Source organism: Pseudomonas sp. TH37, assembly GCF_016650735.1.
Taxonomy (GTDB): Bacteria; Pseudomonadota; Gammaproteobacteria; order Pseudomonadales; family Pseudomonadaceae; genus Aquipseudomonas; species Aquipseudomonas farris.
In genome coordinates, this window is sequence record NZ_JAEKFD010000001.1 from 344,793 (window position 1) to 574,351 (window position 229,559).

213 protein-coding genes and 4 tRNA genes (1 of these 217 only partly in view) are annotated in these 229,559 nt (G+C 59.4%); 70 read left to right on the top strand and 147 right to left on the bottom strand.

Annotated features, from left to right (window positions below):
• Positions 1–50: 50 nt before the first annotated feature.
• Positions 51–902 (bottom strand): glycine betaine ABC transporter substrate-binding protein, encoded by an 852-nt coding sequence (locus tag JFU11_RS01635; protein WP_123720738.1) that lies wholly within the window; start codon positions 900–902, stop codon positions 51–53.
• A 286-nt stretch (positions 903–1,188) separates the two neighbouring features.
• Between JFU11_RS01635 and JFU11_RS01640 the strand changes: the two genes are divergently transcribed.
• Entirely contained in the window at positions 1,189–2,781 is a 1,593-nt protein-coding gene (locus JFU11_RS01640; RefSeq protein WP_123720737.1) for a beta (1-6) glucans synthase, read from the top strand.
• 114 nt (positions 2,782–2,895) lie between these two features.
• On the opposite strand, the gene JFU11_RS01645 is transcribed toward JFU11_RS01640, so the two are convergent.
• Positions 2,896–5,607 carry an RHS repeat-associated core domain-containing protein gene (locus JFU11_RS01645; RefSeq protein ID WP_201059513.1) on the bottom strand — a complete coding sequence of 904 codons (2,712 nt, stop codon included), beginning with the start codon at positions 5,605–5,607 and terminating at the stop codon, positions 2,896–2,898.
• Positions 5,608–5,714: 107 nt separating this feature from the next.
• Entirely contained in the window at positions 5,715–6,083 is a 369-nt protein-coding gene (locus tag JFU11_RS01650; protein WP_123720735.1) for a hypothetical protein, read from the bottom strand.
• 223 nt (positions 6,084–6,306) lie between these two features.
• On the opposite strand from JFU11_RS01650, the gene JFU11_RS01655 reads away from it, so the two are divergent.
• Together JFU11_RS01655 and JFU11_RS01660 are read left to right on the top strand one after the other, a co-directional pair.
• Positions 6,307–7,605, top strand: coding sequence for a serine/threonine protein kinase (locus JFU11_RS01655; RefSeq protein WP_123720734.1), 1,299 nt, complete (start codon positions 6,307–6,309; stop codon positions 7,603–7,605).
• On the top strand, positions 7,598–8,386 hold the full coding sequence (locus JFU11_RS01660) for a VacJ family lipoprotein (protein WP_201059515.1): 789 nt from the start codon (positions 7,598–7,600) through the stop codon (positions 8,384–8,386). Before JFU11_RS01655 ends, JFU11_RS01660 begins: the two co-directional genes overlap by 8 nt.
• A 176-nt stretch (positions 8,387–8,562) precedes the next feature.
• On the opposite strand, the gene JFU11_RS01665 is transcribed toward JFU11_RS01660, so the two are convergent.
• A complete protein-coding gene (locus tag JFU11_RS01665; RefSeq protein WP_123720732.1) occupies positions 8,563–9,477 on the bottom strand; it encodes a DUF808 domain-containing protein in 915 nt (304 codons plus the stop codon).
• A 134-nt stretch (positions 9,478–9,611) separates the two neighbouring features.
• On the opposite strand from JFU11_RS01665, the gene JFU11_RS01670 reads away from it, so the two are divergent.
• Positions 9,612–10,217, top strand: a complete 606-nt coding sequence (locus JFU11_RS01670) for a TetR/AcrR family transcriptional regulator (RefSeq protein WP_030131738.1) — start codon at positions 9,612–9,614, stop codon at positions 10,215–10,217.
• Between the two features lie 129 nt (positions 10,218–10,346).
• Here JFU11_RS01670 and JFU11_RS01675 read toward each other — a convergent pair whose 3' ends face one another.
• The gene (locus tag JFU11_RS01675; protein WP_201059517.1) at positions 10,347–10,805 is read right to left on the bottom strand and encodes a transposase; all 459 of its coding nucleotides are present in this window, start codon (positions 10,803–10,805) and stop codon (positions 10,347–10,349) included.
• A gap of 324 nt (positions 10,806–11,129) precedes the next feature.
• The gene (locus JFU11_RS01680; protein ID WP_201059519.1) at positions 11,130–11,570 is read right to left on the bottom strand and encodes a heme-binding protein; all 441 of its coding nucleotides are present in this window, start codon (positions 11,568–11,570) and stop codon (positions 11,130–11,132) included.
• Between the two features lie 266 nt (positions 11,571–11,836).
• Between JFU11_RS01680 and gcl the strand changes: the two genes are divergently transcribed.
• The 8 genes from gcl (at position 11,837) to JFU11_RS01720 (ending at position 21,469) form a co-directional block, all read left to right on the top strand.
• Positions 11,837–13,612 carry a glyoxylate carboligase gene (gene gcl, locus JFU11_RS01685; protein ID WP_008014981.1) on the top strand — a complete coding sequence of 592 codons (1,776 nt, stop codon included), beginning with the start codon at positions 11,837–11,839 and terminating at the stop codon, positions 13,610–13,612.
• Positions 13,613–13,740: 128 nt separating this feature from the next.
• A complete protein-coding gene (gene hyi, locus JFU11_RS01690) occupies positions 13,741–14,523 on the top strand; it encodes a hydroxypyruvate isomerase (RefSeq protein WP_123720729.1) in 783 nt (260 codons plus the stop codon).
• 190 nt (positions 14,524–14,713) lie between these two features.
• Entirely contained in the window at positions 14,714–15,604 is an 891-nt protein-coding gene (locus JFU11_RS01695; RefSeq protein ID WP_007894261.1) for a 2-hydroxy-3-oxopropionate reductase, read from the top strand.
• Positions 15,605–15,778: 174 nt separating this feature from the next.
• Positions 15,779–17,059, top strand: a complete 1,281-nt coding sequence (locus JFU11_RS01700) for a glycerate kinase (RefSeq protein WP_201059521.1) — start codon at positions 15,779–15,781, stop codon at positions 17,057–17,059.
• Positions 17,049–18,464, top strand: a complete 1,416-nt coding sequence (pyk, locus tag JFU11_RS01705) for a pyruvate kinase (RefSeq protein WP_201059523.1) — start codon at positions 17,049–17,051, stop codon at positions 18,462–18,464. The genes JFU11_RS01700 and pyk overlap by 11 nt, the downstream gene beginning before the upstream one ends.
• Before the next feature lie 139 nt (positions 18,465–18,603).
• Positions 18,604–19,518 (top strand): urea transporter, encoded by a 915-nt coding sequence (locus JFU11_RS01710; protein WP_201059525.1) that lies wholly within the window; start codon positions 18,604–18,606, stop codon positions 19,516–19,518.
• Between the two features lie 21 nt (positions 19,519–19,539).
• Complete coding sequence (locus JFU11_RS01715; RefSeq protein ID WP_123360178.1) at positions 19,540–20,364, top strand: ion transporter; 825 nt, start codon at positions 19,540–19,542, stop codon at positions 20,362–20,364.
• A gap of 106 nt (positions 20,365–20,470) precedes the next feature.
• Positions 20,471–21,469, top strand: a complete 999-nt coding sequence (locus tag JFU11_RS01720; RefSeq protein ID WP_201059527.1) for a sulfate ABC transporter substrate-binding protein — start codon at positions 20,471–20,473, stop codon at positions 21,467–21,469.
• Positions 21,470–21,555: 86 nt separating this feature from the next.
• Here JFU11_RS01720 and JFU11_RS01725 read toward each other — a convergent pair whose 3' ends face one another.
• Positions 21,556–22,185 carry a hypothetical protein gene (locus tag JFU11_RS01725; RefSeq protein WP_201059530.1) on the bottom strand — a complete coding sequence of 210 codons (630 nt, stop codon included), beginning with the start codon at positions 22,183–22,185 and terminating at the stop codon, positions 21,556–21,558.
• A 236-nt stretch (positions 22,186–22,421) separates the two neighbouring features.
• On the opposite strand from JFU11_RS01725, the gene JFU11_RS01730 reads away from it, so the two are divergent.
• Entirely contained in the window at positions 22,422–23,627 is a 1,206-nt protein-coding gene (locus tag JFU11_RS01730) for an MFS transporter (RefSeq protein ID WP_201059532.1), read from the top strand.
• Between the two features lie 113 nt (positions 23,628–23,740).
• On the opposite strand, the gene JFU11_RS01735 is transcribed toward JFU11_RS01730, so the two are convergent.
• From JFU11_RS01735 to ccmA, 12 genes are all read right to left on the bottom strand, one after another.
• Positions 23,741–24,145, bottom strand: a complete 405-nt coding sequence (locus tag JFU11_RS01735; RefSeq protein WP_201059534.1) for a type II toxin-antitoxin system HicB family antitoxin — start codon at positions 24,143–24,145, stop codon at positions 23,741–23,743.
• Complete coding sequence (locus JFU11_RS01740) at positions 24,145–24,357, bottom strand: type II toxin-antitoxin system HicA family toxin (RefSeq protein ID WP_201087335.1); 213 nt, start codon at positions 24,355–24,357, stop codon at positions 24,145–24,147. The genes JFU11_RS01735 and JFU11_RS01740 overlap by 1 nt, the downstream gene beginning before the upstream one ends.
• Before the next feature lie 230 nt (positions 24,358–24,587).
• Entirely contained in the window at positions 24,588–24,992 is a 405-nt protein-coding gene (locus JFU11_RS01745; RefSeq protein ID WP_123720719.1) for a hypothetical protein, read from the bottom strand.
• Positions 24,993–25,006: 14 nt separating this feature from the next.
• On the bottom strand, positions 25,007–26,209 hold the full coding sequence (gene ccmI / locus JFU11_RS01750; protein ID WP_201059536.1) for a c-type cytochrome biogenesis protein CcmI: 1,203 nt from the start codon (positions 26,207–26,209) through the stop codon (positions 25,007–25,009).
• Positions 26,202–26,675 (bottom strand): cytochrome c-type biogenesis protein, encoded by a 474-nt coding sequence (locus JFU11_RS01755; RefSeq protein WP_123720717.1) that lies wholly within the window; start codon positions 26,673–26,675, stop codon positions 26,202–26,204. The genes ccmI and JFU11_RS01755 overlap by 8 nt, the downstream gene beginning before the upstream one ends.
• Positions 26,672–27,208 carry a DsbE family thiol:disulfide interchange protein gene (locus tag JFU11_RS01760; protein ID WP_052966781.1) on the bottom strand — a complete coding sequence of 179 codons (537 nt, stop codon included), beginning with the start codon at positions 27,206–27,208 and terminating at the stop codon, positions 26,672–26,674. The genes JFU11_RS01755 and JFU11_RS01760 overlap by 4 nt, the downstream gene beginning before the upstream one ends.
• Positions 27,205–29,208, bottom strand: a complete 2,004-nt coding sequence (locus tag JFU11_RS01765) for a heme lyase CcmF/NrfE family subunit (protein WP_123720716.1) — start codon at positions 29,206–29,208, stop codon at positions 27,205–27,207. Before JFU11_RS01765 ends, JFU11_RS01760 begins: the two co-directional genes overlap by 4 nt.
• A gap of 3 nt (positions 29,209–29,211) precedes the next feature.
• Positions 29,212–29,667 (bottom strand): cytochrome c maturation protein CcmE, encoded by a 456-nt coding sequence (ccmE, locus tag JFU11_RS01770; protein WP_038979631.1) that lies wholly within the window; start codon positions 29,665–29,667, stop codon positions 29,212–29,214.
• Positions 29,664–29,840: a heme exporter protein CcmD gene (gene ccmD / locus JFU11_RS01775; protein WP_123360189.1), complete on the bottom strand. Its 177-nt coding sequence runs from the start codon at positions 29,838–29,840 to the stop codon at positions 29,664–29,666. The genes ccmE and ccmD overlap by 4 nt, the downstream gene beginning before the upstream one ends.
• Positions 29,837–30,592 (bottom strand): heme ABC transporter permease, encoded by a 756-nt coding sequence (locus JFU11_RS01780; RefSeq protein ID WP_123720715.1) that lies wholly within the window; start codon positions 30,590–30,592, stop codon positions 29,837–29,839. Before JFU11_RS01780 ends, ccmD begins: the two co-directional genes overlap by 4 nt.
• Before the next feature lie 80 nt (positions 30,593–30,672).
• Positions 30,673–31,341: a heme exporter protein CcmB gene (ccmB, locus tag JFU11_RS01785; RefSeq protein ID WP_105339828.1), complete on the bottom strand. Its 669-nt coding sequence runs from the start codon at positions 31,339–31,341 to the stop codon at positions 30,673–30,675.
• Positions 31,338–31,973 carry a cytochrome c biogenesis heme-transporting ATPase CcmA gene (ccmA, locus tag JFU11_RS01790; RefSeq protein ID WP_123720713.1) on the bottom strand — a complete coding sequence of 212 codons (636 nt, stop codon included), beginning with the start codon at positions 31,971–31,973 and terminating at the stop codon, positions 31,338–31,340. Before ccmA ends, ccmB begins: the two co-directional genes overlap by 4 nt.
• Before the next feature lie 198 nt (positions 31,974–32,171).
• Here ccmA and JFU11_RS01795 point away from each other — a divergent pair, with 198 nt between their 5' ends.
• Positions 32,172–33,746 (top strand): flagellar hook-length control protein FliK, encoded by a 1,575-nt coding sequence (locus JFU11_RS01795; RefSeq protein ID WP_201121216.1) that lies wholly within the window; start codon positions 32,172–32,174, stop codon positions 33,744–33,746.
• Positions 33,743–34,072, top strand: coding sequence for an EscU/YscU/HrcU family type III secretion system export apparatus switch protein (locus JFU11_RS01800; RefSeq protein ID WP_201059539.1), 330 nt, complete (start codon positions 33,743–33,745; stop codon positions 34,070–34,072). The genes JFU11_RS01795 and JFU11_RS01800 overlap by 4 nt, the downstream gene beginning before the upstream one ends.
• A gap of 132 nt (positions 34,073–34,204) precedes the next feature.
• On the opposite strand, the gene JFU11_RS01805 is transcribed toward JFU11_RS01800, so the two are convergent.
• The 66 genes from JFU11_RS01805 to JFU11_RS02130 form a co-directional block, all read right to left on the bottom strand.
• Positions 34,205–34,597 (bottom strand): DUF2802 domain-containing protein, encoded by a 393-nt coding sequence (locus JFU11_RS01805; protein ID WP_201059541.1) that lies wholly within the window; start codon positions 34,595–34,597, stop codon positions 34,205–34,207.
• On the bottom strand, positions 34,598–35,083 hold the full coding sequence (locus JFU11_RS01810) for a chemotaxis protein CheW (RefSeq protein WP_007980742.1): 486 nt from the start codon (positions 35,081–35,083) through the stop codon (positions 34,598–34,600). It abuts the gene before it with no gap.
• Between the two features lie 83 nt (positions 35,084–35,166).
• Positions 35,167–36,042 carry a CheW domain-containing protein gene (locus tag JFU11_RS01815; protein ID WP_123720710.1) on the bottom strand — a complete coding sequence of 292 codons (876 nt, stop codon included), beginning with the start codon at positions 36,040–36,042 and terminating at the stop codon, positions 35,167–35,169.
• Between the two features lie 117 nt (positions 36,043–36,159).
• Positions 36,160–36,948, bottom strand: coding sequence for a ParA family protein (locus JFU11_RS01820; protein ID WP_030130563.1), 789 nt, complete (start codon positions 36,946–36,948; stop codon positions 36,160–36,162).
• A gap of 43 nt (positions 36,949–36,991) precedes the next feature.
• Positions 36,992–37,885, bottom strand: coding sequence for a flagellar motor protein MotD (motD, locus tag JFU11_RS01825; protein ID WP_201059543.1), 894 nt, complete (start codon positions 37,883–37,885; stop codon positions 36,992–36,994).
• A gap of 12 nt (positions 37,886–37,897) precedes the next feature.
• Positions 37,898–38,638 carry a flagellar motor protein gene (locus JFU11_RS01830; RefSeq protein ID WP_095051775.1) on the bottom strand — a complete coding sequence of 247 codons (741 nt, stop codon included), beginning with the start codon at positions 38,636–38,638 and terminating at the stop codon, positions 37,898–37,900.
• Positions 38,638–39,774 carry a chemotaxis response regulator protein-glutamate methylesterase gene (locus JFU11_RS01835; protein WP_201059545.1) on the bottom strand — a complete coding sequence of 379 codons (1,137 nt, stop codon included), beginning with the start codon at positions 39,772–39,774 and terminating at the stop codon, positions 38,638–38,640. The genes JFU11_RS01830 and JFU11_RS01835 overlap by 1 nt, the downstream gene beginning before the upstream one ends.
• A 49-nt stretch (positions 39,775–39,823) precedes the next feature.
• Entirely contained in the window at positions 39,824–42,067 is a 2,244-nt protein-coding gene (locus JFU11_RS01840; protein ID WP_201059547.1) for a chemotaxis protein CheA, read from the bottom strand.
• Positions 42,068–42,120: 53 nt separating this feature from the next.
• On the bottom strand, positions 42,121–42,909 hold the full coding sequence (locus JFU11_RS01845) for a protein phosphatase CheZ (RefSeq protein ID WP_123720706.1): 789 nt from the start codon (positions 42,907–42,909) through the stop codon (positions 42,121–42,123).
• A gap of 30 nt (positions 42,910–42,939) precedes the next feature.
• Positions 42,940–43,311: a chemotaxis response regulator CheY gene (locus JFU11_RS01850; protein WP_008072643.1), complete on the bottom strand. Its 372-nt coding sequence runs from the start codon at positions 43,309–43,311 to the stop codon at positions 42,940–42,942.
• 168 nt (positions 43,312–43,479) lie between these two features.
• Entirely contained in the window at positions 43,480–44,220 is a 741-nt protein-coding gene (fliA, locus tag JFU11_RS01855; RefSeq protein ID WP_007894214.1) for an RNA polymerase sigma factor FliA, read from the bottom strand.
• Entirely contained in the window at positions 44,217–45,047 is an 831-nt protein-coding gene (gene fleN, locus JFU11_RS01860; RefSeq protein ID WP_003222917.1) for a flagellar synthesis regulator FleN, read from the bottom strand. The genes fliA and fleN overlap by 4 nt, the downstream gene beginning before the upstream one ends.
• A gap of 116 nt (positions 45,048–45,163) precedes the next feature.
• Positions 45,164–46,489 (bottom strand): flagellar biosynthesis protein FlhF, encoded by a 1,326-nt coding sequence (flhF, locus tag JFU11_RS01865; protein WP_201059549.1) that lies wholly within the window; start codon positions 46,487–46,489, stop codon positions 45,164–45,166.
• 11 nt (positions 46,490–46,500) lie between these two features.
• Positions 46,501–48,630, bottom strand: coding sequence for a flagellar biosynthesis protein FlhA (gene flhA / locus JFU11_RS01870; protein ID WP_123720704.1), 2,130 nt, complete (start codon positions 48,628–48,630; stop codon positions 46,501–46,503).
• Positions 48,631–48,859: 229 nt separating this feature from the next.
• Positions 48,860–49,525, bottom strand: coding sequence for a hypothetical protein (locus JFU11_RS01875; protein ID WP_201059550.1), 666 nt, complete (start codon positions 49,523–49,525; stop codon positions 48,860–48,862).
• A 244-nt stretch (positions 49,526–49,769) separates the two neighbouring features.
• On the bottom strand, positions 49,770–50,909 hold the full coding sequence (gene flhB, locus JFU11_RS01880; protein ID WP_123720702.1) for a flagellar biosynthesis protein FlhB: 1,140 nt from the start codon (positions 50,907–50,909) through the stop codon (positions 49,770–49,772).
• Positions 50,910–50,912: 3 nt separating this feature from the next.
• Positions 50,913–51,695 (bottom strand): flagellar biosynthetic protein FliR, encoded by a 783-nt coding sequence (fliR, locus tag JFU11_RS01885; RefSeq protein ID WP_123720701.1) that lies wholly within the window; start codon positions 51,693–51,695, stop codon positions 50,913–50,915.
• Between the two features lie 3 nt (positions 51,696–51,698).
• Positions 51,699–51,968 carry a flagellar biosynthesis protein FliQ gene (gene fliQ / locus JFU11_RS01890; RefSeq protein ID WP_007894208.1) on the bottom strand — a complete coding sequence of 90 codons (270 nt, stop codon included), beginning with the start codon at positions 51,966–51,968 and terminating at the stop codon, positions 51,699–51,701.
• Positions 51,965–52,723, bottom strand: a complete 759-nt coding sequence (gene fliP, locus JFU11_RS01895) for a flagellar type III secretion system pore protein FliP (RefSeq protein WP_123720700.1) — start codon at positions 52,721–52,723, stop codon at positions 51,965–51,967. Before fliP ends, fliQ begins: the two co-directional genes overlap by 4 nt.
• Positions 52,723–53,184 carry a flagellar biosynthetic protein FliO gene (gene fliO / locus JFU11_RS01900; protein ID WP_201059552.1) on the bottom strand — a complete coding sequence of 154 codons (462 nt, stop codon included), beginning with the start codon at positions 53,182–53,184 and terminating at the stop codon, positions 52,723–52,725. Before fliO ends, fliP begins: the two co-directional genes overlap by 1 nt.
• Positions 53,185–53,646, bottom strand: a complete 462-nt coding sequence (fliN, locus tag JFU11_RS01905; protein ID WP_201059554.1) for a flagellar motor switch protein FliN — start codon at positions 53,644–53,646, stop codon at positions 53,185–53,187. It lies immediately after the preceding gene.
• Between the two features lie 65 nt (positions 53,647–53,711).
• The gene (gene fliM, locus JFU11_RS01910; RefSeq protein ID WP_008072629.1) at positions 53,712–54,680 is read right to left on the bottom strand and encodes a flagellar motor switch protein FliM; all 969 of its coding nucleotides are present in this window, start codon (positions 54,678–54,680) and stop codon (positions 53,712–53,714) included.
• A gap of 9 nt (positions 54,681–54,689) precedes the next feature.
• Positions 54,690–55,193, bottom strand: a complete 504-nt coding sequence (gene fliL, locus JFU11_RS01915) for a flagellar basal body-associated protein FliL (RefSeq protein WP_123720699.1) — start codon at positions 55,191–55,193, stop codon at positions 54,690–54,692.
• Between the two features lie 227 nt (positions 55,194–55,420).
• Positions 55,421–56,794: a flagellar hook-length control protein FliK gene (locus JFU11_RS01920; protein WP_201059556.1), complete on the bottom strand. Its 1,374-nt coding sequence runs from the start codon at positions 56,792–56,794 to the stop codon at positions 55,421–55,423.
• A 105-nt stretch (positions 56,795–56,899) separates the two neighbouring features.
• Complete coding sequence (locus tag JFU11_RS01925; protein WP_123720697.1) at positions 56,900–57,247, bottom strand: Hpt domain-containing protein; 348 nt, start codon at positions 57,245–57,247, stop codon at positions 56,900–56,902.
• Between the two features lie 31 nt (positions 57,248–57,278).
• The gene (locus tag JFU11_RS01930) at positions 57,279–58,982 is read right to left on the bottom strand and encodes a fused response regulator/phosphatase (RefSeq protein ID WP_201059558.1); all 1,704 of its coding nucleotides are present in this window, start codon (positions 58,980–58,982) and stop codon (positions 57,279–57,281) included.
• A 2-nt stretch (positions 58,983–58,984) separates the two neighbouring features.
• Positions 58,985–59,290, bottom strand: a complete 306-nt coding sequence (locus tag JFU11_RS01935; protein ID WP_052966709.1) for an STAS domain-containing protein — start codon at positions 59,288–59,290, stop codon at positions 58,985–58,987.
• A 166-nt stretch (positions 59,291–59,456) separates the two neighbouring features.
• Positions 59,457–59,906 carry a flagellar export protein FliJ gene (gene fliJ, locus JFU11_RS01940; RefSeq protein ID WP_201059559.1) on the bottom strand — a complete coding sequence of 150 codons (450 nt, stop codon included), beginning with the start codon at positions 59,904–59,906 and terminating at the stop codon, positions 59,457–59,459.
• Between the two features lie 6 nt (positions 59,907–59,912).
• Positions 59,913–61,271, bottom strand: a complete 1,359-nt coding sequence (gene fliI, locus JFU11_RS01945) for a flagellar protein export ATPase FliI (RefSeq protein WP_123720694.1) — start codon at positions 61,269–61,271, stop codon at positions 59,913–59,915.
• Positions 61,261–62,070, bottom strand: a complete 810-nt coding sequence (gene fliH / locus JFU11_RS01950) for a flagellar assembly protein FliH (protein ID WP_201059562.1) — start codon at positions 62,068–62,070, stop codon at positions 61,261–61,263. Before fliH ends, fliI begins: the two co-directional genes overlap by 11 nt.
• A 7-nt stretch (positions 62,071–62,077) precedes the next feature.
• Positions 62,078–63,097 carry a flagellar motor switch protein FliG gene (gene fliG, locus JFU11_RS01955; RefSeq protein ID WP_007894195.1) on the bottom strand — a complete coding sequence of 340 codons (1,020 nt, stop codon included), beginning with the start codon at positions 63,095–63,097 and terminating at the stop codon, positions 62,078–62,080.
• Positions 63,090–64,877 (bottom strand): flagellar basal-body MS-ring/collar protein FliF, encoded by a 1,788-nt coding sequence (fliF, locus tag JFU11_RS01960; protein WP_123720692.1) that lies wholly within the window; start codon positions 64,875–64,877, stop codon positions 63,090–63,092. Before fliF ends, fliG begins: the two co-directional genes overlap by 8 nt.
• Before the next feature lie 14 nt (positions 64,878–64,891).
• Entirely contained in the window at positions 64,892–65,221 is a 330-nt protein-coding gene (fliE, locus tag JFU11_RS01965; RefSeq protein ID WP_010456962.1) for a flagellar hook-basal body complex protein FliE, read from the bottom strand.
• A gap of 342 nt (positions 65,222–65,563) precedes the next feature.
• On the bottom strand, positions 65,564–66,949 hold the full coding sequence (locus tag JFU11_RS01970; RefSeq protein WP_123721236.1) for a sigma-54 dependent transcriptional regulator: 1,386 nt from the start codon (positions 66,947–66,949) through the stop codon (positions 65,564–65,566).
• A 5-nt stretch (positions 66,950–66,954) separates the two neighbouring features.
• Entirely contained in the window at positions 66,955–68,160 is a 1,206-nt protein-coding gene (locus tag JFU11_RS01975) for an ATP-binding protein (RefSeq protein ID WP_201059564.1), read from the bottom strand.
• Positions 68,161–68,288: 128 nt separating this feature from the next.
• Positions 68,289–69,764, bottom strand: coding sequence for a sigma-54 dependent transcriptional regulator (locus tag JFU11_RS01980; protein ID WP_007894189.1), 1,476 nt, complete (start codon positions 69,762–69,764; stop codon positions 68,289–68,291).
• Between the two features lie 174 nt (positions 69,765–69,938).
• The gene (locus JFU11_RS01985) at positions 69,939–70,235 is read right to left on the bottom strand and encodes a flagellar protein FliT (RefSeq protein ID WP_123720690.1); all 297 of its coding nucleotides are present in this window, start codon (positions 70,233–70,235) and stop codon (positions 69,939–69,941) included.
• A 10-nt stretch (positions 70,236–70,245) separates the two neighbouring features.
• The gene (fliS, locus tag JFU11_RS01990; RefSeq protein ID WP_201059566.1) at positions 70,246–70,641 is read right to left on the bottom strand and encodes a flagellar export chaperone FliS; all 396 of its coding nucleotides are present in this window, start codon (positions 70,639–70,641) and stop codon (positions 70,246–70,248) included.
• Between the two features lie 127 nt (positions 70,642–70,768).
• Entirely contained in the window at positions 70,769–72,175 is a 1,407-nt protein-coding gene (gene fliD, locus JFU11_RS01995; protein WP_201059568.1) for a flagellar filament capping protein FliD, read from the bottom strand.
• 82 nt (positions 72,176–72,257) lie between these two features.
• Entirely contained in the window at positions 72,258–72,623 is a 366-nt protein-coding gene (locus JFU11_RS02000; RefSeq protein WP_201087336.1) for a flagellar protein FlaG, read from the bottom strand.
• 75 nt (positions 72,624–72,698) lie between these two features.
• Positions 72,699–73,550, bottom strand: coding sequence for a flagellin domain-containing protein (locus JFU11_RS02005; protein ID WP_201059572.1), 852 nt, complete (start codon positions 73,548–73,550; stop codon positions 72,699–72,701).
• 253 nt (positions 73,551–73,803) lie between these two features.
• Positions 73,804–74,073, bottom strand: coding sequence for a hypothetical protein (locus JFU11_RS02010; RefSeq protein WP_201059574.1), 270 nt, complete (start codon positions 74,071–74,073; stop codon positions 73,804–73,806).
• Positions 74,070–75,362: a 6-hydroxymethylpterin diphosphokinase MptE-like protein gene (locus JFU11_RS02015; protein ID WP_201059576.1), complete on the bottom strand. Its 1,293-nt coding sequence runs from the start codon at positions 75,360–75,362 to the stop codon at positions 74,070–74,072. Before JFU11_RS02015 ends, JFU11_RS02010 begins: the two co-directional genes overlap by 4 nt.
• Positions 75,363–75,457: 95 nt before the next feature.
• Positions 75,458–76,384: a ketoacyl-ACP synthase III gene (locus JFU11_RS02020; RefSeq protein WP_007894181.1), complete on the bottom strand. Its 927-nt coding sequence runs from the start codon at positions 76,382–76,384 to the stop codon at positions 75,458–75,460.
• A 229-nt stretch (positions 76,385–76,613) separates the two neighbouring features.
• A complete protein-coding gene (gene pseI, locus JFU11_RS02025) occupies positions 76,614–77,666 on the bottom strand; it encodes a pseudaminic acid synthase (RefSeq protein ID WP_201059577.1) in 1,053 nt (350 codons plus the stop codon).
• On the bottom strand, positions 77,663–79,162 hold the full coding sequence (gene pseG / locus JFU11_RS02030) for a UDP-2,4-diacetamido-2,4,6-trideoxy-beta-L-altropyranose hydrolase (RefSeq protein WP_201059579.1): 1,500 nt from the start codon (positions 79,160–79,162) through the stop codon (positions 77,663–77,665). The genes pseI and pseG overlap by 4 nt, the downstream gene beginning before the upstream one ends.
• A complete protein-coding gene (gene pseF / locus JFU11_RS02035) occupies positions 79,159–79,854 on the bottom strand; it encodes a pseudaminic acid cytidylyltransferase (RefSeq protein ID WP_123720683.1) in 696 nt (231 codons plus the stop codon). The genes pseG and pseF overlap by 4 nt, the downstream gene beginning before the upstream one ends.
• A gap of 21 nt (positions 79,855–79,875) precedes the next feature.
• Complete coding sequence (gene pseC, locus JFU11_RS02040) at positions 79,876–81,039, bottom strand: UDP-4-amino-4,6-dideoxy-N-acetyl-beta-L-altrosamine transaminase (protein WP_201059581.1); 1,164 nt, start codon at positions 81,037–81,039, stop codon at positions 79,876–79,878.
• Positions 81,036–82,037, bottom strand: a complete 1,002-nt coding sequence (pseB, locus tag JFU11_RS02045) for a UDP-N-acetylglucosamine 4,6-dehydratase (inverting) (RefSeq protein WP_201059583.1) — start codon at positions 82,035–82,037, stop codon at positions 81,036–81,038. The genes pseC and pseB overlap by 4 nt, the downstream gene beginning before the upstream one ends.
• Positions 82,038–82,067: 30 nt before the next feature.
• Complete coding sequence (locus JFU11_RS02050; RefSeq protein ID WP_201121217.1) at positions 82,068–85,001, bottom strand: TIGR00180 family glycosyltransferase; 2,934 nt, start codon at positions 84,999–85,001, stop codon at positions 82,068–82,070.
• A gap of 51 nt (positions 85,002–85,052) precedes the next feature.
• Positions 85,053–85,790, bottom strand: coding sequence for a cephalosporin hydroxylase family protein (locus tag JFU11_RS02055; protein ID WP_201059586.1), 738 nt, complete (start codon positions 85,788–85,790; stop codon positions 85,053–85,055).
• A gap of 17 nt (positions 85,791–85,807) precedes the next feature.
• Positions 85,808–86,878, bottom strand: coding sequence for a class I SAM-dependent methyltransferase (locus JFU11_RS02060; RefSeq protein ID WP_201059588.1), 1,071 nt, complete (start codon positions 86,876–86,878; stop codon positions 85,808–85,810).
• Entirely contained in the window at positions 86,868–87,725 is an 858-nt protein-coding gene (locus JFU11_RS02065; RefSeq protein ID WP_201059590.1) for an NAD(P)-dependent oxidoreductase, read from the bottom strand. Before JFU11_RS02065 ends, JFU11_RS02060 begins: the two co-directional genes overlap by 11 nt.
• Positions 87,722–88,948 (bottom strand): class I SAM-dependent methyltransferase, encoded by a 1,227-nt coding sequence (locus JFU11_RS02070; RefSeq protein ID WP_201059591.1) that lies wholly within the window; start codon positions 88,946–88,948, stop codon positions 87,722–87,724. Before JFU11_RS02070 ends, JFU11_RS02065 begins: the two co-directional genes overlap by 4 nt.
• The gene (gene rfbC, locus JFU11_RS02075; RefSeq protein ID WP_123720675.1) at positions 88,945–89,505 is read right to left on the bottom strand and encodes a dTDP-4-dehydrorhamnose 3,5-epimerase; all 561 of its coding nucleotides are present in this window, start codon (positions 89,503–89,505) and stop codon (positions 88,945–88,947) included. The genes JFU11_RS02070 and rfbC overlap by 4 nt, the downstream gene beginning before the upstream one ends.
• Positions 89,502–90,584 (bottom strand): CDP-glucose 4,6-dehydratase, encoded by a 1,083-nt coding sequence (gene rfbG, locus JFU11_RS02080; protein WP_201059592.1) that lies wholly within the window; start codon positions 90,582–90,584, stop codon positions 89,502–89,504. Before rfbG ends, rfbC begins: the two co-directional genes overlap by 4 nt.
• On the bottom strand, positions 90,566–91,339 hold the full coding sequence (gene rfbF / locus JFU11_RS02085) for a glucose-1-phosphate cytidylyltransferase (RefSeq protein ID WP_123720673.1): 774 nt from the start codon (positions 91,337–91,339) through the stop codon (positions 90,566–90,568). Before rfbF ends, rfbG begins: the two co-directional genes overlap by 19 nt.
• Before the next feature lie 995 nt (positions 91,340–92,334).
• A complete protein-coding gene (locus tag JFU11_RS02090) occupies positions 92,335–95,907 on the bottom strand; it encodes a glycosyltransferase (protein WP_201059593.1) in 3,573 nt (1,190 codons plus the stop codon).
• Between the two features lie 93 nt (positions 95,908–96,000).
• Positions 96,001–97,566 carry a flagellar hook-associated protein 3 gene (locus JFU11_RS02095; protein ID WP_123720671.1) on the bottom strand — a complete coding sequence of 522 codons (1,566 nt, stop codon included), beginning with the start codon at positions 97,564–97,566 and terminating at the stop codon, positions 96,001–96,003.
• Between the two features lie 13 nt (positions 97,567–97,579).
• Positions 97,580–99,640: a flagellar hook-associated protein FlgK gene (gene flgK, locus JFU11_RS02100; RefSeq protein ID WP_123720670.1), complete on the bottom strand. Its 2,061-nt coding sequence runs from the start codon at positions 99,638–99,640 to the stop codon at positions 97,580–97,582.
• Positions 99,641–99,663: 23 nt separating this feature from the next.
• Positions 99,664–100,962, bottom strand: a complete 1,299-nt coding sequence (gene flgJ, locus JFU11_RS02105; RefSeq protein WP_201059594.1) for a flagellar assembly peptidoglycan hydrolase FlgJ — start codon at positions 100,960–100,962, stop codon at positions 99,664–99,666.
• An 11-nt stretch (positions 100,963–100,973) separates the two neighbouring features.
• Positions 100,974–102,083 carry a flagellar basal body P-ring protein FlgI gene (locus JFU11_RS02110; RefSeq protein WP_008014241.1) on the bottom strand — a complete coding sequence of 370 codons (1,110 nt, stop codon included), beginning with the start codon at positions 102,081–102,083 and terminating at the stop codon, positions 100,974–100,976.
• A gap of 6 nt (positions 102,084–102,089) precedes the next feature.
• On the bottom strand, positions 102,090–102,785 hold the full coding sequence (gene flgH / locus JFU11_RS02115) for a flagellar basal body L-ring protein FlgH (protein WP_123720668.1): 696 nt from the start codon (positions 102,783–102,785) through the stop codon (positions 102,090–102,092).
• Positions 102,786–102,837: 52 nt separating this feature from the next.
• Complete coding sequence (gene flgG, locus JFU11_RS02120; RefSeq protein ID WP_008011001.1) at positions 102,838–103,623, bottom strand: flagellar basal-body rod protein FlgG; 786 nt, start codon at positions 103,621–103,623, stop codon at positions 102,838–102,840.
• Positions 103,624–103,668: 45 nt separating this feature from the next.
• Positions 103,669–104,409, bottom strand: coding sequence for a flagellar basal body rod protein FlgF (locus JFU11_RS02125; protein WP_007902508.1), 741 nt, complete (start codon positions 104,407–104,409; stop codon positions 103,669–103,671).
• A gap of 346 nt (positions 104,410–104,755) precedes the next feature.
• Complete coding sequence (locus tag JFU11_RS02130; RefSeq protein ID WP_123720667.1) at positions 104,756–106,315, bottom strand: sigma-54-dependent transcriptional regulator; 1,560 nt, start codon at positions 106,313–106,315, stop codon at positions 104,756–104,758.
• 281 nt (positions 106,316–106,596) lie between these two features.
• Here JFU11_RS02130 and phhA point away from each other — a divergent pair, with 281 nt between their 5' ends.
• The 6 genes from phhA (at position 106,597) to JFU11_RS02155 (ending at position 110,950) form a co-directional block, all read left to right on the top strand.
• Positions 106,597–107,382: a phenylalanine 4-monooxygenase gene (gene phhA, locus JFU11_RS02135; protein ID WP_123360248.1), complete on the top strand. Its 786-nt coding sequence runs from the start codon at positions 106,597–106,599 to the stop codon at positions 107,380–107,382.
• 104 nt (positions 107,383–107,486) lie between these two features.
• Positions 107,487–107,843, top strand: a complete 357-nt coding sequence (locus JFU11_RS02140) for a 4a-hydroxytetrahydrobiopterin dehydratase (protein ID WP_010457024.1) — start codon at positions 107,487–107,489, stop codon at positions 107,841–107,843.
• A complete protein-coding gene (locus tag JFU11_RS02145; protein ID WP_201121231.1) occupies positions 107,840–109,036 on the top strand; it encodes an amino acid aminotransferase in 1,197 nt (398 codons plus the stop codon). Before JFU11_RS02140 ends, JFU11_RS02145 begins: the two co-directional genes overlap by 4 nt.
• 210 nt (positions 109,037–109,246) lie before the next feature.
• Positions 109,247–109,378, top strand: a complete 132-nt coding sequence (locus JFU11_RS28260; RefSeq protein WP_274610032.1) for a hypothetical protein — start codon at positions 109,247–109,249, stop codon at positions 109,376–109,378.
• Between the two features lie 74 nt (positions 109,379–109,452).
• Positions 109,453–109,647: a hypothetical protein gene (locus tag JFU11_RS02150; RefSeq protein WP_201059596.1), complete on the top strand. Its 195-nt coding sequence runs from the start codon at positions 109,453–109,455 to the stop codon at positions 109,645–109,647.
• Positions 109,648–109,750: 103 nt separating this feature from the next.
• Complete coding sequence (locus JFU11_RS02155) at positions 109,751–110,950, top strand: MFS transporter (RefSeq protein ID WP_123720664.1); 1,200 nt, start codon at positions 109,751–109,753, stop codon at positions 110,948–110,950.
• On the opposite strand, the gene arfB is transcribed toward JFU11_RS02155, so the two are convergent.
• Both arfB and JFU11_RS02165 read right to left on the bottom strand, forming a co-directional pair.
• Positions 110,947–111,360: an alternative ribosome rescue aminoacyl-tRNA hydrolase ArfB gene (gene arfB, locus JFU11_RS02160; protein WP_008010994.1), complete on the bottom strand. Its 414-nt coding sequence runs from the start codon at positions 111,358–111,360 to the stop codon at positions 110,947–110,949. The two genes, JFU11_RS02155 and arfB, sit on opposite strands and share 4 nt — an antisense overlap.
• Before the next feature lie 136 nt (positions 111,361–111,496).
• Positions 111,497–112,918: an amino acid permease gene (locus tag JFU11_RS02165; protein ID WP_201059598.1), complete on the bottom strand. Its 1,422-nt coding sequence runs from the start codon at positions 112,916–112,918 to the stop codon at positions 111,497–111,499.
• A 965-nt stretch (positions 112,919–113,883) separates the two neighbouring features.
• Between JFU11_RS02165 and JFU11_RS02170 the strand changes: the two genes are divergently transcribed.
• Entirely contained in the window at positions 113,884–114,021 is a 138-nt protein-coding gene (locus JFU11_RS02170) for a hypothetical protein (RefSeq protein ID WP_038979531.1), read from the top strand.
• A 67-nt stretch (positions 114,022–114,088) separates the two neighbouring features.
• Positions 114,089–115,054, top strand: a complete 966-nt coding sequence (locus JFU11_RS02175) for a leucyl aminopeptidase (protein WP_123720663.1) — start codon at positions 114,089–114,091, stop codon at positions 115,052–115,054.
• Between the two features lie 233 nt (positions 115,055–115,287).
• Here JFU11_RS02175 and rluB read toward each other — a convergent pair whose 3' ends face one another.
• The 5 genes from rluB to JFU11_RS02200 all read right to left on the bottom strand — a co-directional run bounded on the left by rluB (position 115,288) and on the right by JFU11_RS02200 (position 120,169).
• Entirely contained in the window at positions 115,288–116,553 is a 1,266-nt protein-coding gene (gene rluB / locus JFU11_RS02180; RefSeq protein WP_123360728.1) for a 23S rRNA pseudouridine(2605) synthase RluB, read from the bottom strand.
• 286 nt (positions 116,554–116,839) lie between these two features.
• On the bottom strand, positions 116,840–117,832 hold the full coding sequence (gene scpB / locus JFU11_RS02185; RefSeq protein ID WP_201059600.1) for an SMC-Scp complex subunit ScpB: 993 nt from the start codon (positions 117,830–117,832) through the stop codon (positions 116,840–116,842).
• Positions 117,833–117,843: 11 nt separating this feature from the next.
• Positions 117,844–118,602: a ScpA family protein gene (locus JFU11_RS02190; RefSeq protein ID WP_177319506.1), complete on the bottom strand. Its 759-nt coding sequence runs from the start codon at positions 118,600–118,602 to the stop codon at positions 117,844–117,846.
• A 60-nt stretch (positions 118,603–118,662) separates the two neighbouring features.
• Positions 118,663–119,292 (bottom strand): L-threonylcarbamoyladenylate synthase, encoded by a 630-nt coding sequence (locus JFU11_RS02195; protein WP_123721235.1) that lies wholly within the window; start codon positions 119,290–119,292, stop codon positions 118,663–118,665.
• Between the two features lie 13 nt (positions 119,293–119,305).
• Entirely contained in the window at positions 119,306–120,169 is an 864-nt protein-coding gene (locus JFU11_RS02200) for a PHP domain-containing protein (protein WP_201059602.1), read from the bottom strand.
• 87 nt (positions 120,170–120,256) lie between these two features.
• On the opposite strand from JFU11_RS02200, the gene JFU11_RS02205 reads away from it, so the two are divergent.
• From JFU11_RS02205 to JFU11_RS02230, 6 genes are all read left to right on the top strand, one after another.
• Positions 120,257–120,853, top strand: coding sequence for a septation protein A (locus JFU11_RS02205; protein ID WP_008010987.1), 597 nt, complete (start codon positions 120,257–120,259; stop codon positions 120,851–120,853).
• 1 nt (position 120,854) lies between these two features.
• Positions 120,855–121,154 (top strand): YciI family protein, encoded by a 300-nt coding sequence (locus tag JFU11_RS02210; protein ID WP_008156126.1) that lies wholly within the window; start codon positions 120,855–120,857, stop codon positions 121,152–121,154.
• 110 nt (positions 121,155–121,264) lie between these two features.
• A complete protein-coding gene (locus JFU11_RS02215) occupies positions 121,265–121,678 on the top strand; it encodes a translation initiation factor 2 (RefSeq protein ID WP_123720659.1) in 414 nt (137 codons plus the stop codon).
• Positions 121,679–121,685: 7 nt separating this feature from the next.
• A complete protein-coding gene (locus JFU11_RS02220) occupies positions 121,686–122,363 on the top strand; it encodes a response regulator transcription factor (protein ID WP_008010984.1) in 678 nt (225 codons plus the stop codon).
• A gap of 297 nt (positions 122,364–122,660) precedes the next feature.
• The gene (locus JFU11_RS02225; RefSeq protein WP_123720658.1) at positions 122,661–123,110 is read left to right on the top strand and encodes a Spy/CpxP family protein refolding chaperone; all 450 of its coding nucleotides are present in this window, start codon (positions 122,661–122,663) and stop codon (positions 123,108–123,110) included.
• Positions 123,111–123,285: 175 nt separating this feature from the next.
• A complete protein-coding gene (locus JFU11_RS02230; RefSeq protein ID WP_123720657.1) occupies positions 123,286–124,626 on the top strand; it encodes a HAMP domain-containing sensor histidine kinase in 1,341 nt (446 codons plus the stop codon).
• A 112-nt stretch (positions 124,627–124,738) separates the two neighbouring features.
• Here the strand turns inward: JFU11_RS02230 and JFU11_RS02235 are convergent, their stop codons facing one another.
• The gene (locus JFU11_RS02235; protein ID WP_123720656.1) at positions 124,739–125,305 is read right to left on the bottom strand and encodes an NAD(P)H nitroreductase; all 567 of its coding nucleotides are present in this window, start codon (positions 125,303–125,305) and stop codon (positions 124,739–124,741) included.
• A 121-nt stretch (positions 125,306–125,426) separates the two neighbouring features.
• On the opposite strand from JFU11_RS02235, the gene JFU11_RS02240 reads away from it, so the two are divergent.
• On the top strand, positions 125,427–126,881 hold the full coding sequence (locus JFU11_RS02240) for a TrkH family potassium uptake protein (protein WP_052966756.1): 1,455 nt from the start codon (positions 125,427–125,429) through the stop codon (positions 126,879–126,881).
• Here JFU11_RS02240 and JFU11_RS02245 read toward each other — a convergent pair.
• On the bottom strand, positions 126,838–127,899 hold the full coding sequence (locus tag JFU11_RS02245; protein ID WP_201059604.1) for an AraC family transcriptional regulator: 1,062 nt from the start codon (positions 127,897–127,899) through the stop codon (positions 126,838–126,840). The two genes, JFU11_RS02240 and JFU11_RS02245, sit on opposite strands and share 44 nt — an antisense overlap.
• A 158-nt stretch (positions 127,900–128,057) precedes the next feature.
• Here JFU11_RS02245 and JFU11_RS02250 point away from each other — a divergent pair, with 158 nt between their 5' ends.
• The 3 genes from JFU11_RS02250 to JFU11_RS02260 all read left to right on the top strand — a co-directional run bounded on the left by JFU11_RS02250 (position 128,058) and on the right by JFU11_RS02260 (position 130,257).
• Entirely contained in the window at positions 128,058–128,369 is a 312-nt protein-coding gene (locus JFU11_RS02250) for a DUF962 domain-containing protein (protein WP_052966758.1), read from the top strand.
• Positions 128,370–128,468: 99 nt separating this feature from the next.
• Complete coding sequence (locus tag JFU11_RS02255; protein ID WP_201059606.1) at positions 128,469–129,059, top strand: hypothetical protein; 591 nt, start codon at positions 128,469–128,471, stop codon at positions 129,057–129,059.
• Between the two features lie 250 nt (positions 129,060–129,309).
• Positions 129,310–130,257, top strand: coding sequence for a transposase (locus JFU11_RS02260; protein WP_201059608.1), 948 nt, complete (start codon positions 129,310–129,312; stop codon positions 130,255–130,257).
• 120 nt (positions 130,258–130,377) lie between these two features.
• Here JFU11_RS02260 and JFU11_RS02265 read toward each other — a convergent pair whose 3' ends face one another.
• Complete coding sequence (locus tag JFU11_RS02265) at positions 130,378–131,193, bottom strand: UDP-2,3-diacylglucosamine diphosphatase (protein WP_201059610.1); 816 nt, start codon at positions 131,191–131,193, stop codon at positions 130,378–130,380.
• A 136-nt stretch (positions 131,194–131,329) separates the two neighbouring features.
• Here JFU11_RS02265 and JFU11_RS02270 point away from each other — a divergent pair, with 136 nt between their 5' ends.
• Together JFU11_RS02270 and JFU11_RS02275 are read left to right on the top strand one after the other, a co-directional pair.
• Positions 131,330–132,088: an AraC family transcriptional regulator gene (locus JFU11_RS02270; RefSeq protein ID WP_123720652.1), complete on the top strand. Its 759-nt coding sequence runs from the start codon at positions 131,330–131,332 to the stop codon at positions 132,086–132,088.
• A 177-nt stretch (positions 132,089–132,265) separates the two neighbouring features.
• Complete coding sequence (locus JFU11_RS02275; protein WP_201059611.1) at positions 132,266–133,159, top strand: DMT family transporter; 894 nt, start codon at positions 132,266–132,268, stop codon at positions 133,157–133,159.
• Here JFU11_RS02275 and JFU11_RS02280 read toward each other — a convergent pair.
• From JFU11_RS02280 to recQ, 4 genes are all read right to left on the bottom strand, one after another.
• Positions 133,153–133,440: a SelT/SelW/SelH family protein gene (locus tag JFU11_RS02280; RefSeq protein ID WP_007895010.1), complete on the bottom strand. Its 288-nt coding sequence runs from the start codon at positions 133,438–133,440 to the stop codon at positions 133,153–133,155. The genes JFU11_RS02275 and JFU11_RS02280 overlap by 7 nt on opposite strands.
• A 107-nt stretch (positions 133,441–133,547) precedes the next feature.
• Entirely contained in the window at positions 133,548–135,359 is a 1,812-nt protein-coding gene (locus JFU11_RS02285) for a FimV/HubP family polar landmark protein (RefSeq protein ID WP_201059612.1), read from the bottom strand.
• A gap of 128 nt (positions 135,360–135,487) precedes the next feature.
• A complete protein-coding gene (locus JFU11_RS02290; protein ID WP_038979496.1) occupies positions 135,488–135,922 on the bottom strand; it encodes a MarR family transcriptional regulator in 435 nt (144 codons plus the stop codon).
• A 120-nt stretch (positions 135,923–136,042) separates the two neighbouring features.
• Positions 136,043–138,169 (bottom strand): DNA helicase RecQ, encoded by a 2,127-nt coding sequence (gene recQ, locus JFU11_RS02295; RefSeq protein WP_201059613.1) that lies wholly within the window; start codon positions 138,167–138,169, stop codon positions 136,043–136,045.
• 423 nt (positions 138,170–138,592) lie between these two features.
• On the opposite strand from recQ, the gene JFU11_RS02300 reads away from it, so the two are divergent.
• The 6 genes from JFU11_RS02300 (at position 138,593) to ptuB (ending at position 144,708) form a co-directional block, all read left to right on the top strand.
• Positions 138,593–139,180: a YecA family protein gene (locus tag JFU11_RS02300; protein WP_038979493.1), complete on the top strand. Its 588-nt coding sequence runs from the start codon at positions 138,593–138,595 to the stop codon at positions 139,178–139,180.
• 10 nt (positions 139,181–139,190) lie between these two features.
• The gene (locus tag JFU11_RS02305; protein ID WP_123720647.1) at positions 139,191–139,586 is read left to right on the top strand and encodes a YbaN family protein; all 396 of its coding nucleotides are present in this window, start codon (positions 139,191–139,193) and stop codon (positions 139,584–139,586) included.
• A 253-nt stretch (positions 139,587–139,839) separates the two neighbouring features.
• Complete coding sequence (gene lapG / locus JFU11_RS02310) at positions 139,840–140,547, top strand: cysteine protease LapG (protein WP_201087337.1); 708 nt, start codon at positions 139,840–139,842, stop codon at positions 140,545–140,547.
• A 22-nt stretch (positions 140,548–140,569) separates the two neighbouring features.
• A complete protein-coding gene (lapD, locus tag JFU11_RS02315; RefSeq protein ID WP_201059615.1) occupies positions 140,570–142,510 on the top strand; it encodes a cyclic di-GMP receptor LapD in 1,941 nt (646 codons plus the stop codon).
• A 125-nt stretch (positions 142,511–142,635) separates the two neighbouring features.
• Positions 142,636–144,039 carry an AAA family ATPase gene (locus JFU11_RS02320; RefSeq protein WP_201059616.1) on the top strand — a complete coding sequence of 468 codons (1,404 nt, stop codon included), beginning with the start codon at positions 142,636–142,638 and terminating at the stop codon, positions 144,037–144,039.
• Positions 144,040–144,057: 18 nt separating this feature from the next.
• Positions 144,058–144,708, top strand: coding sequence for a retron Ec78 anti-phage system effector HNH endonuclease PtuB (gene ptuB / locus JFU11_RS02325; protein ID WP_201059617.1), 651 nt, complete (start codon positions 144,058–144,060; stop codon positions 144,706–144,708).
• Between the two features lie 120 nt (positions 144,709–144,828).
• Here ptuB and JFU11_RS02330 read toward each other — a convergent pair whose 3' ends face one another.
• The 5 genes from JFU11_RS02330 to JFU11_RS02350 all read right to left on the bottom strand — a co-directional run bounded on the left by JFU11_RS02330 (position 144,829) and on the right by JFU11_RS02350 (position 149,134).
• A complete protein-coding gene (locus JFU11_RS02330) occupies positions 144,829–145,884 on the bottom strand; it encodes an AI-2E family transporter (protein WP_123360272.1) in 1,056 nt (351 codons plus the stop codon).
• Positions 145,885–145,951: 67 nt separating this feature from the next.
• Positions 145,952–146,758 carry a DUF4892 domain-containing protein gene (locus JFU11_RS02335; protein ID WP_123720644.1) on the bottom strand — a complete coding sequence of 269 codons (807 nt, stop codon included), beginning with the start codon at positions 146,756–146,758 and terminating at the stop codon, positions 145,952–145,954.
• An 8-nt stretch (positions 146,759–146,766) separates the two neighbouring features.
• Complete coding sequence (locus tag JFU11_RS02340; RefSeq protein ID WP_201059618.1) at positions 146,767–147,426, bottom strand: glutathione S-transferase N-terminal domain-containing protein; 660 nt, start codon at positions 147,424–147,426, stop codon at positions 146,767–146,769.
• Positions 147,427–147,476: 50 nt separating this feature from the next.
• The gene (locus tag JFU11_RS02345; protein ID WP_123720642.1) at positions 147,477–148,331 is read right to left on the bottom strand and encodes an alpha/beta hydrolase; all 855 of its coding nucleotides are present in this window, start codon (positions 148,329–148,331) and stop codon (positions 147,477–147,479) included.
• Positions 148,328–149,134, bottom strand: coding sequence for an alpha/beta hydrolase (locus JFU11_RS02350; protein WP_201059620.1), 807 nt, complete (start codon positions 149,132–149,134; stop codon positions 148,328–148,330). Before JFU11_RS02350 ends, JFU11_RS02345 begins: the two co-directional genes overlap by 4 nt.
• Before the next feature lie 201 nt (positions 149,135–149,335).
• On the opposite strand from JFU11_RS02350, the gene JFU11_RS02355 reads away from it, so the two are divergent.
• A complete protein-coding gene (locus JFU11_RS02355) occupies positions 149,336–152,323 on the top strand; it encodes an RHS repeat protein (protein WP_201059621.1) in 2,988 nt (995 codons plus the stop codon).
• Between the two features lie 32 nt (positions 152,324–152,355).
• Here the strand turns inward: JFU11_RS02355 and JFU11_RS02360 are convergent, their stop codons facing one another.
• The 5 genes from JFU11_RS02360 to JFU11_RS02380 all read right to left on the bottom strand — a co-directional run bounded on the left by JFU11_RS02360 (position 152,356) and on the right by JFU11_RS02380 (position 156,546).
• The gene (locus tag JFU11_RS02360) at positions 152,356–152,799 is read right to left on the bottom strand and encodes a hotdog fold thioesterase (RefSeq protein ID WP_123720639.1); all 444 of its coding nucleotides are present in this window, start codon (positions 152,797–152,799) and stop codon (positions 152,356–152,358) included.
• Between the two features lie 32 nt (positions 152,800–152,831).
• The gene (locus JFU11_RS02365) at positions 152,832–154,499 is read right to left on the bottom strand and encodes an AMP-binding protein (protein WP_201059622.1); all 1,668 of its coding nucleotides are present in this window, start codon (positions 154,497–154,499) and stop codon (positions 152,832–152,834) included.
• Between the two features lie 194 nt (positions 154,500–154,693).
• On the bottom strand, positions 154,694–155,146 hold the full coding sequence (gene sixA / locus JFU11_RS02370) for a phosphohistidine phosphatase SixA (protein ID WP_123720637.1): 453 nt from the start codon (positions 155,144–155,146) through the stop codon (positions 154,694–154,696).
• Positions 155,143–155,490: a DUF4389 domain-containing protein gene (locus JFU11_RS02375; protein WP_008011673.1), complete on the bottom strand. Its 348-nt coding sequence runs from the start codon at positions 155,488–155,490 to the stop codon at positions 155,143–155,145. Before JFU11_RS02375 ends, sixA begins: the two co-directional genes overlap by 4 nt.
• Positions 155,491–155,520: 30 nt before the next feature.
• Positions 155,521–156,546 (bottom strand): NAD(P)H-dependent glycerol-3-phosphate dehydrogenase, encoded by a 1,026-nt coding sequence (locus tag JFU11_RS02380; protein WP_123720636.1) that lies wholly within the window; start codon positions 156,544–156,546, stop codon positions 155,521–155,523.
• 196 nt (positions 156,547–156,742) lie between these two features.
• Between JFU11_RS02380 and JFU11_RS02385 the strand changes: the two genes are divergently transcribed.
• The 6 genes from JFU11_RS02385 (at position 156,743) to JFU11_RS02410 (ending at position 164,386) form a co-directional block, all read left to right on the top strand.
• Positions 156,743–158,866 carry a TonB-dependent receptor gene (locus JFU11_RS02385; RefSeq protein WP_201059623.1) on the top strand — a complete coding sequence of 708 codons (2,124 nt, stop codon included), beginning with the start codon at positions 156,743–156,745 and terminating at the stop codon, positions 158,864–158,866.
• Position 158,867: 1 nt separating this feature from the next.
• The gene (locus JFU11_RS02390) at positions 158,868–159,800 is read left to right on the top strand and encodes a hypothetical protein (protein ID WP_201059624.1); all 933 of its coding nucleotides are present in this window, start codon (positions 158,868–158,870) and stop codon (positions 159,798–159,800) included.
• Positions 159,797–161,698 carry a response regulator gene (locus JFU11_RS02395; protein ID WP_201059626.1) on the top strand — a complete coding sequence of 634 codons (1,902 nt, stop codon included), beginning with the start codon at positions 159,797–159,799 and terminating at the stop codon, positions 161,696–161,698. Before JFU11_RS02390 ends, JFU11_RS02395 begins: the two co-directional genes overlap by 4 nt.
• 247 nt (positions 161,699–161,945) lie before the next feature.
• Positions 161,946–162,461: a 3-hydroxyacyl-[acyl-carrier-protein] dehydratase FabA gene (fabA, locus tag JFU11_RS02400; RefSeq protein WP_007899046.1), complete on the top strand. Its 516-nt coding sequence runs from the start codon at positions 161,946–161,948 to the stop codon at positions 162,459–162,461.
• Positions 162,462–162,472: 11 nt separating this feature from the next.
• Positions 162,473–163,690, top strand: a complete 1,218-nt coding sequence (gene fabB, locus JFU11_RS02405; protein ID WP_123720632.1) for a beta-ketoacyl-ACP synthase I — start codon at positions 162,473–162,475, stop codon at positions 163,688–163,690.
• Between the two features lie 507 nt (positions 163,691–164,197).
• Positions 164,198–164,386 carry a hypothetical protein gene (locus JFU11_RS02410; RefSeq protein ID WP_007937567.1) on the top strand — a complete coding sequence of 63 codons (189 nt, stop codon included), beginning with the start codon at positions 164,198–164,200 and terminating at the stop codon, positions 164,384–164,386.
• Between the two features lie 66 nt (positions 164,387–164,452).
• Here JFU11_RS02410 and JFU11_RS02415 read toward each other — a convergent pair whose 3' ends face one another.
• From JFU11_RS02415 to JFU11_RS02450, 8 genes are all read right to left on the bottom strand, one after another.
• On the bottom strand, positions 164,453–164,995 hold the full coding sequence (locus tag JFU11_RS02415) for a DUF2058 domain-containing protein (protein ID WP_052966627.1): 543 nt from the start codon (positions 164,993–164,995) through the stop codon (positions 164,453–164,455).
• A gap of 28 nt (positions 164,996–165,023) precedes the next feature.
• Positions 165,024–165,857, bottom strand: a complete 834-nt coding sequence (mazG, locus tag JFU11_RS02420; RefSeq protein WP_201059628.1) for a nucleoside triphosphate pyrophosphohydrolase — start codon at positions 165,855–165,857, stop codon at positions 165,024–165,026.
• Positions 165,858–165,993: 136 nt separating this feature from the next.
• Positions 165,994–168,237 carry a GTP diphosphokinase gene (gene relA, locus JFU11_RS02425; RefSeq protein WP_038979473.1) on the bottom strand — a complete coding sequence of 748 codons (2,244 nt, stop codon included), beginning with the start codon at positions 168,235–168,237 and terminating at the stop codon, positions 165,994–165,996.
• A gap of 128 nt (positions 168,238–168,365) precedes the next feature.
• Positions 168,366–169,718 (bottom strand): 23S rRNA (uracil(1939)-C(5))-methyltransferase RlmD, encoded by a 1,353-nt coding sequence (gene rlmD, locus JFU11_RS02430; protein ID WP_201059630.1) that lies wholly within the window; start codon positions 169,716–169,718, stop codon positions 168,366–168,368.
• Entirely contained in the window at positions 169,718–170,620 is a 903-nt protein-coding gene (gene cysM / locus JFU11_RS02435; protein WP_007899067.1) for a cysteine synthase CysM, read from the bottom strand. The genes rlmD and cysM overlap by 1 nt, the downstream gene beginning before the upstream one ends.
• 108 nt (positions 170,621–170,728) lie before the next feature.
• On the bottom strand, positions 170,729–171,751 hold the full coding sequence (locus JFU11_RS02440; RefSeq protein ID WP_123720630.1) for a PDDEXK nuclease domain-containing protein: 1,023 nt from the start codon (positions 171,749–171,751) through the stop codon (positions 170,729–170,731).
• Positions 171,752–171,933: 182 nt separating this feature from the next.
• Positions 171,934–173,364 (bottom strand): sensor histidine kinase, encoded by a 1,431-nt coding sequence (locus JFU11_RS02445; protein WP_201059632.1) that lies wholly within the window; start codon positions 173,362–173,364, stop codon positions 171,934–171,936.
• Positions 173,351–174,073 carry a response regulator transcription factor gene (locus JFU11_RS02450; RefSeq protein ID WP_201059634.1) on the bottom strand — a complete coding sequence of 241 codons (723 nt, stop codon included), beginning with the start codon at positions 174,071–174,073 and terminating at the stop codon, positions 173,351–173,353. The genes JFU11_RS02445 and JFU11_RS02450 overlap by 14 nt, the downstream gene beginning before the upstream one ends.
• 215 nt (positions 174,074–174,288) lie before the next feature.
• Here JFU11_RS02450 and JFU11_RS02455 point away from each other — a divergent pair, with 215 nt between their 5' ends.
• The gene (locus JFU11_RS02455) at positions 174,289–177,039 is read left to right on the top strand and encodes a response regulator (protein ID WP_201059636.1); all 2,751 of its coding nucleotides are present in this window, start codon (positions 174,289–174,291) and stop codon (positions 177,037–177,039) included.
• 105 nt (positions 177,040–177,144) lie between these two features.
• Positions 177,145–178,134: a 2-hydroxyacid dehydrogenase gene (locus JFU11_RS02460; RefSeq protein WP_201059638.1), complete on the top strand. Its 990-nt coding sequence runs from the start codon at positions 177,145–177,147 to the stop codon at positions 178,132–178,134.
• Positions 178,135–178,139: 5 nt separating this feature from the next.
• On the opposite strand, the gene JFU11_RS02465 is transcribed toward JFU11_RS02460, so the two are convergent.
• The gene (locus JFU11_RS02465) at positions 178,140–178,535 is read right to left on the bottom strand and encodes a hypothetical protein (RefSeq protein WP_123720625.1); all 396 of its coding nucleotides are present in this window, start codon (positions 178,533–178,535) and stop codon (positions 178,140–178,142) included.
• A gap of 134 nt (positions 178,536–178,669) precedes the next feature.
• Here JFU11_RS02465 and JFU11_RS02470 point away from each other — a divergent pair, with 134 nt between their 5' ends.
• Together JFU11_RS02470 and JFU11_RS02475 are read left to right on the top strand one after the other, a co-directional pair.
• Entirely contained in the window at positions 178,670–179,104 is a 435-nt protein-coding gene (locus JFU11_RS02470; protein ID WP_007899088.1) for a hypothetical protein, read from the top strand.
• Positions 179,104–179,508, top strand: a complete 405-nt coding sequence (locus tag JFU11_RS02475) for an META domain-containing protein (RefSeq protein ID WP_201059640.1) — start codon at positions 179,104–179,106, stop codon at positions 179,506–179,508. Before JFU11_RS02470 ends, JFU11_RS02475 begins: the two co-directional genes overlap by 1 nt.
• A gap of 183 nt (positions 179,509–179,691) precedes the next feature.
• Here the strand turns inward: JFU11_RS02475 and JFU11_RS02480 are convergent, their stop codons facing one another.
• Positions 179,692–180,159: a TlpA disulfide reductase family protein gene (locus JFU11_RS02480; protein ID WP_123720623.1), complete on the bottom strand. Its 468-nt coding sequence runs from the start codon at positions 180,157–180,159 to the stop codon at positions 179,692–179,694.
• Between the two features lie 114 nt (positions 180,160–180,273).
• Here JFU11_RS02480 and arsC point away from each other — a divergent pair, with 114 nt between their 5' ends.
• Genes arsC through JFU11_RS02495 form a run of 3 tightly spaced genes read left to right on the top strand, consistent with a single transcriptional unit; the run spans position 180,274 to position 181,647 of the window.
• Positions 180,274–180,627, top strand: a complete 354-nt coding sequence (gene arsC / locus JFU11_RS02485) for an arsenate reductase (glutaredoxin) (protein ID WP_123720622.1) — start codon at positions 180,274–180,276, stop codon at positions 180,625–180,627.
• Positions 180,624–181,220, top strand: a complete 597-nt coding sequence (wrbA, locus tag JFU11_RS02490) for an NAD(P)H:quinone oxidoreductase (protein ID WP_008011647.1) — start codon at positions 180,624–180,626, stop codon at positions 181,218–181,220. The genes arsC and wrbA overlap by 4 nt, the downstream gene beginning before the upstream one ends.
• Before the next feature lies 1 nt (position 181,221).
• Positions 181,222–181,647, top strand: a complete 426-nt coding sequence (locus tag JFU11_RS02495; protein WP_201059642.1) for a DUF2069 domain-containing protein — start codon at positions 181,222–181,224, stop codon at positions 181,645–181,647.
• Between the two features lie 115 nt (positions 181,648–181,762).
• Here the strand turns inward: JFU11_RS02495 and JFU11_RS02500 are convergent, their stop codons facing one another.
• Positions 181,763–182,437 (bottom strand): DNA-3-methyladenine glycosylase I, encoded by a 675-nt coding sequence (locus JFU11_RS02500; protein ID WP_201059644.1) that lies wholly within the window; start codon positions 182,435–182,437, stop codon positions 181,763–181,765.
• Between the two features lie 182 nt (positions 182,438–182,619).
• The gene (gene ttcA, locus JFU11_RS02505; protein WP_123720620.1) at positions 182,620–183,444 is read right to left on the bottom strand and encodes a tRNA 2-thiocytidine(32) synthetase TtcA; all 825 of its coding nucleotides are present in this window, start codon (positions 183,442–183,444) and stop codon (positions 182,620–182,622) included.
• A 398-nt stretch (positions 183,445–183,842) separates the two neighbouring features.
• Here ttcA and JFU11_RS02510 point away from each other — a divergent pair, with 398 nt between their 5' ends.
• Together JFU11_RS02510 and JFU11_RS02515 are read left to right on the top strand one after the other, a co-directional pair.
• Complete coding sequence (locus JFU11_RS02510; RefSeq protein ID WP_030131100.1) at positions 183,843–184,445, top strand: Yip1 family protein; 603 nt, start codon at positions 183,843–183,845, stop codon at positions 184,443–184,445.
• A 158-nt stretch (positions 184,446–184,603) separates the two neighbouring features.
• Positions 184,604–185,098, top strand: a complete 495-nt coding sequence (locus JFU11_RS02515) for a SprT family zinc-dependent metalloprotease (RefSeq protein WP_038979462.1) — start codon at positions 184,604–184,606, stop codon at positions 185,096–185,098.
• A gap of 136 nt (positions 185,099–185,234) precedes the next feature.
• On the opposite strand, the gene JFU11_RS02520 is transcribed toward JFU11_RS02515, so the two are convergent.
• Together JFU11_RS02520 and JFU11_RS02525 are read right to left on the bottom strand one after the other, a co-directional pair.
• Positions 185,235–186,416: a CaiB/BaiF CoA-transferase family protein gene (locus tag JFU11_RS02520; protein WP_201059646.1), complete on the bottom strand. Its 1,182-nt coding sequence runs from the start codon at positions 186,414–186,416 to the stop codon at positions 185,235–185,237.
• A 145-nt stretch (positions 186,417–186,561) separates the two neighbouring features.
• Positions 186,562–187,896 carry a dicarboxylate/amino acid:cation symporter gene (locus JFU11_RS02525; protein WP_123720618.1) on the bottom strand — a complete coding sequence of 445 codons (1,335 nt, stop codon included), beginning with the start codon at positions 187,894–187,896 and terminating at the stop codon, positions 186,562–186,564.
• 340 nt (positions 187,897–188,236) lie between these two features.
• On the opposite strand from JFU11_RS02525, the gene JFU11_RS02530 reads away from it, so the two are divergent.
• Positions 188,237–189,250 (top strand): AraC family transcriptional regulator, encoded by a 1,014-nt coding sequence (locus JFU11_RS02530; RefSeq protein WP_201059648.1) that lies wholly within the window; start codon positions 188,237–188,239, stop codon positions 189,248–189,250.
• A gap of 135 nt (positions 189,251–189,385) precedes the next feature.
• On the opposite strand, the gene JFU11_RS02535 is transcribed toward JFU11_RS02530, so the two are convergent.
• From JFU11_RS02535 to JFU11_RS02545, 3 genes are all read right to left on the bottom strand, one after another.
• Positions 189,386–190,732, bottom strand: a complete 1,347-nt coding sequence (locus JFU11_RS02535; RefSeq protein WP_201059650.1) for an ATP-binding protein — start codon at positions 190,730–190,732, stop codon at positions 189,386–189,388.
• A complete protein-coding gene (locus JFU11_RS02540; RefSeq protein ID WP_123720615.1) occupies positions 190,729–191,406 on the bottom strand; it encodes a response regulator transcription factor in 678 nt (225 codons plus the stop codon). The genes JFU11_RS02535 and JFU11_RS02540 overlap by 4 nt, the downstream gene beginning before the upstream one ends.
• A gap of 286 nt (positions 191,407–191,692) precedes the next feature.
• Complete coding sequence (locus tag JFU11_RS02545) at positions 191,693–192,295, bottom strand: hypothetical protein (RefSeq protein WP_123720614.1); 603 nt, start codon at positions 192,293–192,295, stop codon at positions 191,693–191,695.
• Between the two features lie 147 nt (positions 192,296–192,442).
• On the opposite strand from JFU11_RS02545, the gene JFU11_RS02550 reads away from it, so the two are divergent.
• Together JFU11_RS02550 and JFU11_RS02555 are read left to right on the top strand one after the other, a co-directional pair.
• Positions 192,443–193,234 (top strand): dienelactone hydrolase family protein, encoded by a 792-nt coding sequence (locus JFU11_RS02550; protein WP_123720613.1) that lies wholly within the window; start codon positions 192,443–192,445, stop codon positions 193,232–193,234.
• 197 nt (positions 193,235–193,431) lie between these two features.
• On the top strand, positions 193,432–194,157 hold the full coding sequence (locus tag JFU11_RS02555; RefSeq protein ID WP_201059652.1) for a 4'-phosphopantetheinyl transferase superfamily protein: 726 nt from the start codon (positions 193,432–193,434) through the stop codon (positions 194,155–194,157).
• Positions 194,158–194,408: 251 nt separating this feature from the next.
• On the opposite strand, the gene JFU11_RS02560 is transcribed toward JFU11_RS02555, so the two are convergent.
• Both JFU11_RS02560 and JFU11_RS02565 read right to left on the bottom strand, forming a co-directional pair.
• The gene (locus tag JFU11_RS02560; RefSeq protein ID WP_123720611.1) at positions 194,409–196,019 is read right to left on the bottom strand and encodes an ATP-binding protein; all 1,611 of its coding nucleotides are present in this window, start codon (positions 196,017–196,019) and stop codon (positions 194,409–194,411) included.
• Entirely contained in the window at positions 196,016–196,738 is a 723-nt protein-coding gene (locus tag JFU11_RS02565; protein ID WP_123720610.1) for a response regulator, read from the bottom strand. Before JFU11_RS02565 ends, JFU11_RS02560 begins: the two co-directional genes overlap by 4 nt.
• A gap of 736 nt (positions 196,739–197,474) precedes the next feature.
• Here JFU11_RS02565 and JFU11_RS02570 point away from each other — a divergent pair.
• The gene (locus JFU11_RS02570) at positions 197,475–200,369 is read left to right on the top strand and encodes a ribonucleoside-diphosphate reductase subunit alpha (RefSeq protein ID WP_201059654.1); all 2,895 of its coding nucleotides are present in this window, start codon (positions 197,475–197,477) and stop codon (positions 200,367–200,369) included.
• 261 nt (positions 200,370–200,630) lie between these two features.
• On the opposite strand, the gene flgE is transcribed toward JFU11_RS02570, so the two are convergent.
• The 7 genes from flgE to JFU11_RS02605 form a co-directional block, all read right to left on the bottom strand.
• Positions 200,631–201,944: a flagellar hook protein FlgE gene (gene flgE, locus JFU11_RS02575; protein ID WP_123720608.1), complete on the bottom strand. Its 1,314-nt coding sequence runs from the start codon at positions 201,942–201,944 to the stop codon at positions 200,631–200,633.
• Positions 201,945–201,975: 31 nt separating this feature from the next.
• Entirely contained in the window at positions 201,976–202,665 is a 690-nt protein-coding gene (gene flgD / locus JFU11_RS02580) for a flagellar hook assembly protein FlgD (RefSeq protein WP_123720607.1), read from the bottom strand.
• 15 nt (positions 202,666–202,680) lie between these two features.
• Entirely contained in the window at positions 202,681–203,124 is a 444-nt protein-coding gene (gene flgC, locus JFU11_RS02585; protein WP_007899122.1) for a flagellar basal body rod protein FlgC, read from the bottom strand.
• A gap of 3 nt (positions 203,125–203,127) precedes the next feature.
• Entirely contained in the window at positions 203,128–203,535 is a 408-nt protein-coding gene (gene flgB / locus JFU11_RS02590; RefSeq protein ID WP_007899124.1) for a flagellar basal body rod protein FlgB, read from the bottom strand.
• A gap of 62 nt (positions 203,536–203,597) precedes the next feature.
• A complete protein-coding gene (locus tag JFU11_RS02595; RefSeq protein ID WP_201059656.1) occupies positions 203,598–203,786 on the bottom strand; it encodes a hypothetical protein in 189 nt (62 codons plus the stop codon).
• A gap of 116 nt (positions 203,787–203,902) precedes the next feature.
• Positions 203,903–204,730 carry a protein-glutamate O-methyltransferase CheR gene (cheR, locus tag JFU11_RS02600; protein WP_052966597.1) on the bottom strand — a complete coding sequence of 276 codons (828 nt, stop codon included), beginning with the start codon at positions 204,728–204,730 and terminating at the stop codon, positions 203,903–203,905.
• Positions 204,731–204,776: 46 nt separating this feature from the next.
• Positions 204,777–205,709 carry a chemotaxis protein CheV gene (locus tag JFU11_RS02605; RefSeq protein WP_123720606.1) on the bottom strand — a complete coding sequence of 311 codons (933 nt, stop codon included), beginning with the start codon at positions 205,707–205,709 and terminating at the stop codon, positions 204,777–204,779.
• A gap of 81 nt (positions 205,710–205,790) precedes the next feature.
• Here JFU11_RS02605 and flgA point away from each other — a divergent pair, with 81 nt between their 5' ends.
• The 4 genes from flgA to JFU11_RS02625 all read left to right on the top strand — a co-directional run bounded on the left by flgA (position 205,791) and on the right by JFU11_RS02625 (position 208,407).
• Positions 205,791–206,552: a flagellar basal body P-ring formation chaperone FlgA gene (gene flgA / locus JFU11_RS02610; RefSeq protein WP_123720605.1), complete on the top strand. Its 762-nt coding sequence runs from the start codon at positions 205,791–205,793 to the stop codon at positions 206,550–206,552.
• Between the two features lie 177 nt (positions 206,553–206,729).
• Positions 206,730–207,056 carry a flagellar biosynthesis anti-sigma factor FlgM gene (flgM, locus tag JFU11_RS02615; RefSeq protein WP_008071796.1) on the top strand — a complete coding sequence of 109 codons (327 nt, stop codon included), beginning with the start codon at positions 206,730–206,732 and terminating at the stop codon, positions 207,054–207,056.
• A gap of 48 nt (positions 207,057–207,104) precedes the next feature.
• Positions 207,105–207,572 (top strand): flagellar protein FlgN, encoded by a 468-nt coding sequence (locus JFU11_RS02620; RefSeq protein WP_123720604.1) that lies wholly within the window; start codon positions 207,105–207,107, stop codon positions 207,570–207,572.
• An 88-nt stretch (positions 207,573–207,660) separates the two neighbouring features.
• Positions 207,661–208,407 (top strand): flagellar brake protein, encoded by a 747-nt coding sequence (locus JFU11_RS02625; protein WP_123720603.1) that lies wholly within the window; start codon positions 207,661–207,663, stop codon positions 208,405–208,407.
• Positions 208,408–208,472: 65 nt separating this feature from the next.
• Here JFU11_RS02625 and JFU11_RS02630 read toward each other — a convergent pair whose 3' ends face one another.
• From JFU11_RS02630 to JFU11_RS02645, 4 genes are all read right to left on the bottom strand, one after another.
• Positions 208,473–209,855 carry an MFS transporter gene (locus JFU11_RS02630; protein WP_201059659.1) on the bottom strand — a complete coding sequence of 461 codons (1,383 nt, stop codon included), beginning with the start codon at positions 209,853–209,855 and terminating at the stop codon, positions 208,473–208,475.
• A 71-nt stretch (positions 209,856–209,926) separates the two neighbouring features.
• On the bottom strand, positions 209,927–211,168 hold the full coding sequence (locus JFU11_RS02635; protein WP_201121232.1) for a glutamine synthetase family protein: 1,242 nt from the start codon (positions 211,166–211,168) through the stop codon (positions 209,927–209,929).
• Between the two features lie 199 nt (positions 211,169–211,367).
• Positions 211,368–212,060, bottom strand: coding sequence for a HAMP domain-containing sensor histidine kinase (locus tag JFU11_RS02640; RefSeq protein ID WP_201059663.1), 693 nt, complete (start codon positions 212,058–212,060; stop codon positions 211,368–211,370).
• Positions 212,057–213,661: a tetratricopeptide repeat-containing response regulator gene (locus JFU11_RS02645; protein WP_201059665.1), complete on the bottom strand. Its 1,605-nt coding sequence runs from the start codon at positions 213,659–213,661 to the stop codon at positions 212,057–212,059. The genes JFU11_RS02640 and JFU11_RS02645 overlap by 4 nt, the downstream gene beginning before the upstream one ends.
• Before the next feature lie 939 nt (positions 213,662–214,600).
• Here JFU11_RS02645 and JFU11_RS02650 point away from each other — a divergent pair.
• Positions 214,601–224,131 carry a VCBS domain-containing protein gene (locus JFU11_RS02650; protein ID WP_201059667.1) on the top strand — a complete coding sequence of 3,177 codons (9,531 nt, stop codon included), beginning with the start codon at positions 214,601–214,603 and terminating at the stop codon, positions 224,129–224,131.
• Positions 224,132–224,212: 81 nt separating this feature from the next.
• Here JFU11_RS02650 and JFU11_RS02655 read toward each other — a convergent pair.
• Positions 224,213–224,289 (bottom strand) — tRNA-Arg (locus JFU11_RS02655).
• A 293-nt stretch (positions 224,290–224,582) separates the two neighbouring features.
• Between JFU11_RS02655 and JFU11_RS02660 the strand changes: the two genes are divergently transcribed.
• On the top strand, positions 224,583–224,816 hold the full coding sequence (locus tag JFU11_RS02660) for a hypothetical protein (protein ID WP_123721861.1): 234 nt from the start codon (positions 224,583–224,585) through the stop codon (positions 224,814–224,816).
• A 22-nt stretch (positions 224,817–224,838) separates the two neighbouring features.
• Entirely contained in the window at positions 224,839–225,018 is a 180-nt protein-coding gene (locus JFU11_RS02665; protein ID WP_095630445.1) for a PA3371 family protein, read from the top strand.
• Here the strand turns inward: JFU11_RS02665 and phnN are convergent.
• Complete coding sequence (gene phnN / locus JFU11_RS02670; protein WP_123721862.1) at positions 224,993–225,565, bottom strand: phosphonate metabolism protein/1,5-bisphosphokinase (PRPP-forming) PhnN; 573 nt, start codon at positions 225,563–225,565, stop codon at positions 224,993–224,995. The two genes, JFU11_RS02665 and phnN, sit on opposite strands and share 26 nt — an antisense overlap.
• A 387-nt stretch (positions 225,566–225,952) precedes the next feature.
• Between phnN and JFU11_RS02675 the strand changes: the two genes are divergently transcribed.
• Positions 225,953–226,279 (top strand): Arc family DNA-binding protein, encoded by a 327-nt coding sequence (locus tag JFU11_RS02675; protein WP_003178899.1) that lies wholly within the window; start codon positions 225,953–225,955, stop codon positions 226,277–226,279.
• A 103-nt stretch (positions 226,280–226,382) separates the two neighbouring features.
• Here JFU11_RS02675 and mgtE read toward each other — a convergent pair whose 3' ends face one another.
• Positions 226,383–227,825, bottom strand: a complete 1,443-nt coding sequence (mgtE, locus tag JFU11_RS02680) for a magnesium transporter (protein ID WP_052966531.1) — start codon at positions 227,823–227,825, stop codon at positions 226,383–226,385.
• A 321-nt stretch (positions 227,826–228,146) separates the two neighbouring features.
• On the opposite strand from mgtE, the gene JFU11_RS02685 reads away from it, so the two are divergent.
• The gene (locus tag JFU11_RS02685) at positions 228,147–228,662 is read left to right on the top strand and encodes a hypothetical protein (RefSeq protein ID WP_201059670.1); all 516 of its coding nucleotides are present in this window, start codon (positions 228,147–228,149) and stop codon (positions 228,660–228,662) included.
• A 19-nt stretch (positions 228,663–228,681) separates the two neighbouring features.
• Here the strand turns inward: JFU11_RS02685 and JFU11_RS02690 are convergent.
• The 5 genes from JFU11_RS02690 to JFU11_RS02710 form a co-directional block, all read right to left on the bottom strand.
• Positions 228,682–228,758 (bottom strand) — tRNA-Arg (locus JFU11_RS02690).
• A gap of 71 nt (positions 228,759–228,829) precedes the next feature.
• Positions 228,830–228,906 (bottom strand) — tRNA-Arg (locus tag JFU11_RS02695).
• A 108-nt stretch (positions 228,907–229,014) separates the two neighbouring features.
• Positions 229,015–229,105: transfer RNA gene (locus JFU11_RS02700), tRNA-Ser, on the bottom strand.
• A 62-nt stretch (positions 229,106–229,167) separates the two neighbouring features.
• Positions 229,168–229,356 (bottom strand): carbon storage regulator CsrA, encoded by a 189-nt coding sequence (csrA, locus tag JFU11_RS02705; RefSeq protein ID WP_002554426.1) that lies wholly within the window; start codon positions 229,354–229,356, stop codon positions 229,168–229,170.
• 186 nt (positions 229,357–229,542) lie between these two features.
• Positions 229,543–229,559, bottom strand: the end of a protein-coding gene (locus JFU11_RS02710) for an aspartate kinase (protein ID WP_123721864.1). It continues 1,225 nt past the right edge of the window; only the last 17 of its 1,242 coding nucleotides appear in the window; its start codon lies beyond the right edge, outside the window; its stop codon occupies positions 229,543–229,545.

Below are 229,559 nucleotides of genomic sequence, written 5' to 3' on the forward strand. Positions count from 1 at the left end.
ACTTATGCCAAAGGGCCTCGAGAGGTGCTGATTAGACGCTTCAGGTCAAATCATTTGGTCCAGTCGGCAACGCGATCAGGGTGTTTGGCCACCCAATCCTTCGCTGCAGCTTCAGGCTTGGCGCCGTCCTGAATCGCCAACATGACTTCGCCGATTTCGTCTTTCGACGCCCATTGGAAGTTCTTCAGGAACTTCGCAACTTCCGGCGCTTTGGTTGCCAGTTCTTTACTGCCGATGCTGTTCACGGTTTCAGCCGCGCCATAAACGCCTTTCGGGTCGTCCAGGAAGCGCAGTTTCCACTTGGCGAACATCCAGTGCGGCACCCAACCGGTGACGGCAATGGATTCGTTTTTCTTCTCGGCACGGGTCAGCTCGGCGATCATGCCGGCGCCGGAACTGGCCTTGAGGGTGTAGCCGTCCAGGCCATAGTCCTTGATCGCCTGCTCGGACTTGAGCATCACGCCTGAACCGGCATCGATACCGACGATACGATTTTTGAAGCTGTCGTCGGTTTTCAGATCGGCAATAGACTTGGCCTTGACGTACTCCGGCACGATCAAGCCGATTTTCGCATCCTTGAAGTTCGGGCCGTAATCGACGACCTGATCCTTGTTCTTGGTCCAGTATTCACCGTGGGTCACGGGCAGCCACGCCGACAGCATGGCGTCGAGTTTGCCAGTGGCCACACCCTGCCACATGATCCCGGTGGCAACCGCTTGCAGCTTCACGTCATAACCGAGTTTCTGCCTGATCACTTCTGCGGCCACGTTGGTCGTGGCGACGCTGTCCGACCAGCCGTCTACATAACCGATCGTCACTGCCTTGCCTTCGGCACTGGCCATCGTAGAACTGATCGCCAGCACCAAAGCGGCACCTGCGCCCAAGAGTCGTCGCATCTTCATCGTTACTTCCCCGAAAGTGCTGCGCTCGACGGATGCCGAGCCGCTCAACGTATTGTTATGGTGCACAGCGCCCCCATCACGCCTCACCGCAAACTCGTTCAAACATCAGCGGAGTACTGACGATTGGATGATCAACCTGACGCCCACGATGACCTGCTCTGCCAGCGACCTCAAGGCATCGAGAAACGACATCAGAAGGCCATTAATTGCAACCGCCGCAACTCCATCCGCCACCCCGCCCGAACTTTGCATGACAAAATTATGCAGGCCACCAAGCGCGGGACAAATGCAGGTAACATGCGCGGCTTTGTTCCCAGACGGCCTGACCATGCCCGCGACATCCCGCTTTCCTTTTTTTGCTTATTTATTTGCCTGCCTGCTGGGGCTTTTTGCCCTCGGTGGCTTCTGGTATGGACTCGGCAAACCGGTGATCCTGCCGGACGTGGCCAGCGCAACACACAAGCTGCAATGCGCCTCCTACACCCCGTTCGACAAAGACCAATCGCCGTTCGATGTGCCGTTTAAACTGCGCCCCGAGCGCATGGACGCCGACCTCGCGCTGCTGGCAACCCGTTTCGAATGCATCCGCACCTATTCCATGACCGGCCTCGAAGCCCTGCCCGATCTGGCGCGCAAGCACGGCTTGAAGCTAATGATCGGCGCCTGGGTCAACAGCAACCCGGTGGACACTGCCAAGGAGGTCGACCTGCTGATCGCCTCGGCCAATGCCAACGCCGACGTAGTGACCTCGGTGATCGTAGGTAACGAAACCCTGCTGCGCAAGGAAGTCACCGGCGCACAGTTGGCGACGCTGATTAACAAGGTCAAAAGTCAGGTCAAACAACCGGTGACCTACGCCGACGTCTGGGAGTTCTGGCTCAAGCACCCGGAAATAGCCCCGGCAGTAGACTTCCTGACCATCCATTTGCTGCCGTACTGGGAAGACGATCCGTCGAACATCGACGCAGCGCTGCAGCATGTGGCCGAAGTGCGTCAGGTGTTCGGCAACAAATTCGCACCCAAAGACGTGGTGATTGGCGAAACCGGCTGGCCGAGCGAAGGCCGTCAGCGCGAAACCGCCCTGCCGAGCCGGGTCAATGAAGCCAAGTTCATTCGCAGCTTTGTGATCATGGCCGAGCAGCAAGGCTGGCATTACAACCTGATCGAGGCTTTCGACCAGCCCTGGAAACGCGCCAGCGAAGGTGCGGTCGGAGGTTATTGGGGACTGTTCGACGCCGATCGCCAAGATAAGGGCGTACTCGCCGGACCAGTCTCGAACGTACCGTACTGGTCGCAATGGCTGGCGGTGGGAGGCTTGATCTTCATCGGCACGCTGATTCTCGGCGGTCGCGTTCGCAGTACCCGCGCGGCGTTGGTTCTGCCACTGCTCGGTGCGTTGGCGGCCTGTTCGATTGGCGCCTGGGGCGATCTGGCCCGTGTCACCACCCGGTTTGCCAGTGAATGGCTGTGGGTCGCCTTGCTGACAGGGTTGAATCTGTTGGTGCTGGCGCATGCCGCGCTGACCTTGAGCGCTCGCACCGGCTGGCGTGAACGCGCCTTCAATGCACTGGAACGTCGCGCCGGCTGGTGGCTGGCAGCGGCAGGTTTTGCCGCGGCGGTGATGATGCTGGAGCTGGTGTTCGACCCGCGTTATCGCAGCTTCCCGAGTGTCGCGTTCATCCTGCCGGCGCTGGTGTACCTGTGCCGTCCGGTGAACGTACCACGTCGGGAAATCGCCGTGCTGACCTTCATTATCGGTGCCGGTATTGCGCCGCAACTGTATCAAGAAGGTTTGCAAAACCAGCAGGCCTGGGGTTGGGCGCTGGTGAGTGTGTTGATGGTGGCAGCGTTGTGGCGCAGCTTGCGGGTTCGCGGCTGATCTGCAAGGCGAATTCGCACAAATCCTTCTCTCCACTCATTATTGGCTGGAGAGCAGGAACCGCGCAGTCGTACTATCTGGACTCGATACCACCCCGAAAGTAGATGAGCACAATTAATGCCTGCTCACTTGTGAACGACGCGGCACGGTTACCCGGCTGTACGTTTTTTTAGGATGATAATTCTTCCAGGCCGGCATGTTAAAAAATTCATCTTGCGGCACTTCTCGACTCGCCACAAAAAACTTCACATTGTTTTTAACTTCAGGCGTCTCTTTGCGTCGGTACACGTACCTGATTTCAGAAGCAGTAACACTGGTGCCAGCATCAGGTTTTTTCGAAACAATATCGTCCAGAGTCCCCATCAAATTATCAATAGCGAAGAGGACCTTCTTGCTACGCTCAAAAATTTGAAACTCCAATCCCGCCTTACTGGAACGCCGCCACATCGGAACGTTTATCTGGAAGAAATTGCCAGTCCCTTTCTCATCCTTTTGAAAATATCTGTTAGTCATTGCGAACTCTTTGTAGGCAATTCCACGCACAGCATCCACTAACTCCGTTTTTATCTGCTCGTCAGTATTATATATTCCTGCCGTTACGGTCGGACCAAATGCCGCATCGGTTAAATCATTCTGTTTCAACACATTCCGTTTCTTTTCCCATAACAATCTGGGAATGCCCTCCTTCCAAAGCGGAAGCCTTGAAAACTCTTTAAATCCTGCTTCCGCCAAGGCTTTGAGTGCAGAATCCCGAGGCTCACGCAATCCAAATAAAATATCCCCCGCTTCAAATGAAGACACCAAGGCAGCATAATCCCCTTTACTCCCTCCATTGACATTCGTAGGACTCAACCCCTCCCCATCAAAAAAAGTGACGGAATTGTTTCGAACCATACGATATAAATTCGAACCATCGATCGCGCCAGCGGGATCCGGGCTGAGCCATCGATGCCACCAAGCCACATAATACCTCATGCCAAAATAATACAATCCGGTCGCATCCAGTTCCTTGCCTGAATAGCGCATAGTCTTATCGCTTGCCTTTATTTTATCGCTTCCCGCCCACCACGCCGTACAGCCATAAGAATAAAAAACCTCCTCGCTTATAAGTCCCCTTCCTTCATCAAGCTCCAAGCTGCATGAACCTACTTGGTCGCTCAACGCATAGCGGTAACTGACAGTGCTTGTGTCTTGCCGTCGATTTTCCTGGAGTAGCACACGAACATTGCACAGTTCTGTCTGCACATTAATAACGTGCAGTACTTTCTCATTATCAGTCCGAATTTCCAGCCCTTGTAAATAGCGAACCTCATGACTACGGATCAAACGACCGACCAAGATCGTGCGAATTTTCCGCAGCCTCTGTCCGGCATGATCATAAATGTAGTTCTCGGCATCGTTCGGTAAATCAGGACGAACTACCTGTTCGACTCGTCGCAGTTGATTACGCATATCCCAAAACAGGTCCTGTCCGGGTAGCAGTAGCCGTTTATTACCATTCGGGTCATACCCCGCAGCAATTTCGGCCTCCGTAGGCAACTCCCCGCCGCTTTTTCGCACGAGGGCACAGTTACTGTATTTCGACACCGCCATGAACTGGGTACGGTTTCCAAGCGCAGCGCAATGAACCTGTTTGATGAGATTCCCACTACAATCGTAGTCAAAAGTCTCAGTGTAGTTTTCCAATTGACCTGGATCCGCTGGCGATTGGAATTCTGGTAAATACGGTCCTACGCTGCCACCGACTACCTGCCAACCTGTGGCGCGAATCAACTGATAAAGAGTGTCGTACCGGAAAGTTCTGATCGGCTCTATTTTCTGGTTGCGAAAATAGCGAATAGACAGAGCCTTGTCTTCAATAGACAAAATATTGCCGACGGGGTCATAGCAGTAGATTAAATGCTGCAGAAGTGGCTTCCCCGAGAGCTGCGCCTTCAACTCTTCCAGTCTGCCATCGGCAGGAGAATGAAGGGCAGAGCATACGAGCCCATTGGCGAAGGTTTGCTGCTCAACTTTATCAAAGGCGTTATAACGAATTTCGGTCAGCAGGTCTTCTTCTAGTCCATCTACACCTATCCTCACTTTTATTCCAGCAACCTGCCCGTCAACTGTGTAATTAAAAGTTTGGGCATTACGCTCTGCATCGATCTGACAGAGCAACTGGGATTTAGCACTGTAACGGTAACAAGTAGTGGCGCCAATTCCATCTTCATGAAGAAGATCACGATCAGCCTCTTGATAGGGCCAATCCGGTTCCTCCTCACTATCGAGAAAGTGCCGAGTACACTCAAGCAGTTCACTCGTCAGTGAATATAACTTGAACATCATGGTCCCAGCGCTATCATCTTGACGGATCAATTGTCCGCATTGATTTCGATCGACAAACGGCGTCCCGTTGCCGCCATAAGAGAAATAGGCGTTGACCCTTTCGTCCTCACCGTACACATATACAGATTCCTTGATCGGACGAATGAGACCATCGTAATTAACATGGGTACGCGTGAGCTTACTGTCCCAACTATCACATTTCTGGCCGGCAGGGCCTAGCAAATGCAAGCTGTAACCTGCATCAACGCTATCGGTAAGTAACTCCTCACCCGAAAGATTGAATACCATTTTGAGGTTTGCCGGAATATCAGGTTCTGTTCCGAGAGATTCGAACAAACGAGGATCAAAAAGGTCAGTTGCACGCCCAGCACTATCATATGCCTGATGAGTGACACGGCTATTGAGAGGGTCCTGGATAGCCTTTCGGTGATAGGCCACTGTGCGTACTGTAAGTGCACGTGGGTCATTCACCGTCAATGTGGGCGTACGAGCGTGCATGTTGGTTTCTCCTGACAGGATCAACGCTATACAACAGCGGCTCGACTATTTAGATCCGTGCCCTGGAAAGCGTCAACTGTCAGAATTAACAGGTCATGCAAGAAAACTTAACAGGCAGCAGTTTTTCTCACCAGACGCAAACCAGCAATCACCACCGCAAACACCGCCAACGTGGTGTTGTACAACGCCAGGGCCGGAAACCCGAACACCAGCGCCAGCACCGCCAACCACCACCCCGCTCGCCCCGGCAGCACAAAACCGATCACGGCAGCGGCCACTGCCGCCCAGCCCAGTACCTTGAAATGAATCATAAAGCCCAGATTCGAACGAATCTGGCATTCCCAACGACTGGCCTCATCAACGCAAATGCCGACCCATTGAGCGTCCTCCATGAAGCCATAACGTGCGCCATAACTGGCGGCCAGCCATAACGGCAGAAGAACGAGCAACAGGATCACGGGCAGACGGCGGGACATGCAACACTCCAATAAACGAAATCGGCGGCCAGCTTAATCCCCCGCCCGCGGTAAGCAAGTGACATCAACAGATAACTGTTCATGAAATAGCTGCAAAGTGTATCGTTCCGCTACCGTTGCTCCGAAATCAGGCCTGATTGGTGCCCATCATGGCACTTTGGCGCAATTCCTGTGGTCATAGCCTGCGAACTTCATCCGGCACCTTCCTCTAAGGGATCTAGTCATGCTCCGTTCCTTGCGCTGCGCCGCCCTGTTTGGCGGCTTGTTTTTAAGTGCGTCCGCACTGGCGGCCGACATTGATGCCGCCAGTTACGGCTACCCCCTGACCAACCCGTTCGAGGCGACCATCGCCACGACACCGCCGGAGTTACGCCCGGAATTGCCGCTGGACGACGACATCAATCAGGAGGATCGCAGCGTCACATTGCGCCCGGAGCGTGAATTCAGCCTGCCGGACAACTTCTGGCCGGTAAAGAAACTCACCTACCGCATCGCCACACAAGATCAAGCGGCACCGTTGATCTTCCTGATCTCCGGCACCGGTGCACGCTATGACAGCACCCTCAATGAGTATCTGAAAAAGCTCTACTACAAGGCCGGCTATCACGTGGTGCAGCTGTCGTCGCCGACCAGCTTCGACTTCATGACCGCCGCTTCGCGTTTCGCCACCCCTGGCGTGACCAAGGAAGATGCCGAAGACATGTACCGCGTAATGCAGGCCGTGCGGGCGCAAAACCCGAAACTGCCAGTCACCGATTATTACCTGAGCGGCTACAGCCTCGGCGCCCTGGATGCGGCCTTTGTGGCGCACCTGGATGAAACCCGTCGCAGCTTCAATTTCAAGAAAGTCTTGTTGCTCAACCCGCCGGTCAACCTTTACACCTCGATCACCAACCTGGACAAGCTGGTGCAAACAGAGGTGAAGGGCATCAACAACAGCACCACTTTCTATGAACTGGTGCTGGACAAACTGACCCGCTACTTCCAGCAGAAGGGCTACATCGACCTCAACGATGCCCTGCTCTACGACTTCCAGCAGTCCAAGCAGCACTTGAGCAACGAGCAGATGGCCATGCTGATCGGCACTTCGTTCCGTTTCTCGGCGGCCGACATTGCCTTCACCTCAGACCTGATCAACCGCCGTGGCCTGATCACACCACCGAAATACCCGATCACCGAAGGCACCACCCTCACGCCGTTCCTCAAACGTGCGCTGCAATGTGACTTCGACTGCTACCTGACCGAACAGGTCATTCCGATGTGGCGCGCCCGCACCGATGGCGGCAGCCTGCTGCAACTGATCGATCAGGTCAGCCTGTATGCACTCAAGGATTATCTGCATGACAGCCCGAAAATCGCCGTCATGCACAACGCCGATGATGTGATCCTCGGCCCTGGCGACCTGGGGTTTCTGCGCCGGACCTTCGGCGACCGTTTGACTGTTTATCCATTGGGCGGCCATTGCGGCAACCTCAACTATCGCGTCAACAGTGACGCAATGCTGGAGTTTTTCCGTGGCTAAATACCCCCTGCTGATCGCAGCGTTACTCTGTGCAGGCGTGGCCAACGCCGACAACAGCAAAGCCAATGCACCTGTGGTGGTCGATAGTGACGGCTTCAAGGAACCGCTGAGCAAACTCAAATTCAACCCGGGGCTGGATCAGCGCGAGTTCGAACGTTCGACGCTCAACGCGCTGAACGTCTACGACCCGCTGGAAGAGTGGAACCGCCGCGTCTACCACTTCAACTACCGTTTCGACCAATGGGTGTTCCTGCCCGTGGTCAATGGCTATCGCTACATCACCCCAAGTTTCCTGCGCACCGGCGTCAGTAACTTCTTCAACAACGTCGGCGATGTACCGAACCTGGTGAACAGCCTGCTGCAATTCAAGGGGCAGCGTTCGATGGATACCACCGCGCGCCTGCTGCTCAACACCACCATCGGTATCGCCGGCCTGTGGGACCCGGCCACCGCCATGGGGTTGCCGCGCCAGAGCGAAGACTTCGGTCAGACATTGGGCTTCTACGGCGTACCGGGCGGCGCCTACTTCGTGCTGCCGATCCTCGGCCCGTCAAACCTGCGTGACACCGCAGGCCTGGTGGTGGATTACACCGGCGAGTCGGCGATCAACTTCCTGAACGTTGCTGAAGTCAGCTCCAACCATCCGGAAGTCTGGGCACTGCGCGCCGTCGACAAGCGCTATCAGAACAGCTTCCGCTACGGCCAGCTGAACACGCCGTTCGAGTACGAAAAAGTGCGTTACGTGTACACCGAGTCGCGCAAGCTGCAGGTCGCCGAGTAATTCCGTCGGCAACAAAAAAGGCCATTCGATTTGCGTCGAATGGCCTTTTTTATGCGCGGCGTCTCAAACACCACCAATCAACTGTGGGAGCGAGCCTGCTCGCGATGAGGTCATCACATTCACCATCAATGTTGACCTGCTAGACCGCTATCGCGAGCAGGCTCGCTCCCACAGGTTCAGGCCTTTACCGTTTTCCAAACCTTGCTGACAGCCATCACCCCAACCAACACCGCCGCACCCGCCACAATCCCGGCCACCGCGTTCAGCAATGTCGGCACGATAAACCCGGCCCCACCAGCACCCGCGCTGACACTCTCGATCCAGTGATGAACCACCGGCACGCCGTGGGTCAGAATCCCGCCGCCGACCAAAAACATCGCTGCGGTACCGATCACCGACAGGCTTTTCATCATGTACGGCGCTGCACGCAGAATCCCGCCGCCGATGCTTTTGGCCATTTGCCCAGGCTTCTGGGTCAGCCACAGACCGAGGTCGTCGAGCTTGACGATGCCAGCCACCAGGCCGTAGACGCCGATGGTCATGACGATGGCGATGCCCGAGAGCACGATCACTTGCTGGGTCAGCGAAGCGTCAGCCACGGTGCCCAGGGTGATGGCGATAATTTCCGCCGAGAGGATGAAGTCGGTACGGATCGCACCTTTGATCTTGTCCTTCTCGAACGCCACCAGATCGACCGCCGGGTTGGCCACAGCCTCGACCAGTTCTGCGTGTTCAGCCTGATCTTCAGCTTTGCTGTGCAGGAATTTGTGCGCGAGTTTCTCGAAACCTTCGAAGCACAGGTAAGCGCCACCGACCATCAACAACGGCGTGACCAGCCACGGAATGAACGCACTGATGGCCAACGCCGACGGCACCAGGATCAGCTTGTTGAGGAACGAGCCCTTGGCAACCGCCCACACCACCGGGATTTCCCGCTCGGCACGCACGCCGGAAACCTGCTGGGCGTTGAGCGCCAGATCGTCGCCAAGCACGCCGGCGGTTTTCTTCGCGGCCATTTTGGTCATCAACGCCACATCGTCCAGTACGGTGGCGATGTCGTCGATCAGCACCAGCAAACTGCTTCCTGCCATGAATCAGGTTTCCTTCTTGAATGAATGGTGCGCAGCATAGCGCGACCCGAGGCCAGACGGGGCATTCTTGAGCGCCGCGCGAGGCCGGTGCTACCATGCGCAACCGCCAGAACAGGCAAGGAACTCCTTGGTTTATGAGCACCATCCGCGAGCGCAACAAAGAACTGATCCTGCGTGCCGCCAGTGAAGAATTTGCCGACAAGGGCTTCGCTGCGACCAAAACCAGTGACATCGCGGCCAAGGCCGGGCTGCCCAAGCCTAACGTCTACTACTACTTCAAATCCAAGGAAAATCTCTACCGCGAGGTCCTGGAAAGCATTATCGAGCCGATCCTGCAGGCCTCGACGCCGTTCAACGCCGACGGCGTGCCCAGCGAAGTGCTGAGCGGCTACATCCGCTCGAAAATCCGCATCTCCCGTGACCTGCCCTTCGCCTCCAAAGTGTTCGCCAGCGAAATCATGCACGGCGCCCCGCACCTGAGCCCCGACCTGGTCGAGCAGCTCAACGGCCAGGCCAGGCACAACATCGACTGTATCCAGACCTGGATCGACCGCGGTCAGATCGCCCCGATCGACCCCAACCACCTGATGTTCAGCATCTGGGCCGCCACCCAGACCTACGCCGACTTCGACTGGCAAATCTCTGCGGTTACCGGTAAAGCCAAACTGGATGAGGCCGACTATGAAGCGGCGGCGCAGACGATTATCCGGTTGGTGCTTAAGGGGTGTGAGCTGGACTGAAAGACCGAGTGACCCCAATCGCGGGCAAGCCCGCTCCCACAGGTTCGGTGGTGTATACACAATATGTGAACACCCTCAATCCTTGTGGGAGCGGGCTTGCCCGCGATGAAGTCGACTCGCTCTGAAGTCTTAAAGCCAGATTGCATCCCACAACGGATAGTCGGCAAGTCGCTCTACAAGCCCTGCCCGCAATGGATTCGCCACTACATACCGTGCCATCTTCACCAAGTCTTCTTCTCGCCTCAATGCCCGGTCGTGATAGCCCTGCTGCCAAAGTGGGCCATTCCTGTTACTGGAAAGATTCACCTCTCGCGTAATCAATGACTTGGTTTGACGCATCAGATTACTGAGTGAACAGTTCTCCAACTCGACAAGCCAATGGAAGTGATCAGGCATGACGACCCACGCCAGCGAATTCACTAACCCTGTGTTTTGTGCTTGGCGAAATTGATGAACAACCAATCTGCCCAATACGAAATCCGCAAAAACCGGCTCGCGATCAAGTGTATTGGTCGTCAGTAAATAGATTCGATTGGGTTCGGCATAGCGCCCCGTTCGCAGGCGATGTGAAGCAGGAAGATCAGGCAATCCGTTGCCCCTTCATGATGGATTCATCAGAAGACTAGACCTGAGCAGCCCATAGACCGTGACAATCCGTTATCTGGATGTGTCCATGAGGCCGCCATCGCGGGCAAGCCCGCTCCCACAAGGATCGAAGGTGTTCACAGATTTTGTGTTCACCTACAAGGATCGAGGGTGTTCACAGATTTTGTGTTCACCTACAAGGATCGAGGGTGTTCACAGATTTTGTGTTCACCTACAAGGATCGGGGTTGTTTCACGCATTTTGTGTCCACCACCGAACCTGTGGGAGCGGGCTTGCCCGCGATGACATTCGATCAGACCATGAAGATCAACCAACCACCCCCGCATCCGCCCTCAACCCCTGCGTCTCGATCGCCCTGATCGCACATTGTTCATCAACATCAGACAAATCGCCGCTGATGCCCACCGCCCCCAACACATTCCCGTCCTGATCCCGAATCAACACGCCGCCCGGTACCGGGACGACGCTGCCCTGTCCCAGGCTATTCAGCGCGGCGAAGAAGGCTGGGCGTTGTTGGGCGTCTTGGGCCAGCAGGCGTGAGCCTTTGCCCAGGGCGATCGCGCCCCAGGCTTTGCCGATGGCGATCTGCGGGCGCAGCAGGCTCGCGCCGTCTTCGCGTTGCAGCGTTATCAAGTGCCCGCCGGCGTCCAGCACGGCAATGGTCAAGGGCGCGGCAGAGATTGCACGGCCTGCGGAGATGGCCTGGTTGGCCAGGTTGACTGCGACGTTCAAGGTTAAAGCGCTCATGGTGCCGTCCTCATTTTGTTATTGGGAAAGCCGTTGGATTGCTTTCTGTTGCGCAATCCGATGCAACAAATAGAACACAATGAATTACTTTTTTGTATACAATAATTCTCGAAAAGCGCCACATTCGACGAAAAGCCACAGTCCTTCGGGCTTCCGACGAATGAAACAGCTGCTTGAGAAAATGGATTGACCTGCGCCGTCCGCCGTGAATACACTCTGCGCAAAGCCACTTGTATACAATTACAAAACGTAAGAGGCACAAAACCATGAGCAAAATGAGAGCAATCGAAGCCGCCGTTCTGGTGATGCGCCGTGAAGGGGTTGATACCGCTTTTGGCATCCCGGGCGCCGCGATCAACCCGCTGTACTCCGCCTTGCAGAAGGTCGGTGGCATCGATCACGTCCTCGCTCGCCACGTTGAAGGCGCCTCGCACATGGCCGAGGGCTACACCCGCACCAAGGCCGGCAACATCGGCGTGTGCATCGGCACCTCCGGCCCGGCCGGCACCGATATGGTCACCGGGCTCTACAGCGCCTCGGCCGACTCGATCCCGATCCTGTGCATCACCGGCCAGGCACCGCGGGCCCGGATGCACAAGGAAGACTTCCAGGCCGTCGATATCACCAGCATAGTCAAGCCGGTCACCAAGTGGTCGACCACCGTTATGGAACCGGGCCAAGTGCCTTACGCATTCCAGAAAGCCTTCTATGAAATGCGCTCCGGCCGCCCAGGCCCAGTGCTGATCGACCTGCCGTTCGACGTGCAGATGGCTGAAATCGAATTCGACATCGACGCCTACGAGCCGCTGCCGCTGGCCAAGCCGACCGCTAACCGCGTGCAAATCGAGAAGGCCCTGGCCATGCTTGATCAGGCTGAGCGCCCACTGTTGGTGGCCGGTGGCGGCATCATCAATGCCGACGCCAGCGAGTTGCTGGTGGAGTTCGCCGAGCTGACCGGTATTCCAGTGATCCCGACCCTGATGGGCTGGGGCACCATCCCGGACGATCACCCGCTGATGGTTGGCATGGTCGGTCTGCAAACCTCGCACCGTTATGGCAACGCCACGATGCTGAAGTCGGACGTGGTGCTGGGCGTCGGTAACCGTTGGGCTAACCGTCACACCGGTTCGGTCGACGTTTATACCGAAGGCCGTAAATTCATTCACGTCGACATCGAACCGACCCAGATCGGCCGCGTGTTCACCCCGGATCTGGGCATCGTGTCCGACGCCGCTGCCGCGTTGACCGTGTTCATCGAAGTCGCTCGCGAATGGCAAGCCGCCGGCAAGCTGAAAAACCGCAGCGCCTGGCTGCAAGACTGCCAGCAACGCAAAGCCAGCCTGCAGCGCAAGACTCACTTCGACAACGTGCCGGTCAAGCCGCAACGGGTTTACGAAGAGATGAACCAGGTCTTCGGCAAGGACACCTGCTACGTCAGCACTATCGGTCTGTCGCAGATTGCTGGCGCGCAGTTCCTGCACGTCTACAAGCCGCGTCACTGGATCAACTGCGGTCAGGCTGGCCCGTTGGGCTGGACCATTCCGGCAGCACTCGGTGTGGTCAAGGCTGATCCGACCCGCAAGGTTGTGGCGCTCTCGGGCGACTACGACTTCCAGTTCATGATCGAAGAACTGGCGGTGGGCGCGCAGTTCAAGCTGCCGTACATCCATGTGGTGGTGAACAACTCGTACCTGGGGCTGATCCGTCAGGCCCAGCGCGGTTTCGACATGGACTACTGCGTGCAACTGTCCTTCGACAACCTCAACGCTCCGGAACTCAACGGTTACGGTGTCGACCACGTCGCTGTCGCCGAAGGCCTGGGTTGCAAGGCGTTGCGGGTATTTGAACCGGATCAGATCCAGCCTGCCCTGCGCAAGGCTCAGGAGCTGATCGAGGAGTTCAAGGTGCCGGTGATCGTCGAGATCATTCTGGAGCGCGTGACCAACATTTCCATGGGCACTGAGATCAACGCCGTCAACGAATTCGAAGACCTGGCGTTGGTCGGCAACGATGCGCCAACGGCGATTTCGCTGCTCGATTGATGATCGTTCCCACGCTCTGCGTGGGAATGCAGCCCGGGACGCTCCGCGTCCCAACAGCGGACGCAGAGCGTCCAATGAGGCATTCCCACGCAGAGCGTGGGAACGATAACTTTAAACGGGAGACCACCATGCCGCGTTTCGCAGCCAACCTGTCCATGCTGTTCACCGAGCAGGATTTTCTTGCCCGTTTCGACGCTGCCGCCAAGGCCGGCTTTAGTGGTGTCGAATACCTGTTTCCCTACGATTTCAGCTCCGCCGAAATCAAGGCCAAGCTCGATGCCAATGGCTTGACCCAAGTGCTGTTCAATCTGCCAGCCGGTGACTGGGCCAAGGGCGAGCGCGGTATCGCGTGCTTGCCGGATCGGGTCGAAGAATTCCGCGCCGGTGTCGATCTGGCCATCGCTTACGCCAAAGTGCTGGGCAACACCCAGATCAACTGCCTGGCCGGTATTCGTCCACAAGGTGTCGATGATGCCACCGTGGAAAAGACCTTTGTCGCCAACCTCAAGTACGCGGCCGACAAGCTGCAAGCGGTGGGCATCAAACTGGTGATGGAAGCGATCAACACCCGTGACATCCCGGGCTTCTACCTGAACAACACGGCGCAAGCCTTGTCGATTCGCGAGCAGGTCGGCAGCGCCAACCTGTTCCTGCAATACGACATCTATCACATGCAAATCATGGAGGGCGACCTGGCCCGGACCATGGCTGCGCACCTGGGCGAGATCAACCACATCCAGTTGGCCGACAACCCAGGGCGCAACGAACCGGGCACCGGTGAAATCAATTACCGCTACCTGTTCGAACACCTGGACCGCATCGGTTATCAGGGTTGGGTTGGCTGTGAATACAAGCCGCTGACCACCACCGAAGCGGGCCTGGTCTGGCTGAAAACCCATAACGCGATTTGATTGATCAACACAAAACACTGTGGGAGCGGGCTTGCCCGCGATGACGTCGGCACAGCAAACATCAATGTTGCCTGACCTACCGCAATCGCAGGCAAGCCAGCTCCCACTGAATCTGTTGTGTTTTTCAGACTGCATTTCAGCATCGGAGCGTGCGCTGCTCCCACCTGCACCTTAAAAAGAGGATTTTCTCATGGCTAAAATCGGATTTATCGGCACCGGCATCATGGGCCACCCAATGGCGTTGAACCTGCAGAAAGCCGGTCACAGCCTGTTCCTGTCGGCACACCACGACCCAGCCCCTGCCGATCTGGTCGCCGCTGGTGCCATCGCGCTGGCGAACCCGAAAGAAGTGGCCCAGGAAGCCGAGTTCATCATCGTCATGGTCCCGGATACCCCACAGGTCGATGACGTGCTGTTCCGCGCCGACGGCGTTGCAGCAGGCGTGAGCAAAGGCAAAGTCGTGATCGACATGAGCTCGATCTCGCCAACTGCCACCAAAGCCTTCGCTGCCAAGATCAACGAGAAAGGCGCTCAATACCTCGACGCACCAGTGTCCGGCGGTGAAGTCGGCGCCAAAGCTGCGACCTTGAGCATCATGGTCGGTGGCGATGCCGATGCGTTCGAACGCGCCCTGCCGCTGTTCCAGGCCATGGGCAAGAACATCACCCTGGTCGGTGGCAACGGCGACGGTCAAACCGCGAAAGTGGCGAACCAGATCATCGTCGCGCTGAACATCCAGGCCGTGGCCGAGGCACTGCTGTTCGCCTCGAAAAACGGTGCCGATCCGGCCAAGGTGCGTGAAGCGCTGATGGGCGGTTTCGCGTCGTCGAAGATCCTTGAAGTTCACGGCGAACGCATGATCAAGGGCACCTTCGACCCGGGCTTCCGTATCAGCCTGCACCAGAAGGACCTGAACCTGGCCCTGGCCGGCGCTCGCGAGCTGGGCATCAACCTGCCGAACACCGCCAATACCCAGCAAGTGTTCAGCACCTGCGCGGCCATCGGTGGCAGCAACTGGGACCACTCGGCGCTGATCAAAGGCCTGGAACATATGGCAAATTTCTCGATTCGCGATAAGTAACACCGATCTGAAGCTGGCTCGGTTCCTGTGGGAGCTGGCTTACCTGCGATGGCATCGACTCGATCTACCTGAAAGACCGCGTCGCCTGAATCGCAGGCAAGCCAGCTCCCACAGGACCGCGTCGCAATACTTGCTTTCGCCTTCCTCCAATAACAAGAATTCCGGGAGCCCGCCATGTCGGTCGATCCGCAACAACTGCTGCGCGAGCTGTTTGCCACAGCCATCGACGCGGCCCATCCGCAGCACGTCCTCGAAGCCCACTTGCCCAAAGATCGCAGCGGTCGGGTGATCGTCATCGGCGCCGGTAAAGCCGCAGCCGCCATGGCCCAGGTGGTCGAGCGCTGCTGGCACGGCGAAGTGTCGGGTCTTGTGGTGACCCGTTACGGCCACGGCGCCCCGTGCGAAAAAATCGAAGTAGTCGAAGCCGCGCACCCGGTGCCGGATGCGGCTGGTTTGGCTGTCGCGAAACGGGTGCTGGAACTGGTCAGCGACTTGAGCGAAGACGACCGCGTGATCTTCCTGCTCTCGGGCGGTGGCTCTGCCCTCCTCGCCTTGCCCGCTGCCGGCATCACCCTCGCCGACAAACAGTCGATCAACAAAGCCCTGCTCAAATCCGGCGCGACCATCGGCGAGATGAATTGCGTGCGCAAGCATCTCTCGGCAATCAAGGGTGGACGTCTGGGCAAAGCCTGCTGGCCCGCCACGGTTTATACCTATGCGATTTCCGATGTACCGGGCGACCTCGCCACGGTCATCGCGTCCGGCCCCACTGTGGCCGACCCGAGCACCTCGGCCGAAGCGCTGGCGATCCTCAAGCGCTATGGCATCGAAGTCCCGGCATCGGTGCGCACCTGGCTGCAAAACCCGGAATCGGAAACGGTCAAACCCGGCGATCCGAGCCTGGCCCGCAGTCATTTCCAATTGATCGCACGCCCACAGCAATCGCTGGAAGCGGCAGCGGTGAAAGCCCGTCAGGCCGGTTTCAGTCCGTTGATTCTCGGCGACCTGGAAGGCGAATCCCGGGACGTGGCAAAAGTCCACGCCGGCATCGCGCGGCAGATCGTCCAGCACGGCCAGCCGCTGGCAGCGCCGTGCGTGATTCTGTCCGGCGGCGAAACCACCGTCACCGTGCGCGGCAATGGCCGTGGCGGGCGTAACGCCGAATTCCTGCTGAGCCTCACCGACAGCCTCAAAGGCCTGCCCGGCGTCTATGCATTGGCGGGTGACACCGACGGTATCGACGGCTCCGAAGACAACGCCGGCGCCATCATGACCCCGGGCAGTTACGCCCGCGCCGCCACTCTCGGCCTGAGCGCCAGCGATGAACTGGACAACAACAATGGCTACGGCTATTTCGCCGCGCTGGATGCGCTGATCGTCACCGAGCCGACCCGCACCAACGTCAACGACTTCCGCGCCATCCTGATTCTCGAGAGCCCTAAACATGACACCTGATAAGAAGGTCAAAATCCTCGCCACCCTTGGCCCGGCCACCAACGGGATCGACGACATCCGTGGGCTGGTGCAGGCCGGGGTCAATATCTTTCGCCTGAACTTCAGCCACGGCGATCACGCCGACCACGCCCAGCGCTATCAGTGGATTCGTGAAGTCGAGCGCCAGCTGAATTACCCGCTGGGGATTCTGATGGACCTGCAAGGCCCGAAATTGCGGGTCGGCAAATTCGCCCAAGGCAAAGTGCAGCTGCATCGCGGTCAGGCCTTGCGTCTGGACCTGGACCCGACGCCGGGCGATGAGCGCCGGGTCAACCTGCCTCACCCGGAAATCATCGCAGCGCTGGAGCCAGGCATGGACTTGCTGCTGGACGACGGCAAGCTGCGCCTGCGGGTGGTGACCAAATATGACGACGCCATCGACACCACGGTGCTCAATGGCGGCGAGCTGTCGGATCGCAAAGGCGTCAACGTGCCACAAGCGGTGCTGGATCTGAGTCCGTTGACCGCCAAGGATCGTCGCGACTTGAGCTTCGGGCTGGAGCTAGGAGTGGATTGGGTCGCGCTGTCGTTCGTGCAACGCCCGGAAGACATTCGCGAAGCTCGCGCACTGATCGGCGACAAGGCTTATTTGATGGCGAAGATCGAGAAGCCATCGGCCGTGACTCAACTGCGGGAAATCGCCGAATTGAGCGATGCGATCATGGTCGCTCGCGGTGACTTGGGCGTGGAAGTCCCGGCCGAGAGCGTGCCGCAGATTCAGAAAAACATCATCAGCACCTGCCGTGAACTCGGCAAACCGGTGGTGGTGGCGACGCAGATGCTGGAGTCGATGCGCTTCTCTCCCGCCCCGACCCGCGCCGAAGTCACTGACGTCGCCAACGCGGTGGCCGAAGGTGCGGACGCGGTGATGCTGTCGGCGGAAACCGCGTCCGGCGAGTACCCGCTGGAAGCTGTGCAGATGATGAGCAAAATCATCCGTCAGGTGGAAAACGGCCCGGACTATCAGGCCCAACTGGACGTGAGCCGACCGAAAGCCGAGGCCACAGTGTCGGACGCGATCAGCTGCGCGATCCGCCGCATCAGCAACGTGCTGCCGGTGGCGGTGCTGGTGAACTACAGCGAGTCCGGTACGTCGAGTCTGCGTGCAGCGCGGGAACGGCCGACGGTGCCGATCCTCAACCTGACGCCGAATTTGCAAACCGCGCGGCGCTTGACGGTGGCGTGGGGCGTGCATTCGGTAGTCAATGATCGACTGCGCCAGGTGGACGAAGTGTGCTCGACGGCACTGGAGATTGCCCAGGCACAGGGCATGGCTCAGCGGGGGGATACGTTGTTGATCACGGCGGGAGTGCCGTTCGGGCAGCCGGGGTCGACCAACTCACTGCGTATCGAAACCCTGATTTAACCCCTACACGATGATCGTTCCCACGCTCTGCGTGGGAATGCAGCCCGGGACGCTCTGCGTCCCAAGAGCAGACGCAGAGCGTCCATTGAGGCATTCCCACGCAGAGCGTGGGAACGATCTGTACTGAACGACCCTTATCATGCCTGCCAACCACTTCAACACCCACTGCCCCGACTGGGCCACTGCCCTGCTCAATGGCTTCAGCCAGATCTTTCTCCAGCGCCATCCGCTGTGCGGTCTGCTGTGTCTGTTGGCGATTCTTTTCAGCGCGCCGGCCCTGCTCGGCGGTGCGTTGCTGGGAGGGGTCGCCGGGTTGCTCACCGCGCAACGTCGCGGGTACACCAAGGCTGATCGTCAGGCCGGGCTGTTCAGTTACAACGGTATCCTGCTCGGTCTGCTGCTGAGCCTTTATTTCCCATGGTCAGCGCTGTTGCCACCGCTGATCATTGCCGCTGGGGGCCTGAGCGCGATGCTCACCCAGCAATGGCTCAAGCGTTCGCGCGATCATCATTGCCTTCCCGCCTATACCGCGCCCTTTGTCGGGATGAGCTGGTTGCTACTGTCGTTTGCCGGTCCCCAGCAACCCGCGCCGTTGATCGAAATGACCACACTCAACTTGCTCGCCGCGTCATTGAAAGGGCTCGGTCAGGTGCTGTTTCTCGGTCATCCGCTGGCCGGTGCTCTGATTGCCACGGGTTTGCTGATCGCTGACCGTCGTGCCTTCCTGTGGGCTCTGCTCGGCTCCGTTGCCGGCCTTGGATTCGCCCTTCTGCATCACGAAACATCAACCGCGCTGCTGGGTTTGAGCGGCTACAACGCCGTGCTCGCCGCCCTCGCCTTCAGCCAAAATCGTCGCCAGCCTTGGCTGCCATTGTTGGGAATCCTGCTGGCGGTGCTGCTCACACCGGGGTTCGCCGCACTCAGCCTGGCCACGTTGACCGCGCCTTTCATCCTCGCCTGCTGGCTGATTCGCGCAGGCATTCGGGTGCTGCGTCAGGCCGCCATAGACAGCGCGCCTTGCGCTACCGGGGAGAATCGACCTAGGCTTCGCTGATTCTCGATTCAGGCGTTTTCCATGGACAGCAGTAAAAACTGGCGTGAAGAGCTTTACGTCATCATCTTCCAATCCGATACCCCGGCCGGCCGGCGCTTCGACAGCATTCTACTGTTGATCATCCTCGCCAGCCTGGTGATCGTGATTCTGGACAGTATCGATAGCGTTCACCAGAACTACGCCGACATACTGGCGTACATCGAATGGGGCTTCACCGTCGTTTTCGCCATCGAGTACGGCCTGCGCCTGTACTGCTCGCCCAAGCCGCTGCGCTACGCGTTCAGCTTCTATGGGCTGGTGGATTTGCTGGCGATCGTGCCTGGCATTCTCGCGCTGTATTACAGCGATGCGCAGTACCTGCTGATCATCCGGATCATTCGGATGCTGCGGATTTTCCGCGTGCTCAAGCTCAGCCCGTATCTGAAGCAAGCCAACTATTTGATGACGGCGCTGCGCGGCAGCAAGCAGAAGATCGTGGTGTTTCTGCTCAGCGTCAGCACCCTGGTGACGGTGTTCGGCACTCTGATGTACGTGATCGAAGGCCCGGAACACGGCTTCACCAGCATCCCCAAAGGCATCTATTGGGCCATCGTCACGCTGACTACTGTGGGTTTTGGCGACATCGTGCCCCGGACGCCATTGGGTCAGGTGGTTTCGTCGCTGGTGATGATCACCGGTTACTCGATCATCGCCGTACCGACGGGGATTTTCACCGCGGAATTGGCCAACGCCATGCGCGGCGAACAATTGCAACACGATTGCCCGACCTGCCAGAAAAACAGTCACGAACATGGCGCTGCCTTTTGCTCCCGTTGCGGCAATGCGCTGTTCAAGAAACTGGAATAAGCAAAGTGCTTTTTAATCTTTAAAGGACTATGTGAGCCCGGCTATAGTCGCTGGCAAATTGCCAACACTTTCCATAGAACATGTTTGATAAAACAAGGAATGCGCAGTGAAAAAACTCTTTGGCGCCTCACTTCTGGCCGTTGGCCTGGCCTTGGGCAGCATGGCTCAGGCTGCACCGACCCTGCTTAACGTTTCCTACGACGTGATGCGAGATTTCTACAAGGACTACAACGCTGCCTTCCAGAAACACTGGCAAGCCGAGCACAACGAAAACATCACGCTGCAGATGTCCTTCGGCGGTTCCAGCAAACAGGCGCGCTCAGTGATCGATGGCCTGCCAGCTGATGTCATCACCATGAACATGGCCACTGACATCAACGCCCTGGCGGACAACGGCAAACTGGTCCCGGACAACTGGGTCACGCGCCTGCCAAACAACAGCGCGCCGTTCACGTCGGCCACCGTGTTTATCGTGCGCAAAGGCAACCCGAAAGCCCTGAAAGACTGGCCGGACCTGCTCAAGGACGGCGTGCAAGTGATCGTCCCCAATCCGAAAACCTCGGGCAACGGCCGCTACACCTACCTTTCGGCATGGGGTTATGTGCTGAAAAACGGCGGTGACGAGAACAAGGCCAAAACCTTCGTCGGCAAACTGTTCAAACAAGCGCCAGTGTTGGATACCGGCGGCCGTGCAGCGACCACCACGTTCATGACCAACCAGATCGGCGACGTGCTGGTGACCTTCGAAAACGAAGCGGAAATGATTGCGCGTGAATTTGGTCGTGATCAGTTTGAAGTGATTTACCCGAGTGTTTCCGCTGAAGCCGAACCGCCGGTGTCTGTAGTCGACAAAGTGGTCGAGAAAAAAGGCACTCGCGCTGCCGCTGAGGAATATTTGAAGTACCTGTGGTCGCCGGAAGGTCAGGAGATTGCGGCGGCCAACTACCTGCGTCCGCGTGATCCGGCGGTATTGGCCAAGTACACCGATCGCTTCCCGAAAGTGGATTTCCTTTCGGTGGAGAAAACCTTTGGTGACTGGCGCACGGTGCAGAAGACCCACTTCAATGATGGCGGGGTTTTTGATCAGATTTACAGCGGTCAGTAATTCCTGAGCCATCGAAAAGGCGACCTGCAATGGTCGCCTTTTTTGTGGGTGCATGCTTGTGTGGCGAGGGGTATTGCGTCATGCCGTTACATTGGCGGGGTTATGCCGTCCTTGCCCGCTGCAATCGATTGGGCGGTGAGTGTCCCGTCGGCGCTTTGGGTGACGAACGTCACGATCTTCACGCCCACCTTCAGCAAGCTCCGATCCCCCGGCACCAGATTCACGATCGGCACATCCTCCGGCACCAGAATTTTCTGCTGGCCGCCCTTGTAGTTGACGGTCAGAACCCGGCCGTTGCTGACCACCAGATCGCCCACGCTGCCGTTGGTCATGCTGCTGCCCTTGACCAGATCAAAGGGCCTATGGCCGTCGCCGCTGCCGGCCAGTTCCGGTGGGAACACGTGGACTTCCAGGGCCTTGAGAGAACCATCTTCCTGCGGCACGGCAGCCGAGCCGATGTAGCTGCCGGGTTTGATGTCTTCGATATTGGCCACGGTAACGGCGCGGACTTTGGTGTCCTTGGTCAGGTTGATCACCACGTCTTCGCCGCTGTTGACGTGGACTTTCAGAATGTCGGCGCTGATACCGGTAATCTCGCCGCGTACACCGATGCGCATACCCGGCGCGTCCTGGGCCTGAGCCAAGGTTGTCGCGAACACAGTGATCAAGGTGACTGCTGAAGCGCCTCGGATCAGATGACGGAACATCGCATTCATGAAAGTGCCTTCCGGTTTATGAAGCGTTAAGAGAGAACATAAGCACGCTATCGAACAAGATGTTAGTGAATGTATCATCGGACGCGACGATCGCGACCGACGATTCAAAGGTCCAAATGAACGGCCTCTCTCAATCATTCTTCAGAGGCATGATGACTATCACCCTATTCCCTCTTCCGCCGCTCTAGCCAGCCGATTAGCCTCCCCGCATTCCTTTTTGTTCAACGAGATCCGTTATGAACCCAACGACTCAGGTGCCCCTCGGTGCCGCGACAATGACCCGAGGCATGGTGCTGCTCTTCGCCTTCTGCTGCGGCGCCATCGTGGCCAACATCTACTACGCCCAGCCGATCATCGGCCTGATCGCGCCGGACATCGGCCTGACCGACACCATGGCCAGCCTGATCGTTTCGCTGACGCAGATTGGTTATGCGCTGGGTCTGTTCTTCCTGGTGCCGTTGGGTGATCTGCTGGAAAACCGCCGCTTGATGATCATCACCACCGTGGTGGCGATTGCCAGTCTGCTGGGCGCCGCGTTCACCGATCAGCCGAATGTGTTTCTGCTGATCTCGTTGCTGGTGGGGTTCAGCTCGGTGTCGGTACAGATCCTGATTCCACTGGCCGCCCACCTGGCGCCGGAAGAATCACGCGGCCGCGTGGTCGGCGGCATCATGGGTGGTTTACTGCTGGGGATTCTGCTGGCTCGACCGGTGTCCAGCGTAATAGCCGACCACTTCGGCTGGCGTGCGATGTTCATCATCGCTGCGGTATTGATGGCGGCCATCAGCATCGTGCTGGCCCTGACCATTCCCAAGCGCCAGCCTGATCACAGCGCTTCTTATGGCCAGTTGTTGGGTTCGCTCTGGACGCTCTTGCGTCAGCAGCCGGTGTTGCGTCAACGGGCGTTTTATCAAGCCTGCATGTTCGCCACCTTCAGTCTGTTCTGGACTGCAGTACCGCTGGAACTGTCGCGTAATCATGGCTTGTCGCAAACCCAGATCGCGGTCTTCGCCCTGGTCGGCGCCATCGGCGCGATTGCCGCACCCATCGCCGGTCGACTGGCGGATGCCGGCCATACCCGCATCGCCTCGCTGCTGGCCTTGCTATTCGCCAGCCTGAGCTTTCTGCCCGCCTTCATCCACCCGGCCTACAGCGTTATCGGCCTGGCGGTGACGGGGGTGGTGCTGGATTTCTGCGTGCAAATGAACATGGTCCTCGGCCAACGAGCGGTCTACGCCCTCGACGCTAAAAGCCGCGGCCGTCTGAATGCGCTGTACATGACCAGCATCTTCATCGGCGGTGCGTTTGGTTCTTCGGTGGCCAGCGCGGTGTATGAGCATGGCGGCTGGTTGTGGATCGTGATTGTGGGTAGTGCGTTTCCGTTGTTGGCGTTGTTGCGGTTTTTGAGCGTTTCGCAGAGGCGTTCGTTGGCAACGGCTTAGGACGCTAAAAGCTTCGCGGGCAAGTCGGATCGCCGCACCGCTCGCTCCTACAGGGGTAATGCAAGACATGTAGGTGTGAGGTTTGCCCGCGAAGGCGATTTGAGTGATACCACTCAAGGCCGAACCAGTTTCTCCATCGCCGCATCCGCGAGAAAGGAGGAGCGGCTTTTGACATTGTGCTCTCGCACATAGCGGTCAATGCGCTGGATCACGTAGCCTGGCAGCGTCACGTTGACCTTCTCGGTCTTGCCCAGATACGGCGAGATGTCGAGTTCCAGCATCCCCCAACCCATGTCAGCAAATTCCGGATTCTCGCGGTGCACAGCCGCTGAGGTCGGCATCGGAATTGACTCCCCGCCTGCCATGATCTCCTGCAGCATGATGTGGGCAATTTCGACCGCCGCGTTGTAAGCATCTTCAAACGTATCCCCGGCCGTTACGGCACCTGGGATATCGGGGATCTGAATACCGATGGCGGTGTTCTCGTCGCCCCACTCGATACAGATTGGGTATTGCATTATGGATCTCCTGCCAAACTGGCTCCCGGGCAATAAAGCCCGACTCGCCTCCTGATGCTTTTAACCGTCCCGACCGGCAAATCCTTCTTCGGATGAGGGACGGGTATCGTGTAAGGGTTGTAACGGTGAGTGAAGATGTGATGACTGCCGGTGACCCGTTCCAGTGTCCAGCCCGCCTCTATCAGTTCCTTGATCAATAACCTGCTCTGCACCACCAGCCTCCTTGCTCCGGCCCAACAAAAAATAACCCTAGAGTTACTTTTACTCAAGCACAAAAGTCCGGATCACGACGCTCGGTTGTTTTACAGGGTGTGATTTTGATCGGACCTACGTCGAGGATGCTCACTCTCTTGTGTTTTGTACCCAGCTCCCTGAGCTACACAATCAAGATCTTTTCAAACCCCAAAAAGCAAAACGGCGATCCTTAGATCGCCGTTCCCTTTCACTGCCCGAATTGTCTGCCCAACCCACCCGGCACGCCATTGATGTTCGTCTCTTCCCACGGCCCGTTCGGGCTGATCGAACGGCTCCAGCCGTTGTTCCAGCGGTAGTAGGTGCGCTGGCGGTAGAAGGTGTTGGTCTGATCATCGAGAACGTAAACACCGAGTTTCGCGTCCCAATGGCTATTGCCACCCGGTGGCGGGGCAAAGCTGGCGGAGGTGCGTGGAATCGGCTTGGACGGTTTGACTGGGGTACTCGGTTTGCTCGGTACCGTCGGCGGAGGCGGTTTGGTGCTTGGCCCCGAAGGCGGGATTGGCGGCAGCCGTGTGGGCTCGGGCTGCTGGACCGCACAGGCGCTTAACCCCAAAACCATACTGAGGAGAGTGATACGAGCGATGGCGGTCATGGTGGCGCTTCCTGTTATTTATCCGGGCTGTCGATGATCAGTTTTTGTTGCGCGGTGGTGGTGGTGGCCAAGGGTTGGCTGCGACCGATCCATTCGCCGGCAGTCGGTTGGCCGGCGCGGGAGATGCGCGCAACCAGTTGGACTTCAGGGAAGTTCGACAGTTTCAACTGCGGCATCATGGCGTCGGCATCACCCAGTTCCACAGTCGCCGGCAAGTCGGCAACGGTCAGACGCTTGGCGGCCAGCGGCGCGGGTGGGCCGGAGATGGCGCGGGCGAAGATGAACACGCTGTCACCCGGCTGGACCTTGGCTTTCAGCTCTGGCGCCAGATCGACTTGCACTTTGAGCAGTGCTGCAGCTTTGGCCGCAGGCGCTTGGGCAACCTTGCCACCACTGGCTTCGAGTTTCTCGGCGGCGCGAGTAATGCCACCTTGCAGCGCGACGCGGGATTTATCATCCGGCGGCAGTTGCGTCAGCAGGCGATTCCAATAGTCGATGGCGTCCTGGTAACGCTCACTTTCAAAGGCCGCGATGCCTAGCAGACCGAGGCTGGTGACTTCTTTCGGATCAGCTTTCAGCGCTTCGTCGGTCAGTGCCTGAACCTTGTCCGACCACTTCTTGCCATCAGCGAAATATTGCGCCTGGGCCCATTGCCCGAGCAGTTCCGGCTGACGACCAGCCAGGGTCACGGTGCGTTCGAAGATCTTCGCTGCATCAGCCGGACGGTCCTGAGCCATGTAGGTGCGGCCGAGGAAGTACAGGCCTTCGGCCGAATCCGGTTGGGCGGCAACCGCACGTTCCAGTCGACGGGTCATCTCTTCCATCGACTGCGGCGCCTGAGCGAATTCGCGGGTCAGCTCGACTTTGTCGCTGGCGCCGAAATGCAGGTACAGCCCAAGACCCAGCACCGGCACCAGAATCGCCGCCAGCAATGGCAACGGTTTGCCCAGACGCGACACGCGCGGCGCCTCGACGCCTTCGGTGTCGGCGAGCAGTTCACGGGCAGCTTCGGCGCGGCCGGTGTCCATTTGTTCGGCGTTGAGCACGCCCTCTTCCTGCTGAGTCTGCAACTCAGCCACGCGCTCCTGATAAAGCGCGACGTTCAGTGCCGTGCGGTCCTCTTCAAGCTGAGCGCGACGACCACGCAGAACAGGGATCAGCAGAAAACTCAGGGCAACCAGGAGCAGCAGGCCTGCAGCGAGCCAGAAATCAATCATTCTTGGTTTTATCCAACAGGTGGTCGAGGCGCTCGCGCTCCTCGGCAGAAAGCGTGTCCGGGCTGTCGGTGCGTTGCACGCGACGACGGCGGACGATCACGGCGATGATCACAAAACCGCCCAGCAACAGGCCGGCGGGGCCGAACCAGAGCAGTGCGGTTTTGGCGTTGAGGGCAGGTTTGTAGCGGACGAAATCACCGTAGCGGTCGACCATGAAATCGATGATTTGCTGGTTGTCCTTGCCCTCGCCGAGCATGCGAAAAATCTCTTTGCGCAGGTCGGCGGCGATCGGTGCGTTGGAATCGGCGATGTCCTGATTCTGGCACTTGGGGCAACGCAGTTCCTTGGTCAGCTCACGAAAACGCTCACGGTCGCCTTCTTTGGCGAACTCATAGGTGTCGATGGCCGCGTGGGCCACACCGGCCATGCTCAAACCCAGCACGGCGGCGGCGATCCAGCGCCTCATGGCTTGGCCTCGTCGACCAGCGCCTGATATTTGGCCGCCAGTTTTTCGCGCCAGACTTGCTCGTCGATCACGCCGACGAATTTGTCGCGGATGATGCCCTTGGCGTCGATGAAGAAGGTTTCCGGTGCGCCGTACACGCCAAGGTTCAGGCCCAGGGTGCCGGCATCGTCACGGATGTCCAGTTGATACGGGTTGTGGAACTCGGCCAGCCACTTCAAGGCATCGGTGTTGACGTCCTTGTAGTTGACGCCGTAGATCACCACGCCCTGCCCGGCCAGTTTGTTCAGCACCGGGTGCTCGACCCGGCAGGAAATGCACCAGGTGCCCCAGACGTTGACCAATGCCGGTTTACCCAGAAGGTCCGCTTTGGTCAGGGTTTTGTCACCCTGCACCGAAGGCAACGAAAACTCCGGGAACGGTTTGTTGATCATCGCCGAAGGCAGCTCGGCCGGGTCCAGGTACAGACCCCGATACAGAAAAACAGCAACCACCAGAAAAATCGCCAGTGGTAACAGCATCAACCAACGTCTCATGCAGTGGCTCCCGTCATGCCGAGCGCTTCACGCACGCGGCTTTTCACCTTGACCCGATAACGGCGATCCAGCGCCGCCAGCAACCCGCCGAGACCGGTGAGCAACCCACCGAACCAGATCCAGCGCACGAACGGTTTGACGTGCACGCGGACCGCCCAGGCACCCTCGCCCAGCGGCTCGCCCAGAGCGACGTAAAGGTCACGGGTGAAACCGGCGTCGATCCCGGCTTCGGTCATCACCGAGTTCTGCACGGTGTACAGGCGTTTTTCCGGGTGCAGCACGCTGATTTCCTTGCCATCGCGGATCACCCGGATGGTGCCCTTGTCGGACGTGAAGTTCGGCCCTTCGAAGTGCTTGGCGCCTTCGAACACAAACTGATAACCGGCCAGGCTCATGGACTCACCCGGCGCCAGGCGCAGATCACGCTCGGCACTGTTCTGGCTCGACAACACGACACCCAGCGCGCACACGGCAATGCCCAAATGTGCGACTTGCATGCCCCAATAGCTGCGAGTCAGAGTCGGCAGACCTTTGATCAGGCCCTTGTGACGGGTCTTGTCGAAGATATCCCGCACACCGGCCAGCAACACCCAGGCAGCCAGCATGAATGTCGCCAGTACTGCCCAATTGAAATCGCCATAAGCGACGCCCGCCACGACGGCCAGCGCAGCGCTGCCGAGCAACACCGGGGTCAACATGCTCATCAGCCATTTGACCGGGGTGTCTTTCCAGCGCACCAGCATGCCGACCGCCATCACCACCATCAGCAACGCCATCAATGGAATGAACAGCGCGTTGAAGTATGGCGGGCCGACCGACAGTTTGGCGCCGGTCATCGCATCGAGGATCAATGGATACAAGGTACCGAGCAGGATCATCGAAGCGGCCACCACCAGCACCAGGTTATTGCCCAGCAGCAGGGTTTCCCGGGACCAGAGGTTGAAACCGACATGGCTCTTGACCACCGGAGCGCGCAGAGCGAACAGCGTCAGCGAACCACCGACCACAAACAGCAGGAAGATCAGGATAAACACGCCGCGCTCAGGGTCGGACGCAAAGGCGTGAACCGAGGTCAGCACGCCGGAACGTACCAGGAAAGTCCCGAGCAAGCTCAATGAGAACGCGGCGATGGCCAGCAACACCGTCCAGCTCTTGAACACGCCACGTTTTTCCGTGACCGCCAACGAGTGAATCAGCGCCGTGCCCACCAGCCAAGGCATGAAGGACGCGTTTTCCACCGGGTCCCAGAACCACCAGCCGCCCCAGCCGAGTTCGTAGTAGGCCCACCAGGAGCCCAACGTAATACCGATACCGAGGAAAGCCCAGGCCACGATTGTCCACGGACGCGACCAGCGCGCCCACGCCGCATCGAGGCGGCCGCCCAGCAGCGCAGCAATGGCGAAGGCGAAGGCCACGGAGAAACCGACATAGCCCATGTACAGCATCGGCGGGTGAACGATCAGGCCGATGTCTTGCAGCAGTGGATTAAGGTCGCGACCATCCGTCGGCATCTGCGGCAGGATGCGGGCGAACGGGTTGGACGTCAGGATCAGGAACAGCAGGAAACCGGTGCTGATCATGCCCATCACTGCCAGCACCCGGGCCAGCATCACTTGCGGTAATTGCCGGGAGAACACCGACACCGCGAAGGTCCAGCCGCCGAGGATCAGTGCCCACAGCAGCAACGAACCTTCGTGAGCGCCCCAGACGGCGCTGAATTTGTAGTACCACGGCAAGGCGCTGTTGGAGTTGCTGGCCACGTAAGCAACGGAGAAGTCGTCCGCCATGAACGCGTAAGTCAGGCAACCGAAAGCGAACAGCAGAAACGCGAACTGCCCCCAGGCGGCCGGCTGGGCCAGGCTCATCCACAAGCGGTCGCCGCGCCATGCACCGAGCAATGGCACCACGGCTTGAACCAGCGCGAAACACAGCGCCAGTATCATGGCCAAGTGGCCCAATTCAGGGATGAACAGCCCTGAACTATAAAGTGAGGAAGTCATCAGTTAGCCCTCTTTCGCGGGAGTAGGGGCCGACTGACCGCTGTCTTTCAGCGCCTTGGTCACTTCCGGCGGCATGTACTTTTCATCGTGCTTGGCCAGCACTTCGTCGGCCACCACAACGCCGTCAGCGTTGAGCTTGCCGAGGGCAACGATGCCCTGCCCTTCACGGAACAGGTCCGGCAGGATGCCGCGATAACTGATGGTCACGGATTTGTTGAAGTCGGTGACGATGAATTTCACGTCCAGGGAATCGCCGGAACGCTGCAGCGAACCTTTCTCAACCATGCCACCCGCGCGGATACGTGTGTCTTGCGGCGCTTCGCCGTTGGCGATCTGGGTCGGGGTGTAGAACAGATTGATGTTCTGTTTCAAGGCGCTCAAGGCCAGGCCAACGGCAGCGCCGACACCAACCAGGATCGCGAAAATGATGATAAGACGCTTTTTACGCAGGGGATTCACTTGCCGTTCTCCCGGCGCAGACGACGCGCCTCTTGTTGCAGATACCGCTTGCGGGCCAGGATCGGCACCGCCACGTTGAGGGCCAGCACCGCCAGGCTAATGCCATAGGCTGACCAGACATACAGGCCGTGATGGCCCATGGCGAGAAAGTCGCCGAATGAAGCGAAACTCATCGAGCGACCTCCAGACTGTTCTGCACTTCGGTTTTCACCCAGCTCGCCCGGGCTTCGCGCTTGAGCACTTCAAGGCGCATGCGCAGCAACAGCACCGCGCCGAAGAAACAGTAGAAACCCAGCGCCGTCAGCAGCAGTGGCAGCCACATCTCGGCGGGCATTGCCGGTTTTTCGGTGAGGGTGAAGGTCGCGCCCTGGTGCAGGGTGTTCCACCACTCCACCGAATATTTGATGATCGGGATGTTGATCACGCCGACGATTGCCAGTACCGCACAGGCCTTGGCGGCGCTGTCACGATTGCTGATGGCGTTGCCCAGCGCAATAAGACCGAAGTACAGAAACAGCAGAATAAGCATGGACGTAAGTCGCGCATCCCAGACCCACCACGAACCCCAGGTCGGTTTGCCCCAGATCGCGCCGGTGACCAGCGCCACGGCGGTCATCCAGGCACCGATCGGTGCGGCGCATTGCAGGGCGACGTCGGCCAGCTTCATCTTCCAGACCAGCCCGACGATGCCGCACACGGCCAGCATCACGTAGATGGACTGCGCCAGCATGGCGGCCGGGACGTGAATATAGATGATCCGAAAGCTGTTGCCTTGCTGGTAGTCCGGCGGCGCGAAGGCCAACCCCCAAACCACACCGATGCTGATCAGTAGCAACGCCGCGACGCTCAGCCACGGCAGCAGTTTGCCACTGATACCGTAAAACCATTTGGGTGAGCCGAGCTTATGAAACCAGGTCCAGTTCATTGCTGTTTCCATCACGGTTGCTGCTCGTCATCACGAAGCAGCCAAAGGGTCTTTACTGGTTAAAAAATAACCAGACCTCATTATTCGCCGACGCTGATCTTCAGGCCAGCAGCTATTGCAAAAGGTGTCAGGGTTATCGCCAGGGCGGTCAGGCTACCAAGCCACAAGAGATAACCGGTCGCCGGCATGCCCTGCAATGCCGCCTGCAAGGCGCCACTGCCGAGAATCAACACCGGGATGTACAGCGGCAGAATCAGCAACGCCAGCAACAGGCCGCCGCGCTTCAATCCTACCGTCAACGCCGCGCCCACCGCACCGAGCAGGCTCAGCACCGGTGTACCCAGCAATAAAGAAAGCAGCAACACCGGCAGACAGGCGGCAGGCAAACCAAGCATCAACGCCAGCAAGGGTGCGAGCAAAACCAGCGCCAGGCCGGAAAAGGCCCAGTGTGCCAGTACCTTGGCCAGCACCAGAAGAGGCAGGGGGTGCGACGAAAGGACCCACTGCTCAAGCGACCCGTCTTCGAAATCACTGCGGAAAAGCCCGTCCAGCGAGAGCAAAACCGATAAAAGTGCTGCCACCCAGACCAGCCCCGGGGACAAGGTTTGCAACAATTGAGTCTCGGGGCCGACCGCCAATGGGAACAAAGAGACGACGATGGCGAAGAACACCAACGGATTCGCCAATTCGGCAGGACGGCGGAACAGCAAACGTGCCTCGCGGGCGACCAACAGGCCGAAAACACTCATACGGCCCAGTTCCCCAAATCAATGTCGCGATAGCCGGCCGGCATCCGGGTCAGGGTGTGGTGAGTGGTCAGGACCACCATGCCACCCCGCTCGCAGTGCGCAGCCAGGTGTTCTTCGAGTTGCGCCACGCCTTGTTTGTCGAGCGCGGTGAACGGCTCATCGAGGATCCACAGCGGCGGGCTGTCCAGATACAAACGCGCCAACGCGACGCGGCGCTGTTGCCCGGCGGAGAGCGTGTGGCAGGGAACATCCTCGAAACCGCGCAGCCCCACCGCCGTCAGCGCCTGCCAGATCGCCTCATGGGAGGCCGGTTGATGCAAGGCGCAGAGCCAGCTGAGGTTTTCCTCGGGGGTCAGCAAATCCTTGATGCCGGCGGCATGGCCGATCCAGAGCAGATTGCGCGCCAGTTCAAGACGCTGATCGTTCAGCGGCTGGCCATTGAGCAACACTTGACCGGCGGTCGGCTGCATCAAACCAGACAGCAGACGTAAAAGACTGGTCTTGCCACTGCCGTTGGGCCCGCTGATTTGCAACATTTCGCCACTGGCCAGTCTCAATTCGAGATTTTCGAAGAGCAGCCGAAGGTCTCGCTCACAGGCGAGGGCAACGGTTTGCAGGACAGGACTGGTCAAGAGATCACGGGCCTTTTGCGGTTCAAGTCGGCAGTGGAGCGGCCGCTAAAGAGATGCAGGATAGATGCATTGGCGGCCCGTTTTAGAGAGCTGCGTCAATCAATTGCAATGTTTTTAGCGCCCCGGTTGCATCGGGACGGCATTATACATGCCATGCCCGACTCTAAAGAGCGCAATTTCCACAGGTTGTGACCGCATATGACAGGCGAAATGAACATCCTTCCGCTGCCGCAGACCACGCCCGCGACTTCGCGGCCGCTGGTGGTGAGTGGTGAGCTACTCAAGCTGCTGACGCCGATGGAGGGCCTGATCTCCGTTGGGCAAACCGCCAAGGCTGAAGTGCTCTCGCTCAAGCAGACGGATCAGACTTTTCAACTGTTGCTCAAGGTCACCCTCGACAGCGGTCGCCAGACCACGGTCCAGGCCACCAGCACTCAGCCGTTGCCCCAGGGCACCAGCCTGGCGATCACCCAGCCATCGGCGGGCAATCTGGCGATCACGGTGCAACAGGCCATCGCCTCCAGCGTCGCGACCCTCACCCGCATCGACACGGCGCAACTGCCGGTCGGGACGTTGCTGCAAGGAAAAGTACTGACCTCTCAGGTGATGCCGCAGGCGCCGGACCAGCCGACGGTGTTTCGCTCGATGGTGAGCCTGCTCAACACCGCGCTGAGCGGTAGCACGCTGAGCATCGACAGCCCGACGCCACTGCGCATCGGCACTTTGCTCAGCGCCTTGGTGCAGGACACCCAGACCCTGAAATTCGTCCCGTTGAGCAGCCGTCAGGAACAGTTGGCGGTGACGCAGCAGTTGGTCAGCCAGCAAAGCCGCCAGGGCTCTCTGGATGGCTTGATCAAAGTCCTGCAAAACCTGCCGCCGTCGGATCAGACCTCCAGCGACCTGCGCGCCACCGTGGACAAATTGCTCGCAGGCCTGCCAGATGTTCAGCAACTGAGCACGCCCAAAGGCCTGGCTCAGGCGCTGGCCAACAGCGGCCTGTTCCTTGAAGCGAAACTGCTGACCGGACAAAACCCGACGCTGACGCCAGACATGAAGGGCGACCTGCTCAAGTTGATCGCACAACTGACGCCGGGCCTGCCGGCCAACACCAATCTCAACGCGATTATTGCCGCCAACACCTTGGCCCAGGCGCTGCCGAGTTTCGTGCGTAGCGCCTTGGGCATGCTGGGGCAAGTCAGCGCCAAACCATTGCCGACCAGTTTCCCGCTCCCCGAGCGTCTGCTGCAAAGTCAGGACGGTGAAGGCGATCTGGAACACTTGCTGCGCCTGGCAGCGGCGGCTGTCTCGCGTCTGCAAAGCCATCAACTGTCGAGCCTGGAACAGACCGGCCTCACCGACGACGGTCGCCTGCTCAGCACCTGGCAGCTGGAAATCCCCATGCGCAACCTGCAAGACATCGTGCCGTTGCAGGTCAAATTCCAGCGCGAAGAAGCGCCCGAGAAAGAACAACCGCACGAACGCCGCGACGAACGCGAACCCAAGCAACAGTTGTGGCGCGTCGAACTGGCGTTCGACATGGAACCGTTAGGGCCGTTGCAGATTCAGGCACAGCTGATCAAAGGCAGTCTCTCCAGTCAGTTGTGGGCCGAGCGGCCGTACACCGCGAGCCTGATCGAAAGCAATCTGGCCGGGCTGCGCGAACGCCTGCTGGCGTCAGGCCTGAACGTCGGCGATCTGGATTGCCACCTCGGCACACCGCCACAAGGCCCTCAAACCCGCCTCGAACAACGCTGGGTCGACGAAACCGCATGAACAAATCCACCGCGCCGCGCCAGGCCATCGCCCTCAAATACGACGGCAGCCACGCCCCTACCCTCACGGCAAAAGGTGATGAGGAATTGGCCGAAGCCATTCTGCAGATTGCCCGTGATTATGAAGTGCCGATCTACGAAAACGCCGAGCTGGTGAAACTGTTGGCGCGGATGGAATTGGGGGAGAGTATTCCCGAGGAGTTGTATCGCACGATTGCAGAGATCATTGCGTTTGCGTGGAATTTGAAGGGTAAGTTTCCGGCCGGGCATGATCCGGAAGCGGTGATGGTGGAGAAAGATGTCACCGAGCGCGGGGATGATTGCTGAGGATTCGAGGACGCCTTCGCGGGCAAGCCCGCTCCCACAGGGATAGGTGGTGAACACAAAACGTGTTAACGCAGCCAATCCAATGTGGGAGCGGGCTTGCCCGCGATAGCGATCTAAACCACACCGCAAAAATCAGTTCTTGTGAAGCTTACTCATCAACTCCGCCTCAGCCTGGGTCAACCCGCAAGACTGAGTCAGTTCATCGACGCTGGCCCCCATCCCCACCAGGCGTGCTGCCTGAGCGAATGAAAGACTCGACGGATCACGCTGTTCCAACTGAGCCAGTTTGTCTGGCAACGGCCCGACGACGGCGCGCAATTCGTGCAGGTCGTCACCCATGCGCACGTTGCCGTTCTGGTAGTCGTCGACGCGCTTGGCCAGGTCCTTGATGCGCTGATCGCGCAGCGCATCGCCCTCGGCCTGTTGCGCGGCGATCTGCCGCTGAGCGCGGATGTACGCCAGGAACATCGCCAGCGTGCCTGCCCAGAAGAGGAACAGGACAATGACAGCTACCTCAAGAATCAATCAGATACTCTCCAGTTCCGACCATTCTTCTTCGCTCATCATCTTGTCCAGCTCGACCAGGATCAGCAGTTCGTTGTTCTTGTTGCACACGCCTTGAATGAACTTGGCGGACTCTTCGTTACCGACGTTTGGCGCGGTCTCGATTTCCGACTGACGCAGGTAAACCACTTCAGCCACGCTGTCGACCATGATTCCGACCACTTGCTTGTCGGCTTCGATGATGACGATGCGGGTGTTGTCGCTGATCTCGGCATTCATCAGGCCGAAGCGCTGACGGGTGTCGATCACAGTAACCACGTTACCGCGCAGGTTGATGATGCCCAGCACGTAGCTCGGAGCACCCGGGACCGGGGCGATTTCGGTGTAGCGCAGGACTTCCTGAACGCGCATCACGTTGATGCCGTAGGTTTCGTTGTCCAGCTTGAAGGTTACCCATTGCAGGATCGGATCTTCGGAACCCTTTGCAGCTGTCGCCTTATCATTCATACCCTGACCCCTCAAAAAACCGCCCTGGCGGTGTGTGTTCTGTGCGACGTCACTAAATGCCGTCGCTTGTCTGTTATGCAGCTTTATGTCGGTTTGTGGGTCGGCTTGCCGCCGCCCATGTGCTTTGCCCCACCGCTGGCGATCAGCTCGGCCAGTGCGGAAACGTCGAGCAAGGCACACATGTGTTCAATCACCGTGCCCGCCAGCCATGGCCGTTGACCCCGGTGGCTGCGCCATCTGATTTCGTTCGGGTCCAGGCGCAATGAGCGGCTGACCTGATGCACCGCCAGCCCCCACTCGTAGCCCTGAACCGAAATAACGTATTGCAGGCCTTGGCGGAAATCATCGCGATAACGATCCGGCATGACCCAGCGCGCGGTATCCAGTACTTTCAGGTTTCCGGCCTGACTTGGCAGGATCCCGAGGAACCATTCCGGCTGACCGAACAACGGTGTCAGCTCGTGACCGGCCAGCGAATAAATCGAGCCCAGGCACACCAGCGGCACCGCCAGGGTCAACCCGGCGACGTCGAACAACAAGCACTCGAACGGCTCGGCAGCCCATGCTGGACGACCGTCGGTTTCCACCGGTGGCGGCGTGTTGCTTGGCGGCAGATGAACTTCAACCAACGGCGGCACCAATGCTTGCAGCAGTGGTGCAATCGTCGACACGGGCACCAGAATCGGTGCCGGCGCGTCGATCACGGCCACCGGTGCTTTCACCACTGGCGCAACGATGGGTGCAGCGGCCACTGCCGGTTTCTGCGCATCGCGGGCCTGTTCTTCAAGCACGGCAGCCTGGAACTCATCCAGCGCTGCTTCAACCTCGACAATCTCGACAACCTCGGGCAGCGCTTCGACTTCTGGCGACAGCTCTTCGGTCGCGTCCTGCAGCAAGGCGTCCAGATAGGACTGAAGGGCCAGTTGCGGGCGCGAGGTGATCTTCACCGGGCGAGTCATGCGCGCACCATCGTAGGAGCTGCCGAAGGCTGCGATCTTTTGGCGGATTCGAAGATGTCACAAAGAAAGATCAAAAGATCGCAGCCTGCGGCAGCTCCTACAGGGATTGAGTTCATCTCACGCCACCTGCGGAACAAGTTGCGCCGCCAGCAGATGCTTGAGCAGTGCACGGTAAGCGAGAACACCACGGCTCTTGCCGTCGAATTGCGAAGGCGTCAGCCCTGCCCGGCTCGCGTCACGCAAGCGGGTGTCGATCGGGATGTAGCCTTGCCAGATTTCTTCCGGGTACTTGTCGCGTAGCACGCGAAGGGTGCCGAGGGACGCCTGGGTACGACGGTCGAAAAGGGTCGGCACGATGCTGAACGGCAGCGCCTGTTTGCGCGAGCGGTTGATCATCGCCAGAGTGTTGACCATGCGTTCCAGGCCTTTGACCGCCAAGTGTTCGGTCTGCACCGGAATCACCAACTGCTGGCTGGCCGCCAAGGCATTGACCATCAGCACGCCGAGCAATGGCGGGCTGTCGATCACCGCGTAATCGAAGTCCTGCCACAACTGCGCCAGGCTCTTGGCGATCACCAGGCCCAAACCACTCTGGCCCGGCGACTGGCGCTCAAGGGTTGCCAGCGCGGTGCTCGATGGCAACAGGGAAATGCGTTCGTCACTGGTGGGCATCAGCAACTGACCGGGCAAACCTTGCGGCACGCTGCCCTTATGTAAAAACAGGTCGTAGCTGCTGTGTTCCAGGCTGTCGGGGTCGTAACCGAAGTAGCTGGTCATGGAGCCGTGGGGGTCGAGATCGACCACAACCACGCGCTTGCCCGCCTCAGCCAGCAAACCGGCTAAAGCGATGGAGGAAGTGGTTTTACCGACACCACCCTTTTGATTGGCGACTGCCCAGACTCTCATTCGGATTGTTCCTCCCGGTCGAAAAGGTCGACCGAGAAATAGCTCAACGTATTAATGCGGGTGACGGAGAATTGACGGAGCTCTCTCGTCCCGGCGACTTGACCGGGGTAGGTGCAGTTTGTGTGCCAGCCCGCTTCAACGCGGCATCCGGTTGTGCATGAGCCGTTCCGGTACCGGTGAGGCTGCGGCGTACATCGAGATTTCGTGAAACCACCAACACTACCCGACGGTTACGCGCCCGGCCTTCGGCGGTGGCGTTGTTGGCCACTGGCTGGAACTCGCCGTAACCCACCGACGCCAGACGCCCCGGGTTCACACCCTGCATCGCCAGCATGCGCACGATGCTTGCCGAACGGGCCGAGGACAGCTCCCAGTTGGTCGGGTATTGCGCGGTGCGAATCGGCTGATCGTCGGTAAAGCCTTCGACGTGGATCGGGTTGTCGAACGGCCTGAGGATCGCCGCAACCTTGTCGATGATGTTGAACGCGATGTCGCTGGGCATGGCATCGCCGCTGCCGAACAACAGGCTGGAATTGAGTTCGATCTCGACCCACAACTCATTGCCGCGCACGGTCATCTGATTGGAGCTGATCAAATCGCCGAACGCCGCGCTGATGTCATCGGCAATGCTTTTGAGCGGATCGTTGGCAGCCTGGGCGATGCCGGCGTCGATCTGTTCGCTGTCCTTGACCAGCGGCTTGGCCGGGGTCACGGTCTTCGGTCGCTCTTCACCGATAGGAATCGGTTTGAGGGCGCGATCGGAGTCGGTAAACACCCCGATCAACGCCTCGGAAATGATCTTGTACTTGCCTTCGTTGATCGAAGAAATCGAGTACATCACCACGAAGAAAGCGAACAGCAACGTAATGAAGTCGGCGTAGGAAACGAGCCAGCGTTCGTGGTTTACGTGTTCTTCAGGTTGCCGACGACGAGCCATGAGGTTATTCCCTTAATCCATGAAGCCCTGAAGCTTCAACTCAATAGAGCGAGGGTTTTCACCTTCGGCGATCGACAGAATCCCTTCCAGCAACATCTCGCGATAACGCGACTGCCGCAACGCGATGGACTTGAGCTTGGCAGCAATCGGCAGCAACATCAGGTTGGCACTGGCCACGCCATAGATGGTGGCGACAAAGGCGACGGCAATGCCGCTGCCCAGTTGCGACGGATCGGCCAGGTTGCCCATGACGTGGATCAGGCCCATCACCGCACCGATGATGCCGATGGTCGGCGCGTAGCCACCCATGCTTTCAAAGACTTTGGCGGCTTCGATGTCGCGGCTTTCCTGGGTGTAGAAATCCACTTCCAGAATGCTGCGAATCGCTTCCGGTTCGGCGCCATCCACCAGCAGTTGCAGACCTTTTCGCGAGTAGCTGTCGGGTTCGGCATCGGCCACCCCTTCCAGACCGAGCAAACCTTCCTTGCGGGCGGTCAGGCTCCAGTTCACTACGCGATCGATGCCGCCGGCCAGGTCCACGCGCGGTGGAAACAGGATCCAGGCGAGAATCTGCATGGCGCGCTTGAAGGCGCTCATCGGCGATTGCAGCAGCGCTGCGCCGATGGTCCCACCGAGTACGATCAACGCTGCCGGGCCGTTGGCCAGCGCGCCGAGGTGACCGCCCTCAAGGTAGTTGCCGCCAATGATGGCGACGAACGCCATGATGATCCCGATAAGGCTTAAAACATCCATCAGATACACGCCTCGACCAGGTGACGGCCGATATCGTCCAGGCTGTACACCGCGTCCGCGAGTTCGGCTTTGACGATGGCCATTGGCATGCCGTAGATCACGCAGCTGGCTTCATCCTGAGCCCAGATCGCACTGCCACCCTGCTTGAGCAGACGCGCGCCTTCGCGACCGTCGGCGCCCATGCCGGTCAGTACCACCGCCAGAACTTTGTCGCCGTAGGATTTGGCCGCGGAACCGAAGGTGATGTCCACGCACGGTTTGTAGTTCAGACGCTCGTCGCCCGGCAGGATTTTCACCGCGCCACGGCCGTCGATCATCATTTGCTTGCCACCAGGAGCCAACAGCGCCAGGCCCGGACGCAGGATGTCACCATCCTCGGCCTCCTTGACGCTGATGCGGCACAGCTTGTCCAGACGCTCGGCGAAAGCCTTGGTGAAGGCTGCCGGCATGTGCTGGATCAACACGATCGGTGCCGGGAAGTTGGCCGGCAACTGCGTCAGCACCCGTTGCAGGGCAACCGGGCCGCCGGTGGAGGTGCCGATGGCGACCAGTTTGTAGGCTTTGCGTTTCGGCGCTGGCGACGATGGAGTCGCTGCATGGGTGCGAGCCGGAGCCGGAATCGGTGCCGGTGCCGGACGCGCAGGCGCGCTGCTGCCGTAGATGTTGACGCTCGAAGGCACAGGCGTCGGGGCTGGCGCAGCCACCGGGGCCGGGGCGCTGTAAGTGCTGGCGCGACGATTACTGCGCGAGATGCTGAGAATCTTCTCGCACAGCAGTTGCTTGACCTTCTCCGGGTTACGGGAGATGTCTTCGAAATTCTTCGGCAGGAAGTCCACCGCGCCGGCGTCCAGCGCATCGAGGGTGACCCGCGCGCCTTCGTGAGTCAGCGAGGAGAACATCAACACCGGGGTCGGGCAGCGCTGCATGATGTGCCGCACTGCGGTGATGCCATCCATCATCGGCATCTCGTAGTCCATGGTGATCACGTCTGGCTTGAGGGCCAGTGCCTGATCGATCGCCTCTTTGCCGTTGGTCGCCGTACCGACGACCTGGATATTCGAATCCGCTGAAAGAATTTCCGAGACGCGGCGGCGGAAAAACCCCGAATCGTCCACCACCAGGACTTTGACTGCCATAAACACTCCGTTAGACGGGGCGAGGCTCAGTCGCCCCGCTCCCCCAGAATCAAATACGCCGTGCGGCGTAACGCTTGAGCATGCTCGGAACATCGAGAATCAGCGCAATGCGGCCGTCACCGGTGATGGTGGCGCCGGACATGCCGGGGGTTCCCTGGAGCATTTTGCCCAATGGCTTGATGACCACTTCTTCCTGGCCCACCAGTTGGTCGACGACGAAGCCGATCCGCTGAGTGCCCACCGAAAGGATCACCACATGGCCTTCGCGCTGCTCTTCGTGAGCGGCGGAGCTGACCAGCCAGCGCTTGAGGTAGAACAGAGGCAGCGCCTTGTCCCGCACGATCACCACTTCCTGGCCGTCCACCACGTTGGTGCGCGACAAGTCGAGGTGGAAGATCTCGTTGACGTTCACCAGCGGGAACGCGAACGCCTGGTTGCCGAGCATGACCATCAGCGTCGGCATGATCGCCAGGGTCAACGGGACCTTGATGACGATCTTCGAGCCCTTGCCCTTGGTCGAGTAGATATTGATGGTGCCGTTGAGCTGGGCGATTTTGGTTTTCACCACGTCCATGCCCACGCCGCGCCCGGAGACGTCGGAAATCTCGGTCTTGGTCGAGAAACCCGGAGCGAAGATCAGGTTGAAGCAATCCGACTCGCTGAGACGGTCCGCCGCATCCTTGTCCATCAAGCCTTTCTTCACGGCGATACCGCGCAGAACGTCGGCATCCATACCTTTGCCATCATCGGAGATGGACAGCAGGATGTGGTCGCCTTCCTGTTCCGCGGACAGGATCACCTTGCCGCTGCGAGGTTTACCCATCGCTTCGCGCTCAGCCGGCTCTTCAATACCGTGGTCGACCGAGTTGCGCACCAAGTGGACCAGCGGGTCGGCCAAGGCCTCGACGAGGTTCTTGTCGAGGTCGGTTTCTTCGCCGACCAGCTCCAGGTTGATCTCTTTCTTGAGCTGGCGAGCCAGGTCGCGAACCAGACGCGGGAAGCGCCCGAAGACTTTCTTGATCGGCTGCATCCGGGTCTTCATGACCGCGGTTTGCAGGTCGGCCGTGACCACGTCGAGGTTCGACACGGCCTTGGACATGGCTTCGTCGCCACTGTTGAGACCCAGACGGACCAGGCGGTTACGCACCAGTACCAACTCGCCGACCATGTTCATGATTTCGTCGAGACGCGCGGTATCGACCCGCACGGTGGTCTCGGCTTCGCTGGCCGGTTTTTCTGGTGGTGGCGCAGACGGGGCACGAGCAGGCGCCGGTGCGGCAGCGGCAGCAGGCTTGGGCGCTTGGGCTTTTGGTTCAGGCGCTTTGGCAACAGGTGCCGGCGCCGCAGCCTTGACGACTGGGGTTGCTACGACGGAAGCAGCAGAACCGGTGCCCACTTCAGTGAACTTGCCCTTGCCATGCAATTCGTCGAGCAGCGATTCGAACTCATGATCCGAGATCAGATCGCTGCCGGCCGCTTTAGCAGTTGGCGCAGCCGGGGCCGGGGCCGAAGCAATCGCCGACTCCAGCGCATCGACGGCAAAGTTGCCTTTGCCGTGCAGCTGATCGAGCAGTGCTTCGAACTCGTCGTCGGTAATGTCGGAGCTGTCGCCTGCCGCTTTCGGGGCTGCCGGTGCGGTAGGCGCTGCGACCACTGCATCGGCGGCGAACTGGCCTTTGCCGTGCAATTGATCGAGCAACGACTCGAACTCGGCATCGGTGATTTCGTCGCTGGTCGCCGCATCGGCGGCAGGCGGAGCAACCACAGGCGCCTCGGCCTGAGCCTTGACGGCATTCAGCGAGTCCAGCAGTTGTTCGAATTCGTTATCGGTGATGTCACCTGACTCGCTTTCGGCGGCGGGTGCTTGCATCACTTCAGCGACAGGTGCCGCTTCATCGGCAGTTTGCGGCTCGGCCAGGCGGGCCAGAGCAGCCAGCAATTCAGGTGTGGCAGCCGTGATCGGGCTGCGTTCGCGGACTTCGCTGAACATGCTGTTCACCGCGTCCAATGCTTCGAGAACCACGTCCATCAGTTCCGAGTCGACGCGTCGTTCACCCTTGCGCAGGATGTCGAACACGTTCTCGGCGATGTGACAGCACTCCACCAGCTCGTTGAGCTGGAGGAAGCCGGCGCCCCCTTTTACAGTGTGAAAACCGCGAAAAATTGCATTGAGCAAATCCGCATCATCCGGTCGGCTTTCAAGCTCGACCAGCTGTTCGGACAGTTGCTCTAGAATCTCGCCGGCCTCAACCAGGAAATCCTGAAGGATCTCTTCATCGGCGCCGAAGCTCATTAAGGGGGTGCTCCTGAGGTCTAAAAACCTAAAAAACCTAAAATGCTAAAACTCTAAAATCCTAGGCTGGATAACAAATCGTCCACATCGTCCTGACCGGACACAACGTCTTCTCTTTTATCGGCATGAATCTGCGGACCTTCACCCTGAGAGAGATGTTTTTGTGGATCTTTTTCAGCCAGCATCGCATCACGGTCATGTTCGATACCCGCAAAGCGGTCTACCTGGCTGGCCATGAGCACGAGCTTGAGCAGATTGCTTTCAACTTCGGTGACCAACTGGGTCACGCGTTTGATCACCTGACCGGTGAGGTCCTGGTAATCCTGGGCCAGCAGAATGTCGTTGAGGTTGCTCGACACGACGCGGTTGTCTTCAGTGCTGCGTGTCAGGAAACTGTCGACGCGCCGGGCCAGTTCGCGGAACTCTTCAGCCCCGACTTCGCGACGCATGAACCGCCCCCAATCCGTGCTCAGCGCCTGAGCTTCGTCGCTCAGGCTGTTGATCAGCGGCGTGGCGTTTTCCACCAGGTCCATGGTGCGGTTGGCTGCGGCCTCGGTCAGCTTGACCACATAACCCAGGCGCTCGGTGGCATCCGTGATCTGAGACACTTCCTCGGCTTGCGGCATGTGCGGGTCAATCTGAAAGTTGACGATCGCGCTATGCAGCTCGCGGGTGAGCTTGCCCACTTCCTGGTACAGGCCGCGGTCACGGGTCTGGTTGAGCTCATGGATCAGTTGCACAGCGTCGCCGAACCTGCCTTTTTCAAGGCTCTCGACCAGTTCGACCGCGTGTTTTTTCAGGGTCGATTCAAAATCGCCCTGTGAAGATTCGTTATGCTCCATAGCTCCCCCGTGACGGACTGGCTTTGCACATCAACCGATGCGTTCGAAGATCTTTTCAATCTTGTCTTTCAACGCCTGAGCTGTGAATGGCTTGACCACATAGCCGTTCACACCCGCCTGAGCGGCTTCGATGATTTGCTCGCGCTTGGCTTCGGCCGTGACCATCAACACCGGCAGGTGTTTGAGTTTTTCATCGGCACGCACGTGGCGCAGCAGATCAATACCGGTCATGCCGGGCATGTTCCAGTCCGTTACCAGAAAGTCGATGCTCCCGCTGTTGAGGACCGGAATCGCGGTAATACCGTCATCCGCCTCGACCGTGTTGGTGAACCCAAGGTCACGCAACAGGTTTTTTATGATCCGCCGCATCGTTGAGAAGTCATCAACGATGAGGATTTTCATATTCTTGTCCAATTCGACCTCCAAGCAGTCTTAAAACGCGCGCAGCACCTGAACGCGCCGTTCAATCAATTCGGCGTAACACTCAACAGTTGTATGGATTACAACGGGCCGTGGCTGACGCAGCAAAATGCCGTACCAACCTCGTTCGCAGTGTCCCCACACTGCCTGTCAGCGCGCTCGCCACTCCCCCAAACGCCCCCGCAAACGGGCCGCGCACTGGCTGTGTAACTGGCTGACCCGCGATTCGCTGACCCCCAGGACCTCACCGATTTCCTTGAGATTCAACTCTTCGTCGTAGTACAGCGCCAACACCAGTCGCTCACGCTCCGGCAAATTGGCAATCGCGTCCGCCAGCGCCGCCTGGAAGCGTTCATCTTCCAGATCGCGTGACGGCTCGAGATGAGCACTGGCGCCATCCTCATGCAGCCCTTCGTGTTCGCCGTCCTGCAACAGATCGTCGAAACTGAATAACCGGCTACCGAGGGTGTCGTTCAAAATCCCGTAATAATCGTCGAGACTCAATTGGAGTTCGGCCGCAACCTCATGATCTTTAGCGTCACGGCCGGTTTTAGCTTCAATCGAGCGAATCGCGTCGCTGACCATGCGGGTATTGCGGTGAACCGAACGTGGCGCCCAGTCCCCCTTGCGCACTTCATCGAGCATCGCGCCGCGGATTCGAATGCCCGCGTACGTCTCGAAACTCGCGCCTTTGCTGGCGTCGTATTTGGTTGATACTTCAAGCAGGCCGATCATCCCGGCCTGGATCAGGTCTTCGACCTGGACACTGGCCGGCAAACGCGCCAGCAAGTGGTAGGCAATGCGTTTGACCAGTGGCGCGTAACGCTCGATCAGCTCGTACTGCGCGTCACGTGCCGACTTCTTGTAGAGGTTGTAGCCACTGGCTGTCATAGGACGGGTCCTGCCGTTTGTTGCACGAGGCGCTCGACGAAAAACTCCAGGTGCCCGCGCGGGTTGGCCGGCAGTGGCCAGGTATCGACCTTCTGCGCAATGGCCTTGAACGCCAGGGCGCACTTGGAACGCGGGAAGGCTTCGTAGACGGCACGCTGCTTCTGCACGGCCTTGCGCACGCTTTCGTCGTAAGGCACCGCACCGACGTATTGCAAGGCGACGTCGAGGAAACGATCCGTGACCTTGGTCAATTTGGCGAACAGGTTGCGGCCTTCCTGCGGGCTCTGCGCCATGTTGGCCAGGACGCGGAAACGATTCATGCCGTAGTCGCGGTTAAGCAGTTTGATCAGCGCGTAGGCGTCAGTGATCGAAGTCGGCTCGTCGCACACCACCAGCAAGACCTCTTGTGCTGCGCGGACGAAACTGACCACCGAGTCACCAATGCCCGCGGCGGTGTCGATCACCAATACGTCGAGATTGTCGCCGATGTCGCTGAAGGCCTGGATCAGGCCGGCATGCTGGGCCGGGCTCAGATGAACCATGCTCTGGGTGCCGGATGCGGCCGGAACGATGCGAATGCCGCCGGGCCCTTGCAACAGCACGTCGCGCAGCTCACAGCGGCCTTCGATCACGTCGGCCAGGGTACGTTTGGGTGTCAGCCCCAGCAGGACGTCGACGTTCGCCAGCCCCAGATCGGCATCCAGCAGCATGACGCGCCGGCCGAGCTCAGCTAGAGCCAGGGACAAGTTCACTGACACGTTAGTCTTCCCGACGCCACCTTTGCCGCCGGTCACCGCGATCACCTGTACGGGATGCATGCTGCCCATGTTATTTCTTTACCTTGTCTTGCATAGACGGAGGCCACATTACTGGCTGCGCGTTCAGCGACTGAACAATGCATGGCAGACCATCGATGTAGGTACAAAAAATGTTCATTAATACCTCAGCCAACCTGCTTGGTCGGGCTGTGGTAAATATCAGCGAACATATCAGCCATGGCTTCTTCGCTGGGTTCTTCCTGCATTTGCACGCTAACGGCGCGGCTGACCAACTGATGACGACGCGGCAGATGTAAATCATCCGGAATCCGCGGGCCATCAGTCAGATAAGCCACCGGCAATTCATGACTGATGGCCAGGCTCAACACCTCACCCAAGCTTGCCGTTTCATCCAGTTTAGTCAGGATGCAGCCGGCAAGGCCGCAACGTTTGTAACTGTGGTAAGCGGCGGTTAGAACCTGTTTCTGGCTGGTGGTTGCCAAGACCAGATAATTTTTTGATTTGATGCCCCGTCCGGCGAGGCTTTCGAGCTGCATGCGCAGTGCCGGATCGCTGGCCTGCAGGCCTGCGGTATCGATCAGCACCACGCGTTTACGCAGCAAAGGCTCCAGCGCCTGCACCAGCGATTGGCCCGGGTCGACATGAGTCACTGACACATTGAGGATGCGGCCCAGGGTCTTGAGCTGTTCCTGAGCACCGATGCGATAGCTGTCCATGCTCACCAGCGCGATATTCTGCGCGCCGTACTTGAGCACGTAACGGGCTGCGAGCTTGGCCAGTGTGGTGGTCTTGCCCATGCCGGCCGGGCCGACCATGGCAATCACACCGCCCTCTTCCAGTGGCTCGACTTCCGGAGTGGCAATCATCCGCGCCAGGTGCGCGAGCAACATGCGCCAGGCCTGACGTGGTTCTTCAATGTCGGTAATCAGTGCCAGCAGATCGCGCGACAACGGGCCGGACAGGCCGATGCGTTGCAAGCGACGCCAGAGGTTGGCCTGGGCCGGACGACTGCCTTGCAACTGATTCCAGGCCAGCGAGCCAAGTTGCACTTCCATCAGTTCACGCAGGCTGTTGAGCTCGAAACGCATCGAGTCGAACGCACGCGGGTCGACGCCGGCCGCTGCGACAGGAGCGGGTGCCGAGCGCCGAGGCTCTGCCAGTGTTGGCTCGATCAACGGCTCGGCGGCGGTCAACGGCAGGCCGGCGAACAATTGGCGATTGGTGGTCTTGTCGCTCTCGCCATCGCCACGCAGGCTCAGTTCGGCCTGGGCGGTGACGATCCGCGACTGGGTCTTGCGCAACTCATCCTCGAGTTCCATGTTCGGAACACGCGGGGCCAGCGCCGACAATTTGTAATCCAGGGCAGCCGTCAGCTCGACACCGCCAGCGATCCGGCGGTTGCCAATGATGGCGGCATCGGCGCCCAGCTCATCACGAACCAGTTTCATGGCCTGACGCATATCGGCGGCGAAAAAACGCTTAACTTGCATAAACCACTACCTCAGCCGTTGGGCCCTACTGTCGCAACGATGGTCACTTGCTTGTTGTCAGGGATTTCCTGGTAAGCCAACACATGCAAACCCGGGACTGCCAGTCGGCCGAATCGCGAGAGCATCGCGCGAACCGGACCGGCCACCAGCAGAATCACCGGTTGACCTTGCATTTCCTGACGCTGCGCCGCTTCGATCAACGAGCGTTGCAGTTTCTCTGCCATGCTTGGCTCCAGCAGAACACCCTCTTCCGAGCCTTGTCCTGCCTTCTGAAGACTATTGAGCAATATTTGTTCCAACCTTGGCTCCAAGGTGATCACAGGCAGCTCCGACTCAGTGCCTACAATGCTTTGCACGATTGCGCGGGATACGCCGACGCGCACCGCGGCCACCAAAGCGGCAGTATCTTGACTCTTGGCGGCATTGTTCGCGATGGCTTCGGCGATGCTGCGAATGTCCCGTACCGGCACCTGTTCGGACAGCAATGCCTGCAAGACTTTGAGCAGCTGCGACAGCGAAACTACCCCCGGCACCAGCTCCTCGGCCAGTTTCGGTGAGCTTTTGGCCAGCAATTGCATGAGTTGCTGGACTTCTTCGTGGCCAATCAGCTCGCTGGAGTGCTTGTACAAAATCTGGTTCAAGTGGGTTGCCACTACCGTACTGGCATCGACCACGGTGTAGCCGAGGGATTGCGCCTGGGCACGCTGGCTGATTTCGATCCAGACCGCCTCCAGACCAAAAGCCGGATCTTTGGCGGTAATGCCGTTGAGCGTGCCGTAGACCTGCCCCGGGTTGATCGCCAGCTCGCGGTCCGGGTAAATCTCGGCCTCGGCCAGGATCACGCCCATCAGGGTCAGACGGTAGGCGCTAGGCGCCAGGTCGAGGTTGTCACGGATGTGCACAGTCGGCATCAGGAAGCCCAGGTCCTGGGAGAGCTTTTTACGCACACCCTTGATCCGCGCCAGCAACTGACCACCCTGGTTGCGATCCACCAGCGGAATCAGGCGGTAACCGACTTCCAGGCCGATCATGTCGATCGGCGTCACGTCATCCCAGCCAAGCTCCTTGGTTTCCTGGGCGCGGGCCGGCGATGGCAGCAGTTCCTGCTGGCGCTTGACCTCTTGCAGGGCCTGAACCTTGACCGTGTTCTGCTTCTTCCAGAACAGGTAAGCGCCGCCAGCCGCCAGGGCTGCCATGCTCAGAAAGGAAAAATGCGGCATGCCCGGCACCAGGCCCATCACCGCCATCAAGCCAGCGGCCACCGCCAAGGCTTTCGGCGAGGCGAACATCTGACGATTGATCTGCTTGCCCATGTCTTCCGAGCCGGAAGCACGGGTCACCATGATCGCAGCGGCGGTCGACAACAGCAGCGATGGCAATTGCGCCACCAAACCGTCACCGATGGTCAACAAGGCGTACACCCGACCGGCATCGCCAAAGGTCATGCCGTGCTGGAAGATACCGACCGCCATGCCGCCGATCAGGTTAATGAACAGAATCAGCAGGCCGGCGATGGCGTCACCGCGCACGAACTTGCTGGCACCGTCCATCGAGCCGTAGAACTCGGCTTCCTGGGCCACTTCCATCCGGCGCAGTTTCGCCTGGTTCTGATCGATCAGGCCGGCGTTCAAGTCGGCGTCGATCGCCATCTGTTTGCCGGGCATCGCATCGAGGGTGAAACGCGCGCTCACCTCGGAAATCCGCCCTGCGCCCTTGGTTACCACGACGAAGTTGATGATCATCAAAATCGCGAAGACCACTATACCCACCACGTAGTTACCGCCGATCACCACTTCACCGAAGGCCTGGATCACCTTACCGGCGGCGGCATGGCCATCCTGACCGTGAAGCATCACCACCCGCGTCGAGGCCACGTTCAGCGCCAGTCGCAGCAACGTCGCCACCAGCAGAATGGTCGGGAACACCGCAAAATCCAGCGGTCGCAAGGCGTACACGCAGACCAGCAACACGACGATGGACAAGGCAATGTTGAACGTGAAAAACACGTCCAGCAGGAACGGCGGCACCGGCAACATCATCATGGCCAGCATGACCAGCAACAACAGCGGCACACCCAGATTGCCCCGACTGAGGTCGGCAACGTTTGTGCGTGCAGTGTTGATTAACTGAGAGCGATCCACCGGTTTTCCCCGTTCCTTTAAAGCAAACTTTTGACGCCTGAAGCAGGCGCAGGGCGGCTATTGCAAGAAGCCTTCCAACTTTTGCCGGGGCTTGAAATAGAGGTCTGTTTCGGGGATTTGTATTGCTAGGACCTGAGCGCCATGGAGCCGACCGCGAAACAGACGCAGGACGGCTATCACCATTATCACAGGGGAATAAAAACTCAGAAAAACCGGCGCACTAGCGGATTTAGCCCGCAGTCAAAATTTGCTTTGGATTAATGGCACCAAGACGCAACTCGCGGCCCACCATGTAGTGCGTACCCTTACGGATCAGCCTACCACCCACCTCGACAAATGCTTGCTCAGAATAGCCAAATCTCACGATTTCCTCAGGCTGATGAAAAGGATCGTCGGGGTGTGCCTTTAGCACATTGAGCGTCCAGGTAAAGTGAATGTCCGGCACATCCTGCGGCTTGATCTCCCGCTCGTCCTCCCATCGAAAGTCCTGCCCACCCGTGACTTGTAAGTGACCACCGACCATGTCGAATTGTGGTGTGTGATAGCGCATCTGCAGGCCAATGCCATCGCCAATGCCAGCCCATATATTGAAATAGTTATCGGGAGAAGAGAACACCTTGGACAACGCTTCAACTGTGTCGATTTTGCCAGCAGCACTACCGAATCTGTTGTAGTTGCGATGATGAGCCACCCCTTCCAACACTGGCCTGATCGCATTTTGCTGCGAAGCCAGATATCCCGGGACAAGCACATTGCTCATGTGCTTGAAATGCGTGAAATCCAACAGCGCCATAAAAGTAATCGTGCAGGTGAGCATATGCACAGGCTCCTTCACCACCGCCCCGGAAACGAACTCAAACCTCATCCCTTCAAGCTGCCTGTAATCCACCGCCATGACCTTCTCCTTAGCTAATGTAAGAGACAGGCAACTTCCAGAAGGCGACTTGCCCGAGGAACCTGCCAAGGAACATGGAATAGCTGAATGCCCTCTGCGTCTACTGTCAGAATTAACAGGTAGAGGTTTTTTCGGATAGGCGGAAGATTGCCCGCAGATCAAAAGATCGCAGCCTTCGGCAGCTCCTACAGGGTGTACACAATGCCTGTGTAGGAGCTGCCGAAGGCTGCGATCTTTTGATCTATCAAGAATCGCGGCGCAGATCCGGTGGAATCGGCAGATCGTCCTGGAGCGGATCCGGGCGCTTGCCCTTACCGGCGCGGTACTGGCGGATCTGGTAGACGTAGGCCAGTACCTGGGCGACTGCCAGATAGAGCCCGCCGGGAATTTCCTGCTCCAGCTCGGTGGAGTAGTAGATCGAACGCGCCAGCGCCGGCGATTCGAGCAGCATCACATTGTTGGCCACGGCGATTTCGCGGATCTTCAAGGCGAGGAAGTCGCTACCCTTGGCCAACAGCACCGGCGCATTGCCTTTGTCTGGATCGTACTTGAGGGCCACGGCGTAGTGGGTCGGGTTGGTGATGACCACGTCGGCCTCGGGGATCGCGGCCATCATCCGCCGCTGCGACATCTCGCGTTGCAACTGGCGAATGCGCTGCTTGACCTCCGGCCGCCCTTCCTGATCCTTGTGCTCGTCGCGCACTTCCTGCTTGGTCATCTGCAGCTTCTTGTGGCTTTCCCAGAGCTGCACCGGCACGTCGACCACGGCGATGATGATCAGCCCGCAAGCCATCCACAAGGTACTCCAGCCGACCACTTGCAGGCTGTGAATGATCGCCATGTCCAACGGCTCGTGAGCGATGCGCATCAGATCATCGATGTCCGAGGACAGAACCGCCAACGCCACGAACAAGACAATGAAAAACTTCGCCAGAGCCTTGAGCAACTCCACCAGCGCCTTGGCCGAGAACATCCGTTTCAGGCCCGCGCCGGGATTCATGCGACTGAACTTCGGCGCCATCGAGCCGGCCGCGAACAGCCAGCCACCGAGGGAGATCGGGCCGATCAACGCAGCCAACAGCAAAGTGATCATCACCGGTTGAATCGCCAACAGGGCAATCTCTCCCGAGTGCAGCAAGAAGGTGCCCATGTTGCGCTGATCCAGAATCACTTCCCGCGACAGCGTGAAGTTCATCCGCATCAGCTCCATCATGTCCTGCGCCAATGCACCACCGAAAATCAGCAACGCACCGGCGCCGGCGAGCATGACCGCCAAGGTATTGAGCTCCTTGGAGCGCGCAATCTCGCCCTTCTCACGGGAGTCCTTTTTACGTTTCTCCGTGGGGTCTTCTGTTTTGTCCTGACCGCTTTCGCTCTCAGCCATGACTCAGCGCGCCCGTGCCAGTTCGCGTAACAACTGCAAAGCCTCGGAGGCCAGCGGTTGATACTGATTGAGAATGTCCGCCAGACCGACCCAGACTATGAACAGCCCAAGCACCAGGGTCAGCGGAAAACCGATCGAGAAGATGTTCAGCTGCGGCGCCGCCCGGGTCATCACGCCAAACGCAATGTTGACCACCAGCAACGCCGTGATCGCCGGCAATACCAGCAACAGCGCCGCACCGAGTACCCAGCCGAGCTTGCCGGCCAGCTCCCAGAAATGATTGACCATCAACCCGCCACCGACCGGCAGCGTGGTGAAGCTTTCGGTGAGGACTTCGAACACCACCAGGTGGCCATTCATCGACAGGAACAGCAGGGTCACCAGCATGGTGAAAAACTGCCCGATCACCGCCACCGACACACCGTTCGTAGGGTCGACCATCGAAGCGAAACCCATACCCATCTGGATCGCGACAATTTGCCCGGCGACCACGAACGCCTGGAAGAACAACTGCAAGGAAAATCCCAACACCGCGCCAATGATGATTTGCTCGGCGATCAGCAGCAGTGCGCTCAGGTCGAGTGCGTTGACCGGCGGCATCGGCGGCAGGCCAGGAGCGATCACGAAGGTGATCGCCAGGGCGAAGTACAGGCGCACGCGCTGGGGCACCAGGCTCGTGCCGAAAATCGGCATGACCATCAGCAACGAACCGATGCGAAACAGCGGCAACATGAACGTCGCCACCCAGGTACTGATCTGGGTATCGGTCAGCTGAAGCAGCGACATGGTTTAGCCGATGACCTGAGGAATACTGCCGTACAACTGCAGGATGTATTCCATAAAGGTCTGCACCATCCACGGGCCGCCAACGATCAGCGTCACCAGCATCACCAGCAGGCGCGGCAGGAAACTCAGGGTCTGTTCGTTGATCTGCGTGGCCGCCTGGAACATCGCCACCAACAGCCCCACCAGCAAGCTCGGAATCACCAGCACGGCGACCATCATGGTGGTCAACCACAACGCTTCGCGAAAGATGTCTACGGCAACTTCCGGCGTCATGGTGAAACACCGCCGAAGCTGCTGGCCAACGTGCCGATGATCAACGCCCAGCCATCCACCAGCACGAACAGCATGATCTTGAACGGCAGGGAAATAATCAGTGGCGAGAGCATCATCATACCCATGGCCATCAGCACGCTGGCCACGACCAGGTCGATGATCAGGAACGGGATGAAGATCATGAAGCCGATCTGGAACGCGGTTTTAAGCTCCGAGGTGACAAACGCCGGAACCAGAATCGTCAGCGGCGCCTGATCAGGCGAAGCAATGTCAGTGCGCTTGGACAGGCGCATGAACAGCTCCAGATCGCTGCTGCGAGTCTGGGCCAGCATGAAGTCCTTGATCGGCACCTGCGCCTTGGTCACGGCATCCTGAGCGGTGAGTTTCTCCGCCAGATAAGGTTGCAAGGCATCCTGATTCACGCGATCGAACACCGGCGCCATGATGAACATGGTGAGGAACAGCGCCATGCCGGTGAGGATCTGGTTCGACGGTGTCTGCTGCAAGCCCAGGGCCTGACGCAGGATCGAGAACACGATGATGATCCGGGTGAAACTGGTCATCAGCATGACGAACGCCGGGATGAAACTCAGCGCGGTCATGATCAGCAGGATTTGCAGGCTGACCGAGTATTCCTGAGCGCCTTCGGCGTTAGTGCCCAAGGTGATCGCCGGGATCGACAACGGATCGGCGGCGAACGCCAGCGGCGCGACCAGCATCAGGGCCAGCGTCAAGACGATGCGTAGCGCAGCCATTACTTCTTATCCTTCTGATCCTTGCCCAACAGCTCAAACAGGCGCTGGGCGAACTCCGGGGTCGCTTTTTCAGTCCCGCTCGGCACTTGCACAGGCTCCTTGAGCACATGCAACGCAGTGATGGTGCCGGGGCTCAGGCCGAGCAGGATTTGTTCGTTGCCGACCTGCACCAGCATCAAACGATCACGAGGGCCAAGCGCGCGGGAACCGATCAGCTCGATCACCTGCCCCTTGCCGGCCGGCCCGGCCTGCTGGACCCGGCGCAGCAGCCAGGCGAGGAAGAAGATCAGCCCCAGCACCAGCAGCAAGCCGAACACCAATTGCGTCAATTGCCCGGCCACACCGCTGCTGACGGCCGGCGCAGCGGCCGCTGTCGCGGCCGTCGTTACCGGCTCGGCCGCCAACACGCTTAACGGCAAGGCCAGCGCCAACCCCAGCACAAAACCCAGAACCTTTTTCACTCAGCGCAGCTTCTTGATGCGTTCGCTTGGGCTGATCACGTCAGTCAGGCGGATGCCGAACTTTTCGTTGACCACCACCACTTCACCGTGGGCGATGAGCGTGCCGTTGACCAGCACGTCCAGCGGCTCACCGGCCAGACGATCGAGCTCGATCACCGAACCCTGGTTGAGTTGCAGCAGGTTGCGGATGTTGATATCGGTGCTGCCGACTTCCATGGAAATCGACACCGGAATATCGAGGATCACGTCCAGGTTCGGACCGTCCAGCGTCACCGGATCGTTGCTCTTCGGCACGCTGCCGAACTCTTCCATTGGCAGACGGTTGGACGACAAACCGCTGGCATCGGCGGCCAGCAAGGCATCGATATCGTCCTGCCCGGCGTCACCGGTTTCTTCCAGGGCCGCAGCCCATTCATCAGCCAGTGCCTGGTCGTCCTGGGCGTTCATATCGTCGTTCATCATTTGTCCTCGGCGGGCACCTGCTCAATCAAGAGCAGTCAATTAAAAGGGGGGGGGTGGAGCGCCGGTCAGCGGCGCTCGATCGGCTCGATCACCTGCAACGCGAGGTTGCCTTTGTGCGAGCCCATCTTGACCTTGAAGGCCGGTACGCCGTTGGCGCGCATGATCATTTCTTCCGGCATCTCGACCGGAATAATGTCCCCGGGCTGCATGTGCAGGATGTCGCGAAGGCGCAGCTGACGGCGGGCCACGGTGGCACCGATCGGTACATCAACGTCCAGCACGTCCTGGCGCAAGGCGTTGATCCAGCGCTCGTCCTGATCGTCGAGGTCCGACTGGAAGCCGGCGTCGAGCATTTCGCGCACCGGCTCGATCATCGAGTACGGCATGGTCACGTGCAGATCGCCGCCACCGCCATCGAGCTCGATGTGGAACGTCGACACCACAACGGCTTCGCTCGGGCCGACAATGTTGGCCATGGCCGGGTTCACTTCCGAGTTGATGTACTCGAAGTTCACTTCCATGATCGCCTGCCAGGCTTCCTTCAAATCGACGAAGGCCTGTTCCAGCACCATGCGTACCACACGCAGCTCGGTGGGGGTGAATTCACGCCCTTCGATCTTCGCGTGACGGCCATCGCCGCCGAAGAAGTTGTCCACCAGTTTGAACACCAGTTTGGCGTCGAGGATGAACAGCGCAGTACCGCGTAGCGGTTTGATCTTGACCAGATTGAGACTGGTCGGCACGTACAGCGAGTGCACGTACTCGCCGAACTTCATCACCTGCACGCCACCGACGGCAACGTCCGCCGAGCGGCGCAGCATGTTGAACATGCTGATGCGGGTGTAGCGGGCGAAACGCTCGTTGATCATTTCCAGGGTCGGCATGCGTCCGCGGACGATGCGATCCTGGCTGGTAAGGTCGTAGCTTTTGACGCTGCCGGGTTCGGCAGCGTTATCGGTCTGTACCAGACCATCGTCGACGCCATGCAACAGCGCATCGATCTCATCCTGGGACAGCAGGTCCTGCACGGCCATGTCGTGTTCCTACTGCAGTACGAAATTAGTGAAAAGCAACTGTTCGATCACCACTTTACCAAGCTCTTTCTGCGCCACTTCCTGGACGCTGGCCGTGGCTTTCTGGCGCAGCATTTCCTGGCCGACAGGCGTCGCCAGTGTGGCGAAATCCTGACCGGAGAACAGCATGACCAGGTTATTGCGGATCACCGGCATATGGACTTTGAGCGCATCCAGATCGGCTTGATTGCGGCCCTGCAGGGTGATGCTCACCTGCATGTAGCGCTGGCGGCCGTTCACGTTGTAGTTGGCCACGAAGGCCGGTGCCATGGGCTCGAAGATCGCCGGCTGCTTGCCGACCACAGCGGTTTCATCCGCAGCGGCAGGCTTGCTCTGGGCGCTGTGCATGAAGTACCAGGTCGCCCCCACGGACAAGCCGATCGCCAGCAGCATGGCCACGACGATCACAATGATCAGCTTTATTTTGCCTTTGGTTGCGGGGTCTTTCACTGGTGCTGCGTCGCTCTTAGCCATGCCAATAATCCGTCACTATTCGGGTTTTCACAGTCGCACGGCAAGGCAAGAGCAAGTGTTATGCCAGAAGTGTCGGGAGCGAGTTGAGGCAGGGGATCAGCAGCCACCACAAAACAAACGTGGGAGCGAGCCTGCTCGCGATGAGGCAGTAACATTCAACATCTCCGTTGATTGTTCCACCGCTATCGCGAGCAGGCTCGCTCCCACACAGAGGGTATTGCGTTTGATCAGGCGTAGTAGTCGACGGCGCTGGAGCCAATCACGCTGGTGGTGTTCGCGGCTACTTCAGCGACAGTCGCAGGGAGTTCTTCATCGACAGAGTCGAGGCGACCGCCACTGGCGTTGCTACGCCCCCCCTGCCCCTGTTGAGCCTGTTCCTGACCCTGCCAGCCACGAGACTGATCGGAAACGTTCACGTCGACCTGGCCCATGCCCTGCTGCGCGAACATGTCACGCAGGCGATGCATTTGCCCGTCGAGCGCTTCGCGAACGCTTGGATGGGCGCTCATAAAGGTCACCTGTGTCTGCTGATCCGGGACCATGTTCACCCGAATATCGAGGCGTCCCAGCTCGGCCGGTTGCAACTGAATGTCGGCCGCTTTGAGGTTGGCGCTGGACAGGTACATGACCCGGTTGACCACCTCTTCAGTCCAACCGCTCTGATGCATGGCGATCGGCTGGTTCACCGGCAATGCATTGGCAGTCTTCGGCGTTGCGGCCTGGGTCAGTGCCGCCAGACGGTTGGCGAAATCATCGACACGAGTGTCACTGCTGGCGGACTTGAGGTCCTTGAGGCCGTCATCGATCAGACCACTGAAGGCCTTCTCGCCGCCCTGGCTGGTGCTGTCCTGATCGGCCTGCACATCGAGCATGCTCGCCATGCCCGCGGCAAAGTTTTGCGCCGAGGTCGGTTCGCCGTCAGTCTGAGCCTGGGCCGGGGACGCCTTTGGTTGGGCCTGGCTAGAAGCGGAAACATGACCACCTTGCTCCATGGCCAGACGCACCGCTGGCAGCGCATCGAGTGGATCGGCTTCAGGATCGAAATCGCTGTCGACGGTGGCGGTGCCGGCTTGTGCGGGTGCGGCAACGATGGCAGCGGCAACCGGTGCTTCAACCTGCGGCGCAACGCTCGTCACAACCGGCGCAGGTGCTTGCGCTACCGGCACGGCCACCAACGGTTGAACGGCCTGCATCAAGGCAGGATCGAGGGCCGGATCAAGGCTCGGCTCCACCGGTGGAGCATCGGCTACCGGCGTATCGGTCGTCTCCGGCTTGTTATCGTTGGCCGTCGCGTCGTCTGTCGGCGCCGGTTTATCGGCGGGCAAGGAATTGCCGCTATCGGCAACCGCAGGTTCCGGGGCGGCAGCGTTATCGCTGCTGACGTCCGGTTTGCCGGTGCCTTGCGGCGCATTATCACTCTCCGGCTTGGCCGATTTATCAGTGACCACAACAGGCTTGTTCTGGGCTTGATTGGCGTAGACCTCAGCGAAGCTGGACGCCTTGTCCCCGGGCTCAGCCGTCAGCGCCGGCGTATTGGCGGATGCGGCTTGAGTCTTGGCCGTAGCGGCGGCCTGAAGAAAAATACTGGGGGTAACGGGCATAAAACGGTCTCCGCTGCACTGGGATCGTAGGTACAGTTGAGCAAGTTGATTGCAAGGGTCGAGCCAGCTTTGCTCGCTGGCCGCTAAAAACGCTGGACGGCTGCCCTACTCAGCAAGGGAACGCTGACGTTCCGCTTCGTAGAGTGGCCGGACAATGGCGAATTCACCGTCAATTTCTCCGACCAGCGCCTCAATGCCTTCGAGACTTTTCTGCTTGGCTCGCTGCTCCAGCTCATGGCACAGCTCTGCCAGCCGGGTGGCGCCCATATTGCTGCTGCTGCCTTTGAAGCTGTGCGCAGTGGCACCTAACTGATCGGCATCGTCAGCTTTTCGCAACAGGCTCAAGCGCTCTTCGGAATCGGCGAGAAAGGTATCAAGCAATTCTGGATACCCGTCTTCCATTACTTCCTGCAACGCGCTCAGCACATCGCGGTCCAGATGTGTGTCAGCCACTTGTTCGCTCCTTGATCAAGATTGCCTGGGATTAAGCCAGAGCCTCCCAGAAGAACTCCACGTGAGCACTGCGACCATTATCGGTCCAGCGAGCATGATGGCTCAACTGGCGGATCAAACTGACGCCACGCCCCGACAGGCGGACATCATCGACGGGACGCTCCATCACCCGCGCCACATCGAAGCCCTTGCCACTGTCTTCGACCCGGACCATCAGGCAACCGCCCGCGCCTTTTGGCGCCACCTGCAAATGCACCCGCACATAACCGTCCCGCAATTCGTCCAGGCGTGCATTGCGCTGCTGATAATAACGCGCAAAACCCGAAGCATCGCGTTTCAGACTCGAATCCAGGCCTAGCACGCCATGCTCCAGGGCATTGGAATAAAGCTCTGCCAGTACACTGTAGAGTGCGCCACTCTGAGTCCGCAGGCCATGCACCTCAAGCAGCAATTGCAACAAGTACGGCAGCGGATTGAAGCGTTTGAGCGTGGCGGCGCGGAACTCGAAACTCACCGACCAGTCCAGCGGGCTGGATTGGCCGCTGTCGGAGTACACCGGCGCAGGCGGACTCAGTTGCGCAGCCTCCAGCAGACTGACCTCGACCATGCTCACGTCATCGCGGGCCTCGCCGCGAAAGTCCCGCAGGGCCTGTTCGATCTCTTCGAACAGCGCATCAGGCTGACGATTGGCTGCAAACACCTGCTCCAATCGCTCTACGCCAAACAATTGTTCATTGGCATCGCAGGTATCGATCACCCCGTCGGACAACAGAAAGACCCGATCCCCGACGGCCATCGGGAACACCTCGGTGCGGTCATCGAAGGTTTGCGGGCTCAGCACGCCCAGCGGCAAATGCCGCGCCGTCAGAGCGATGCGTTCACCGCTGGCGGTGCTGTGCAAGTAACCGTCCGGCATCCCGCCGTTCCAGACCTCCACCGATCCTCGCTGAAAGCTCAGACACAGCAGGGTCGCACAGCAGAACATGTCCACCGGCAGAATACGTTTGAGTTTGGCGTTCATCTCGCGCAGGGTTTCGGACAGGCCGTAACCCTTGGACGTCATGCCGTAGAAGACTTCGGCCAGGGGCATGGCACCCACAGCGGCCGGCAAACCATGACCGGTGAAATCGCCGAGTAACACATGCATGTCGCCGGCCGGGGTGAACGCGGCCAGCAACAGATCGCCGTTGAACAGCGCATAGGGCGATTGCAGGTAACGGATGTTCGGTGCATTCAGGCAACCGGAGTGGGCGACCTTGTCGAACACGGCTTTGGCCACCCGTTGTTCGTTGAGCAGGTAATCGTGGTGCCTGGCGATCAGGTCGCGTTGCTCCAGCACCGTGGCTTGCAAACGTCGCAAGCGGTCCATCGCCTTGACCTTGGCGGCGAGGATCACCTGGTTGTATGGCTTTGCCAGAAAATCGTCGCCCCCGGCCTCCAGACAACGGGCCAGGGCTTCACTTTCGGTCAGCGATGTCAAAAAGATGATCGGCACCAACGTTTCGCCGGCCAGCGCCTTGATCTGCTGCGCAGCCTCGAAACCGTCCATCACCGGCATCATGGCGTCCATCAGCACCAGGTGCGGTCGTTGCGAGCGGAACACTTCGACCGCCTCGGCGCCGTTGGTGGCCGTCAGCACTTCATGGCCCTGGCGCCGGACGATAGTCGACAGCAGCAAGCGATCTGCCGCGCTGTCTTCAGCGATCAGTATCGTCAGCGGTTCGAGCTGCTGCATGATCAACTGATGTCGAACAACTTGTCGAAGTTGGAAATGGCGAGGATTTTCTTCACATCGGAGCTGCTGTTGACGACGCGAATATCGGAATTGTCGCCACCGGCGTGATCACGCAGCAAGAGCAGCATACCCAGCGCAGAGCTATCGAGATAAGTGGCTTTCTTCAAGTCCACCACAATGGACTCGGGCTTACTGTTGAGTCGCTCATAGGACTCGCGAAATTCCTGATGCCGACCGAAATCGAATCGTCCCTCGATCGAAATCGTCAGCTTTTTCCCATCCTGAGATACTTCTGTAACGACTGACATTTCACGGCTTCCTTGTCATTGGCGAACGTACGTGTACAAGGTTTAGCACTTGATAGGGGCTGGAGCAAGGTCAAAAGATCGCAGCCTTCGGCAGCTCCTACATTGACCGAATGCAAACCCGATTCTGTCGGAGCTGCCGAAGGCTGCGATCTTTTAAAACCGGCACTCAATACGGATCGTGACGCGGCAGCCGCTGGGACAGTTCATCCAGCAACTTCTGCTCGCGCTTGTCTTCCAGTTGCCGCGCTTCATCCATGTAGCGCTGAACCAGTTTGCGCAAGCCTTCGACCCGGGCAAACGCCTGCTGCCAGGCTTCCCGGGACTTGTTCAGATTGTTTTGGTGCCAGTTCAGGCTCTGGCGCTGCTGATCGATGGCCGTGCCCAGTTGCGCGAGAAAGCCCTGATAACCTAGCAACCATTGGCCCGACACGCCGCTGCTGCCGCGCACGATCCATTGCTCCTGGTATTCCAGACGGAAGTTTTCCAGGTCGGCAAGTTTGCTTTCCGCCAGACGGACCTGGCCCTGGAAGTGCCCCAGGCGCATGACCGCGGTTTTTTCGGCCTTTTCGGCCATTTCCACCACGGGTGCAAGGCGTGCTGCGCGGCTCGGGGCCATGATCGATTAACCGCCCGGCGCTGGGGCGAAGATCGAGGCGAGATGGTTTTCGCTGGCGCCCATGCCGATGTTGTCGTTCAAGCCCTGGCGCAGGTACATGGTCATGGCCGGTTGCAGATTGATCGCGACGTCAGTTTCCCGGTCACCGCCGGGCACATAGGCGCCGACGCTGATCAGGTCGCGACTCTGCTGATAGCGCGACCAGTATTGCTTGAACATCTGCGCGTGGTTCAGGTGCTTGATGCCGACCACCGACGGCATGACCCGACTGATGGACGCTTCGATATCGATGGCCGGGTAATGCCCTTCCTCGGCCAGACGCCGGGACAGCACGATATGCCCGTCGAGCACGCCTCGCGCCGCGTCGGCGATCGGGTCTTGCTGATCGTCGCCTTCGGACAATACGGTATAAAACGCAGTGATCGAACCGCCACCCTTTTCGGCGTTACCGGCCCGTTCCACCAGTTTCGGCAGCTTGGCGAACACCGACGGCGGATAGCCCTTGGTCGCTGGCGGCTCGCCGATAGCCAGGGCGATTTCCCGCTGGGCCTGGGCGAAACGGGTCAGGGAATCCATGAGCAACAGGACGTTCTTGCCCTTGTCGCGAAAATACTCGGCGATTCGCGTGCAGTACATGGCCGCGCGCAGACGCATCAGTGGCGCATCGTCCGCTGGCGACGCCACCACCACCGAACGCTTGAGCCCTTCTTCACCGAGGATGTGCTCGATGAATTCTTTAACTTCTCGACCCCGCTCACCGATCAGCCCGACGACGATAATGTCGGCCTCGGTGAAGCGGGTCATCATGCCCAGCAGCACACTCTTGCCCACACCAGTACCGGCGAACAGCCCGAGCCGCTGACCGCGACCAACCGTCAACAAACCGTTGATGCAGCGAATGCCCACGTCCAGCGGTTGGCTGATCGGGTCACGCTTGAGTGGGTTGATGGTCGGGCCGTCCATCGGCACCCAATCTTCAGCCTTCATCCCGCCCTTGCCATCCAGCGCGCGACCGGCGCCATCGAGCACCCGCCCGAGCATGCTCATGCCCATCGGCAGACGACCGGTATCGGCCAAGGGAACCACACGGGCACCGGGGGCGATGCCGGCGACGCTGCCGACCGGCATCAGAAAAACTTTGCTGCCAGAGAAGCCCATGACCTCGGCTTCGACCTGCACCGGGTGATAGCTGTCGTCATTGATGACCATGCAGCGACTGCCCATGGCGGCGCGCAAGCCTTCGGCTTCAAGGGTCAGGCCGACCATGCGCAGCAGGCGACCTTCGAGGATTGGCGCGCCGGCAAGCGCAGTGGCCTCGGCGTAGCTACCGAGGCGCTTGGCGAAGCTGGTGCGATCAAGGCGCATCGGGGTCGTCCAGTTCCGGCTCGACCGGGGCAACCGCAGGCTTTTGGTCGTTCGGCAGCTCCAGGCTCAGGTCTGGCGCGGCCGGGTGCAGCGCCTGATCGTGCAATTGATCGAGCAGCTTGGCCATGACTTGGGTAACACGGGTTTCGATGGTGGCGTCGATGCGGCTGTGCTCCGTTTCGACCCGGCAACCGCCCGGCAACAAGGACTCGTCCTCGACGATGCGCCAGGTTTCTTCATGGCGCTCGCGCAGGGCTTTGACCTGTTCGAAATCTTGCGGGTTGATGTACAGCCGCACGTTGCCCACGCCCAGCGGCAAGAGCTTGAGCGCTTCGCGCATGACGTGTTCGATCTGCGTCGAGTCGATGGCGAGTTCGCGCTGAATCACTTGCTTGGTGATGTGTTGCACAAGGTCGACCAGCGACTTTTCGATCTGGGTGTCCTGCTCGGCAATGGGCTCGAACAGGTTGGCCATCAGCTGTTCCAGACCAGCGATCTTGGCCGTCAGGGCCACTTCAGCTTCCTGACGGACCTTGAGCGTGGTGCTGTGAAAACCTTCTTTCTCGCCAACAGCGAAGCCTTCGTTGTAGGCCTCCTGACGAATGCTTTCGAGCTCTTCGAGGGTCAGTGGCTGGACTTCTTCCAGCGGCACTTCTTCCATTTCCGGCGGTTCGGGCTCCGGCTCCGGCTCGGGTTCCGGCACAAACGGGTCGAAGCTGGGCAGCGACCAGATGTCGAAACCACTGACATCCTTGGCCCGGATCAGGTCGGTGTTGGACTCATCATGTTTGGACGACATAGTGACCTTAGATCATCTCTTCGCCGCCCTTCCCGCCGAGAACGATTTCTCCGGCTTCGGCCATACGGCGGGCAATGGTGAGGATTTCTTTCTGCGCCGTTTCCACGTCGCTGACGCGCACCGGGCCTTTGGCCTCGAGGTCGTCGCGCAACAGTTCGGCCGCTCGTTTGGACATGTTCTTGAAGATCTTTTCCTTGACGCCTTCGTCCGAGCCTTTGAGAGCCAGCACCAGAACGTCCGAGGACACTTCGCGCAACAGCGCCTGAATGCCGCGGTCGTCGACATCGGACAGGTTGTTGAACACGAACATGAGGTCTTCGATCTGACCAGACAGGTCTTCGTCGACTTCGCGGATCGAGTCCATCAACTGACCTTCGATCGAGCTGTCGAGGAAGTTCATGATGTCGGCCGCACGCTTGATGCCACCCAGGGTGGTGCGCGAGGCATTCGAGTTGCCGGAGAACTGCTTCTCGAGAATCTGGTTGAGTTCTTTCAGGGCCGCTGGCTGCACGGTGTTCAGCGAAGACACACGCAGGATGATGTCCAACCGGACCTTGTGGTCGAAGTTGCCCAGTACTTCACCGGCCTGATCCGGGTCGAGGTACGCCACCACGATTGCCTGGATCTGCGGGTGCTCGTAACGGATCACGTCGGCGACGGCGCGCGGCTCCATCCACTTCAGGCTGTCGAGGCCACTGGTGTTGCCGCCCAGCAGGATCCGGTCGATCAGGCCGTTGGCCTTGTCTTCGCCCAGGGCCTGGGTAAGCATTTTGCGCACGTAGTCATCGGAACCGACGCCCAGGCTGGTCTGGTCGCCGACGATGTCGACGAACTCGCTCATGACCTGTTCGACCTGCTCGCGGTGCACGTTACCCATCTGGGCCATGGCCACACCCACACGCTGGACCTCTTTGGGCCCCATGTGGCGCAGCACTTGCGCGGCGTCGGTAGAACCCAGGGACAGCAGCAGAATCGCGGCTTTGTCGACCTTGGTCAGTTTGGCGGCAACGGCTCGGTTATCACTCATCTGCGTTAATCCACTCTTTCACGACCTGGGCCACGCGACCCGGATCTTCTGCCACCAGACTCTTGATTGCGTTCAACTGTGCGTCATAGCCTTCGCTCGGGCTCGGCAGCAGGATACTGGTCGGGCCACCCAGGCTGACGCGGTCGTTGGCCAGTTCGCCGTCCAGGCCGCCCATGCCACCGAGTTCGACATCGCTGCCCAGGCCAGCGAGTTGCTTGTCTTTGCCGCCACCGGTGATGTTGTTGAGCACCGGACGCAGCACGCCGAACACCAGCACCAGGATGAACAACACACCCAGCACTTGCTTGACGATGTCCCAGAACCACGGTTGGGAGTAGAACGGAATATCGGCGATCACTTCACCGCGCTCGGCGGAGAACGGCATGTTGATCACACTGACGCTGTCGCCACGGCTGGCGTCGAAACCGACCGCGTCCTGTACCAGACGGGTGAAGCGCGCCAATTCATCGGCGCTCCACGGTGCACGGGTGGTTTCGCCGTTGGCCGCGTTGACCTTGACCTGATCATCCACCACCACCGACACCGACAGGCGATTCAAACGACCCTGCTGTTGTTTGGTGTGGCTGATGGAACGGTCGAGCTCGAAGTTCTTGGTGGATTGTTGACGCTTGTCTGCCGGGTACGGCGCCAGCATCGGCTGGCCGGTGGCCGGGTCCATGATTTGCTGACCGTTGGCATCGAGCAATGGCTGGCCTGGCTGCACCATGCCGGCCGACGCGGTGGTGCCACCGGTGGTTTGCGGCGCCGAGGCTGGCGATGGCGGCTGGTTGCTCAGGGCGCCCGGCACACCTTGCGGGCCATTGCTGGCGGTGCGCTGTTCGTTGACCGACTGCTCGCTGCGCAATGCCGGCTGGTCCGGGTTGAACTGCTCGGAAGTCGACTCGACGGCGCTGAAATCCACATCGGCCGAAACTTCGGCTTTATAGCGATCGTTGCCCAGCACCGGTTGCAGGATATTGTGCACACGCTGAGTCAGCATGCTTTCCATGCGACGGCTGTAATCGAATTGCTTGCCGGCCATGGTCAGTTCGGAATTTTCCGCCTGATCCGACAGCAGGTTGCCCTTCTGGTCGACCACGGTGATCTGCGACTTGCTAAGTTCGGGAACGCTGGTCGCCACCAGATTGATGATAGCGAGGACCTGGCCTGGCTCCAGCGAGCGGCCGGAATAGAGTTCAACCAGAACCGAAGCGCTTGGCTTGCGCTCGTCACGCACGAACACCGAGCTTTTCGGAATCGCCAGATGCACGCGGGCACCCTTGACGTTGTTCAGGCTGGAAATGGTCCGGGCCAGTTCGCCTTCGAGGCCGCGACGATAACGGGTCGCTTCCATGAACTGACTGGTACCCAGCCCCTGCTCCTTGTCGAGGATCTCGAAACCGATGTTGCCGTCGCTGGGAGTGACACCAGCGCCCGCGAGCTTGAGCCGCGCACGAGACAGGTCATCGGCCTTGACTAGCAAGGCACCGGAGTTCGGTTCAACGGTATAGGGAATGTCGGCTGCGGCCAGGGTTTCCATGACCTGCTTGGCGTCCATACCGGCAAGGCTGCCGTACAGAGGCCGGTAGTCTGGCTGCTGGGACCACAACACCACGGCAAAACCAATCGCCACACTCGCAGCCAGGCCGACCAACAGGCCCACCTGACGCAACATGGTCATCTCGGAGAGGTTTTCCAGGAAGGACAACCCGAACAGCGGCGGTTTGCCGTCTATTGGAGTGGCCTTGGCCGGAACATTATCGGCGATTGCTTCTGCCATGACTCAATTCGTCCTTAAACCGGCATCTGCATGATGTCTTGGTATGCCTGAACCAGCTTGTTGCGCACTTGGGTCAACGCCTGAAAAGACACGCTGGCCTTCTGTGAGGAAATCATTACGTCCGTCAGATCGACACCGCTTTTACCGATCTCGAAGGCACTGGCCAACTGACTGGATGCCTGCTGGGTGTCGTTCACTTTATTGACGGCCTGACCGAGCATGTCGGAAAAGCTGCTGCCACCCAATTCAGGGACTGCGGCAGTCGATTTCGGCGCAGACATCGCATCCATTTGCATGGAGCGCATGTCCAGCATCAACCGATTGAATTCAATACCTTGGCTCATGGTCTCTCTCTTTGACGAAGCTACGTCTTTGGCTACCCGCAATTTTTTGACACTCACTCGGCGGGTAGTGAGGTGTTAGCAACAAGGGTGCCAGCTCGGTGGTCGCTCTAAACAAAAGCCTTCCGGGCTTTGCATTAGCCCGTAAATCAGCGCAAACCATTGCGGGAGCGAGCCTTTGTGGCGAGGGGGCTTGCCCCCGTTCGGCTGCGCAGCAGTCGCAAAATCTGAGCACACAGCAAAACCTGCATCCCTCAAAAAGAAGGACCGCTTCGCACTCCAACGGGGGCAAGCCCCCTCACCACAGGGCTCCCACATTTGGATCGGTGTTGCTTGTATCAACTTTCAGGTGGCGAACAAGTAGCCTTCCACGTCCATTCCGGCGTCGCGCATCTGCGCCAGCTTGTAGCGCAAGGTGCGCGGGCTGATGCCCAGTCGCTCGGCGGCTTCTTTGCGACGGCCGCGCTCAGAGCGCAAGGTGTCAATAATCATCTGGAATTCACGGCGCCGCAGGTCATCGCCGAGGGCGCCTGCCGATTCGGCTTCGACTTCTACCGCGCGCACGGGCGTCGGCGCCAATGCCGGCAACGGCGCGCACGCCACAGGCCCGGCCAGGCAGAAATCCTGCGGCTGGATCAAGCCGCCCTGCTGCAGAATCAAGGCGCGCTGGATCGCGTTATCCAGTTCACGCACGTTACCCGGCCACGGATAACCGATCAGGCACGCCTGCGCCTCGGGCGAGAGCTTCGCCGCGGCATGCTTCATTTTATTGACGTGCTTGGTCAGCAGTCGCTCGGCCAGCGGCAGGATGTCGGCGGTGCGCTCGCGCAGCGGACGCCAGGCCAGCGGGAACACTGACAGACGATAATAAAGGTCTTCACGAAAACGCCCCGCCGCCACTTCAGCGGCCAGGTCACGGTTGGTGGTGGCGACCACTCGGATGTCCAGCGTGATCGGCTTGCGTGCGCCGACTCGCTCGACTTCGCGCTCCTGCAATACCCGCAGTAATTTGGCTTGAAGGCCAAGGGGCATTTCGGAGATTTCATCGAGCAGGATCGTCCCGCCATCGGCCTGCTCGAACTTGCCGGCCTGCGCCGCGATGGCGCCGGTGAACGAACCCTTTTCGTGACCGAACAAGGTGGCTTCGAGCATGTTGTCCGGGATCGCTGCACAGTTGATCGCAATGAACGGCTGACTGGCGCGATGAGAGTGTTGATGGATGTAACGCGCCAGCACTTCCTTGCCGGTCCCGGACTCACCGGAGATCAACACCGTGGAATCACTGCGCGCCACCCGTGCAGCCAATTCCAGCAGTTGTGCACTGGCCGGTTCGAACGCCACAGGCCCCTCGCTCTCGGCCACACCGAGATTGCCCAGTGCGTGCCGCGCCACCAGATCGAGCAAGGCTTTGGGCTCGAACGGCTTGACCAGGTAATCGGCTGCACCCTGACGCATCGCGTCGACCGCTCGCTCGACCGCACCGTGAGCGGTCATCAGCAGCACCGGCAACTGGGGCTGACGAGCCCGCAGCAATCCCAGCAGCTGATGACCATCCATGCCCGGCATGTTGACGTCACTGAGCACCAGGTTAAACGCCTCGGTACCGACCGCGGCCAGCGCCTCTTCCGCCGAACCGACCGCCGTGTAATCGTGCCCGGCAAGCAGCAGCGTATCGGTCAACGCCTCCCGTAGCGCGCGGTCATCCTCGACCAGTAAAACCTTGATGGCCATGTCCTTCACTTCGCTCCCTGAGCGCCGGGTTGCTCACCCGAAAAAAGCGGCAAGATCACCTGCGCGCAAGTGCCGCGACCCGGCCGCGAACGCAACTGCAATTCTCCCTGATGGGCACGGGCCACCGCCTTGACCACGGTCAGGCCCAGGCCGGTGCCGGTAGTTTTGGTGGTAAAAAACGGCTCACCCAAACGCGCCAGCACTTTCGTGGCGATGCCACTGCCGCTGTCGCTGACGCACAAGCGCAGGTTGTTGTCGCGGGTATACAGGTGAACCTTCAAACGGACATTGCCGGCACTTGCCTGAATGGCGTTCTCGATCAGATTGAGGATCGCCCCGACGAGGGTGTCGCGATTGCACAGCAACTCACCGGCATGACTGTCGCACTGCCAGCGAATCGGCAGGTCCTGAACGTGGGTCAGCGCTGCCGCTTGCAGCGACTGCATCAGCATCTTGGGGGTGACGCGGTCAGTCAGCGGCAGCTCGCCACGAGCGAACACCAGCATGTCGCGAACCTGGTGTTCCAGCTCATGCAAACGCTCTTTCAGGCGACCGGCAAAACGTTGCTGGGTCTCGACCGGCAACTCCTGCTCAGTCAAATGACTGGCATAGAGCAACGCAGCGGACAAAGGCGTGCGAATCTGATGAGCCAACGATGCGACCATGCGACCGAGAGACGACAGGCGCTCATGACGAGCCAGTTGATCTTGCAGATGACGGGTTTCAGTCAGGTCGTTGAGCAGCACCAACTGACCGGGCTCGGCATCCAGCGAGCGCGTGGCGATCGACAGACGCCGACCGTCCTTGAGAGAGATTTCGTGACCGTCATCCTCGCGCGGCGCAAAGCATCGAGCAATCACATGACGCCACAACTCGCCTTCAAGAGGCAGACCGAGCAGTTCACTCGCGGCGGGATTAGCTTCGCGCACGATGCCTTGGGCGTCGATGACGATGACGCCGCCGGGCAACAGATCAAGGAGGTTTTGCAGACGGTTGGCCAGGCGCTCTTTTTCCGCCAGCTCCTGCATGCGCTGAGCACTGACCACCGCCAGCTCGCCCTTGAGCTCGGTGACCCGGGCTTCGAGCATGCTGTAGGAATCGGTCAATTGGCTCGACATCTGGCTGAACAGCGCAAACGCCTGCTCAAGGCCAAGCCGGCTTGCCTGCTCTACGGACGACGGTTGCCCCGAAGCATCTGGGACAGGAGACATCTGGGCGGCTGGGGGCATCGTGCTCTCTCGCGTGGTTGACCGTCAGTTAAACGGAACGTTGCGAGGGATGTAGCAATACCCGTGCCTAAAAAAAACCGCTTATAAATGAAGGAGTTGAAAAACAGGCGTCAATCATCCGCCTGTTCATCTCCGTCACGACGGCTCATGCCGTACTTGCGCATCTTCTCCACCAGCGTGGTACGACGAATCCGCAGCCGTTCTGCCGCCCGTGCCACGATGCCATTGGCATCATCCAGCGCCTGCTGAATCAGCCCTTGTTCCAGACCGCCGAGGTAGTCTTTCAGGTCCAGGCCTTCCGGCGGTAGCAGGGCATTGGCGGTGAAGTCCGGGGTATGACCGTTGATGGCCACCCGCTCTTCAAGATCGCTGCGCAGGCTGTCGACCAGTTGCTCGTCTTCGTCATCGACGTAGCGGAATTTCTTCGGCAACTCGACCACGCCGATCACCCCGTACGGATGCATGATCGCCATACGCTCCACCAGGTTGGCGAGCTCGCGAACGTTGCCCGGCCAGCCGTGACGGCACAGCGACATGATCGCCGCCGAGTTGAAACGGATCGAACCGCGCTTCTCGTGCTCCATGCGCGAGATCAACTCGTTCATCAGCAGCGGGATGTCTTCGACGCGTTCGCGCAATGGCGCCATCTCGATCGGGAACACGTTCAAGCGATAGTAGAGGTCTTCGCGGAAGGTGCCGATCTCGATCATGCTTTCGAGATTCTTGTGGGTCGCCGCAATGATCCGCACATCGACGCTTTGGGTCTTGTTGCTACCCACGCGCTCAAAGGTGCGTTCCTGCAAGACACGCAGCAGCTTGACCTGCATCGGCAGCGGCATGTCGCCGATTTCGTCGAGGAACAAGGTACCGCCGTTGGCCAGTTCGAAACGCCCGGCGCGACTGGTGATCGCTCCGGTGAAGGCGCCCTTCTCATGGCCGAACAATTCGCTTTCCAGCAACTCGGCCGGGATCGCCCCGCAGTTGACCGGAACGAACGGCGCGTCGCGACGCTTGGAGTGGTAGTGCAAATTGCGCGCGACCACTTCCTTGCCGGTCCCGGACTCGCCGAGGATCAGCACGCTGGCGTCGGTGTCGGCGACTTGCTGCATCATCTGACGGACGTGCTGAATCGCCCGACTGGTGCCGACGAGGCTGCGGAAAAGATTGGGCTCACGGTGACGACCGCGCTCACGGGCCTGGTCATACATCTCGCGATAGACCTGGGCACGGTGCAACGAATCGAGCAATTTGCTGTAGCTGGGCGGCATTTCGAGAGTCGAAAGCACTCGGCGACGCTGGTCTTCCGGCAAGTCAATGGAAGAATTATCACCCATTAACAAAACTGGAAGGAACTCATCCCAGGTTGAGAGTGTCTTTAACAGGCCCAAAAGTGCACCAGGAGCATTTACCGTCCCGATGAGGACACAGATTACTTCACGACTTGATGACAGAGAGCCGACCGCCTGCTGCCAGTCATGGCTGCCACAGGGTAAATTTTCTTCGCCGAGAAAATTTAAAATCACCGCCAAATCGCGGCGACGGACGCTATCGTCATCAATCAGCAGAATTTTGGTTTCACGCCACATGCAATAGCAACTTCCCTAGTCAACTCAATGCCCAAAATGAGGGGCAAGCTAGACGCTTGCAGACACGTTATGCCTGTAGACGCCTGAAATCTGGAACCAGCCACTAGTTAAGTCAAAAAACCGTGCACAGTCAAATTTATGGCGCACTATGTTTGGATTAACTGAGGGGGTTAACTAACCAAACAGATGGTAAACCTTTGCCGCGTTCTGTGCTTGGTGGATCTGCGACATCTCGTCGACTATCGCTTGCCTCTCCCCCGTCGCCGCCTCCAGAAGCTGCTTATACACTCTCAGCAACTCCTCAAGGTTATCGCGCAACGCGACTTCGTCCACCGAAGCTTCACTCAAGACGTCTTCCATGCAGGAACGGCAAGCCAGGTCCAATTCACCGATGGCTTCCCAGTTGCGCTCGGCCAATGCATCGACCAGAGCCTCACGGGTTTGTTCGATTCGCTGCAATACAAGACTCATGGTGATCTCCTTAAAACTGCGGACCCGGCACGGCGATGGCATCCCAACCGTCTTTGACTGTTCTAAGCAAATCAGAGACTTCGTCGAGAATGGCTGGATCGGTCTTGATGTTGGCCTCAGCCAGACGCTTCATCATGTAGCTGTACAGACTGTCCAGTTCACCGACGGTTTCGACAGAGTTCTCAAGGTCCAGACCTTCACGTAAACCACCAATGATGCCGATGGCCTTGCCGATCAGAACACCTTTGTTCGGAATGTCTTTACGCTCCATCGCGCCTTTGGCCTGGGCGATACGATCCAGGCAGCCTTCCATCAACATCTGCACCAGACGATGCGGGCTGGCTTCGGAAGTTTGCGCCTGGGCGCCAATCTTCTGGTATTGGCGAAGGGCTAACATTGGATTCATGTTGTACCTCATCAAAAATCTGTGGTTCGTATAACCAGTGTATCGACGACGCGTCAAAAAACTTTAGATTCAAAAAACAAAAAGCCCGGAGCGTGAAAACGCTGCCGGGCTTTTGGCGTTATGGGTATTACGAGTTCTTCTGTTGCGCAGCCATGGCCTCAAACATCGAGGTGATGTTGCTGGCTGTCGCTTTCAATTTACCGACGAGGGTGTCCATGTCGTTGTACTTTTTGGTCAGTACAGCGGTCAGGGTCTCGACCCGACGGTCCAGGGCTTCCTGGTCGGCGGCCAGCCTGGTCCTGGTCGCATTCAGGCTGGTGGTGCGGGTATCAAGAATACCGCCCGTATCGGTGTACGGTTTGATCACATTGTTCATGCGCTCGATCAGACCGTTGGTACCGGTGAACAGGGTCTGAACCTCGCCGCCGAGCTTCTTGTCATTCATTGCCGCAGTGAACTTGGTGGAGTCGAAGTTCAGTGCACCGGTTTTCTGGTCAGTGGTTACCCCCAACTGCGAGAGCACGGTCAACTTGTCGCCAGCACCGGTCGTGGACAATGGACCACGAATGGCAGCCAGAAGCGAACGTGGCAATGGATCACCGGTCAGCGCGGCAGCGACAGTCGGCTTGCCATCGTCGTCCAGGGACGGCTTGGTCAGGGAAGTCACAGCGTTTGCGACAGCGTTGTAAGCGTCGACAAACTTCTGGATCGATGCTTTCAGACCATCGTTGTTGGACGCTACGGTGACGGTAGACGTGCCGGTGGTAACCAGCTTCAAGCTCAGCCCGGAGATCGTTTGGTCGAGGGTGTTTGACTTGCTGGTCATTGCCAGGCCATCGACTGTGAACTCGGCATCCTGGGCCAGGCCACCGATAGCACCTGAAGAGGTGGCGGTCGGCACGGCGGCCATCGGGGTCGACCCGTCGATTACCAGACCGGCAATACCACTGGCGGAGATGTCGGAACCGGCACCGGTGGTGGTGGAACCCAGCACCAGACGCGAACCGAAACTGTCGGTCACGATGTTGGCGCTCAGGCCACTGGCCTGGTACTGAGTGTTGATCGAGTCACGCACCGATTGCAACGTGGCGCCCGCACCTACAGTGACAGGGTAGCTGGTGCCGTTCTGGGTGATGGTCAGCGTGCCCGAAGGGATAGCACTGGTCGCACCGCCGGCAAACGCTTCAGAAGCCACTTTCGAGGAGGTAGCCAGCTTGGTCACGTTGACGGAATAGGTGCCGGACACAGCCGTGTTGCTGGAGGTAGCCGTCAGCACTTTTACATCGGAGGAGGTAGCAGCAAAACCCGTGAACTGAGGGGTTGTCGTGCTGCCCAGGTCGGTGAGTGCTTTCTGGAACGTGGCCAGCAGCGACTTCAGAGTACCGAGCCCGGAAATACTCGCCGAGTTGGTGGCGGTCCCGCGGTCGATCTGACCTTGTTTGGCCGCTTTGTCAGCGTTTACCAAGGCTTTGACGATAGCACCGGTATCAAGGCCGGAGCCTAAACCCGTGCCCGGTAAAATTGGACTTGCCATGTGAAACTCCCTTCAGTGTGTCGCCGGCCTTTTGACCACTACAACGCCCAAAAGAACATAGCAACAAAATTCATGCCAGTTGTCAGGCTTTAGCGCTGAACAACAAGCTGCTTGCATCATTCAAACTATTGGCCAGTTTCAGGACTTCTTCGTTGGGGATCTGACGGATCACCTCACCGGATTCGCTGGCAATGACCTTGACGACCACTTTGCCCGACGGCTCGTCGATCGAGAATTCCAGATTACGCTTGACCGACTGAACGAACTTTTCAATTTCCTGAACAGCCATTTTCAGTTTGTCCTGCTCGGCCTGTTCGCTCTTACCTTCTTCCTTGACAGCAGCTACCGGAGCAACTACCGCTCGAGGCTTCTCCGCAGGCTTGTCGGCAACAGTCGTTGCCTGCCTGGCCGCAGGATAAGACAAGTTCAGCTTGGCGCTCATATCCATGTCCATCACCTCTTAAAAAGTAAAAAAGCGAGAGAGCACGGCGTGCGCACTCCCCCGCTAGAACTTACCCAGCTATTACTGAAGCAGTTTCAGTACAGCGGATGGCAGTTGGTTGGCCTGGGCCAGAATTGCGGTGGAAGCTTGTTGCAGAGTTTGTTGCTTGGTCAGCTGAGCAGTTTCAGCAGCGAAGTCGGTGTCTTGTACGCGACCACGAGCAGCTTCAGCGTTTTCGTTGATGTTTTGCAGGTTGGAAATGGTGCTGGACAGACGGTTTTGTGAAGCACCGAGGTCAGCACGGGCGGTGTTGATGGTCTGCAGAGCGGCGTCGATACGGGTCAGAGCAGCGGAGAACGAAGCTTGAGCGGTAGCCGAGTTGTTACCAGTGATCTGGGTGGTAGCCGAGTCAACCGACAGGGTCGCTGCGCCGAAGCCGGAAGCCAGGGTCAGAGTGATCTGGTTAGCCGAACCGGTGTTGGAACCAACCTGGAAGGTCATGGTACCAGCAGTACCGTCGATCAGGTTCTTGCCGTTCAGGTTGGTGGAGTTGGCGATACGCGTCAGCTCGTCCGACATTGCGGCGAATTCTTTGTTCAGAGCAACACGGTCTTGAGTACCGTTCGAATCGTTTCGAGCTTGAATGGCCAGTTCACGCATACGCTGCAGAATGTTGGTCGATTCCTGCAGTGCGCCTTCAGCGGTCTGAGCGATCGAGATACCGTCGTTGGCGTTTTTGATCGCCATGTTCTGACCACGGATCTGCGCGGTCATACGGGTAGTGATCTGCAGGCCGGCGGCGTCGTCTTTAGCGCTGTTGATTTTCAGGCCGGAAGACAGGCGAGTCATCGAAGTCGACAGTGCGTCGGAAGAGCGGTTCAGGTTCTTCTGAACGCTCAACGATGTGACGTTGGTGTTTACGGTTAAAGCCATGACGAATTCCTCGTTGGTTGGGTACTGCGGCTTCCGGCCCTGGCAACCGCCGGGTATGGCCTAGAGAACCTTCGTAATAGTTATCGTCGGTAATGCAACTTGCTTTAGGGGATTTTCAAAAATATTTGCCATCACGTTGCCACCCCCCGCAAAACAACGGCTTGCGACAGTTCAGCAGCAAAAAAAATGACGTCAGAGAAGTGCCGGTGACAGGTTGGCGAGGACTCGCCCGCACCGGCAGAAGGGAAACTGCTTAAAGGGACAGGTTGTCGGTCAGCAGCTGGACCAGTTCATATTCCAGATAATCCGCCAGCGCGAGCCAGTTCTGCGCCTCCTGACACGCGAACATTTCGCCGAGCAGAAATGCCCATTGCTGTTGAGATTCCTGCGGCGTCGAATCCAGCCTCGGGTGTATCTCACCGATCAGCTCGATCATCGCCAGTCCGGCTTCTACATCCCGCCCCAGACGGAATAGTGCCGCGCATTGCTGCGCGTCGACGACGAAGGACTCAAACCCGCTCATGACGCAAACTCCGGATGAAAAACGGTGCCGGCAATCATCGCCCCTGCCCGACTGCTGTTATAGAAGCGCACCTGAGGATGGCCGGCGATATAACGCTCCAGCTCACACAGGTAGCTGCGGAAGTTGAGCTGGGTTTTGATCCGTTGGCCATGACCATCGAGCACCCAGTGTTTGGCTGCCCCCAGTTGCGGCCCCAGATCGCCATCGTTCCAGCCTGCGTGAGTCTTGTTGCTGGGGAAAGCAAAGTCGGCGCCGAACAGCGTGATCTGCGCCGCGCCCATTTTTACCGCCAGGTCCGCCGCCGGATGAATCACGCTGCCGCCGACATACAGCTCGCCCTTGGGTAATTGCGCACGCAACTGCTGGTAGATCGGGCTGGCGGAGTAACCGGCATATCGCGGCCCCTGCCAAGCTTCGAGTACCAGAGGATCGAGCATCGGCATGTACACCAGCGTGATGTCGGTCGTGTCTTCAGGCGGCAGGTGCCGGGCCGAGATCCGCTGGTCAATGCTGACCACCATGTCGGGGCGGATGCCGTGCGTGAGCAACGGGCGATAGGCCGTATCGACGCAGATGAACAACGGCCGCTCAGCTTGATTGCGAATCGCGCGCAAGGTGTCGAAATGCTGTTCCAGGCTTGGGCCGGTGGCGATGACAAACACCTCCTGACCGGGGCGGGAACCGAACAACTCGGCCACGTCATGATCGGACTGCACCAGAGAAAGACTGGCTTGCAAGCACTCGATAATCTCGGGCGACTGCGGGTCGAACTCGCGATTATTGAAGGTCAGGTGAGTTTCGCTGATCAAGCGATCGCGGATCTTCGCATTGAAGTCATCGGCCAGTACCAGCTCGGACGGCAACGCGAAGAACGGCAGCTGGATTTCCGCCAGATCGCCGGCATACAACAGCTCGACTCGCGGATCGCTGAGCCACTGCTGTTGATCGAGCAGTTGCAGCACCAGCGCAAACACCGCACCGTTGAGGATGTGTACGTATAAACGCTCAAGCCCGGCGCGCTGCAGTAGCTCTATCTGCAGATCGCCAAGCCCGGTGCCGTAGACATGCACCACCGGACTGTCGATGGGCAGGCTGTCGGCCTGAAGTCTGGCCTCGCGGGTGCGGTCGTGCCGACTGGTCAGCTGGATGCCGTTGATGCTCAACGTCGAGCCCAGGCCTTCGACCAGATCGGCCTGCAACAGGCTCGCATCCTCAACCAGCAAGCGCGCAGACAGCAGCGGCCAGCGGCGCTGTATGACCTCGGCGTTGCGCTCAAGGAACTCGCTCATGGAGCCTCGCTTTCATTCGGGCAAAAAAATAGCGTTCAAGGTTACACCTTGAACGCTTTTTTTTGCCTGGCTTTCTTTGACTAAAGAGCCGAGATTCAGGGGCGATAGATGATCGCCGAACCCCACGACAATCCAACACCGAAACCACTCAGCGCAACGCGCTTCCACTTCGAATCCAGCACGTGTTTTTCCAGCAGCAACGGAATGCTCGACGACACGGTATTACCGGTCTCGACCATGTCCTTGATGAACTTCTCAGGCTCGCCCTCGAAACGCCGCGCAACCGCATCGACAATCGCCGCACTGCCCTGGTGAATGCAGAATGCATCGATATCGTCAGCCGTCAGCCCCGAGTCAGCGAGCAACTCATGCAAATGCGCTGGCACTTTGAGCAGCGCGAAGTTGAAGACCTGACGGCCGTTCATGAAGAACACCCCGTCGGAAACCTTCAGGTGCGGTGCGCCGGAACCGTCGGTGCCGAACTTGGCCTTGCCCAACTGCCATGGCGCATCTTCGCCCATCCAGGTGGCAGTGGCGGCATCGCCGAAGAGCATGGTGGTGTTGCGGTCTTCCGGGTCGACGATCTTGGAATACGGGTCGGCGGTCACCAGCAGGCCATTCTTCAGGCCCGCGGCTTCCATGAAACCCTTGATGGCGTAGATGCCGTAGACGTAACCGGAGCAGCCCAGGGAAATATCGAACGCAGCCACGGTCGTCGGCAGGCCCAGTTTGTCCTGAACAATGGCGGCGGTGTGCGGCAGACCTTCTTCGTCACCATTCTGGGTAACGACGATCAACACGTCGATGGCTTCACGCTTCAACTCGGGATTGTTGGCGAACAGCGCGTTGACTGCTTCGACACACAGGTCCGAGGTTTCCTGACCGGCATCTTTGCGCGGCAGGAAGGCCGAACCGATCTTGCCCAGGATGAACTCTTCATCCTTTTCGAATTTTGCACCTTGTGCGTAATTGTCCACGCCGGCTACAGGAACGTAGCTCGCAATGCTCTTTATGCCAATCATTACGGCTTCCCAATAATAAACAGCCCAATACCACCGCTCGCAAGGAATCGAGGGGCGCCGACAAACAACAAATAACGTCGCCCTCAAGGGGGCGACAGCAGGAAGAATTAAAGGCCATCACTGGGCTAAAAACAGTCCAGGCGCCATCTCCCCTTTTTATACAATACAGTGAAGATGCCCGTTATGACTCGCAGGTCACTCTATTTTGCCGAATCAGACCCACAACAGGTTATTCGACCAGCGACCAGTCCAACGGCGTTCCGCGCTTGATGGCCTGTCGGGCGCGGCGGCCCAGAAGGGTTTCAGCGTGTTTGGGGGCGAGCCCCAAGCCAGGCCGGATGGCCCGCAGATTGGCGGCGGTGAAAGGCTCACCGGCGGCCATGTCCTGAGTTACATACAGCGAACGGCGGTATACCAGAGACTTGCGCTCGGCTTCGGTCACGCCGTATTGCACCTGGCCCATCGCCTGCCAAGCGCGTTCGGTTTCGATCACCAGGCTCGCGAGTTCGGCTGGTTCCAGGGAAAAACTGGCGTCCACCCCACCAGCGGCACGATCGAGGGTGAAGTGTTTTTCCACCACCGTTGCCCCCAGCGCTACTGCAGCGACGGACACTCCGACCCCCATCGAATGATCGGACAAACCGACTTCACAGCCAAATAACTCGCGCAGATGAGGAATCGTGCGCACATTACTGTTGGCTGGCGTCGCCGGGTAGGTGCTGGTGCACTTGAGCAACACCAGATCCTTGCAACCGGCCTCACGGGCGGCGCGCACAGTTTCATCGAGCTCGGCGATGCTGGCCATGCCGGTGGAGATGATCAGCGGCTTGCCGGTGGCAGCGACCCGCCGGATCAACGGCAGATCGGTGTTCTCGAAACTGGCGATCTTGTAGGCCGGCACGTCCAGGCTTTCGAGGAAGTCCACCGCGGTGTCATCGAACGGCGTGGAGAACGCCAGCATGCCCAGTTCTTTGGCCCGGGCGAAGATCGGCGCGTGCCATTCCCACGGCGTATGGGCCTTCTCGTACAGCGCGTACAGCGAAGAACCGGCCCACAGGCTGTTGGGGTCCTTGATGAAGAACTCGCCTTCGGACAGGTCCAGCGTCATGGTCTCGGCGGTATAGGTTTGCAGCTTCAAGGCATGCGCGCCGGCCTTGGCCGCGGCTTCGACGATTTGCAGCGCCACGTCCAGCGACTGGTTATGGTTGCCGCTCATCTCGGCAATGATGAACGGCGGCGCATCGGCACCGATCGAGCGGTTGCCGATCTTGAAACTGGTCATGGGTGATCCTTTAAAACGCGTGTGAACGCACAAGCACTCTGAGTGAAACCTGCCTCGCGGAAAACTTTCAGCGACGCTTGGTTGGCCGGCAGCACCTGAGCGGTGATGGCTTGCAGTGACGGCCAGTAAGCGGTGACAAAGACTTCGCCCCGCGCCAGCAACGCCCTGCCCCAACCCAAACCGATTCGGCTTTCGAACAAATAAATCGAGACTTCGGCACGAGCATCGTCGAGGTCATAACGCAGCACACCGACCGGGCCATCATCCGCCTCGGCGATCAACAGCAACCGCCGCGGGTTGCTCAGGCTCGCGGCCAACCAGGCCTGATGCCGTTGCCAGTCGATGACGTGGGTGTCCAGCGACCAGCGCCGTACCGCCTCGGCATTGCGCCCGTCGAACAACAATTGCGCATCATCCTGAGTGGCCTGACGAACCTGCAACACCGCCCCCGCCAGCGCTGCCGCCACCCGCTGCGCCCCACGGCCATCGACCAACTGCCGCGAGCGTTCGGCCAGACTCTGACGAATCCCCTGATTGCCCACGACAAAACCGATGGTCTGATGCAACTGCTCGACGCTGACCCGCTCGCGGTTGCCCAGGAACACATGAGCCCCCGAGGTCGCCATCACCTCGCCGTTGGCCTGCTGATTATTCGAGACCGCAATGCAGATCGTCGGCAGCCCTATGGCCGCTCGCTCCCAGCTGGTACCGCCACCGGCACCGATAAACAGGTCGGCCTCGGTCATCAGCTGGTAGAAATCGCTGACAAAACTGTGCAGGCGCCAGTTCGGGCGATAGTCCACCAGACTCTGCATCTGCTCCCAGGCCGGGTTATCGGCACCGGCCACGAAATCGACTTCCAGCTCATGGAGGTCCGCCAGCGCCAACATCGCGTGATGGGTCTGCATGGCCGCATCGAAACCGCCGAAGTTCACCAGCACTCGCCTGGCTCGAGGTTTGATCTCGATTGCCGGGCAACAGAACTCATCGCGCAGCAGGGCAAACCGTGGGCCCAGCAGGGTCTGGCAATCGGGCGTCAGCAGTGAGGCATAAGCCTCTGGCGTGCCCGACAGATTTTGATTGAGCAGCAGATCGACGCTGTATTGCCGAGTGGCCAAATCGTCCACCGCCGCGATTCGTGGAGCCCAACGGCGCGCGGCGGTCTGCCAGTGATGATCGAGGCCATAGTGGTCGACGATGATCCAGTCGAAAGCCGGATGACTTTCCAATGCTTGTCCCAGCGCAGCAATGTCCGCCTGCCACGGCAGCATCGACTCGATGGCCTGCTGCGGGTCTTCATCGGGATAGCGCTCCGGCAGCGCGAAAGTCTCGAAATCCTCAGACTGCAGACTGTCCAACCGATGCCCCGGCAACTGACGACAAGCGAAGGCAACATGCGCGCCCCGCTTGCGCAACACCCTGGCCAGGGTCAGACAGCGGGCGATATGGCCACTGCCGATAGTCGGCGATGCATCAGCGCGGATCAGTACCCTCATTGCAGCTCACCCCCAGCCTTCAAGGCGGAATAGAGATATTCGGCACGCGTCCAGTCTTCAAGCGTGTCGATATCCTGCACCAGATGCCGCGGCAGAATCACCGGCAGGCTTGCCGGCGAGAACAACACATCGCCACGCAACCAGGCCTCGCTACGCCCCCAATAGAACTGGCCGGCATCTTGAAAAGCTTCGGGCAAGTCCTGGGAACGGGTCTCGCGAAATTCCGGGTAGAGCGAGGTCAAGGCACCCTGCTCGTCCAGGGTCAAGGCCCGTTGTACCGGGAAGCCAAAACCGGCGACTGAAAACGCGAAAGACTTGTCCGGGTGCTGCACGAGCAACTCATGTCCCTGACGCAGATAACGCGCCTGCAACAGGGGCGCCGTCGCGTAAACGCAGCACGCATAGTCGAACGGTGGCAATTGCTTCAAGGCATGCACGATCACCGCTGCGGTCCCGGTGAAATCGTCGGCAAGCGCTACGGGCCGCATGAACGGCACTTGAGCCCCATGGGCCCGTGCGACCTCGGCGATCTCTTCATCGTCGGTGCTGACAATCACCTGGTCGAACAGATTCGACTCCAGCGCCGTGCGAATCGAACGGACAATCATCGGCACGCCGTCGAACGGCTTGAGGTTCTTGCGCGGGATTCGCTTGCTGCCACCACGGGCCGGGATGATCGCAACACTGCTCAAGAGTCACTACTCCTCAAGTCACTACGCCTCAAGGATCAGTCGTCGCAATTGCTCGACCACATAATCCTGTTGTTGATCACTCAGCAGAGGAAACAGCGGCAGGCTGATGGCCTCGGCGTAATAACGTTCGGCCTGGGGAAAATCCCCCTCGGCAAAACCCAGGTCGCGATAGTACGGCTGCAAGTGCAGCGGAATATAGTGCAGGTTCACACCCACCCCGGCCGCTCGCAAGCCTTCAAACACCTGTCGATGGCTGAGGCTGATCCGCTCCGTCTGCAAGCGCACCACGTACAGATGCCACGCCGACTCGGCCTCCGGCTGCGCGCCGGGCAAGGTCAGCGGCAAGTACGCCAGCAACCGCTCATAACGCGCCGCCAGCTCGCGACGACGCTCGATGAAACCATCGAGCTTGTTCAGCTGCGACAGACCGAGGGCCGCTTGCAGGTCGGTGATGCGGTAATTAAAGCCCAGTTCCACTTGCTGGTAGTACCAGGGACCATGGCTGGGTTCGGTCATCTGCGCAGGGTCACGGGTCATGCCGTGGCTGCGCAGGCGCTGCAAGCGCTCGGCCAGTTCCGGGCGATTGGTCAGCACCATGCCGCCTTCGGCGCTGGTGATGATCTTCACCGGGTGAAAACTGAACACCGTCATCGCCGCGAATTCGCCGCAACCCACCGGACGCCCGGCGTAAGACGCACCGACCGCGTGAGAGGCATCCTCGATCACGGTGAAACCATAGCGCTCGGCCAGTTCGGCGATCATGCGCATATCGCAGCTCTGCCCGGAGAACGCCACCGCCACCAGCACTTTCGGTAGCTTGCCGTCGCGCTCGGCGATCTCAAGCTTAGACGCCAAAGTGTAGGCGTCGAGGTTCCAGGTCAGCGGATCGATATCGACAAAATCGACCTCGGCGCCGCAGTAGCGACCGCAGTTGGCAGAGGCCAGGAAAGTGTTCGGCGTAGTCCACAAGCGATCGCCCGGCTTGAGGCCCGCGGCGAGGCAGGCAATGTGTAACGCCGCCGTGGCATTGCACACCGCCACCGCGAAACCGGCCTGGCAACGCTCGGCCATGGCCTGTTCGAAACGCTCGATGGTCGGCCCTTGCGTCAGCCAGTCGGACTGCAACACGGCAACCACCGCATCGATGTCATCCTGATCGAGGCTTTGCCGACCGTAGGGAATCATGCCGACAGCTCTGCGTGCAGGTCAGCGATCTGGCCGACCGACAGGAAGTGCGGGTTGGTGTCGGAGCGGTACTCGAAATCTTCGCTCACCGGCCGGCCCTGCTCGCCCAGTTTGTCCACGGCAAAATCCACGTCGACGCTGGTGAAACGAATCGATGGCTGAATGGTGTAGTGATCATCGAACTCCAGGGTCATGCGCGCGTCGTCCAGCGGCACCATCAGCTCATGGAGTTTTTCCCCTGGACGAATACCGACGTTTTTGTGCGGCAAATGCTCAGCCATGCCCCGCGCCAGATCGACGACGCGAATCGACGGGATCTTCGGCACAAACACTTCACCGCCGTGCATGCGGGCAAAACTATCGAGCACAAATTTCACACCGTGATCGAGGGTGATCCAGAAACGCGTCATACGCTCATCGGTGATCGGCAGCTCTTTGGCGCCCTCGGCAATCAGTTTGCTGAAGAACGGCACCACCGACCCCCGCGAACCGGCGACGTTGCCGTAGCGCACCACGGCAAAGCGGGTCTGCTGTTCACCGGCAATGTTGTTGGCGGCCACAAACAGTTTGTCCGACAGCAGCTTGGTCGCGCCGTACAGGTTGATCGGGCTGGCGGCCTTGTCGGTAGACAGCGCGACGACTTTTTTCACGCCGTTGTCGATGGCAGCGGCGATGATGTTTTCCGCGCCGTTGACGTTGGTACGAATGCATTCAGTGGGGTTGTATTCCGCCGCCGGCACTTGTTTCAGGGCCGCGGCATGCACCACGTAATCGATACCGCGCATGGCCTGACGCAAACGGTCGGCATCGCGCACATCACCGATGAAGTAACGCATGCACGGCGCGTTGAACGTCTGCTGCATCTCGTACTGCTTGAGCTCATCACGGGAAAACACCACCACCCGCTTGGGCTGGTACTGCTCCAGCAGCCGGCGGATGAAATTGCGCCCGAACGAGCCGGTGCCGCCGGAGATGAAAATCGATTGACCGTTGAACATGCCTTGAGTCCTTTTACCTGTCAGCCAGGCTTATGCGAGCAACTGCGCCCAGTTCACACTGGAGGCGTCGCCGAGGGTAAAGCCCTTGCCGGTCAAGGCCAGGTTCTGGTTGTAGGCCGAATCGTGCGCGAAGCGCGCTTGCCACTTGTCTTGCAAGGCCGCGGCGGTCTGAGGCGCGTCAGGCAACAGGCCCGGGTGCAGCAGCTGCGCCTGAGGGCACCAGACAATCAGGTAGCCAGCATCGGCGGCTTTCAGGCACAGATCGATATCGCCGAAAGCTTCGTCGAAGTGCTCTTCGTCCAGACCGCCGACCGCTTCATAAAGGTCCTTGCGAACCATCATGCAAGCCCCGGACACCGCCGAGTAGTTCTGCTCGACCTGGTGACCGTTCATATAGCCTTTGGCATCCTTGCGCTCATCGATAAACACCGAACCCACCACACCATTAAAGCCCAGTACCAGGCCGGCTTGCGTGGTGACGCCACGAATGTCCATCAGCTTGGCGCCAACAATCCCGACTTCCGGACGCTGGGCCTGATTGAGCAAACTGTCGAGCCAGTTGGAGTTGACCACCACGGCGTCAGCCGACATCAGCACCACATAGGCACCCTTGGCTTCGCGCACGGCAAAGTTATGCAGCGCCGAGGCGCTCAGACGCTTGCCGGAGCGCAAGACGCGCAGGCGATCGCCCTTACCTTCCAGGCTGGTCAGCCAGGTCGCCAGTTCTTCGGATTGGCTGTGGTTATCGGCAATCAGAATTTCATGCTGCTGATAACGGGTGCGTTGCAACACGCTGACCACGGCGCTTTGCAGCGTCTCTAGATTGTCCTCGCTGCACAGGATGATCGACACCTTCGGCCGTTCGGCGTGCTGGTAGTCGATCTGCCAGGTTTGCGGCAGCTCGGAGCTGACCTGACCGCGATAACCGCGCTCCCTGAGGTGACGGGTCAAGGTCTGACGTTCGTGAGGATTTTCCTCGGCGGATGGCGCGTTGCAGATCAGCAGTGGCTCGGCCAGATGCGCCAGGCCACCCAGCCCGCCGTTTTCGATCAGGCGCAGCAGCAAGTCGAATTCCAGTGCAGATGCGTATTCAGTCGAGTAGCCACCGGCGTCAGCCAGAACGTCACGCTGAATCAGCCAGTGCCGGGCCATCAGCGACGGTACGGTTTGCAGCAGATCAAGGTTGACGCCCGGACGGAACACATCGCTCAGGGAACCGTTTTCCTGACGCTGGATTTCGTCCATGGCCACGGCGCGTACGCCTTCAGCGCCCATCAACTCGAGGCTGGCGCGCAGCAGGCCGCTGGCGGTGAACTGATCACCGGCCTCGGCCAGTACCAGCCAGTCGGCGGTAGACTGTGCGACACTCTGGTTGATGCGTTCGACGTAATTGGTCGCGGTCACTTTGACAAAATGCACGGTGTCACGCGGCGAAGTGGTTGCCGGCAAATCACCCGTGGTGAACACCACCAGTTTGAAGGCCTTGCAGTGGCCACTGACCAGGCTGTCAAAGGTGCTCTGCAACTTGACCATGTCGGCGTCCAGGTCCAGCAACATGATCCCGAATTGCGGACCGCCGTTGTGTTTGGCCAAGTGCGCCGCAATCGACTTGAGTTGTTTTGCATCAGGGCTGCGCGCATCCAGCCAGTCCAGCAGGCGCCCGGACGGCATGTTCTGGAACAGTGACTGTTCGTCCTGTGCCGGCACCGACGCCAGGCGTTCGGCCCAGGCTTGCAGCTTGAGGCCTTCTTCCTCGTCTTCGGTGCCTTTCAACGACGCGGTCAGACGTGCCATGACGGTGCGGTTGAACGCATAGAGGCTCAGGGCTTCCCACAATCGGCTACGCAGGGTGCGCTCGTTGTCGTTGGGATGAACGCGCATCAGCTCATGCTGCTTGAGCAAAATGCCTTCCAGTTCCTGCAATTGCAATTTACCGGCGGGCATGGTGTGCAGAAGGAATTCGAATTCGGTCAGCAGATCGAACACCGGCTGGTTGTAGAACGGCATTTCGACAAACTGCTCGGTATTAAACGTACGCACCGGCTCTTTGCCGGCCTCCAGCCAGGCCGAGGTGAAAATCAGCGTCCCCTTCAGCGAACGCATGTTATTCAAGCAGTCGGCCATGGTGGCGAAACTGTCCAGTGCAACCTGCTTGCCCTCGGCCAGCGTCTTGTGGCTCATACCGGTGGGCAACGAGGCCAGAAACTCGGCAAAGTGCTCGCGGTCGGCAACGGTTTTCGCGTCCTTGAGCGTCAACACCGTCAGGACGTTGGTGTTGTGCTCCGAGGCACCGTAGGGGATTTCCCGCACGGCGAACGGGATCGGCAAAACCCGCGCCTTGGCGCGTGCGAGCATGTAATAGGCATGCCCGATTTCCTGCCACTCGAAGCTGGTGCCCGGCAGCAGCGCGTTGTGCCAGTCTTGCAGCAACGCCGTGCGGCTGACCGCATAGAACGGCGGCAGGAAGTGCCCCATGAATTGCATCAGGCGATCCTCGGCCTGATCCGAGCAATAATCTTCCGGTCCCTTGCGATCGCGACGGAAGTAGTTCACTTCCGTGGCGCGTGCCAGGTACATGATTCCGTAGCCGTGGCACATGCCGTAATCGGCGTTGTCTTCGAGAAACTCCAGCGACTCGGTGACCGCATCGTGCAGCAGGAAATCGTCATCGGCCGCCAACACCATGTACGGCGTGGTCACCTGATTCACACCATAGGCGAGTTTTTCCTGCAAACCGGTGTAGGTGAATTGCGGCAGGTGCCGGTAATCGACCATCGGGTAATCACGGGTAATGTTCTCGTCGCTCTGCAGCGAAGAGTCCAGAACCAGAATCGTGCAGGGATAGCTGCTGTAATACTGCAAGGTGCGCCGCAGATAGGCGTTGCGATTGTGGGAGATCACCACCACCGTTAACCGTTCATTCAGCGGTGCCATATCGTTTCGAGCAGTGTTTTGAACGTGCATATTTCTATCCCCACAACCGGCCAAGCGCCGAGAACACAGATTCAATAATGATTAACGAACGCGACGCAGATAACCGTCCGGCGCCACGGTGATCAGCAACTTGTTCTGCAACTGACGGTCGATTTCGAAGTCAGCGTTTTCTTCCAGGTATTTCCACACGGCGGTCTTCGGGTTGTCGCCCGGGCCCCATGGACGGTCCGGGAAGAAATCGGCCGGCATGTCTTCGACCACGGTGTCCATGACCACGCAGTAGCTGCCCACCGAAACCAGTGGCGCGTACAGGCGCAGCTCTTCCAGCACGTGGTCGTGGGTGTGGTTGGAGTCGAGTACCAGAATGACCTTCTTGCCTTCGGCCGCGGCACGCACTTGCTCGGCGATGGCCGCGTCGATGCTCGAACCTTCAATCATTTTGATGCGCTTGCTCATCGGGTGGCTTTCGATGGCGTCGCGGTTGTGCGGGCGAATGTCGAGGTCGATACCCAGCACTTCACCGTGGCCTTGCAGCTCCAGCAAAGAAGCGTAGTAGATGATCGAACCACCGTGGGCGATGCCGCATTCGATCACCAGGTCCGGTTTGACCTGCCAGATGATTTCCTGCATCGCCATCATGTCTTGCGGCAACTGGATGATCGGACGGCCCATCCACGAGAAGTGGTAGCTGTACTTGTGCCTGGCCGATTGGTTGAAAAAATCCTGGGCCAGACCGGTGAGTTTCTGGTCGTCGCCCTGACGCGCGATTTCTGCCTGGCATTCGGCTTCGAAGGCTTTATTGATGGTGTTGTCGGTCATTTTTGGAATCTCAATAGTCACTGGAACGAAGCGCTGTCGACGGCGTGGTAGACGTAGCGTCCACCGGTCATCCGCTTGATTTCTTCGAGGTAATTGGAGTTCATTACAAACAGGTTGGCGCCTTCGGGCAGCGCGTCCATGGCCTCTTGCGGCGAGGACACCCGTGCGCCGCTCAGGGGCAGATATCGGCCCTGTTTGGCCGGGTTGATATCCACCACGCGATCCACCGCCACGCCCGCTCGTTGCAGGAACAGCGAATAAATCACGCCTTTGGAAGACGCGCCCCAGATCGCCGAACCTTGCTCGGGTGCGGCCTGAATAATCTGCACCGCGTGCTCAAGGCTGCTGGTGAAACCTTCAGGCAGCTCGAGGCGCGGCACCGGTTGCTCCGGCGTCAGACGCAATGTTGCAAGGTCAGCGACGATGTACAGGTATTGGCCACCGAACAGGTGACCGGCCTCATGCACCGTGCCGAACATCCGGCGCAGGTCATCGAGGCGGAAATAATTGACGTGCTCGTAGAACAGGTCGAACCAGGCACGATGCTCCAGGATCCAGTCGAAGCACGGCACTTCGATGTAGATCTGCCCGCCCTGATTGGCATCGGCCATTTCGGCGAGGAAATTCACCGGGTCCTGGATATGCTCCAGCACGTGACGCAGCACAATCGCGTCTGCCGACAGACCCAGACCGCGAGTGAACGGCGCCTTGATCACATCGACGCTGTCGCCTTCGTAGGCCGGGTCGATGCCGGTGATGGCGTAGTCCAGACCTTTCAGGAGTTCAAGAAAGTAGCCTTTGCCGCAGCCGACTTCGATCAGTTCCTGGCCCTTGAAGTGACGGGCAATGATCCCTTCGACATCGCGCAGGTGCTTCTGGAACTGGCCGGAATGAGCCTGCTCGTTCTGATAATCGGCGTCGTAGCTGAGCTTGTTGGCATCGAAGGCCTGGTTGAAGATCAGCCCGCTCTGCTCGTCCTGCACCAGCACCATGTCGGCGCAGGCAGAAGCTTTCGCCGATTGCGCGTCGGCAAAGGTACGGTTTTGCAACACCGGCAGGTCGGCGACCCGATACAACTCATGCTTCATGCTCTGCTCCCAGTAGCTGTTGCAAGCGGTCTGCCACACCCCAGAACGCCATCGGCTCGTGGGTCGGGTATGGGTAATGACCCAGGTTCAAATCGATCGACGCGCCACGTTCACGCAGCCGTTGTTCGACCAGCGTTCTGACCGATATCGGCTGGCCGCTGCAGCAATTGATCACACCGTCGAATTCACGCTGCTGCATGATCGCGGCGAGGTAACCGGCCGCCGTTTCAATCGCCAGGTAATCGCGCAACTGTTCGCCGGCGGACATGTTGAAGCACTCGTCACCGGCATCGATTGCCCGGTCCAGCGCTGCGAGCAAACTGTTCGGGTTCTGCCCTTCCCCGTGCAGGTAAAACAACCGCGCCCATTGCAGGGTGAACGGTTGAACCCGCTGCAGATTTTCGAGGAACAGCCGCAGCGTGTTCTTCGCCAACCCGTAAGGGTTACTCGGTTGCGGCGAGGTCTGCTCGCTGAGCGGCCCACTCTGCAGGCCATATTCGAAACAGGTGCCGGTGACCAACACTTGCGACACACCCGCCTCGACCGCGCCCTTGATGAACCGGTAATCGGCCGTCAAGTTATGCTCGAAATGGAACAGCGCCTGATAGTTCGGTAACCCCGGCCACGCCAGATGCGCCAGGGCGTCGATGCCATCGGTCAGCGCTGCGATGTTCAGATCGTCGGCGTGAATATCCGCCGCGATGAACTCCACGGCATTGATCCACGGCAAATTCGCAGCGGCCTCGGCGTTACGCGCCACGGCCCGGACTTCGCAGCCTCGGGCGAGCAAGGCTGCAACCAGATGGCGGCCGACGAACCCGGTGGCACCGGTCACGAGCACTTTCACAGCACGGTCAACTCAGGCACGGCGATCACGAAGCGGCCATCCCACTGCCGTACTTGCGCCAGTTGCTGACTGACTTCATGCAACAGATTCCATGGCAGAACCAGAATGTAATCCGGCTTCTCCAGATCGATCTGCGTCGGTGAAACGATCGGAATGCGACTGCCCGGCAAATACTTGCCCTGTTTGTGCGGGTTGGCATCGGCAACCCAGGCCAGCAGGTCCGGCTTGACCCCGGCGTAGTTGAGCAACGTGTTGCCCTTGGCCGCAGCGCCATAACCGACCACGCGCTTGCCGTCGGCCTTGGCCTGCAACAGGAACCGCAGCAGTTGGTGCTTGATGCGTTCGGCAGCGGGCGCCAGGGTCGTGTAGTACTCAGGCGTTTTCACCCCCGCTGCAAGTTCGGCCTGCAACTGCTGCTGAACGGCTGACTGCACTTCACGTCGTTCGCCATCGATGCGCTGGACGAACACCCGCAGCGAACCGCCATGGGTCGACAGCTGACTGACATCGAACACTTCCAGACCATTGCGTTCGCACAAGGCCTGCACGGCGGTCAGGGACAGGTAGGAATAATGCTCGTGATACAGCGTGTCGAACTGCTGCCCCGCCATCAGCGTCAGCAGTTGCGGAAACTCGAACGTCGCCACACCGGTCGGCTTGAGCAAAGTGGCGAAACCACCGAGGAAATCATTGATGTCCGGCACGTGGGCCAACACGTTGTTGGCGGCCATCAGGTCGGCGGCCCAGCCTTCGCTGTTCAGCTGCGCAGCGGTGTCACGACCGAAGAACAGTTCGCGAATCTCCAGGCCTTTTTCCCGCGCCGCTTGCGCGGTGCTGCGGGTCGGTTCGACGCCCAGGCAAGGAATGCCGCGTCTGGCCACGTACTGCAACAGGTAACCGTCGTTGGCGGCGATTTCCACCACACGGCTGTCGGCGGTCAGGCCGAAGCGCTCGACCATCTCGGCCACATAGCGCTCTGCGTGGGCCAGCCAGGTGCTGGAGAACGAACTGAAATACGCGTATTCGGCGTCAAACAGGCTGTCGGCACTGGTGTAATCCTCGGTCTGCACCAGCCAGCACTGCTGACACACTGCAACTTTCAGCGGCACCCATTGTTCGGCTTGCTCAAGTTGATCCGCGCGCACATAAGCGTTGGACGGCGGCGAGGTGCCCAGGTCAATCAGCGGCAAAGCCAGAGGAGTACCACAACCACGGCAATTCATACACGCACTCCAGCGAAGTGTTCATCGAGCAAAGGATGGCTGGAATCCCGCGCCGACAGATTATTGACAGGCAACGGCCAGGCGATGGCCAGTCGTGGATCGTTCACGCTCAAACCGCCCTCGTGCGCAGGCGTGTAATCGGCGCTGTGCAGGTAGAGCAATTCGGCGTCATCGGTGAGGGTCTGGAAACCGTGGGCGAACCCGGCCGGGATCAGCAAACTGCGACCGTCGCCAGCCTTCAGGTGTTCGGCGTGCCAGTGCAGAAAGGTTTCGGAGTCCGGGCGCAAGTCCACCGCCACGTCCCAGACCTCCCCACGCAGGCAGGTGATCAACTTGGCTTCCGGCGCACTGGCGTTCTGGTAATGCAGGCCGCGCACACTGCCCCGTAAACGTGTGCAGGAATGGTTGATCTGGCGAATGTGAAACGGCTGGCCGAAGGCGCTCAGGCTGCCTTCGCAGAACAGCCGCGCGAAGTGCCCGCGATCATCTTCGAAGCGTTTGTGTTGCACGCTGAACAGACCGGCCAGCGGCAAGGCTTTCAACAGAAATTCGCTCACAGCGCGCCTCGGTACAGGTTCAACTGGCCCAGGGTGACTTCACGCATGTCATCGCCGTTCTGCCACGCCAGGTGCCAATCGAGGGTCTGGGTCAGGCATTGCTGCAATGACCAGCGCGGTTGCCAGGCCAACAGTTGACGGGCGCGGCTGCTGTCCAGACGCAGCAGACCAGCCTCATGCAAATCACTCGGTTCGATGCGCAAGCCGCGCGCTTGCGGCCAGCGGCTGGCGAGCTGCTCGACCACTTCGCCGACGCTGCACATGTCCGCTTCGCTCGGGCCGAAGTTCCACGCGCCGGCGAATTTCGGGCCTTGCTCGTAGAGGCCGGCGGCCAGTTGCAGATAACCCGCCAAAGGCTCAAGCGCGTGCTGCCACGGGCGCACGGCTTGCGGGTAGCGCAAGGTCACGGGCTCGTCCGCCGACCAGGCCTTGAGCACGTCAGGAATCAAACGTTCCGGGGCAAAATCTCCACCGCCCAACACGTTGCCGGCACGCGCGGTGGCCAGGGCCAGACCGTGCTCGGCGTACTTGTCAGCCGGGAAAAACGACGCGGCATAAGACTGCGCCAACAATTCGCAGCAAGCCTTGCTGCTGCTGTAAGGATCATGGCCGCCGAGGGCTTCGTCCTCGCGATACGGCCACAACCATTCCTTGTTCGCATAAACCTTGTCGGTGGTCACCAGCACGCAGGCGCGCACGCCGCCGACCTGGCGGATCGCCTCGAGTAGATTGAGGGTGCCCATGACGTTGCTGGAGTACGTTCCCAGCGGGTCTCGATAGCCTTCGCGCACCAGCGGCTGAGCCGCCAGGTGCAGGACGATTTCCGGCTGCACATCGGCGATCAGTTCCAGCAAGGCGCCCAGATCACGCAGGTCACCGCGCTGATCGTTGATGCCTTCGGCCACCCGCGCCAGTTCGAACAGGCTCGGCTCGGTGGATGGGTCAAGCGAAAAACCGCTGACCTCGGCACCCAGACTTTGCAGCCACAACGTCAGCCAACTGCCTTTGAAACCGGTATGGCCGGTCAGCAGAACGCGCTTGCCGCGCCAGAACTCCGGGCTCAGTCCCATTGTTTCCATGGGGCCTCCCCGCTCAGCCACAACGCCTCGAGATGGTTCTTGTCACGCAGGGTGTCCATCGGGTGCCAGAAACCGTCGTGCTGGAAGGCTTGCAACTGCTGTTCGCTGGCCAGCGCGGCCAGCGGCTCGGCTTCCCAGGAAGTTTGATCGTCGCCAATGTACGGCAGCACTTTTGGCGACAGCACAAAGAAACCACCATTGATCCAGCCGCCGTCACCGCGTGGCTTCTCAATGAATCCTTTAACGCTGTCACCGTCGCGCTCCAGGGCGCCATAACGTCCCGGCGGCTGCACGGCGGTCACGGTAGCCAGCTTGCCGTGGGCGAGGTGGAAGTCCACCAGAGCGCCAATATTGAGGTCCGAGACGCCGTCGCCGTAGGTAAAGCAGAACGCCTGTTCGCCTTCCAGATAACGCGCGGCACGACGCAGACGGCCACCGGTCATGGTGTCTTCGCCGGTGTCGATCAGGGTCACACGCCATGGCTCGCTGTAGTTCTGGTGAACGTCCATGCGGTTGTTGCACATGTCGAAGGTGACGTCGGAGGTGTGCAGGAAGTAGTTGGCGAAAAAATCCTTGATTGCGTAGCCCTTGTAGCCAAGGCAGATCACGAAGTCATGAATCCCGTGGGCCGAATACTGTTTCATGATGTGCCAAAGAATTGGCTTGCCGCCGATTTCGATCATTGGCTTGGGCTTGAGGTGCGACTCTTCGCTGATCCGCGTACCGAGACCACCCGCCAGAATTACTGCCTTCATCGCTGTCCTCTTGCTCTTCACGCGGCTTGGCCACCCCCGCAAGGGTCGGCGAACCGTCAGATGCACATCATTTACCCGCAGCCACTGGGGCCTTCACGCCTTTGGAGTGAAGGTTTTATGGCGATATATGGGGGACTTGCAGGAAGTGAGCCAATTGTTTGGGGTGGGCGACTGATGGGGGTTGGTGGTTTTTTGAGGTGGGAGGTGATTGCTGTGACCGGGGATTTAGGGATTGGGGTACATATCCGTTTTTTTGGTAATGGCTTCTATTGGTTTCGCTTTTACAGCGAGTCACTTTCGAAAAGCGCGAAAGTAACCAAAGCGTTTTTGCCCCGCCATTCGGTGCCTCGCCTAGGCTCGGCATGCCATAACGAAGGCATTGCTCCGGGGGCCCGCCGCCATCGGCCATCCATGGCCGGGGGCGGCTACCCCGGCATCCTTGCCGCGGTGCCCCCTGCGCAACGCCTGCGTTCGGCCTCTGGGAAAGGGGCGGCAGATCAAGATCAAAAGCCGAAGCAACGGCAACGGCAAGATCAACAGCTTCGCGAGCAAGCCCGCTCCCACAGTTGGACGGGGTACATCTGGGGAAGATTGGTCGGCTGACAGGCTGTCATCGCAGCGATGCGCGACCGACAAGCCCCCCACAAAAAATCAGAGTACATCCGCCTTGCCTTTCACCACTCAACAGGCCGAGCGTTAGCTCGCCTGCAGCTGTTGATGTTGACGCACCGCCCCCTCGAGAGGCCGAGTGGAGGTTCTGCGCAGTGGGCAACCCGGCATGGATGCCGGGTTAGCCGCCCCCGGCCATGGATGGCCGATGGCGGCGGGCCCACGGAGCAGGACCGGAGCGAGGGCATGCCGAGCCTGGGCGAGGCACCGAACGAAAGGGGCAGAAGCCCTTTGGTTACTTTGGGGCTTTTCCAAAGTGACCCGCCGTAAGGGCGGAACCCTAAGTCGCCGTAACAGAAATAACGGATATGCACACAGACCAAAAATCAGTCCGGCAACCACCCCCACAACCAGTGCTGAAGATTATCCCCACGCAACATGAAATCCCGATGCACCGCCTCACGCAATTCATCCCCCATGCGATAGCTGGCATCCGGGTCAGCCAAGTGCATGCGGATCGCCTGCAACCACTCCTCAGTGCTGTTGCTCAAAACTTTGGTACATGGCAAGAAACCCTCGTAAGCGCGGGTATCAGTGCAAATCACCGGATACCCGCACGCGCCATATTCCAGCAACCGCAAGTTACTTTTGCAGTCGTTGAAGATGTGGAATTCCAACGGAGCCAGTGCCAGATCAAGGTTCAAGCTCGCCAGCTTGTACGGGTAACTCTGCAAATCAATGGTGCCGTGAAATTCGTGAATGTACGGGCGCAAGGCGTCCGGACACATACCGAAGAATACCCACTCCACCTCATTGGCCAGCTCACGGACCACCTCGGCAATGATCTCCAGATCGCCGGTGTGACTGGTGCCACCGCCCCAGCCAACCCGTGGTTTTTTCGAGGTGCGGCGCTGACTGGTCAAGGTCGCCCATGGGGCGGGCGGCAGCATGTTGGGTACCACGCGAATTTCGCTGTGCATGCTCGACAACACATCAGCCAGTGCCTGCGTCGTCACCACCACGCGGTCGCACAGGGCGATGCCATCACGCAACATCTGCTCGGTGTTGACCGGCTTGTTGCGGGCGTGGCTGTTCTTTTTTGGCGTGCTGACAACGTAGTCGTCCAGCTCGAAAATCCGCAGGGCACTGGAGTATTTCTTCATGCGCAGAATGTCTGCCGCCGAGCCGCCGTTATAGCGCCCTTGCAAGATAATGGTGTCGGGCGAGAGACGCTCGATTTCCACGCTCGATGGCGACTCATAAGCCACGCGCGTAATGACTCGTCCCGCCGCCTCAAGCTCTGCCAGAGGCGCAGTCACACGGTAATGCCCGATCGCTGACTCGTTGACCGGCAACCCGAGAATCAGCGGCAGGTCGCGATGGCAGAACGGATTCCAGTTATTACGCAGCGAAGGCTCCAGACTGAAGCTCGCCACGCCTAGCGTCAGCGCCGGGTTGTAGGCAGGATCACGGGAGATTGTCGGCAGCCACTTTTTGTAGAAGGTTTCGTGTTCAAGCACCTGCGCCTGCACATCGGCCTGCGACGTTGCAGGCGACGCGTCTTCACCCATCATCACAGTCGCAAAAGGCGTCCAGACAATCAGGTAGCCGTTTTTACCCGCCTTGAGGCACAGATCAACACCACCAAGGCCCAGGTTGAACTGAGCCTCATCCAATTGACCCAGGCTGTCGAATACCTCTTTGCGTACCATCAGGCAATCACTGCTGACAGCACTCCAGTTCTGCGCTACTTGCAGACGCTGCATGTAACCCCGGGCACTGGCATGCTCGCCGAGAAACGGCGAAGTGGCAGGCCCGGCCAACCCCAGAATCAGGCCGGCGGAGACGATCGCACCATTGGAACCCAGCAGCCGCGCGCCCACCACGCCGACTTCCGGGCGCTGAGCGTGATTGAGCAGTTCGGCGAGCCAGTCGCCCGCGCAAATCACACTGCGCGGGCTGAGCGTCAACAGGTACTCGCCACGGGCATGACTGGCCGCGAAGTTGACAATGGCCGCTTCACCGGAACGCACGTCATAACGCAGCACCCGCAGCATCGCCGCGCCCAACTGGGCCATCGCACTCAGCCAGTCGGCCATCGCCGCATCGCCGCGACCTTCATCGACGATCAGGATTTCGTATTCGGTGTAGGTGGTATTTTCGATCAGGCTTTCAGTGCAGCGCTGCAACGCGGCCAGCGACGTGCCCGCCGCAATGATGATCGAGACCAAAGGTCGGTGGCTGTGCAGGTAATCAATGCGATTGAGCAGCGACAACTCTTCATGGCGAATCCGGTGTTCCAGACCGATGCGTGCCAGGTGCGCACTGACCAACGCCTCACTGCCCTCGATCACCTCAGGCAACGACATCCAGTCGGGAAAGGTCTGAGTCGACTCCACCTGAATCTCGGCAATGTGCTCGATGGTGTGCAACCCGGCCTCTTCCACCAGACGCCAAAGCAAATCATGCGGCGCCAGTTCGCCGTGAGCCGGATCGAAACCGCCCACTGCCAAAAAGCGCTCCCGCTCGAATGCCAGTGTTCGCCCGACGTAGGGGTAGGAACGCATGAGGTCGAGGTTGAAGTCAGGCTTGAACACCGGGTCGACGGACTCACCCTCGACCAGCGCGCCTTCATCGCTATAGGCGCACAGCATGCCCGGCGTGCCGGCGATGCGCTCGGCCAGCACCAGCAGCGCCGATTCGCGTAACGTGTCACCCGCCCGCAGCAGATAGAACCAATGCGCGCCTTCCAGTTGCGGCACCACGGCATTGAGTTGTTGCGACCAGTTCGCCTCAAGCGGCAACTGCAGCACTTTGTCGTCGGCATCGCAATCGGCGTTGGACAGCACCACCACTGCTTGCGGTGCGTACAGTTGACTAGCAATGCTGGCCAGTGTGGCTTTCAGCCCGGCGCTGTCAGATTCGGTGTCGATGACGATCGGCACCAGATTCGGACGCACAGCCCAACGGCTGATACGTTCCGGCATGTGCCGCGCTTCCGCCGGGTTGAATGTGCGAGCCGACAGCCACTCGCGGTAGAACTCGGCATAGCTGTCGCTATTGCCGCCCACTCGGCCATTGACCACGGTGTTGCGGTTGCCCAGCACGCGCACCACGCACAACTCTTCCCACTGGCGCGGTTCTTCAGAGGCTTTGCTCAATTCAACGCTGCGCACCCAACCCGAGGCCGGTGCCGATTCGCCACCGCGCGCTGTCAGCATTTGCGCCAGCCATTCCCATTCCTGCACAGCGGCCCGAGTCATTTCGAGCGTCTTGCTCAGACGCTCCGGGTACTGACGCTCAGTACTCTGCACGGTGTTCAGCGCCGCCAGGTTACCGCGACGCAACAGGCACACGAACAAAGCGAAATCAAGCATCGCGACAAAGCCACAATCTTCCTGAATCAGCGCAGGCAACAGCTCGAGCACATCGGCACGGCGCATTAGCGTCGAGCTGAAGTTGCCGATGAAATTCTTCGGCGTGCTCTCGAAAATCGCCAACATGTCATCGCCCTTGAGCAACGAATCGATGGGCGAAAAACGGCAGTTATCGATCCGTGGAGGCAAGATGAAGTTGTTGGCATCGCTCATCATGCGCAGGGCGCAAACGAGGGTGGCCTCGGGATGATCGATCAGCACCTGGGCTTGCAGGGCAATACTCGGCGCGAACAGACGGTCGTCATCGCACAGCACTTTGATGAACTCGCCTTGAGCTGCTTCGACGCAGCGCAGCAGGTTCTTTTGCAGGCCGAGACGCTTGGGGTTACGCAGGTAACGAACGGTGTGCACCGGGTCGGCAAACGACTCGACGATGTCGCGAATCTCGTCGGACAACGAGTCGTCACAAATGACGATTTCGACGTTCTCATAGGTTTGAGCGAGCGAACTTTCCAGCGCCTGGCTGAAGAAGCGCGGGTTGAAGGCGGGGATGACGATACTGACTAGAGGGTGTTGATTCACGACGAAACTCTCGAGCGGCGAGCCTCTGCCCTTTCAGGCAGAGACTTCGGAACCGCTTAGAAAAAGACGGTTGGCAGCTCGACAGACACAGGCTCAGATCTTGTTGAACAAGCCCAGCTGAGCAATCTTGCTGAAGGCCAGTTGCGACGCTTGCAACATGGTTTGTTGCAAGGTCAGGCGAGTCATCACTTCGGCCGGATCGGAATCGCGGATCGCCGACTGGGTCTGGGTGTTGGCCAGGACCAGGCTCTGGTTGGTATCGCTCTGGGTATCCAGGGCTGAACCACGACCGCCCACCGAACTCAGCGCACTGGACAACTGATCGTTGCCGCTCGCCAGGTTGCCGATGCCCGAAGCGATGGAGGCTTGCAGCTTCTGGGTCAGGATTGGATCGCCGTTGGTTGGCGTGTTCAGCGCCGTTTTCAGTTGGCTCACGGTGTCCAGAATGTTCTGGGTTTCGTGAGTGTTGACCGCCACGCTGAACTGATCGCCTGCCGCCGGTACACCGGACAGGTTGAAGCTCACGCCCGAGGCGGTCGCAACGCCGGCCGCTACAGTGCCGGAAGAGACTATCTTGCTGTTGGCCGTCAACGGTGCCGCATACAAGTCGAAAGCGGTGGCGCTGGTGAACTTCATCACCGCCGAACCGGTCGGGAAACTGGCGTGGTAAGCCACCGGGTTGGTGATGCTGCTGCCAGTCACCTGAGTCGGTGTCGGGTTGCCCGGGCTGCGAGTCGCCGTAAAGGTGTCAGGCTTGGCCGCCAGGGTAAAGCTGTGGCCCGGCAGCACGGCAGCGGCGGTGTCACCGGCCGCCAGATTGATGTTCAGGGTCAGATCAACACCGCGGAACGACACGGTCTGGCCAGCTGCGGTGGCCGGATTGAACGCACCGCCCTGACTGGCTTCGGCGGTCACGTCGTTACCACCCGAATCGGTGATTTGCAACTGGGTACCGCTGACGAAGTCGACGGTGTACGGCTCACCCGAACGGAATTTGCTGTTGTAGGTCAGGCTCGACGACACCTGACCATTGGACAGGACGACGCGGCCATCATCCACGACCGGCGCAGTCCGGGTGACCTCGCTGCGGCTGGTGTTGATCGCTTGCTGGAACACCTCCCAACCGGTGCTGTTGGTGGCCATCGACATGTTGTCGCCGATCGCCAGGTCAAGCGTCACCTGGTCACCGTTGTAGCTGTAGGTGCCATCGTCGTTGCGGGTGAACGGCACGGTGTCGCCCTTGGAGCCGGCGAAGATGTACTTGCCGTTCTCGTCCTTGGTGTTCATCAGGCTCTGCAACTGTTCTTCGATCTGCCCCAGCTCCGATGCGTTGGCCTGGCGGTCGGCATCGGTGTAACTGGCGTTGCCGGCGCCGATGGCCAGTTCCCTGGCGCGCTGCAGCACGTTATTGATGCTGGTCATCACCGCTTCGGTGGCGCCCAGCGTCGCCTTGATGGTGGTGGTGTTGGCTTCGTATTGATCGAGCATCGAAGCCTGTTGACCCAATTGCAGCAAGCGCGAAGCACCGACCGGATCATCGGCAGCGGTGTTGACGCGAACGAGGCTGCTGGCCTCTTCGCTGCTTTTGACCACGTTGGAGAAGTTCTTCTGATAGTTGGCGGCAGAGGACTCGTAAAACTGGGCGGTAGAAATGCGCATGGGCTACGACTCCTTAAAGACTGCTGATCAGTGTGTTGAAGATTTCCTGCGCAGCCTTGATGATCTGCGAAGAAGCGGTGTAGTACTGCTGATACTTGACCAGGTTGCCGGTTTCCTCATCGAGGTCGACACCCGACAGCGAATCGCGGGCGCTCTTGGCGTTGGCCAGAATCGCTTCGGTGGCAGCGCTGTCGAGCTTGCCCTGGGCGGCCTTGGCGCCTACGCCCTCAACCAGTTTGCCGTAGGCGTCGGTCAGGGAAATGCCTTTACTGGCCGAACCGGTATCCACGGTCTGCTGGGTTTGCAAGCCAGCCAGTTTGGTGCCGTTGCGGTTGTCCAGAGTACCCGGCTGACTGAGCGTCACGTTGATCGCCGTCGAGGTACCCGGGGAGCCTGCGATGGTCATGTCGAACGATGCAGTACGCTGCACGACTGGTGGTCCCGGATCATTGATCGCGGCGCCGTTGGCGTCGACCAGAGGAATGGTCAGGCTCAGCGTATTGTTCTGGCCCGGCACGATAGTGCCGCTGCTGAGCGCGTTACCTTGGGCATCGAGCATTTGGTAAGTCTGGGTCGTACCACCGGCCGTGCCGAACACGATTTTGACCGGAGTCGATGTCTTCAGGCCGTTCTGAATGGCCAGGGTGGTGGCCGAGTCATAGATATCGAACTGCGTGGTCAGGGTCGGTTGACCGCTGGCCGGAATGGTCAACGTACCGCTGACACCGGGCGCGATGGCCGCGCCCAACGGCGCCGCAATGGCCAGACGCTTGGAGTCGGTCATCTCGGTCTTGATGTTGGTCGCCGCGTTGCGGGTCGGGGTGATCTTGAAAGTGTCGCCAGCGGCTGCGGTGCCGCCAGTGAGCGTCATGGAGAAACCGTCGATTACTGGCGGCGGCGTGGTCAGCGTGCTGAACGCGCCCATGGCGGTGCCTTCAGGCAGACGCTGCACGGTGTAGTTAGTGGCGCTGGTGAAGGTGACCTTGTAATCGTTGATGGTCAGCTTGCCGCTGTCCTCGATAGTCACATCGAAGTTGCCCGAGCCTGCGCTGTTGCCAACTGTGGCGACACTGCGCTGGGCCATTTGCGCGGCGCTGTTGACGTTGTTGAACAGGTTCGAACCGAAGTCACCGTTCTTGTCGATGCCTTGGGCCTGGATGGAGTTCATCTGATCGGCGACGACCAGCGCCACACGACCCAGCTCGTTCATGGCCGGGTCCAGCACGGTGCTGCGATAACGCAGCAAGCCGCCCATCTCGCCACCGGTCATCACCGAGGTGATGTCGATGGTGCTCGAACCGCGATTGAGCTGAATGGCCGAACGCGACGGGTCGGTTTTGCTCGGCACCACTTCCAGCTTGCTGGCGGTGCTGCCCATGACCAGCGGCTGACCGCTGCCCAGGTAAATGTCGAGGCTATTGTCACGCTCCATCACTTGCGCACCGGTGAGGGTGGACAACTGGCGTACGGTCTCATTGCGCGCATCGAGCAGATCGTTGGGCTGGCCGCCGGCGTTGGAAACTTCGGAGATCTTCTGGTTCAACTGGGCTACGGTGGTCGCCAGCTTGTTGATCTGATCGGCCATGTCAGCCAGGTTGCCGTTGATGTTCGCGTTCTGCTGCGTCAACTGGCTGGAGATCGAGTTGAATCGGTTGCTCAGGGCTTGCGCATCGCTGAGCAGCAATTGACGGGAAGCATCGTCGCCCGGCTTGGCGTTGACGTTCTGTACAGAGGCGAAGAACTTGGTCAGGGCACCATTGAGGCCTGTGCCGCTGTCCGAGAGCAACTTATCGAGCGGGCTGATCTGCCCGGCGTAGGCAGCCGAGTCGCTATTGAGCGAAGTGGTGGTCTGCAGCTGCGCATCAATGTAGCTGTTGTAGACCCGACGTACATCGGCGAGGGTCGTGCCGGTGCCGATGTAGACATTGCCGAACTGATTCGAGGCCTTGGTGCCTTGCACGGTTTGCTGGCGTGAGTAACCGGCGGTGTCGGCGTTGGCAATGTTATTGCCGGTAGTCATCAACGAGGATTGGCCAGCGGCCAGACCCGACATCCCGATATTGAGCAAACTCATGGTTCAGACCTTATGCCTTGTGCCTATAGAGGCGTGGTGGAAGCGCCCGCCGCAGCGTAGTTTTGGTAACTCGTCATCTGCTTGGCTATCTGCGAGATCTTGCTTGCGTAATCCGGGTCGGTTGCATACCCGGCTTTTTGCAACTCGCGTACAAACTGTTCTGGGTTATCGGCCGACTTCAGCACATCTTGATAGCGATTATTGCTTTGCAGCAGCGTCACAAGGTCATGGAAGCTGTCTTTGTAAGAGGCATAGGAACGGAACTCGGCCGTCTCCTTGACCATCTCGCCATTTCTGAATTCGCTGGTGATCGCCCGCGCCGAATCGCCCTTCCAGTTACTGCTGGCCTTGATGCCGAACAGGTTGTGGCTGCTGCTGCCATCCTGGGCACGCATGACCGATTTGCCCCAACCGGTTTCCAGGGCGGCCTGAGCCACCAGGTAACGCGGATCGACACCGATACGGTCGGCAGCTTCTTTGGCCATCGGCAGCATGGTGTTGACGAATTCGTCGGCGGAACTGAAGGCTTTCTTCGCCGGCGCCAGGGGTATTTGAGCCATGGCACGACCATAAATCTGCAGGCGCCCACTGGAGGTCGTATCCGTTTGCGAAGCCAGCCAATCGCCGTTGTACAGAGGGCCGGAACCTGCCTTGGTGCTTTGCGGCACCTGGATGTTGTTCTGCGGTGTTGTGGCGGTTGTTGCAACCGTCGATGCCGACGGCACCAGCCCGGCGAGCAAACGATCAGCCAGTTTCGGCGGCAACGCCAGACGCCGCTGATTGATCAGCGCCATGTCATTGCGATGAGCGCCCTCCCCCGCGCTTGTCGGCGTCTTCACCGAACGCGAAGCCCACAACGGGCGCTCACCATTGAGACGCGACAGCGGCCCGTTGGTGGCGACCGTACCGGCGGCAATCGGTGTTTCCACGGCGGCTTTCGCGGCAGCTTGCTTAGCGGCAGACGCCGCTGCAGCCTCTCCCGGCGCCATCGGTTTGTTCTTCGACATCTGGCGCATCAGTACGTCCGCCAAGCCAATACCACCGCCTTCGCGAGACATGGAAACAGCCAACTGCTGGTCGTACATTTCCTGGTATTGCTTGGCCGCTGGCGTATTGAGCGGATTGTCCTCGCCCAGCGCTTCGGTGGCCGAGCGCATGGACTTGAGCATTTCACCAAGGAACAGCGACTCGAATTCCTGCGCCACTTTGCGCATGTTCGCATCGCTGTTCTTGTCGCCGACCTTGAGCTGGTTCAGGCGATTCAGGTCCGAGTAGGAACCCGAGTCGCTGCTGCTGACCAGACCGCTTTTGCGCATATCCATGGTCGCCGTCCTCAGATCACGATCAGGTCGGCTTGCAACGCGCCGGCCTGCTTCAGCGCTTCGAGGATCGCCATCAAGTCACCCGGTGCCGCGCCGACCTGGTTCACCGCCCGGACGATTTCGTCGAGGGTGGTGCCCGGGCCGAACTTGAACATCGGCTTGGCTTCTTGCTGGGCGTTGACCCGCGAGCGCGGCACCACCGCCGTCTGCCCGTTGGACAGAGGGCCAGGCTGGCTGACGATCGGGTCTTCGGTGATGGTCACGGTCAGGCTGCCGTGAGTCACGGCGGCCGGGGAAACCTTGACGTTCTGGCCGATCACGATGGTGCCGGTCCGCGAGTTGATGATGACTTTCGCCACCGCCTGACCCGGGTCGACTTCGAGGTTTTCGAGGATCGACAAATAGTCGACCCGCTGGCTCGGATCGAGTGGCGCAGTCACGCGGATCGAACCACCGTCGATGGCCTGAGCGACGCCAGGGCCAAGCATGTTGTTGATCTTGTCGACGATGCGTTTGGCGGTGGTGAAGTCCGAACGGTTGAGGTTCAAGGTCAGGCTGTTGCCCTGATTGAAACCGCTTGGCACCGCACGCTCGACCGATGCACCGCCAGGGATGCGACCGGCCGACGGAACGTTGACAGTGATTTTCGAACCGTCACGACCTTCGGCATCGAAACCGCCAACCACCAGGTTGCCCTGAGCGACGGCGTAGACGTTGCCATCGATACCTTTGAGCGGCGTCAGCAGCAAGGTGCCGCCGCGCAGGCTCTTGGAGTTACCGATGGACGCAACGGTGATATCCACCTGCTGACCCGGCTTGGCGAACGCTGGCAAGTCGGCACTGATCGATACCGCTGCAACGTTCTTCAACTGCACGTTGCCCGAACCTGCCGGCACCTTGATGCCGAACTGCGAAAGCATGTTGTTGAACGTCTGCAGGGTGAACGGGGTCTGGGTCGTCTGGTCGCCGGTGCCGTTAAGCCCGACCACCAGGCCGTAGCCGATCAATTGGTTGGAACGCACGCCGGAAATACTGGCGATGTCCTTCAGCCGCTCGGCTTGAGCATCGAAGGCTGCGGTCAGCAACAGAGCGCCCACCATCAGGTGTTTAAGATTCAACATAGCCACCTAGAAAGGGAACAGCGGGCTGAGGAAGAAACGGTCGAACCAGCCTGGCTGACTCGCATCGGCAAACGCACCGGTGCCCGAATAGGTGATGCGTGCATCGGCGACGCGGGTCGACGACACGGTGTTGTCGGTGGCGATGTCATCGGCGCGAACGAGGCCGGCAATGCGCACCAGCTCATCGCCAGTGTTGAGGGTCAGCCACTTCTCGCCGCGCACGGCGATGATGCCGTTGGGCAACACGTCGGCGACGGTCACGGTAATCGAACCGGTCAGGCTGTTGCTCTGGCCGGACTTACTGTCGCCCTTGGTCGCGCGGTCGGCGCTATAGCCGGCGTTCAGACTCAGGTCATTGCCACCGATAGGGTTGTTGGTGGTCAGGCTGGAGCCGAACAACGAGGTCAGGCCGACACTGGTGTCGCTGTTCTTGTCGATCTGCGAGTTGGCGTTCTTGCTCGCCTGGGTGCGCTCGTTCAGGGTGATGGTGATGATGTCACCGACCCGGAACGCCTTGCGGTCGCTGTACAGGTTCTGCTCGAAACCGGCCTGGTAGATCGAGCCGTTATTGGCGGCAGCCGGCAGCGGCGTGCGCGGCAACACCGGGGCGTAGTAAGGGTCATTGGGCTTGGGCGGCGGAGCGACGCAGCCCGCGAGCACGACGACCCCACTCAGTGCCAGAACAGATACAAAGCGATTCATGACCCTACCTCACGGTGTTGCAGGCGACCTCATGGCCGCCTCATAGACTTGATTACAGATTCTGCGTTACGAACGAGAGCATCTGATCGGCAGTGGAGATCACTTTGGAGTTCATCTCGTAGGCGCGCTGAGTGGTGATCATGTTGACCATCTCTTCAACGGTGCTGACGTTGGACGTTTCCAGGGTGTTCTGCAGCGTGGTACCGAAACCGGCGAGGCCCGGGGTGCCGACTTGCGGCGCGCCACTGGCAGCGGTTTCCAGGAACAGGTTGTTACCCACCGCTTGCAGACCGGCCGGGTTGATGAAGTCTGCGGTTTGCAGGTTGCCGATCACTTGGGAGGCCGGGTTGCCGGCAACGGTGATGGACACGGTGCCGTCACGGCCGACAGTGAAGGTCTGAGCGTCGTTCGGAATAACAATGGCCGGCTCCAGGGCGAAGCCGCTGGCGTTGACGATCTGGCCGTTGGAATCCAGGTGGAACGTACCGTCACGGGTGTAGGACGTGGTGCCGTCCGGCTGCAGAATCTGGAAGAAACCGCGACCGTCGATGGCCATGTCCAACGGCTGCTCGGTGGTTTGCAAGCTACCGGCGGTGAAGTTTTTCTGGGTGCCGACGATGCGCACACCGGTACCCACTTGCAGACCCGACGGCAGTTCGCTGTCCTGGGTCGACTGGGCGCCTGGCTGGCGTTTGATCTGATACAGCAAGTCCTGGAACTCGGCGCGGTCACGTTTGAAACCCGTGGTCGATACGTTCGCCAGGTTGTTGGAAATGGTGGTGAGGTTGGTGTCCTGGGCGGACAGACCTGTTTTGGCAACCCATAGAGCCGGAAGCATTCGATTCTCCTCGTGCGCCTGTTTTACGGCGCGACGTTCTGATAATTAGCTGATCTGCAAGACCCGAGCCATGGCCTGGTCATCGTCTTTGGCGGTGTTCATCATCTTGATGTGCAGCTCGAACTGCTTGGCCAGCGCCAGCACCGAGGTCATTTCTTCCACGGCATTGACGTTGCTCGACTCAAGGAACCCGGACACCAGCTTGACGTTGGCATCGGCCTGCGCCGGCTTGCCATCCTTGGTGTGGATCGAACCGTCCAGGCCTTTGGTCATGTTCTTGAAGTCTGGGTTGACCAGTTTGATACGGTCGACTTCGGCCATCACGCGAGGGCCTTCGCCCATCGCACGGATGCTGATGGTGCCGTCTTCGCCGACTTCGATTTGTTGCTCGGGCGGCACGGCAATCGGCCCGCCATTGCCTACCACTGGCATACCGTTGCCGGCGCGCAGCACGCCCAGCGCGTCAACGTTCAGGCTGCCGGTGCGCACGTAGCTTTCACCGCCATCGGGGTTCTGCACGGCGATCCAGCCATTGCCCTGCACCGCGACATCGAGGTCGCGACCGGTTTGCACCAGCGCACCCGGGGAGAAGTCGGTGGCCGGACGCTCGGTCATGGCAAACGCACGCGCCGGAAAGCTGTCACCAAACACCGGCATCGAACGGGCCTGTTCCAGGTCCTTCTGAAAACCGTTGGTAGAGATGTTCGCCAGGTTGTTGGCATGAGCCTTCTGCGCCAGTGCATTCTGGCTGGCGCCGGTCATTGCCACATAAAGGTACTTGTCCACACTCTTTCCTCTGCATGCCGGACGTTTGCCGCCCACTGCTGTACTGCTGAGCCATAAGCAATTTGCAGACCAACTTTTTTCTGGCGGCGCAGGGCCCGGCAAACAAAGGACTTGAGGGATTCATAGGGGATTGGGGGAATGTGTCGAAGACGAAAAACCGGCGGTGTTATGCCGGTAGGTGGCAAGAGCCGGCCTTCATGACCGACTCAGTTCCCTGTGGCGAGGGAGCTTGCTCCCGTTCGGCTGCGCAGCAGTCGTAAAATTCGCGCAACGGGGTGGTTCCGAAAGATTGCAGGGGGCTGCTACGCAGCCCAGCGGGAGCAAGCTCCCTCGCCACAAAAGCTGTTTAGCCCGGCTCTTTACCGACTTCGTACTCACGCAACTTATTGGCAATGGTCGTATGCGAAACCCCCAACCGCTTGCCCAGTTGCCGACTGCTCGGATGCTCGGAATACAAACGTTCCAGCACCGCCTTTTCAAAGCGCCCGACAATCTCGTCCAAGCCGCCCTCAAGGGAAAAATCGCCAAGCGGCTGACGCACGCCGTAGTCTGGCAGACGAATGTGCTCGGCTTTGACGGTGCCGCCGTCGCACAGGGAAACCGCCTGGAACAGTACGTTTTCCAACTGCCGCACATTACCCGGCCAGTGATAGTGACTGAGCCGCTCCATCGCCGCCGGCGCCAGTTTCGGCAACGGGCAACCGATCTGCCGACTGGCCTGATCGAGGAAGTGCTCCACCAGCGGCGCCAACCCGTCGAGGCATTCGCGCAACGGCGGGATGTGCAACGAAAGCACGTTCAAGCGGTGGTACAAATCCTGGCGAAACTCACCGCGAGCGCACAGCTCGGACAAGTCCACTTGAGTCGCGCAGATCACCCGCACATCCAGATAGACCTCTTCATCACTGCCTACACGACGGAAGCAACCGTCCTGCAGAAAGCGCAGCAATTTCACCTGCAAGCGCGGGCTCATTTCACCGACGCCATCGAGGAACAACGTACCGCCCGCCGTCAGCTCCAACAACCCGAGCTTGCCTTCGGCCCGCGCTCCTTCGAAGGCACCGGGGCCGTAGCCGAACAGTTCGGTCTCGGCCATGGACTCCGGCAGACCGGCGCAGTTGAGCGCCATCAGCGGTGATTGCCCACGCGGGCTCGCCAGGTGACAGGCCCGCGCCAACAGCTCTTTGCCGGTGCCGGTTTCGCCTTCTATCAATAGCGGCGCATCCAGCGGTGCCATGCGCCGCGCTTCGCGTACCACTGCCGCCATTACTTTCGAGCTCTGGAAAATGCTGTCGAAGCCGCGCAGCTCCTGCTTGCGCACGTTATAGATGCGCTCGCCTACCCGGTCCGCCCGGTGCAGCGTCAACACCGCACCGGCCATGGCCTCGCTTTCGTCATGCTCCGATTGCAGCGGCGCGATGTCGGCGAGAAACACGTCACCCTTAACCTTCACCCGCAAGCCGTTGATCCGCGACTTGTTGGCGCGCACCAGCTCCGGCAAATCGAAATCTTCGGCGTACCGCGACAGTGGAATCCCCGGCACCTCGTCCACCCGCACTCCGAGCAACTGCGCCGCTGCACGGTTGGCCGCGACGATGGAGCCACCCATGTCGATCGACAGCACCGGAAACTCCAGGGCACCGAGCAAGGCATTGAGTTCCATATGCCGACGCTCGCTGGGCATCAGCCCTACGCGCTTGACGCCGAATACCCCGCCAATCGCCTCGAACTTCGGACGCAACGCCTGGAACTGAATGTTGATCAGGTTCGGGCAGTGCAGATAGATCGCGTTGCCGTGCTCACCGCCCACTTCGCCGCGGGCGACGTTGATCCCGTACTCGACCAGCAGGTTGAGAATGTCGCGCAGGATACCGATGCGGTTCTGGCAGTGAACTTTGATACGCATATAAAGGCCCGTAACAGCGGTGATCGAGGCCCGGCGCGAGAAATTTTCTGCGGGGGCACCAAGTTAGTCGTCAAGATTATGTGACACCTGTGAGCCATTTCAAACCCGCAAATATCAATACTTGCGCCATAGCGACCAATCCGTAACGAATACTTTACGAAAAGCCGAGATTTTTCCTACTCTCACCGCGGATCACCTGCTGCAACACCGCACTCCTTGGGGTATTTCTAGGTCTATAGCTGTACACACAACAAGAACGAATCCCCTAGCAGGAGAGCAGCATGAAGCAGACGCAATACGTGGCTCGCGAGCCCGATGCGCAAGGTTTTATCGACTACCCCGCCGAAGAACACGCGGTGTGGAACACGCTGATCACTCGCCAATTGAAAGTGGTCGAGGGCCGTGCGTGCCAGGAATACCTGGACGGTATCGAAAAACTCGGTCTGCCCCACGACCGCATTCCGCAACTCGGTGAAATCAACAAGGTCCTCGGTGAAACCACCGGTTGGCAGGTTGCCCGAGTCCCCGCGCTGATTCCCTTCCAGACCTTTTTCGAGTTGCTGGCGAACAAGCAGTTTCCGGTGGCGACCTTTATTCGTACCCGCGAAGAGCTGGATTACCTGCAAGAGCCGGACATTTTCCACGAGATCTTTGGCCACTGTCCGCTGCTGACCAACCCCTGGTTCGCCGAATTCACCCACACCTACGGCAAACTTGGCCTACAGGCTTCCAAGGAAGAACGCGTGTATCTGGCGCGCCTGTACTGGATGACTATCGAGTTCGGTCTGGTCGACACCCCACAAGGCCTGCGCATCTACGGTGGCGGCATTCTGTCTTCGCCAAAAGAAACCGTTTACTGCCTGTCGGACGAGCCGGAGCATCAGGCGTTCGACCCGCTGGAATGCATGCGCACGCCGTACCGCATCGACATTCTGCAACCGCTGTACTTTGTCCTGCCCAACCTCAAGCGCCTGTTCGATCTGGCCCACGAAGACATCATGGGCATGGTCAAGCAAGGTATGCAGTTGGGGTTGCACACGCCGAAATTTCCGCCAAAGGCTGCGTGATCCGCAGCTTTTAGAATCAAGTGAGTCTGTCAGGAACCACCGCTTTGGTTTAGCGTGGTGACACTGACGGCCGATTTCCAATAATTCGATTTCAGGAACCCATCATGTCCACATTAAACCAAGCCCATTGCGAAGCCTGCCGCGCCGACGCCCCTCAAGTCAGCGACGAAGAATTGCCGATCCTGATCAAGCAGATCCCCGACTGGAATATCGAAGTCCGCGACAGCGTGATGCAGCTGGAAAAAGTTTTCCTGTTCAAGAATTTCAAACACGCGCTGGCGTTCACCAACGCCGTCGGTGAAATCTCCGAGGCCGAAGGTCACCACCCAGGCCTGCTGACCGAATGGGGCAAAGTCACCGTGACCTGGTGGAGCCACTCCATCAAAGGCCTGCACCGCAACGATTTCATCATGGCCGCGCGCACCGACGAAGTGGCCAAAAACGCCGAGGGCCGCAAATAATGCATTTCGACGCCATCGGTCGAGTACCTGGCGACCCGATTCTCGGCCTGATGGAGGCCTATGCGCTGGACCCTAACCCGCGCAAATTCGACCTCGGCGTGGGTGTCTATAAAGACGCCCAGGGCCTGACGCCAATCCCCGAGGCGGTGAAGCTCGCCGAGCAGCACCTGGTGGAGCGTCAATCCACCAAGACCTACATCGGCGGCCACGGCAATGTGGCGTTCGGCAAGGTCATCAACGAATTGGTGCTTGGCGCTGATTCGGCACTGATCACCGAACAACGGGCCGGCGCCACTCAAACGCCGGGCGGCACTGGTGCGCTGCGTTTGAGCGCCGACTTCATCGCCCAGTGCCTGCCGGGCCGTGGCGTGTGGTTGAGCAACCCGACCTGGCCGATCCACGAAACCATCTTCGCGGCGGCCGGGGTCAAGGTCAGTCATTACCCGTACGTGGGCAGCGATAACCGTCTCGATGTGGAAGCGATGCTGGCGGTGCTCAATGAAGCCCCCAAGGGCGATGTGGTGCTGCTGCATGCCTGCTGCCACAACCCGACCGGTTTCGATCTGTCCCATGACGATTGGCGTCGAGTGCTGGACGTGGTGCGCAGTCGCGATTTGCTGCCACTGATCGACTTCGCCTATCAGGGCTTTGGCGACGGCCTGGAGCAAGATGCCTGGTCGACCCGGCTGTTCGCCGCCGAGTTGCCGGAAGTGCTGATCACCAGTTCCTGCTCGAAGAACTTCGGCCTGTACCGCGACCGCACCGGCGCATTGATTGTCTGCGCGAAAACCGCCGACAAGCTGGTGGACATCCGCAGCCAACTGGCCAACATCGCCCGTAACCTGTGGTCGACGCCACCGGATCATGGCGCCGCCGTGGTCGCGACCATCCTCGGCGATCCAGAGCTGAAAAGCCGCTGGGCCGACGAAGTGGAAGCCATGCGTTTACGTATCGCCCAGTTACGCAGCGGTCTGGTCGAAGCGCTTGAACCCCATGGCTTGCGCGAGCGCTTTGCGCACATTGGTGTGCAACGCGGGATGTTTTCCTACACCGGTTTGTCGCCGGAACAGGTCAAGCAACTGCGCGAGCATCACAGCGTGTACATGGTCAGCTCGGGCCGGGCTAACGTTGCCGGGATCGACGCTACGCGTCTGGATTTGCTGGCCGAAGCTATCGCTGACGTCTGTAAGTAACCCTCTCCCACCGATCGTTCCTACGCTCCGCGTGGGAACGATCAATCGCAGGCTCCGCCAGCTCCTACACAGACCTGTCTAGACAATCCCATCCGTCGCAACAATTGGATATAAAAGTCTATTTGTCATTTCTCCTGCTGTATCCTGCGCAGGCTTTTTTAAAAGCGCGGATCTACCAGATCTATCAACAGACTTAGCGAGGAGCGCGACATGCACGAGATCCCTAATCTCCCCTTCCCAAGCCTGCACGAAACTGAGCAGACAACCACGCAACAAGCCGGTGCCCAACAGCCCGAGACGAAAGAAGCACCTAAACGCCGCCAGGCCGACAGCGAAGACTGATACACCTGCACGACCAGACCGTGTGGAAAGCGCTAATATGCGCTTTCCACACCGCCTGAACCTTGAGCTTTCCCATGACCGATGAATCCAGCGTCACCTTCAACGAAGCTCAGGCCAGCGTCCTGATCGGCACCGCCGAGAAGATGATCGAGATCTGGAACCGCCTTTCCCCCGAGAAACAAGCCACCCTGCTGGCCCGCTTCGGCAGCGAAGAAAACGCCCTGGCCGCCCTGGTCACGACGCAATTGGTTGCCCCCGCAAAATCCTGATTATCCCCGTCCGGCAAATAGTTTTACTTTTCCACGCCCCGCGACCGTCCGCGCCGCTATCATAAGCAGCCTATCTATCCTGCTGCCCCGTGGATCTTTACCCATGCCAGAAACCCAGCGCCCCATGGCGGTCACGCTGCAAGTCGTTTCCATCGTCCTGTTCACGTTCATCGGTTACCTGAATATCGGCATTCCCCTGGCCGTATTGCCGGGCTATGTCCACAGCGATCTCGGTTTCGGCGCCGTGATCGCCGGGCTGGTGATCAGCGTGCAATACCTGGCCACCCTGCTCAGCCGCCCTTACGCCGGGCGCATCATCGATAACAAGGGCAGCAAGCTGGCGGTGATGTACGGCCTCGCCGGCTGTGGTTTGAGCGGTGTGTTCATGTTGATTTCGGCCTGGACGCAAAGCCTGCCGATGTTGAGCCTGATCAGCCTGTTGATCGGCCGACTGGTACTCGGCAGCGCAGAAAGCCTGGTCGGTTCCGGGTCGATCGGCTGGGGCATCGGCCGGGTCGGCGCGGCGAATACCGCCAAAGTCATCTCCTGGAACGGCATCGCCAGTTACGGCGCGCTGGCGGTCGGCGCGCCGCTGGGGGTGCTGCTGGTGAGTCAGTTGGGTTTATGGAGCATGGGCGTGAGCATCGTGCTGCTGGCCGTTCTGGGCCTGGCGCTGGCCTGGCCAAAAACCGCTGCACCGATCGTTGTCGGCGAACGCCTGCCGTTCATGCACGTGCTGGGGCGGGTGTTTCCTCACGGTTGTGGTCTGGCCTTGGGCTCCATCGGCTTTGGCACCATCGCCACATTCATCACCCTGTACTACGCCACTCAGCACTGGTCCAACGCGGTGCTGTGCCTGAGCCTGTTCGGCGCCAGTTTTATCGGTGCGCGATTGCTGTTCGGTAACCTGATCAACCGCCTCGGCGGCTTTCGCGTAGCGATTGCCTGCCTGTCAGTGGAAACCCTTGGGTTGTTGCTGCTGTGGCTGGCACCCGATGCACACTGGGCACTGGCCGGCGCGGCGCTGAGCGGTTTCGGCTTTTCGTTGGTGTTCCCGGCGCTGGGCGTGGAAGCGGTCAACCTGGTACCCGCCTCCAGCCGTGGCGCGGCGGTTGGGGCGTATTCACTGTTTATCGACTTGTCGCTGGGGATTACCGGTCCGCTGGCGGGTGCGATTGCGGCTGGATTCGGGTTTGCCTCGATCTTCCTGTTTGCCGCATTGGCTGCTCTGAGTGGCCTGGCACTGAGCGTTTACTTGTACCGGCAGGCGCCAAAGTACAGGGAGGAACGCAACACCCGCTAGAAATCCACCTTGCCGCGTCCAGCCTTGATGCTGCCGCGCTTGGTCTTGGATTCGAGCCGACGCTTCTTCGAACCGAGGGTCGGCTTGGTCGGACGGCGTTTCTTTTCAACCTTGGTGGCGCTGAGGATCAACTCGGTCAACCGCTCCAGCGCATCGGCGCGATTGGCTTCCTGCGTGCGGTATTGCTGGGCCTTGATGATCAACACGCCTTCGCTGGTGATGCGGCTGTCGCGCAGCGCCAGCAGCCGTTCCTTGTAGAACTCGGGCAAGGACGAGGCCGGAATGTCGAAGCGCAGGTGCACGGCGCTGGAGACCTTGTTGACGTTCTGCCCACCGGCGCCCTGGGCGCGAATGGCCGTCAATTCGATCTCGGCATCCGGCAGATGCACGTTGTTGGAAATCACCAGCATGGAAAAAAGTCCGTATTCAGAACAAGCAGGATACCGCGAATAGACAGAAGGAATGCGGCCCCCACAGGATGTTGTATGGAACCCATAAATGACAAACCCGGCACATGGCCGGGTTTGTTGTTTCTGCGTTTTGCACTTACTTGGCAGCGGAACCTGCAGCCTGCAATGCATGCCGGTCACGACGCTTGTTCTTGATGCCGTAGCAGACCCACATGAACGCGACCCACACCGGAATCGCGTACACCGAGATCTGGATGCCCGGGATCAGCAACATCACGCCGAGGATGAACACCACGAACGCCAGGCAAACATAGTTGCCGTACGGGAACCACAGAGCCTTGAACAACGGCGTCTGTTTGGTCTTGTTCATGTGCTGACGGAACTTGAAGTGCGAGAAGCTGATCATCGCCCAGTTGATCACCAGGGTGGCAACCACCAGCGACATCAACAGTTCCAGCGCGTTTTGCGGGATCAGGTAGTTCAGCAACACCGCGATCAACGTCACAGCGGCCGACGCCAGGATCGAACGCACTGGCACACCACGCTTGTCGATCTTCGACAGGGCCTTCGGCGCATCGCCCTGCTCGGCCATGCCCAGCAGCATGCGGCTGTTGCAGTAGGTGCCGCTGTTGTACACCGACAGCGCCGCGGTCAGGACCACGAAGTTGAGGATGTGCGCGGCGGTGTTGCTGCCGAGCATCGAGAACACTTGCACGAACGGGCTACCGCTATAAGCGTCGCCGGAAGCATTCAGGGTTGCCAACAGACTGTCCCACGGCGTCAGCGACAGCAGGACCACCAGCGCACCGATGTAGAAAATCAGGATCCGGTAGATCACCTGATTGATGGCTTTCGGGATCACGGTTTTCGGCTTGTCGGCTTCGGCTGCGGTGAAACCGAGCATTTCCAGGCCGCCGAAGGAGAACATGATGATCGCCATGGCCATCACCAGACCGCTAACACCATTCGGGAAGAAGCCGCCGTGTTCCCACAGGTTGGTCACAGAAGCTTGCGGGCCGCCGTTGCCGCTGACCAGCAAGTAGCTGCCCAGGGCGATCATGCCGACAATCGCCACAACCTTGATGATCGCGAACCAGAACTCGGCCTCACCGAAAACTTTGACGTTGGCCAGGTTGATCAGGTTGATCAATACGAAGAATCCGGCTGCCGATACCCAGGTCGGGATGTCCGGCGCCCAGTAATGGATGTATTTGCCGACCGCAGTCAGCTCGGACATGCCCACCAGGATGTACAGAATCCAGCAGTTCCAGCCCGACAGGAAGCCGGCGAAACCGCCCCAGTATTTGTGGGCGAAGTGACTGAAGGAACCGGCGACCGGCTCTTCAACGATCATTTCGCCCAGCTGGCGCATGATCATGAAAGCGATGAAGCCGCAAATGGCGTAGCCGAGAATCATCGACGGGCCGGCGGATTTGAGCACGCCGGCCGAGCCGAGGAACAACCCGGTACCGATCGCGCCACCGAGGGCGATCAGTTGAATATGGCGATTTTTCAGGCCGCGTTTCAGCTCGCCTGAATGCGAGTTTTGTCCACTCATGAAAAGGGTCTCACGCAAGGTTTGATGATGTTCAGTAGACGTTGCTGCTCGGTTGCGATTTCAAGCAGCGCCGATCAAACCCCAGCGCAGGCACCAGGAGTTCAGCGTTTTTACGACAGTCATGCGTCACCTGTTTGTTTTTATCTGTGACGAAATCGAACCCGACACGCTCGTGACGCGGCGGAGTGAACAAGGCGGATAGCCTTGAGGTTTGCGCTGTTGCGCAGAGGGTCACAGTTAAAACGCGGCGCATTGTACACCTGTAACCCCCTGCTGCCAGACACCGCTGGATCAGCGCGTCGGTTGCCGGGATTGCCTGTGTCCGCCTCGAGGGTCTCGGGCGACTGCAAAAATTGAGTCAGACCTTTGCAGGTCATCGATAGGGGCAACGGAAAAATCGCCCCACAGGGGAGAGATGGAGATGAGTCACGGCGTTCATTGCGCCTCCTTCTTGTTATGCACCTGCACGACAGGCATGGGGCGCATCTCACCCTTCATACGCTGCTGAAACAAGCGTGCCAGAGCCCTTGAAGACTACAAACCCGGCGGCTGGCGGAAGGTTTTCCTTACAGACCTTTCCCTCGCGGCATTCCACGGGGTTTGAGAGCACTTTCCGTAAGGTTTTATTGACAAGGCGTAACGTAAATTTTCCAAATCAGATCAAAAGGCCCGCTGACTGTAAATTGACGATAGGAAGCTTCCTAAGGAAATTCCCTGCTTAGTTTTCTGTTTTTTATTAAGAAAATGGGCTTTCGAAAAATGGAATAAATAGTTCAAATGAAAATTGTTTAACTATTTTTTTGCATTTTAAAAACCTGTGAACTAGGTTTTCAGCGACTTGCCGAGCCGCATCGACCGGCACGTTGACGCGCTCTTCAACGAGTGAAAAGCACGCCACTGCTCTTATCAAAAGTGTTCTTACCGAAGCTGTTCTTACCGAAGAAATCATCTAGGAGATTGAGACCATGCAAGCACTGGACAAAGACTTGGACACTGAACTGCAACTGGACGATTGGTTTGAAGCACCGACCCATGATGCCGCCGTCGAAATGATGCAAGCCGACGCGGTTGTTCCGTTCGGCACGGCGATGTGGCCTCTGTAAGACATCCCGGCAGGCACGATCCGGCCGGTCGTGCCTGCCACTTTCTCGGTTTGTCAGGGAGGACTACATGGATAAGCAACGCGCCATCTCGCATTTCCTTTACTACCTCGAACATCACCCTGCCGTTGCCGGTATCAATCCGGCGAAGGTCTTGCTCGGCCATACCGCTGATTACGAGGCACTGACCGGCGCCATCGCCGAACAGGCCGGTAACAGCCCACGGTTCAGCTTCAGCGCGATGCGCCTGGACCTCGAACCCACCGAATTGTTGACCCAGGCGATTGCCGACAGCGATCTGTACATTTTCTTCTACGACTCTTCCACCCTGCCCAACCCGCGTCCCGATGGCCCGGAGTTTGTCCGCGCGCTGCAAGGCGTGATGGCGGAGAACTGGAAGAAGTCCTTGCTGTTCAAAGATTACGGCGATTACTTCTACGACACCTTCAGTGTCACCCCGCAGCGAATTGCCGGGTTGAACAGCCATTTGATCCAGCGCATGTCCCACGCCACCACCCTGAGCTTCAAAGATGATCATGGGTCGTGGTTCGAAACACCTTTGAGCAGTATCAAGAAGTGGACCGACATCAACGGTATCGGCAACTTCGACCTGGCGCCCGGCGAGATCGCTACTCATAGCGAGGCCATTAATGGGCGGGTAAAGTTTATGGGGACTTTCCTCAGCACGATTCCGTTTGCCCGCAAGTACGGCGTATTGGCGTCACCACTGGAGTTGTGGATCGAAAACTCCACCATCAGCAAAATCGCCACCGACGTGCCGGGGCTGGAACATGACTTCAACAAGTACCTGGACGCCAATCCGTCCAATCGGCGAATCGAGGAGCTGGGGATCGGCACCAACGAAGGCGTGAAAGATTTGTATGCGCGCAATGCCGGGTTCGAGGAGCGCCATTGCGGCTTGCACCTTGGGCTGGGCGGTGGCGCCAAGGGTAGCCATCATTTGGACCTGATTTTCTCCAGTGGCGTGTTGGCGCTGGATGATGACCCGCTGTTTGATGGACGGTTTGTGTTTTAAACAACACCTACCCCTGTGGCGAGGGAGCTTGCTCCCGCTCGGCTGCGCAGCAGCCGCAAAACCTGCCGACGCGGTTTACCAGACATAACGAGGTGAATATTTCTGGGGCCGCTTCGCGACCCAGCGGGAGCAAGCTCCCTCGCCACAGATTTATCTGCTTTCTGAAAACCGGTTTGCCAGCCAAAAAAAAACGCCATCCAGAGGGATGGCGTTTTTCATGCAGCGCTTACCGATTACTCAGGCTTGCGACGACCAAAGCCCGGACGCTGGCCGGAACCGGCTGGCGCGCCGCGGCGTTTGCCCGATGGCGCGTCACGGTCGACCAGCACGATGCCTGGGCGTTTCTTCGGCGCTGGCTTGGCCGGGCGCTTGGTATCAGCCGGGCGGTCTGCCACGGGCGTACCACGACCGGCAGGCGCGCCGCGATCGCTACGACCACCGGACGGAGCACCACGGCCTTCACCGCGCTCAGTGCGACCGTTAGCCGGACGCGGCGTACGTGGACCGCGCTCGCCGTCCTGACGTGGTGCTGGCTTGCGGGCCGGACGTTCGCCTTCGATCTGTGGTTCGCGGGATTCGCGCGGGCTGGCAGCGGTCGCACCGGCGGCTGGACGCAAGGTACGCACGCGTTCGGTCTTGCCCACCGGACGGGACGATTTGCGCTGCATACGCTCAAGCTTGTCTTTGCTCTTGGCGTTCATTTGCGGCATCGCCACCGGGGTCAGGCCGACTTCAGCACTGAGAATGTCGACTTCGTACTGGCTCATTTCGCGCCAGCGGCCCATCGGCAGGTCGGAGTTGAGGAACACCGGACCGAAACGCACGCGCTTCAGGCGGCTGACCACCAGCCCTTGGGATTCCCACAGACGACGGACTTCGCGGTTACGACCTTCCATCACCACGCAGTGGTACCAGTGGTTGAAACCTTCGCCACCCGGAGCCTGTTTGATGTCGGTGAACTTGGCCGGGCCGTCTTCGAGCACCACGCCTGCCTTCAGGCGTTCAATCATCTCGTCGTCGACTTCGCCACGTACACGTACCGCGTATTCACGGTCCATTTCGTAGGATGGGTGCATCAGGCGGTTGGCCAATTCACCGTCGGTGGTGAACATCAGCAAACCGGTGGTGTTGATGTCCAGACGACCGATGTTGATCCAGCGACCTTCTTTCGGGCGCGGCATCTTGTCGAACACGGTCGGACGACCTTCCGGGTCGTTACGGGTGCAGATTTCACCGTCGGGTTTGTTGTACATGATCACGCGGCGTACCGACTCGGCGGCTTCTTCGCGCTTGATCACCCGGCCATCGATGGTGATGGCGTCATGCAGGTCGACGCGCTGGCCGAGGGTGGCGTCTTTGCCATTGACCTTGATGCGGCCATGGCTGATCCAGGCTTCTACGTCACGGCGCGAGCCGACGCCGATACGGGCGAGGACTTTTTGCAGTTTTTCGCCTGCAGGGCCGATTTCCTGGTCGTCTTTCTGGTCATTGATACTCATCTGGGCACCTCCCGGTGTGGTCTGTTCAGGCTTTTGCCTGAAGCGATGTAAATCTGGGTACTTTTTGAAGAACTTGGGCGAAGCGATCGCCGAAGGGTCGCGAATCATACGCTCATGGAGACGTTCGCGCATCAGAGACTAGCTGATCAATGAAGACTTACTTGATTTTCCGCCGACCGGTGGCACCAATTTCGACTGCAGTCGTCGATGAATTTGCAGACTCATCAAATACTCCAGTCAACACAGCCCGCTCCCACAGGGATTCCTGTTGCCCGCAGGATTTGGGTCAATCTTCGAACTGACGGCGCTCAGCTTCGATCGCTTCGGCGAGGGCCTTGGCTTCGGCTTCTTCGTCGGTCAGCTCGGGCTCGGGTTTCGACTGTTCGAGAGCGGCGACAGCGGCCAGGAGCTTTTCGCGAGCTTCGGCAACGCCAAGAATGTCATCTTCCTGTTCTGGTTCGACTTCGGCTTCGGCTTCAGCTTCAGCTTCAGCGTCAACCTGAGGTTCAACTTCGATTTCAGGCTCGGGTTCTGCCAATTCCCCTTCGCCCTCGGTCACCGCCCCATCCCGCAGCAAATCATCGAAATCGGTCTTGAGCCCCTCTTCCATGGTGTCCAGTTCCAGCAACAGTGTGTGAAAACTGGTTTCTTCCTTGGGTTCCTCCGGTTCAGCGCTGGCGTCGGCCAGTTCCTGCAAGCCTTGTGGAACCGGCGCGTCGTCGAAATCGAGGACAGGATCAGGTTCCAGCTCACGCAGTTCGGCGAGCGGCGGCAGGTCGTCGAGGTTTTTCAGGTTGAAGTGGTCGAGAAACGCCTTGGTGGTGGCGAACATCGCGGGTTTGCCGGGTACGTCGCGGTAACCGACGATGCGGATCCACTCCCGTTCCAACAGGGTTTTCACGATGTGGCTGTTGACTGCCACGCCGCGCACGTCTTCGATCTCGCCCCGGGTGATCGGCTGGCGATAGGCGATCAGCGCCATGGTTTCGAGCATGGCGCGGGAATAGCGTTGCGGCCGCTCTTCCCACAAACGTCCTACCCATGGCGCGAACTTTTCGCGGATCTGCAGGCGATACCCGGAGGCGACTTCCTTCAACTCGAAAGCACGGCCATCGCAGGATTTGGCCAGAATCGTCAGCGCTTTCTTGAAAACAGGTGGCTCGGGCCGCTCGCCTTCTTCGAAGAGTTCGAACAGGCGTTCAAGCGATTGCGGTTTTCCCGAGGCCAACAGAAAGGCTTCAAGCAGTGGCGCCAGCTCGCGGGGTTCAGTCAGGTTCATGATTCAACTCGTTATTCGGCTCGGGCCCGGACATGGATCGCCGCGAACGGCTCATTCTGCACCAGCTCGACCAAGGATTCCTTGACCAGTTCGAGGATCGCCATAAAGGTCACCACCACCCCCAGGCGCCCTTCTTCAGCGGTGAACAGCTCGACAAACGGCACAAAACCGCCGCCCTTGAGCCGTTCCAGCACATCGCTCATGCGCTCGCGGGTGGACAGCGCTTCACGGCTGACCTGGTGACTTTCGAACATGTCGCCACGGCGCAGGACCTCGGCCATGGACATCAGCAACTCTCCCAGGCTCACATCCGGCAACAGTTTGCGCGCCCGGGCTTCCGGGGCATCGAGCTTGGGCACCACCACGTCGCGGCCGACGCGGCTCAGGCCATCGATGCCTTCGGCAGCAGCCTTGAAGCGTTCGTACTCCTGCAAGCGGCGAATCAGCTCGGCGCGAGGATCGTCCTCTTCGTCTTCAATCGTTTCGGCACGGGGCAACAGCATCCGCGACTTGATCTCGGCCAGCATCGCGGCCATCACCAGGTACTCGGCGGCCAGCTCCAGGCGCACCGACTGCATCAACTCGACATAGCCCATGTACTGACGGGTGATTTCCGCCACCGGGATGTCGAGGATGTTGATGTTCTGTTTGCGGATCAGGTACAGCAGCAAGTCGAGCGGGCCTTCGAAGGCCTCAAGGAATACCTCGAGCGCATCCGGCGGGATGTACAGGTCCAGCGGCATTTCCATGACCGCCTGGCCATAGACCATGGCGAAAGGCAGTTCTTGTTGGGCGCCGGCCTGGCTGTCGACGGGTTCTACTGCAGACATCTAGGCCTCGGCCATGAAAGGCGTAGGGTCGCCGCAACCGACGCGGATGACTTCCGGTTCGCCGTCGGCGAGGCTGATCACGGTGGATGCCTTGATCCCACCGAAACCGCCGTCGATGATCAGGTCGACCTGATGCTCGAGCAACTGGCGCATTTCGTAAGGATCGCTCAACGGATCGGTGTCGCCAGGCATGATCAGGGTCACGCTCATCAGCGGCTCGCCGAGTTCTTCCAGCAATGCCAGGGCAATCGGATGGCTTGGCACACGCAGGCCGATGGTGCGTTTTTTCGGGTGCAGCAACAGCCGCGGGACTTCGCGGGTGGCGTTGAGAATGAAGGTGTAAGGGCCAGGCAAGTGAGCCTTGAGCACACGGAAGGTGCCGGTATCGATCTTGGCAAACAGCCCCAACTGCGACAGGTCGCTGCAAATCAGCGCGAAGTTGTGCTTCTCATCCAGCTGACGCAGCCGGCGCACGCGCTCCACGGCGTTTTTATCGCCGATCTGGCAACCAATGGCGTAGGAAGAGTCTGTGGGATAAATCACCACCCCGCCGTTGCGGATGATCTCGACAGCCTGTTTGATCAGGCGCGGTTGCGGGTTTTCCGGATGAATCTGGAAAAATTGACTCACATTCTCTACCTGTTCAGACGGCGGCAATAATTGGGTCATGTTTGAATCGACACCACAGTGGTGGCAGATCCTCCGGGAGCGGGCGGTACTCACCGATCTCGGACCAGCCTCCAGGGCCATGAAAATCACTGCCGGCGCTGACCAGCAGACCAAACTCGCGGGCTAGAATCGCCAGGCTGCCCACCTGTTCGGCGGGTTGATGGCCATTGACCACTTCTATCGCGTGGCCCCCTGCTTGAATATAGTCGGCAATCAGGCGACGACGCTTGCTACGAGTGAAATCGTAGTGCCAGGGATGCGCCAGGCTGACCCAGGCACCCGCGGCGCGCAGGGTTTCGACGGTGTCCTCCAGGGTCGGCCAGTGTTGTTTGACGTCGCCCAGTTTGCCGGCGCCCAGCCATTTGCGGAACGCTTCGGCGCGATCCTTGACGAAACCTTCGCGCACCATCCAGTCGGCAAAATGCGGGCGGGCCGGCGCATTACCGCTGTCGCCCAGCTCCTGTTGAATGGCCCGGGCGCCGTCAAGCGCCCCCGGCATGCCTTTCAACGCCAACTTGCGGCTTATTTCTTCGGACCGTAGCCAGCGGCCATCGTGCAATTTTGCGATGGCCTCGACCAACGGCGCCGCATTGACGTCGAAACCGTAGCCCAAAACGTGAATGGTCGCCCCGCCCCAGGTGCAGGACAATTCGACGCCATTAACCAGTTGCATCCCCAGCGCCGTCGCGGCGCTACGGGCCTCTTCAAGGCCTTCAAGGGTGTCGTGATCGGTCAAGGCCAGGACTCGCACGCCTTTCTCGAACGCACGCGCAACCAGTACCGCAGGCGCCAGGGCGCCATCGGAAGCCGTGCTATGGCAGTGCAAATCAACATTCACAGGACTGTGTAACCTCAAATCAGCTGACGCTATCGCGCGTCAATATGTTTGTTATTATGCCGCCACATCCTGCTTCTGGCTGCCACTGTGAAACAATTCATCGACTTCATCCCGCTTCTGCTGTTTTTCATCGTCTTCAAGATCGATCCACGGATCGTCGACATCGGCGGTTATCAACTGTCTGTCGGTGGTATTTACAGCGCCACCGCAGTGCTGATCATCAGCTCCCTGGTGGTTTACGGCACGCTGTTCATCAAGCAGCGCAAGCTGGAGAAGAGCCAGTGGCTGACCCTCATCGCCTGCCTGGTCTTCGGTAGCCTGACCCTGGCGTTCCACAGCGAGACCTTCCTGAAATGGAAAGCCCCGGTGGTCAACTGGCTGTTCGCCCTCGGGTTCATCGGCAGCCACTTCATCGGTGATCAACTGTTGATCAAACGCATCATGGGCCACGCACTGACTCTGCCGGAGCCGGTCTGGACCCGTCTGAACATCGCCTGGATCGGCTTTTTCCTGTTTTGCGGCGCCGCCAACCTGTTCGTTGCGTTCACGTTCCAGAGCTACTGGGTCGACTTCAAAGTCTTCGGCAGCCTGGGCATGACGTTGCTGTTCCTGGTCGCCCAGGGCATTTACCTGTCCCGCCACCTGCACGATGCCGACACCACAACGCCAAAAACCGAGGACTGACATGCTTTACGCAATCATTGCCACAGACGTCGCCAACTCCCTGGAAGCCCGCCTGGCCGCACGGCCTGCGCACCTTGAGCGCCTGCAAGTGCTTAAAGGCGAAGGTCGTATCGTACTGGCCGGCCCGCACCCGGCGGTCGACAGCAATGATCCGGGCGCTGCGGGTTTCACCGGCAGCCTGATCGTCGCCGAATTCGATTCGCTGAGCGCCGCACAGGCCTGGGCCGACGCCGATCCGTACATTGCCGCAGGCGTCTACGCCAACGTTTCGGTCAAGCCGTTCAAGCAAGTCCTGCCGTAAAGCCCTCCCGCGCGATGAGCCTTGTCGGCTCATCGCGCGTTCAATCGCTCATTATTCTTGTTTACCGGCCGACAACCTGCCCAATACTCGTATTGGAATCAGGAGTTGCGATGCGCAAAGGTCCGTTGTGTCTGATGTTGGTGACGTTGTCGATCATGGCGCCCGCCCATGGTGAAGAAAGCGCCAATGGCGGTAGTTCGACGCCGCTGTCCTTGAGCGCCGGCAGCCAGATCACCGAGTTGCAGCAGCGCTTGAAGGCAAGCGAACAGCAACGAGAAGAATTGAGCAAACAACTGCAAAATGCCGATAGCGAACGCGAAAGCGCCCAGCTGAGCCGGTTGCGCCAAGAGAATCAGCGCCTGAAGCTGCAACTCAAGGAAGCCCAAGCCAGCAGCCCGCTGCCACGCCTGCTGACAGATCAGCAGCAATGGTTCGTTATCGGTGCCGCAGTAGCGCTATCGGCCCTGCTCTGCGGTATCTTCGCCAGTGGTGCAACCAGAAAACGTCGGCAATGGCTAAATTGAGTGAGTCATGAGCGAGCTGTTATTAATTGATGATGACCAGGAGCTGTGTGAGCTCCTGAGTAGTTGGCTGAGCCAGGAAGGCTTTCAGGTCCGTGCCTGCCACGACGGCCAGAGTGCTCGTCGCGCACTGGCTGAAACGTCCCCCGCGGCCGTGGTGCTGGACGTGATGCTGCCGGATGGCAGCGGCCTGGAACTGCTCAAACAACTGCGCAGTGACCATCCGGATTTGCCGGTGCTGATGCTTTCGGCTCGTGGCGAACCGCTGGACCGCATTCTCGGCCTGGAACTCGGTGCCGATGATTACCTGGCCAAACCGTGCGACCCACGGGAACTGACAGCCCGCCTGCGCGCGGTGTTGCGCCGCAGTCATCCGACGGCCGTCTCCAGCCAGCTCGAATTGGGCGATTTGTGCTTCAGCCCGGTGCGTGGCGTGGTCAGCATCGATGAACAGGAATTCACCCTCACCGTCTCCGAAAGCCGTCTGCTCGAAGCCCTGCTCAAGCAGCCCGGTGAACCGCTGGATAAACAGGAACTGGCGCAAATCGCCCTCGGTCGCAAACTGACCCTGTACGACCGCAGCCTGGATATGCACGTGAGCAACCTGCGCAAAAAAATCGGCCCGCACCCCGACGGCCGCCCACGCATCGTTGCCCTGCGCAGTCGCGGTTACTACTACAGCCTATGAAACTGACGCGATCCTTTGTAGCAGCTGTCGAGCCCCAGCGAGGCTGCGTTCGGCTGCGGAGCAGTCGTAAATCCTGTCGGCGCAGTTCAACTGGAACACCGAGTGAATGATTTTCACGACGGCTTCGCCGCCGAACGCAGCCTCGCAGGCTCGACAGCTGCTACGAGGCTTGTGTTTGTCAGCAAGGTAGAGAATCGTCTTTACCCAAGCTTTACGCTCCGCTGACCGCCGCTGACCTTGATCTCCGTAATCTGTACTCATCCGGAACGTACCGGGAATGAGACAAGGAGATACACCATGCGCAAGACTCTTATCGCTCTGATGTTTGCTGCCGCCCTGCCGACCGTTGCCATGGCCATGCCTGAAGGCGCAGGTCCGATGGGTGACCACATGGACGGCTCACGCCACGGCGGTCAGATGCACGGCATGCACGGTAAAGGCCCTTACAGCCAGCTGGACCTGAGCCGCGAACAGCGCGAGCAAATCCGCAAGATCATGGGCGAGCAGATGCATGAGCGTCAGCAATTGGTCGACAAGTACCTGGAAAAACTCTCGCCAGCCGATCAGAAAGCCCTGAAAGACGAGATGGCGGCCAAGCACAAGAAAGCCGAAACCGACGTTCGCGCACTGCTGAAACCGGATCAACAGAAGCAATTCGACGAGATCCAGAAGAAAAAGGCTGAGCGTCGCGCCGAATGGGCCGAGTTCAAGGCCTGGAAAGCGCAGCAAGCGCAAAAAGCGCAATAATGCGCTAACCCTGGACCCAACGGCTAAACCCCGTTGGGTCTGTTGCCACTCGATTTAATGTGGGAGCGGGCTTGCTCGCGAAGACGGCGTGTCAGACGGTATCAGTGCTGTCTGGCACACAGCCTTCGCGAGCAAGCCCGTTCCCACATGGATTGCGTTTGTTTGAGGATTTTCTGTGCGCTCATTGTTCTGGCGTATCCTGGCCAGCTTCTGGCTGGCCATCGCTCTGGTTGCAGGGCTCTCCATTCTGCTCGGGCACATGCTCAACCAGGACGCGTGGATTCTCAGTCGCCACCCGGGCCTTAACAACCTGCCCGAACAGTGGACGCAAACCTACGAAAGCCAGGGAGAAGAAGCCGCCCAGGACATTCTGGAGCAGCGCAAGCGCCAGTATCACATCGACGTTCAGGTGCTCAACGAAACCGGTGACCCGGTGGTACGCGGCACCTTCCCGCGGCGGGCGGCGGCCTTCGAAGCCCGACAGAACAATGACGATCGGCGCCTGCCGTGGCGGCGTCTGACCGATGAATACACCAGCGCCAAGACTGGCGACACCTACCTGCTGATCTACCGCATTCCGCACCCGGAACTGGACGCCTGGCACCGTGAAAGCCTGCTCTGGCCGTTGAGTGCGCTGGGTATCGCGTTGGTGGTGCTGACCCTGTTCAGCCTGTTGGTGACCTTTTCCATCACCCGACCGCTGAGCCGTTTACGAAGCGCCGTGCATGACTTGGGGCAGACGACGTATCAACAGAACAGCCTGGCTCAACTGGCCAACCGCCGCGATGAGTTCGGCGTGCTGGCCAACGACTTCAACCGCATGGGCGCGCGCCTGCAAAGCCTGATCGGCAGCCAGCGGCAATTATTGCGGGACGTGTCTCACGAGTTGCGCTCACCCTTGGCCCGACTGCGCATTGCCTTGGCGCTGGCCGAGCGGGCCAATCCTGAGGAGCGGGAAAAACTCTGGCCACGCCTGACCCGTGAATGCGATCGACTGGAAGCGCTGATCAGCGAAATTCTGGTACTGGCACGCGTCGACGCCGATAACGCCAGTGCTGAAGAAGTCGATCTCAACGCGCTGCTCAATACCCTGCAAAAAGATGCTCAGCTGGGCTCGCCCGAGCAGAACGTGCGCCTTGAGGCCGAGCCGCAACTGAACCTCAAAGGCTGGCCGACCATGATCGAGCGCGCCGTGGACAACCTGCTGCGTAATGCCCAGCGCTTTAACCCGGTCGGTCAACCGATCGAAATGCAGGCGTTGCGTCAGGGCGACAGGATTGTGGTCAGCGTGCGCGACCACGGCCCCGGCGTAGAGGCCGAGCATTTGAATCAGTTGGCTGAACCGTTCTATCGAGCACCGGGGCAGACAGCGGCCGGGCATGGCCTGGGGCTGGCCATCGCGCGCCGTGCGGCGGAGCGGCATGGCGGCAGTCTGGTGCTGGCCAATCATCCGCAGGGCGGGTTTATTGCCAGCCTGGAATTGCCGTTGGTGCCGGGGGCGGTGGTGCAGCCGTAAATTCGGTGGTGATGCAAAAGATCGCAGCCTCGTTTCACTCGACAGCTCCTACAGGGATATGCGTACATCTGTAGGAGCTGTCGAGTGAAACGAGGCTGCGATCTTTTGATATTCAGGCCTTACCGGGCCAGGCGCTAACGAACTCGGTCAAATCAACCTTCTCCGCCACACGCGGTTCTTTCTGCGGCGTGCCAAGGTAAAGAAACGCAATCACCTCTTCCCCTTCCGCCAGCCCCAAACCTTTAGCCACATGCGCCGAATAAGCCAGCTCACCGGTGCGCCACACCGCGCCAATGCCTTGCGCATAGGCCGCCAGCAAAATCCCGTGAGCTGCACAACCGGCCGCCAATAGTTGCTCGGACTTGGGATACTTGTCGTGCTCCTGCAAACGCGCAATCACCACAACCACCAGCGGCGCACGCAACGGACCGTTGCGCGCCTTGTCCAGCAAGGCCTCGGACACATCACTGTCTTGCAGCTTCGCGGCTTCGGCCAGCAACTCGCCCATTTGCTCGCGCGCCGCGCCTTCGACTGTCAGGAAGCGCCAAGGCTGCAAGTGGCCATGGTCTGGCGCGCGCATCGCGGCGGCAAACAACACTTCCCGTTGCTCGGCAGTGGGCGCCGGATCGAGCAGTCGTGGGACGGAAACACGGTTGAGCAAAGCGTCGAGAGCCTGCATCGGCCACCTCCTGTAGAAAATGTTTGGCTATTCTAGCGAGAACCCGCCCGGGCTGCCGGTTTACATGCCCTGCCTCGCAGGTAGAATGGCGCCCTTCTTACTATCAACCCGAGCGGACTTCATGGCGTTGCCGACCTTACGGATCATTGGTTTCATCATCGGCATCTTCCTGATCACGCTGGCCATCGCCATGGTCGTGCCCATGGCCACCCTGGTGATCTTCGAACGCACCAGCGACCTGCCGTCGTTCCTCTGGGCGAGCATGATCACCTTCGTCGCCGGCCTGGCCCTGGTGATACCGGGGCGCCCCGAGCACATCCATCTGCGCCCGCGAGACATGTACCTGCTGACCGTCAGCAGCTGGCTGGTGGTGTGCATCTTCGCCGCCCTGCCGTTCCTGCTGACACAGCACATCAGCTACACCGACTCGTTCTTCGAAAGCATGTCCGGCATCACCGCCACCGGTGCGACGGTGCTCAATGGCCTGGACAACATGTCTCCCGGCATCCTGATGTGGCGTTCATTGCTGCACTGGATCGGTGGCATCGGCTTTATCGGCATGGCGGTAGCGATTCTGCCACTGCTGCGCATCGGTGGCATGCGGCTGTTTCAGACCGAGTCGTCGGACCGTTCCGAAAAGGTCATGCCCCGTTCGCACATGGTGGCGCGTTTGATCGTTGCGGCCTACGTCGGCATCACCATTCTCGGCAGCCTGGCGTTCTGGTGGGCTGGAATGAGCCCGTTTGATGCCATCAATCACGCGATGTCGGCGATTTCCACCGGCGGTTTCTCCACCTCCGACCAGTCCCTCGCCAAGTGGCCGGAACCTGCGGTGCATTGGGTCGCCGTCGTCATCATGATTCTCGGTGCCCTGCCGTTCACCCTGTATGTCGCCACGTTGCGTGGTAACCGTCGGGCTTTGATCAAGGATGAACAGGTTCAAGGCCTGCTTGGCATGTTGCTGGTGACCTGGCTGGTGCTCGGCACCTGGTACTGGTGGACTACTCAGCTGCATTGGCTGGAAGCCTTGCGGCATGTGGCGCTGAACGTGACGTCGGTAGTGACCACCACCGGTTTTGCACTGGGGGACTACAGCCTCTGGGGCAACTTCTCACTGATGCTGTTCTTTTATCTGGGGTTTGTTGGCGGCTGCTCGGGTTCGACCGCCGGCGGGATCAAGATTTTCCGTTTTCAGGTTGCCTACATTCTGCTCAAGGCCAACCTTAACCAGTTGATTCACCCGCGTGCGGTGATCAAGCAGAAGTACAACGGCCACCGTCTCGACGAAGAGATCGTGCGCTCGATCCTGACCTTTTCGTTTTTCTTCGCCATCACCATTTGCGTCATCGCGTTGCTGCTGTCGCTACTGGGCGTGGACTGGATGACCGCGCTTACCGGCGCGGCCGCCACGGTGTCTGGCGTAGGCCCGGGGCTTGGCGAAACGATTGGCCCGGCGGGTAACTTCGCCAGCCTGCCGGATGCCGCGAAATGGATTCTCTCGTTCGGCATGCTGCTGGGCCGGCTGGAGATCATTACGGTGTTTGTTCTGTGTATCCCGGCGTTCTGGCGTCACTGATCGGCAGGGACGCTTCCATCAGCCGCGTCCGGTATTCGCCGGGAGTGGAATCGAACCAGCGGCGGAAGGCGCGGAAGAAGTTGCTCGGATCGGCAAACCCCAGCAGGTAGGCAATTTCCAGCAAGGTCATGTTCGGTTGCGCCAGGTATTGCTCGGCCAGTTCACGTCGGGTGTCATCCAGCAACGTCTGAAAACTCGTGCCCTCTTCCTGCAAGCGACGCTGCAAGGTGCGTTGCGACAAGTGCAGCGTCTGGGCCACAGCATCGCGCTTGGGTTCGCCCTGGGGCAGCAGACGGCATAACACCTGCCGTGCCTTGTGGGTCACGCGGCTCTCGGAAAACCGCGCCAGATACTCGCCGGCAAACCGGTCGTGCAACCGCGCCATGGCCTCGTTGGCGGTGGGCAGCGGTGCCTCCATGTCGACGCGCTCGAAGATCAAGGCGTCGTAGGGCGCGTTGAACATCAACGGGGCATGGAAGGCTTGTTTATAGGGTTCAAGATCAACGGGGTCATCGCCTTGCAGCAAGACCTTGCGCGGCTGGAGCGTGCGGCCGGTCAGCCAGCCGCAGAGTGCCAGGGCGCAGGCCAATGATGCTTCGGCACTCTGCCGGGTCGGCGGCAGGTGATCGCCATGGACCGTCAGAATCAGCGCATAACCCTCATCCAGCAATCGGAAACTCAAGTCGGCACTTTCGGCGATGATTCGCTGATAACGCACCAGACGTTGAAAGCCTTCAGCCAGGGACTGGCTGGACATCAAGGCATAACCGGTGACATGAAAGGACGCCGGTCGCACCACCTTGCCCATATTCAGGCCGATCGCCGGGTTACCGGACTGCTCGACCGCGCGCTGCCAGAGCCGCGTCATGGAATCTTGGGGGAAGCGCGCATCCGGATCATCCAGTGCCGCATAGTCGAGCCCTAGCTGCTTGAACAGAACCCGGCAATCCAGGCCGTCCATTTCCAGTGCTTTGACAATCCCCATCGCCCAGCTTGCAGAAGTCGTTCGTTCGCTCATGGCGTTTACTACGTGATGGCCGCATGCCACGACCCAAGACCCAAGGATAGTAAAGTGGCGCCTATTGTCACTGGCTGATACCAATGATCACTCTAGACTTAAATAAGCTACCCGCAGAACAACTTGTCGCGTGAACAGCCACCACAGAGATCGCAGTCGTGGAAAACATCAAACGCTTCAACAATTTCGCTGAGTTTTACCCGTATTACCTCAGCGAACATCGCAACAGCACCTGTCGACGATTGCACTTTGTCGGCACCTCTCTGGTTATTTTCATTCTGGCGCTGACCATCGGCAACGGCGCGTGGTGGATGTTGCTGGCCCTGCCGCTGGCCGGTTACAGCTTCGCCTGGGTCGGGCATTTCTTCTTCGAGAAGAATCGTCCTGCCACCTTTCAGCATCCTCTTTACAGCCTGCTCGGCGACTTCGTCATGTACCGCGACATGATTCTGGGTCGCGTGGCGTTCTAGGCTCCATTGGCCACAAAAGCGTTTTGAGCAGCCAATGCAGCCTTGGATCCAAGTCCTACACTCAATACATCCCTTTCGATCAGAACAAGAGGATAGCCGATGAATGTCCATGCCCGTTTTACCCATATGCAGGACGGGACGCAGGAAGACTGGGCGATCATCGCCGCAGATTTCAGCGCCTATGCCCGGCAATTGCCCAAACGGATCGTGGCGCACCTGAAGTTACTGGAGGGGGATTTTGGCGGTTTCCCGGTGGATCGCCTGACCCACTCCCTGCAAACCGCCAGCCGCGCCTGGCGCGATGGTCGCGACGAAGAATACGTGGTCTGCGCCCTGCTCCATGACATCGGCGACACACTGGGCTCCTACAATCACCCGGACATCGCGGCGGCGATCCTCAAGCCGTTCGTCAGCGCCGAGAACCTGTGGATGGTGGAGAAGCACGGGATTTTCCAAGGGTATTACTTCTTTCATCACCTGGGCATGGACCGGCATTTGCGCGAGCAATTCAGCAGTCATCCGCAGTATCAGCCGACCATCGAATTTTGCGCCCGGTACGATGCGGCGGCGTTTGATCCGGCGTACGACACGCTGCCGTTGAGCTTCTTCGAACCGATGGTGGAACAGCTGTTTGCGCAGCCGAAGAACTCGATTTACAAGGCGGCGATGGAAGAGCACGCGCCGGCCTGACAGGTCTCAGGGGACCGCTTCGCGATCCATCGAGGGCAAGCCCGCTTGTATGGTAGGACTTGAAGGGAGGAGGAGGGACAAAGCCCGATTCTGACTGTTAGCGCAGTACAGATCCGTGGGAGATTTCGCCCCTCCTCCTTTCACCCAAGCGCCGATAAAGAATGCATCTGGCTAGACCGACGATAGGAACAAGCCTGCGCCTCTGGGTGAGCCCTTCAAGTGCTCAAAACCATATCCCGGAGGAAATCCAATGGCAATGCCGGTTTCTGTCACAAAGCCGATCGTAGGCGTGGATGTCGCTAAGAACGAACTGGTGATCTATCACGCCGAACTTGACCTGCTTGAAGAGATCCCCAACAACAAAACAGCCATCAAGCAATGGTTGAAGGCCTTGTCGGGGGCCGTCGCTGTAGCCATTGAGTCGACCAATATCTATCACCTGGAGTTCGCCGATCTGGCCTATGAGGCCGGCTGCGTGATTTACATGGTGGGTGGCTATGAACTCAGCCATTACCGCAAAGGGGTGAATATCCGCGCCAAAACCGATGCGCTGGATGCCCGACTGCTCGCTCGCTATCTGAAGAACGAAGGTGATGATCTTCACCCTTGGACCCCGCCATCACCGCTGTACCGCCAGCTCTTGAGCCTTTTTCGTCGTCGCGCAGCCTTGGTTCAGGCGCGGGTCGGTCTGGTGCAAAGCTGGGCGAATGAGCCGCTGCTGAAATCTGCTTTCGCCGAGCAAGTGAAGTCCATGCAAAAGCTTGAAACGCTGGTCGAAAAGACGATTAACGATCGTCTGAAAGAAGCCGGTTTGCTCGGTCAGTTGAAGCGTTGCCTGAAAGTTGAAGGCATTGGATTTCTGACCGGAGCCCGTTTGCTTACGACGTTTCAGAGGGGCGAGTTCAGAAGCGCGGATGCGTTTATCGCCTTTCTGGGGATGGATTTGCGAGTGTCGAAGTCAGGACAAAAAGACGGTCGCCGGAGTTTGACTAAGCGAGGTGACCCGGAAGCCCGCCGGCTTCTGCACAACGCAGCCATGTCGGCCAGCCGTACGTCAGCCTGGAAAGGCTTTTACGAAGAGCAAAGAGCTCGAGGCTTCAGCACCACTCAGGCGCTGGTGATACTGGCTCGCAAGCTTGCTCGGATCGTATTCGCTCTACTGAAGGGGCAGAGCGAATACCAACCAAAAGCCAGTTGAGGGCTTCCCCTCAACCATAGAATCTCCCACAGGTTTTTGCAGTGTTCAAAAAGTTGTGCACCACCACAATCCTGCGGGAGCGGGCTTGCCCGCGATGGGGTCGGCCAATACACCTGTGTTTTAAGCCGACTCCGCGACCTTAACCGCCTTCACCTCGGCCTCCCGCGCTTGGGCATCGGCCAACCGATACAACTCGATCGACCCATCCCAATGCTCGATCAGCGCCGTGCACGACTCCACCCAATCCCCGCAATTGAGGTAATCCACCTCGCCGACCTTGCGAATCTCGGCATGGTGAATGTGCCCGCACACCACCCCGTGCAACTCGCGCTTGACGCATTCGTGGGCGATGGCGTCTTCAAAATCGCTGATGAAACTGACGGCGGTCTTGACCTTGTGTTTGAGGTACGCCGACAGCGACCAGTAGCCGTAGCCATAACGGGCACGCCAATGGTTGAGCCAGCGGTTGAGCGTCAGGGTGAATTCGTAGGCCGAATCGCCAAGAAACGCCAGCCAGCGGTGGTAGCGGGTAATCACGTCGAACTGGTCGCCATGAATCACCAGCAGATGACGGCCATCGGCGGTCACGTGCACCGCTTCGTCCACCAACTGGATATTGCCCAAAATCAGCTTCGAATAACGGCGCAGGAATTCGTCATGGTTGCCGGTGACGTAGATCACTTCCGTGCCGCGCTTGCTCATGGTCAGCAGGCGACGGATTACATTGGTATGCGCCTGGGGCCAATACATGCCACTGCGCAGTTTCCAGCCGTCGATGATGTCGCCGACCAGGTAAACCTTGTCCGCATGGTAGCCCTTGAGAAATTGCGACAGGTGTTCGGCCTGGCAGTCCCGGGTGCCCAAATGCACATCGGAAATCCACAAGGTCCGCACACGTTGCTTACGGCTGGGTTTGGCGAGCTCGGCGCTGGTCATGGGCAACCCTCAGGACAAGTTTTGGCAAGCTTGCGCCGGTCGGGTGAATTGCCCATGACAGTGGCAAGTCAGTCTTGTGACAACGCGAGTCGGCCCGTACCCGGTGTAGACTGGCGACCTGCACAGGAGACCTGCGATGAGACCGATCCTCACGCTACGCCAGTACACCCACGACCTGATCGTCCACAGCCACGACCACGCGCAACTGGTGTTCGGGCTGTCGGGCGCGCTGGATTTCGAGGTCGACGGTCGTGGCAGTCAGGTGGTGCAACAGAGTTTCGTAGTCGTGCCGTCCGGTTTTCATCATGCCTGCGGCAGCGCCAACGGCAGTCGTTGCCTGGTGCTGGATGTGCCGAGCGACCAATGGGTTTCGCAGTCCCTTGGCGATCACGCCGAGGCCAGCCGCCGCATGCTCGACAACGCTGGGCGCCTGCCCCTGGACGCCGGGCAAAGCCAATTGGTCAGTTGGCTGGCGGGGAGTCAGGTCAGTGATCCGCTGATTGCGCAGCAAGGTGCAGTGCTGTTGCTGGCCAGTTTGAACAACGCCAAACCCGACAGTGTGGGCGGTCGGCGTCTGCCTTATGCGGCGCTGAATGCACACATCGATCAATACGCGGCCTATCCACTGCAAGTCGCCGATCTGGCGCGCATTGCCGGGCTGTCCAGTGCGCGATTGCATGCACGGTTCGTGGTGGAATGCGGGCAGACGCCGATGGACTACATTCGCAGTCGTCGGCTGCACATTGCCGTGAGCCTGTTGCGCGATTCGGCGTTGCCCATTGGCGAAATCGCCTGTCGGGTCGGTTACAGCTCGCAGAGTGCGTTCGCCGCGGCCGTGTTGCGCGAGTTCGGTGCCTCACCCGGTAAATTGCGCCGCGAGGCTGGCGACAAATGACGCGAGTCTGGCGACAGACATAATCGGCTCAGCACGATTCAATGTAGGAGCTGGCGAAGGCTGCGATCTTTTGACCTTGATCTCCAAAAGCAAGATCAAAAGATCGCAGCCTTCGGCAGCTCCTACAGGGGCCGACGGTGTTGTCGGCCGGATTCGATACGTTTATCAAGGATTGCAATGACTCCCCGTACCGCCCTTGGCGCTCTGCATATCGGTGCACTGATGTTCGGCCTGACTGGCGTATTCGGCAAACTCGCCGCTGCCTCGCCGGCCATCATCGTGTTCGGCCGTGCTGCATTTGCCGTCCTCGCCCTGACGTTTTTCGCACGGTTCGCCAGCAATACCCGTTGGCAGAAACTCGACGCCGCAGACCTGCGTCGCCTGCTGCTCAGCGGCTTGCTGCTGACCGGGCACTGGGTGAGTTTCTTCATCGCGGTGAAGGTGGCCGGAGTGGCGATCGCGACCCTGGGTTTTGCCAGTTTCCCGGCGTTTACCGTGATCCTCGAAGGACTGATCTTCCGCGAGCGCATCCGCGTCAATGAAATCCTGCTGGTGGTGCTGGTCAGTATTGGACTGGTACTGGTCACGCCGGATTTCGATCTGGCCAGCGGCGCCACCACTGGCCTGTTGTGGGCGGTGGCTTCCGGCTTGCTGTTCACCCTGCTGTCTCTGACCAACCGCGCCAGCTCCGGACGAATTCCGCCGGTGCAGGCTGCTCTGTGTCAGAACGTGGTGGTTGCGATCTGCCTGCTGCCGGTGGCGGCGCCGCAGTTGAGCGAAGTGCGCGCCATCGACTGGTTGTGGATCGGACTGCTCGGGGTGTTCTGCACCGGCGTCGCCCACAGCCTGTTCGTCGCCAGCCTGGCGGTGATCAAAGCCCGGACTGCGTCAGTGGTGTTTGCTCTGGAGCCGGTTTACGGCATCACTCTGGCTTGGCTGTTGTTTGATGAAAACCCGACCCTGCGCATGTTGATCGGCGGCGCACTGATTATCGTGGCTATCGTGGTCTCGAGCCGGTTGTCCGGCAGTTCAAGCAAGAATGCCGTGGCGGCAGAAGCTGCGTTTCACTGAGTGCGATCGTTGTGGCCCAGGTCGCGGTCCGGATCGATCTGATCGCGGACCCGCTGCTTGAGCACCTTGGCCTCGGGAAAACCACCGTCGGCCTTGCGCTCCCAAAGCTGCACATCGTCACAGAAAATGTGAAAAACCCCGCCGGTGCCGGGCACCAGAGACACTTTGCCCAGGTCATCGCCGAAGGTGCTAAGCAGTTCCTGGGCTAGCCAGGCGGCGCGCAACAGCCATTGGCATTGCGTGCAATAGGTGATGACGATTTCCGGTTTACGTGCGGTCATGGTTGGCAAAGTTCCTGAGCCTGAGGGGCAATAGCGGTAAAGTGCGCCTCAGCGTCGGTGTTAATGATGCGGACGAACAGGCGGTTTCACAGGAGCGAGGCCAGGTGTTATCGAATACCGGCCAACAGCGTCCGGGCCGTCTCCTTGAGCGGTTCATCGCCTTCCTTGAGTAGCTCGTTGAGCAACTCGATGGCGCTGTCCAGATCGCCGTCGTCGATGCAGGTCTGGGCCTGTTCGAGTTTGCCCGCGCTGCTCGGCCCGGCCGGCTCAAGATCCATCAATTCGGCATTCAGCGGCTCAAGCTCCAGCGGCTGGCCGGGATCACTGAATTCGTTGAGAAAGGTCTCGTCCAGAGATTGAGCGTCAGGTTCGGCGATCCATTCAAGCTCGGGTTCGTCCAGCGTCGGCTCCTCGGGCATTTCGAAAACATCGGGCAACACATGCAGATTCGAGGTGAACCCGGGGTCGTCTAGCTGCGCAGGCTCATTCGACGGTTTGGAGCTGGATGATGGGTTTTCGAAGGGGCTGATCAGATCCCAATTCGAATCCATCGACAGGTCATCGAGGTTCAACTGGAACTCATCGCTCGGTGCCGCTTCAGGGATTGCAGGCGTGGGCGGCGCCACTGCCACGGCAGCGACCACCGGTGCGGCGCTGATCAGTTTCGGATGGCGGGCGCGGATGTCCTGAAGTTGCTGTGCATCGAACCCGGCGTCTCGCAGGCTACTTTCTTGCGCATCATAAGCTTGGACGTCGCCCTGTTTACCGAGGACTTCCAACAACTGCACAGCCAGATCGGTGCGCTGAGGTTCCCTGACCAATGCATCTCGCAACAAACCGGCCGCCTCGGACAAACGGCCATACGCCAGATAGATACCTACCCCTTCCAGCACGTCGCCTGCGGGAATCTCTTCGGCCGCTCCGGCTAGCGGTTGCGGCCGGGGCGCCGGACTGACCGGTTCTGTTGCGCGGCTGAGCACCGGTTCATGACGCGACGGCAGCACGGGTAACGGCTCGGACTGGACCTGAGCCTGAACCTGCTGTCGTTGATGGCGAATGAATACTGCGAGCAATACCAACGCCACCAGTGCCAGCAACCCGAGGATCAGCAGCCACGGAGTCGGTTCAGACTCCTCTACTACAACGGGCACCGGTGCCGTCACCTGGGGAGCAACCGGCTCTACCGATGCCTGTTTGACTTCCGCCAATTGGGTTTGCAGCTCGATCATCTGCTTTTTCTGGCCGGCGATCTGTTCGTCCTGAGCCTGAAGTTTCGCATTGAGTTCATCGATGGTCTTTTGCAACTGTTGGTTCTGCAGCACGCTGGCGGCCAGTTGCTCGGCAACAGCATTATTCGCAGGCGCGGCAGCTGGTTTATCGACATCAGGCTTGGGCGTCGCCGCCTTCGCAGCAGGTGGCTGTGCAACAGCCGGTTCGACGGACGGGAACGGGGAAGACTGAGGGCGCGGCGCGGGGTCGTCGTTGACGGGAACAATTCCCGGCGAACCCGGCGGATCGATCAGCACTGTGTACTCGTGCAGCAAACGCCCGTTGGGCTGATTGAGCTGCACCAGAAAATTCAGGAAGGGTTCCTTGACCGGTTTGCTGGAAGTCACCCGGATCAGGCTGCGGTTGCCCCGCAGGATCGGTGTGAACTTCAGGTCGTTGAGGAAGAATGCCCGTTCGACGCCGGCACGACTGAACTCGTCCGCCGTCGCCAGGCTGACCGATAGCTCGCCCTCTTCCAGACCACCGGCGTCCACCAAGGCAATGTCGGCATTGAACGGCTGATTCAACGCCGAATGCTGGGTGATCTCGCCCAACCCCAGCGCAGGGGCCAATGCCGAGTAAGTGACGGCACCACCGACCAGCAGCAGTCTGGTGCAACACCGCAAAATAACGTGCCAACTCTCGAGCATGAGCATCCCTTAGATAACCAGAACCAACCTGTACGTATTCGCACATCCGGTACGAACACGATATTGCCTAGTAGTTCTTTATAGTCTGCCCAACGGGGTATCTCAAAAGTCCGGCGCGTGGTTGTGCCTCAAGATTTTTCCAGGTTGGCCAGGATGTGCCCGTGGACTCGCATGCAGACCTTCAAATCCGCCTCATCGACGCCTTCGAACAGTTCGTGGCGCAACTGAGTGGCAATGGTTTCAATTTGTTCGATCAAGGGCCGGGCCGGGGCACAGAGGACGATTTTTTTCGCGCGGCGGTCTTCCAGCACGGATTGGCGCTGCACCAGACCCTGACTTTCCAGGCTGTCGAGCAATCGAGCCAGGGTGGGGCCTTCGACGCCGACGCTTTGCGCCAGTTCGCGTTGGGTGGGGGCATTCTCGAAACGCGCCAAGTGAAGCAGCACCAGCCAGCGCGCCTGGGACAGACCCAGGCCAGCCAGTCGGCGGTCCAGTTCGGCACGCCACCCACGAGACATCTGGGCCAGTTGCATGCCAAAGCGGTGTTGATCGGTTAACGGCATAAAACACTCATGGTTAGACTGAAAATAGAGAAAAACTAATTATTAGTCAGCTAAGCATGACCTTTGGCTATAGGCAAGGCTTGCTCTGTACTGAATCGTTACATCTGTGCCGCAGGTCATTCAGACTTCGAATTCCGACTGCAGGGCGGCACGAACGCAATACAAAACACCTTCCGGAACTCTCCCCGCGAACAGCGCGGCAATCTCCGACACGGGCGGCAGTTCACCTTCGCCGTCGAGGAAGGCGTCCTGAACTTCGCCCATCAACTCTTCGGGCAAGTCCAGCGCCTGTTCCAGCGACAACTGCTGCTTGCCGAGCGCCTCGGCGAGCATCGCGTAGACGTTCTTTTCCGAGCATTGCAGCTGACCGGCGATCTGCAACGGTGTCATGCCGGCCCGAGCCAGTGTGATCAGCTCGTGGCGCACATCGGCCACCACTTTCGGCGCCTCGACCTGACCGCCGAGCACTTCGAGGAAGGCCTCGCCGTAACGCTCCAGTTTGCGCGCACCAACGCCGCTGACCGTGGCCATTTCTGCCAGCGAGGTCGGCTGGCTGCGGAGCATTTCCAGCAGCGTCGAGTCGGGGAAGATGACGTACGGCGGCACGCCATGCTCTTCGGCCAGTTTGCGACGCAAGGCACGCAAGGCTTCCCACTGTTCGCGTTCTTCGCCGCGAACCAGTTGGCTGGCCTGGCTCTTGCTGCTTTTGGCGGTGGTTTGCGGCTTGAGGTCGCGGCGTAGTTCCAGGGTCACTTCGCCCTTGAGCAGCGGCCGGCAGGTATCGCTCAGGCGCAGGCCGCCGTAGCCTTCGAGGTCGATGTCCGCCAGACCACGGGCAACCAGCTGTCGGAACAAGGAGCGCCATTCGCTCTCCCCCATCGCTTTGCCTACACCGAATACCGACAAATGCTGATGACCGAAGCTGCGGACCTTTTCGTTGTCCTTGCCCAGCAGCACGTCGACCAGATGACCGACGCCATAACGCTGTCCGGTGCGGTAGATCGCCGACAGCGCCTGACGGGCCGGCTCGGTGGCGTCCCAGGTCTGCACGCCGTCGACGCAGTTGTCGCAGTGGCCGCAGGGCTCGGGCATGTCTTCGTCGAAGTACGCGAGCAGGGTCTGGCGGCGGCAGCGGGTTTCTTCGCAGAGCGAGAGCATGGCGTCGAGCTTGTGCTGCTCCAGACGCTTGTGGCGCTCGTCGCCTTCGGAGTTTTGCAGCATCTGCTTGAGCATCACCACGTCTTGCAGGCCGTACGCCATCCAGGCATCCGCCGGCAGGCCATCACGCCCGCCGCGACCGGTTTCCTGGTAGTAGGCCTCAAGGGACTTCGGCAAATCGAGGTGCGCGACAAAACGTACGTTAGGCTTGTCGATGCCCATGCCAAACGCCACGGTGGCGACCATGATCAGGCCTTCCTCGTTGAGGAAGCGCTTCTGGTGATGGGCCCGCGTGTCGTTGGGCAGACCGGCGTGGTACGGCAGCGCCGGGAAACCTTGCTCGCTGAGGAACACCGCTACTTCATCAACCTTTTTGCGCGACAGGCAGTAAACGATACCGGCATCGCTGCGCCGCTCGGCGAGGAACGCCAGCAACTGCTTGCGCGGCTGTTCCTTGGGTACGATTCGATAGAAAATATTGGGGCGGTCGAAACTCGAGAGGAAGCGCTCGGCATCCTGCAGATGCAGACGATCGACGATTTCTTCTCGGGTGCGCTTGTCGGCCGTCGCGGTCAGGGCAATACGCGGGACGTTGGGGAACAATTCCGCCAACTGGCCCAGTTGCAGGTATTCCCGACGGAAGTCGTGCCCCCATTGGGACACGCAATGCGCTTCGTCGATGGCGAACAGGGCGATTTCAAGGCTTTGCAAGAACGCCAGCATGCGCGGCTGAACCAGGCGCTCGGGCGCCAGGTAGAGCATTTTCACCTCGCCGCGCTTGATCCGCGCCGCCAGATCACGCTGTTGCTCAGCGCTCAGCGTGGAGTTCAACGCCGCCGCAGCGACGCCCAGCTCTTCGAGGGTGGCGACCTGATCGTCCATCAGCGCGATCAGCGGCGATACCACAACCGCCAGGCCTTCGCGCAGCAGTGCCGGCACCTGGAAGCACAAGGATTTGCCGCCACCGGTAGGCATCAGCACCAAGGCGTCGCCGCCACTGGCCACGCGCTCAATGATTGCACCCTGACGGCCACGGAAACTGTCGTAGCCGAAGATGTCCTTGAGAACGCGTTGAGCCTGTTCGAGCATAAAAACTCCAAAAATCACCGAAACATCCCTGCAAGGCTGGTTCAGAATCATGAAAGCTGCACCGACAAATCGTAAGTGCGCATTGCATGACGCTGCACATTTCAGCCGTGACGCCAGCAGGGCATCACAAAACGCGCGAGTATACCCGACGCCTGTCCGGCAAAGGGCGCCGCTGAGAAGAGGAACGCAACGCAATACCTGTGGGAGCGGGCTTGCCCGCGATGGCGGCGTGTCAGGCGAAAAATGTATTGGAAGTACCGGCCTCATCGCGGGCAAGCCCGCTCCCATAGGGATTGGGCCAGACTGGCGGTATCGACAACCACAGAATCCCCCCGCAAGGCTGCAAAAATGCCGCGCGGCTGGCCTGAGCGCTCAAGAAGGCCTAGAATTCCCGCATCGTATATTCCCCAAGGTAGCCCTTTAATGTCCTTCGCTGAGCAACTAACCCGCCTGCAAGTCTTCCTCGACGCCGACGAGCTGCATGACGAGGCGCTGGACTACGTGGCCGCCCACGGCTACCTCACCGCGCTGTCGATCTGTTCCGAGAGCGTTCCCGACCGTGAATGGATCGACGCACTCTTCGCCGAAGAGCCGCATTACGCCGACGACACCGAGCGTGAAGCGATCGAATCCACCCTGCTGCTGCTCAAGGCGCACATCGCCCGCCAACTGGCGTCCGACGAAGAGTTCGAGCTGCCGTGCGACCTGGACCTGGGCGAAGAGCCGGACGACTCCGACCTGCGCGGCTGGTGCATCGGTTTCATGGAAGGCGTATTCCTGCGCGAAGCCGCCTGGTTCGAAACCGCCGAAGACGAAGTCAGCGAAATGCTGCTGCCGATCATGGTCGGTTCGGGTCTGTTCGACGAACAGCCTGAGTTCGAAGACATCGCCAAAGACGCCAACCTGATGGACGACATGATCGTGCAGATCCCGGAAGCCCTGACCGCGCTGTACCTGCTGTGCCAGGCGCCAGACGAAAAACCGGCGATTCTCAAGCCACGTCACCACTAAGGTTTTGCCTATGGACAACCCCATAGGCAACCGCCCCCTGATGTTGCGCTACGTGCTGCTGGCCATCGGCTGGCTGAGCGTAGCGCTGGGGGTGATCGGGATTTTCCTGCCGGTGCTGCCCACCACACCGTTCCTGTTGCTGGCGGCCGCCTGTTTCGCCCGCAGTTCGCCGCGTTTCTATCGGTGGCTGGTTGAACATCCACGGCTTGGGCCGTGGGTTCGCGACTACCTGAGCGGCAATGGCATTCCGCTCAAGGGCAAGGTCTACGCCATAGGTTTGATGTGGGCGAGCATCCTGCTTTCCTGCTATCTGGTGCCCCTGCCGTGGGCGCGCGGGTTCATGCTGACCAGTGCAGTGCTGGTGACGGTTTATATCCTCAAGCAGAAAACCCTGCATAAACCCTGATCCCATCTGTGGCCCGGGGGCTTTTGTGGCGAGGGAGCTTGCTCCCGCTGGGTTGCGAAGCGACCCCAAAACCAGCCACCCAACTTTTCCTGACTCACCGCACTGACTGGTTTTACGACTGCTGCGCAGCCGAGCGGGAGCAAGCTCCCTCGCCACAGAAAGCAACCCGCCGACGTCCATTCGTCCGACGACCTGCCCTTCCTCGCTGAAAACACCGCCTAGACTTCAGACATCTGCACCCGAGCAGCCCGACATGTCCCGCAGTCCGCGTAGCCCAGGATGGTCAACGCTCCGACTTCGGTTCGGCGGATGGCTGTTGCTCACGAGTTTTCTGCTGGCAGGGTTGGGCAGCGTATGGGCCGACTGGGACTTCGCGCAGATTCTGCAAACGGCCGAAAAACGCTACGGCCCCCTTGGCCTGGCCCGAGGGCGGATCGAGGCCTGGAGTCAAATGCTGCAAAGCGAACACAACCAGCCTGAGCGTGAACAACTGAACGCGGTCAATCGCTTCTTCAATCAACAACTGAGCTTTCAGGACGACACGCGTATCTGGCGTCAGACCGATTACTGGGCCACGCCCGTCGAATCCTTGATCAAGGGCGCCGCCGACTGCGAGGACTACGCCCTGGCGAAATATTTCAGCCTGCGTCACCTCGGCATTCCCAGCGAGAAACTGCGCATCACCTACGTCAAGGCCCTGACCCAGAACCAGGCGCACATGGTGTTGACCTTCTACAGCAGCCCCATGGCCGATCCGCTGGTGCTGGACAATCTGATCGGCGAGATCCGCCCCGCTTCCCAACGCAAAGACCTGTTGCCGGTGTACGCCTTTAACGCCGAAGGCCTGTACTTGCCGGGAGCCAATGGTGGCAAACGCAGCAGCGACTCGAAAAAACTGTCGCGCTGGCAAGACGTGTTGAAAAAGATGCAATTTGAAGGGTTCGCCGTGGGCGAAGGCTAGCCGCTACTGCAAGGAGCGTTTTATGTCATTGCGCAAACAGTTGTTTCTCGCCATTTGCCTGTTCTTGCTGGTGGCCTTCGGCGGCAGTTTTTTTTTCAGCCTGGAAAGTTCTCGCGAACAGATGCTCAGCCAGTTGCGCTCCCACGCCCAGGACGCCGCCACGGCGCTGGGCTTGTCATTGACTGCTCAGGTCGATGACCCGGCGATGATCGAGTTGATGGTCAGCTCGATTTTCGACAGTGGTTATTTCAGCAGCATCCGGGTCGTCAATATTGTGGATGAACGAGTGTTGGTGGAACGCAGCGCACCGGCGCAGATCGAGGGTGTTCCCGGCTGGTTCATCAGTCTGGTTAACCTGCGCCCACAGGGTGGCGATGCTCTGATCATGCGTGGCTGGGAGCAAGCGGCTCGGGTCGAAGTACTGAGCAATCCGCAATTCGCCTTGGCCAAACTCTGGGACAGTACCCTCGGCAGCCTGGTCTGGTTGTTGATTTGCGGACTGCTCAGCGCTGTGTTTGGTGGCTGGCTGTTGCGCCGGCAATTGCGCCCGCTCGACAACATGGTCAAACAGGCTGAAGCCATCAGCAAACGCGAGTTCCGCAGTTTGCCGAAACTACCGCGCACACCGGAACTCAAACGCGTGGTGCTGGCCATGAACCAAATGGTCGAGAAGCTCAAGGCGTTGTTCGCCGAAGAGGCCGCGCGCAGCGAAAAACTGCGCTCCGAATCTTATCAGGACAACCTCACGGGCCTGGCCAACCGGCGCTTGCTGGATGAACAACTGGCCGACCAATTACTGGTTTCCGAGCAAAGCCGCGACGGCCATTTGCTCATGCTGCGGATCAATGACCTGATCGGCCTCAACCAACGTCTGGGCGGCCAGCGCACCGATACCCTGATTGGCGCCGTCGGCGAATTGCTCAAACGCCTGACGCAGCTACCCGAACGTCGAACCTGGCTCGCGGCGCGCAATCGCGGTGGCGAATTCAGCTTGCTGACCCCGGGTCTGGACAGCAAGGATGCCGCACGCCTGGCTTCCGAAATCAGCGCCACCCTGGAAAACCTGCGCCTGACCGGCGCCAGCGACTGCATGCCCGTGGCACATCTGGGCGTGGTCGCCTATCACCCCGGCGAACCGGCAAACGACGTGCTGCTGCGCCTCGATCAAGCGCTGACCCAGGCCCGGCAACACCCCGAGCGGCCGTGGATACACATGACCCATTCCGATACCGCGCCGAACCAGTCCCAATACGATTGGCGCAGCTGGATCGACGACGCGCTGACCGAGGGCAAGATGCAGCTGTATTTTCAACCGGTGGTGCAGTGCGCCGATACCAGCCAGGTGTTGCATCATAAAGTCCTCGCGCGCCTGCTCGACCCGCAAGGCGAGGCGATTACCGCCGGGCATTTCCTGCCATGGATCGAGCGTCTTGGCTGGTCGGCACGATTCGATCTGGTGATGCTCGAAACCACTCTCGAATATCTGGCCGCCAACCGTTGGCCACTCGCGTTGAGCCTCTCCGGCAGCACCCTGCGTGATCAAGCACAGCTGCAACAAATTCTCGATCTGCTGGAATCACTGCCGGAACTCGCGCCACTGCTGACCCTGGAAATCGACGAGCGCCAACTGCCGCCCCCCGAAGAACTGCAACGCCTGAGTCACAGCCTGCTCAACACCGGTTATCGCATCGGGCTGCAGCACTTCGGAGGCAGCTTCAGCCAGATCGGTAACCTGACGCAGTTGGGGCTGGCTTACCTGAAAATCGACGGAGCCTACATTCGGGGCATCGATGAACAGACTGACAAACGCCTGTTCATCGAGGCGATTTTCCGGGCGACCAACAGCATTGATTTGCCGTTGATTGCCGAGATGGTGGAGACGCAGGGGGAACTGGAAGCGATTAGGGAGCTGGGGTTGTTTGGGGTGATGGGAAGACTGATTGGGCCGCCGGAGCCGATGTAGTTTTGCAACGCCCTATGTCCATGGTGTTCACCTGTTTTCATTCACAGTAGAATCCGCGCCATATATGTTCCCCGGAAACATCACCTCTGCCGCAGCCTGGCATCGGTCTACATGGAGGAAAGTCTGTGAAACTGATCAGGCTGGAGCTGGAAAACTATCGCTGCTTCCCCACACTCACTCTCGAGATCGATGAGCAACTGACTTTGTTGGTTGCCCGAAACGGCCAAGGCAAGACCAGCTTGCTGGATGCCATCAAAGTTGCATTGTGGCCCTACCTCCGTGGGTTTGACCTCGGTAGCACCACTAATGACATCACTGGCATACACCCAGACGATGTTTTTTTGCGCCCCGTCAAAGCGCATCAGATGGAACCTTCTCTCCCCTCTCGCCTGACTGCCCATGCTTTATTTCTGGAAAAAGAATGGCAGTGGTCACGTCGCCGGGAAAGCATCCGAAAAGGTACACAAACCCGGGGGGATGCCGACGCCACCAGGCTAGAAGCCACAGCCGAAGTACTTGAAGTACAGATCTTTGACAGAGCGGTTTCCGGGCAACTGAAACCGTTCGACTTACCTGTTCTGGCTTACTACGGCACCGGACGGCTCTGGAGTCAGAAAAAACTGACGGCAGCTTTTGAAAAAGCCGAAAACGCTGAGTTTTCGAGGACCTATGGCTATCGCGATTGCCTTGACCCGGCCTCCAGCTATAAACACTTTGCCAAATGGTACACACGAATTTTCCGCAGCTATCGTGAAGAACAAATTCGTAATATTGAGCGTGGAAAGCTCAGCATTGACGTGAAGGACGAGTTCGCCCATCCGGTTCTAGCGGTGCAGAACGCAGTGAATGCTGTCCTGGCAACTCAAACAGGATGGCGAGATCTGGCCTATAGCAGTGAGTTCGCCGATCTGGTGCTAGAGCATCCAGTTCACGGAGTTCTGAAGGTCAGCCAACTCAGCGACGGGATTCGCAATATTGTCGCCCTGGCTGCCGACATTGCCTACCGCTGCGTCAAACTCAATCCTCACTTGGGTATCCTCGCCCCCCGTGAAAGTACTGGGGTAGTGTTGATTGACGAGGTAGACATGCACCTTCATCCCTCGTGGCAGCAAACCGTCATACCTGATCTGCTCGGGGCTTTCCCGTGTATCCAATTCATTGTGACGACACACAGCCCGCAGGTAATTACTTCAGTGCCAGCACGCTGTATCCGAGTTCTACAAACCGTGGCCGACGATAAAGGGCGTAGGGTCACCGTGAGCAATGTAGATCAACAGACTCAGGGCGTAGCCAGTTCGCAGGTGCTCGCCTACGTCATGGATATCGATCCGACACCGAACAATGAGCCTGCTCAAAAACTGAGCGAGTACATGGCGCTTGTCCAGCAGGACCTTCATGAGTCAGCAGAGGGCCTGGCCCTCCGTGAGTACCTGGATGAACATTTCGGCACTCAACATCCCAACATGCTTGACTGCCAGCGGCTGATCAGACTGGAAACGTTCAAACGCAAACAGCTGGCAAATAAGTAAGAAGAGGGAATCGGGTACATGCGCAAGCTCGTTCGGGGTGAAGGACCACGCTGTCTTACCCGCTACAGACATGGATTGCACAGATGGTCGCTGGACTCGCCGACGCTGCCGGAGCGTGCGAAGATCTGGGAGCATCTGCGAGCCATGCAAGATACTCGTTGCGCCTACTGCGAAGCCGATATCAGCAAACACACCAATGCGCACATCGAACACTTTCGACAAAGAGAACGATACCGCCAGGGTACTTTCGATTGGAGCAATTTGTTCGGCTCATGTAAACGGGAAGAATCGTGTGGGAATTTCAAAGACCGGTGTCGTCCCTATGATCACACCGTCCTGATAAAACCCGATGAAGACAATCCTGACGACTATTTCATTTTCGTCAGCGACGGCACAATTGCACCACGTGCAGATATCGATGCCCCGTTGCGCCATAGAGCATTCGAAACCTTGCGCATCTTCAATCTGGATGCTGAGAACGGTGCGCTTCGTGAAATGAGGCGAGAAGCTGTGCGTCGCTGCCTGGATACAGCGGAAGCACTCCAACAACTGTTTCTGGAGAATCCGGACATCGAAGACTTTCAGCAATTTCTTGAGGAAGAAATACTAGTAACCGCCCAACTACCCTTTGCGACAGCGATTCGCCATACGTTATCGATGCGCCTTTAACCGGGAAACTCTGCCGGGTGGCATTTGCCCTGATGAAAAATCAGAGCGAATACCACCCGGCCTGAAGTTGCAGGGTTGCCCTGCAACACAGAATCTCTTCAAGGTGTTCGTGCCAGCGCCTCAGGGCCGGCGATCCTCGACCCGAGCCTGACTCTTGCTCCAATCGGTCAGCAAGCTGTAAGCCACGGCCAACAATGTCGGGCCGATGAACAGACCGATAAACCCAAACGCAATCAACCCGCCAAACACCCCGAGCAGCACAATCACCAACGGTAAATTACCGCCCCGACTGATCAGGTACGGCTTAAGTACGTTGTCGACTCCGCTGATGATGAACGTACCCCAGATCCCGAGGAATACCGCCATCCCATACTCGCCCTTCCAGGCCAACCACGCCGTGGCCGGAATCCACACCAACGGCGGCCCCATCGGAATCAGACTCAGCAAAAACGTCACAATCCCCAGCACCAGCGCCCCAGGCACGCCGGCAATCAGGAAGCCGATCAACGCCAGCACTGCCTGTGCCGCCGCCGTACCGATCACCCCATTGACCACCCGCTGCACTGTGCCCGCCACCAAGTCGATGTAATACCCGGCGCGGTCGCCAATCAGCCGTTCCAGCAACCCATGGACAAACACAGCCAACCGCGGACCGTCCCGGTAGAAAAAGAACACAAAGACAATACTCAGCGTCAGTTCGAGAATCCCGCCACCAATTTGCGCACTGCGCGCCAGCAACCAGTTACCGACCTGCCCCAGATAAGGCTTGATCGCCAGCATCATCGCTGCGCCTTGCTGATCGATGCTGTTCCAGATACCCACCAACCGCTCGCCGACCAAGGGAATACTGCCCAGCCAGGTCGGTGCTTCAGGCAGACCGTCGACTTGTACATCCTTGATGAACACCGTGGCATCGCGTACATGATCCGCCAGGTTGAAACCCAGCCACACCAACGGTGCTGCCACCAGCAACATCCAGCCCAACGTCAGTAACAGCGCCGCCAGGGATTCACGGCCATTGAGCCAACGGGTCAACAAACGCATCAGCGGCCAACTGGCAAACGCCAGCACCGCGCCCCAGAACAGCGCCGACCAGAACGGCGCCATTACCCAGAAGCTCGCGCCAAACAGCACCAGGAGCAGAATCTGCACCAACAGCCGATCGTTATTGGGCATGTAAAGTCTCGAAAAGTCAGTCAACGAAGAGTAGGCGAACGTGCGGAACACGTTCGCCCAATGAAGCTTATCGCAACAGTTCGAAGTGCAGGCCAGAGCCTTCGACGTTGCCGGTTTCCATCCGTGCCGACCGTACACCCTGGCCGATCAGCGCCTGGCGCCAGGCTTCGGCATTGGGCCCCGAAACATTGACGCGCAATGTGGTGTCCAGGTTCAGGCCTCGGGAAATCAATCGCAGCCAGGTGTCGTCTGGGTCGCCGTCGAGTTTGGGGAAATCAAGTTCACCGGTGCTCTTGAGCTGCCGCAGCAAGGTCGCGGAAGTTGGCAGCAAATCGCCCAATGGTGCAGCAGCATCGAACTGTTCGACGTGCAGATAAGCCCTGCGATTGCCACGCGTGATGCTGTAAAGCGCCACCAGCGTGTTGTCTTGAGGGGCCGCCAAACGTAGCAGCAAATAAGCCTGCTGATTATCGGCGCCATACAGCTTGGCGTTGCCGAAGACTTCATTGGCCCACAGGCTGCTTTCGCCACAATCCCGGGCCTGGCACCAGAACAACAACTCGGCGCCCTGCTTTTGCAAGGCTTCGCGAGCGTTGGTGAAGGCATCGGTAGAGGAATGCTCCGGTGGCAATTCGTAGGTCACCGAGGTGGTTTGACCCCGGGCGGTGACTTGGCCATCAAAGCGCAACTGACCACTGATCTTGCGGATCGAACCCAGCGGGTAGATCCGCTCAAGCTCGACAGCCGGGCGATAGTCGACGATCTGCGCATCGGCCATACGCGGCACGATCGGCAGGTCCTGACTGCCAGGGATATCAGCTGCAAATAAAAGAGGACTGAAACAACACAGCGCCAGCAGAGTGAGTGAACGCATGGATAGACTCATCGAATCAGCATGGCCTGGGCGCCCTTGATGACACTGTCGTCATCGATGCGCTCGGGCACCAGTGAACCGCGTTGTACCGCAGGGCGCGCCTCCATGGTCGCCATCCAGCGCTGCAGGGCTGACAAGCCATCCACCGCGACACCGGACCATTCATGGCCACGGACCCACGGAAAAGTGGCAATGTCGGCAATGCTGTACTCGCCCCCCAGAAACTCTACGGCTTGCAGACGCGTGTCGAGCACTTCATACAAGCGCCGGGTTTCGTGTTGATAACGGTCGATGGCGCCTTGGAGTTTTTCCGGGAAATAGCGGAAAAACACGTTGGCCTGGCCCTGCATCGGTCCGATTCCGCCCATCTGGAACATCAGCCACTGCAACACCACCGAGCGCCCCTTGGGGTCCTGGGGCAGCAGTTTGCCGGTCATCTCGGCGAGGTAAATCAGGATCGCGCCGGACTCGAACACGGCGAAATCGCCATTGGCACGGTCGACAATCGCCGGAATCCGCCCATTGGGATTGATCTTGAGGAAGTCCGGGGACTTCTGTTCCTTTTTGTCGAAACTCAAGGCGTGCACCGTATAGGGCAAGCCGAGTTCCTCGAGCACGATAGAGACCTTGTGGCCATTCGGAGTCGCTGCGGTGTACAGATCTATCATGGTTGTCTCCCATTTCAACCCGCCCAGCCTCGACAGTTGCCGGGCGCAAGTCAAGGAACGGCGAAGAACCGATTGAAACAGTCTGCGACAAGGTCGGCACCGGGTTCGTCATTCAGGTGCAAATGATGGCCGCCTGGCAACTGTTCACGGCTAAAGGGTAGACGTTCCAGCAACTCGGGATGTTTGGCGAGCATGCCGTCAGCCGCGACCACCAGGTGTGCAGGACAACAGACACGCTGGACGAAGGCCATCGCCTGTTCAGTGGTCAGACGTAGCGGTGATGGAAGGGTCAGGCGGTTGTCGGTGCGCCAGGTATAGCCGCCCGGCACCGGCATCAAGCCGCGCTGGGCCAGCAGTTCGGCGGCTTCGCGACTGACCGCCACCAAGCCTTTCATTCGTGCTTCGATGGCGCGATCGAGGGTGTTGTAGACCGGTTTGCGTTTTTCCCGCAGATCCAGCTGCGCTTGCAGGGCCATGCCCATGCGCTCGGCAGCATTTTCGCCTTTGTCTGTAGGAGGAATGATGCCGTCGATCAAGGCCAGATGAGTCACCCGCTCCGGCAACGACCCGGCCAGCACCAGCGAGACGATCGCTCCCAGGGAATGCCCCAGCAGTGCAAAACGTTTCCACCCCAACTGCTCGGCCACTTGCAGCACATCGTGGGCGTAGTCCCACAGCGCGTAACCGGCGCCATTCGGCCGATGCCCCGAGTGACCATGCCCGGCCATGTCCAGCGCGATGATGCGCAACCCCTTGAGCTTCGGCGCCAGCCGGGCAAAGCTGTTGGCGTTGTCCAGCCAGCCGTGCAAGGCGATCACCGGCAAGCCGTCCTCGGGCCCGAACAAGTGCGCCGCCAACTCGATATGCGGCAGGCTCAGGCGAACTTCTTCGACGACGCTGTTCATGCGCAATCCTGTTGGCAGCGACCGTCCCAGCGACTGAACAGATTCTTCAGCAGCGTGGCCGTGTCTTGTGGACGTTCGAGTGGAAACATATGGCCGCCAGGCATAGTCAAGGACTCACCCAAGGGCATGCGCCCGACGGAACGGGCGTGATGGCGCATAACCACGCGGCTCTTGTGCCCGCGAACCACCGCCAGCGGCACTTTCAACTGCCGTGCACGACCGGGGCTGGTGTGGGGCACACCACGGTAGATGCTGATTTCAGTGGCCGGATCGAAACGCAGGCGCAACTTGCCGCCGACATTGTGCAAACCATGTTGAAGATAGGCCTCGAAGCATTCCGGATCGAAGCCACGAAACAGGGTTTTACCGGCGAAATACAGGCGGGCCGAGTCCAGATCGGCAAACTCTTCCCGTCGTCCCAGCGTACGGCCGGCGGGGGTCAGCCGATCGATGAAACCGAAGCGCTTGGCGGCCCGGATCACCCATTGATCGGTGCGGGTCAGCACCGGCGAATCGAGCATTACCACGCCGCGATACAGCTCAGGGCAACGCAAGGCGGCGTGCAGGTGCAGCACGCCGCCAAAGGAATGACCGACGCCCCAGACCGGTTCCGGTTGCTGCTTGAGGTGATGAATCAACTCATCCACCAGATTGTTCCAGTTGTCGTCCGCCGGAAAACGCGGGTCGTGGGCGTGCTGCTCCAGATGCGTCACCTGATACTCGGGCGCCAGCGCCGCGAACAACTTGCCGTAGGTCCCCGAAGGAAAGCCATTAGCGTGGGCGAAAAATATCTGTTGCGACATACCGGCTTATCCATGAGCGAGAACAGAGGTTGATTGTCCGTAAGACGGCGTCCTACAGCAATGACCGTAACGGCCAGGAATGATGACAGACCTGCCGTTGCTATAACGCCCCGCTCAGGCGCTACCTGTTATTTCTGACAGTTGACAGTCAATCCTCATCACGCGGATAAGAGTTCTGTCACGCGCGAAGGTACCGGCACAATGGTCACAACCCACGCCAACACCCCCGCAATCAAAGCGTTCGATCCTCGCGGGTTGGACGTGCGTAGCGTGGCGTATCACCGTGGCGACAGCGTATCAACGCCCGAAAGCCACATCACCCAGCAGGTGCATGACGTCGCCGGGCGTACGGTGCTCAACCGCGATCCGCGCCTGTTCCTTTTACATCAAGATGGCCAGACGGCAGCCAATCAACTAAACGTGCTCAGTCTGTCGGGCGTCGTATTGCTGTCCGAAAACAGTGACTCCGGTTGGCGCCTCGGGTTGCTTGGCGAAGACGGGCAAAATGTTGAGCATTGGGATCAGAAACGCAGCCAGGGCCGCGTGGACTATAACCGGCAACGACGTCCGATCGCTGTATTCGAGCGCGCCCAGGGTGAACCGGAACACTGTGTCGCGCGGTTTTCCTACGCGGATGCCAGCGCCGATGACGCGCATAACCGGCGCGGCCAGTTGATCCGTCACGACGATACCGCTGGAACGCAACATTTCACTGAATTCGGCCTCGCCGGCACGCCGTTGGAACACAGCCGTACGTTTGTCGAAGACCCGTCATGGTCAGTGGACTGGCCCGAAGCCGAAATCGAGCGCGATGGTTTTCTGGAAGATGAACCCGCAATCACCCGAATCCACTGCAACGCCGCGGGCGAGCCCATCCGGCAGATCGACGCAAAAGGTAATGTTCAAGCGTTCATTCAGACCTGTGCCGGGGAGCTGCAGGAAGTTCGCCTGACACTGACCGGGCAAACCGAAGAAAAGACGCTGGTCAGTGAAATCCAGTACAACGCCTCCGGCCAAGTCGGACGACAACGTGCAGGGAACGGCGTTATTTCGTGTGCGACGTTTCGCCCTGAAGATGGGCGGCTTGAGCATCTGAAGACTTACGTGCCGGGACAGCCGGCGCTGCAATATCTGACTTACGAATACGATCCAGTGGGCAATATCACTTGCCTGACCGATGCTGTCGACCCGACTCATTACTACCGCAACCAGCGAATAGAGCCGACCAATTGCTACCGGTATGACAGCCTCCACCGACTGATAGAAGCCAGCGGCCGGCAGCTTCGCAAGGTACCGGGCGGGCCGCAATTGCCAGAGTTCCAGTCCGCCCCCGACCCCGGACAAATGGAAAATTACACCCGCCTCTATCGCTACGATGAGGCCGGCAATCTGAAAATCATGCAGCACCAGGCGGACAGTGCAAACCGCACCGAACGCACAGCCATTGCCGGTTTCAGCAATCGCAGCCTGCCCGAAAAGACCAATGGCGATCTGCCCGACGAGAACGAGATTGCCGCCGGTTATGACCTGAACGGTAACCGCAACACCCTTCAACCAGGACAGGCTCTGCTTTGGGATCTTGGCAATCGGTTGCGCCAGGTGGATCAGGTGGTGCGTGAGGATGAGCCTGACGATATCGAGTTTTATGTGTACGACGGCAGCGGCCAGCGTCGACGAAAAATCCGCCAGGCTTACACCGGCACCTTGACCCGCGCCCACGAAACACGCTACTTGCCGGGTGTGGAAATTCGCACCTCCGCTGAAGAAGTTCTCCATGTCATCACCGTAGAGGCCGGGCGCAGTACGGTTCAAGTACTGCATTGGGAGCAGAAGCCAGCGTCAGACATTCCTCAGGATCAGTATCGCTACAGCTTCACCGATCACTTGCAGTCCAGCTCGGTTGAACTGGATGAATCCGCCAAACTGATCACATGGGAAAGCTACTATCCTTACGGCGGAACCTGCTGGTGGGCCGGGCGGAACAAGGTCGAAGCGAGTTATAAAACGATTCGCTATTCGGGGCAGGAACGGGACGCAACGGGGCTGTATTACTACGGCTTTCGCTATTACATGCCGTGGTGTCAGCGGTGGCTGAATGCGGACCCGGGTGGTATTGCCGATGGACTGAATCTGTTCGCCATGGTCCACGGCAACCCGATCAGGTTCGTCGATGTTCAAGGTCTGGCTGGCTTCGATGCGTTGAGGGCCGCAGGAGCGACACTCGCTCGCGAAGAGCCCAGCGCATTGCTTGCCTCTGCGGTGCAACATTCGATGGCAGCTGCGGTAGGACCTGCCGGTTTAGCGGTGACAATCGGCGGATCCTTGGCAGGAGCAGCAAGCGGTGCCCTCAGCGGGTATGGTTCTGCCAACTGGGCCCAGTCTCGATTTTCCGTTGAGGATCCATCGAGCTGGGGCCCAACGATCGCAAAAGCTGGAGGCATAGCGCTGGGTGCGGCACTCGGGGCTGCCCCCTCTCTGATTGGTCATTTCAATCCGGTAGGCAATACCGCAGCGGCCCAGCAGATCGGCGGCCTGTTTGGGGCGGGTTTTCGCGAACTCACGGCGCAACATTTTTCACATATTGGTCCGAGCAATCCTTCTGTTGGGCGTGCAGACGCAGCAACAACGATAGCCAGTGTGGGTGTCGCAGGTGTTGCTGGCACACTAGTGGGATATGGGAGCGCGTTAGTATTTGGCAGTTCTCCTGCCGGTATAGCGCTGCAATTTATCTTCGGCGGCTCGCTGGCAACGGCAGGTGGGGCTGCCGGAGCTTCCTTCGTGAGGGGCTTACGCGGTACGCCCACCCTACCGGCAAAAGGAGGCGAGCCATCGTTCGATTCGGCCAAGGGTGTCGTTGGTGTCAGCAGTCGGCACTTCTTCGCCTCACTCGCACAACTGGCCAATCAGGCGATAGCATTTATTCCTGGTTACGCCGACCTGCCCACCGAGTCAAAAGCCGCAGTCACGCGGGCAGTTTTCACCGCCATCGGCGATTTTCGATCTACTTTTATGACCATTGCCACACCGGGGCTCAGTGCAGAACTTGGTCAGACAAGCTACGACGTAGAAAAAGGAAACACGGGGGCAGGCATCGCCCGAGAGAATGTGTCGGGGCCCGCCCCATCGATCACCGTTCTTTCCTACGTCAGCGAAACAACTCGACGCGATTCACAATCACAGTTGAGGTGACGAGCGCCTTCCCCTTTATGAACACACGCGGGTCAACGCGCGGGAGGGTTCGCCCCCACCGGCACCACCGCCATGGTCAACCGCGACACACAACTGGCCTTGCCCTCGTCGCTGCTCAAACGGATATCCCAGACATGGGTCGTGCGCCCGATGTGAATCGCCTTGGCCACCGCCGTCACTCGCCCACTGCGCAGGCCGCGCAAATGATTGGCGTTGATTTCCAGGCCCACGCAATAAAACTTGCTGGCGTCGATGCACAGGTAACTGGCCATCGAGCCAACAGTTTCGGCCAGCACCACGGAGGCGCCGCCGTGCAACAAACCATAGGGCTGGTGCGTGCGATGGTCGATGACCATGCTTGCGGTCAGGGATTCGTCATCGAACGCTTCGAAGCGAATATCCAGCACTTCTCCGATGGTGTTTTTCTGGATTGCATTCAACTGCTCGACGTTGGGAGTGGTGCGCCACAGACTCATCGTTACGTTCCTTTGTTGGAGTTGTTCGTGGCTCAATCCTGCCACAGCACCGCCTCGCTGCGCTCGCTCCATTCTGCAAACCGAGCACCGTAAGCCGCTTCGATCATGTTGCGCTTGATCTTCAGGGTCGGTGTCAGGAAGCCGTTTTCCACCGCCCAACTGTCCTTGACCACTACCAACCGGCGCAAGCGCTCATGCCTGTCGAGAACGCCGTTGACCTCCTCCAGCAGTTTTTCCAGACTCGAATGCAAACCCGCCCGGGCCGATCCCTTCGCGTCCTGCTGACCGACCGCCGACAACACGCACAACCCCAGTGGTGCGCTCAGCCCATCGCCAACCACGCACACTTGTTCAATCCGCGCATGCACCGCCAGGCGATTTTCAATCGGTGCCGGGGCAACGTATTTGCCTTTGCTGGTTTTGAAGATTTCCTTCAGACGCCCGGTCAGGCGCAGATTGCCTTCGGCGTCCTCCTCGCCCTTGTCACCGGTGCGCAGGAAACCGTCCACGGTAATGGCTTCGGCAGTTTTCTCAGGTTCCTTGAAATAGCCAAGCATGGTCGCGCCGCTGCGCACCAATACTTCACCTGACGGCTCAATGCGCACTTCGACTTCCGGGCATGGCTTACCGATCCAGCCGGGTTTGTTCTGACCCGGCAGGCCGATGTGGGAATAACCGCAACTTTCGGTCATGCCGTACACCTCCAGCACATCCAGCCCCAGTTTTTGGTACCAGTGCAGCAAGGTCTGCGGCACGGGCGCAGCACCGGACAAGGCGATGCGCAAGGCGTCCAGCCCCAGCCCGGCGAGGACTTTGTGCCCTACCCGTTTGCCGATCAAGGGCAAGCCGAGCAGGAAGTCGAGGCGCTTTTCCGGGATCTTGCTGTAGACGCCCATCTGGAATTTGGTCCAGATCCGCGGCACGCCGAACAGCGCGGTGGGCCGGGCACGTTTTAAATCAGTGAGAAAAGTGTCGAGGCTCTCGGCGAAAAATACTGTTTGCCCGGTGTAGATCGACGCCAACTCGACGAACATCCGCTCGGCGACGTGGCACAGCGGCAGGTAGGAAAGCAGGCGATCCGACTCATTCAAGCCGAACAACTGCGTACCGCGAGTGGTGGCAAAGCCCAAGGTGCCGAAACTGTGCATCACGCCTTTGGGTTGGCCCGTGGTGCCGGAGGTGTAAATGATGGTCGCCAGTTGATCGGCGGCGGGTTTGGGGTCGTCCTGAATCGGCGAACTGCGCTGCAGATCGGCCCAGCTGAAATCGAAGTTGCCGGCCGGGCACAGCGGCAGGCTGATGGTCGGCAGGTCGGGGCTGACCCCGGCGGACATGCCCGGCCAGTCATCCAGCTTGCCAATGAACACCAGCGCGGCTTCGGAGTGATTGAGTACCTGAGCCACGGAATCGGCGGTCAGATTGGGATACAGCGGCACCGAGACATGCCCGGCCATCCAGATCGCCAGGTCGGCGATGATCCAGTGGGCGCAGTTTTTCGAGATCAGCGCGATGTGGCTGCCTTGTGGCAATTCGCGAGCCCGCAGCCAGTGGGCGGCACAACGCGCCTGATGGCCAACGTCGGCCCAGGTCAGCGTCTCGACCTGGTCTCCTCCCATTGGCTGGACCAGAAAGCGCTGGCGGGGATGACGGGCTTCACGCTCGTAGAAGGCGTCCAATGGCAAACGGGAAGCAACAGACATGCGACTTGCTCCTTTATTTTTTGTCTGGAGCAAGCGTAGTCAACCAAGCAAGTGCTTGGTTGACTATTTCACACAAAAAACAAGAATGCCGCCGCCCCTGTGGGAGCGTGGCTTGCCCGCGATGGCATCAACGCGGTTTCACCGATACACCGTGGTGTCTGCATCGCGGGCAAGCCACGCTCCCACAAAAGCGGTCAAGGGTGCTGGATGCCGTTGAGCTTCATCGACCCGATCAGCAGTTCATTGTTCTCAAGCTCGGCCAGGCCGGCGGTGCTGACTTTTTCCGGTGGATAGCCGGCGCCGTGCTGCAGATAGCTCAGCAGGTTACCCACTAGCGGATTGTGACTGACCAGCAGGACATCACTCACCGATACAAGCTGCTCCGCCACCTTGTCCGGATCAGTATCCGGGGTCAGCCATTCGACCGTGCGGATCTCTGGCTCGAAACCCAGAGCCTCACGCACCAGCAAAGCCGTCTCCTGAGCTCGCAGGAAAGGACTGGCATAAATGGCGGTGAGCGGCTTGCCGATCAATTGGGCGGCAGTGCGCAACACCTCTTCACGCCCCTTGACGGTCAATGCCCGCTCGGAGTCTGGACGAGTACCGTGAGGTTCGGCTTCGCCATGACGCAATACCCAGAGTTTCATAGTTTTGGCTCCTCATCTCGGGCCGGATGCGGTGCTGGCGCCACAACGTGCGGAGCTTCACCTTCCGGTGTACGCGGCGTCGGCCAGTCGGCGAACGGCCAAGGCTTCTGGTCGCTGTGAAAGCTGCCGAAACGACCGATCTGCGCCAGAAACTGGCTCAGGCTGTCGCCGAAGTTCATCAGGCTGGCGCTCGGTGCGCCATAAATCAAACGATAGATCAGCTGCACAAATACCACCGCACCGAGGATCAATTGCGCCACTTGCCAGACCAGCACATAGACAATCATCCACAACACCCGCAACAGGATGGATTCGTACTTGGCTTCTACTTTCGGATCATTCATGTCTTGCTCCCTGCCCTGTAGATGGGGTGTTTAGTTGAAACCGCTGGTGGAGATAAAGTCGACGTCGGTTTTAGGCTCGGCACGCATCAGTAGACCGATGACCTGCTCCAGCGTGCGCCCTTCGAAGAGGATGGCATGTAATCCGGCGACCAGCGGCATATACACGCCCGCTTCCTGCGCCTTGGCCTTGAGCACCTTCAGGGTGTTCACGCCTTCGGCGACTTCACCAAGACGCGTCACCGCATCCTCAAGGCTCAAACCCTGACCGAGGGCAAACCCGACCTGATAGTTTCGGCTTTTCGGCGACGAGCACGTCACGATCAAGTCGCCCACGCCCGCCAGCCCAAGGAATGTCATCGGGTTGGCGCCTTGATTCACCGCGAAGCGGGTCATTTCCGCCAGCGCCCGGGTGATCAGCATGCTCTTGGTGTTTTCACCCATGCCCAGCGCCACCGCCATGCCGGCGATGATCGCGTAAACGTTTTTCAACGCCCCGCCCAATTCCACGCCAAAGCGGTCAGCGCTGGCGTACACACGAAAGGTCTTGCCATGCAGCGCTTCCTGAACCCTTTGGCAAAGCTCTTCGTCTTCACTGGCGACCACGGTGGCGGTCAGCGCGTGTTCGGCGATTTCCCGGGCCAGATTCGGCCCGGACAGTACGCCGATGCGCGCTTGTGGAGCGATTTCTTCAAGGATCTCGCTCATCAGCTTGAACGTATGCGCTTCGATACCTTTGGTCAGGCTCACCAGCAGCTTGCCGCTCAAACGGTCGGCGTACGGAACCAATACCGAGCGCAGCGCGCTGGACGGCAGCGCGACGAAGCACAGGTCGCAGGCCTCCAGGGTGGCTTGCAGGTCCGTGACCGCCTCCACCGCCGGAAGAATCTTGATGCCTTTGAGGTAGCGCGGGTTCTCACGATTGACCCGAATGGCCTCGGCCTGTTCGGGGTCTCGCATCCACAGCCGGACCTGATGCCCATTCTCGGCCAGCAGATTAGCCACGGCGGTACCAAAACTTCCGCCTCCCAGGACCGCAATTGGGCGCTGTTCAGTCATATGCAATCCGTTAATCCATACCAGTGGCGATGCCGGCATTATACGGAGCGGCCCGGTCGCGGCCAGCCCCAGCATCAATTACCGACACTTGTAGGAAGAAGACCAAGAAAACCGAGGAAAATGCCCACAACGTGACTGGAAAAGTCTTTGCGCTCGGTTAACATGCGCGCCAACTAATCGCTATCAAGGCCGTGCCGTGTCTTTTGGCTTTCCCTGCCCTCGCTCGCCGATGGTACTGGCGCTGATCTTCAGCTCGCCATTGCTGGCCGACGATCTGTTTCTCGACAATGACCCGTTGCCGCAAGTGCTGACGGCGACGCGCCTGAAGCAGTCGCCTGCGGCCGTGCCGGGGAGCATGACGGTGATCGACAGCGAACTGATCAGTGCCAGCGGCGCACGGGACATCAGCGAGTTGCTGCGGCTGGTGCCGGGAATGATGGTCGGTAATATCAGCGGCAATCAGGCGGCGGTGAACTACCACGGCACCAAGGCCAGCGAAGCACGACGCATGCAAGTGTTGATCGACGGCCGCTCGGTGTACCGCGCAGGCCTGGCCACGGTGGACTGGAGTGATATTCCGGTGGCCATGGAAGACATCGAGCGCATCGAGGTTTTCCGTGGCCCGAACACCGTCAGCTACGGCGCCAACGCACTGATGGCGGTGGTCAATATCATCACCCGCAAACCGGCCGACAGCCACGGCACGCGGCTGAAAGTCACCCGTGGCCAGCGCGGCATCAACGATTTCTACGCCAGCCAGGGCATGGGCTGGGACAGCGGCGACTTGCGGCTGTCGTTGTCCGGCCAACAAGACGACGGCTTCGACTCGGATCGCACCGGCGCCGATTACCGCGACAGCCGTCGCTTGAACCGCGTCAGCCTCGCCGTCAGCCGGACGCTCAATGAAAACCAGAGCATCGACTGGCAACTGAATGCCAAGGACGGGACCAACCAGCGTCCCTATACCTACCGTCCGGTGTTCTCAGGGATTACCGCCGCCGGGGACAATTCCGACGTCATCGCCAAGGACTATGCCGGCTCGTTGCGCTGGAACCTGGACATCAATCCCAACCACAGCCTTTATATTCAAGGCTCGGCGCAACACTGGGATCGCCAGCAGACCTGGCGTGCCTGCGATGCCGAGATCTCGTTCAGCCCGGAACTGACCCAACTGTGGCAACTCAACCCGAACTACACCGAACGTCTGGCGCGCAACATGGACCGCTACACCGTTTCCGGCGCACCGGCAGGGACCGCGGCTGAGCGTGCGCTGGGCAATCAGGTACTGAGGCAATGGCAAGACGGCGCCCGGCAAACCGTCTGCGGCGACATCGACCAGAGCGCCCGGGAATCGCGCTACGACCTCGAACTGCAAGACACGCTCAGCCTGTCCGACAGTCTGCGGTTGGTCAGCGGCATGAACTATCGTTACGACCGGGCAAATTCCGAGACCTACTTCAATGGCACGCTCGACGACACCACCTGGCGGGCGTTCGGCCAACTCGAGTGGCGCGCCACCGAGCACTGGTTGCTGCAGGGCGGTGCGATGTACGAAGACACGCAATTGACCGGTAACTCGCTGACCCCACGGGTGGCGGTCAATTACCTGATCAACCCGCGCCACGGCTTGCGCGCGGTGTATTCGGAAGCCATCCGTTCACCGGACATGTTCGAGAACAACGTCAACTGGAGTTATCAGGTGACCAACCTGAAGCCCAGCGCCTACGGCCAGTCCAGCGCCCGTTATTTCGTCAAGACCCGCGGCCCGGGCGACCTTGAACAGGAACGCATGCGCTCCCGGGAGTTGGGCTACAACGGCTACTTCGCAGAGTGGGGACTGGCGGTCGACGTGAAGCTGTTCTACGACGAAATCACCGGCATGATCAGCGAACCGTTGCGTAACAACCAATACATCGCCAGCAACTCGAACAACTCGCGCTTCAGCGGAACTGAAACCCAGCTGGATTGGCGCGTCAGCAGCGCCGATCGTCTGCGCCTGACTTATGCCTACGTCGATGCAGAGGCCAGCAACCCGCTGGATGCACAACAGACCGCGCGCAACAGCGGCTCCGCCGGTTGGCTACGCAGTTGGGGCCAGGGCTGGAACAGCGCGCTCTTCTACTATGGTGCCGACGCCCTCAACGGTTATCGCTTCGAACGGGTCGACACCCGTATCGCCAAACGCATCGGTTTGGGCAAGGCCAATCTGGAACTGGCCGGGATCCTCCAGCAACGCCTCGACAATCAGCCCACCACCTTCGTCGACAACAACTACGACGATCGCCGGGTGCTCTACTTCAGCGCGGAGCTGGAGTTTTAAGATGCCGCATCGCCCGCGACCGAAGACGCCAACCCTTGGCCGCCTGCTGGCCGGGTTGTGCCTGGTGTTTACCGGGTTGCTGTGCAATCTGCCGGCACGGGCCGCTGACATTCTGCTGACCGGTGCCGAGGACAGTCCCGGCATGCAGTCTTTCGTTCAGGCCCTCAGCGAGCTGCGCCCCACCGACAGCGTGCGCTTCCAGCCTGTCGCCAGCCTACCGGCGCCAGGCCAACTGCCCGTCGACACCCGCCTGGTTCTGCTCGACTTGCCCAGCCTCGACTGGCGTCTGCAAGACGCTCAGGGCCCGGCAACGCTGGTTCTGCGCATCAGCCGTCTGCAAGCCCGCCAACGCTTGGGCAATGAAATGCCCCCGCACCTCAGCCTGCTCTGGAGCGATCCGCCGCTGGACCGACAGTTGCGCCTGACCCGACTGCTCCTGCCTGAAGCCCGGCGGGTCGGCGTGCTTTTCGACAGCCACAGCGAATTCTTGCTGAAGGAAGTACGTCAGGCCGCCCTGCCCCTGGGCTTTGAAGTAGTCACCGAGCGCTGGGATAACACCAATGACAGCCGCCCCTTGCAGGCCCTGCTGAAAAACAGCGATGTGCTGCTGGGCCTGGACGACCCCGATCTGTACAACCCGAAAACCGTGAAAAACCTGTTGCTCAGCAGCTATGCACGGCAACTGGCACTGATCGGCCCCAACGCAGCCTTTGTCAGGGCCGGCAGTCTGGCCAGTACTTACAGCGACCAGAACGATTGGCTGAAAATTCTCGACGAGCTGCTCGACCGCCCTTCGAGCAACTGGCCGCGCGCACTTTATCCGCAACACTTCAAGGTCTTAAGCAACCCGCAAGTGGCTCGTTCACTAAGTATTGAACCGATGAATGAAGCCTCTGTCGCAACACAGCTGGCCGAAGGAGAACGCCGCCCATGACCTTCCGTCGCGGTTGGGACATCAATACCCGCACCCAGATCATCAGCCTCGGCCCGGCCCTGCTGCTGACGTTGCTGCTGATCAGTTTTTTCACCTTCGTGCGAATCCAGGACCTGCGCCAGGAACTCAATCACACCGGTCAGCTGATCGCCAATCAACTGGCGCCGGCCACCGAATACGGGGTCATTTCGGGCAACAACGAGGTGCTCGAAAGTTTGCTCAAGGCCACCCTGGCCACGCCCAACGTACGCTTTCTGGAAGTACAGGACAGAGCCAACCGGATTCTGGTGTACGTCGAGCAACCGTCGGAAGCCCACCACCGCTCGCATCAGGTCGAAGTGTTCCAGGCACCGGTGCGCCTGCAACGCATCGCGCTCAACAATGATTTTTTCCAGAACAGCCGTACCGTCGCCAGCGCGCCGGGCGAGGATTATCTGGGCCGGGTGATCGTCGGCCTGTCCAATGACGCCTTCAACCAGCGCCAGCAGGAAATCCTCTTCAAGGCCGGGATCCTCGCCTTGTTCGCTCTGCTGTTTACGTTTCTGCTGGCTCGGCGCCTGGCCGGCAGCCTGTCGCAACCGATCCACGACATCGGCAACGCCGTCAAGGCGATCCAGAAAGGCGACTATAAAACGCCCCTGCCGATTGTCGACGACACTGAACTGGGCGCCCTGTCGCAGCACATCAACAACCTTGCCCAAGGCCTTGAGCAAGCCAGTCGCGAACAGCATCAGGCCATGGCGCAATTGATCCAGACCCGCGAGGAAGCGGAAAAGGCCAACAACGCCAAATCCGATTTCCTCGCGATGATGAGTCACGAATTACGCACGCCGATGAATGGCGTGCTGGGCATGCTGCAACTGCTGGAAACCACCGAGATGACTGAGGAGCAGATTGAGTACGCGGCGCTGGCCTCGGAATCCACCGAGCACCTGCTCAAAGTGATCAACGACATTCTCGATTTCTCGCGCATCGAGCGTTCGGAACTGGAGCTGGAGCACATTCCATTCAACCTCGCGGACCTGATCGGCAGTTGCGCCCAGTCGTTCCAGCACAGCGCGGTGCAACGCGGACTGGAACTGCAACTGCGGGTACCCGAGGACATGCGCGCCCTGCAGGTTCAGGGCGATCCGACGCGGATTCGGCAGATTCTGGTCAATCTGGTCGGCAACGCGCTGAAATTCACCGAACGGGGCCGCGTCACGATCGAACCGCTGTGGCAGTCCCTGGATCACGAACTGCTGTGGTTCACCTGCACCGTGCGCGACACCGGGATCGGCATCCCGGCCGAAAGCCTGGAGTTAATGTTCAACGCGTTCCAGCAGGCCGACAGTTCTATTTCAAGACGTTACGGCGGCACCGGATTGGGACTGCCGATTGCCCGCACTCTGGCTGAGCGGATGGGCGGCACCTTGCGCGCTCAGAGCGAAGAAGGCGTTGGCTCGGTGTTCACCCTGGAAATCCCTTTGGCTTTGTATAAGCAGCCACTGCCGGTGCTGACACCACGAGGACATACCGGCAATGACCACGGCGAAGGTCGTGATGTGCTGCTGGTGGAGGACAACGCAGTCAATCGCACTGTTGTCGAAGCAATGTTGCGCAGTCTGGGCTTTACTGTCAGCGTCGTAACCGATGGTGCACAAGCGGTGCGTAGTGCCGAGAGCCGGACTTTCGACGCGATTCTGATGGACTGCCGACTGCCGGTCATCGACGGCTACGAAGCCACCCGACAGATTCGCCAACTACCCGGCTGTGCTGACGTGCCGATCATCGCGCTGACGGCCAATGCCTTGCAGGGCGACCGCGAAGCCTGTTTATCGGCGGGAATGAACGATTACCTGGCCAAGCCCTTCAAACGCACGGATCTGCAGCAAATTCTGCAGCGTTGGGTGCAGTAGTACAGGCCTTTCGGCTATCTGCGACTGGCGTGAAAGACGAAAGTGCGGCAGTCTTAGGCTCCCGAACAGGCCCGAAAAGGGGCTTGAATAATAATTTCAGTGCACAAGTGTACATTCATGTCCTTGGTGCTGTGACTTTCACCACAACGCAATAGTCTATGAGTAGGCTGCTGACTCGAGGCATGAACGCTTCGATCGGCCGGGAAGATTCGCCCCACCCTGCCGCATGGACTATTGAGGAGCTCGCATGACCAAACAAAACGCCTTTACTCGGGAAGACCTGCTGCGCTGCAGTCGTGGTGAGTTGTTCGGCCCAGGTAACGCGCAACTGCCCGCCCCGAACATGCTGATGGTCGATCGCATCACTCATATCAGCGAAGAGGGTGGCAAGTACGGCAAAGGTGAATTGGTCGCCGAGCTGGATATCACTCCAGACCTGTGGTTCTTCGCCTGCCACTTCGAAGGTGATCCGGTAATGCCGGGCTGCCTGGGCCTCGATGCCATGTGGCAACTGGTCGGTTTCTTCCTCGGCTGGCAAGGCTTGCCGGGCCGCGGACGCGCCCTGGGGTCGGGGGAAGTAAAATTCTTTGGCCAGGTACTGCCAACCGCCAAGAAAGTCACCTATAACATCCATATCAAACGCGTCCTGAAGGGCAAGCTGAACATGGCCATTGCCGATGGTTCGGTGACCGTCGACGGCCGCGAAATCTATACCGCCGAAGGCCTTCGGGTCGGCGTTTTCACCTCCACTGACAACTTCTAAGGGTTATCCGCATGCGCCGCGTCGTTATCACTGGTCTGGGCATCGTTTCGTGCCTGGGCAATGACAAAGAGACCGTCTCCGCTAACCTGCGTGCAAGCCGCCCTGGCATCCGGTTCAACCCGGAATATGCTGAAATGGGTCTGCGTAGCCAGGTTTCCGGCTCCATTGACCTTCCCCTCGAAGAATTGATCGATCGCAAGATCTTTCGCTTCGTCGGCCACGCGGCGGCTTACGCCTACCTGGCCATGAAAGATGCCATCGCAGACTCCGGTCTGACCGAAGAGCAGGTTTCCAACGTGCGTACCGGCCTGATCGCCGGCTCCGGTGGCGCGTCGACCTTGAACCAGATGGAAGCGCTGGACATCCTGCGCGAGAAAGGCGTCAAACGCGTGGGCCCGTACCGCGTCACGCGGACCATGGGCAGCACCGTTTCGGCTTGCCTGGCCACGCCGTTCAAGATCAAAGGTGTGAATTACTCGATCTCCTCCGCGTGCGCCACCAGTGCTCACTGCATCGGTAACGCCATGGAACAGATCCAGATGGGCAAGCAGGACGTAGTGTTCGCCGGCGGCGGTGAAGAAGAACACTGGAGCCAATCGTTCCTGTTCGACGCCATGGGCGCACTGTCCAGCCAGTACAACGAAACCCCGGAAAAAGCTTCCCGTGCCTACGACGCCAAGCGTGACGGTTTCGTCATCGCCGGCGGTGGCGGCATGGTCGTGGTCGAAGAGCTGGAACACGCTCTGGCCCGCGGCGCGAAGATCTACGCGGAAATCGTTGGCTACGGCGCGACCTCCGACGGCTACGACATGGTCGCCCCAAGCGGCGAAGGCGCCATCCGCTGCATGCAGATGGCCATGTCCACCGTCGACGCACCGATCGACTACCTGAACACCCACGGCACCTCGACTCCGGTCGGCGACGTCATGGAAATGAAAGGTGTGCGTGAAGTGTTCGGCGACAAGGCTCCAGCTATCAGCTCCACCAAGAGCCTGTCGGGTCACTCCTTGGGCGCCGCCGGCGTTCACGAAGCGATCTACTGCATGCTGATGATGGAAGGCAACTTCATGGCGGGCTCCGCCAACATCGACGAACTGGACCCGGAAGTGGCAGACATGCCAATCCTGACCAAGACTCGCGAAGACGCCACCATCAACACCGTGATGAGCAACAGCTTCGGCTTCGGTGGCACCAACGCCACGTTGGTACTGAAGCGCTGGCAGGCATAGGAGCTGCCGCTGCGATCTTTTGATCTTTAGCGCCCGCGAAGACGCTGAAAAGATCGCAGGCTTCGCCAGCTCCTACAGGTTTCGTATAAACCTGATAGCGTGCCACACAAAAACGCCCCGACTGGTTCGGGGCGTTTTTTTTGCCTCTGAATTAATTACTCGGGCAAGGCAAAAAACCTGTGGGAGCTGGCTTGCCTGCGATAGCGGTGTGTCAGGCAACATCCATGTTTGCTGTGCCTACGTCATCGCAGGCAAGCCAGCTCCCACAGGTTCAGCGGTGTGCAATCCATCAGCTCGAACCGTGGTTTCCTCCTCGCGAACATGAAACATTTGTCATGAAACTCAATGGCCTGCGACTGAATGTCGCGTATTTCGCGGGCTGCAGGACTTTTGCCGATTCTGCAAAAATGGGTTGCCGAACTCTGCCATTTACTTAGCCAACTAACAAAATATATAACAAAGGCCTGCACACGCCTTGCTGCAGATAACAGAGATTGGAGCTAGCAGATGACTGTAAAAGTAACTGAACGCGACGATTCACATATGTCCCATGAAGGCATCGCCGCCGGTATCCGCATCTGGGATGTACATCAACAAAACCTGTTGGTCGGGATGTTCCACTCCGAGACCGAAGCCCACCAATACAAGGCCGAACTGGAAACACTGGAGCAGCAGCGCGAAGCGCGTTCTGCATAATGACCGCATTGAAAACGACAAACCCCGCCATGAGCGGGGTTTGTCGTTGTTGCAGTCTCTAACGGCTTACCACATCAGATCATCAGGGATCTGATAGGCCGCGTACGGATCGTCTTCGACGCTGACTTCTTCTGTCTTCACATTCAGCTGCACGATGCGCTGTGGATCGCGCTCCTGAATCTTCAGAGCCGCTTCACGCGGGATCACTTCGTAACCGCCGGCGTGGTGCACGATCGCCAGGAAGCCATTGCTGAGCTGGTTGCGCATCAGGGTGTTGACGGAGATGCGCTTGACCTTCTTGTCGTCGACGAAATTGTAGTAGTCCTCGGTGGTCAGCTTGGGCAGGCGCGAGACTTCGATCAATTGCTTGACCTGGGCGGCGCGGGCCTTCGCTTCGGCCTTCTCCTGCTGCTGGCGGTTCAGTTCCTGGTCGCGCTTGACCTTCTCGGCCATGGCTTCCTGAGCGGCACGCTGCTGGGAGTCATCGAGTTCAATCTGCCCTTTGTGGGCCAGACGTTGCTGCTTCTGCTTCTCTTTGCCGACCTGTTTGGCCTGCTTTTGATTGACCAGCCCTGCTTTGAGCAACTGGTCGCGAAGGGAAATGCTCATGGTGCTTATTTCTCACTTAGGCAACTGCTCAACCGCAGCTGGGCAAATTCTTTTCCTGACGTTTGGCTTCGCCCCACAAGGCGTCCAACTCTTCGAGGGTGCAATCTTCTATGGGACGGTGGGTGTCGCGCAATGCCTGTTCGATAAATCGGAAGCGTCTTTCAAACTTTGAGTTCGCGCCGCGCAGTGCGGTTTCCGGATCGACCTTGAGGTGTCGCGCCAGATTGACCACAGAAAACAGCAAGTCGCCGACTTCATCGGCAATCGCTACCGAGTCATTGTCGGCCATGGCTTCGAGCACTTCATCGAGCTCTTCGCGCACCTTGTCGAGCACCGGCAAGGCGTCCGGCCAATCGAAACCGACCCGCCCTGCGCGCTTCTGCAATTTTGCCGAACGGGACAGCGCCGGCAACGCGGCAGGCACGTCGTCGAGCAAGGATAACTGCTGCGGCGCCGAAGACTTCTCGGCGCGCTCTTCAGCCTTGATCTCTTCCCAGCGTTGCTTGACCTGCTCCTCATTCAAACGCGGGATGTCCAGCGGCGCGTACAGATCACCGGTAGGGAACACGTGAGGATGACGGCGGATCAGTTTGCGCGTGATGCTGTCGACCACGCCTTCGAACTCGAAGCGCCCTTCTTCCCGGGCCAGTTGGCTGTAATAAACCACCTGGAACAACAAGTCGCCCAACTCACCCTGCAAATGATCGAAGTCCCCGCGCTCGATGGCGTCAGCGACTTCGTAGGCTTCTTCCAGGGTGTGCGGGACGATGGTCGCGTAGGTTTGCTTGATATCCCACGGGCAGCCGTACTGCGGGTCGCGCAGACGGTTCATCAGGTGCAATAGATCTTCAAGGTTGTACATCAATCACTCTCACTGCAAAACCCTTGTGGGAGCGGGCTTGCTCGCGAAGACGGCGGCACATCCAACATCAATGTGTCCTTCAGACCGCTTTCGCGAGCAAGCCCGCTCCCACATTTGATCGCCGCGAACCATGTCGTTACGGCGTGCGGTTACGGCGGGTTTCGATGATGTTCGGCAACTGGGAAATCCGTCCCAGCAACCGCCCCAGCGCATCCAGCCCCGGAATCTCGATGGTCAGGGACATCAACGCGGTGTTGTCCTCTTTATTCGAACGGGTGTTGACCGCCAGCACGTTGATCCGCTCGTTGAGCAGCACCTGCGACACGTCACGCAGCAGACCGGAACGGTCGTAGGCGCGAATGATGATGTCCACCGGATAGGTGAGCACCGGCACCGGCCCCCAGCTGACCTGAATGATCCGCTCCGGCTCGCGCCCGGCCAGTTGCAGCACCGAGGCGCAGTCCTGACGGTGAATGCTCACGCCACGGCCCTGGGTGATGTAACCGACGATCGCATCCCCCGGCAGCGGCTGGCAGCAGCCGGCCATCTGGGTCATCAGGTTGCCGACGCCCTGGATCTGAATGTCGCCACGCTTGCCCGGTTTGTAGCCGGTGGCTTTGCGCGGGATCAGTTCCAGCTGTTCGTTGCCGCGTTCCGGCTCGACCAGTTGCTGCGCCAGGTTCACCAGTTGTGCCAGGCGCAAATCGCCTGCGCCCAATGCGGCGAACATGTCCTCGGCGGTCTTCATGTTGGCCTTCTCGGCCAGCTTGTCGAAGTCCACCTGCGGCAGGCCGAGGCGATTGAGTTCGCGCTCGAGCAAGGTTTTGCCGGCCGCGACGTTCTGATCGCGGGCCTGCAATTTGAACCAGTGGACGATCTTCGCCCGTGCCCGCGAGGTGGTGATGTAACCCAGGTTCGGGTTCAGCCAGTCGCGGCTCGGAGTGCCGTGCTTGCTGGTGATGATCTCGACCTGTTCACCGGTCTGCAGGCTGTAGTTGAGCGGCACGATGCGCCCGTTGATCTTGGCGCCGCGGCAGTTGTGACCGATTTCGGTGTGCACGCGGTAGGCGAAGTCCAGCGGTGTCGCGCCCTTCGGCAAGTCGATGGCGTGACCGTCCGGGGTAAAGATGTAGACCCGGTCCGGCTCGATATCGACCCGCAATTGTTCGGCAAGGCCACCAATATCGCCCAGCTCTTCGTGCCACTCGAGGACCTGACGCAGCCAGGAAATTTTCTCTTCGTAGTGGTTCGAGCCGGACTTGACGTCGGTGCCCTTGTATTTCCAGTGGGCGCAGACCCCCAGCTCGGCTTCTTCGTGCATGGCGTGGGTGCGGATCTGCACTTCCAGCACCTTGCCTTCAGGGCCGATTACCGCGGTGTGCAGCGAGCGGTAGCCGTTCTCTTTCGGGTTGGCGATGTAGTCGTCGAACTCTTTCGGGATGTGCCGCCACAGGGTGTGGACGATGCCGAGCGCGGTGTAGCAGTCGCGCATTTCCGGCACCAGTACACGAACCGCGCGCACGTCGTAGATCTGGCTGAACTCCAGACCCTTGCGCTGCATTTTGCGCCAGATCGAATAGATGTGTTTGGCCCGGCCGCTAATGTCGGCATCGACGCCGGTAGCCTGCAACTCGTCTTTGAGTTGGGTCATCACATCGGCGATAAAGCGCTCGCGATCCAACCGTCGCTCGTGGAGCAACTTGGCGATCTGCTTGTACTGGTCGGGCTCAAGATAGCGGAAGGACAAGTCCTCCAGCTCCCACTTGATATGACCGATACCGAGGCGATGGGCGAGCGGCGCGTAAATGTCGAAGACTTCACGGGCGACGCGGTTGCGCTTCTCGTCGTCGGCAGTTTTCACCGCGCGGATCGCACAGGTACGTTCAGCCAGTTTGATCAGCGCGACGCGCACGTCGTCGACCATGGCCACGAGCATTTTGCGCAGGTTCTCGACCTGGCCCTGAGTGCCCAGCACCAAGGATTGACGGGGGCTCAGGCTGGCGCTGATCGCCGCCATGCGCAACACGCCGTCGATGAGTTTGGCGACCACCGGACCGAAACGCTGGCTGACCGCCGGCAACTGGATCTGACCTTCGCGCACGCCGCGGTACAGCACCGCTGCGACCAACGAATCCTGGTCGAGTTTGAGGTCGGCGAGAATCTCGGCGATCTCAAGGCCGGTGCGGAAACTCGAGGTCCCTTCGGACCACAGATTCTTCGCCGCATTAGCTTGTTGTTCGGCCTCGCGAGCGAACTCGCAGGCTTCCTTCAAGGCTTCGCGATCCAGTGCCGCATCGACACTGACCGCATGATCGAGCCATGCCTCGAGATTGATACTGCCGTCGGTGTTGATCGGCTGGTGTGCTCTCACCTGTACCATCTTGCTTTACCTTCCCTACGACGCAGATTCAATGCGTCAAATCGCTGACCTTTGCTGCCCGTGTGCACTCGCGGGGCTAAGACGAATGCGCTTTGCACGAGCGGGTCAGTCGGACCAGACGAGCCGTCCTAGCTCGCTTCAAATAACGCCATGGCCTCGACATGTGCCGTCTGAGGAAACATATCGAGAATCCCGGCACGTTTTAACCGGTAGCCCTGCTTGATCAATTCGACCGTGTCGCGCGCCAGCGTTGCAGGGTTGCACGACACATACACCAATCGTTTGGCGCCCAGGGACGCCAGCTTGCGCACCACCTCGAAAGCGCCGTCGCGAGGTGGGTCCAAGAGTACCGCACAAAAGCCTTCATCTGCCCATTCGGCATCGGCCAAAGGCTGGGATAAATCGGCTTGAAAAAACTTCGCATTATGCAAATTGTTGTCAGCGGCATTCGCGGCAGCTCGCTTGACCATCGCCTGCACGCCCTCCACCGCCACCACTTCGCGAACGGTTTTGGCCAGCGGCAAGGCAAAGTTGCCCAACCCACAAAACAGATCCAGAACCCGCTCATCAGGTTTCGGCGCCAGCCACGCCAATGCCTGGGCGACCATCGCTTCGTTGACCCCGGCGTTGACCTGGATGAAATCTCCCGGCCGATACGCCAGGTTCAAGTCCCACTGTTCAAGGCGATAGCCCAGCGACTGATCGGCCTCGACCGGTTGCGGCTCGCCGTCACCATGCAGCCACAACTGGGCTTCATGGAACGCGCAGAATTCCTTGAGGATGGTCATGTCGGCTTCGGACAACGGCGCCATGTGCCGCAGCAATACCGCCAATGACGAACCACTGAACAACTCCACATGCCCCAGTGCCTGAGGTTTGCTCAAGCGCCGCAGCATCTCCGGCAAGCGGGTCATGATCGGTTGCAAGGGCTGTACCAGCACCGGGCATTCGTTAATGGCGACGATGTCCTGACTGCCGGCAGCGCGGAAGCCGACTTCGAGTTTTTTCGCTTTCATGTCCCAACGCACCGCCACTCGGGCGCGACGACGGTAACCGAATTCCGGACCGCTCAACGGCGCTGCCCACTCTTCAGGTTCGACACCGGCAACCCGCGACAATTGCTCGGCGAGCATGCGCTGTTTCAGGGCGAGCTGTTCGTTGTGGGGCAGATGCTGCACGCTGCAACCGCCGCAACGAGCGGCATGAGCGCAGGGTGCCGGACGGCGCAATTCACTGGCCTGGAACACGCGCTCGGTGCGCGCCTCGACCACTTTGCCGTGGGCACCCAAGACCCGCGCCTCGACGTCTTCACCGGCCAAAGCGCCGATGACGAACCAGGTGCGACCTTCGAAAAACGCGATACCGCGACCGTCATTGGCCAGGCGCTCGATGGTCAAGCGCTGCTTTTTGCCGGTCGGGACTTGCGGGGCCTTGCTGCCACCCGTGGGCTGGAAGCGCAGGCCTCTCTCTTGCTTGGCCATCAGTTGGGCGCGTCGAAAATGCCGGTCGACAGGTAACGGTCGCCACGGTCGCAGATGATCGCGACGATCACCGCGTTTTCAACTTCTTTGGACAGACGCAGCATCGCTGCCACGGCACCGCCCGAAGACACGCCGCAGAAGATACCTTCTTCGCGCGCAAGACGACGGGTCACGTCCTCGGCTTCGCTTTGCGCCATGTCGACGATCCGGTCCACGCGCTCGGCCTGGTAGATCTTCGGCAGGTATTCCTGCGGCCAGCGACGGATGCCCGGAATCGCCGAGCCTTCCATCGGTTGCAGCCCGATGATCTGCACGTTGTCGTTCTGCTCTTTCAAGTAGCGCGAAACGCCCATGATGGTGCCGGTGGTGCCCATCGAGCTGACGAAATGAGTGATGGTGCCTTCGGTCTGACGCCAGATTTCCGGACCGGTGGTGGTGTAGTGCGCCTCGGGGTTGTCACCGTTGGCGAACTGATCCAGCACCTTGCCGCGACCTTCGGCTTCCATTCGCTGGGCGAGGTCGCGAGCGCCTTCCATGCCTTCTTCCTGGCTGACCAGAATCAGCTCGGCGCCATAGGCCGTCATGGCGGCTTTACGCTCGGCGCTGGAGTTGTCCGGCATGATCAGGATCATCTTGTAACCCTTGATCGCGGCAGCCATCGCCAGGGCGATCCCGGTATTGCCCGAGGTCGCTTCGATCAGCGTATCGCCGGCGTGGATCTGCCCGCGCAATTCGGCGCGGGTGATCATCGACAGCGCCGGACGGTCCTTGACCGAACCCGCCGGATTGTTCCCTTCGAGCTTGAGCAAAAGGGTGTTGCTGGTGGCGCCAGGCAGGCGCTGCAAACGGACCAGCGGAGTGTTGCCGACGCAATCGGCGATGGTTGGGTACTGCAAGGTCATGGCGTATTCGCAATCCAGACTGCGGGGGCGCCTATCATACCGGCAAACGTGCGCAGGCCATATCACGCAAAGTAAGGGGCTTATGGCGAATGGGAATAAGGGGCTGGATCAGTACTCTTCACCTTGCGCGACATTCAATGCATAGAACTCATGCAACTTGGCCTGCAACAACTGTTTGTCCGGTAGCTGCACCTGGTATTCAGCGATCAGCGCTGGCGACAGGCTGCGGTTAAGGGCGTATTCAACCACCTCGTCATCCTTGCTGGCGCAGAGCAATACACCAATGGCCGGGTTTTCGTGGGGTTTGCGCTCCTTGCGATCCAGCGCTTCCAAATAGAAGTTCAGCTTGCCCAAATACTCCGGTTTAAAACGACCGACCTTAAGCTCAATGGCTACAAGACAATTAAGGCCGCGGTGGAAGAACAGCAGATCCAGGGCAAAATCACACCCACCCACTTGAAGCGGATACTCGGAACCGACAAAGCAGAAATCGCGTCCGAGTTCGCTCAGGAATTCTTTGAGGCGCGCCATCAACCCTTTATGCAGATCAGTTTCGGCATGGCCACCCGGCAGGTCGAGAAAATCGAGCATGTAGGCGTCGCGGAATATCTCAAGCGCTGCCGGGTGGGCTTGTCTCAGCACTGCTGAGATTTTTGCTGGTTGGGTCACGCTTCGTTCGAACAGTGCGGTCTTGAACTGACGCTCTAGTTCGCGCTTCGACCATTTATCCTGAACTGCCAAACGGACGTAGAACTCCCGCTCTTCCGGCCGTTTACTCTGGCTGAAAATGATCAGGTTGTGCGACCAGGACAATTGTCGCACCAGTGGTGCGACTTTCTCTTCAGCGTGATAAGTCTCATAGAACTGGCGCATGCGAAACAAGTTCGACCGAGTAAAACCGCGCAACCCAGGTTGAGACGTGGCCAGATGCTCAGCCAGTTGGCTGACCACAGAATCGCCCCACTCAGCCTGTTCCAGTTTGCGACTGATGTAAGCACCCACCTGCCAATACAGCTCGATCAACTGGGTATTCACCGTCTGCATGGCCTGCTGTTTGGCACTTTGAATCAGCGCAAGCACTTCATTGAAACGATCGTCGGTTGCGTTGTCGGGGACACTGGATGCATTCATGCCGAACTCCTTGAGGACGAGGAAAAACGCGAGTCTATTCCGTCGAATCAGGCATAAGGTGTCGGCAATACCCTTTAGGAAAGGTCGTACAAATAAACGGGAACGCTCCGGCATGATCAGCGCGGTGGTGGCTGGGAGGTCCTCTTCGCGGGCAAGCCCGCTCCCACAGGAGTTGGAGTTGATCACACGATTTGTGGCAGACACACATCAACTGTGGGAGCGGGCTTGCCCGCGATGGCGTCATCACTAACACCGTCATCATCCGCCAATAACCGCATATTCAACCGCAACCCTACCCCGCTGTTCTCCGCCCACAAACGCCCACCCTGCCTCTGCACCGCATTCCTCGCGATGCTCAAACCCAATCCGAATCCACCATCCCCCGGCCGCGAACCATCGAGCCGGATGAACGGCGAGAAAATCCGTTCAAGATTCTCGTCAGCCACCCCGCCGCCCTCGTCTTCCAGCCACAAGTGCCAGAAGTCACCATCGCGATGCCCACCAAGGCGTACAACGCCGCCCTGCGGTGAATGACGAATGGCATTGCGCAGTATGTTTTCCAGCGCCTGGGCCAGGGTATTGAGATGGCCGCGCACCCAGCAGGATGCATCCACCGCACAGTGCAACTGACTCGCCGGCCAGCCACTTTCATAGCAGGCGTTTTCCGTGAGCATATCCCACAAGGCCTGGACCTGGATCGCTTCATCGGGCAACGGCGCGCGCTCGGTGTCGAGCCAGGCCAGTTGCAGGGCGTCTTCGACCAAGCGCTGCATGCCGTCGACTTCCCGGCCAATGCGTTCGCGCAACTGCCCCAGGTCCTGCTCGCTTTCGCTGGCCACCCGCAGCCGGCTCAGCGGTGTACGCAATTCATGGGACAGGTCGCGCAGCAGTTGCTGTTGCAGGGCCACCGTGCTTTGCAGGCGCTCGGCCATGTGATCGAAGGCTCTGCCCAATTCACCCAATTCATCCGAGCGGTTGGTGGTGCGACTCGATAAACGCACAGTCAGTTGGTCGGCGCGCCAGGCATTGGCTTGTTCGCGCAGGCTGTTCAATGGGACGACCAGCAATCGATACAGCCCCACGCACAGCAGCAGGGTAAACAGCCCGGGAATCACCCCATTGGTGATCACCCGCCAAAACACCCGGTAGCGTCCGGGCATGAAACGTTGAGGCAACTCGATCACCAGGCTGCCGGCAGACGGGTCGTTGGGAAATGGAATTTTCAGCCACGGCAGGCCCTGATTACGCCGACTCACTGGCCAATCCAGACCGCGCAAAAAAGTCAGGCGCTGGATTTCCTGGTTGGCCAGCGGATGATTACTCAGGGATTGCAAGTCGGCGCCAATGACACCGACCCAGGTCGACTCGTGCTGGCCGATACGCCGCAACCAGGCATCAATGCCTGCACTCTGCTGTTCGTTCCACGCCCGCTCCGCCTCGGCGGCGTAGCGCGTCAGGGTGCCCCGGGCCTCGTCGGACAGGAACAGGTTTTTCTTTTCCATGTAGCGGCCCCAGGACCAGCTCAACCAGATCATCAGCAGACAGAACGCCACCAACAAGCAAGCCAGTTTCCAGAACAGTGAATGCCGGCCCGGCACGTCAGACCATTTCATCGGCCGCACTCAATACATACCCCTTGCCCCAGACCGTACGCACTTCGCGCTCGGTGTAACCGATGGCCTTGAGCTTGCGGCGAATCTGGCTGATGTGCATGTCGAGGCTGCGGTCATGGGGCGCATAACCGCGCTGTAACACCTGCTGATAAAGGAATGCCTTGCTCAGTACTTCATCACCGTTGCGATTCAATGTATCCAGCAACCGATATTCGCTGCGAGTCAGGCCGGCGGCGTGCTCGCTCAAAAAGACCTCGCACAGTTCATCGTCGAAACGCAGGCTGTCCATCGCAGGTGCAATCGGTGCCGGCGCCGGCCGCCGGTCGAGCGCCACCCGCCGCAGGATCGCCTCGATGCGCACCCGCAACTCGGCCATGCTGAAAGGTTTGGGCAGGTAATCGTCGGCGCCGAGGCGAAAGCCACTGATGCGATCCGCCTCCGCGCCCAGCGCCGACATCAGCACCACCGGCGTGGAATGGCTCTGGCGCAGTTGGGTCAGCACCGCCAAGCCATCCAGCCCCGGCAACAGAATATCCATCAACACCACATCGAAGGCTTGCTGGCGGGCAATGGCCAACCCTTCCTGACCGTTCTGGCACCAGGTCACCTGAAAACCACAGCGCCCCAGATGCTCATGGACATAAGCACCGAGTACCAGATCGTCTTCGATGGAGAGGATGCGGGAATGGCCAACAGAGATGGGAGTCATAAGTATCTGCAAATAATTCTCAGTCGCCGATTATTCAAGATTGCCCCACCAGGGGCAAGCCAAGGTTTGCCCCCCCTTGACCAAAGCATTGAACTGGCCGACGAATGACGACATCAATTTACGAAGATTGCCTGCATGCAAATCGCTACACTGCGCAGGTGGCGCGTGCCGGACGCATGTGCAGGTCAATAAACAGCTGGATGCGGGAGAGATGCGTGCTCAAGAAACTGGGAATTAAAGGCCGCGTGCTGTTGCTGACTCTGTTGCCGACCACCCTGATGGCGCTGGTCCTGGGCGGCTATTTCACCTGGATGCAGCAATCAGACCTGCAATCCCAACTCATGCAGCGCGGCGAAATGATTGCCGAACAGTTGGCGCCGCTGGTGGCCCCGGCCATGGGTCGCAAAGACAACGACCTGCTGGAGCGCATTGCCACCCAGTTCCTGGAACAAACCGACGTGCGCGCGGTGACATTCCTCGCCCCCGACCGCACACCGCTGGCCCACGCCGGCCCGACCATGCTCAATCAGGCCCCTTTGGGCAACGGTTCACAACTGCTGCGCCGCAGTGGCAATGACGCCACCCGCTATCTGCTGCCGGTGTTCGGCAAGCACCGCAACCTGGCCGGCGACCTGATCCCCGATGAAGCCGACCGCCTGCTGGGTTGGGTCGAACTCGAACTGTCACACAACGGCATGTTGCTGCGCGGTTACCGCAGTCTGTTCGCCAGCCTGCTGCTGATCGGCGGTGGCTTGGTCGGTGCGGCGCTGCTGGCGTTGCGCATGGGCCGGACCATCAACCGGCCATTGAGCCAGATCAAACAAGCCGTGGCACAGCTCAAGGACGGTCATCTGGAAACCCGCCTGCCGCCCCTCGGCAGCCATGAGCTGGATGAACTGGCGTCCGGCATCAACCGTATGGCCGGAACCCTGCAGAACGCTCAGGAAGAATTGCAAAACAGCGTCGACCAGGCCACCGAAGACGTGCGTCAGAACCTGGAAACCATCGAAATCCAGAACATCGAGCTCGACCTGGCGCGCAAGGAAGCCCTAGAGGCGAGCCGGATCAAATCCGAGTTCCTGGCCAACATGAGCCATGAAATCCGCACACCGCTCAACGGCATTCTCGGCTTCACGCATTTGCTGCAAAAAAGTGAATTGACGCCACGCCAGCTCGATTACCTGGGCACCATCGAAAAATCCGCCGACAGCCTGCTGGGGATCATCAACGAGATTCTCGACTTCTCGAAAATCGAGGCCGGCAAACTGGTGCTCGACCATATTCCGTTCAACCTGCGCGACCTGCTGCAAGACACCTTGAACATCCTTGCCCCGGCTGCCCACGCCAAAGAGCTTGAGCTGGTGAGCCTGGTTTATCGCGATACACCACTGTCGCTGGTGGGCGATCCCCTGCGACTCAAGCAGATCCTCACCAACCTTGTGAGCAACGCGATCAAGTTCACCCGCGAAGGCACCATCGTCGCCCGGGCCATGCTCGAAGAAGAACATGAAGACAGCGTGCAACTGCGCATCAGCATTCAGGACACCGGCATTGGTCTGTCGAACCAGGACGTGCGCGCCTTGTTCCAGGCCTTCAGCCAGGCCGATAACTCGCTGTCCCGACAACCTGGCGGCACCGGCCTGGGGCTGGTGATTTCCAAACGCCTGATTGAACAGATGGGCGGCGAGATCGGCGTCGACAGTACACCGGGCGAAGGCTCGGAATTCTGGATCAGCCTGAGCCTGCCCAAAGCCCGCGACGACGCCGAAGACCTGCCCGGTCCACCGCTGCTCGGACAACGGGTGGCGGTGTTGGAAAACCATGAGCTGGCCCGTCAGGCCTTGCAGCATCAACTGGAAGACTGCGGCCTGACAGTCACGCCGTTCAACACCCTGGAAAGTCTGGCCAACGGCGTGACCGGCGCCCATCAGACCGATCAGGCAATCGGTCTGGCAGTGCTCGGCATCACCAGCAATGACATGCCGCCGGAGCGCCTCAACCAGCACATCTGGGACCTCGAACACCTGGGTTGCCGAGTGTTGGTGCTGTGCCCGACCACCGAACTGACGCTGTTCCACCTCTCGGTGCCCAACCCCCACAGCCAGCTGCAGTCCAAACCGGCCTGCACGCGCAAACTGCGGCGGGCCCTGTCCGATATGGTCAACCCCCGCCAGCAGCGCAGCGACCCCGGCGAGCCTCTTTCCAGCCGCGCGCCGAAGGTCCTTTGCGTCGACGACAACCCGGCCAATCTGCTGCTGGTGCAAACCCTGCTCGAAGACATGGGCGCCAAGGTGCTCGCAGTGGAAAGCGGTTACGCCGCGGTCAAGGCCGTACAGAACGAAACCTTCGACCTGGTGCTGATGGACGTGCAGATGCCCGGCATGGATGGCCGCCAAAGCACCGAATCCATTCGCCAGTGGGAAAACGAGCGGCATTGCACGCCGCTGCCGATCGTTGCCCTTACCGCCCACGCAATGGCCAACGAAAAACGCGCGTTGCTGCAAAGCGGTATGGATGACTACCTGACCAAACCCATCAGCGAACGACAACTGGCGCAGGTGGTGTTGAAATGGACCGGTCTGGCGTTGCGTAATCTGGGGCCGGAGCGTTCCAGCGAAAGCAACAACGGTAATGATTTGCAGGTGCTCGATCACGAAGAAGGCCTGCGCCTGGCGGCCGGCAAGGCCGATCTGGCGGCGGACATGCTGGCCATGCTGCTGGCCTCCCTGGAGGCTGACCGCGAGGCCATCCGCGTCGCTCGTGAAGCCAATGACCAAAATGCGCTGATCGAACGAGTCCACCGCCTGCATGGGGCGACCCGTTATTGCGGCGTCCCGCAACTGCGCGCCGCCTGCCAGCGCAGTGAAACCCTGCTCAAGCAACAGGACGCAAAAGCCCCCGGCGCGCTGGAAGAACTCGAACGAGCCATCAATCGCCTGGCGGCCCATGCGCGAATCAATGCCTGATGCAGCGCAATAACGCCGGGCACCTTGAAGGCTAAGCTCAAGACCTGTAGCAGCTGCCGAACGCAGGCTTCGCCAGCGGTTCCAGGTAACTTCCAGGAGGACAACATGCGCACGATTCTTTTCAGCAGCCAGACCTACGACCGCGACAGTTTTCTGAGTACCGACCTGCCCGCCGGTATCGAGCTGCAGTTCCAGCCGGCGCGACTGAGCCTCGACACGGTGGCGCTGGCGGAGCATCACGAAGTGGTCTGTGCCTTCATCAATGATGACCTCAGCGCTCCGGTACTCGAACGTCTGGCCGCGGGCGGCACACGCCTGATCGCCCTGCGCTCGGCCGGTTACAACCATGTCGACCTGGCGGTGGCGAAGCGCTTGGGGCTGGCGATTGTGCGGGTTCCGGCCTACTCGCCTCACGCGGTGGCCGAACATGCAGTGGCGCTGATTCTGGCGCTTAATCGCCGACTGCACCGTGCCTATAACCGTACTCGCGAGGGCGATTTCAGCTTGCATGGGCTGACTGGTTTCGACCTCGTGGGCAAGACCGTCGGCGTCGTCGGCACCGGGCAGATCGGCGCGACTTTCGCGAAAATCATGAACGGCTTCGGCTGCCAGTTGCTGGCCTGTGATCCTTATCCGAACCCGCAGGTCGAAGCGCTGGGCGCCCGCTACCTCAGCTTGCCGCAATTGCTGGCCGAGTCGCAGATCATCAGCCTGCATTGCCCGCTCAACGAGCAGAGTAAACACTTGATCAACAGCGAGTCACTGGCGCACATGCAGCCCGGCGCGATGTTGATCAATACCGGGCGTGGCGGTCTGGTGGACACGCCAGCGCTGATCGATGCGTTGAAGGACGGCCAATTGGGCTATCTGGGGCTGGATGTTTATGAAGAGGAGGCACAGCTGTTCTTCGAGGATCGCTCCGACTTGCCGCTGCAGGACGATGTGCTGGCGCGCCTGCTGACCTTTCCGAATGTAATCATCACGGCGCACCAGGCCTTCCTCACCCGCGAAGCCCTGGGTGCGATTGCCGCGACCACCCTGCAGAACATCGCGGCCTGGGCGGCCGGTTCGCCACAGAATCAGGTCGAGAGCTGAGCGGCTCAGGCCTTGGACAAAAGGATCATCAGGGCCAGCCAGCCGAAGCCCAACAAGCGCTGTCCCAGCGAATGACCGCGACGCAGCAGGAACCAGACAAAAAACGGCGGCAGCAAGAAAATCATCAGTTTCAGCCAGAGTTCCACCGGACGCGGCCCACCGGGTGCCGGTGCCGGGATCTCTGCCTCGACTTCGGCTTTACGTTTGCGCCCGAAAGCGGCCGGGGTCACCCGGGGCACACTCTCATTGGTCGGTAAACGCCCGAAAGAAAGAGGCGCCTGCGTAGGCGTTGCCGTCGACGTAGCCGCTTGCACTGCCACCGCAGGTGCACCGCAATGAATGCAAGCAGGCGCCGTGGAGCTGATGCGTTGCTTGCACTCAAAACATTCGATCAACGCCATTTCTGTTCCTTAGAGATGCAAAAGCGGCAGTGTGCCATGACTCGACAGGTAATTTGAACCAGATCGAAGGTCACATGCCCGCGCCATGCTGCGTTCATGCCCGTGCTAGCATATCGCGCATATTTGGAGGACCCATGGTCGAACACGATTTCCGCTACAGCCTGATGAACCCGCAACACACCCTCACCGAATGCCGCGCCCTCGTGCCGGGGCGTTATCAAGTCACCGGCAACGGCGGCTCGATTCGTAATAACGACGTGCTGGTAGTGACCCTTAAAGGCAGCAAGGATCTGTCCATGCGCCTGACCGTCGAAACGGTTCGCCATCTGATCAATCCGCCGGGCCAATGGGTCGCGGTGGCCAGTGGTCCGGTGTTCGGCGAACTGGCGATCCACACCTGGAAAGTCAACTGCGACAGCTGCGCCAAAGAGCTGAGCTTTGAGTTCGCGGTCGACGCCAAGCTGGGCAACAAGGCGGAAAAACCGGCGGCCACTGCACGCATTGCCGAGTTGGGCTGGGCCACCGTTGCCGACAAGCACCTGTGCAAGAAGTGCCAGGAGCCTGCGTGATGAAACGCCTTGCTCTGACCGCCATGGCTGGCGCCAGTCTGTTGGGCTGTGCCGCCGAACCGGTGCAATTGCAACACAACCGCAGCTACATTCTGGAATGGATCGGCGAACGTCCGCTGATGGACTACAGCCATCTGACCATTACCCTTGATGAAGATGGTCGGGCCTATGGCAATGGCGGCTGCAACCACTGGTTCGCGCCGTATACCCTGGAAGGCGACAAGCTGAGCTTCGGCAAAATCGGTAGCACCCGCAAAATGTGTGCGCCGGCGTTGATGGAGCAGGAAAAACGCTTCCTGCAGGCGCTGGAAAACGTGCAGCGCTGGGATGTTTCACCGATCGACCAGATGCGCTTCTGGCCGGCGCAAGGCAAACCACTGCGCTGGTGGCTTGAAGAGGGTTGATCACGTAGCCAGTGAGTGACTGTGGCGAGGGAGCTTGCTCCCGCTGGGCTGCGAAGCAGCCCTAAAACCCACCACCTCGGTTCTTCAAATATACCGTATGGACCGAATTTGCGACTGCTGCGCAGCCGAACGGGGGCAAGCCCCCTCGCCACAAAAGCTCCCTCACCACAGGTCGGCGCTCGATCAGTTAGTCGCCTGCAACGCCTCAAGCTTCGCCATCACCCCCGCCGCCGTCTGCTCCCCCATCAACTGTTCCCGCACCTTGCCCTTGTTATCGATGATGTAAGTCACCGGCAGCGCTTCACTGCGCGGCAATTCGAAAAGGTCGGCCGGGTCCTGGGCCAGCACGGTGAAAGCGATCCCCAGTTTCTCGCTGGCGCTTTTCAGCTCTTCGCCCTGCACATTGTCGAAATTGACCCCAAACACCCCGATCTTCTTGCCTTTGAGCTGCTCGGCCAGCGCGTTCAACTCGGGAATTTCGGTACGGCACGGACCGCACCATTCGGCCCAGTAATTGAGCACCAGCCATTGTTTGTCCAGACGCTCGGCGGCGACGTTGTGACCGTTCTGGTCGACGCCATAGTCGTTGCCGCAGCCTCCCAGTAATAACGCCCCCATGATCGCCAATGCCGCTGCCAGTCGCCTTGTCATGTCTCAATCCTTGTCAAAAATAGAATGCACCTGCGACCCATCGCCTCCCAAGGTTCTGGATTACGCGCCGCACAGTTAGAATAGCCGCCACCTTACGCAAGATGCGACCCGCACATGACCGATCTGACGCTTTATCACAACCCGCGCTGCTCGAAATCCCGCGGTGCGCTCGAACTGCTCGAAGCCCGAGGCCTGGCCCCGACCGTGGTCCGCTACCTGGAAACCCCGCTGGACGCCGCGCAAATCCAGAGCCTGCTGAGCAAGCTCGGTATCAGCGCCCGGCAATTGCTGCGCACCGGCGAGGACGAGTACAAAACCCTCAACCTGGCCGACAGCAGTCTGAGCGAGGCGCAATTGATCACCGCCATCGCCGCGCACCCGAAACTCATGGAGCGCCCGATTCTCGAAGTCGGCGACAAAGCCATCATCGGCCGTCCGCCGGAGAATGTGCTGGAGTTGCTGCCGTGAGTGCGCCGTACATTCTGGTTCTGTATTACAGCCGCAGCGGTTCGACCAATGAAATGGCCCGGCAGATTGCCCGTGGTGTCGAGCAGTCCGGTATGGAAGCGCGCCTGCGCACCGTGCCGGCGATCTCCACCGAGTGCGAAGCCGTGTCGCCGGACATTCCTGACGAAGGCGCGCTGTACGCCAGCCTCGATGACTTGAAGAACTGCGCTGGCCTGGCTCTCGGTAGCCCGACCCGCTTCGGCAACATGGCCGCACCGTTGAAGTACTTTCTCGATGGCACCAGCAATCTGTGGCTGACCGGCGCCCTGGTGGGCAAACCGGCCGGGGTCTTCACCTCCACCGCGAGCCTGCATGGCGGCCAGGAAACTACGCTGCTGTCGATGATGTTGCCGTTGCTGCACCACGGCATGCTGATCACCGGCCTGCCTTACAGCGAGTCGGCGCTGCTGGAAACCCGCGGTGGCGGCACGCCTTACGGCGCCAGCCATCACGCCGGTGCCGATGGCAAAAGCGGTTTGAATGAACACGAAGTTGCGCTGTGCCGGGCCTTGGGCCTGCGGTTGGCGAAGACTGCGCAAAAGTTGGTGAGCTGATATGGCCAAAAAGCCGAAGATTCTGCCTTCCATCGAATGGCTCGAACCGCGAGTACGGGCGATGCGAGTCATCAGCCTGCTGTGCTTTTTCGGCTTGGTGGGACTGCTCTGCGCCTACTACCTGGTATTCGCCGACCTGCATGGCGCGCGGCCGTGGGTGATTCTGCTGATCGAACTGGTGCCGCTGCTGTTGCTGGCGCCGGGGATGATCGTCGGCAGCGCCCGTGGGCATTCGTGGATGTGTTTTGTGGTGAACCTGTATTTCATGAAGGGCGCATTGGCCGCGTATGACCCGAACCGGCAGCTGTTCGGTTTACTGGAGATGGGCGCGAGCCTGGCGGTGTTCTGCTCGGCAATGTTGTATGTGCGGTGGCGGTTTCAGTTGAATCGCAAGTTGGCGGGTGAAGGCGAAATCTCCGTCGCCTGACAGGACGCTATCGCGGGCAAGCCCGCTCCCACAGTGACCGGAGCCGTTCACACATTTTGTGCTCAAAACCAATACCTGTGGGAGCGGGCTTGCCCGCGATGGGCTCAACTCGGTCTCAATGATTCACTGTGTAAGCCAGCATCATCGAAATCTGGCTCATCGGCCGCCCACCGCTCTCTTCGTGCCACTGGTTGAACGCATTCTGCACCGTGGCCATGTCCCGCAGGCTGGTCGGCACCTTGTCGACGATCTTCTGCGCACTCAGCGCCGCCACCACGTCGTAGCTCGGCACGAAGGTGTCCTTGCCGACCATCCGCAAGAATCGCGGTGCCGATAACCCGCCCAACTGATGCCCGTGTTTTTTCAGGTAAGTCCACAAACCGACGATATCGGTCACCGGCCATTCGGCGATCAACGCGCCAAAACTGCCTTTCTCATGGGCCACGTCCAGAATGAACTGCGCATTGCGCGGAACGCTCTTGAGCTTGCCCAGGTGGCGGATGATCCGCGCGTCCTGCATCAAGCGCTCCAGATGCTCGGCGCTCATCGGCACGACTTTTTCCGGGTCGAACTTGAAGAACACCTCTTCGAACGCCGGCCACTTGGCGTCCACCAGGCTGTGCTTGAGCCCGGCGCGGAACACCCGCAACGCCATGGTCGAGAGGTAGCGGTCGTCGCTGATCTTGCGCAATTGCGCCGGGGTCTTGGGAACGGGCAGATGGGCTTCCAGTTCAGCCGCCGAACCGAAGCGGTTCAAGCAGTACTCGTTCAGCCACTTGTAGTCGCGCATGCCCTCTCCTGAGGATTGAAGCGAAAAACCAACTGTGGGAGCGACCCGTAGCGAGGGGGCTTGCCCCCGTTTGAGTGCGTAGCACTCACAAAATCTTTGGTACATCAGCGATTTTGGGGCCGCTTCGCAGCCCAACGGGGGCAAGTCCCCTCACCACAAGGCTCGCTCCCACACAATTTGTGTCAGAGATTGACCACGTTGACGAAGCGCGAAGCCGCCGTTTCATCGATCTTGAGATTGGTGAAGTCAAACAGGTTGCGGTCCGCCAGTTGCGACGGAATCACGTTCTGCAAACTGCGGAAAATGCTTTCGGTACGGCCTGGGGTCTTGCGTTCCCACTCCTGCAGCATCTCTTTAACCACTTGGCGTTGCAGGTTTTCCTGGGAGCCACAGAGGTTGCACGGGATGATCGGGAATTGTTTGAAGTCCGAGTAAGCCTGAATGTCTTTTTCGTTGCAGTAGGCCAGCGGGCGGATCACTACGTTGCGACCGTCGTCGGCACGCAGCTTCGGCGGCATGGCCTTGAGCGAACCGTTAAAGAACATGTTCAGAAAGAACGTCTCGACGATGTCGTCGCGGTGATGACCGAGGGCCATTTTGGTCGCGCCGATTTCATCGGCAAAGGTGTAGAGCGTGCCGCGACGCAGGCGCGAGCACAGCGAGCAGGTGGTCTTGCCTTCCGGGATCAGCTCCTTGACCACCGAATAGGTGTCTTTCTCGACGATGTGGTACTCGATGCCCAGTTCTTTGAGGTAAGCCGGCAGCACGTGCTCGGGAAAGCCTGGCTGCTTCTGGTCCATGTTCACGGCCACGATCTCGAACTTGATCGGGGCGACCTTCTGCAAATGCATCAGCACGTCGAGCATGGTGTAGCTGTCCTTGCCACCGGACAGGCAGACCATGACCTTGTCGCCGTCTTCAATCATGTTGAAATCGGCGACAGCCTCACCGGCCTGGCGGCGAAGGCGCTTTTGCAGTTTGTTCTGGTTAACCGTGAGAGTGCCCATGACGCGAAATCCGTGAGGTGTGACGAAAGGCCGGCATTTTACGCAAAAACATTGCACTTGTGGCGAGGGGGCTTGCCGGAACGCCGCATCGCCCCGTTCGGCTGCGAAGCAGTCGTAAAACAAACACTGCGCTACCTCTTGGAGAATATAGTCGACTGATTTGGGGCCCAACGGGGGCAAGCCCCCTCGCCACAGGTTGCATTCGGGACAGACCCGGCGGCGATTAACAAGATTGTTTACAGCGCGATTTGCTCTAAGCCCCTCGCACTATTACCGGTAACTCCTTTCTATACTGCGGCATAAGGTCGCACACGTATTCAGACCTGTACTTACCTGGCCACTTTGGCCCGTAAGCGCTCCGCTGGGGGGCGATGGCAACAACAAGAGGAGTGACTGGCATGATCCATCACGTAGTGGGGCTCTTCACCCACCCTGACCAGGAATGGAAAGAAATCCGTGGCGACCAGGAGGAAAGCATCAGCCACATGTACCTCACGCACACCCTGATTCTGGCGGCGATCCCCGCCGTATCGGCGTTTATCGGCACCACGCAGGTCGGCTGGGTCATTGGTAACCGGGCGCCGGTAATGCTGACCATGGAAAGCGCGCTGTGGATGACCATCATGTCGTACCTGGCGATGCTCGGCGGTGTCGCGGTGATGGGGGCTTTCATCCACTGGATGGCCCGCACCTATGACGCCAACCCGAGCCTGGCACGCTGTGTCGCGTTCGCCACATACACCGCGACTCCACTGTTCATCGGTGGTCTGGCGGCGCTGTACCCGCACATGTGGTTGGGAATGATCGTCGGCACCGCAGCCATCTGCTACACGGTGTACCTGCTGTATGTGGGCTTGCCAACGTTCATGAACATTCCGTCGGACGAGGGATTCCTGTTTTCAAGCTCGGTGCTCGCCGTTGGACTGGTGGTGCTGGTGGCGATCATGGCGTTCACGGTGATTGTCTGGGGACTCGGCGTGGGGCCGGTCTATACCAATTAGCCACACACCAACCAAAAACAAGATCTGCCAACACAGGCCGCCGCAAGGCGGCCTTCTACTCTCTAAGAAAGAGCAGGAGCAACGACCATTCGGCGCCTCGGCGATTCGCAAGTCCCGAGGGTTGCGGCATACTCGACGTCTCTGGAGATCCATCAAGCATGCCCGAGCAACTCAATACCCGCGTCGAAGACTGTTTCCAACAAGCCGAATCCTTTTTCAAACGACCTTTCAAACGCCCCGTGGTGAGCCTCAAGCTGCGCGGGCAAAAAGCCGGTGTCGCGCATTTGCACGAGAACCTGCTGCGCTTCAATCCGCAGCTGTACCGGGAAAACACCGAAGACTTCCTCAAGCAGACCGTGGCGCATGAAGTCGCGCACCTGATCGCCCATCAATTGTTCGGCGACCGCATTCAGCCTCACGGCGAAGAGTGGCAACTGATCATGCGCGGTGTTTACGAACTGCCGCCCAACCGCTGCCACACCTACGACGTCAAACGCCGCAGCATGACCCGCTACATCTACAAATGCCCGTGCGCCGACAGCGACTTCCCGTTTTCGGCCCAGCGTCATGGTTTGGTGAGACAGGGGCGGCGGTATTTGTGCCGGCGGTGCAGAAATACATTGGTGTTTAGTGGGGAGATGCGGGTCGAATAAGTCAGATTTGTGGTGGTTCGGCCGGCCTCATCGCGGGCAAGCCCGCTCCCACAGTGGTCGGATTCGTTCACAAATTTTGTAATCAAAACTGATCCCTGTGGGAGCGGGCTTGCCCGCGATGGGGCCGGGACCGACGCTACAAAATCACCTTGATGCGCCGCAATTCCTCGATCCGCTCAACACTAAACCCCAACTCCTCCAACACCTGATCCGTATGCTCACCCAGCCCCGCCCCGATATGCCGCGGCTCAGGCAACCCGTCCGAAAACTTCAACGGGCAAGCCATCTGCGCCTGAGTCGAACCATCGCCCCTCGGCACCTCAACCACCAATTCCCGCGCCTTCAACTGCGGATGCCGCACCGCTTCACCCAGGCTCAACACCGGCTCGACACACGCGTCGAGTTCGGCAAACAGCGCGCACAACTCGTCAAAATCGTATTTTTCGAATTCAACTTTCAACGCCTCCTTGAGTACCTGTTGCCGGGCGGGTATGGATGACAAGCCCTGGAGCGCCAGTTCCTCCACCCCCAGCGCCGTACACAGCTGCTTCATGAACACCGGCTCCAGACTACCCACCGACAACCAGCGTCCATCACGCGAACGGTAGTAATCGTAGAAGCTGCCACCATTGAGCATCTGCTCTTCCCTGCCCGGCTCCACGCCACAGGCCAGGTACCCGGCACCGGCCATGGCATTCAGGCTGAAGGCGCAGTCGGTCATGCTCACATCCAGATGCTGCCCTTGCCCGGTCTGCTGCCGCGCGATCACCGCTGCCAGCAGGCCGATCACCCCGTGCAGCGAGCCACCGGCGACATCCGCCACCTGCATGCCCAACGGCACCGGCCCGCTGTCGGCACGACCGGTGTAGCTCGAAAGCCCCGCCAGCGCCAGGTAGTTGATATCGTGCCCGGCGCGATCCTTGTAGGGGCCGGTCTGGCCATAGCCGGTGATCGACACATAAATCAGCTTCGGGTTGATCGCCTTCAAGTCTTCATACCCCAAACCGAGCCGGTCCATCACGCCAGGACGAAACTGCTCCAGCACGATGTCGTGGTCCTGCAGCAATTGCTTGATCACCTCCAGCGCCTCGGGCTGCTTGAGGTCCAGCGCCAGGCTGCGCTTGTTGCGATTGAGGTACGCGTGGCTGGCCGAGACGCCTTGATCGTGCGGCGGCAATACTCGCAGGAGGTCCATGCGGGTCGGCGATTCGATGCGCAGCACCTCGGCGCCCATGTCTGCCAGCAGCAACGAGGCGAACGGCCCCGGCAGCAGTGTCGAGAAATCCAGAACCTTGAGTGATGCCAGTGGACCGAGCATAAGTGTTCTCCAGTACGATCCCCCAAGCCTAGGCAGCCGAGGACATTGCAGCAATCACCTTATGTGTCAGTGGCGGTGACCGTTGCGCTCAAATCGCAGGCATGAAAAAACCCGCCGAAGCGGGTTTTTCATGCAGCCAGAGTACTTACTTGACGCTGGCCGGGGTTGGGCCTTCAGCCACACCCAGGTCATCTTCCTCGCGAGTATCGGAGATACCGCGACCGCCGGAAGCCAGCTCGACTTGCAGCTTGTCTTCGTCCAGCTCTTTCACCCACTTGGCAACCACGATGGTGGCTACGGCGTTACCAACAAGGTTGGTCAGCGCACGGGCTTCGGACATGAAGCGGTCGATACCGAGGATCAGCGCCAGGCCGGCCACCGGCAGAGTACCCACGGCCGACAGGGTGGCTGCCAGCACGATGAAACCACTACCGGTCACACCCGCCGCACCTTTGGAGGACAACAGCAGCACCAGCAGCAAAGTGATCTGGTGAGTGAGGTCCATCGGCGTATCAGTCGCCTGAGCGATGAATACAGCCGCCATGGTCAGGTAGATCGAAGTACCGTCGAGGTTGAACGAGTAGCCAGTCGGGATCACCAGACCCACAACCGATTTCTGCGCACCCAGGCGTTCCATCTTGATCAGCATGCGTGGCAGCGCGGATTCCGAAGAGGAAGTGCCCAGCACGATCAGCAGTTCTTCACGGATGTAGCGAATCAGTTTGATGACGCTGAAACCGTGTGCGCGGCAGATCGCGCCCAGTACCAGGACCACGAACAGGATGCAGGTGATGTAGAAGCAAATCATCAGCTGACCGAGTTGCACCAGCGAACCGACACCGTAGGCACCGATGGTGAAGGCCATCGCACCGAACGCGCCGACTGGAGCGAGCTTCATGATCATGTTGATGATGTTGAACATCACGTGGGCAAAGCGATCAATGAAGTCCAGCACCGGTTTGCCGTAGGCACCCAGGCGATGCAGGGCGAAACCGAAGATCACCGAGAACATCAGCACTTGCAGGATGTCGCCGTTGGCGAAGGCGCCGACGATGGTGTTAGGGATCACGTTGAGGACAAAAGCAATGATGCTCTGGTCTTTACCGGCCGAGATGAAACCAGCGATTTTGCTGGTGTCCAGGGTCGACACGTCGATGTGCATGCCGGCGCCCGGTTGCACGACGTTGACCACGACCAGACCGATCAGCAAGGCAATGGTGGAGACGATTTCGAAGTACAGCAGCGCATAGCCGCCGGTCTTGCCGACCGATTTCATGTTCTGCATGCCGGCGATACCACTGACGACGGTACAGAAGATGATCGGTGCGATGACCATTTTGATCAGTTTGATGAACCCGTCACCCAGCGGCTTGAGGGCTACACCGGTCTGCGGGTAGAAGTGACCGAGCAGGATGCCGATAGCGATGGCAACGATCACCTGGAAGTACAGGGATTTATACAGTGGCTGACGAGTCGTCATTGCAAAGTTCCTCAAGAGTGCCTCAGTAACAACATCCGTCTGTTGTCCCTGACACCTCATTTGCGAACCCTCCTGCACTGGAGGGATTTGTTTTGTCGAGCTGCGCGCTGGCAGACCTCTGTGGCTTGTATCGCAAGCCCCGTGCCACCTTCGGAAAAAACCCTGCCAGCCTTGTGACATCAAGGGTTACAGGTTTTTTTTGGTCACTAACCCGCTACAACGATGTGGCGGATTTCCGCCCACCAGCCAAACCTCGTCCTGCAATTTGGCGGATATCCGCCTTGTTCATTCTCGACGGGCACCGCTACCATCCATTGCTCAGTGGACGGACCTGCCCTCTATGCGCGAACGCACCATCGCCAGCCATTTCGCCCGCGCCGCCCTCGGTGGCGCGCGTCGGCGTGGCTACGACTATTCAAGTCTGTTGCAGCAACTGGGGATCAGCCCCGAGTTGCTCGAGGAGCCGCGCGCCCGAATCGCGCCCGAGCAGTTCGCCCGATTGATCCAGGAGTTGTGGTTGGCCCTGGACGACGAATACCTGGGTTTCGGGCAAGCGCCGAACAAACCCGGCAGCTTCGCGATGATGTGCCACGCGGTGATCCACTGCCGCACGCTGGAGAAAGCGCTCAATCGCGGTTTATTGTTTTACAGCCTGTTCCCCGGGGCGCCGCGTCTGACGCTGAGCCGCGAAGGCGACATGGTTCGCCTGAGCCTCGACGATTCGCCGCTGTGGGACCCGGACCATTTCCTCAGCGAAAGCCTGTTGGTGATCTGGCATCGGTTCGGCAGTTGGCTGATCGGCCAGCGCATTCGTCTGGAGCAGGCCACGTTCAGCTACCCGAGGCCCGAACACGGGGCCGAATACGACTTGCTGTTTTCCTGCCCGCTGAGCTTTTCCACCGTAAAGAGCACGACGGCGCAAAGCAGTCTGTTATTTCACAGTCGCTACCTGAACATGCCGCTGTTGCAGGACGAACGAACCCTCAAGCACTTTCTCGAGCGCTCCCCCGCCGACCTGCTCTCGCGCCCCGACGAAGGCGACAGCCTGAGCAGCCAGTTGCGGCGATTGCTCAGCCGCGACAGTGCGCGCTGGCCAGACCTGGAAGCGGTGGCCGCGCACCTGCACATCAGCCCGCAAACCTTGCGCCGGCATTTGCGCGAAGAAGGCACGAGTTTTCAGGAGTTGAAGGATCAGTTGCGCCGGGACATTGCGATTTATCACCTGGGGCGTGCGGATCTGTCGTTGCAACAGATTGCCGAGCAGCTGGGGTTTTCCGAGCCGTCGGCGTTTCATCGGGCGTTCAAGAAATGGACGGGGTTGACGCCTGGTGCTTACCGCGCGCAAGAGAACTGATTTTTGCGTTGAATTGGCTGGCCCCATCGCGGGCAAGCCCGCTCCCACAGGTATCTGCTTTGACTGAAAGATTTGTGAACGACACCGATCACTGTGGGAGCGGGCTTGCCCGCGATGAGGCCCGAAAAAACACCATCAAACCACCGGAAAATGAATCCGGAACGCCGCCCCGCCCATTGGCGAATCACCCAGTGTCAGCTTGGCGCTGTAGCTTTCGATGATGTCCTTGACCACCGCCAACCCGATCCCCTGCCCCGGATGCTGGCGATCCAGCCGCTCGCCACGCTGCAGAATCCTCGCACGCTGATCCGGTGGCACGCCCGGCCCGTCATCTTCGACGCAGAGTTCAATGCCACTGAGGGTTTCGCGCACGCTGATGCGCACTTCGCTCAGGCACAGGCGATAGGCGTTTTCCAGCAGGTTGCCCATCATTTCCAGCAAGGCACCTTGTTCGATCGGCACGTAGCACTGCTCCGGCAGATCGAAAGTGACCCGCACGCGTTTGTCGCGATAGACCTTGTCCAGCGTGTCGCAGAGGCTTTTCAGTACCGGGCGCAGGCGCACCTGATGGCGCACCAGACCGCTTTTGCGCAGGCTCGCGCGTTGCAGCTGATAGCCGATCTGCTGGCTCATGCGTTCGATCTGGGTTTGCAGCACCCAGGCCTGCTCGCGCTCTTGCGGCTTTTGCGCCATGTCTTCGCTGACCCCTTGCAACACCGTCAGCGGGGTTTTCAGGCTGTGAGCCAGGTCGTCGAGGGAATCGCGATAACGGCTGCGCTGTTCGCGTTCGCTGTGCAACAAGCGGTTGAGCGAGCCGGTCAGGCGCAGCAATTCACGCGGGTGTCGTTCGCTGAGGCTTTCCAGAGTGCCGCTTTCGATCTGGTCCAGCTCCTGGCTCAGCCGACGCAACGCCTGCAAGCCCCAGGTCAGGCCGATCCACAGCAAAGCGAGCAACACCAACAAGGCTGCGCCGAAGCCCAGATAAAGGTTTTCCCGCAGGCCTTCGAGGGTGATTTCGTATTCGCGCACCGGTTGCAGGGCGACGATGCTGAACGCCGCGCTTTGGCCGCCCAGCAGCTTGACCTCGACGTCATAGACGAAGAACTCTTCACCATTGGCTTCGCGGATTCTCGCGAACTCGTTGCCGCGCCCATCGTAACGCGGCTTGTAGTTGATCTTCTCTTCCTGGGTGGCTTTCGAGCGCCAGACCAGATGACCTTCGCGGTCATAGATGTAGCCGAGCAAACGGCTGTCGGTGAGGTTGAAACGCTCATCGGGTAGCTGCGTCGGCATCTGCAAGCGGTTGTTATCCACCCGCGCGGCGGAGATCAGCGTGGTGACGTCCGACGCCAGGCGCTGCTCGATGGAATCCTGCAACGCCAGGCTGAACGCGCCCTGCATCGCCGGCAGCAACGCCAGCATGAACAACACCGCAAGGATCGTGGCGGCGAGCATCAATCGGACACGAAGGGAACGAATCAAGTGCAGCGCTCGTTAAACAGGTAGCCGAGGCCACGCACGGTATCGATCGGCTTGAAGCCGGATGGGCCTTCGAGTTTGCGGCGCAAGCGGCCGACCAATACCTCGATCACATTCGGATCACGCTCGTCGTCATCCGGGTAGAGCTGCTCCATCAAGCGGTCCTTGGCCACCACTTGCTGGTGATGGCGCATCAGGTACTCGAGGATCCGGTATTCGTAGGCGGTCAACGCCAGCGGTTGTTCATCGAGGGATGCCTGTTTGCGGTTGAGGTCCAGCAACAAGGGACCGGCGACGATGGTCGACTGGGTGAAACCGCTGGAGCGGCGCAGCAAGGCATTCAGGCGGGCGTCCAGCTCTTCGAACTGGAACGGCTTGACCACGTAGTCGTCGGCACCGGCGGCGAGGCCTTCGACCTTGTCCTGCCAGTTGCCGCGCGCGGTGAGGATCAGGATCGGAAAGGTCTTGCCCTGGGAACGCAACTGACGAATCAGGTCGAGCCCACCCATGCCCGGCAGACCGAGGTCGATCACCGCCAGGTCATGGTTGAACTGCCCGGCCTGGTACAGCGCCTCCTCGGCATTGGCCACGGACTCGACCACGTGGCCGCTATCCGTCAGGCGGGTTTGCAGGTGATGGCGCAACAGCGCTTCATCTTCGACGACCAGCAATTTCATAACGCTCTCCTGGGCAAATCAACATCTCCAAAGGCGCAACACATACAAAGGCATGCGCACCTCGATGGCTAACATGGCGACGCCGAATCAACCGCTTGGGTTGATCCGGCGTGTGCACTGATGCCAGTCAGTTCAGCCGCGGAACCTGTGGGAGCGGGCTTGCCCGCGATAGCGATCGGTCTGACACATCAATGGTGGATGTGCTGCCGTCATCGCGGGCAAGCCCGCTCCCACAGGGATTGCGTTTAACAGACGGACCTCGGCGCATACCCTTGCGAAACGCTTCTTAGAAAGCGTAGTTGGCGGACAGGTAGGTCTGGGCGCTGCTGGTCAAGTCCAGCGAACCCTGTTTGCTGCCGCCGCGCTCGCTCACCTCGGTGCTGGCGTTGCTGCGCAGGTAACGGTAACCCAGCTCGACCGAGGTGTTTTGCGAAACTTGCTGCAATACACCGACCTGGCCGCCAATGGCGTAACCGATGTCGCTGTCGCGGCTGAAGCCTGGCGAATCCTGGGTCAGTTTGGTCAAGCCGGCGGTGGCACCGCCGAACAATTTGGTGCTGCCACCCACCGGGTAAAACAAATCGTAGCTGCCCAGCAGGTTTTCCTGACGCAGTTTAATGCCATTGTGCGAGCCCGACACATTGTCATAAGTGGCGTAGTAGCGGCCCTTGCTGTCTTGCTGGCCCAGACGCACGCCCCAGGTGTTGTCCTTGCCGATCACACCGTCGGCGTTCGGGTGGTTAAGGTTGTCGTTCAGGGCGCTGGATTTTTTAACCTTGTCGCTGGTCTGGCCAAAGGTCAGGCCGGCGAAATTGGTGGTATCGGCGTGGGCCGCAATACTGGCGCCCATCATGGTGAAAGCCAGAAACAGTTTTTTAAAAGTAGTCATTGGGGAGTTTCCTCATGCGCTATGTGCTTTTTGGGTACGGGGCAAGGTTACTGCCCCCTCCCTGTACTGCCCCTGAACGCACTCTGAACCTGAGCTGAATCACATCGACTACGCTGTTCTGACAACTCTTAATAAGGAGGTTTGATCATGCGTATGTTCCTCGCCCTCGTATTACTGGCTCTGAGTGGGGTCAGCCAGGCTGCCATCCAGACCCAGGAAATCCCCTATCAAAGTGCCGACGGTACGAAGCTGATCGGCTATTACGCCTACGACGACGCCATCAAAGGCCCGCGCCCGGGCGTGGTGGTGGTGCATGAGTGGTGGGGCCTCAACGACTACGCCAAGCGCCGCGCCCGTGATCTGGCCGGTCTGGGTTACAGCGCGCTGGCGATCGACATGTTTGGCGACGGCAAGAACACCGAACACGCCAAGGACGCCATGGCTTTCATGCAAGCAGCATTGAAGGACAGCGCAGCAGCCAGCGCGCGGTTTCAGGCCGGGCTCGATTTGCTGAAGAAACAGCCTCAGACCGATCCGGACAAACTGGCGGCCATTGGTTATTGCTTCGGCGGCAAGGTGGTGCTGGATGCGGCGCGTCAAGGCGTGCCGCTGGCAGGCGTGGTGAGTTTCCATGGTGCGCTGGTGACCAATACCCCGGCGACGCCTGGCAGTGTGAAGGCGAAAGTCCTGGTGGAGCATGGCGCGCTGGACAGCATGGTCACGGCGGAAAACGTGATGGCATTTAAAGCGGAAATGGACAAGGCCAAAGCCGACTACAAGTTCGTCACCCTCGAAGGCGCCAAGCATGGGTTCAGCAATCCCGAGGCGGATCGTCTGAGCCATGGCGACCACGGCGGGCCGGACATTGGTTACAGCAAGACCGCGGATGAAAAGTCTTGGGCGGACATGCAGGCGTTTTTCAAGAAGATATTTAGCTGATCACGTAGACCACTGTGGCGAGGGGGCTTGCCCCCGTTGGGTTGCGAAGCAGCCCCGAAATCTGCAATCGCGTTTCGACAGATAAACCGCGTTCGCCGATTCACGACTGCTTCGCAGCCGAACGGGGGCAAGCCCCCTCGCCACAAAAGCCCTGCTGCCACTACCCAGCCATCGCGCTAGACGGCAAAATGCCCGTCATGAATCCCGTCCCCGCCCTACCCGTCTGCTGCACCCCACTCGACGCCCATTGGCCGCTGCCGTTTGTGCTGCCCGATACGGTCTTGTTGGGTACCCACTTCGATACCAGGCAACTGGCCAGCGATGATTTCCAGCGCAGCGCCATCGAGCCGCCTGCGAGCATCCAGCGGTCAGTGGCCAAGCGCCAAGCCGAGTTTCTCGCCGGGCGAGTCTGCGCTCGGGCGGCGTTGCAACAACTGGAAGGGCTGAGTTTCATTCCCGCCATCGGCGAAGACCGCGCACCGGTGTGGCCGGCGCATATCACCGGCTCGATCACCCACAGCACCGGCCGTGCCGCGGCGATTGTCGCGAACAAGGCGCACTGGCGCGGTCTGGGGATGGACCTGGAAAACCTGCTCGATGCGGAGCGCGCCGAACGCCTGGCCGGGGAAATTCTCACCGGGCCTGAAATGCAGCGCATGGCTGCCGGGGCTGAGGATCAACTGGCAATGCTGGTGACATTGACGTTTTCAGTGAAGGAAAGCCTGTTCAAGGCGCTCTACCCGATCGTGCAGAAGCGCTTCTATTTCGAACACGCCGAAGTGCTGGAGTGGAGCGCGGGGGGCGAAGTGCGGTTGCGGTTGCTGACTGACCTGTCCAGTGAATGGCGTAGCGGCACTGAGCTGGATGCGCAGTTTGCAGTGATTGATGGGCAGTTGTTGAGTCTGGTCAGTATCAGAGCCTGAAAATTTTCAGCGTTTGGAATGGCCTCATCGCGGGCAAGCCCGCTCCCACAGGTTCAGTGGTGTCCACAGATCTCGTGTACGACACGAACACTGTGGGAGTATCAAGGCTTGAAGGCTTTCAGTGTTTGGGATGGCCTCATCGCGGGCAAGCCCGCTCCCACAGTTTCAGTGGTGTTCACAGATTTTGTGTACGACACGGACCCTGTGGGAGCGGGCTTGCCCGCGATAGGGCCCAAAGGACACCAACAATCTCAACGCCGCTCCTGATTCCTCGGCCAGCTCAAACTGAAACAGGCCCCACCCAGGCTTTTGCTCTTGCCGATCAACGCTCGCCCGTCATGCCAATGGATGATCCGTCGCACAATCGATAACCCCAACCCATGCCCGCCCGAGGCGCGGGTGCGGCTGTCATCGAGGCGCAGGAACGGGGTGAAGATTTTCTCCCACGCGGTTTCCGGCACGCCCGGCCCGTCATCCTCGACATCCACCCGACAGCGCTGCTGCCCCACCTGATAACTGACGGTCACCCGTGAATGGGCGTGACGCATGGCGTTGCTCACCAGGTTCTGCAACGCCCGGTGCAAGTAGCGCGGCTCGGCCTCGACCCAGGCGTCGTCGCAATCGGCGGCTGACAGGCACAAGCCGCGCTGCACCGTGACCTCGGCCCGCAGTGGCGCCAGTTCTTCGATCACCTGATTGACCAACGCATCCAGATCGATTCGCTGAAAGTTCAGCGCCGGCGAACCTTGCTCCAGCCGCGCATAGGTGAGCATCTCGTCGACCAGCCGATCGAGGTCCTCGATGTCGTGGTCCATCCCTTCGCGGTATTTTTCCAGCGCCTCAGGCGTGGTGGCCGAGCCGATCATCTCCAGGCCAAAACGCAAACGCGCGACCGGCGTGCGCAGTTCATGGGACACGGCACGCACCAGTTCTCGCTGAATCGCCAACAATTGCTGCAAGTGCTCGGCCATGCCGTTGAACGCCGAGGCCAGACGCCCCACAGAGTCTGCGCCGCGTGCCGGTACGCGGGTTTCCAGGCTGCCCTTGGCGATGCGCGTGGCGGCGGCTTCCAGCCCGCGCAAACGGCGCTCCAGCTGGCGCACCAACAGATAGACAATCAAACCGATCAGGCTCAAGCCTAGGGCCGCGATCAGCACCAGCCACTCGGGCGGGTAAGGATTCATCTGATACAGCGGTCCGATTTCCAGCACCCACGGTGTACCGACCATGCCGGCAAACACCCGGATCGAATCGCCACCCTTGCCCAGCGCCATCACCGTGTCGCCTTCGGATATGCGGCGACTCTGGTCTTCGTCCATGTCGGCCTGATCGATCGTGACCAGCTGCAGATCAAAGCCGAAACCCTTCTCTTCCTTTAACTGCGCCAGACGCTTGGGCTGCTCGGCCACCGGGTAGCGCACCAGTTCATCGGCCAGCAGATAAATGGTCGCTCGCGCCAGTTGCTCGCTGATCTGCTGGACTTCCCCGGTGAGCACCAGTTGTTCCTTGTCGCTGACCAAGCGGTAAACCTTTGCCGCGTGCGGGCCGGTCTGCTCCACCAAGGCCTGGCCGCGCAGCACGCGGGTGCGCTGGGTCAGGTCGAGATCGGTCTGGGGAAATGTCTTCAGCGCCAACGGAATGCCGAGCAAGCGCTCCCACACCAGCAAGGCCCGATGGCGCTCGGTTTCGTTCATTGGTTGCAGGTTATCGGCCATCAGCGAGAACGTGCCGTGGGCCAGGCGCTCGCGGTATTGCTCGCTGCGCACTTGGTTAAGCAGGTGCAAGGCCAGCACGCCGAGCACAGCCACCAGAATCAGCGCCGCGCACATGCCGCCATAAATGCGCAGGAAGATCGAGTTCACAGCGACAAGTCTGCGCAGGCTTCGGGAACGAACAGATAGCCTTTGCTGCGGATGGTTTTGATCAGTCGCGGATGCTCCGGGTCATCGCCGATCTTCGGGCGGATGCGTGAAATGCGCACGTCGATGGAACGGTCCTGGCCGTCATAACCGATACCGCGCAGCGCGGTGAATATTTCTTCGCGGGACAGAATACGCCCGGCGTTGGCCACCAGCAGCCAGAGCAAATCGAACTCGGCACTGGTCAACTCGATGCCTTTGTCATGCAGCCAAGCCTCGCGCAACGCGTTGTCGACCACCAACGGGCCGAACTGCAGACGCCGTTGTTTTTCCGGAGCGGTTTCAGGGGGTTCACTGCGCCGCAACAGGGCCTGGATGCGCGCCAGCAGCAGGCGTGGGCGAACGGGCTTGCAGACGTAGTCATCCGCGCCGAGGTCGAGGCCGAGGATTTGATCGGTGTCATCGGTGCGCGCGGTGAGCATCAGGATCGGGCCGTCATACTTGTCGCGAACCTTGCGGCAAATGCTCAGGCCATCTTCGCCGGGGAGCATCAGGTCGAGGATTACCAGATCCGGTTTCTCCTTGATGATGCGTGCCGCCGCAAGGGTGCCGTTGCCCTCGATCGATACGCGCAGGCCATTGGCTTCGAGGTAGTCGCGGGTCAGTTCGGCCAGACGTTGGTCGTCCTCGACAATCAATACCTGCCAGACTTCTTGCTCCACGGTGACCTCTGCTTGCCAACATCACTTTAAAGGGACGGATCCGCCCATCTTTTTGTAATGATTGGGGAGGATAAGAATGCATCTGCATTGGCCGATTGTATAAACGGCGCACGTCTGGAACACAAGCGGGTAAATGCGTTCGGACACGACGGTTTTTTGTGATAGGGTTCGCGCCCTTAAAAATCCGAATGACTGTTTTCAATCGCTGAAAATCAGTGAAAAACAGTCCGCTCCAGCTAGCTCGCGGCCTACACGCTTGTTCCACCTTTCACACACAATTTACGCACAGGTTTATCCACAGGTAGTACGTTGCAACACCCTCCAAAACGCATTATCTTGTACCTCGGCGCTAAAAAAACCCTACATGTAGGGTTTTAGCTTAAAAGCCCAACCACATTTCAGACCAGAAACTCAAGCGCTTTATTGCCTGTTTATGGTTGAACCAAGCACGATTTTACAAGCCCAAACCGCATGTGCGGATGGCACCGTTTTTTCAGGCCAGAACAGCCAGAACGGTACGGGTGTTGCAGTCAAAACTGGCACCCCAGAAAGGAATCCGGCTTCGAGCCCAGGCTCGCGGCCAAAGACTTCGGCAAGGAAGCGGCATCATTAGCCTTTTTCCTACTGTCCCGAAGTTGTTATGCCCGACGCCACGTCGGTTGTAGTGCTTCAGGACAGAACGGTGGGCACCGTGATGGTGCCCAAACAAACATAGAGAATGTGGAGACAACCCCCCATGCAAACCGACACAACTCGCGAGAACCCGCAGGGCACCTTGCCGCAGGCCGCCGATTCGAATTCGGATCTGTCCGCCACCGCGCCTGGCCAACTGCGCGTGATCAAGCGTAACGGGACTGTCGTTCCTTACACCGATGACAAAATCACCGTCGCCATCACCAAAGCGTTTCTTGCAGTTGAAGGCGGCACCGCTGCCGCTTCGTCGCGCATCCACGACACCGTTGCCCGCCTGACCGAACAGGTCACCGCTACCTTCAAGCGTCGCATGCCATCGGGCGGCACCATCCACATCGAAGAAATCCAGGACCAGGTCGAACTGGCCCTGATGCGTGCTGGCGAGCAGAAAGTTGCGCGCGACTACGTGATCTACCGCGACGCCCGCTCCAAGGAACGCGCTGTACGCACCCCTGCCGAAGACGCAGTACAGGCTCACCCATCGATCCGCATCACCCGCGCCGATGGCAGCCTTGCACCTCTGGACATGGGTCGTCTGAACACCATCGTCACTGAAGCGTGCGAAGGCCTGGAAGAAGTCGACGGCGACCTGATCCAGCGCGAAACCCTGAAGAACCTGTACGACGGCGTGGCCCTGACCGACGTTAACACCGCTCTGGTGATGACCGCCCGTACGCTGGTCGAGCGTGAGCCGAACTACTCGTTCGTGACCGCCCGCCTGCTGATGGACACCCTGCGTGCCGAAGGCCTGAACTTCCTGGGCGTCGCCGAGAGCGCGACTCACCACGAAATGGTCGACCTGTACGCCAAGGCGCTGCCTGCATACATCGCCAAAGGTATCGAATTCGAATTGCTGAACCCGGTTCTGGCCACTTTCGACCTGGAAAAACTCGGCAAGGCGATCAACCACGAGCGCGATCAGCAGTTCACGTACCTGGGCCTGCAAACCCTGTACGACCGTTACTTCATCCACAAGGACGGTATCCGCTTCGAACTGCCGCAGATTTTCTTCATGCGCGTGGCCATGGGCCTGGCAATCGAAGAGAAGAACAAAGAAGACCGTGCGATCGAGTTCTACAACCTGTTGTCGTCCTTCGACTACATGTCCTCGACCCCGACCTTGTTCAACGCCGGTACCCTGCGTCCACAGCTGTCGAGCTGCTACCTGACCACCGTGCCGGATGACCTGTCGGGCATCTACCACGCGATCCACGACAACGCCATGTTGTCGAAATTCGCTGGCGGCCTGGGCAACGACTGGACGCCGGTTCGTGCGCTGGGTTCGTACATCAAGGGCACCAACGGCAAATCCCAGGGCGTTGTACCGTTCCTGAAAGTAGTGAACGACACCGCCGTCGCCGTTAACCAGGGTGGCAAGCGCAAAGGCGCCGTCTGTGCTTACCTGGAAACCTGGCACATGGACATCGAGGAGTTCATCGAACTCCGCAAGAACACTGGTGATGACCGTCGTCGTACCCACGACATGAACACCGCCAACTGGATCCCTGACCTGTTCATGAAGCGTGTCTTCGATGACGGCCCGTGGACCCTGTTCTCGCCATCCGAAGTTCCGGATCTGCACGACCTGACCGGCAAGGCTTTCGAAGAGCGTTACGAGTACTACGAAGCCCTGTCCCAGTACCCAGGCAAGATCAAGCTGTTCAAGACCATTCAGGCCAAAGACCTGTGGCGCAAAATGCTGTCCATGCTGTTTGAAACCGGCCACCCATGGCTGACCTTCAAAGACCCGTGCAATCTGCGCAGCCCCCAGCAGCACGTGGGTGTGGTTCACAGCTCGAACCTGTGCACCGAGATCACCTTGAACACCAACAAGGACGAGATCGCCGTTTGCAACCTGGGTTCGATCAACCTGCCGAACCACATCACCAACGGCAAGCTGGACACCGCCAAGCTGGAACGCACTGTGAACACCGCCGTTCGCATGCTCGATAACGTTATCGACATCAACTACTACTCGGTGCCACAAGCGAAGAACTCCAACTTCAAGCACCGTCCGGTCGGTCTGGGCATCATGGGCTTCCAGGATGCTTTGTACCTGCAGCACATCCCTTACGGTTCCGACGCTGCCGTCGAGTTCGCCGACAAGTCGATGGAAGCGGTCAGCTACTACGCGATCCAGGCTTCCTGCGACCTGGCCGACGAGCGCGGCGCTTACGAGACGTTCCAGGGTTCGCTGTGGTCCAAAGGCATCCTGCCGCTGGATTCGCAACAGATCCTGATCGAGCAGCGTGGCCAGAAGTACATCGACGTTGACCTGAACGAATCCCTGGACTGGGCACCGGTTCGTGCCCGTGTGCAGAAAGGCATTCGTAACTCCAACATCATGGCCATCGCACCGACCGCGACCATCGCCAACATCACTGGCGTATCGCAGTCGATCGAACCGACTTATCAGAACCTCTACGTGAAATCGAACCTGTCGGGCGAATTCACCGTGATCAACCCGTACCTGGTTCGCGACCTCAAGGCTCGCGGTCTGTGGGACTCGGTCATGATCAACGACCTGAAGTACTACGACGGTTCGGTACAGCAGATCGAGCGCATCCCGCAAGAACTCAAAGAGCTCTACGCAACTGCGTTCGAAGTGGACACCAAGTGGATCGTTGACGCGGCCAGCCGTCGTCAGAAGTGGATCGACCAGGCTCAATCGCTGAACCTGTACATCGCCGGCGCTTCGGGCAAGAAGCTGGACGTGACCTACCGCATGGCCTGGTACCGTGGTCTGAAAACCACTTACTACCTCCGTGCCCTGGCCGCGACCAGCACCGAGAAGTCGACCATCAACACCGGTAAGCTGAACGCTGTTTCCAGCGGCGGCAACCACGGTGACGACTCGGTCCTGGCAGCTCCTGCCGGCCCTGCTCCAGTGCCGAAGGCTTGCGCCATCGACGAGCCGGATTGCGAAGCTTGCCAATAAGCTGAGCTGGTGAGCGCTGAAAGGCGCTTACTCGAAACCCCCGATGAGCTTCTGGCTTGTCGGGGGTTTTCTTTTGCCTGCTTTAAGATCAAAAAATCGCAGCCTCGCTTCGCTCGACAGCTCCTACGTTGACATGCGAACCCTGTAGGAGCTGTCGAGTGCAACGAGGCTGCGATCTTTTGATCTTGATCTTTATTTACCACCCACAAAAAAGCCCCTCTTGCGAGGGGCTCTTTGTGAAGCGCTATCCGCTAACCAACATCAGGTCATCTGAATGATGGTCTGCATGATGGTGCTCTGGGTGGAGATGGTCTTGGCGTTTGCCTGGTAGTTGCTCTGGGCCTTGATCAACTCGACCAATTCATTGGTCAGGTTGACGTTGGACTCTTCCAGGGAGTTGGACACGACCGAACCCAGAGTGCCGGTTGTCGGCGCATCGACACCCGCCACGCCTGAGGCAAAGGTTTCTTTCCAGCGGGTACCACCGATCGGCTGCAAGCCTTGCTCGTTGGCGAAGCTGGCGACTGCAACCTGGCCGATGGCCTTGGTTTGCTGGTTGCTGAAGTTGGCGGTCATGACGCCGGTGGCGTCGATGCTCAGGCTGGAGATCTGGCCAGTGGCGTAGCCGTCCTGATATTGGGCGGTACGGGCGGTTGGCGAGTTGTAAGAGGTGGTCAGCGCCATGTTGAACGCGATACCGCCAGTGGCAGCGACGGAACCGTTCGGCCCCCAGGTCACAGGAATCGTTGCGGCGTTGGTAATGGTGCCTGGCACCCAACCGGTCATGGTCAACGTGTTGCCGGTCTGGGTCCAGCCAGCACCCGCCGTCAGCGTATTGATGCTGCCGTCAGAGTTGAAGGTGATGTCGGCGGTGATCGGTGCTGGTGGCGTGGTAGCGGGGTTGGCCGGGGAACGACCATCCATATAGGTATAAACGCGCCAGGCGTTGGTCCCCGTTTTCACGTAGTACTGATCCATGGTGTGCTCGTTACCCTGGCTATCGTAGACCTTGGTGGAAATGGTCTTGTTATAGCTATTGGTATCGGTGGCACTGAACGTCGCCACAGTCGGCAGTGTTTCCGCCGAGTTCAGGTTCAACGTCTGATCGACTTTGGTGGTCGGATTCGGCTTGAGGGCCGTGGTATCGATCTTCAAGTCAGTCAACACACCGTTGATGATCTTGCCGTTGGCATCGACGCCATAACCCTGCAGACGGTTGCCGTTGTTATCGACCACATAGTTTTCAGCGTCGGTCTTGAACGCACCGGCACGGGTATAGCTCAGGGAACCGTTGTCACTGAGGATGAAGAAGCCGGTACCCTGGATGCCCATGTCCAGCACGTTGCCGGTGTTGTTCACGTCGCCCTGGCTGAACTGCTGGGAAACGTTGGCCAGACGCACGCCGTTACCGATGGTCTTGCTGCCGGTACCCAGGCGAGTGGCCGAGTACACGTCTTCGAATTCTGCACGGGACGATTTGAAACCGGTGGTGGCGACGTTGGCGATGTTGTTGCCGGTCACGTCCAGTTGTTTGTTGGCTGCATAGAGACCGCTAAGGCCGATACTGAAAGACATATTCCACTCCTTTGTGCCGTGTTAGTCGGCTCTATATACCAATGGTTTGTACTTTGGACAGGGCAACGCTGCCCATGCCTGCCAGGTTCAACATCAACTCACCGCCGGTCTGGCTGATGGTCACGCTGTTGACCGTTGCTGGCAGGTAAGTAATCAGTGAGGTGTTCGTGCCGTCGATGGTGGTCGTTGCGCCGAAGGTGTAGGTGCCCGCCGGTGCCACCACGCCCGCATCGTCCTTACCGTCCCAAATGAAACTGGTGTTGCCGGCGCTTTGACTGCCCAGCTCGAGGGTGCGGATGGTCTTGCCTTCCGAGTTGGTGACCTTGACGGTGGCGGCGGAAACCGATGTCGGTACCACGACGGTACCGTTGAGGCTCTTGGAGGTGTCGACCACGGCTTTGTCGGTCTGCGCGATGACCGAACGGCCCACCAGCGAAGAAGCCTGCAAGGCTTGCGACGAGCTGTAGCTGCTGGCAAGGCCACTGACCGTATCGTTCAGCGTGGTGATACCTTCCAGGCTACTGAACTGCGCCAGCTGTGCCACGAACTCGCTGTTGTCCTGAGGATCGAGCGGGTTCTGGTTTTTCAGCTGAGTCACCAACAGTTGCAGGAACGCGTCCTTGCCCAGCGCCTGCCCGCCGGTAGCGGCCGTGGTCAGGCTGTCTTTGGTGGTAGTGGTCTGGACCGAAGAGTTGGCCAGAACATCGCTGATAACGCTCATACGAATCGCCCCTTATCACTGACCGAGGGTCAGGACCTTCTGCATCATGGTTTTGGCGGTGTTCATCATTTCGGCGTTGGTCTGGAACGAACGGCTCGCGGAAATCATGTCGGCCATTTCTTCGACGACGTTGACGTTCGGGTAGTAGACGTAGCCCTTGCCATCGGCGGCCGGATGGTTCGGCTCGTAGCGCGCTTCAAGGTTGCTCTGGTCTTCGACCACGCCCAGCACTTGCACGCCTTGACCGGCTGCATCCTGGTTCTGAAACAGCGAATCGCTGCCGCCGCTCTGGCCGCCCTGGAACATGGTGGCGAACACCGGGTGACGGGCACGGTAGGTCTGGTCGATGCTCGACGAGACGGTCTCGGCGTTGGCGATGTTCGAGGCCACGGTGTTCAATCGAGTGGTTTGTGCACTCATGCCGCTACCGGCAATGTTGAAAACACTGGATAGAGACATGGATTACTCTCCGCGCAGGGCTGACACCAGCCCTTTGAATTTACTGTTGAGCAGGGTGAAGCTGGCCTGGAAGTTGACCGCGTTTTCCGCGTAGTTCGACTGTTCCAGTTGGGCGTCCACGGTGTTCTGGTCGATCGACGGTTGCATCGGCGTGCGATACATCAGCGACTCGTCACCATTGCCCAGGCCTTCAGCTTCGATATGACGGCTGTTGGTCATGTTCAAGGCGAACTTGCCGTTTTTGGTTTTCTCGTTCTGCTCGGCGAGCACTTTCGAGAAGTCCAGATCCCGAGCCTTGTAGTTCGGGGTGTCGGCGTTGGCGATGTTGTTGGCCAGGACTTCAGCACGCTGAGCGCGGAAGCCCAGGGCTTGTTCGTGGATACCGAGCGCTTTATCGAAGCTGATGCTCATGTCGGGAAACCTTCGGGTGACCTGATTTTTCGTACGATGGACGTAGCAAGCGGCGTGCCAATTCAAAAAAGCCCGTAAACCGGGGCTTTGCGCGCGATGGCAAGGCGGCAATGCCAGAAAAGCGGCAACCGATTTCCGCCGCCTGCCGCTTTTCTGCCGCTTATCACGATCGAAAGAACACCATCTCCCCCTGTGGGAGCGGGCTTGCCCGCGATGGCGGAGTGACAGGCAATGAAGATGTCGACTGACATGACGCTATCGCGGGCAAGCCCGCTCCCACAGGAGGTGTGGTGATTTTTAGAGATAATTACAGGCACAAAAAAACGGGAGCCCCCTGAGGACTCCCGTTTTTTATGCCGTCAACGAATCACTTCGCCTTGTAAATGATCCCCGGGCTGCACTGGACCATCTGGTAATGATCCGGCAAACCGTTCAGCGCTTCGGACGCACCAAGGAACAGATAACCGCCCGGCTTCAGCGTGCTGTGGATGCGCAACAGGATGTCTTTCTTCACCTCGGCAGAGAAGTAGATCAGCACGTTGCGGCAGAACACGATGTCGAACTTGCCCAGGCTCGCGTAGCTGTCCAGCAGGTTGAACGAGCGAAATTCCACCCGGCTCTTGATTGGCGCCTTGATGGCCCAGCGCCCCGGCCCTTTCGGGTCGAAGTAACGCTGAAGGCGCTCGGGCGACAGACCGCGACCGATGGCCAGGCTGTCGTACTCGCCGGTCTTGCAGTTGGTTAGCATGGTGCCGGACAGGTCCGTGGCAACGATCTGCACGCCCATCTTCAACTGGCCCATGTTGACCCGCTCGAACTCATCGATGGACATCGACAGCGAATACGGTTCCTGACCCGACGAGCATGCCGCCGACCAGATCCGCAGGCGCTGGCCAGGGGCTGCCTTGATCGCTTCAGGCAACACCTTGTTCTTCAAGACTTCAAACGGATAGGTGTCACGAAACCACAAGGTTTCGTTGGTGGTCATGGCATCCACCACCATCTCGCGCAAACCGCTGCGCGGCTGAGTCTGGATGCGCTGAACCAGCTCACCCAGCGATTTGATGCCCTGCTGTTCCATCAGTTTGTTGAGACGGCTCGAGACCAGGTATTGCTTGTTTTCACCGAGCAAAATGCCACAGGCTTTTTCCAGGAATACCCGGAACTGTTCGAAATCCAAATTACCTGTAGACAAAGATGCCGCCTCTTAAATCGTGTTGACCGCCAGGGGCAGAAGGCCCCTAGCTGTTATCTGCTGCTTTGATCCGGTCGACTACCCGGGATGCCAGGTCATCAGGACGGAATTTGGCCAGGAAGTCATCGGCACCGACCTTCTTGACCATCGCCTGATTGAACACACCCGACAACGAAGTATGCAGGATGATATGCAGCTTTTGCATGCGCGGGTCGTTGCGGATCTCGGCCGTCAGGGTGTACCCGTCCATCTCCGGCATCTCGATGTCGGAAATCATCATCAGGAACTCTTCTTCCGGCTTCTTGCCTTCGTCGACCAGCTTGCGCAGGTAATCCAGCGCTTGCCGACCGTCGTTCAACGCCACCACTTCGACGCCGACCGTTTGCAGGCAACGGGTCACCTGCTTGCGTGCCACCGACGAGTCATCGACCGTCAGCACGCGCAAGGACAACGCCTTGTGCTGAGTCTCGACATCCACCACGCCCACCGAAATCGCTTCCGGCGTAGGCGCCACTTCTGCCAGCACCTTCTCGACGTCGATGATTTCGACTAACTGATTGTCGACCCGAGTCACAGCCGTCAGGTAGTGATCGCGCCCGGTGCCCTTGGGTGGCGGATGAATCTCCTCCCAGTTCATGTTGACGATGCGCTCCACCGACCGAACCAGGAAACCCTGGGTCTTGGTGTTGTACTCCGTGATGATCACGAAGGGATTGCTTTGATCTTTCAGCGCTCCGGAACCGGTCGCCATCGCCAGATCCAGAATCGGAATGGTCGCCCCCCGAATATTTGCCACACCGCACACGACAGGACTGGACTTGGGCATCAGGGTCAGCTTGGGGCATTGCAGCACCTCACGAACCTTGAACACGTTGATCCCATACAGCTGCTGGCCGTCAAGACGGAACAACAACAGCTCAAGGCGATTCTGCCCTACCAGTTGCGTGCGCTGGTTCACCGAATCCATTACACCAGCCATGCCCAGACTCCTACACCAACGCTAAGTGTGTTGCGACGCACATTCATGACTAAACGGCACGGCGCTTGCTTTTTAACTCTTATGAACACAGAACCGACATTTTTCCGACGCCTGACATCAACCTGTCGCAGATTGCTCTGCGCGGTGTCGGCCGCTTGCCTGTTCAACGCTGGCAGCCCTGTCCTTGCTGACGCGGTTACCTTGCCTGACATGCTTATCGGCGTCACTCAGGGCTTTCTTGAATTCACCGTAGAAGACTATCTGGCCACGAGTCAAACACAAGGACGCTACGAGATCGAGGTCAACCAACTCGATCCGCGCCTGCGCATGCCTATGTGCGACAAGGAATTGACAGCCACCCTCGAGAGCCCCGCGAGGCCTCTGGGTCGGGTCACGGTCAAGGTTCGCTGCGACGGCGCCTCCCCCTGGACAGTCTTCGTACCCGCTCAAGTACGGCTGTTTCGCGACATCGTGACCACCACTCGCCCCCTCAAGCGCACAGGGATTATCGAGCCTCAGGACGTAACCCTTCGCGAACGCGATATCAGCTTGATAAATCAGGGTTTTCTGACCTCCGTCGATGAGGCGATCGGACAAAAACTTACCCGACCAATGGTCGCCGATCAGGTCATTACCCTGGTGCACCTCGAACAGGCGGAAGTGATTCGCAAGGGCGATCAGGTGGTGATTACCGCCCGCAGTGGTACGCTCAGTGTACGTATGCCGGGTGAAGCGTTGTCCAACGGCGGCATGAGCGAACAGATTCGCGTGAAAAACCTTAACTCCCAGCGGGTCATCAAGGCGCAAGTCACCGCGCCCGGCCAGGTGGAAGTTTCTATGTGAGCGGCCATGCAGGGCTCTGTGTCGTGAAGATATGGCGCGCCACTCGCCTGTTCCCTAAACTGTGCCGCATGCAGGACACGTGCTGGCGCATGCAAGCTCATTGATAAATGGGCCTAAAGTTTTCCGGGGAAGAGCCGAAAACATGGCAAGCGTCCAAATACCCAGAGGTTTTTTGTCATGGTCATCGATTTCAGTCGTTTAAACAGCTCCTCGTCACTTACGGGCAGTACACGTACCAGCGCTGCGAAGGAAACCGCCGAAGCCGGCCAATCCACGCCGCTGAATACCCCGGCCGAACAGGCCAGTACCACCAAAAGCGGGGAATCGGTACACCTCAGTAATGAGGCTCAACAGTTGCAGAAGGTCACTGACAAGCTGCGCGATCAGCCTGCCGTCGACAACGCCCGTGTGGCCGAGTTGAAAGCAGCGATTGCCGATGGCAGCTATAAAGTCGACAGCAACCGTGTAGCCAGCAAACTGCTCAACTTCGAAGCCCAGCGCTAGGCTACGGCCCGCGCCAGGCTTTTGGACGCTTAAAACCCAAGGCCAGCCATGCACGACACTAATTTACTGCAACTGATCATCGACGACTTTGCCCCGGCTCAACACCTGCTGGAGCTGCTGCAAACCGAGTCCCTCGCGCTGCACGGTCGCGACATGCCACTGCTCGAAGACATTCTGGCGCAGAAACAGGCAATGATCATTTTGCTCGAGCAGCATGGCCGCAAGCGCAGTGAAATCCTCACCAGCCTCAACCTGCCGACCAATCGCCAGGGCCTGGAGCAACTTGCCAGCCATTCGAGCATTGGCGACCAATTGCTGGCACAGAGTGACGTGCTGACCGACCTCCTGGCCCAATGCCAGGCCGCCAACGTTAACAATGGCCAGTCGATTCTGGTGCAGCAGGCCGCCACGGCCAACCAGCTGAAAATCCTCACCGGCGGCGAGCCGCCAGCGCTCTACGATGCCCGCGGTTCAACCTCCAAACTCGCAAAACCACGCCCGCTCAGTCAGGCTTGAGCCTTTCAATGAGCACGCTCTATCAAGACGCGACACATGCTGGCAGAATGATGGCCGGTAGTCATATTTGTCTGGAGATTGATATCCCGTGTTCAATGCCTTAAGCGCGGAAGAGGCTACGCAGCCTCCCAAGGTGCTCACCACGCCCTTGGAAATCTCCGGCAATCTGCGACAGCTGCAAGACAGCCATGATCCGCTGATCATCACGTTCCACGAGCGCAGCCAGCGCTTTCAGAGTTATCTGGTGGACGTCGACCGTGACAGCAAGATGATCACTCTGGACGAAATGATCCCTCGCGATGGCGAACGCTTTCTGCTGGCCGGCGAACCGTTCAAGGTCGAAGGCTTTCACGACGGCGTGCGCATCGCCTGGGAAAGCAACGGCCCGCTGACCATCGACGAATCCGGCGATGGCCGCTGCTACCGAGGCGCGCTGCCCGATGAGGTGGTTTATCACCAGCGCCGCAATGCTTTCCGCGCCGCGTTGAAGCTGGCGCAACTGGTCGATGTCGACCTCGGTGGTGAAAAACTCAAGTCGCCCGTCACAGGCAAATTGCTGGACATCTCCGCCACCGGCTGCAAGTTGCGCTTCGAAGGCGACATCACCGCCAGGCTGCAACTGGGCCAGGTCTACGACCGTTTCGTCGCTGCCCTGCCCTTCGGCAGCATGACGGCACCGGTCGAGCTGCGTTACCTGCACTTCGAAGAAAAGATCAACACCACCTTTGCCGGCGTGCGTTTTCACAACATAAGCGGCCTGGTGCAGCGGCAGGTCGAGCGGTTCGTCTATCAGCTTCAGCGCGAAGCGCGGCGCTTCGATAAAGACGACTTCTGAGACGCAACTTCCATAAAAAAACGGGCAGTCCCTTGTGGGGACTGCCCGTTTTTTTTATGCCTTGATCAAGGCCGAGCTTCGGTAAAGCTTTGCTCGCGCCCCGTGTCAGGGTCTTCGGGTTCCGAATCCGTTTCAGGTGCTGATTCGGGCTCGGCATCCGGATTGAAATCAGCCTCCGGGGTGACCGGGTTCTGCATCTGATCCTGCACCACCTGCTCATCGACTCGCGGGTCAAGGCAAGCGACCAGTGGCGAGCTCGACATACTGTCCGGCATGGCCACGTGATGCAGCGGAGCATCGTCTACCTGATGCAGGTTGGTGACCGCTTTCGGACGAATTCGCCACACCAGCACCAAGGCGAAGAAACTGAAGAAGGCATAGAGCATCTGACTGCCGAACAGCTTCATCAACACCCCGGCCACCAACGGCCCGATACTCGCGCCGACGCCGTAGGTCACCAACAGCATCGCCGTCAGCGACACTCGGCGATCACCCTCGACGTGGTCGTTGGAGAACGCCACCGCCAGCGGGTACAGGCAGAACTGCACCAACGAACAGAAGAACCCGGCGATGAACAGGACCTCCAGCGGCACCTGCCGCATGATTGCCAGCGGCAACGCAGCCAGCGCCAGGCTAAACGCGAAGCAGCGGATCAACAGCGCCCGGTCATAGCGGTCCGACAGCCAACCCAACGGCCACTGCACCACCAGGCCTGCAAAAATGCAGCTACCCATGAACAGACCGACCTGTTCGGTCGACAACCCTTGCTGCGAGGCATACAGCGGCGCCAGACCATAGAACGAACCGACGATCAATCCCGACCCCAACACCGTACTCAGTGACTGCGGCACGCGCTTGATGAAGAACCGTGGCTCCATCGGAGCCGGGTGCAAAGGCGCAGGGTGAATCCGCCGCGTCAGGGCCACTGGCACCAGGCACAGTGCGAAACACAGGGCGACCAGCATCAGCAGTTCCAGACCCAGGCCCGGGTGCATGACCAGAATCAGTTGACCCAACACCAACCCCAGGTACGAAGCGATCATGTAACCGCTGAACACCACGCCACGCTGCTTGGCTTCTGCCTGCTCATTGAGCCAGCTTTCGATCACCATGTACTGGCACATCATGCCCAGGCCGACGATCACCCGCAGGAACAGCCACGCGGGCAACCAGTCCACCAAGCCATGGCCCAGCACTGCCGCGCCGACGATCCCGGCGCAGGCTGAATAGGCTCGAATATGCCCGACCCGGGCAATCAGCCGGTGGCCGATCTTGCCACCCAGCACCAGGCCGAAATAGTTGGCCGCCATCAACGCACCGACCCACAGGCTGTCGACTTTATCGGCCGCCAGGCGCAGGGCAAGGTAAGTACTCAACAGGCCCGAGCCGATCAACATCATCAGCGAGGCGAAATAAAGCCCCCGAAAAGATTTCAAGATTTGGCGCATCGGCGTTCCGAGCGGCTCCTTGCAGTGAATATCGGACTATCGACAAACGATAGCCCGACGGCGACGTGTCGTCAGGCCTGGGCTGCTAGAACACGCCGTTCCCAGGGAGTAATTTCATCAAAGAAGCTGGTCAACTCCATGGTCTTCGAAGCGATGTAGCCTTCGATGAACTCCTTGCCGAACAGTTCCTTCGCCAATTGGCTACGTTTCAGACGTTCGAGAGCGGCATGCAAGGTACACGGCAACGAAAGATTATCCGGCACAACGAACTCACCCTGGATCGGCTCGCTCGGCTCCAGTTTGTTCTCGATGCCATACAACCCCGCGGCCAGGCTCGCGGCAATCGCCAGATACGGATTGGCATCGGCCCCCGGCAAGCGGTTTTCGACCCGACGAGCGACCGGTGAACTGGCCGGAATGCGCAGCCCGGCCGCGCGATTGTCGTGGGACCAGCAGGCATTATTCGGCGATGCGAAAGGATGGCACAGGCGCTGATAGGAGTTCACGTTCGGCGCAAACAGCGCGGTGAAATCCGCCAGGCCGGCCTGCTGACCACCGATGAAATGACGGAAGGTCGCGGTCGGCTCGCCGGCCTTGTCGCTGAAAACGTTACGCCCGGTGCCGATCTCCACGATGCTCTGGTGAATATGCATCGAACTGCCCGGCGTGTGCGCCAACGGCTTGGCCATGCAGACCACAGTCAGGCCATGCTTGAGCGCCACTTCTTTGAGCAGATGCTTGAACAACAAGGTCTGGTCGGCCAGCAGAAGCGGATCGCCGTGCAGCAGGTTGATCTCGAACTGGCTGACGCCCATCTCGTGCATGAAGGTATCGCGCGGCAAGCCCAGAGCCGCCATGCATTCGTAGACTTCATTGAAGAACGGCCGCAAGCCGTTATTGGAACTGACGCTGAACGCCGAATGACCGTCCTCGCGACGACCGTCCAGGCCCAGTGGCGGCTGGAAGGGTTGTGTCGGGTCAGGGTTGGGCGCGAAGACGAAGAATTCCAACTCGGTCGCCACCACCGGCGCCAGACCGAGAGCGGCGTATCGAGCAATCACGGCCTTGAGTTGGCCACGGGTCGACAATGGCGAGCTCTCGCCAGTCAGCTCGTCCGCATCGCAAATGGCCAGCGCCCGAGGCTGCTGGCTCCAGGGCAAGCGGTGGATCTGCGCGGGATCAGGCACCAGCGCCAGGTCGCCATCATCACTGCCGTAAAAGCGCGCCGGCGGATAACCGCCCATGATGCATTGCAGCAGCACTCCCCGCGCCATCTGCAAACGCCGCCCTTCAAGAAATCCTTCGGCGGTCATTACCTTGCCGCGTGGTACGCCGTTCAGGTCCGGCGTGACACATTCAATCTCATCAATGCCCGTCAATCGCTGCGCGAGTGAACGATGGCCATCGGTTGTCATGACGCAATCCTTGTTGTTGTACGAGCCGCGAACGGCGACTCGTACAAAATAGGCTCCGGCTGTTCGGAATATCAAGCAGCGTCAAACAAAAAGGTATTCAGGGGAGGTAAATGCTGAACACGCCGCCGCCCAATGGGCCGCCATTGCTGATTTCAGTGCGTCCGCCCACGCCATTGCGCTGATGCAACGCGGCAATCCGCCCGGCAAAGTACAGGCCCAGGCCGGTGCTGCCACTGCTGTGGTTGATGCCCTGCACATAATCGGCCTGACGCTCGATCATCTCGCCTGGAAAACCCTCGCCATCGTCATTGACGGTCAGCACCAGTTGCCCGGCCTCATCACTGACGCTGATCAACAAGGCATGGCGGGCGTAACGAATGGCGTTGTTGATGCTGTTGGCGAGCACCGAGGCAATCAGCTCACGGTCGAAGAAACCCAGCGGGCTCAACGGATCCACTTCATAGGTCGCGATGATGCCGCGGCTGGCGAACACTTCTTGGTGAGCCGCCAGTTGCGCCTCAATGAAATCATCCAGCTCATGGTAGGCCGGCTGCAACGGCATCTGGTTTACGCCGAGTTTGTACAGCCCCAGCAACTGCACCAGCATGCCGTTGAGATGGGCGAACTCGAAGTCGATCACACCCTGCTCGGGGGTGTGCTGCTCGGGATCGGGCAAGCGCGCCAGCCATTGACTGTGCGCCTGCATCAGCATGGCCAGAGAGTTCTTCATGTCATGCACGGTGGAGGCAATCACCGTGGAAAAGTCGAGTGACGGTTCGCTGTCGATCATTCGCCGAACGCCTTGATTTTCAGTTTCTGGTAGCGCGGATAACGCGCGTCGGTATCGGGCATCAGGCCGACGGTTTTCAGGCAGGAGCGACATTCTTCCAGTTCGGCCGACGGCACGCTGGTGTCGGTGCCATGCAGCAACGACTGCGCCATGTTCAGGGCAATACTGATGTTCTTCGGCTGCAGTGCCAGGGCTTTGCGGAATACGTCCCGGGCTTCCACCAGATTGCCGGTCTTGTACACCCGCACGCCCTGACGGTTGAGGTCGGCGGCCGCGTTGCTGGAGTTGAGGATGGTCGGGTCGTCGGTCAGCTTGGCGATGTCCTTCATCACGGCCGGATCGTCGCCGTAGATTTCCGCACAGTTTTTCAGCATCGACGCGCCGGCACTCGCCTGTCCCAGCATTTGCAGCTGCTTGGCGACCAGCAGCGCCGCTTCGGCGCTCATGAATTGCTCCATGCCATCGAGGCGCATCATCGCTTGTTCGGTGAGCTTCTCGGCGGTTTCGGCATCGTTGAGCAACAGGCTGGTGGCCTTCATCAGACGCGCACGAATCTGCAAACCGGGGTCGGAAGGATTCTCCTTCGCCACCGCACTCAGCGTTGTATTGATTTCTAGGCGGGTCCGGGTGTCCAGGCCCTTCTCACTGCCTTTGCTGATCAAGGCATGGGCCAGGCCGAGGTTGCTTTCCGCATCCTTGAAACGTGACTGCGCCCCTTGGGCCACGGCCTGGCGATAGGCTCTGGAGGCGGTATCAAAATCTTCGTTGGCCATCGCCAGCTTGCCCAGCAACGCTTGCCGGCGCACCGCCAACGGCGACAGCCGAATAGCCTCTTCCAAGACTCGCTGCGCCGCCTTGGTATCACCTTCGCAGACCAGCACATCGGCCATGCCATCGTAGAGGGCCGGCATCATCGGGAAGACTTTCAGGGCTTTTTCGTAAATGCCTTTGGCCTGGCTGACATGGCCGCGCTTGAACAGCAACTGGCCCAACCCGGCAAACGCCCAAGGCAAAGGCCGATCAGCAATGATGCTGTCGTACAGGCGCTCCAGCGCTTCGTTCTGGTTCAAGTCGCGCAACGCATCGGCGCGGTAACGCAGGCACAGCGGCGAGTAACGAATGTCCTGTTTGCACAGGGCGATGCAAGCATTGAGCACTTCAACCGGTTTGCCCCGGTCAAGGGCTTGCAGGATCGGTTTGAGCAAGGTTTTGCGCTGCTCCAGGCGCTCCAGGCGCTGGGCCAGGCCCGAACGGTTGAACGGCTTGGTCAGGTAAGCATCAGGCTCATGCTCCAGTGCGCTGAGCACCATGGCCTGGCTGGTTTCGGCGGTGACCATGACAAACACGCTTTCATGGCTGATCAGCTTCTCGATCATCAGGTCTTCAAGTACCTGCTGACCGTTCTTCTTGCCATCGCCCAGGTGGAAGTCCTGCAGGATGAAGTCGTAGGACTTCTGCGAGCACATGCGCAGCGCCTGTTCACCGGTATCAGCGGTGTCGACGTCCTTGACGCCCAGCTCCCGCAGCATGGACCTGACGGAACTGCGGAAATCCGAGAAATCATCGACGATCAGAAAACTCTTTTGGTGATACGACAGCATCGAAGATTTCCAGGCAATTTAAGAAGAACAACCCAAAGGCAACCACACGGGCGAGCTCGGTTTCGCGGCCTTTTTGGCGCGCAGATGATAGCGGGAGGCCATAGGCTATCAAGCAATTTCGCATAAACCCGTGATGACAGTTGCCGGCCGCCAGAAGTAAAAATGACAACGACTGGTCGGGTTATCGGCCAGTAGTCGCGTTCCCTTGAAGCAGTGGGAGTGCATTTGCGCATTTGGCTGTCATGACAGGCTCTCCATGTAAGTCGTCGGGTGGTTCGAGCATGAAAAAGCCCCGCCAGAAAGAACGCTCTGGCGGGGCTTTTTAACAGCAGAGTGCTGAAATCTGATGGTTTTCCAGGGCCGCACGACTCGACCAGCCCATGCCCCGCTTGGGTTTCAGCTCATTTTAGCTCCACCCGTGTTGAGTGCCCACGCCCTCTTCGCCAAAAACAAATCGACATAATATTGACACCATCACACCCGCCTGTCGGAATATTGGCACGTCGTACTGTTAGCTGCGGTTAACACCTTTACAAAGCCTGACCCCACAACTAAACACACATCAAACTGATATCAGGAAAGGCCGTATCCCTGAGTCAGTGCTACCTCAAAACACGGCCTCATCCAGCCATCATTTCAGGAGTCCCTGCCACATGGGTGCTCTCAGTCTATTGCGTGCCATGTGCAGCGCGGCCCCAGCCTCGGGCTCACATTCGCCCGACCTGTCCTGCGACCCGCTCCTCAAGCGCGGCGAATTTTTCCATCCCCGCAATACCCTCGCGCCTCTGCCGGCAGCGCCTGGCCCGTCAGGCCGGCGATGTCCGGCGGCCGCCTCGCACCACTCTTGAACGACCTGAGCGGTGCAAGAACCGGACTTCGTCCTGTTAGCAGTCCCTAGCGATTCTAAAAATAAAAAAATGGCATTTTCGGGAGAAAGACATGGCTACCACCACAACTACCAGCGGCGGCACCGTTACTTCGCTTTCCAACACTCCGCAGGCGCAGGACGACATTTTCACTACCGGTGTGATTGGCACGAGCACCGCGGCCATCACTGAAGACCTGCTGGGGGTCGTGTACCTGGACGTCATGTCCAATGACCTTGGCGGTAGCGCAAAGACACTTTGGTCACTCGATGACGCGACCAGTCTTTCTACTGCCACCAAGATTTATGCGCCGGCCGATCTCCTGATCCAGGACACGGGCAGAATTGAGGCGACGAGTACTGACACCAGTTTCAATGGGGCAAAGATCTGGATTACCTCGGACGGCAAGGTCGGCTACGACGCCGCAACGTTGTCGACTGCTTTCAAGGCACAACTCCAGTCGCTTGCCGCTGGAGCGTCCCTGACGGACAGCTTTACCTATGCGATTCGTCTCGGCAACGGCACGCTCAGCTGGGCCACTGCGCAGGTGCAGTTCGCTGGCATGAATGACAGTGTGACGATGACCATCGGCGTGCAGGCTGGCACGGTAACCGAAGATGCGACCACGACGCCGAGCCCGACCGACTCGCTGAGCACCTCGGGCACTATTGCCTTTAGCGATGTTGACCTGAGCGACACGCATACCGCCTCTTTCGTGGCTGCGGGAGGCAATGCCACCGCGCTGGGCAACTTCACCCTTGCATCAGTAACTGAAGCGGCCAACGCAGCCGACGGCACGGTTAACTGGACTTACGCCCTGGATAATGCGGCAGCCCAATCCCTGGCCCAGGGGCAGACTGTTACTGAAACCTATGTGGTCACCATCAGTGACGGGCACGGCTCATCGACCACGCAGAATGTGACTATCTCTATCACCGGCACCAACGACCAGGTGCAGATCACCAGCGGCGTACAAGCCGGCGATGCCGGGGAAGACAGCGGCGACTACGCAGCGAACGGCAGTATCACCTTCATCGACGTCGACCTGATCGACACACACAGCGTCAGCGTCACGCCGGGTGCTTCCGGCTATTTGGGCACCTTCACCACCAATCCCGTGAGTGACAGCACCGGCACGGGCAGTGGTTCGCTGGGTTGGAACTTCGCGGTGAACAACACCGCCCTGCAGTTCCTCGGCGAAGGCCAGATCGTCACGCAAACCTATAACGTGGCGATCGGCGACGGTGCAGTGCAGACCGTGACCATCACCATTACCGGCATCAACGATCAGGTGCAGATCACCAGCGGCGTGCAGGCTGGCGATGCCGGGGAAGACAGCGGCGACTACGCGGCCAGCGGCAGCATCACCTTCACCGACGTCGACCTGATCGATACCCACAGCGTCACTGTTACACCGGGCGCTTCCGGCTATCTGGGCAGCTTCACCACCAATCCACTGAGCGACAGCACCGGCACGGGCAACGGTTCGCTGGGCTGGAACTTTGCGGTGAACAACACCGCCCTGGAGTTCCTCGGCGAAGGCCAGAGCGTCACGCAAACCTATAACGTGGCGATCGGCGACGGCGCGGTGCAGACCGTGACCATTACGATTACCGGCGACAACGATCAGGTGCAGATCACCAGCGGCGTGCAGGCTGGCGATGCCGGGGAAGACAGCGGCGACTACGCGGCCAGCGGCAACATCACTTTCACCGACGTCGACCTGATCGACACCCACAGCGTCACCGTCACACCGGGTGCTTCCGGCTATCTGGGCAACTTCACCACCAATCCACTGAGCGACAGCACCGGCACGGGCAGCGGTTCGCTGGGGTGGAACTTCGCGGTGAACAACACCGCGTTGCAGTTCCTCGGCGAAGGCCAGAGCGTCACGCAAACCTATAACGTGGCGATCGGCGACGGCGCGGTGCAGACCGTGACCATTACGATTACCGGCGACAACGATCAGGTGCAGATCACCAGCGGCGTACAAGCCGGCGATGCCGGGGAAGACAGCGGCGACTACGCAGCCAGCGGCAACATCACCTTCACCGACGTCGACCTGATCGACACCCACAGCGTCACCGTCACACCGGGCGCTTCCGGCTATCTGGGCAATTTCACCACCAATCCACTGAGCGACAGCACCGGCACGGGCAGCGGTTCGCTGGGCTGGAACTTTGCGGTGAACAACACCGCCCTGCAGTTCCTCGGCGAAGGCCAGATCGTCACCCAAACCTATAACGTGGCGATCGGCGACGGCGCGCTGCAGACCGTGACCATCACGATTACCGGCACCAACGACCAGCCGACGCTGACGATTACCGACACCACCGGCGCGATGAGCGAAGGCAATGGCACGGCCACCCTGAGCGACAGCGGTGCACTGAGCTTTACCGATCTGGACAGTACCGACACAGTGACCGTGTCGCAGACCGCCAACAGCGACATCGCCTGGAGCGGCGGCATGCTCAATGCGACCGTGGCCTCGGCACTGGTGGCTGGTTTTTCGGTCGACCAGAACAGCTGGGACTACAGCAGCAATCAGAACCTCGACTTCCTCGGTGCGGGTGAAACCATCACCTTCTCGTACGCGGTGGTTGCTACCGACGATAGCGGCGCGGCTAATGCTGCCTCGGCGACGCAGACCGTCACCATCACTATCACCGGCACTAACGATGCGCCGGTGCTCAGCTTCGTGACGGGCAACGATGCCGGCGCAGTGCAGGAAGACACCGCGCTCAGCGTGAGCGGCCAGTTCAGCTCGGCCGACATCGATCATGCGGCGACGGCCACCTGGAGCATTGCCGGTACGAATACCGGCACCTACGGCTCGATCGCGGTGGACAGCACTGGCCAATGGACTTACACCCTGGCCAACGGCACCGATGGCATTGCCAGTGCGGTGCAGTCGCTGAAGGTGGGCGAGAGTCATGACGAAGTGTTCAGCGTGCAGGTCAGCGATGGCCTCGGCGGCGTGGACACTCAGTTGGTGACCGTCACCGTCACCGGCAGCAACGACGCGCCCGTGCTCAGCTTCGTGACGGGCAATGATGCCGGCGCAGTACAGGAAGACACCGCGCTCAGCGTCAGCGGTCAGTTCAGCTCGGCCGACATCGATCATGCTGCGACGGCCAGCTGGAGCATTGCCGGTACGAATACCGGCACCTACGGCTCGATCGCGGTGGACAGCACCGGCCAATGGACTTACACCCTGGCCAATGGCTCCGACGGAATCGCCAGCGCAGTGCAGTCGCTGAAGGCTGGCGAGAGTCATGATGAAGTGTTCAGCGTGCAGGTCAGCGATGGCCTCGGCGGCGTTGACACCCAACTGGTGACCGTCACCGTCAGCGGTACTAACGATGCGCCGGTCCTCAGCTTCGCGACAGGCAATGATGCTGGCGCAGTGCAGGAAGACACCGCGCTCAGCGTCAGTGGCCAGTTCAGTTCCGCCGATATCGATCACGCGGCCACAGCCAGCTGGAGCATTGCCGGTACGAATACCGGCATCTACGGCTCGATCGCGGTGGACAGCACCGGCCAATGGACTTACACCCTGGCCAACGGCACCGATGGTGTCGCCAGTGCGGTGCAGTCGCTGGGGGCTGGCGAAAGCCACGATGAAGTGTTCAGCGTGCAGGTCAGCGATGGCCTCGGTGGCGTAGACACCCAACTGGTGACCGTTACCGTTACCGGTACTAACGATGCGCCGGTCCTCAGCTTCGCGACAGGCAATGATGCTGGCGCAGTGCAGGAAGACACCGCGCTCAGCGTCAGCGGTCAGTTCAGTTCGGCCGATATCGATCACGCGGCCACAGCCAGCTGGAGCATTGCCGGTACGAATACCGGCATCTACGGCTCGATCGCGGTGGACAGCACCGGCCAATGGACTTACACCCTGGCCAATGGCTCCGACGGAATCGCCAGCGCAGTGCAGTCGCTGAAGGCTGGCGAGAGTCATGATGAAGTGTTCAGCGCGCAGGTCAGCGATGGCCTCGGCGGCGTTGACACCCAACTGGTGACCGTCACCGTCAGCGGTACTAACGATGCGCCGGTCCTCAGCTTCGCGACAGGCAATGATGCTGGCGCAGTGCAGGAAGACACCGCGCTCAGCGTCAGTGGCCAGTTCAGTTCCGCCGATATCGATCACGCGGCCACAGCCAGCTGGAGCATTGCCGGTACGAATACCGGCACCTACGGCTCGATCGCGGTGGACAGCACCGGCCAATGGACTTACACCCTGGCCAACGGCACCGATGGCATTGCCAGTGCGGTGCAGTCGCTGAAGGTGGGCGAGAGTCATGATGAAGTGTTCAGCGTGCAGGTCAGCGATGACCTGGGCGGCATGGACACCCAACTGGTGACCGTTACCGTCAGCGGCACTAACGATGCGCCGGTCCTCAGCTTCGCGACAGGCAATGATGCTGGCGCAGTGCAGGAAGACACCACGCTCAGCGTCAGTGGCCAGTTCAGTTCGGCCGATATCGATCACGCGGCCACAGCCAGCTGGAGCATTGCCGGTACGAATACCGGCATCTACGGCTCGATCGCGGTGGACAGCACCGGCCAATGGACTTACACCCTGGCCAACGGCACCGATGGCATTGCCAGTGCGGTGCAGTCGCTGAAGGTGGGCGAGAGTCATGATGAAGTGTTCAGCGTGCAGGTCAGCGATGGCCTCGGCGGCGTTGACACCCAACTGGTGACCGTCACCGTCAGCGGTACTAACGACGCGGCCGTGTTGTCCTCGGCTAACGTCACGCTGACCGAAACCAATGCTCCGCTGACCACCAGCGGCAGCCTGACCATCAGCGATGTCGACAGCGCCGCAACCTTTATTGTCCAGTCCAACACCGCCGGCAGCTACGGCCAGTTCTCCATCGGCACGGATGGTGCCTGGAGCTATGTCGCCGACTCTGCCCACAACGAGTTCATCGCCGGCACCACCTACACTGACACCTTCGCGGTGAGCAGTGCCGACGGCACCGTCACCTCGGTCACCGTCAATATCCTCGGGACCAACGATGCCGCGGTGTTGTCCGCCGACATCGCCAACCTGACCGAAACCAATGCCCCGCTGACCACCAGCGGCAGCCTGACCATCAGCGATGTCGACAGCGCGGCGACCTTCGTCGCGCAGCCTGGCACCACCGGCAATTACGGCCAGTTCTCCATCGGCACCAATGGTGCCTGGAGCTATGTCGCCGACTCCGCTCACAACGAGTTTGTCGCCGGCACCACCTACACTGACACCTTCGCGGTGAGCAGTGCCGACGGCACCATCACCTCGGTCAGCGTGCATATCCTCGGCACCAACGATGCCGCGGTGCTGTCCGCCGATAGCGTCAACCTGACCGAAACCAATGCCCCGCTGACCACCAGCGGCAGCCTGACCATCAGCGATGTCGACAGCGCGGCGACCTTCGTCGCGCAGCCTGGCACCGCCGGCAATTACGGCCAGTTCTCCATCGGCACCAATGGTGCCTGGAGCTATGTCGCCGACTCCGCTCACAACGAGTTTGTCGCCGGCACCACCTACACCGACACCTTCGCGGTGAGCAGTGCCGACGGCACCGTCACCTCGGTCACCGTCAATATCCTCGGGACCAACGATGCCGCGGTGTTGTCCGCCGACATCGCCAACCTGACCGAAACCAATGCCCCGCTGACCACCAGCGGCAGCCTGACCATCAGCGATGTCGACAGCGCGGCGACCTTCGTCGCGCAGCCTGGCACCGCCGGCAGTTATGGCCAGTTCTCCATCGGCACTAATGGTGCCTGGAGCTATGTCGCCGACTCCGCTCACAACGAGTTTGTCGCCGGCACCACCTACACTGACACCTTCGCGGTGAGCAGTGCCGACGGCACCGTCACCTCGGTCACCGTCAATATCCTCGGGACCAACGATGCCGCGGTGTTGTCCGCCGACATCGCCAACCTGACCGAAACCAATGCCCCGCTGACCACCAACGGTACGCTGACCATCAGTGACGTCGACAGTGCCGCGACCTTCGTCACCCAGACCAACACCGCCGGCAACTATGGCCAGTTCTCCATCGGCACCAATGGTGCCTGGACCTATGTCGCCGACTCCGCCCACAACGAGTTCGTCGCCGGCACCACCTACACCGACACCTTCGCGGTGAACAGTGCCGACGGCACCCTCACTTCGGTCACCGTGCATATCCTCGGGACCAACGACGCTGCCGTGCTGTCCTCGGCCAGCATCACGCTGACCGAAACCAATGCCCCACTGACCACCAGCGGCAGCCTGACCATCAGCGACATCGACAGCCCGGAAACCTTCCAGGCCCAATCCGGTACCGCCGGCGCCAACGGAACCTTCGCCATCAATACCGCGGGCAACTGGAGCTATACCGCCAACTCGGCCTTCGATGCACTAAATGTCGGCGACAGCCTGACCGACACCTTCACGGTACTTAGCGCCGACGGCACCGCGACCGCGGTGACGGTCACCATCAACGGCAGCAACGACGCCGCCGTACTGTCCTCAGCCAGTGTCACGCTGACCGAAACCAATGCCCCGCTGACCACAGCTGGCACCCTCACCATCAGCGACGTCGACAGCCCGGAAACCTTCCAGGCCCAATCCGGTACCGCCGGCGCCAACGGAACCTTCGCCATCGATGCCGCAGGCAACTGGAGCTATACCGCCAACTCGGCCTTCGACTCACTTAATGTCGGCGACAGCCTGACCGACACCTTCACGGTACTTAGCGCCGACGGCACCGCGACTGCGGTGACGGTGACCATCAACGGCAGCAACGACTCCCCGACAATCACCTCGAACGGTGGTGGTGCGACGGCCTCGGTCAGCGTGGCGGAGAACACCACGGCAGTTACGACGGTGGTAGCAACCGACGTTGATCTTCCGGCACAAGCCCTGAGCTACAGCATCGTCGGCGGAGCGGATGCCGCGAAGTTCTCGATCGTTTCAGGCACCGGCGCACTGAGCTTTGTCTCTGCGCCCAACTTTGAGGCGCCGACTGACTCGGGAACGAACAACGTCTATGACGTGATCGTACGGGCGTCGGACGGCACGCTGTTTGATGACCAGACGATCGCCGTGAGCGTAACGGGCGTCAATGACAACAGCCCGGTGATCACCTCCAACGGTGGTGGTGCGACGGCTTCGGTCAACGTGGCGGAGAACACCACAGCGGTCACGACAGTGACGGCGACAGACGCTGATCTGCCGGCGCAAACCCTGAGCTACTCGATCCTGAATACGGCCGGGACGGACTTCAGCAAGTTCTCGATCAGTTCGAGCGGGGTGCTGACGTTCAATTCGGCGCCGGATTACGAGAATGCCCAGGATGTCGGTGGTGCTGACGGTGACAATGCCTATGTTGTGGACGTTCTGGTGGCGGACGGCAATGGCGGGACCGACACCCAGACGATTACGGTAAACGTGCAGAACGTAGTTGAGACTCCAGTTGATACCGTGGCACCGACGGTGACAGTGACGGGGACGGCGTTAGGGAATTCGATCGGCTCAGTATCGACAGTCACTTTCCAGTTCAGTGAGACAGTAAGCGGTTTCAACCTTGCAGACGTCACGGTGAGTGCATCGGGGCCAACGCCCCGCGGAACCTGGAGTAACTTCACGCAGGTAGACGGCGATACCTACACGGCGACGCTGACTAGAACGCTGATCGGTAGCGTGAAAGTCGACGTTACCGCGAACAGCTACACCGACCTAGCGGGCAATGCTGGTGCTGCCGGGAGCAGTGCAAACCTTCCGGCAGGCGTTGCCGGCGAACCCATCAATCTAGCCCTCACCACTCCGTCGACCGATGTTAGTGGCCCGATAACGGTATCCATCAGTGGTGTTCCCTCGGGATGGATATTCAATGCGGGAACCGACAACGGCGACGGCACCTGGACCGTGCAGACCAGCGATCCTGGCACATTGACTGTGACAACCCCAAGCGACTTCGCGGGAGCGTTGGTGCTTGATGTCAACATGTACTGGAGCAATAGTGACGGCAGCGACGGCAGCGCCTATGTGTTCAACAACATCGAAGTCTATGCCCCCGGCGCGCCCATCTTCGCCTTGTCCGCTGACGACAACCTGACCGGCTCGACTGGTGCCGACACTTTCGTCTTCGCCCAGCCGATCGGCAACAACCAGATCTACAGTTTCGATATCACGGCGGACAAGATCGACTTGATCGGCTTCGCGGGCGTCAACGGCTTTGCTGATTTGAGTATCACTAACGACGCCAACGGCAATGCGCTGGTCAGCATCAGCTCCGGCCAGTCGGTCACCCTTAAAGGTATCGATGCGGCAGACTTGAGCGAAACGAACTTCCAGTTCGATGTGGATCCGGTCATGACCAATACCGGTACCCTCACCATTGCCGACGGCGCGATCATGCCGTTCGGTGGCAGCATTCATAACAGCGGCACCATTGAACTCGGCTCCACCGGCAGCGAGACCAATCTTGAGATTCTGTTCCGTGGCGCGACCTTGACCGGTGGCGGTCAGGTGCAGCTATCCGACAGCGCACAAAACGTGATTTTCGGCGGCAGCGCCGACACCGTCCTGACCAACGTCGACAACCGCATTTCCGGCGCCGGCCAGTTGGGCGCCGGGCAGATGGTGCTGGTCAATGCGGGGTTGATCCTGGCCAGTGGGCTGAACAGCCTGGTGCTCGACACCGGCACCCACACCATCACCAACAGCGGGGTGCTGGAGTCTACGGGTGAAGGCGGCATGACGGTGGCCAGTGCGGTCGACAACTCCGGCCACTTATGGGCCAACGGCGGCGACATGCGCCTGCTGGCCGACGTGATGGGCAACGGCAGCGCCACCATCGACGGCGATGCGACACTGACCTTTTCTGGCGCGGCACACGGGTCCGTCGCGTTCCACGGCGAAGGCGCGGGCACACTGGTGATCGCACAGGCCGAAGCTGCGGGCTCGCTGGTCGGCATCCTCGGTCTGGAGAGCGATGACATGCTGACCTTCAGCGATCTCGCCTTCGGCGCCAACACCCAGCTCACCTACAACGCCAACGCCTCTGGTGCCGGCGGCCTGCTGACGGTGGACGACGGCGTGCATCGGGCCGAGGTGAACTTGCTGGGACACTACACAGTGGATGACTTCCAGGCCACCGACGGCGGCGAGGCCGGTACCCAAGTCAGTTACAGCGGCGAATCCAGCGGCACACTGGTGGGCAGCATGGCGGCGGACGTACTCAGTGGCGGCGACGGCAACGACATCCTCGCGGGTCGTGGTGGGGAGGACACGCTCAGCGGTGGCGCGGGAGCCGATATGTTCGCCTATCTCAATGTGGCTGAAGGCGGAGATACCATCCTTGACTACAACTTCGCCGAAGGTGACGCGCTCGACCTCTCTGCACTGCTCAGCGCCAACTTCGTTAGCGGTGTCAGCCAAGCGTCCGACTTCGTCCAACTAGCGCAGTCCGGCAGTGACATCACCGTGAAGGTGGATGCCGATGGCGCAGCCAATGGTACGAACTTCGCCGATGTGGCAGTCCTTGCCAACACGGGCACGAGCGGTACCGATCTGGTGCGCACCTGGTTTGGGGAGGGTGACCATACGCTGACGGCGTGATGTTGGGCTGGAGTTGAATCCACCTGCAGACAGCCACAAAAAAGCCCCACCAGATCGTTCTGCGCAGGGCTTTCAAATATATGGTGTCCCAGGGCAGGTTCGAACTGCCAACCTTCCCCTTAGGAGGGGGATGCTCTATCCAATTGAGCTACTGAGACACAAGTCGCCCGCAAAGGAATGCGCAGCGATGGACGGCGTGCATGTTAACGGGCAGGCCCGCTTTTGTCATGTCGTCCGTAGGGCTTTTTAAGTGTAGGCAGACGCCTCACGGTAGCGTGGCTTTGTTTACCGTGCAAATTGCATCACCGCAAAATGCCATCATTGCAAAATGCAATGCAGCCATTTGGCAAAAATATCTTAATTCATTGTTTTTAAAGGATTTAATAGCCGTTAAACTTTTGGCATGCAGGCTGCTTCGGCTGTTTCTCACAGAACACAGGAGGTCAGCCCTATGAACAGCGCTCTGTTAGTCGCAAACGCGGTCGCTTTGGCGGTTCTGGTGGGTTTTCATTTCTTCCCCGAAAACGATGTTGCGACGATTGCTCAACGCATCCCCCATTACCTGCAACTGCAAAAAACACCGCAGTTGGCAGTCATGAGCGATCAACGCGGTTTTGTCAGCCAAGAGGTGAGCCAGGAGACTATTCAGCTGCGCACACAGTCTTTTGAACGCTTGATATTTTGAATCACCCCATCAGGAGCACAGCATGTCCAAATCAGCCGCAGGATTTTTCATCCTCGCTTTACTGAGTGGCATCCTTCATCTGTCATTGGTCGAGGACACGGTCGTCACCCTGCCCCTGATTGCTTGCGGCGTGTTCGGTGCCCTGTTCGTGCTGGCGCTGATCGCCGGGCGCAAAATCAAATTCGATCCGGTGTTGCGCTGAGGCTCAGCAGCTTCAGAAGATTGGCAACAGTGCCAGCAAGGTCGCCGGAGTTATCGAGTCGGCGGATCTGCGTATCACCGATTGAATCGTCAGCCGTGAACAGCCCATTACGGCGCAGTCTTGCTTCAATTTCTGCCGGGCTTTCACGCCCCCGCCGCAGCAGACGCTCGCGCAGGGCTTCATCCTTGACCGTCAACAACACCGGCAATAGCGTGGGATAGCGCTGTTGCGCTTCTGCCAGGTGCCCGCGAGAACCGTTGATCAACACATCGCGACCGTCCGCGAGCCATTGGTCTATGCGCACAGGAATACCGTAACTCAGCCCATTGGCTTGCCACGACAATGCAAAATCCCCTTTGGCTCTGCGTCGCTCGAACTCTTCGCGGGAAACCTCGATGGCGTCTTCACCCACGGACTCCGCCGAGCGCGTGATAACGCGGCGCACGACTTCACAATTGCCTGCGCGCAACGGCTCGCGAGCTGCTTCGATGAGGCTGTCCTTGCCGGATCCCGAAGGCCCCATTAAATAAATCAGCCTGCCATCCATCCTTAAATCATCCCGCGCCACGTGCCCACACTAGTAAATCGGCCAATTGCCACTATCCTGTATAAGGTAAGGAACAAGGATCGAATCCGCATAGCATGCACCTTCAGGCGTCTTCGGGCATCACCTGTCGGGCAAGAGGACGCGGTTCAGCGATACGGACTCATGGATTATTTTCAAACCAGTCCGCATTTCTGATAATAGGTGCTGGCATTAAGCCTTTACCCAGATCAATATTTGTCACAGAATTGACGCCAATGATCTGGCTAATTTGAGGCATGATGCGCGCCTCTATCAATTCAGGTTGAACATTTGGCCGGAGTGCTTGTCCTATCTGACATCCTGCGGCCTATCCCGAGAACCGCTCCCCTGAACTAACCGGTTAAATATATGCGCCCATTGAAACAGGCAATTTATTCCAGCCGTACGGCTGACAAGTTCGTCGTACGTCTGCCAGACGGAATGCGTGAACGCATTGCCGAGGTGGCTCGCAATCATCATCGCAGCATGAACTCCGAAATCATCGCGCGCCTTGAGCAGAGTCTTATTCAGGAAGGCGCGTTGGGTGAAGAATTGAGCATGCGCCTGGACAGCCCCGAGCTGTCATTGCATGAACGCGAACTGCTGCAACGCTTCCGCCAACTCTCCCACCGTCAGCAAAACGCTCTGGTTTCGCTGATCGCCCATGACGCCGAAATGGCCGCAGACGCTTCCTGATTCATCCCGAAAGCTCAAGCCAGCGTAATTGCTGGCTTTTTTTTGCCTGAAATCTGGCTAAAAAAAACCCGCCGATCAGGCGGGTTGTTTTTGAAGCAGGACGTTAAAGCAGGAAAATCGTTGCCAGCCCGAGGAAGATGAAAAAGCCACCGCTGTCAGTCATGGCAGTGATCATCACACTGGCGCCCATTGCCGGGTCGCGCCCAAGCCTCGCCAGGGTCATCGGAATCAAAACCCCCATCAATGCCGCAAGCAACAGGTTAAGCGTCATGGCGGCGGTCATCACCACGCCCAGGGACCAACTGCCATAAAGCAGATAAGCCACCACACCAATCACGCCGCCCCAGACCAAACCATTGATCAAACCAACCGCCAACTCCTTGCGCATCAGCCGCGACGTATTGCCGGTACTGACCTGGTCCAGCGCCATGGCCCGAACGATCATGGTGATCGTCTGGTTACCCGAGTTGCCACCAATACCGGCAACGATCGGCATCAATGCCGCAAGTGCTACCAGTTTCTCGATAGAGCCCTCGAACAGGCCGATCACCCGGGATGCAATGAACGCGGTAATCAGGTTCACCGCCAGCCAAGCCCAACGGTTACGCAGGGATTTCCAGACTGACGCAAAAATATCTTCTTCTTCACGCAGACCCGCCATGTTGAGAACTTCGTTTTCGCTCTCTTCACGAATCAGGTCGACCATTTCATCGATGGTCAGACGACCGATCAGCTTGCCGTTCTTGTCGACCACGGGGGCCGAGATCAAGTCATAACGTTCGAATGCTTGAGCGGCCTCGTAAGCGTCTTCGTCCGGATGAAAACTCACCGGGTCGCTGGCCATGACTTCCGAAACTTGCTTTTCCGGGTCGTTGACCAGCAGACGCTTGATCGGCAACACGCCCTTGAGCACGCCGTCGTAATCGACCACGAACAGTTTGTCGGTGTGGCTCGGCAGCTCCTTGAGACGGCGCAGGTAGCGCAAAACCACTTCGAGACTGACATCCTCACGGATGGTCACCATCTCGAAGTCCATCAGCGCACCGACCTGCTCCTCGTCATAGGACAACGCGGAGCGGACGCGCTCACGCTGTTGACCATCGAGGGTTTCCATCAGCTCGTGGACGACGTCTCGCGGCAGCTCGGAGGCCAGGTCAGCGAGTTCGTCGGCATCCATGTCCTTGGCTGCTGCCAGGAGCTCGTGATCGTCCATGTCGGCGATCAGGGTTTCACGAACCGAATCGGATACTTCGAGCAGAATGTCGCCGTCGCGATCGGCCTTGACCAATTGCCAGACGGTCAGACGATCGTCCAGTGGCAAGGCTTCAAGAATGTAGGCAACGTCGGCGGAGTGCAGATCATCGAGCTTGCGCTGCAACTCGACGAGGTTTTGCCGGTGAACCAGGTTCTCGACCCGGTCGTGATGCGGACCTTCCTGGCGATGAGTCAGGTCTTCGACCACCCGCTGGCGCTGCAGCAGCTCAACGACTTGAGCGAGGCGGTCCTGCAAGCTTTCCTGCGTTTTCTTTACTTCAACTTCAGACATAGGCGAACTCCACTCCCAGCAGCGGGGCACGCCGGAAGGATCAATCAGTCAATTCATGATTGTAGAAACGGGGTACTGAGTAACTACTGGGTAAGTCCATGGAGGTATTCCACAAGCCCCGGCGGGGCTGACGGGCGCAATGATAACACCGCCTGACGGTTTTAAACGTTAAAAAATCGCGGCTGAAACAAGTGCTTGCGAGACAAACTTGAGCGCCATCCTGATCCATAAAACTGCGACGACTTATCCTGAAAAGAAAACACACTGCCGCCTGAAAATGTAATGACTACCCTTGATGGAGACCGTCATGGAGGACGTCGAATGCCATCGATTGCTCGTTATTTACTTGCCGCCCTGCTCTGCCTGCCGCCCCAGGCGCTCGCCACGACCGTTCACCGGTGCGAAGCCGCCAATGGGCACATTACCTTCACGACCTTGAGTTGCACGGCTGGAGAAAGCCTCTCACTTCAGGACGTACACACGTTTTTGCCGGCCAGCGCGACGCCCCTGATGCCAGAAGCCGAGTTTCGCGAAACACCTGGTAAGAAATTCCAAAGGAGAGAGCCGACGATCGTTGGTCAGTCCGAGGGTAAATGTGGAGATCTGCTCAGCGCGAAAGAACGCCGCATAGCGATCATCAATCAGCGGGTCGTGGCCGGCATGAGTCAGCAGGACGTCGAAAGCGCTCTCGGCAAGCCAGACAAGATCAACACCCGCAATTCAGCCACAACCTATCGCTATGACAACAAGCGAGGGCGCAGTGCTCATATCGAGTTCGACGAGAAAGGTTGTACCAAAGGAAAAGCCAAATCGCAGACGGCAAAAAGCCCGCGTTAAACGCGGGCTTTTTGTTGTTTGGTGCACTCGACAGGATTCGAACCTGTGACCGCTCGGTTCGTAGCCGAGTACTCTATCCAGCTGAGCTACGAGTGCATTTGTGTTTTTATACCAGATCACAACTGGTTGAAGCCAAGTTATTCACATTACTGCAAACAACTCTTAAATGGTGCACTCGACAGGATTCGAACCTGTGACCGCTCGGTTCGTAGCCGAGTACTCTATCCAGCTGAGCTACGAGTGCATTTGTTGCCGCGCATTATAGGCCGTTGAATCTTTTTGTAAAGCGCTTTTTTCTAGTAATTTCAACAACTTACCGAAGAAGCCAGATTACAACGTACTACGCAAATAATGGCGGAGAACGGGGGATTCGAACCCCCGACACCCTTTTGAGGTGTACTCCCTTAGCAGGGGAGCGCCTTCGGCCACTCGGCCAGCTCTCCGCAACACGGGGCGTATCTTAACCAACCTTTTCCCCGTTTGCAAACATAAAAAACGATAAAAATTAATGGCTTGGTTCTTCGTCCTTCTCTTTCTTTATACGCAGGTAAATTTCTTCACGGTGCACAGCAACCTCTTTCGGGGCGTTGACACCGATACGCACTTGATTTCCTTTAACGCCGAGCACGGTCACAGTGATTTCGCCATCACCAATAATCAGGCTTTCTGCGCACCGACGAGTCAGAATCAGCATACCTTTCTCCTCACGCATTTCATTTCAGGGACAACAGTCTGCAAAAAAAAGGCATTCGACCTACAACCAGAACGATCGCAGCCCTACATGCCTGAGTATTGACTAGCGCGGGCAAAAGAACAGCTTTGGGCCGCGCCATTCAAAAAAACAAAGGGCGCGGTCAGACCGCGCCCTTCGGGAAACGCATTACTCGCCCTGTCGGG

What these genes read in the sequence shown, in the direction of transcription:
- JFU11_RS01635 (WP_123720738.1), bottom strand. Translation starts at nt 902, where the DNA reads ATGAAGATGCGACGACTCTTGGGCGCAGGTGCCGCTTTGGTGCTGGCG.
- JFU11_RS01640 (WP_123720737.1), top strand. Translation starts at nt 1,189, where the DNA reads ATGCAGGTAACATGCGCGGCTTTGTTCCCAGACGGCCTGACCATGCCC.
- JFU11_RS01645 (WP_201059513.1), bottom strand. Translation starts at nt 5,607, where the DNA reads ATGCACGCTCGTACGCCCACATTGACGGTGAATGACCCACGTGCACTT.
- JFU11_RS01650 (WP_123720735.1), bottom strand. Translation starts at nt 6,083, where the DNA reads ATGTCCCGCCGTCTGCCCGTGATCCTGTTGCTCGTTCTTCTGCCGTTA.
- JFU11_RS01655 (WP_123720734.1), top strand. Translation starts at nt 6,307, where the DNA reads ATGCTCCGTTCCTTGCGCTGCGCCGCCCTGTTTGGCGGCTTGTTTTTA.
- JFU11_RS01665 (WP_123720732.1), bottom strand. Translation starts at nt 9,477, where the DNA reads ATGGCAGGAAGCAGTTTGCTGGTGCTGATCGACGACATCGCCACCGTA.
- JFU11_RS01670 (WP_030131738.1), top strand. Translation starts at nt 9,612, where the DNA reads ATGAGCACCATCCGCGAGCGCAACAAAGAACTGATCCTGCGTGCCGCC.
- JFU11_RS01680 (WP_201059519.1), bottom strand. Translation starts at nt 11,570, where the DNA reads ATGAGCGCTTTAACCTTGAACGTCGCAGTCAACCTGGCCAACCAGGCC.
- gcl (WP_008014981.1), top strand. Translation starts at nt 11,837, where the DNA reads ATGAGCAAAATGAGAGCAATCGAAGCCGCCGTTCTGGTGATGCGCCGT.
- hyi (WP_123720729.1), top strand. Translation starts at nt 13,741, where the DNA reads ATGCCGCGTTTCGCAGCCAACCTGTCCATGCTGTTCACCGAGCAGGAT.
- JFU11_RS01695 (WP_007894261.1), top strand. Translation starts at nt 14,714, where the DNA reads ATGGCTAAAATCGGATTTATCGGCACCGGCATCATGGGCCACCCAATG.
- JFU11_RS01700 (WP_201059521.1), top strand. Translation starts at nt 15,779, where the DNA reads ATGTCGGTCGATCCGCAACAACTGCTGCGCGAGCTGTTTGCCACAGCC.
- pyk (WP_201059523.1), top strand. Translation starts at nt 17,049, where the DNA reads ATGACACCTGATAAGAAGGTCAAAATCCTCGCCACCCTTGGCCCGGCC.
- JFU11_RS01710 (WP_201059525.1), top strand. Translation starts at nt 18,604, where the DNA reads ATGCCTGCCAACCACTTCAACACCCACTGCCCCGACTGGGCCACTGCC.
- JFU11_RS01715 (WP_123360178.1), top strand. Translation starts at nt 19,540, where the DNA reads ATGGACAGCAGTAAAAACTGGCGTGAAGAGCTTTACGTCATCATCTTC.
- JFU11_RS01725 (WP_201059530.1), bottom strand. Translation starts at nt 22,185, where the DNA reads ATGAATGCGATGTTCCGTCATCTGATCCGAGGCGCTTCAGCAGTCACC.
- JFU11_RS01730 (WP_201059532.1), top strand. Translation starts at nt 22,422, where the DNA reads ATGAACCCAACGACTCAGGTGCCCCTCGGTGCCGCGACAATGACCCGA.
- JFU11_RS01735 (WP_201059534.1), bottom strand. Translation starts at nt 24,145, where the DNA reads ATGCAATACCCAATCTGTATCGAGTGGGGCGACGAGAACACCGCCATC.
- JFU11_RS01745 (WP_123720719.1), bottom strand. Translation starts at nt 24,992, where the DNA reads ATGACCGCCATCGCTCGTATCACTCTCCTCAGTATGGTTTTGGGGTTA.
- ccmI (WP_201059536.1), bottom strand. Translation starts at nt 26,209, where the DNA reads ATGATTGATTTCTGGCTCGCTGCAGGCCTGCTGCTCCTGGTTGCCCTG.
- JFU11_RS01755 (WP_123720717.1), bottom strand. Translation starts at nt 26,675, where the DNA reads ATGAGGCGCTGGATCGCCGCCGCCGTGCTGGGTTTGAGCATGGCCGGT.
- JFU11_RS01760 (WP_052966781.1), bottom strand. Translation starts at nt 27,208, where the DNA reads ATGAGACGTTGGTTGATGCTGTTACCACTGGCGATTTTTCTGGTGGTT.
- JFU11_RS01765 (WP_123720716.1), bottom strand. Translation starts at nt 29,208, where the DNA reads ATGACTTCCTCACTTTATAGTTCAGGGCTGTTCATCCCTGAATTGGGC.
- ccmD (WP_123360189.1), bottom strand. Translation starts at nt 29,840, where the DNA reads ATGAGTTTCGCTTCATTCGGCGACTTTCTCGCCATGGGCCATCACGGC.
- JFU11_RS01780 (WP_123720715.1), bottom strand. Translation starts at nt 30,592, where the DNA reads ATGAACTGGACCTGGTTTCATAAGCTCGGCTCACCCAAATGGTTTTAC.
- ccmB (WP_105339828.1), bottom strand. Translation starts at nt 31,341, where the DNA reads ATGAGTGTTTTCGGCCTGTTGGTCGCCCGCGAGGCACGTTTGCTGTTC.
- JFU11_RS01795 (WP_201121216.1), top strand. Translation starts at nt 32,172, where the DNA reads ATGACAGGCGAAATGAACATCCTTCCGCTGCCGCAGACCACGCCCGCG.
- JFU11_RS01800 (WP_201059539.1), top strand. Translation starts at nt 33,743, where the DNA reads ATGAACAAATCCACCGCGCCGCGCCAGGCCATCGCCCTCAAATACGAC.
- JFU11_RS01810 (WP_007980742.1), bottom strand. Translation starts at nt 35,083, where the DNA reads ATGAATGATAAGGCGACAGCTGCAAAGGGTTCCGAAGATCCGATCCTG.
- JFU11_RS01815 (WP_123720710.1), bottom strand. Translation starts at nt 36,042, where the DNA reads ATGACTCGCCCGGTGAAGATCACCTCGCGCCCGCAACTGGCCCTTCAG.
- JFU11_RS01820 (WP_030130563.1), bottom strand. Translation starts at nt 36,948, where the DNA reads ATGAGAGTCTGGGCAGTCGCCAATCAAAAGGGTGGTGTCGGTAAAACC.
- motD (WP_201059543.1), bottom strand. Translation starts at nt 37,885, where the DNA reads ATGGCTCGTCGTCGGCAACCTGAAGAACACGTAAACCACGAACGCTGG.
- JFU11_RS01830 (WP_095051775.1), bottom strand. Translation starts at nt 38,638, where the DNA reads ATGGATGTTTTAAGCCTTATCGGGATCATCATGGCGTTCGTCGCCATC.
- JFU11_RS01835 (WP_201059545.1), bottom strand. Translation starts at nt 39,774, where the DNA reads ATGGCAGTCAAAGTCCTGGTGGTGGACGATTCGGGGTTTTTCCGCCGC.
- JFU11_RS01840 (WP_201059547.1), bottom strand. Translation starts at nt 42,067, where the DNA reads ATGAGCTTCGGCGCCGATGAAGAGATCCTTCAGGATTTCCTGGTTGAG.
- JFU11_RS01845 (WP_123720706.1), bottom strand. Translation starts at nt 42,909, where the DNA reads ATGGAGCATAACGAATCTTCACAGGGCGATTTTGAATCGACCCTGAAA.
- JFU11_RS01850 (WP_008072643.1), bottom strand. Translation starts at nt 43,311, where the DNA reads ATGAAAATCCTCATCGTTGATGACTTCTCAACGATGCGGCGGATCATA.
- fliA (WP_007894214.1), bottom strand. Translation starts at nt 44,220, where the DNA reads ATGACAGCCAGTGGCTACAACCTCTACAAGAAGTCGGCACGTGACGCG.
- fleN (WP_003222917.1), bottom strand. Translation starts at nt 45,047, where the DNA reads ATGGGCAGCATGCATCCCGTACAGGTGATCGCGGTGACCGGCGGCAAA.
- flhF (WP_201059549.1), bottom strand. Translation starts at nt 46,489, where the DNA reads ATGCAAGTTAAGCGTTTTTTCGCCGCCGATATGCGTCAGGCCATGAAA.
- JFU11_RS01875 (WP_201059550.1), bottom strand. Translation starts at nt 49,525, where the DNA reads ATGGCGGTGGATTACAGGCAGCTTGAAGGGATGAGGTTTGAGTTCGTT.
- flhB (WP_123720702.1), bottom strand. Translation starts at nt 50,909, where the DNA reads ATGGCTGAGAGCGAAAGCGGTCAGGACAAAACAGAAGACCCCACGGAG.
- fliR (WP_123720701.1), bottom strand. Translation starts at nt 51,695, where the DNA reads ATGTCGCTGCTTCAGCTGACCGATACCCAGATCAGTACCTGGGTGGCG.
- fliQ (WP_007894208.1), bottom strand. Translation starts at nt 51,968, where the DNA reads ATGACGCCGGAAGTTGCCGTAGACATCTTTCGCGAAGCGTTGTGGTTG.
- fliP (WP_123720700.1), bottom strand. Translation starts at nt 52,723, where the DNA reads ATGGCTGCGCTACGCATCGTCTTGACGCTGGCCCTGATGCTGGTCGCG.
- fliN (WP_201059554.1), bottom strand. Translation starts at nt 53,646, where the DNA reads ATGATGAACGACGATATGAACGCCCAGGACGACCAGGCACTGGCTGAT.
- fliM (WP_008072629.1), bottom strand. Translation starts at nt 54,680, where the DNA reads ATGGCCGTGCAGGACCTGCTGTCCCAGGATGAGATCGATGCGCTGTTG.
- fliL (WP_123720699.1), bottom strand. Translation starts at nt 55,193, where the DNA reads ATGGCTAAGAGCGACGCAGCACCAGTGAAAGACCCCGCAACCAAAGGC.
- JFU11_RS01920 (WP_201059556.1), bottom strand. Translation starts at nt 56,794, where the DNA reads ATGCCCGTTACCCCCAGTATTTTTCTTCAGGCCGCCGCTACGGCCAAG.
- JFU11_RS01930 (WP_201059558.1), bottom strand. Translation starts at nt 58,982, where the DNA reads ATGCAGCAGCTCGAACCGCTGACGATACTGATCGCTGAAGACAGCGCG.
- JFU11_RS01935 (WP_052966709.1), bottom strand. Translation starts at nt 59,290, where the DNA reads ATGTCAGTCGTTACAGAAGTATCTCAGGATGGGAAAAAGCTGACGATT.
- fliJ (WP_201059559.1), bottom strand. Translation starts at nt 59,906, where the DNA reads ATGGCCCCGAGCCGCGCAGCACGCCTTGCACCCGTGGTGGAAATGGCC.
- fliI (WP_123720694.1), bottom strand. Translation starts at nt 61,271, where the DNA reads ATGCGCCTTGATCGCACCAGCTTCGCCAAGCGCCTCGGTAGCTACGCC.
- fliH (WP_201059562.1), bottom strand. Translation starts at nt 62,070, where the DNA reads ATGTCGTCCAAACATGATGAGTCCAACACCGACCTGATCCGGGCCAAG.
- fliG (WP_007894195.1), bottom strand. Translation starts at nt 63,097, where the DNA reads ATGAGTGATAACCGAGCCGTTGCCGCCAAACTGACCAAGGTCGACAAA.
- fliF (WP_123720692.1), bottom strand. Translation starts at nt 64,877, where the DNA reads ATGGCAGAAGCAATCGCCGATAATGTTCCGGCCAAGGCCACTCCAATA.
- fliE (WP_010456962.1), bottom strand. Translation starts at nt 65,221, where the DNA reads ATGAGCCAAGGTATTGAATTCAATCGGTTGATGCTGGACATGCGCTCC.
- JFU11_RS01970 (WP_123721236.1), bottom strand. Translation starts at nt 66,949, where the DNA reads ATGGCCATCAAGGTTTTACTGGTCGAGGATGACCGCGCGCTACGGGAG.
- JFU11_RS01975 (WP_201059564.1), bottom strand. Translation starts at nt 68,160, where the DNA reads ATGTCTCCTGTCCCAGATGCTTCGGGGCAACCGTCGTCCGTAGAGCAG.
- JFU11_RS01980 (WP_007894189.1), bottom strand. Translation starts at nt 69,764, where the DNA reads ATGTGGCGTGAAACCAAAATTCTGCTGATTGATGACGATAGCGTCCGT.
- JFU11_RS01985 (WP_123720690.1), bottom strand. Translation starts at nt 70,235, where the DNA reads ATGAGTCTTGTATTGCAGCGAATCGAACAAACCCGTGAGGCTCTGGTC.
- fliS (WP_201059566.1), bottom strand. Translation starts at nt 70,641, where the DNA reads ATGAATCCAATGTTAGCCCTTCGCCAATACCAGAAGATTGGCGCCCAG.
- fliD (WP_201059568.1), bottom strand. Translation starts at nt 72,175, where the DNA reads ATGGCAAGTCCAATTTTACCGGGCACGGGTTTAGGCTCCGGCCTTGAT.
- JFU11_RS02000 (WP_201087336.1), bottom strand. Translation starts at nt 72,623, where the DNA reads ATGGATATGAGCGCCAAGCTGAACTTGTCTTATCCTGCGGCCAGGCAG.
- JFU11_RS02005 (WP_201059572.1), bottom strand. Translation starts at nt 73,550, where the DNA reads ATGGCTTTAACCGTAAACACCAACGTCACATCGTTGAGCGTTCAGAAG.
- JFU11_RS02010 (WP_201059574.1), bottom strand. Translation starts at nt 74,073, where the DNA reads ATGAGCGGGTTTGAGTCCTTCGTCGTCGACGCGCAGCAATGCGCGGCA.
- JFU11_RS02015 (WP_201059576.1), bottom strand. Translation starts at nt 75,362, where the DNA reads ATGAGCGAGTTCCTTGAGCGCAACGCCGAGGTCATACAGCGCCGCTGG.
- JFU11_RS02020 (WP_007894181.1), bottom strand. Translation starts at nt 76,384, where the DNA reads ATGATTGGCATAAAGAGCATTGCGAGCTACGTTCCTGTAGCCGGCGTG.
- pseI (WP_201059577.1), bottom strand. Translation starts at nt 77,666, where the DNA reads ATGACCAGTTTCAAGATCGGCAACCGCTCGATCGGTGCCGATGCGCCG.
- pseG (WP_201059579.1), bottom strand. Translation starts at nt 79,162, where the DNA reads ATGAGGGTACTGATCCGCGCTGATGCATCGCCGACTATCGGCAGTGGC.
- pseC (WP_201059581.1), bottom strand. Translation starts at nt 81,039, where the DNA reads ATGATTCCCTACGGTCGGCAAAGCCTCGATCAGGATGACATCGATGCG.
- pseB (WP_201059583.1), bottom strand. Translation starts at nt 82,037, where the DNA reads ATGTTCAACGGTCAATCGATTTTCATCTCCGGCGGCACCGGCTCGTTC.
- JFU11_RS02050 (WP_201121217.1), bottom strand. Translation starts at nt 85,001, where the DNA reads ATGCACGTTCAAAACACTGCTCGAAACGATATGGCACCGCTGAATGAA.
- JFU11_RS02055 (WP_201059586.1), bottom strand. Translation starts at nt 85,790, where the DNA reads ATGACCGACAACACCATCAATAAAGCCTTCGAAGCCGAATGCCAGGCA.
- JFU11_RS02060 (WP_201059588.1), bottom strand. Translation starts at nt 86,878, where the DNA reads ATGAAGCATGAGTTGTATCGGGTCGCCGACCTGCCGGTGTTGCAAAAC.
- JFU11_RS02070 (WP_201059591.1), bottom strand. Translation starts at nt 88,948, where the DNA reads ATGAATTGCCGTGGTTGTGGTACTCCTCTGGCTTTGCCGCTGATTGAC.
- rfbG (WP_201059592.1), bottom strand. Translation starts at nt 90,584, where the DNA reads ATGGAAACAATGGGACTGAGCCCGGAGTTCTGGCGCGGCAAGCGCGTT.
- rfbF (WP_123720673.1), bottom strand. Translation starts at nt 91,339, where the DNA reads ATGAAGGCAGTAATTCTGGCGGGTGGTCTCGGTACGCGGATCAGCGAA.
- JFU11_RS02095 (WP_123720671.1), bottom strand. Translation starts at nt 97,566, where the DNA reads ATGCGCATTTCTACCGCCCAGTTTTACGAGTCCTCTGCCGCCAACTAT.
- flgK (WP_123720670.1), bottom strand. Translation starts at nt 99,640, where the DNA reads ATGAGTTTGCTCAATATCGGGATGTCGGGTCTGGCCGCTGGCCAATCC.
- flgJ (WP_201059594.1), bottom strand. Translation starts at nt 100,962, where the DNA reads ATGGATATGCGCAAAAGCGGTCTGGTCAGCAGCAGCGACTCGGGTTCC.
- JFU11_RS02110 (WP_008014241.1), bottom strand. Translation starts at nt 102,083, where the DNA reads ATGTTGAATCTTAAACACCTGATGGTGGGCGCTCTGTTGCTGACCGCA.
- flgH (WP_123720668.1), bottom strand. Translation starts at nt 102,785, where the DNA reads ATGAATCGCTTTGTATCTGTTCTGGCACTGAGTGGGGTCGTCGTGCTC.
- flgG (WP_008011001.1), bottom strand. Translation starts at nt 103,623, where the DNA reads ATGCTTCCGGCTCTATGGGTTGCCAAAACAGGTCTGTCCGCCCAGGAC.
- JFU11_RS02130 (WP_123720667.1), bottom strand. Translation starts at nt 106,315, where the DNA reads ATGCGTATCAAAGTTCACTGCCAGAACCGCATCGGTATCCTGCGCGAC.
- phhA (WP_123360248.1), top strand. Translation starts at nt 106,597, where the DNA reads ATGAAGCAGACGCAATACGTGGCTCGCGAGCCCGATGCGCAAGGTTTT.
- JFU11_RS02140 (WP_010457024.1), top strand. Translation starts at nt 107,487, where the DNA reads ATGTCCACATTAAACCAAGCCCATTGCGAAGCCTGCCGCGCCGACGCC.
- JFU11_RS28260 (WP_274610032.1), top strand. Translation starts at nt 109,247, where the DNA reads ATGCACGAGATCCCTAATCTCCCCTTCCCAAGCCTGCACGAAACTGAG.
- JFU11_RS02150 (WP_201059596.1), top strand. Translation starts at nt 109,453, where the DNA reads ATGACCGATGAATCCAGCGTCACCTTCAACGAAGCTCAGGCCAGCGTC.
- JFU11_RS02155 (WP_123720664.1), top strand. Translation starts at nt 109,751, where the DNA reads ATGCCAGAAACCCAGCGCCCCATGGCGGTCACGCTGCAAGTCGTTTCC.
- arfB (WP_008010994.1), bottom strand. Translation starts at nt 111,360, where the DNA reads ATGCTGGTGATTTCCAACAACGTGCATCTGCCGGATGCCGAGATCGAA.
- JFU11_RS02165 (WP_201059598.1), bottom strand. Translation starts at nt 112,918, where the DNA reads ATGAGTGGACAAAACTCGCATTCAGGCGAGCTGAAACGCGGCCTGAAA.
- JFU11_RS02170 (WP_038979531.1), top strand. Translation starts at nt 113,884, where the DNA reads ATGCAAGCACTGGACAAAGACTTGGACACTGAACTGCAACTGGACGAT.
- JFU11_RS02175 (WP_123720663.1), top strand. Translation starts at nt 114,089, where the DNA reads ATGGATAAGCAACGCGCCATCTCGCATTTCCTTTACTACCTCGAACAT.
- rluB (WP_123360728.1), bottom strand. Translation starts at nt 116,553, where the DNA reads ATGAGTATCAATGACCAGAAAGACGACCAGGAAATCGGCCCTGCAGGC.
- scpB (WP_201059600.1), bottom strand. Translation starts at nt 117,832, where the DNA reads ATGAACCTGACTGAACCCCGCGAGCTGGCGCCACTGCTTGAAGCCTTT.
- JFU11_RS02190 (WP_177319506.1), bottom strand. Translation starts at nt 118,602, where the DNA reads ATGGTCTATGGCCAGGCGGTCATGGAAATGCCGCTGGACCTGTACATC.
- JFU11_RS02210 (WP_008156126.1), top strand. Translation starts at nt 120,855, where the DNA reads ATGCTTTACGCAATCATTGCCACAGACGTCGCCAACTCCCTGGAAGCC.
- JFU11_RS02215 (WP_123720659.1), top strand. Translation starts at nt 121,265, where the DNA reads ATGCGCAAAGGTCCGTTGTGTCTGATGTTGGTGACGTTGTCGATCATG.
- JFU11_RS02220 (WP_008010984.1), top strand. Translation starts at nt 121,686, where the DNA reads ATGAGCGAGCTGTTATTAATTGATGATGACCAGGAGCTGTGTGAGCTC.
- JFU11_RS02225 (WP_123720658.1), top strand. Translation starts at nt 122,661, where the DNA reads ATGCGCAAGACTCTTATCGCTCTGATGTTTGCTGCCGCCCTGCCGACC.
- JFU11_RS02235 (WP_123720656.1), bottom strand. Translation starts at nt 125,305, where the DNA reads ATGCAGGCTCTCGACGCTTTGCTCAACCGTGTTTCCGTCCCACGACTG.
- JFU11_RS02240 (WP_052966756.1), top strand. Translation starts at nt 125,427, where the DNA reads ATGGCGTTGCCGACCTTACGGATCATTGGTTTCATCATCGGCATCTTC.
- JFU11_RS02245 (WP_201059604.1), bottom strand. Translation starts at nt 127,899, where the DNA reads ATGAGCGAACGAACGACTTCTGCAAGCTGGGCGATGGGGATTGTCAAA.
- JFU11_RS02255 (WP_201059606.1), top strand. Translation starts at nt 128,469, where the DNA reads ATGAATGTCCATGCCCGTTTTACCCATATGCAGGACGGGACGCAGGAA.
- JFU11_RS02260 (WP_201059608.1), top strand. Translation starts at nt 129,310, where the DNA reads ATGGCAATGCCGGTTTCTGTCACAAAGCCGATCGTAGGCGTGGATGTC.
- JFU11_RS02265 (WP_201059610.1), bottom strand. Translation starts at nt 131,193, where the DNA reads ATGACCAGCGCCGAGCTCGCCAAACCCAGCCGTAAGCAACGTGTGCGG.
- JFU11_RS02270 (WP_123720652.1), top strand. Translation starts at nt 131,330, where the DNA reads ATGAGACCGATCCTCACGCTACGCCAGTACACCCACGACCTGATCGTC.
- JFU11_RS02275 (WP_201059611.1), top strand. Translation starts at nt 132,266, where the DNA reads ATGACTCCCCGTACCGCCCTTGGCGCTCTGCATATCGGTGCACTGATG.
- JFU11_RS02280 (WP_007895010.1), bottom strand. Translation starts at nt 133,440, where the DNA reads ATGACCGCACGTAAACCGGAAATCGTCATCACCTATTGCACGCAATGC.
- JFU11_RS02285 (WP_201059612.1), bottom strand. Translation starts at nt 135,359, where the DNA reads ATGCTCGAGAGTTGGCACGTTATTTTGCGGTGTTGCACCAGACTGCTG.
- JFU11_RS02290 (WP_038979496.1), bottom strand. Translation starts at nt 135,922, where the DNA reads ATGCCGTTAACCGATCAACACCGCTTTGGCATGCAACTGGCCCAGATG.
- recQ (WP_201059613.1), bottom strand. Translation starts at nt 138,169, where the DNA reads ATGCTCGAACAGGCTCAACGCGTTCTCAAGGACATCTTCGGCTACGAC.
- JFU11_RS02300 (WP_038979493.1), top strand. Translation starts at nt 138,593, where the DNA reads ATGTCCTTCGCTGAGCAACTAACCCGCCTGCAAGTCTTCCTCGACGCC.
- JFU11_RS02305 (WP_123720647.1), top strand. Translation starts at nt 139,191, where the DNA reads ATGGACAACCCCATAGGCAACCGCCCCCTGATGTTGCGCTACGTGCTG.
- lapG (WP_201087337.1), top strand. Translation starts at nt 139,840, where the DNA reads ATGTCCCGCAGTCCGCGTAGCCCAGGATGGTCAACGCTCCGACTTCGG.
- lapD (WP_201059615.1), top strand. Translation starts at nt 140,570, where the DNA reads ATGTCATTGCGCAAACAGTTGTTTCTCGCCATTTGCCTGTTCTTGCTG.
- ptuB (WP_201059617.1), top strand. Translation starts at nt 144,058, where the DNA reads ATGCGCAAGCTCGTTCGGGGTGAAGGACCACGCTGTCTTACCCGCTAC.
- JFU11_RS02330 (WP_123360272.1), bottom strand. Translation starts at nt 145,884, where the DNA reads ATGCCCAATAACGATCGGCTGTTGGTGCAGATTCTGCTCCTGGTGCTG.
- JFU11_RS02335 (WP_123720644.1), bottom strand. Translation starts at nt 146,758, where the DNA reads ATGCGTTCACTCACTCTGCTGGCGCTGTGTTGTTTCAGTCCTCTTTTA.
- JFU11_RS02340 (WP_201059618.1), bottom strand. Translation starts at nt 147,426, where the DNA reads ATGATAGATCTGTACACCGCAGCGACTCCGAATGGCCACAAGGTCTCT.
- JFU11_RS02345 (WP_123720642.1), bottom strand. Translation starts at nt 148,331, where the DNA reads ATGAACAGCGTCGTCGAAGAAGTTCGCCTGAGCCTGCCGCATATCGAG.
- JFU11_RS02350 (WP_201059620.1), bottom strand. Translation starts at nt 149,134, where the DNA reads ATGTCGCAACAGATATTTTTCGCCCACGCTAATGGCTTTCCTTCGGGG.
- JFU11_RS02355 (WP_201059621.1), top strand. Translation starts at nt 149,336, where the DNA reads ATGGTCACAACCCACGCCAACACCCCCGCAATCAAAGCGTTCGATCCT.
- JFU11_RS02360 (WP_123720639.1), bottom strand. Translation starts at nt 152,799, where the DNA reads ATGAGTCTGTGGCGCACCACTCCCAACGTCGAGCAGTTGAATGCAATC.
- JFU11_RS02365 (WP_201059622.1), bottom strand. Translation starts at nt 154,499, where the DNA reads ATGTCTGTTGCTTCCCGTTTGCCATTGGACGCCTTCTACGAGCGTGAA.
- sixA (WP_123720637.1), bottom strand. Translation starts at nt 155,146, where the DNA reads ATGAAACTCTGGGTATTGCGTCATGGCGAAGCCGAACCTCACGGTACT.
- JFU11_RS02375 (WP_008011673.1), bottom strand. Translation starts at nt 155,490, where the DNA reads ATGAATGATCCGAAAGTAGAAGCCAAGTACGAATCCATCCTGTTGCGG.
- JFU11_RS02380 (WP_123720636.1), bottom strand. Translation starts at nt 156,546, where the DNA reads ATGACTGAACAGCGCCCAATTGCGGTCCTGGGAGGCGGAAGTTTTGGT.
- JFU11_RS02390 (WP_201059624.1), top strand. Translation starts at nt 158,868, where the DNA reads ATGCCGCATCGCCCGCGACCGAAGACGCCAACCCTTGGCCGCCTGCTG.
- JFU11_RS02395 (WP_201059626.1), top strand. Translation starts at nt 159,797, where the DNA reads ATGACCTTCCGTCGCGGTTGGGACATCAATACCCGCACCCAGATCATC.
- fabA (WP_007899046.1), top strand. Translation starts at nt 161,946, where the DNA reads ATGACCAAACAAAACGCCTTTACTCGGGAAGACCTGCTGCGCTGCAGT.
- fabB (WP_123720632.1), top strand. Translation starts at nt 162,473, where the DNA reads ATGCGCCGCGTCGTTATCACTGGTCTGGGCATCGTTTCGTGCCTGGGC.
- JFU11_RS02410 (WP_007937567.1), top strand. Translation starts at nt 164,198, where the DNA reads ATGACTGTAAAAGTAACTGAACGCGACGATTCACATATGTCCCATGAA.
- JFU11_RS02415 (WP_052966627.1), bottom strand. Translation starts at nt 164,995, where the DNA reads ATGAGCATTTCCCTTCGCGACCAGTTGCTCAAAGCAGGGCTGGTCAAT.
- mazG (WP_201059628.1), bottom strand. Translation starts at nt 165,857, where the DNA reads ATGTACAACCTTGAAGATCTATTGCACCTGATGAACCGTCTGCGCGAC.
- relA (WP_038979473.1), bottom strand. Translation starts at nt 168,237, where the DNA reads ATGGTACAGGTGAGAGCACACCAGCCGATCAACACCGACGGCAGTATC.
- rlmD (WP_201059630.1), bottom strand. Translation starts at nt 169,718, where the DNA reads ATGGCCAAGCAAGAGAGAGGCCTGCGCTTCCAGCCCACGGGTGGCAGC.
- cysM (WP_007899067.1), bottom strand. Translation starts at nt 170,620, where the DNA reads ATGACCTTGCAGTACCCAACCATCGCCGATTGCGTCGGCAACACTCCG.
- JFU11_RS02440 (WP_123720630.1), bottom strand. Translation starts at nt 171,751, where the DNA reads ATGAATGCATCCAGTGTCCCCGACAACGCAACCGACGATCGTTTCAAT.
- JFU11_RS02445 (WP_201059632.1), bottom strand. Translation starts at nt 173,364, where the DNA reads ATGAAATGGTCTGACGTGCCGGGCCGGCATTCACTGTTCTGGAAACTG.
- JFU11_RS02450 (WP_201059634.1), bottom strand. Translation starts at nt 174,073, where the DNA reads ATGACTCCCATCTCTGTTGGCCATTCCCGCATCCTCTCCATCGAAGAC.
- JFU11_RS02460 (WP_201059638.1), top strand. Translation starts at nt 177,145, where the DNA reads ATGCGCACGATTCTTTTCAGCAGCCAGACCTACGACCGCGACAGTTTT.
- JFU11_RS02465 (WP_123720625.1), bottom strand. Translation starts at nt 178,535, where the DNA reads ATGGCGTTGATCGAATGTTTTGAGTGCAAGCAACGCATCAGCTCCACG.
- JFU11_RS02470 (WP_007899088.1), top strand. Translation starts at nt 178,670, where the DNA reads ATGGTCGAACACGATTTCCGCTACAGCCTGATGAACCCGCAACACACC.
- JFU11_RS02475 (WP_201059640.1), top strand. Translation starts at nt 179,104, where the DNA reads ATGAAACGCCTTGCTCTGACCGCCATGGCTGGCGCCAGTCTGTTGGGC.
- JFU11_RS02480 (WP_123720623.1), bottom strand. Translation starts at nt 180,159, where the DNA reads ATGACAAGGCGACTGGCAGCGGCATTGGCGATCATGGGGGCGTTATTA.
- arsC (WP_123720622.1), top strand. Translation starts at nt 180,274, where the DNA reads ATGACCGATCTGACGCTTTATCACAACCCGCGCTGCTCGAAATCCCGC.
- JFU11_RS02495 (WP_201059642.1), top strand. Translation starts at nt 181,222, where the DNA reads ATGGCCAAAAAGCCGAAGATTCTGCCTTCCATCGAATGGCTCGAACCG.
- JFU11_RS02500 (WP_201059644.1), bottom strand. Translation starts at nt 182,437, where the DNA reads ATGCGCGACTACAAGTGGCTGAACGAGTACTGCTTGAACCGCTTCGGT.
- ttcA (WP_123720620.1), bottom strand. Translation starts at nt 183,444, where the DNA reads ATGGGCACTCTCACGGTTAACCAGAACAAACTGCAAAAGCGCCTTCGC.
- JFU11_RS02510 (WP_030131100.1), top strand. Translation starts at nt 183,843, where the DNA reads ATGATCCATCACGTAGTGGGGCTCTTCACCCACCCTGACCAGGAATGG.
- JFU11_RS02515 (WP_038979462.1), top strand. Translation starts at nt 184,604, where the DNA reads ATGCCCGAGCAACTCAATACCCGCGTCGAAGACTGTTTCCAACAAGCC.
- JFU11_RS02520 (WP_201059646.1), bottom strand. Translation starts at nt 186,416, where the DNA reads ATGCTCGGTCCACTGGCATCACTCAAGGTTCTGGATTTCTCGACACTG.
- JFU11_RS02525 (WP_123720618.1), bottom strand. Translation starts at nt 187,896, where the DNA reads ATGACGACTCGTCAGCCACTGTATAAATCCCTGTACTTCCAGGTGATC.
- JFU11_RS02530 (WP_201059648.1), top strand. Translation starts at nt 188,237, where the DNA reads ATGCGCGAACGCACCATCGCCAGCCATTTCGCCCGCGCCGCCCTCGGT.
- JFU11_RS02540 (WP_123720615.1), bottom strand. Translation starts at nt 191,406, where the DNA reads ATGAAATTGCTGGTCGTCGAAGATGAAGCGCTGTTGCGCCATCACCTG.
- JFU11_RS02545 (WP_123720614.1), bottom strand. Translation starts at nt 192,295, where the DNA reads ATGACTACTTTTAAAAAACTGTTTCTGGCTTTCACCATGATGGGCGCC.
- JFU11_RS02550 (WP_123720613.1), top strand. Translation starts at nt 192,443, where the DNA reads ATGCGTATGTTCCTCGCCCTCGTATTACTGGCTCTGAGTGGGGTCAGC.
- JFU11_RS02555 (WP_201059652.1), top strand. Translation starts at nt 193,432, where the DNA reads ATGAATCCCGTCCCCGCCCTACCCGTCTGCTGCACCCCACTCGACGCC.
- JFU11_RS02570 (WP_201059654.1), top strand. Translation starts at nt 197,475, where the DNA reads ATGCAAACCGACACAACTCGCGAGAACCCGCAGGGCACCTTGCCGCAG.
- flgE (WP_123720608.1), bottom strand. Translation starts at nt 201,944, where the DNA reads ATGTCTTTCAGTATCGGCCTTAGCGGTCTCTATGCAGCCAACAAACAA.
- flgD (WP_123720607.1), bottom strand. Translation starts at nt 202,665, where the DNA reads ATGAGCGTTATCAGCGATGTTCTGGCCAACTCTTCGGTCCAGACCACT.
- flgC (WP_007899122.1), bottom strand. Translation starts at nt 203,124, where the DNA reads ATGTCTCTATCCAGTGTTTTCAACATTGCCGGTAGCGGCATGAGTGCA.
- flgB (WP_007899124.1), bottom strand. Translation starts at nt 203,535, where the DNA reads ATGAGCATCAGCTTCGATAAAGCGCTCGGTATCCACGAACAAGCCCTG.
- JFU11_RS02595 (WP_201059656.1), bottom strand. Translation starts at nt 203,786, where the DNA reads ATGTCAGTCGACATCTTCATTGCCTGTCACTCCGCCATCGCGGGCAAG.
- JFU11_RS02605 (WP_123720606.1), bottom strand. Translation starts at nt 205,709, where the DNA reads ATGGCTGGTGTAATGGATTCGGTGAACCAGCGCACGCAACTGGTAGGG.
- flgA (WP_123720605.1), top strand. Translation starts at nt 205,791, where the DNA reads ATGAACACAGAACCGACATTTTTCCGACGCCTGACATCAACCTGTCGC.
- flgM (WP_008071796.1), top strand. Translation starts at nt 206,730, where the DNA reads ATGGTCATCGATTTCAGTCGTTTAAACAGCTCCTCGTCACTTACGGGC.
- JFU11_RS02620 (WP_123720604.1), top strand. Translation starts at nt 207,105, where the DNA reads ATGCACGACACTAATTTACTGCAACTGATCATCGACGACTTTGCCCCG.
- JFU11_RS02630 (WP_201059659.1), bottom strand. Translation starts at nt 209,855, where the DNA reads ATGCGCCAAATCTTGAAATCTTTTCGGGGGCTTTATTTCGCCTCGCTG.
- JFU11_RS02635 (WP_201121232.1), bottom strand. Translation starts at nt 211,168, where the DNA reads ATGACCGCCGAAGGATTTCTTGAAGGGCGGCGTTTGCAGATGGCGCGG.
- JFU11_RS02640 (WP_201059663.1), bottom strand. Translation starts at nt 212,060, where the DNA reads ATGATCGACAGCGAACCGTCACTCGACTTTTCCACGGTGATTGCCTCC.
- JFU11_RS02645 (WP_201059665.1), bottom strand. Translation starts at nt 213,661, where the DNA reads ATGCTGTCGTATCACCAAAAGAGTTTTCTGATCGTCGATGATTTCTCG.
- JFU11_RS02650 (WP_201059667.1), top strand. Translation starts at nt 214,601, where the DNA reads ATGGCTACCACCACAACTACCAGCGGCGGCACCGTTACTTCGCTTTCC.
- JFU11_RS02660 (WP_123721861.1), top strand. Translation starts at nt 224,583, where the DNA reads ATGAACAGCGCTCTGTTAGTCGCAAACGCGGTCGCTTTGGCGGTTCTG.
- JFU11_RS02665 (WP_095630445.1), top strand. Translation starts at nt 224,839, where the DNA reads ATGTCCAAATCAGCCGCAGGATTTTTCATCCTCGCTTTACTGAGTGGC.
- phnN (WP_123721862.1), bottom strand. Translation starts at nt 225,565, where the DNA reads ATGGATGGCAGGCTGATTTATTTAATGGGGCCTTCGGGATCCGGCAAG.
- JFU11_RS02675 (WP_003178899.1), top strand. Translation starts at nt 225,953, where the DNA reads ATGCGCCCATTGAAACAGGCAATTTATTCCAGCCGTACGGCTGACAAG.
- mgtE (WP_052966531.1), bottom strand. Translation starts at nt 227,825, where the DNA reads ATGTCTGAAGTTGAAGTAAAGAAAACGCAGGAAAGCTTGCAGGACCGC.
- JFU11_RS02685 (WP_201059670.1), top strand. Translation starts at nt 228,147, where the DNA reads ATGCCATCGATTGCTCGTTATTTACTTGCCGCCCTGCTCTGCCTGCCG.
- csrA (WP_002554426.1), bottom strand. Translation starts at nt 229,356, where the DNA reads ATGCTGATTCTGACTCGTCGGTGCGCAGAAAGCCTGATTATTGGTGAT.